The organism is Pseudomonas sp. ERMR1:02, assembly GCF_002277815.1.
Classification (GTDB): domain Bacteria; phylum Pseudomonadota; class Gammaproteobacteria; order Pseudomonadales; family Pseudomonadaceae; genus Aquipseudomonas.
Window position 1 is genome coordinate 1 of record NZ_NKJI01000007.1, and the last position, 230686, is coordinate 230686.

General features: G+C 58.0%; 196 protein-coding genes, 4 tRNA genes and 19 pseudogenes. 147 read left to right on the forward strand and 72 right to left on the reverse strand.

Annotated elements, in window-relative coordinates:
• Both CES87_RS14660 and CES87_RS14665 read left to right on the forward strand, forming a co-directional pair.
• Positions 1 to 471, forward strand: a 471-nt coding sequence (locus tag CES87_RS14660; RefSeq protein WP_128606669.1) for a DUF3418 domain-containing protein, incomplete at its 5' end; no start/stop codon positions are given.
• Positions 472 to 775: 304 nt separating this feature from the next.
• Positions 776 to 1897 (forward strand): beta-ketoacyl-ACP synthase III, encoded by a 1122-nt coding sequence (locus tag CES87_RS14665; protein ID WP_128606670.1) that lies wholly within the window; start codon positions 776 to 778, stop codon positions 1895 to 1897.
• 261 nt (positions 1898 to 2158) lie between these two features.
• Here the strand turns inward: CES87_RS14665 and CES87_RS14670 are convergent, their stop codons facing one another.
• Positions 2159 to 3211 carry a HAMP domain-containing sensor histidine kinase gene (locus CES87_RS14670; RefSeq protein ID WP_128606671.1) on the reverse strand — a complete coding sequence of 351 codons (1053 nt, stop codon included), beginning with the start codon at positions 3209 to 3211 and terminating at the stop codon, positions 2159 to 2161.
• On the reverse strand, positions 3211 to 3969 hold the full coding sequence (locus CES87_RS14675; protein WP_128606672.1) for a response regulator: 759 nt from the start codon (positions 3967 to 3969) through the stop codon (positions 3211 to 3213). Before CES87_RS14675 ends, CES87_RS14670 begins: the two co-directional genes overlap by 1 nt.
• Before the next feature lie 296 nt (positions 3970 to 4265).
• On the opposite strand from CES87_RS14675, the gene pyrF reads away from it, so the two are divergent.
• On the forward strand, positions 4266 to 4964 hold the full coding sequence (pyrF, locus tag CES87_RS14680; RefSeq protein ID WP_178081425.1) for an orotidine-5'-phosphate decarboxylase: 699 nt from the start codon (positions 4266 to 4268) through the stop codon (positions 4962 to 4964).
• A gap of 107 nt (positions 4965 to 5071) precedes the next feature.
• Here pyrF and CES87_RS14685 read toward each other — a convergent pair whose 3' ends face one another.
• Entirely contained in the window at positions 5072 to 6076 is a 1005-nt protein-coding gene (locus CES87_RS14685; RefSeq protein ID WP_128606674.1) for an NADP-dependent oxidoreductase, read from the reverse strand.
• Between the two features lie 237 nt (positions 6077 to 6313).
• Between CES87_RS14685 and CES87_RS14690 the strand changes: the two genes are divergently transcribed.
• The 4 genes and pseudogenes from CES87_RS14690 to CES87_RS34310 all read left to right on the forward strand — a co-directional run bounded on the left by CES87_RS14690 (position 6314) and on the right by CES87_RS34310 (position 10830).
• Positions 6314 to 7075, forward strand: a complete 762-nt coding sequence (locus CES87_RS14690; protein WP_128606675.1) for an SDR family oxidoreductase — start codon at positions 6314 to 6316, stop codon at positions 7073 to 7075.
• Between the two features lie 297 nt (positions 7076 to 7372).
• Positions 7373 to 8758, forward strand: coding sequence for a PLP-dependent aminotransferase family protein (locus CES87_RS14700; RefSeq protein WP_128606676.1), 1386 nt, complete (start codon positions 7373 to 7375; stop codon positions 8756 to 8758).
• 986 nt (positions 8759 to 9744) lie between these two features.
• A pseudogene (locus CES87_RS34305) lies at positions 9745 to 9969 on the forward strand (HAMP domain-containing protein); the annotation flags it as partial.
• Entirely contained in the window at positions 9967 to 10830 is an 864-nt protein-coding gene (locus CES87_RS34310) for a methyl-accepting chemotaxis protein (protein WP_371858215.1), read from the forward strand. The pseudogene CES87_RS34305 and the gene CES87_RS34310, both read left to right, overlap by 3 nt.
• A gap of 127 nt (positions 10831 to 10957) precedes the next feature.
• Here the strand turns inward: CES87_RS34310 and CES87_RS14710 are convergent, their stop codons facing one another.
• Entirely contained in the window at positions 10958 to 11716 is a 759-nt protein-coding gene (locus tag CES87_RS14710; protein WP_178081426.1) for a hypothetical protein, read from the reverse strand.
• Positions 11717 to 12103: 387 nt separating this feature from the next.
• Here CES87_RS14710 and CES87_RS14715 point away from each other — a divergent pair.
• From CES87_RS14715 to CES87_RS14730, 4 genes are all read left to right on the forward strand, one after another.
• Positions 12104 to 12179: transfer RNA gene (locus CES87_RS14715), tRNA-Glu, on the forward strand.
• A gap of 2 nt (positions 12180 to 12181) precedes the next feature.
• Positions 12182 to 12257 (forward strand) — tRNA-Gly (locus CES87_RS14720).
• A gap of 105 nt (positions 12258 to 12362) precedes the next feature.
• Positions 12363 to 12438 (forward strand) — tRNA-Glu (locus CES87_RS14725).
• A 3-nt stretch (positions 12439 to 12441) separates the two neighbouring features.
• Positions 12442 to 12517: transfer RNA gene (locus CES87_RS14730), tRNA-Gly, on the forward strand.
• A 113-nt stretch (positions 12518 to 12630) separates the two neighbouring features.
• Here the strand turns inward: CES87_RS14730 and CES87_RS14735 are convergent.
• A complete protein-coding gene (locus CES87_RS14735) occupies positions 12631 to 13272 on the reverse strand; it encodes a LysE family translocator (RefSeq protein ID WP_128606679.1) in 642 nt (213 codons plus the stop codon).
• Between the two features lie 180 nt (positions 13273 to 13452).
• On the opposite strand from CES87_RS14735, the gene CES87_RS14740 reads away from it, so the two are divergent.
• Positions 13453 to 14439, forward strand: a complete 987-nt coding sequence (locus CES87_RS14740; RefSeq protein WP_128606680.1) for a LysR family transcriptional regulator — start codon at positions 13453 to 13455, stop codon at positions 14437 to 14439.
• A gap of 83 nt (positions 14440 to 14522) precedes the next feature.
• On the opposite strand, the gene CES87_RS14745 is transcribed toward CES87_RS14740, so the two are convergent.
• Together CES87_RS14745 and CES87_RS14750 are read right to left on the reverse strand one after the other, a co-directional pair.
• A complete protein-coding gene (locus CES87_RS14745; protein WP_128606681.1) occupies positions 14523 to 14930 on the reverse strand; it encodes a PA2817 family protein in 408 nt (135 codons plus the stop codon).
• Positions 14931 to 15013: 83 nt separating this feature from the next.
• Positions 15014 to 17461, reverse strand: coding sequence for an acyl-CoA dehydrogenase (locus CES87_RS14750; protein WP_128606682.1), 2448 nt, complete (start codon positions 17459 to 17461; stop codon positions 15014 to 15016).
• Positions 17462 to 17713: 252 nt separating this feature from the next.
• On the opposite strand from CES87_RS14750, the gene CES87_RS14755 reads away from it, so the two are divergent.
• From CES87_RS14755 to CES87_RS14770, 4 genes are all read left to right on the forward strand, one after another.
• Positions 17714 to 18373, forward strand: a complete 660-nt coding sequence (locus CES87_RS14755; protein ID WP_128606871.1) for a transglutaminase family protein — start codon at positions 17714 to 17716, stop codon at positions 18371 to 18373.
• Between the two features lie 43 nt (positions 18374 to 18416).
• On the forward strand, positions 18417 to 19040 hold the full coding sequence (locus tag CES87_RS14760; protein ID WP_128606683.1) for a glutathione S-transferase family protein: 624 nt from the start codon (positions 18417 to 18419) through the stop codon (positions 19038 to 19040).
• 133 nt (positions 19041 to 19173) lie between these two features.
• Positions 19174 to 20106 (forward strand): ABC transporter ATP-binding protein, encoded by a 933-nt coding sequence (locus CES87_RS14765; protein ID WP_128606684.1) that lies wholly within the window; start codon positions 19174 to 19176, stop codon positions 20104 to 20106.
• Positions 20103 to 20882 carry an ABC transporter permease gene (locus CES87_RS14770; protein WP_128606685.1) on the forward strand — a complete coding sequence of 260 codons (780 nt, stop codon included), beginning with the start codon at positions 20103 to 20105 and terminating at the stop codon, positions 20880 to 20882. The genes CES87_RS14765 and CES87_RS14770 overlap by 4 nt, the downstream gene beginning before the upstream one ends.
• Before the next feature lie 173 nt (positions 20883 to 21055).
• Here the strand turns inward: CES87_RS14770 and CES87_RS14775 are convergent, their stop codons facing one another.
• Positions 21056 to 21571: a DUF2062 domain-containing protein gene (locus tag CES87_RS14775; RefSeq protein ID WP_128606686.1), complete on the reverse strand. Its 516-nt coding sequence runs from the start codon at positions 21569 to 21571 to the stop codon at positions 21056 to 21058.
• A 186-nt stretch (positions 21572 to 21757) separates the two neighbouring features.
• Between CES87_RS14775 and CES87_RS14780 the strand changes: the two are divergent.
• The 12 genes and pseudogenes from CES87_RS14780 to CES87_RS14835 form a co-directional block, all read left to right on the forward strand.
• Positions 21758 to 23964 (forward strand): annotated as a pseudogene (locus CES87_RS14780) (DNA internalization-related competence protein ComEC/Rec2); the annotation flags it as partial.
• Positions 23965 to 24075: 111 nt separating this feature from the next.
• Positions 24076 to 24711 (forward strand): MotA/TolQ/ExbB proton channel family protein, encoded by a 636-nt coding sequence (locus CES87_RS14785; protein ID WP_178081427.1) that lies wholly within the window; start codon positions 24076 to 24078, stop codon positions 24709 to 24711.
• A pseudogene (locus tag CES87_RS14790) lies at positions 24708 to 25135 on the forward strand (ExbD/TolR family protein). Before CES87_RS14785 ends, CES87_RS14790 begins: the two are co-directional and overlap by 4 nt.
• Positions 25135 to 26145, forward strand: coding sequence for a tetraacyldisaccharide 4'-kinase (lpxK, locus tag CES87_RS14795; RefSeq protein ID WP_128606687.1), 1011 nt, complete (start codon positions 25135 to 25137; stop codon positions 26143 to 26145). Before CES87_RS14790 ends, lpxK begins: the two are co-directional and overlap by 1 nt.
• Positions 26146 to 26169: 24 nt before the next feature.
• Positions 26170 to 26355 (forward strand): Trm112 family protein, encoded by a 186-nt coding sequence (locus tag CES87_RS14800; protein WP_007945752.1) that lies wholly within the window; start codon positions 26170 to 26172, stop codon positions 26353 to 26355.
• Entirely contained in the window at positions 26352 to 27116 is a 765-nt protein-coding gene (gene kdsB / locus CES87_RS14805; RefSeq protein WP_128606688.1) for a 3-deoxy-manno-octulosonate cytidylyltransferase, read from the forward strand. The genes CES87_RS14800 and kdsB overlap by 4 nt, the downstream gene beginning before the upstream one ends.
• Positions 27116 to 27580, forward strand: a complete 465-nt coding sequence (locus CES87_RS14810) for a low molecular weight protein-tyrosine-phosphatase (protein ID WP_128606689.1) — start codon at positions 27116 to 27118, stop codon at positions 27578 to 27580. The genes kdsB and CES87_RS14810 overlap by 1 nt, the downstream gene beginning before the upstream one ends.
• Entirely contained in the window at positions 27577 to 28596 is a 1020-nt protein-coding gene (murB, locus tag CES87_RS14815) for a UDP-N-acetylmuramate dehydrogenase (RefSeq protein WP_128606690.1), read from the forward strand. The genes CES87_RS14810 and murB overlap by 4 nt, the downstream gene beginning before the upstream one ends.
• A gap of 244 nt (positions 28597 to 28840) precedes the next feature.
• Entirely contained in the window at positions 28841 to 29311 is a 471-nt protein-coding gene (locus CES87_RS14820; protein ID WP_128606691.1) for a (2Fe-2S)-binding protein, read from the forward strand.
• Positions 29308 to 31629 carry a xanthine dehydrogenase family protein molybdopterin-binding subunit gene (locus CES87_RS14825; RefSeq protein WP_128606692.1) on the forward strand — a complete coding sequence of 774 codons (2322 nt, stop codon included), beginning with the start codon at positions 29308 to 29310 and terminating at the stop codon, positions 31627 to 31629. The genes CES87_RS14820 and CES87_RS14825 overlap by 4 nt, the downstream gene beginning before the upstream one ends.
• A complete protein-coding gene (locus CES87_RS14830; RefSeq protein WP_128606693.1) occupies positions 31629 to 32612 on the forward strand; it encodes an XdhC family protein in 984 nt (327 codons plus the stop codon). The genes CES87_RS14825 and CES87_RS14830 overlap by 1 nt, the downstream gene beginning before the upstream one ends.
• Positions 32609 to 33057, forward strand: a pseudogene (locus CES87_RS14835) (NTP transferase domain-containing protein); the annotation flags it as partial. The gene CES87_RS14830 and the pseudogene CES87_RS14835, both read left to right, overlap by 4 nt.
• Before the next feature lie 323 nt (positions 33058 to 33380).
• Here the strand turns inward: CES87_RS14835 and rne are convergent.
• Positions 33381 to 36587: a ribonuclease E gene (gene rne, locus CES87_RS14840; RefSeq protein ID WP_128606694.1), complete on the reverse strand. Its 3207-nt coding sequence runs from the start codon at positions 36585 to 36587 to the stop codon at positions 33381 to 33383.
• Positions 36588 to 37289: 702 nt separating this feature from the next.
• Between rne and rluC the strand changes: the two genes are divergently transcribed.
• Genes rluC through CES87_RS14855 form a run of 3 tightly spaced genes read left to right on the forward strand, consistent with a single transcriptional unit; the run spans position 37290 to position 39915 of the window.
• Positions 37290 to 38252, forward strand: coding sequence for a 23S rRNA pseudouridine(955/2504/2580) synthase RluC (gene rluC / locus CES87_RS14845; RefSeq protein WP_128606695.1), 963 nt, complete (start codon positions 37290 to 37292; stop codon positions 38250 to 38252).
• A complete protein-coding gene (locus tag CES87_RS14850) occupies positions 38239 to 38901 on the forward strand; it encodes an HAD-IA family hydrolase (RefSeq protein ID WP_128606696.1) in 663 nt (220 codons plus the stop codon). The genes rluC and CES87_RS14850 overlap by 14 nt, the downstream gene beginning before the upstream one ends.
• Positions 38902 to 38925: 24 nt before the next feature.
• Complete coding sequence (locus CES87_RS14855) at positions 38926 to 39915, forward strand: S49 family peptidase (protein ID WP_128606697.1); 990 nt, start codon at positions 38926 to 38928, stop codon at positions 39913 to 39915.
• A 95-nt stretch (positions 39916 to 40010) separates the two neighbouring features.
• Here the strand turns inward: CES87_RS14855 and CES87_RS14860 are convergent, their stop codons facing one another.
• Complete coding sequence (locus CES87_RS14860; RefSeq protein WP_128606698.1) at positions 40011 to 40589, reverse strand: nucleoside triphosphate pyrophosphatase; 579 nt, start codon at positions 40587 to 40589, stop codon at positions 40011 to 40013.
• A gap of 106 nt (positions 40590 to 40695) precedes the next feature.
• Between CES87_RS14860 and CES87_RS14865 the strand changes: the two genes are divergently transcribed.
• The 26 genes and pseudogenes from CES87_RS14865 (at position 40696) to CES87_RS14990 (ending at position 65338) form a co-directional block, all read left to right on the forward strand.
• A complete protein-coding gene (locus CES87_RS14865) occupies positions 40696 to 41223 on the forward strand; it encodes a YceD family protein (protein WP_008050439.1) in 528 nt (175 codons plus the stop codon).
• A gap of 13 nt (positions 41224 to 41236) precedes the next feature.
• Entirely contained in the window at positions 41237 to 41419 is a 183-nt protein-coding gene (gene rpmF / locus CES87_RS14870; RefSeq protein WP_003179396.1) for a 50S ribosomal protein L32, read from the forward strand.
• Between the two features lie 4 nt (positions 41420 to 41423).
• Positions 41424 to 42433 (forward strand): annotated as a pseudogene (gene plsX / locus CES87_RS14875) (phosphate acyltransferase PlsX).
• 126 nt (positions 42434 to 42559) lie between these two features.
• Positions 42560 to 43498, forward strand: coding sequence for an ACP S-malonyltransferase (fabD, locus tag CES87_RS14880; protein ID WP_128606700.1), 939 nt, complete (start codon positions 42560 to 42562; stop codon positions 43496 to 43498).
• A 16-nt stretch (positions 43499 to 43514) separates the two neighbouring features.
• The gene (gene fabG, locus CES87_RS14885; RefSeq protein ID WP_128606701.1) at positions 43515 to 44258 is read left to right on the forward strand and encodes a 3-oxoacyl-ACP reductase FabG; all 744 of its coding nucleotides are present in this window, start codon (positions 43515 to 43517) and stop codon (positions 44256 to 44258) included.
• A gap of 192 nt (positions 44259 to 44450) precedes the next feature.
• The gene (acpP, locus tag CES87_RS14890; protein ID WP_003175607.1) at positions 44451 to 44687 is read left to right on the forward strand and encodes an acyl carrier protein; all 237 of its coding nucleotides are present in this window, start codon (positions 44451 to 44453) and stop codon (positions 44685 to 44687) included.
• A 107-nt stretch (positions 44688 to 44794) separates the two neighbouring features.
• Positions 44795 to 46039, forward strand: coding sequence for a beta-ketoacyl-ACP synthase II (fabF, locus tag CES87_RS14895; RefSeq protein ID WP_128606702.1), 1245 nt, complete (start codon positions 44795 to 44797; stop codon positions 46037 to 46039).
• Positions 46039 to 46854, forward strand: a complete 816-nt coding sequence (gene pabC, locus CES87_RS14900; RefSeq protein WP_128606703.1) for an aminodeoxychorismate lyase — start codon at positions 46039 to 46041, stop codon at positions 46852 to 46854. Before fabF (CES87_RS14895) ends, pabC begins: the two co-directional genes overlap by 1 nt.
• A 3-nt stretch (positions 46855 to 46857) precedes the next feature.
• A pseudogene (gene mltG, locus CES87_RS14905) lies at positions 46858 to 48143 on the forward strand (endolytic transglycosylase MltG).
• Positions 48144 to 48162: 19 nt separating this feature from the next.
• Positions 48163 to 48795, forward strand: coding sequence for a dTMP kinase (tmk, locus tag CES87_RS14910; RefSeq protein WP_128606704.1), 633 nt, complete (start codon positions 48163 to 48165; stop codon positions 48793 to 48795).
• Entirely contained in the window at positions 48788 to 49774 is a 987-nt protein-coding gene (locus tag CES87_RS14915; RefSeq protein WP_128606705.1) for a DNA polymerase III subunit delta', read from the forward strand. Before tmk ends, CES87_RS14915 begins: the two co-directional genes overlap by 8 nt.
• Before the next feature lie 55 nt (positions 49775 to 49829).
• Entirely contained in the window at positions 49830 to 50615 is a 786-nt protein-coding gene (locus CES87_RS14920) for a TatD family hydrolase (RefSeq protein WP_128606706.1), read from the forward strand.
• Between the two features lie 341 nt (positions 50616 to 50956).
• Positions 50957 to 51595, forward strand: coding sequence for a TetR/AcrR family transcriptional regulator (locus CES87_RS14925; RefSeq protein WP_034149949.1), 639 nt, complete (start codon positions 50957 to 50959; stop codon positions 51593 to 51595).
• 138 nt (positions 51596 to 51733) lie between these two features.
• Complete coding sequence (locus CES87_RS14930; protein WP_128606707.1) at positions 51734 to 52702, forward strand: GTP 3',8-cyclase MoaA; 969 nt, start codon at positions 51734 to 51736, stop codon at positions 52700 to 52702.
• A 194-nt stretch (positions 52703 to 52896) separates the two neighbouring features.
• Positions 52897 to 53505: a DUF4823 domain-containing protein gene (locus tag CES87_RS14935; RefSeq protein WP_128606708.1), complete on the forward strand. Its 609-nt coding sequence runs from the start codon at positions 52897 to 52899 to the stop codon at positions 53503 to 53505.
• A gap of 15 nt (positions 53506 to 53520) precedes the next feature.
• Positions 53521 to 54080 (forward strand): annotated as a pseudogene (locus CES87_RS14940) (DUF1285 domain-containing protein).
• Positions 54081 to 54285: 205 nt separating this feature from the next.
• Complete coding sequence (locus CES87_RS14945) at positions 54286 to 55002, forward strand: FadR/GntR family transcriptional regulator (protein ID WP_128606709.1); 717 nt, start codon at positions 54286 to 54288, stop codon at positions 55000 to 55002.
• A gap of 123 nt (positions 55003 to 55125) precedes the next feature.
• Complete coding sequence (locus tag CES87_RS14950; RefSeq protein WP_128606710.1) at positions 55126 to 56001, forward strand: SMP-30/gluconolactonase/LRE family protein; 876 nt, start codon at positions 55126 to 55128, stop codon at positions 55999 to 56001.
• Between the two features lie 286 nt (positions 56002 to 56287).
• The gene (locus CES87_RS14955; RefSeq protein ID WP_128606711.1) at positions 56288 to 57106 is read left to right on the forward strand and encodes an SDR family oxidoreductase; all 819 of its coding nucleotides are present in this window, start codon (positions 56288 to 56290) and stop codon (positions 57104 to 57106) included.
• Positions 57107 to 57248: 142 nt separating this feature from the next.
• Positions 57249 to 58253 (forward strand): substrate-binding domain-containing protein, encoded by a 1005-nt coding sequence (locus CES87_RS14960; protein WP_128606712.1) that lies wholly within the window; start codon positions 57249 to 57251, stop codon positions 58251 to 58253.
• Positions 58254 to 58317: 64 nt separating this feature from the next.
• Positions 58318 to 59865, forward strand: a complete 1548-nt coding sequence (gene araG, locus CES87_RS14965) for an L-arabinose ABC transporter ATP-binding protein AraG (RefSeq protein WP_128606713.1) — start codon at positions 58318 to 58320, stop codon at positions 59863 to 59865.
• A 12-nt stretch (positions 59866 to 59877) separates the two neighbouring features.
• Entirely contained in the window at positions 59878 to 60846 is a 969-nt protein-coding gene (gene araH, locus CES87_RS14970; RefSeq protein WP_128606873.1) for an L-arabinose ABC transporter permease AraH, read from the forward strand.
• A 190-nt stretch (positions 60847 to 61036) separates the two neighbouring features.
• Entirely contained in the window at positions 61037 to 61750 is a 714-nt protein-coding gene (locus tag CES87_RS14975) for a GntR family transcriptional regulator (protein WP_128606714.1), read from the forward strand.
• A pseudogene (locus tag CES87_RS14980) lies at positions 61747 to 62744 on the forward strand (ADP-ribosylglycohydrolase family protein). Before CES87_RS14975 ends, CES87_RS14980 begins: the two are co-directional and overlap by 4 nt.
• Positions 62745 to 62949: 205 nt before the next feature.
• Entirely contained in the window at positions 62950 to 64416 is a 1467-nt protein-coding gene (locus tag CES87_RS14985) for a cytosine permease (RefSeq protein ID WP_128606715.1), read from the forward strand.
• Positions 64409 to 65338 (forward strand): PfkB family carbohydrate kinase, encoded by a 930-nt coding sequence (locus tag CES87_RS14990; RefSeq protein WP_128606716.1) that lies wholly within the window; start codon positions 64409 to 64411, stop codon positions 65336 to 65338. The genes CES87_RS14985 and CES87_RS14990 overlap by 8 nt, the downstream gene beginning before the upstream one ends.
• Positions 65339 to 65459: 121 nt before the next feature.
• Here the strand turns inward: CES87_RS14990 and CES87_RS33125 are convergent, their stop codons facing one another.
• Both CES87_RS33125 and CES87_RS15000 read right to left on the reverse strand, forming a co-directional pair.
• Positions 65460 to 65606 (reverse strand): hypothetical protein, encoded by a 147-nt coding sequence (locus CES87_RS33125; protein WP_256590924.1) that lies wholly within the window; start codon positions 65604 to 65606, stop codon positions 65460 to 65462.
• A 71-nt stretch (positions 65607 to 65677) separates the two neighbouring features.
• Entirely contained in the window at positions 65678 to 66997 is a 1320-nt protein-coding gene (locus CES87_RS15000) for an MFS transporter (RefSeq protein WP_256590925.1), read from the reverse strand.
• A 284-nt stretch (positions 66998 to 67281) separates the two neighbouring features.
• On the opposite strand from CES87_RS15000, the gene CES87_RS15005 reads away from it, so the two are divergent.
• The 5 genes from CES87_RS15005 (at position 67282) to CES87_RS15030 (ending at position 71898) form a co-directional block, all read left to right on the forward strand.
• Positions 67282 to 67764: a GNAT family N-acetyltransferase gene (locus CES87_RS15005; protein ID WP_128606717.1), complete on the forward strand. Its 483-nt coding sequence runs from the start codon at positions 67282 to 67284 to the stop codon at positions 67762 to 67764.
• Positions 67765 to 67974: 210 nt separating this feature from the next.
• Complete coding sequence (locus tag CES87_RS15010) at positions 67975 to 68967, forward strand: 2-dehydro-3-deoxygalactonokinase (RefSeq protein ID WP_128606718.1); 993 nt, start codon at positions 67975 to 67977, stop codon at positions 68965 to 68967.
• Positions 68968 to 68986: 19 nt separating this feature from the next.
• Positions 68987 to 69607: a 2-dehydro-3-deoxy-6-phosphogalactonate aldolase gene (locus tag CES87_RS15015; RefSeq protein ID WP_128606719.1), complete on the forward strand. Its 621-nt coding sequence runs from the start codon at positions 68987 to 68989 to the stop codon at positions 69605 to 69607.
• 62 nt (positions 69608 to 69669) lie between these two features.
• A complete protein-coding gene (gene dgoD, locus CES87_RS15020) occupies positions 69670 to 70818 on the forward strand; it encodes a galactonate dehydratase (RefSeq protein WP_007903915.1) in 1149 nt (382 codons plus the stop codon).
• 276 nt (positions 70819 to 71094) lie between these two features.
• On the forward strand, positions 71095 to 71898 hold the full coding sequence (locus CES87_RS15030; RefSeq protein WP_128606721.1) for an IclR family transcriptional regulator: 804 nt from the start codon (positions 71095 to 71097) through the stop codon (positions 71896 to 71898).
• A 24-nt stretch (positions 71899 to 71922) separates the two neighbouring features.
• Here the strand turns inward: CES87_RS15030 and CES87_RS15035 are convergent, their stop codons facing one another.
• Both CES87_RS15035 and CES87_RS15040 read right to left on the reverse strand, forming a co-directional pair.
• Positions 71923 to 72198, reverse strand: coding sequence for a hypothetical protein (locus CES87_RS15035; RefSeq protein WP_128606874.1), 276 nt, complete (start codon positions 72196 to 72198; stop codon positions 71923 to 71925).
• Between the two features lie 188 nt (positions 72199 to 72386).
• Positions 72387 to 73121: a thioredoxin family protein gene (locus CES87_RS15040; protein WP_128606722.1), complete on the reverse strand. Its 735-nt coding sequence runs from the start codon at positions 73119 to 73121 to the stop codon at positions 72387 to 72389.
• Positions 73122 to 73299: 178 nt separating this feature from the next.
• Here CES87_RS15040 and CES87_RS15045 point away from each other — a divergent pair, with 178 nt between their 5' ends.
• Positions 73300 to 73689 carry a transcriptional regulator gene (locus tag CES87_RS15045; protein WP_128606723.1) on the forward strand — a complete coding sequence of 130 codons (390 nt, stop codon included), beginning with the start codon at positions 73300 to 73302 and terminating at the stop codon, positions 73687 to 73689.
• Between the two features lie 129 nt (positions 73690 to 73818).
• On the opposite strand, the gene CES87_RS15050 is transcribed toward CES87_RS15045, so the two are convergent.
• Together CES87_RS15050 and CES87_RS15055 are read right to left on the reverse strand one after the other, a co-directional pair.
• Complete coding sequence (locus CES87_RS15050; RefSeq protein WP_128606724.1) at positions 73819 to 74688, reverse strand: DUF6279 family lipoprotein; 870 nt, start codon at positions 74686 to 74688, stop codon at positions 73819 to 73821.
• Between the two features lie 230 nt (positions 74689 to 74918).
• On the reverse strand, positions 74919 to 75107 hold the full coding sequence (locus tag CES87_RS15055) for a hypothetical protein (protein WP_172668627.1): 189 nt from the start codon (positions 75105 to 75107) through the stop codon (positions 74919 to 74921).
• A 348-nt stretch (positions 75108 to 75455) separates the two neighbouring features.
• Between CES87_RS15055 and CES87_RS15060 the strand changes: the two genes are divergently transcribed.
• The 4 genes from CES87_RS15060 (at position 75456) to CES87_RS33130 (ending at position 78646) form a co-directional block, all read left to right on the forward strand.
• Positions 75456 to 76292: a S1 RNA-binding domain-containing protein gene (locus CES87_RS15060; RefSeq protein WP_128606725.1), complete on the forward strand. Its 837-nt coding sequence runs from the start codon at positions 75456 to 75458 to the stop codon at positions 76290 to 76292.
• 162 nt (positions 76293 to 76454) lie between these two features.
• A complete protein-coding gene (locus CES87_RS15065; protein WP_128606726.1) occupies positions 76455 to 77387 on the forward strand; it encodes a DMT family transporter in 933 nt (310 codons plus the stop codon).
• Between the two features lie 94 nt (positions 77388 to 77481).
• Complete coding sequence (locus CES87_RS15070) at positions 77482 to 78375, forward strand: LysR family transcriptional regulator (RefSeq protein WP_128606727.1); 894 nt, start codon at positions 77482 to 77484, stop codon at positions 78373 to 78375.
• 139 nt (positions 78376 to 78514) lie between these two features.
• Complete coding sequence (locus tag CES87_RS33130; RefSeq protein ID WP_256580670.1) at positions 78515 to 78646, forward strand: PA1414 family protein; 132 nt, start codon at positions 78515 to 78517, stop codon at positions 78644 to 78646.
• A gap of 201 nt (positions 78647 to 78847) precedes the next feature.
• Here CES87_RS33130 and CES87_RS15075 read toward each other — a convergent pair whose 3' ends face one another.
• The 4 genes from CES87_RS15075 to speB all read right to left on the reverse strand — a co-directional run bounded on the left by CES87_RS15075 (position 78848) and on the right by speB (position 82508).
• Positions 78848 to 79099, reverse strand: coding sequence for an acyl carrier protein (locus CES87_RS15075; RefSeq protein WP_128606728.1), 252 nt, complete (start codon positions 79097 to 79099; stop codon positions 78848 to 78850).
• 67 nt (positions 79100 to 79166) lie between these two features.
• On the reverse strand, positions 79167 to 79892 hold the full coding sequence (locus tag CES87_RS15080) for an MBL fold metallo-hydrolase (protein WP_128606729.1): 726 nt from the start codon (positions 79890 to 79892) through the stop codon (positions 79167 to 79169).
• 85 nt (positions 79893 to 79977) lie between these two features.
• A complete protein-coding gene (locus CES87_RS15085; protein WP_128606730.1) occupies positions 79978 to 81357 on the reverse strand; it encodes a sodium:solute symporter in 1380 nt (459 codons plus the stop codon).
• A gap of 200 nt (positions 81358 to 81557) precedes the next feature.
• Positions 81558 to 82508, reverse strand: coding sequence for an agmatinase (gene speB / locus CES87_RS15090; RefSeq protein WP_110752643.1), 951 nt, complete (start codon positions 82506 to 82508; stop codon positions 81558 to 81560).
• 358 nt (positions 82509 to 82866) lie between these two features.
• Here speB and CES87_RS15095 point away from each other — a divergent pair, with 358 nt between their 5' ends.
• Both CES87_RS15095 and CES87_RS15100 read left to right on the forward strand, forming a co-directional pair.
• Positions 82867 to 83760 carry a LysR family transcriptional regulator gene (locus CES87_RS15095; RefSeq protein ID WP_007984914.1) on the forward strand — a complete coding sequence of 298 codons (894 nt, stop codon included), beginning with the start codon at positions 82867 to 82869 and terminating at the stop codon, positions 83758 to 83760.
• Between the two features lie 5 nt (positions 83761 to 83765).
• A complete protein-coding gene (locus CES87_RS15100) occupies positions 83766 to 84362 on the forward strand; it encodes a tRNA-uridine aminocarboxypropyltransferase (protein WP_128606731.1) in 597 nt (198 codons plus the stop codon).
• A 140-nt stretch (positions 84363 to 84502) separates the two neighbouring features.
• Here the strand turns inward: CES87_RS15100 and CES87_RS15105 are convergent, their stop codons facing one another.
• The 3 genes from CES87_RS15105 to CES87_RS15115 are packed head-to-tail and all read right to left on the reverse strand — an operon-like array spanning position 84503 to position 89416.
• Complete coding sequence (locus tag CES87_RS15105) at positions 84503 to 85870, reverse strand: HlyD family type I secretion periplasmic adaptor subunit (protein ID WP_128606732.1); 1368 nt, start codon at positions 85868 to 85870, stop codon at positions 84503 to 84505.
• 9 nt (positions 85871 to 85879) lie between these two features.
• The gene (locus CES87_RS15110) at positions 85880 to 88039 is read right to left on the reverse strand and encodes a type I secretion system permease/ATPase (RefSeq protein ID WP_128606733.1); all 2160 of its coding nucleotides are present in this window, start codon (positions 88037 to 88039) and stop codon (positions 85880 to 85882) included.
• A gap of 18 nt (positions 88040 to 88057) precedes the next feature.
• Complete coding sequence (locus tag CES87_RS15115; RefSeq protein WP_128606734.1) at positions 88058 to 89416, reverse strand: TolC family outer membrane protein; 1359 nt, start codon at positions 89414 to 89416, stop codon at positions 88058 to 88060.
• Between the two features lie 599 nt (positions 89417 to 90015).
• On the opposite strand from CES87_RS15115, the gene CES87_RS15120 reads away from it, so the two are divergent.
• Positions 90016 to 97911 carry a retention module-containing protein gene (locus CES87_RS15120; RefSeq protein ID WP_128606735.1) on the forward strand — a complete coding sequence of 2632 codons (7896 nt, stop codon included), beginning with the start codon at positions 90016 to 90018 and terminating at the stop codon, positions 97909 to 97911.
• 117 nt (positions 97912 to 98028) lie between these two features.
• On the opposite strand, the gene CES87_RS15125 is transcribed toward CES87_RS15120, so the two are convergent.
• On the reverse strand, positions 98029 to 98922 hold the full coding sequence (locus tag CES87_RS15125; RefSeq protein WP_128606736.1) for a hypothetical protein: 894 nt from the start codon (positions 98920 to 98922) through the stop codon (positions 98029 to 98031).
• Between the two features lie 348 nt (positions 98923 to 99270).
• Here CES87_RS15125 and CES87_RS15130 point away from each other — a divergent pair, with 348 nt between their 5' ends.
• Positions 99271 to 99918: an HD domain-containing protein gene (locus CES87_RS15130; RefSeq protein ID WP_128606737.1), complete on the forward strand. Its 648-nt coding sequence runs from the start codon at positions 99271 to 99273 to the stop codon at positions 99916 to 99918.
• 183 nt (positions 99919 to 100101) lie between these two features.
• Here CES87_RS15130 and lapD read toward each other — a convergent pair whose 3' ends face one another.
• The 4 genes from lapD to CES87_RS15150 form a co-directional block, all read right to left on the reverse strand.
• Positions 100102 to 102042, reverse strand: a complete 1941-nt coding sequence (gene lapD, locus CES87_RS15135; protein WP_128606738.1) for a cyclic di-GMP receptor LapD — start codon at positions 102040 to 102042, stop codon at positions 100102 to 100104.
• A gap of 21 nt (positions 102043 to 102063) precedes the next feature.
• Positions 102064 to 102771: a cysteine protease LapG gene (gene lapG / locus CES87_RS15140; RefSeq protein WP_128606739.1), complete on the reverse strand. Its 708-nt coding sequence runs from the start codon at positions 102769 to 102771 to the stop codon at positions 102064 to 102066.
• A 204-nt stretch (positions 102772 to 102975) separates the two neighbouring features.
• The gene (locus CES87_RS15145) at positions 102976 to 103362 is read right to left on the reverse strand and encodes a YbaN family protein (RefSeq protein WP_128606740.1); all 387 of its coding nucleotides are present in this window, start codon (positions 103360 to 103362) and stop codon (positions 102976 to 102978) included.
• Between the two features lie 10 nt (positions 103363 to 103372).
• Positions 103373 to 103960, reverse strand: a complete 588-nt coding sequence (locus CES87_RS15150) for a YecA family protein (protein WP_034146211.1) — start codon at positions 103958 to 103960, stop codon at positions 103373 to 103375.
• A 273-nt stretch (positions 103961 to 104233) separates the two neighbouring features.
• Between CES87_RS15150 and recQ the strand changes: the two genes are divergently transcribed.
• From recQ to CES87_RS15170, 4 genes are all read left to right on the forward strand, one after another.
• Entirely contained in the window at positions 104234 to 106360 is a 2127-nt protein-coding gene (gene recQ, locus CES87_RS15155) for a DNA helicase RecQ (protein WP_128606741.1), read from the forward strand.
• Positions 106361 to 106479: 119 nt separating this feature from the next.
• Positions 106480 to 106914, forward strand: coding sequence for a MarR family transcriptional regulator (locus CES87_RS15160; protein ID WP_128606742.1), 435 nt, complete (start codon positions 106480 to 106482; stop codon positions 106912 to 106914).
• 127 nt (positions 106915 to 107041) lie between these two features.
• Entirely contained in the window at positions 107042 to 108598 is a 1557-nt protein-coding gene (locus tag CES87_RS15165; protein WP_128606743.1) for a FimV/HubP family polar landmark protein, read from the forward strand.
• A gap of 172 nt (positions 108599 to 108770) precedes the next feature.
• Positions 108771 to 109058, forward strand: a complete 288-nt coding sequence (locus CES87_RS15170; protein WP_128606744.1) for a SelT/SelW/SelH family protein — start codon at positions 108771 to 108773, stop codon at positions 109056 to 109058.
• Here the strand turns inward: CES87_RS15170 and CES87_RS15175 are convergent.
• Complete coding sequence (locus CES87_RS15175) at positions 109052 to 109945, reverse strand: DMT family transporter (RefSeq protein ID WP_128606745.1); 894 nt, start codon at positions 109943 to 109945, stop codon at positions 109052 to 109054. The two genes, CES87_RS15170 and CES87_RS15175, sit on opposite strands and share 7 nt — an antisense overlap.
• Before the next feature lie 76 nt (positions 109946 to 110021).
• The gene (locus tag CES87_RS15180) at positions 110022 to 110780 is read right to left on the reverse strand and encodes an AraC family transcriptional regulator (protein WP_128606746.1); all 759 of its coding nucleotides are present in this window, start codon (positions 110778 to 110780) and stop codon (positions 110022 to 110024) included.
• A gap of 146 nt (positions 110781 to 110926) precedes the next feature.
• On the opposite strand from CES87_RS15180, the gene CES87_RS15185 reads away from it, so the two are divergent.
• Positions 110927 to 111742 (forward strand): UDP-2,3-diacylglucosamine diphosphatase, encoded by an 816-nt coding sequence (locus CES87_RS15185; protein ID WP_128606747.1) that lies wholly within the window; start codon positions 110927 to 110929, stop codon positions 111740 to 111742.
• Between the two features lie 164 nt (positions 111743 to 111906).
• On the opposite strand, the gene CES87_RS15190 is transcribed toward CES87_RS15185, so the two are convergent.
• The gene (locus tag CES87_RS15190; protein ID WP_128606748.1) at positions 111907 to 112497 is read right to left on the reverse strand and encodes an HD domain-containing protein; all 591 of its coding nucleotides are present in this window, start codon (positions 112495 to 112497) and stop codon (positions 111907 to 111909) included.
• 17 nt (positions 112498 to 112514) lie between these two features.
• Positions 112515 to 112826, reverse strand: a complete 312-nt coding sequence (locus CES87_RS15195; protein WP_128606749.1) for a DUF962 domain-containing protein — start codon at positions 112824 to 112826, stop codon at positions 112515 to 112517.
• Between the two features lie 160 nt (positions 112827 to 112986).
• Between CES87_RS15195 and CES87_RS15200 the strand changes: the two genes are divergently transcribed.
• Positions 112987 to 114048 carry an AraC family transcriptional regulator gene (locus CES87_RS15200; protein WP_128606750.1) on the forward strand — a complete coding sequence of 354 codons (1062 nt, stop codon included), beginning with the start codon at positions 112987 to 112989 and terminating at the stop codon, positions 114046 to 114048.
• On the opposite strand, the gene CES87_RS15205 is transcribed toward CES87_RS15200, so the two are convergent.
• Positions 114005 to 115459: a TrkH family potassium uptake protein gene (locus CES87_RS15205; RefSeq protein ID WP_128606751.1), complete on the reverse strand. Its 1455-nt coding sequence runs from the start codon at positions 115457 to 115459 to the stop codon at positions 114005 to 114007. The genes CES87_RS15200 and CES87_RS15205 overlap by 44 nt on opposite strands.
• A 121-nt stretch (positions 115460 to 115580) precedes the next feature.
• On the opposite strand from CES87_RS15205, the gene CES87_RS15210 reads away from it, so the two are divergent.
• On the forward strand, positions 115581 to 116144 hold the full coding sequence (locus CES87_RS15210) for an NAD(P)H nitroreductase (protein ID WP_128606752.1): 564 nt from the start codon (positions 115581 to 115583) through the stop codon (positions 116142 to 116144).
• A gap of 111 nt (positions 116145 to 116255) precedes the next feature.
• Here CES87_RS15210 and CES87_RS15215 read toward each other — a convergent pair whose 3' ends face one another.
• The 6 genes from CES87_RS15215 to CES87_RS15240 all read right to left on the reverse strand — a co-directional run bounded on the left by CES87_RS15215 (position 116256) and on the right by CES87_RS15240 (position 120584).
• Positions 116256 to 117599 carry a HAMP domain-containing sensor histidine kinase gene (locus CES87_RS15215; protein WP_128606753.1) on the reverse strand — a complete coding sequence of 448 codons (1344 nt, stop codon included), beginning with the start codon at positions 117597 to 117599 and terminating at the stop codon, positions 116256 to 116258.
• 180 nt (positions 117600 to 117779) lie between these two features.
• Positions 117780 to 118229: a Spy/CpxP family protein refolding chaperone gene (locus CES87_RS15220; protein ID WP_128606754.1), complete on the reverse strand. Its 450-nt coding sequence runs from the start codon at positions 118227 to 118229 to the stop codon at positions 117780 to 117782.
• Positions 118230 to 118467: 238 nt separating this feature from the next.
• On the reverse strand, positions 118468 to 119145 hold the full coding sequence (locus CES87_RS15225; protein ID WP_128606755.1) for a response regulator transcription factor: 678 nt from the start codon (positions 119143 to 119145) through the stop codon (positions 118468 to 118470).
• Between the two features lie 7 nt (positions 119146 to 119152).
• Entirely contained in the window at positions 119153 to 119566 is a 414-nt protein-coding gene (locus CES87_RS15230) for a translation initiation factor 2 (protein WP_128606756.1), read from the reverse strand.
• 120 nt (positions 119567 to 119686) lie between these two features.
• On the reverse strand, positions 119687 to 119986 hold the full coding sequence (locus tag CES87_RS15235; protein WP_008156126.1) for a YciI family protein: 300 nt from the start codon (positions 119984 to 119986) through the stop codon (positions 119687 to 119689).
• Between the two features lies 1 nt (position 119987).
• Positions 119988 to 120584 (reverse strand): septation protein A, encoded by a 597-nt coding sequence (locus CES87_RS15240; protein WP_128606757.1) that lies wholly within the window; start codon positions 120582 to 120584, stop codon positions 119988 to 119990.
• A gap of 87 nt (positions 120585 to 120671) precedes the next feature.
• Between CES87_RS15240 and CES87_RS15245 the strand changes: the two genes are divergently transcribed.
• The 7 genes from CES87_RS15245 to CES87_RS15275 all read left to right on the forward strand — a co-directional run bounded on the left by CES87_RS15245 (position 120672) and on the right by CES87_RS15275 (position 129747).
• Complete coding sequence (locus CES87_RS15245; protein WP_128606758.1) at positions 120672 to 121535, forward strand: PHP domain-containing protein; 864 nt, start codon at positions 120672 to 120674, stop codon at positions 121533 to 121535.
• 13 nt (positions 121536 to 121548) lie between these two features.
• Complete coding sequence (locus CES87_RS15250; RefSeq protein WP_128606759.1) at positions 121549 to 122178, forward strand: L-threonylcarbamoyladenylate synthase; 630 nt, start codon at positions 121549 to 121551, stop codon at positions 122176 to 122178.
• A gap of 120 nt (positions 122179 to 122298) precedes the next feature.
• Positions 122299 to 122997, forward strand: coding sequence for a ScpA family protein (locus CES87_RS15255; RefSeq protein WP_178081429.1), 699 nt, complete (start codon positions 122299 to 122301; stop codon positions 122995 to 122997).
• Between the two features lie 11 nt (positions 122998 to 123008).
• The gene (gene scpB / locus CES87_RS15260; RefSeq protein WP_128606761.1) at positions 123009 to 123998 is read left to right on the forward strand and encodes an SMC-Scp complex subunit ScpB; all 990 of its coding nucleotides are present in this window, start codon (positions 123009 to 123011) and stop codon (positions 123996 to 123998) included.
• Positions 123999 to 124327: 329 nt separating this feature from the next.
• Positions 124328 to 125560, forward strand: coding sequence for a 23S rRNA pseudouridine(2605) synthase RluB (rluB, locus tag CES87_RS15265; RefSeq protein ID WP_128606762.1), 1233 nt, complete (start codon positions 124328 to 124330; stop codon positions 125558 to 125560).
• Positions 125561 to 126057: 497 nt separating this feature from the next.
• Positions 126058 to 127479: a group II intron reverse transcriptase/maturase gene (ltrA, locus tag CES87_RS15270; RefSeq protein WP_128605690.1), complete on the forward strand. Its 1422-nt coding sequence runs from the start codon at positions 126058 to 126060 to the stop codon at positions 127477 to 127479.
• Positions 127480 to 128328: 849 nt separating this feature from the next.
• Positions 128329 to 129747: an amino acid permease gene (locus CES87_RS15275; RefSeq protein ID WP_128606763.1), complete on the forward strand. Its 1419-nt coding sequence runs from the start codon at positions 128329 to 128331 to the stop codon at positions 129745 to 129747.
• A 249-nt stretch (positions 129748 to 129996) separates the two neighbouring features.
• Here the strand turns inward: CES87_RS15275 and CES87_RS15280 are convergent, their stop codons facing one another.
• Positions 129997 to 131661: an electron transfer flavoprotein-ubiquinone oxidoreductase gene (locus CES87_RS15280; RefSeq protein ID WP_128606764.1), complete on the reverse strand. Its 1665-nt coding sequence runs from the start codon at positions 131659 to 131661 to the stop codon at positions 129997 to 129999.
• A 546-nt stretch (positions 131662 to 132207) separates the two neighbouring features.
• On the opposite strand from CES87_RS15280, the gene CES87_RS15285 reads away from it, so the two are divergent.
• The 10 genes and pseudogenes from CES87_RS15285 (at position 132208) to CES87_RS15335 (ending at position 141943) form a co-directional block, all read left to right on the forward strand.
• Entirely contained in the window at positions 132208 to 132957 is a 750-nt protein-coding gene (locus CES87_RS15285; protein WP_128606765.1) for an electron transfer flavoprotein subunit beta/FixA family protein, read from the forward strand.
• Positions 132958 to 132959: 2 nt separating this feature from the next.
• On the forward strand, positions 132960 to 133889 hold the full coding sequence (locus CES87_RS15290) for an electron transfer flavoprotein subunit alpha/FixB family protein (RefSeq protein WP_128606766.1): 930 nt from the start codon (positions 132960 to 132962) through the stop codon (positions 133887 to 133889).
• A 161-nt stretch (positions 133890 to 134050) separates the two neighbouring features.
• Positions 134051 to 134884, forward strand: a complete 834-nt coding sequence (locus tag CES87_RS15295; RefSeq protein WP_128606767.1) for an ABC transporter substrate-binding protein — start codon at positions 134051 to 134053, stop codon at positions 134882 to 134884.
• Positions 134884 to 135239, forward strand: a pseudogene (locus tag CES87_RS15300) (DUF4398 domain-containing protein). Before CES87_RS15295 ends, CES87_RS15300 begins: the two are co-directional and overlap by 1 nt.
• Positions 135236 to 136048, forward strand: a complete 813-nt coding sequence (locus tag CES87_RS15305) for an OmpA family protein (protein ID WP_128606768.1) — start codon at positions 135236 to 135238, stop codon at positions 136046 to 136048. Before CES87_RS15300 ends, CES87_RS15305 begins: the two are co-directional and overlap by 4 nt.
• A gap of 337 nt (positions 136049 to 136385) precedes the next feature.
• A complete protein-coding gene (locus CES87_RS15310) occupies positions 136386 to 137825 on the forward strand; it encodes a PLP-dependent aminotransferase family protein (RefSeq protein ID WP_128606769.1) in 1440 nt (479 codons plus the stop codon).
• 99 nt (positions 137826 to 137924) lie between these two features.
• The gene (locus CES87_RS15315; RefSeq protein WP_128606770.1) at positions 137925 to 138392 is read left to right on the forward strand and encodes a translation initiation factor 2; all 468 of its coding nucleotides are present in this window, start codon (positions 137925 to 137927) and stop codon (positions 138390 to 138392) included.
• Between the two features lie 163 nt (positions 138393 to 138555).
• Positions 138556 to 138810 carry a YkgJ family cysteine cluster protein gene (locus tag CES87_RS15320; RefSeq protein ID WP_128606771.1) on the forward strand — a complete coding sequence of 85 codons (255 nt, stop codon included), beginning with the start codon at positions 138556 to 138558 and terminating at the stop codon, positions 138808 to 138810.
• Positions 138811 to 138850: 40 nt separating this feature from the next.
• Complete coding sequence (locus CES87_RS15325; protein ID WP_128606772.1) at positions 138851 to 139456, forward strand: START domain-containing protein; 606 nt, start codon at positions 138851 to 138853, stop codon at positions 139454 to 139456.
• A 387-nt stretch (positions 139457 to 139843) separates the two neighbouring features.
• Positions 139844 to 141943, forward strand: coding sequence for an LTA synthase family protein (locus CES87_RS15335; protein WP_128606774.1), 2100 nt, complete (start codon positions 139844 to 139846; stop codon positions 141941 to 141943).
• A 60-nt stretch (positions 141944 to 142003) separates the two neighbouring features.
• Here the strand turns inward: CES87_RS15335 and CES87_RS15340 are convergent, their stop codons facing one another.
• Positions 142004 to 142162 carry a DUF3309 family protein gene (locus CES87_RS15340; RefSeq protein ID WP_170948722.1) on the reverse strand — a complete coding sequence of 53 codons (159 nt, stop codon included), beginning with the start codon at positions 142160 to 142162 and terminating at the stop codon, positions 142004 to 142006.
• 280 nt (positions 142163 to 142442) lie between these two features.
• Here CES87_RS15340 and CES87_RS15345 point away from each other — a divergent pair, with 280 nt between their 5' ends.
• The 3 genes from CES87_RS15345 (at position 142443) to csrA (ending at position 144000) form a co-directional block, all read left to right on the forward strand.
• A complete protein-coding gene (locus CES87_RS15345; protein ID WP_128606775.1) occupies positions 142443 to 143258 on the forward strand; it encodes an SDR family oxidoreductase in 816 nt (271 codons plus the stop codon).
• 64 nt (positions 143259 to 143322) lie between these two features.
• Positions 143323 to 143655, forward strand: coding sequence for a YnfA family protein (locus tag CES87_RS15350; RefSeq protein ID WP_128606776.1), 333 nt, complete (start codon positions 143323 to 143325; stop codon positions 143653 to 143655).
• 153 nt (positions 143656 to 143808) lie between these two features.
• Complete coding sequence (gene csrA / locus CES87_RS15355; protein ID WP_128606777.1) at positions 143809 to 144000, forward strand: carbon storage regulator CsrA; 192 nt, start codon at positions 143809 to 143811, stop codon at positions 143998 to 144000.
• Here the strand turns inward: csrA and CES87_RS15360 are convergent.
• From CES87_RS15360 to mnmC, 3 genes and pseudogenes are all read right to left on the reverse strand, one after another.
• Positions 143989 to 144216: a YheU family protein gene (locus CES87_RS15360; protein WP_128606778.1), complete on the reverse strand. Its 228-nt coding sequence runs from the start codon at positions 144214 to 144216 to the stop codon at positions 143989 to 143991. The two genes, csrA and CES87_RS15360, sit on opposite strands and share 12 nt — an antisense overlap.
• 267 nt (positions 144217 to 144483) lie before the next feature.
• Positions 144484 to 144630: pseudogene (locus CES87_RS34315) on the reverse strand (hypothetical protein); the annotation flags it as partial.
• 6 nt (positions 144631 to 144636) lie between these two features.
• Complete coding sequence (gene mnmC / locus CES87_RS15370; protein WP_128606780.1) at positions 144637 to 146619, reverse strand: bifunctional tRNA (5-methylaminomethyl-2-thiouridine)(34)-methyltransferase MnmD/FAD-dependent 5-carboxymethylaminomethyl-2-thiouridine(34) oxidoreductase MnmC; 1983 nt, start codon at positions 146617 to 146619, stop codon at positions 144637 to 144639.
• A gap of 210 nt (positions 146620 to 146829) precedes the next feature.
• On the opposite strand from mnmC, the gene pap reads away from it, so the two are divergent.
• The 3 genes from pap (at position 146830) to CES87_RS15385 (ending at position 150817) form a co-directional block, all read left to right on the forward strand.
• Positions 146830 to 148344, forward strand: coding sequence for a polyphosphate:AMP phosphotransferase (gene pap, locus CES87_RS15375; protein ID WP_128606781.1), 1515 nt, complete (start codon positions 146830 to 146832; stop codon positions 148342 to 148344).
• Positions 148345 to 148446: 102 nt separating this feature from the next.
• Positions 148447 to 149631 (forward strand): thiolase family protein, encoded by a 1185-nt coding sequence (locus tag CES87_RS15380; protein WP_128606782.1) that lies wholly within the window; start codon positions 148447 to 148449, stop codon positions 149629 to 149631.
• A gap of 226 nt (positions 149632 to 149857) precedes the next feature.
• Entirely contained in the window at positions 149858 to 150817 is a 960-nt protein-coding gene (locus CES87_RS15385; RefSeq protein ID WP_128606783.1) for a DMT family transporter, read from the forward strand.
• Between the two features lie 113 nt (positions 150818 to 150930).
• Here CES87_RS15385 and CES87_RS15390 read toward each other — a convergent pair whose 3' ends face one another.
• Positions 150931 to 152325, reverse strand: coding sequence for a class II fumarate hydratase (locus CES87_RS15390; RefSeq protein WP_128606784.1), 1395 nt, complete (start codon positions 152323 to 152325; stop codon positions 150931 to 150933).
• A 189-nt stretch (positions 152326 to 152514) separates the two neighbouring features.
• Between CES87_RS15390 and CES87_RS15395 the strand changes: the two genes are divergently transcribed.
• The 5 genes from CES87_RS15395 (at position 152515) to CES87_RS15415 (ending at position 156952) form a co-directional block, all read left to right on the forward strand.
• Positions 152515 to 153039, forward strand: coding sequence for a DUF2059 domain-containing protein (locus tag CES87_RS15395; protein WP_128606785.1), 525 nt, complete (start codon positions 152515 to 152517; stop codon positions 153037 to 153039).
• 12 nt (positions 153040 to 153051) lie between these two features.
• Complete coding sequence (locus tag CES87_RS15400) at positions 153052 to 153351, forward strand: BolA family transcriptional regulator (RefSeq protein WP_008005913.1); 300 nt, start codon at positions 153052 to 153054, stop codon at positions 153349 to 153351.
• Positions 153352 to 153557: 206 nt separating this feature from the next.
• Positions 153558 to 154499 carry a rhodanese-related sulfurtransferase gene (locus CES87_RS15405; RefSeq protein WP_128606786.1) on the forward strand — a complete coding sequence of 314 codons (942 nt, stop codon included), beginning with the start codon at positions 153558 to 153560 and terminating at the stop codon, positions 154497 to 154499.
• A gap of 4 nt (positions 154500 to 154503) precedes the next feature.
• Complete coding sequence (locus CES87_RS15410; RefSeq protein WP_128606787.1) at positions 154504 to 155142, forward strand: DsbA family protein; 639 nt, start codon at positions 154504 to 154506, stop codon at positions 155140 to 155142.
• Positions 155135 to 156952 carry an ABC transporter ATP-binding protein gene (locus tag CES87_RS15415; RefSeq protein ID WP_128606788.1) on the forward strand — a complete coding sequence of 606 codons (1818 nt, stop codon included), beginning with the start codon at positions 155135 to 155137 and terminating at the stop codon, positions 156950 to 156952. The genes CES87_RS15410 and CES87_RS15415 overlap by 8 nt, the downstream gene beginning before the upstream one ends.
• Position 156953: 1 nt before the next feature.
• Here the strand turns inward: CES87_RS15415 and CES87_RS33135 are convergent, their stop codons facing one another.
• The 4 genes from CES87_RS33135 to CES87_RS33150 are packed head-to-tail and all read right to left on the reverse strand — an operon-like array spanning position 156954 to position 161114.
• Positions 156954 to 158036: a deaminase domain-containing protein gene (locus CES87_RS33135; RefSeq protein ID WP_256590927.1), complete on the reverse strand. Its 1083-nt coding sequence runs from the start codon at positions 158034 to 158036 to the stop codon at positions 156954 to 156956.
• Positions 158033 to 159961 (reverse strand): hypothetical protein, encoded by a 1929-nt coding sequence (locus CES87_RS33140; protein WP_256590928.1) that lies wholly within the window; start codon positions 159959 to 159961, stop codon positions 158033 to 158035. The genes CES87_RS33135 and CES87_RS33140 overlap by 4 nt, the downstream gene beginning before the upstream one ends.
• On the reverse strand, positions 159958 to 160872 hold the full coding sequence (locus tag CES87_RS33145) for a hypothetical protein (protein WP_256590929.1): 915 nt from the start codon (positions 160870 to 160872) through the stop codon (positions 159958 to 159960). Before CES87_RS33145 ends, CES87_RS33140 begins: the two co-directional genes overlap by 4 nt.
• Positions 160869 to 161114, reverse strand: a complete 246-nt coding sequence (locus CES87_RS33150; protein WP_256590930.1) for a hypothetical protein — start codon at positions 161112 to 161114, stop codon at positions 160869 to 160871. Before CES87_RS33150 ends, CES87_RS33145 begins: the two co-directional genes overlap by 4 nt.
• 213 nt (positions 161115 to 161327) lie before the next feature.
• On the opposite strand from CES87_RS33150, the pseudogene CES87_RS15425 reads away from it, so the two are divergent.
• Together CES87_RS15425 and CES87_RS15430 are read left to right on the forward strand one after the other, a co-directional pair.
• Positions 161328 to 163784 (forward strand): annotated as a pseudogene (locus tag CES87_RS15425) (EAL domain-containing protein).
• A gap of 78 nt (positions 163785 to 163862) precedes the next feature.
• Complete coding sequence (locus CES87_RS15430; RefSeq protein WP_371858214.1) at positions 163863 to 164624, forward strand: TenA family transcriptional regulator; 762 nt, start codon at positions 163863 to 163865, stop codon at positions 164622 to 164624.
• Positions 164625 to 164791: 167 nt separating this feature from the next.
• Here the strand turns inward: CES87_RS15430 and CES87_RS15435 are convergent, their stop codons facing one another.
• The 5 genes from CES87_RS15435 to CES87_RS15455 all read right to left on the reverse strand — a co-directional run bounded on the left by CES87_RS15435 (position 164792) and on the right by CES87_RS15455 (position 169728).
• A complete protein-coding gene (locus CES87_RS15435; protein WP_128606790.1) occupies positions 164792 to 165718 on the reverse strand; it encodes a GGDEF domain-containing protein in 927 nt (308 codons plus the stop codon).
• Between the two features lie 361 nt (positions 165719 to 166079).
• Positions 166080 to 166820 carry a YciK family oxidoreductase gene (locus tag CES87_RS15440; protein WP_128606791.1) on the reverse strand — a complete coding sequence of 247 codons (741 nt, stop codon included), beginning with the start codon at positions 166818 to 166820 and terminating at the stop codon, positions 166080 to 166082.
• A 109-nt stretch (positions 166821 to 166929) separates the two neighbouring features.
• Positions 166930 to 167601 carry an N-acetylmuramic acid 6-phosphate phosphatase MupP gene (gene mupP, locus CES87_RS15445; RefSeq protein ID WP_128606792.1) on the reverse strand — a complete coding sequence of 224 codons (672 nt, stop codon included), beginning with the start codon at positions 167599 to 167601 and terminating at the stop codon, positions 166930 to 166932.
• 4 nt (positions 167602 to 167605) lie between these two features.
• Positions 167606 to 168304 (reverse strand): bifunctional 2-polyprenyl-6-hydroxyphenol methylase/3-demethylubiquinol 3-O-methyltransferase UbiG, encoded by a 699-nt coding sequence (gene ubiG, locus CES87_RS15450; protein ID WP_128606793.1) that lies wholly within the window; start codon positions 168302 to 168304, stop codon positions 167606 to 167608.
• Positions 168305 to 168396: 92 nt separating this feature from the next.
• A complete protein-coding gene (locus tag CES87_RS15455; protein WP_128606794.1) occupies positions 168397 to 169728 on the reverse strand; it encodes a TRZ/ATZ family hydrolase in 1332 nt (443 codons plus the stop codon).
• A gap of 108 nt (positions 169729 to 169836) precedes the next feature.
• On the opposite strand from CES87_RS15455, the gene mtnA reads away from it, so the two are divergent.
• The 16 genes and pseudogenes from mtnA (at position 169837) to CES87_RS15535 (ending at position 187801) form a co-directional block, all read left to right on the forward strand.
• The gene (gene mtnA / locus CES87_RS15460) at positions 169837 to 170913 is read left to right on the forward strand and encodes an S-methyl-5-thioribose-1-phosphate isomerase (RefSeq protein ID WP_128606795.1); all 1077 of its coding nucleotides are present in this window, start codon (positions 169837 to 169839) and stop codon (positions 170911 to 170913) included.
• Positions 170914 to 171336: 423 nt separating this feature from the next.
• Positions 171337 to 174006: a DNA gyrase subunit A gene (gyrA, locus tag CES87_RS15465; RefSeq protein WP_128606796.1), complete on the forward strand. Its 2670-nt coding sequence runs from the start codon at positions 171337 to 171339 to the stop codon at positions 174004 to 174006.
• A gap of 213 nt (positions 174007 to 174219) precedes the next feature.
• Positions 174220 to 175305 (forward strand): 3-phosphoserine/phosphohydroxythreonine transaminase, encoded by a 1086-nt coding sequence (serC, locus tag CES87_RS15470; RefSeq protein ID WP_128606797.1) that lies wholly within the window; start codon positions 174220 to 174222, stop codon positions 175303 to 175305.
• Positions 175305 to 176399, forward strand: a complete 1095-nt coding sequence (gene pheA / locus CES87_RS15475) for a prephenate dehydratase (protein ID WP_027620100.1) — start codon at positions 175305 to 175307, stop codon at positions 176397 to 176399. Before serC ends, pheA begins: the two co-directional genes overlap by 1 nt.
• A gap of 12 nt (positions 176400 to 176411) precedes the next feature.
• Positions 176412 to 177524, forward strand: a complete 1113-nt coding sequence (hisC, locus tag CES87_RS15480; protein ID WP_128606798.1) for a histidinol-phosphate transaminase — start codon at positions 176412 to 176414, stop codon at positions 177522 to 177524.
• Between the two features lie 28 nt (positions 177525 to 177552).
• Complete coding sequence (locus CES87_RS15485) at positions 177553 to 179760, forward strand: bifunctional prephenate dehydrogenase/3-phosphoshikimate 1-carboxyvinyltransferase (RefSeq protein WP_256590938.1); 2208 nt, start codon at positions 177553 to 177555, stop codon at positions 179758 to 179760.
• Entirely contained in the window at positions 179757 to 180446 is a 690-nt protein-coding gene (cmk, locus tag CES87_RS15490; protein WP_128606800.1) for a (d)CMP kinase, read from the forward strand. Before CES87_RS15485 ends, cmk begins: the two co-directional genes overlap by 4 nt.
• A gap of 119 nt (positions 180447 to 180565) precedes the next feature.
• Positions 180566 to 182260, forward strand: coding sequence for a 30S ribosomal protein S1 (gene rpsA, locus CES87_RS15495; RefSeq protein ID WP_047527094.1), 1695 nt, complete (start codon positions 180566 to 180568; stop codon positions 182258 to 182260).
• A 207-nt stretch (positions 182261 to 182467) separates the two neighbouring features.
• Positions 182468 to 182746 (forward strand): hypothetical protein, encoded by a 279-nt coding sequence (locus CES87_RS15500; protein ID WP_128606801.1) that lies wholly within the window; start codon positions 182468 to 182470, stop codon positions 182744 to 182746.
• Between the two features lie 151 nt (positions 182747 to 182897).
• Positions 182898 to 183190, forward strand: a pseudogene (ihfB, locus tag CES87_RS15505) (integration host factor subunit beta).
• Positions 183191 to 183215: 25 nt separating this feature from the next.
• Complete coding sequence (locus CES87_RS15510) at positions 183216 to 183446, forward strand: lipopolysaccharide assembly protein LapA domain-containing protein (RefSeq protein WP_128606802.1); 231 nt, start codon at positions 183216 to 183218, stop codon at positions 183444 to 183446.
• A 376-nt stretch (positions 183447 to 183822) separates the two neighbouring features.
• The gene (locus tag CES87_RS15515) at positions 183823 to 184941 is read left to right on the forward strand and encodes a hypothetical protein (RefSeq protein ID WP_128606803.1); all 1119 of its coding nucleotides are present in this window, start codon (positions 183823 to 183825) and stop codon (positions 184939 to 184941) included.
• Positions 184942 to 184943: 2 nt separating this feature from the next.
• Positions 184944 to 185426 (forward strand): hypothetical protein, encoded by a 483-nt coding sequence (locus tag CES87_RS15520; RefSeq protein ID WP_128606804.1) that lies wholly within the window; start codon positions 184944 to 184946, stop codon positions 185424 to 185426.
• Positions 185427 to 185700: 274 nt separating this feature from the next.
• Positions 185701 to 185817 carry a transposase gene (gene tnpB, locus CES87_RS33155; RefSeq protein WP_256590939.1) on the forward strand — a complete coding sequence of 39 codons (117 nt, stop codon included), beginning with the start codon at positions 185701 to 185703 and terminating at the stop codon, positions 185815 to 185817.
• Between the two features lie 94 nt (positions 185818 to 185911).
• Positions 185912 to 186271, forward strand: a complete 360-nt coding sequence (gene tnpB, locus CES87_RS15530) for an IS66 family insertion sequence element accessory protein TnpB (RefSeq protein WP_256590931.1) — start codon at positions 185912 to 185914, stop codon at positions 186269 to 186271.
• 18 nt (positions 186272 to 186289) lie between these two features.
• The gene (locus CES87_RS15535; RefSeq protein ID WP_128606805.1) at positions 186290 to 187801 is read left to right on the forward strand and encodes an IS66 family transposase; all 1512 of its coding nucleotides are present in this window, start codon (positions 186290 to 186292) and stop codon (positions 187799 to 187801) included.
• Positions 187802 to 189160: 1359 nt separating this feature from the next.
• Here CES87_RS15535 and CES87_RS15545 read toward each other — a convergent pair.
• On the reverse strand, positions 189161 to 189397 hold the full coding sequence (locus tag CES87_RS15545) for a hypothetical protein (RefSeq protein WP_128606806.1): 237 nt from the start codon (positions 189395 to 189397) through the stop codon (positions 189161 to 189163).
• A gap of 529 nt (positions 189398 to 189926) precedes the next feature.
• On the opposite strand from CES87_RS15545, the gene CES87_RS15550 reads away from it, so the two are divergent.
• Positions 189927 to 190301, forward strand: a complete 375-nt coding sequence (locus CES87_RS15550; protein WP_128606807.1) for a hypothetical protein — start codon at positions 189927 to 189929, stop codon at positions 190299 to 190301.
• Positions 190302 to 190551: 250 nt separating this feature from the next.
• Positions 190552 to 190983 (forward strand): hypothetical protein, encoded by a 432-nt coding sequence (locus CES87_RS15555; protein ID WP_128606808.1) that lies wholly within the window; start codon positions 190552 to 190554, stop codon positions 190981 to 190983.
• A gap of 24 nt (positions 190984 to 191007) precedes the next feature.
• Here the strand turns inward: CES87_RS15555 and CES87_RS33160 are convergent.
• Positions 191008 to 191363 (reverse strand): annotated as a pseudogene (locus tag CES87_RS33160) (lysis protein); the annotation flags it as partial.
• Positions 191364 to 191577: 214 nt separating this feature from the next.
• Between CES87_RS33160 and tnpB (CES87_RS34320) the strand changes: the two are divergent.
• The 5 genes and pseudogenes from tnpB (CES87_RS34320) to CES87_RS34325 all read left to right on the forward strand — a co-directional run.
• Positions 191578 to 191851, forward strand: a pseudogene (tnpB, locus tag CES87_RS34320) (IS66 family insertion sequence element accessory protein TnpB).
• 308 nt (positions 191852 to 192159) lie between these two features.
• A complete protein-coding gene (gene tnpB / locus CES87_RS15570; protein WP_256590931.1) occupies positions 192160 to 192519 on the forward strand; it encodes an IS66 family insertion sequence element accessory protein TnpB in 360 nt (119 codons plus the stop codon).
• Positions 192520 to 192600: 81 nt separating this feature from the next.
• Positions 192601 to 193824 (forward strand): annotated as a pseudogene (locus CES87_RS15575) (IS66 family transposase); the annotation flags it as partial.
• Between the two features lie 81 nt (positions 193825 to 193905).
• Positions 193906 to 194046: a transposase domain-containing protein gene (locus CES87_RS33165; RefSeq protein WP_256590940.1), complete on the forward strand. Its 141-nt coding sequence runs from the start codon at positions 193906 to 193908 to the stop codon at positions 194044 to 194046.
• Positions 194047 to 194095: 49 nt separating this feature from the next.
• A pseudogene (locus CES87_RS34325) lies at positions 194096 to 194248 on the forward strand (transposase); the annotation flags it as partial.
• A gap of 163 nt (positions 194249 to 194411) precedes the next feature.
• Here CES87_RS34325 and CES87_RS15585 read toward each other — a convergent pair.
• The 10 genes and pseudogenes from CES87_RS15585 to wecB all read right to left on the reverse strand — a co-directional run bounded on the left by CES87_RS15585 (position 194412) and on the right by wecB (position 206997).
• Positions 194412 to 195420, reverse strand: a pseudogene (locus CES87_RS15585) (glycosyltransferase family 4 protein).
• Positions 195417 to 196374, reverse strand: a pseudogene (locus CES87_RS15590) (UDP-glucose 4-epimerase family protein). Before CES87_RS15590 ends, CES87_RS15585 begins: the two co-directional pseudogenes overlap by 4 nt.
• A gap of 2 nt (positions 196375 to 196376) precedes the next feature.
• Positions 196377 to 197555: a glycosyltransferase family 4 protein gene (locus tag CES87_RS15595; RefSeq protein WP_128606809.1), complete on the reverse strand. Its 1179-nt coding sequence runs from the start codon at positions 197553 to 197555 to the stop codon at positions 196377 to 196379.
• A 7-nt stretch (positions 197556 to 197562) separates the two neighbouring features.
• Positions 197563 to 199212, reverse strand: a complete 1650-nt coding sequence (locus tag CES87_RS15600; protein ID WP_128606810.1) for a heparinase II/III family protein — start codon at positions 199210 to 199212, stop codon at positions 197563 to 197565.
• Between the two features lie 51 nt (positions 199213 to 199263).
• Positions 199264 to 201102 (reverse strand): asparagine synthase (glutamine-hydrolyzing), encoded by a 1839-nt coding sequence (gene asnB / locus CES87_RS15605; protein ID WP_128606811.1) that lies wholly within the window; start codon positions 201100 to 201102, stop codon positions 199264 to 199266.
• Positions 201102 to 202730: an O-antigen ligase gene (locus CES87_RS15610; protein WP_128606812.1), complete on the reverse strand. Its 1629-nt coding sequence runs from the start codon at positions 202728 to 202730 to the stop codon at positions 201102 to 201104. The genes asnB and CES87_RS15610 overlap by 1 nt, the downstream gene beginning before the upstream one ends.
• Before the next feature lie 21 nt (positions 202731 to 202751).
• Entirely contained in the window at positions 202752 to 203213 is a 462-nt protein-coding gene (locus CES87_RS15615) for a serine O-acetyltransferase (protein WP_128606813.1), read from the reverse strand.
• A gap of 262 nt (positions 203214 to 203475) precedes the next feature.
• Entirely contained in the window at positions 203476 to 204459 is a 984-nt protein-coding gene (locus CES87_RS15620; RefSeq protein WP_256590934.1) for a hypothetical protein, read from the reverse strand.
• Between the two features lie 135 nt (positions 204460 to 204594).
• On the reverse strand, positions 204595 to 205860 hold the full coding sequence (gene wecC, locus CES87_RS15625) for a UDP-N-acetyl-D-mannosamine dehydrogenase (protein ID WP_128606814.1): 1266 nt from the start codon (positions 205858 to 205860) through the stop codon (positions 204595 to 204597).
• Between the two features lie 9 nt (positions 205861 to 205869).
• Complete coding sequence (gene wecB / locus CES87_RS15630; protein WP_128606815.1) at positions 205870 to 206997, reverse strand: non-hydrolyzing UDP-N-acetylglucosamine 2-epimerase; 1128 nt, start codon at positions 206995 to 206997, stop codon at positions 205870 to 205872.
• 778 nt (positions 206998 to 207775) lie between these two features.
• Here wecB and CES87_RS15635 point away from each other — a divergent pair.
• The 5 genes from CES87_RS15635 to fabF (CES87_RS15655) all read left to right on the forward strand — a co-directional run bounded on the left by CES87_RS15635 (position 207776) and on the right by fabF (CES87_RS15655) (position 212894).
• The gene (locus tag CES87_RS15635) at positions 207776 to 207973 is read left to right on the forward strand and encodes a hypothetical protein (protein WP_128606816.1); all 198 of its coding nucleotides are present in this window, start codon (positions 207776 to 207778) and stop codon (positions 207971 to 207973) included.
• Between the two features lie 170 nt (positions 207974 to 208143).
• On the forward strand, positions 208144 to 210138 hold the full coding sequence (locus tag CES87_RS15640) for a nucleoside-diphosphate sugar epimerase/dehydratase (RefSeq protein WP_128606876.1): 1995 nt from the start codon (positions 208144 to 208146) through the stop codon (positions 210136 to 210138).
• A 112-nt stretch (positions 210139 to 210250) separates the two neighbouring features.
• A complete protein-coding gene (locus CES87_RS15645; protein WP_128606817.1) occupies positions 210251 to 210586 on the forward strand; it encodes a helix-hairpin-helix domain-containing protein in 336 nt (111 codons plus the stop codon).
• A 208-nt stretch (positions 210587 to 210794) separates the two neighbouring features.
• Complete coding sequence (locus tag CES87_RS15650; protein WP_128606818.1) at positions 210795 to 211589, forward strand: SDR family oxidoreductase; 795 nt, start codon at positions 210795 to 210797, stop codon at positions 211587 to 211589.
• A 30-nt stretch (positions 211590 to 211619) separates the two neighbouring features.
• Positions 211620 to 212894 carry a beta-ketoacyl-ACP synthase II gene (gene fabF / locus CES87_RS15655; RefSeq protein ID WP_128606819.1) on the forward strand — a complete coding sequence of 425 codons (1275 nt, stop codon included), beginning with the start codon at positions 211620 to 211622 and terminating at the stop codon, positions 212892 to 212894.
• On the opposite strand, the gene CES87_RS15660 is transcribed toward fabF (CES87_RS15655), so the two are convergent.
• On the reverse strand, positions 212891 to 213448 hold the full coding sequence (locus tag CES87_RS15660) for a TetR/AcrR family transcriptional regulator (protein ID WP_128606820.1): 558 nt from the start codon (positions 213446 to 213448) through the stop codon (positions 212891 to 212893). The genes fabF (CES87_RS15655) and CES87_RS15660 overlap by 4 nt on opposite strands.
• Before the next feature lie 175 nt (positions 213449 to 213623).
• Between CES87_RS15660 and CES87_RS15665 the strand changes: the two genes are divergently transcribed.
• Positions 213624 to 214277 (forward strand): GntR family transcriptional regulator, encoded by a 654-nt coding sequence (locus tag CES87_RS15665; RefSeq protein ID WP_128606821.1) that lies wholly within the window; start codon positions 213624 to 213626, stop codon positions 214275 to 214277.
• A 15-nt stretch (positions 214278 to 214292) separates the two neighbouring features.
• The gene (locus CES87_RS15670; RefSeq protein ID WP_128606822.1) at positions 214293 to 215144 is read left to right on the forward strand and encodes a DUF1989 domain-containing protein; all 852 of its coding nucleotides are present in this window, start codon (positions 214293 to 214295) and stop codon (positions 215142 to 215144) included.
• 137 nt (positions 215145 to 215281) lie between these two features.
• On the opposite strand, the gene CES87_RS15675 is transcribed toward CES87_RS15670, so the two are convergent.
• The 3 genes from CES87_RS15675 to rfbD form a co-directional block, all read right to left on the reverse strand.
• Entirely contained in the window at positions 215282 to 215449 is a 168-nt protein-coding gene (locus tag CES87_RS15675) for a DUF2897 family protein (RefSeq protein ID WP_080758146.1), read from the reverse strand.
• Between the two features lie 234 nt (positions 215450 to 215683).
• Positions 215684 to 217048: an ethanolamine permease gene (eat, locus tag CES87_RS15680; protein ID WP_128606823.1), complete on the reverse strand. Its 1365-nt coding sequence runs from the start codon at positions 217046 to 217048 to the stop codon at positions 215684 to 215686.
• A 192-nt stretch (positions 217049 to 217240) separates the two neighbouring features.
• Complete coding sequence (rfbD, locus tag CES87_RS15685; protein ID WP_128606824.1) at positions 217241 to 218110, reverse strand: dTDP-4-dehydrorhamnose reductase; 870 nt, start codon at positions 218108 to 218110, stop codon at positions 217241 to 217243.
• A gap of 423 nt (positions 218111 to 218533) precedes the next feature.
• Here rfbD and kdpF point away from each other — a divergent pair, with 423 nt between their 5' ends.
• From kdpF to CES87_RS15715, 6 genes and pseudogenes are all read left to right on the forward strand, one after another.
• Entirely contained in the window at positions 218534 to 218623 is a 90-nt protein-coding gene (gene kdpF, locus CES87_RS15690; RefSeq protein WP_007899818.1) for a K(+)-transporting ATPase subunit F, read from the forward strand.
• Between the two features lie 8 nt (positions 218624 to 218631).
• Positions 218632 to 220326 (forward strand): potassium-transporting ATPase subunit KdpA, encoded by a 1695-nt coding sequence (gene kdpA, locus CES87_RS15695; RefSeq protein WP_128606825.1) that lies wholly within the window; start codon positions 218632 to 218634, stop codon positions 220324 to 220326.
• A 10-nt stretch (positions 220327 to 220336) separates the two neighbouring features.
• A complete protein-coding gene (gene kdpB, locus CES87_RS15700; protein WP_128606826.1) occupies positions 220337 to 222394 on the forward strand; it encodes a potassium-transporting ATPase subunit KdpB in 2058 nt (685 codons plus the stop codon).
• 172 nt (positions 222395 to 222566) lie between these two features.
• Positions 222567 to 223112: a potassium-transporting ATPase subunit KdpC gene (gene kdpC, locus CES87_RS15705; RefSeq protein WP_128606827.1), complete on the forward strand. Its 546-nt coding sequence runs from the start codon at positions 222567 to 222569 to the stop codon at positions 223110 to 223112.
• 131 nt (positions 223113 to 223243) lie between these two features.
• Positions 223244 to 225888, forward strand: a pseudogene (locus CES87_RS15710) (DUF4118 domain-containing protein).
• A gap of 68 nt (positions 225889 to 225956) precedes the next feature.
• Positions 225957 to 226655 carry a response regulator gene (locus CES87_RS15715; RefSeq protein WP_128606828.1) on the forward strand — a complete coding sequence of 233 codons (699 nt, stop codon included), beginning with the start codon at positions 225957 to 225959 and terminating at the stop codon, positions 226653 to 226655.
• A 123-nt stretch (positions 226656 to 226778) separates the two neighbouring features.
• Here CES87_RS15715 and CES87_RS15720 read toward each other — a convergent pair whose 3' ends face one another.
• Positions 226779 to 227819, reverse strand: a complete 1041-nt coding sequence (locus CES87_RS15720) for a patatin-like phospholipase family protein (protein ID WP_128606829.1) — start codon at positions 227817 to 227819, stop codon at positions 226779 to 226781.
• 220 nt (positions 227820 to 228039) lie between these two features.
• Between CES87_RS15720 and CES87_RS15725 the strand changes: the two genes are divergently transcribed.
• The 3 genes from CES87_RS15725 to CES87_RS15735 all read left to right on the forward strand — a co-directional run bounded on the left by CES87_RS15725 (position 228040) and on the right by CES87_RS15735 (position 230246).
• A complete protein-coding gene (locus CES87_RS15725; protein ID WP_128606830.1) occupies positions 228040 to 228318 on the forward strand; it encodes a hypothetical protein in 279 nt (92 codons plus the stop codon).
• 128 nt (positions 228319 to 228446) lie between these two features.
• Positions 228447 to 229205 carry a CHAD domain-containing protein gene (locus CES87_RS15730; protein WP_128606831.1) on the forward strand — a complete coding sequence of 253 codons (759 nt, stop codon included), beginning with the start codon at positions 228447 to 228449 and terminating at the stop codon, positions 229203 to 229205.
• Positions 229206 to 229448: 243 nt separating this feature from the next.
• The gene (locus CES87_RS15735) at positions 229449 to 230246 is read left to right on the forward strand and encodes an acyl-CoA thioesterase II (RefSeq protein WP_128606832.1); all 798 of its coding nucleotides are present in this window, start codon (positions 229449 to 229451) and stop codon (positions 230244 to 230246) included.
• Between the two features lie 15 nt (positions 230247 to 230261).
• Here the strand turns inward: CES87_RS15735 and CES87_RS15740 are convergent, their stop codons facing one another.
• Entirely contained in the window at positions 230262 to 230627 is a 366-nt protein-coding gene (locus tag CES87_RS15740; RefSeq protein WP_128606833.1) for an Mpo1-like protein, read from the reverse strand.
• Positions 230628 to 230686 lie beyond the last annotated feature (59 nt).

The following is a 230686-nucleotide window of genomic DNA, read 5'->3' on the forward strand; positions in this document are numbered from 1 at the left end:
TGGACCGAACACGCCGAACGCGTGGCGAAGCTGACCCTGGAAATCCTCAAACTCTGGCACGGCCTGCAAAAGCGCTTCAAGGGCAAGATCGACCTGGCGCAAGCCGTCGCCCTGAACGACATCAAGCAGCAGCTAAGCCATCTGGTATATCCGGGCTTTGTCCGCGAAACGCCGATGCAATGGCTCAAGGAGTTGCCGCGCTACCTCAAGGCTGTCGAACAGCGCTTCGAAAAGCTCGGCGCGCAGGTGCAGAAGGACCGGGTCTGGAGCGGCGAGTTGTCCGGCCTATGGACCCAATACCAGACCCGCGCCAGCAAGCACGCCCAGGAAGGCAAGCGCGATCCGCAACTGGAGCTGTATCGCTGGTGGCTGGAGGAGTACCGGGTTTCATTGTTCGCCCAGCAACTGGGAACCAAGGTGCCCATCTCCGACAAGCGTCTGAGCAAGCAGTGGACCCAAGTCGAGCCATAACAAGTACCCCTTAGGAGCTGGCTTGCCAGCGAAGGCGCCTTCGAGCCTTGCATCGCTCACGCAGACGCCTTCGCCGGCAAGCCGGGCTCCTACAGGAATCGCACAATGGCGCTTCATATCGCAAAAGGCGCCAAAACCCACGGTTTATGGCAAACTTCGCGCCTATAAACGCCGGCCCTGCGTTGTTGCGGGCAGGTCGGAAATAAGCGATGCCAGGTTTGCGTCCCCAGGATGGGAATAGACCCTTTATGTATTGGTACGTCGGTGCCAATGCTTTCTGCCTGAACAGATTAGAGACACGACCATGCATAACGTCGTCATCAGCGGCACCGGCCTTTTCACTCCGGCCAACAGCATCTCCAACGAAGAGCTGGTGCAGTCTTTCAATACTTATGTGGCGCAATTCAACGCCGACAACGCCGACGCCATTGCGCGCGGTGAAATTGAAGCGTTGACCGAGTCCAGTGCAGCGTTCATCGAAAAAGCCTCCGGCATCAAGAGCCGCTTTGTCATGGACAAGGACGGCATCCTCGACCCGCAACGCATGGCGCCACGCCTGCCGGAGCGCTCCAACGACGAGTGGTCGGTCCTCTGCCAGATGGCCATTGGCGCTGCTGAGCAAGCGCTGCAGCGTGCGGGCAAAACTGCAGCAGACATCGACGGCGTGATCGTCGCGTGCTCCAACCTGCAACGCGCCTACCCGGCCATTGCCATCGAAGTTCAGGAAGCGTTGGGCATCCAGGGTTTCGGTTTTGACATGAACGTGGCGTGCTCTTCGGCGACCTTCGGCATCCAGACCGCCGCCAACAGCATCCAGTTGGGCCAGGCCCGGGCAATCCTGATGGTCAATCCGGAAGTCTGCACTGGTCACCTGAACTTCCGCGACCGTGACAGCCACTTCATCTTCGGTGACGCCGCTACTGCGGTGATCATCGAGCGCGCCGACCTGGCTACTTCCAAGCATCAGTTCGACATCGTCAGCACCAAACTGCTGACCAAGTTCTCCAACAACATCCGCAACAACTTTGGCTTCCTTAACCGCGCGGCGGAAGATGGCATCGGTGCCAAGGACAAACTGTTCGTCCAGGAAGGCCGCAAGGTGTTCAAGGAAGTCTGCCCGATGGTTGCCGAGCTGATCAGTGCGCATCTGGAAGAGAACAAGCTTAACGTCAGCGACGTGAAGCGCTTCTGGCTGCACCAGGCCAACCTCAGCATGAACCACCTGATCGTCAGGAAACTGCTGGGCCGCGACGCCACCGAGCAGGAAGCGCCAGTGATCCTCGACACCTACGCCAACACCAGCTCCGCCGGCTCCGTGATTTCCTTCCACAAGAACCAGGATGACCTGCCAGCCGGTTCGCTGGCGGTACTCAGCTCGTTCGGTGCCGGTTACTCGATCGGCAGCGTTATTCTGCGCAAACGCTGAATCTGCGGTTCACCCATGACCCATGTGGGAGCGGGCTTGCTCGCGAAGTCGTCGGCACATTAGAAGAGATGTTGACTGACAGTCCACCATCGCGAGCAAGCTTTGCTCCTACGGAATTGAGGTGTTCGCGAATTGGCTGAGCGCCACCAACCTTGTAGGAGCAAGGCTTGCCCGCGATGGCGTCGGCACATTCAGTAAAGATTTTGTCTGATACACCGCTTTCGCGAGCAAGCCCGCTCCCACATTGGGGCGGTGTGTGATTCAGGTTCGCGGCAGGCGAATGACTGCGGTAAGCCCACCGCCTGGCGTTTCTTCCAGGCTCAATTGCCCGCCCATCCGTTCCGCTGCCTCACGGGCGATGGTCATGCCCAAGCCGACACCACCGGAATTGCGATTGCGCGAACCCTCCAGGCGAAAGAACGGTTCAAACACTGCTTCGCGCTGCTCCGCCGCGATGCCCGGCCCGTGGTCGATGACCCGGATCAACAGTTCTTCCCGATGATCCTCCAGAGTGATCAGCGCCTGCCCGGCATAGCGCAGGGCGTTGTCCAGCAGGTTATTGACGCAGGAACGCAACGCCATCGGCTGTACTTGCAGCGGTGCACAGTGGCCGCTGGCCTGAACATCGGCGCCCTGGTCCTGGGCGTTTTCGCTCAGGGACTCCACCAGTGCCTGCACATCCATCCACTGCGGCGCCTCGCTGGCGCGCTGTTCGTGCAAGTAAGTAAGGGTGGCGTCGAGCATGCTGATCATGTCGTCCAGATCCTGGCGCATCTGGCCCTGTAGCCTGTCATCGTCAATCTGCTCCAGCCGCAACTTGAGCCGCGACAGCGGCGTACGCAGGTCATGGGACACCGCGCCGAGCATTCGCGAGCGCTGTTTCACTTGTTCGATGATGCGTCGCTGCATTTTGTTGAAGGTGTGCGCCGCTTGCCGCGCTTCCCGTGGGCCGGATTCGTCCAGTGGCGGGCTGTCGAGGTTCTCGCTCAGGCGCTCGGCGGCATCGCTCAGGCGCTGGATGGGCCGGCTCAGTAGTTTGGCGCCGTACCAGGCGGCAATGATCAGCGAGACGAATTGAAAGGTCAGTGGCACCAGCGGCCCACCAAACCACGGCCGGGGTGGCCGGTTTTCGAAGCGTGGATCCGGTGCCGGGCGTTGGCCGTCGAAGGTTTTGGATACTTCCGGTGGTGGAGGCGGAGGTGGAGGCGGGCCGTAGTGGTGAAACCAGGCAAATGCCAGCAGATGCGCCAGGATGATCGCGATCAGCAGCACGCCAAACAGGCGGCCGAACAGCGTATCGAAGCGCCCGCGCATCAGCCGATGTCTCGAGCGTCGAACAGGTAACCCTCACCACGCACGGTTTTGATCAGCTGCGGAGCTTTCGGGTCATCACCGAGTTTCTGCCGCAGGCGTGACACCAGCAGATCGATGCTGCGATCAAAGGCTTCGATCGATCGGCCGCGAGCAGCGTCCAGCAACTGTTCGCGACTCAGGACCCGCCGTGGACGTTCGATGAACACCCACAGCAGGCGGAATTCGGCGTTGGACAGTGGAACCACCAGACCATCGGCGGCGATCAACTGGCGCAACACGCTGTTCAGCCGCCAGTTGTCGAAACGGATGTTCGCCCGTTGTTCGGTGCGATCATCGCGCACCCGGCGCAGGATGGTCTGGATGCGCGCCACCAGCTCCCGGGGTTCGAACGGCTTGGCCATGTAATCGTCGGCGCCCAGTTCCAGGCCGATGATCCGGTCGGTAGGTTCGCAGCGGGCGGTTAGCATGAGGATCGGGATATCGGACTCGGCGCGCAGCCAGCGGCACAGCGACAGACCGTCTTCGCCGGGCAGCATCAGGTCGAGCACCACCACGTCGAAATGCTCCGCTTGCATTGCCAGGCGCATCGCGGCGCCATCGGTGACGCCGCTGGCGTGGATGTTGAACCGGGCCAGGTAGTCGATCATCAATTCGCGGATCGGAACGTCATCGTCGACGATCAGGGCGCGAATGCTCCAGCGTTTGTCGTCGCCGGGCGCTTTTTGATCGTCGTTCACAGGTGCGTGGGTGTTGAGCATGCGTGCGTTCATCTGCCAGGTTGGCTGCCAACCACAAAGATAGGCCGCGAGGTTGTGGTTCCAGCATAGGCGTCCGGCCCGGAGGCGGGAAGTGCTGTTGTAAGGACGTGTTGCGGCTGGCGAGGGTAGCGGGCAAGGGTGTTGGAGGCATGTCGGGTATGTACCGAACTCGACACAATTACCGCAAAGGCTAGTCTTGCCAGAGCGTCCCCGACGATTTACCGATCATCGGGTCCCGCAGCGGCGCTGGTTCCGCTACAATGCGCGCCGATTTCGACTTGCCTGAGAGCCCGCTCATGTCCGCCTGCCAGACTCCTATCATCGTCGCCCTGGATTTCCCCACCCGTGACGCCGCACTGAAGCTGGCCGATCAGTTGGACCCGAAACTGTGCCGGGTCAAAGTCGGTAAAGAACTGTTCACCAGCTGCGCATCGGAAATCGTCGGGACCCTGCGTGACAAGGGTTTCGAAGTGTTCCTGGACCTCAAGTTCCACGACATTCCCAATACCACCGCCATGGCCGTCAAGGCTGCAGCGGAAATGGGTGTGTGGATGGTCAACGTGCATTGCTCCGGTGGCCTGCGCATGATGGCTGCGTGCCGTGAAGTGCTGGACAAACGCAGCGGACCGCAGCCGCTGCTGATCGGCGTGACCGTGCTGACCAGCATGGAGCGTGAGGATCTGGCAGGTATCGGTCTGGATATCGAACCGCAGGAACAGGTACTGCGCCTGGCTGCTCTGGCGGAAAAAGCCGGAATGGACGGCCTGGTATGCTCGGCCCTGGAAGCCCAGGCCCTGAAATCGGCGCACCCGTCGCTGCAACTGGTGACCCCGGGGATTCGTCCGGCGGGCAGCGCCCAGGACGACCAGCGCCGCATTCTGACCCCGCGCCAGGCGCTCGACGCCGGTTCCGATTATCTGGTGATCGGCCGTCCGATCAGCCAGGCGGCGGATCCGGCGCAGGCGTTGGCGGCAGTTGTGGCCGAACTCGCCTAAACGAAAACCTGTAGGAGCCGGCTTGCTGGCGAAGGCGGCGCATCAATCAACATCGATGGCGCCTGATACACCGCTTTCGCCAGCAAGCCGGCTCCTACAGGTCTGGGTTAGACCTTCAACACCAACTTGCCGAAATTCTCGCCGCTGAACAACTTCATCAGCGTCTCCGGGAACGTCTCCAGTCCTTCCACAATGTCTTCCTTGCTCTTGAGCTGTCCCTTGGCCATCCAGCCGGCCATTTCCTGCCCGGCAGTGGCGAACTGCGTGGCGTAATCCATGACCACAAAACCTTCCATGCGCGCGCGGTTGACCAGCAGCGACAAATAATTGGCCGGGCCTTTGACCGCTTCCTTGTTGTTGTACTGACTGATGGCGCCGCAGATGACTACTCGTGCCTTCATGTTCAGGCGGCTCAGCACTGCATCGAGAATGTCGCCGCCGACGTTATCGAAATACACATCGACGCCTTTCGGGCATTCGCGCTTGAGACCGGCGATGACGTCTTCGTTCTTGTAATCAATGACGCCGTCAAAACCCAGCTCATCGATCAGGAACTTGCATTTGTCCGCGCCGCCAGCGATGCCGACCACCCGGCATCCTTTGATTTTGGCGATCTGCCCGGCAATGCTGCCCACTGCACCGGCAGCCCCCGACAACACCACGGTCTCACCGGCCTTGGGTGCGCCGACGTCGAGCAGGGCGAAGTAAGCGGTCATTCCGGTCATGCCTAGCGCGGACAAGTACCGCGGCAGCGGTGCCAGTTTCGGATCTACCTTGTAGAAGCCTCGCGGCTCACCCAGGAAATAATCCTGTACACCCAGTGCCCCGTTGACGTAGTCCCCGACCGTGAATCCGGGGTTGTTCGAAGCCACGACTTTTCCTACACCCAAGGCCCGCATCACTTCACCAAGACCAACCGGGGGAATGTAGGACTTGCCCTCGTTCATCCAGCCACGCATGGCCGGGTCCAGGGACAGATATTCGTTTTTGACCAGGATCTGACCCGCAGCCGGCTCGCCGACCGGTACTTCTTGATAGGTGAATGTCTCGCGGGTAGCCGCGCCGACTGGACGTTTGGCGAGCAGGAACTGGCGATTGGTCTGGGTAGTCATGACAGGCACTCAAGATGAATGAAGCCTTGTGGATAGACCTTCGTAGGCGATGCCGCAAGTTTGGCTGATGCGGCGAATGCAGGTTGATCCAGTGCAGTGATAGTTGGTACGACAGTTCCATCACTGCGACTCATGGGCGTCCAACCGGCCTTCTAATAGTGCTGCCGCGTCGCGGGAAGCTGTGGCTAGACTGGGAAAAACGCGGTTCCCCGCAAACTTCTCTTCGAGGACATAACAATGAGCATGACGTTTTCTGGCCAGGTCGCGGTAGTGACGGGCGCCGCCAATGGTATTGGTCGCGCGACTGCCCAGGCGTTCGCCGCCGAAGGCTTGAAGGTGGTAGTGGCTGACATGGACACGGCAGGCGGAGAGGGGACGGTAGCGCTGATTCGTACGGCCGGCGGCGAAGCGACCTTCGTGCGCTGTAACGTCACCGTGGAAAACGATGTAAAAAATCTGATGGACGAGGTGGTCAAAACTTACGGCCGCCTCGACTATGCCTTCAACAATGCCGGCATCGAGATCGAGAAGGGCAAACTGGCCGAAGGCACCGTCGACGAGTTCGATGCGATCATGGGCGTCAACGTCAAAGGTGTCTGGTTGTGCATGAAATACCAGTTGCCGTTGCTGTTGGCCCAGGGGGGCGGCGCAATCGTCAACACCGCTTCGGTGGCCGGTCTCGGCGCAGCGCCGAAGATGAGCATCTACGCCGCCTCCAAGCACGCGGTGATCGGCCTGACCAAGTCGGCGGCCATCGAATACGCCAAGAAAAAAATCCGCGTCAATGCGGTATGCCCGGCAGTGATCGACACCGATATGTTCCGTCGCGCCTATGAAGCCGACCCGAAGAAAGGCGAGTTCGCCAATGCCATGCACCCGGTGGGCCGCATCGGCAAGGTCGAGGAAATCGCCAGCGCGGTGCTGTACTTGTGCAGTGACGGCGCAGCTTTCACTACCGGGCATTCTTTGGCAGTGGATGGTGGTGTCACTGCGTTCTGAAACAACACTCTGATATGTAGAAAAAACCGAACCTGTGGGAGCGGGCTTGCTCGCGAAGAGGGAGTGTCAGTCAACATCAATGTTGCCTGATACACCGCATTCGCGAGCAAGCCCGCTCCCACAGGTTTTTCGTTGCCCCTGAGGTTTTCCTTTCGGTTTTTTCATGGTCCATGAAGTCGCCAGGCAGTATGTTTCAAATGGTTAAAACCGGAGATTCTAGCGGCGTTGTCGCACATCCCGGCAAGCGCTCCTGTGATTAACTGTTTCCCGCAAAACCAAACAGGAGTTTGCTTGCTCATGGAGTTGAGAATCGATCGACAGGCCTTGGTGCCGGTCGTACAGCAAATCGTCGATGCGCTGGCCTGCGGGATCCGTCGCAATGAGGTGGCGCCTGGTGCGCGTCTGCCTTCGGTGCGGAAAATTGCAAGAGTCAATTTACTCAATCAGTCCTGTGTCGTCGAAGCCTGTGAGCGCCTGGTCGCACAAGGGATGCTGGAGTCGCGCCATGGCGCCGGTTACATCGTGGCTGCCCCGGCTCCGGGCGCTATGGGACATCAGGACGCTGTGTGGTTTGAAGACGCTGAAATCGGTCAGGGCCCTTCCTTATGTGAATTGCAGTTGGGTTTTGGCAGCCTTCCCGAAAGCTGGCGCGAATCGGACGATCTGGCTTACGCGATTCGAGAGATCAGTCGTACCGACATGGCCGGCTTGTTTAACTACAGTTCGCCATTGGGCCTGCCCGCCTTGCGCCAGCAGATTCTGAAGTGCCTGAAACAGCTGGACATCAACGTCGATGGCAGTCGAATCATGACAACTGCGGGGGCGAGTCAGGGCCTGGACCTGATCGTGCGGACGTTGCTCAGGGTGGGAGACTGCGTGGTGGTGGAAAGCCCTGGCTATCCCGTGTTGTTCGATCTGCTCAGGCTTCACGGCGTCAGTATGCTTGAAGTCCCGCGAACCCCGAGCGGGCCGGACATCGCAGCGCTGGAAGCGTTGTTGCTGAGATACCAGCCTCGCGCACTGTTCATCAATAGTTTTCATCACAATCCGACCGGCTCCAGCCTGGCGCCCGAAGTGGCGCAGCGGGTGCTGCAACTGACGAAAGAACAAGGCGTGCTGGTCATTGAAGACGATGTCTATGCGGACCTGCACAGCGGTCCCGGCAAGCGCCTCGCTGCACTGGATGACAGGGTGATCTACGTTGGCAGCTACTCCAAAACCCTCAGCAGTTCATTACGAGTCGGCTTTGTGGTGGCCTGTACCGAGGTGATTGCGCGATTGGCCGAGGTCAAGATGATCAGCAGCATGGGCGCATCAAGATTTTGCGAGTCGGTGTTGGCTCGCCTGTTGGCCAATGGCGCCTATCGCAAATTGGTGCAACGTCAGAGACAGCGCTTGAATAGCGACCGGCAAACGGCATTGCAGCTGCTGGAAGACGCCGATTGGGAGGTTTTCGGCAAGCCGGCGGGAGGTTTGTTTATCTGGGCACGATCGCGGATGCCGGACTACGCTCAGGTGCGAACGCAGGCCCGGCGTTTCGGGGTTTTGCTTTCCCCTACGACAACCTTCAGTGCAGCCGGCGTGGCTAATGACTGGCAGCGCATCAATGTGGCCTGTGCTTGTGATCCGCGAGCGCGGGCATTTTTTCAGGCTACCGCTGCGGATCGACCTCAAGCGTTCTGAAAACGACGTTGGCGTAGCTTTTTGCCATTATTCCGACGCCAGAGACTTGTGTTGCCACAGGCCCGTTGCGAATCTGCGTCTACAGATTATGGCGGGGATTAAGTGCAATGATTTCGGCCGTGCAAGGACGTTTTGCCAACCTCGGTATGGCAAAAAAAATGGGTGTCGGGTTTGTGCTGGTGCTTTTATTGACCGCCCTGGTAGCGGCCATCGGTGTCTGGTCCCTACAAACCATTAGCCATCGCTTTGACGGGCTCAAGCAGATGTCATCGCTCAACAGCGGTTTGCTGAAGGTGCGTTTGCTGGAGCAGGAATATGCCCTGCATGGCAATCCGAAAACAGCCGATGCCCTGCACGAAGGCGTTGATGGCTTGGTGGCCCTGGCGAATCAGCTCAAGGCTGCTTCTGCGGCCAATGTGCCGGTGATGACTGATGTCGCGCAGTCCCTCGGCGCTTATCGAAAGGCTTTCGATGAGTTTGTCTCGCTCAGCCAGGCCAAGGATCTGGCGCTGGAAATGGCCAGTTGGTCGGTGTCCAGCGTGGCCAACAACCTCGACGTGCTGCAAGCCGGGCTCGCCGATGACGGTGCCTACACCCTGAAGGACTCCGAAGGCAAGGACGGTGCGCAGTTTATCGAGCAGGCCAATCAGGTCAGCCAGGTTTCCCGGTTGATGCTGCAAGCCATGAACGAAGCGCGCGTGCGTCTCGACCAGAGCCGCAAGGGCGACGACAGTGCGGGTCAAGGCAAGATCGAACAGGCCAGTCAGGCACTGACCCAGGCCGAACAGCTGAAAAACACGGTAAAGGATGAGGGTTACCAGACTGTCCTCAATGAGGTGATCGGTCATATCGCCAGTTTCAGCGACAAACTTGCCGAGTACACCGGTCTGCTGGAGCAGGAGAAAACCGTCTATCAGCAACTGCATCAACGCGCCGCCCAGGTGATGGAGCGGGTGGACCAGGCCTATGTCGCCGAAGATCAGTCGATGCAGACAGAGCTGAAAAAGAACTCGTTGCTGATCATCGGCTCTTCCGCACTGGCATTGCTGGTTGGATTAATTGCAGCCTGGGTAATTACCCGGTTGATCGTGGGGCCGTTGCGCAGTGTGATTCGGGTGGCGCAGCAAATTGCCTCGGGGGATCTGAGCGGGACGGTCGAAGTGACCCGCCGGGACGAGATCGGCCAATTGATGCAGGCCATGCAGCAAATGGGCGCGGGACTGAGTCATATCGTCAGCGGTTTGCAGGCAGGCATCGAGCAACTGGCCACTTCAGCGCAATCGCTGTCTGCGGTGACTGAACAGACCAATCTTGAAGTCAGCAGCCAGAAGGAAGAAACCGAGCAGGTCGCCACGGCGATGAACCAGATGACCGCTACCGTGCACGATGTCGCGCGTAACGCCGAGGAGGCCGCCGTGGCGGCGCAAACGGCGGATGGCAAGGTTGAAAGTGGTCAACAAGTGGTGCGCCAGAGTATGGAGCGGATCGAGCAACTGGCTGATTCGGCTACTTCAGCCAGTTCGAGCATCGAGAGCCTGAGCGCGGAAATCCAGAACATCGGCACGGTGCTCAGTGTGATCAAGAGTGTTGCCGAACAGACCAACCTGCTGGCGCTCAACGCGGCCATCGAGGCAGCACGCGCCGGCGAGCAGGGCAGGGGTTTTGCGGTGGTGGCCGATGAAGTGCGCGCACTGGCCAAGCGGACCCAGCAATCGACCGAGGAAATCGAGCGATTGGTCAGCGCCTTGCGCTCGGCGGCGCAGACGTCGGTGCAGCAGATTCAGAGCAGTGGCGAACTGGTGAAGCTGGCGGTCAGTGATGCACTGCAGACCGAGAGTGCGCTGGGGAGTATTGCGGCGGCGGTGTCGTTGATTCAGCAGATGAACCAGCAGATCGCTGCTGCTGCCGAGGAGCAAAGCTCGGTGGCCGAGGAGATCAATCGCAGCGTCACGAGTATTCGTGCCAGTGCGGATCAGTCTTCGCTGGCGATGCAGGGGAATGCGGCGTCGAGTATCGAGCTGGCGCAGTTGGGTGTTGAGTTGAAAGGGATGGTGGGGCATTTCAGGCTTTGATAGCTACATCGCTGGACCCCGTAGGAGCGAGCTTGCTCGCGAAAAAACGTCAGACAACATGATCGTTCAGAAAGTGCGCGTTATCGTCCACGTCCATCGCGAGCAAGCTCGCTCCTACATTGATTGATCAGTCGTAAATCACTTTCTTCTTCCAGTCCGCGTCCGCCTCGACGTCCTTGAGGCCTTCAGTCAACTGGTTCACTTCGCCTTCTACCGGGGCAATGCGATCCATGACTTGCGCATTGGCGCGGGCCAGGAGTTTTTCCAGATACTCCAGCTGTTCGGCGTAGATCTGCGGTTCCTGCTGTTTGCGCAGGTATTGCACGCCGCGCTCGAACGCCAGGCGCGCCTGGCCGGGCTGGTTCTGTTGCAGGGAATGCTGGCCCAGGTTGTTGAAGAACTCGATGTGTAGCAGCACCAGAATGTGGCGCACTTCGCGGATCCAACGCTTGGCTTCGTTGGGAGGCAGGAAGCCGTCTTGTGCGGCGCGGGTGATTTGGCCATGCAGGGCTTCAAGCAGGAAGCGTACGTCCTTGGCCTTGGCTTCGGTCTGGATCGGTGCCCGCGGGTTGTTGACCGGGATCGATTCGCCCTGGGCAACCAGGATTTCAAGCTCGCCGATCCGCGCCTTGAGGTTGGCGCTGGTTTTTTCCAGATTCAGCAGGCGTTGGCAGACATTCAATTCCAGGCGGGCCAGCAGTAGCTTGAGCGCCGGTCTCATCAACTGCCCAGGGAAAGTTTCGGTGATCTCACCGCAACGACGCAGGCGATCGTTGAGTTCAACCTTGGTACGGGCCCTTTCCAGCTTATTGTTCTCCACCACATGGTTGATGTAGCCAATGGCGATCAATAGTGCGATCCCGGCTACGACGAGCAGAGTGATCATTAGTGGTGTCACCGGTAAGACCTCTTCTATAGGGTTCGCGTGCGAGTGTATTGGCTCGGCATATATGCGCCTGGCGCCGCTCGACGAGGTGGATCAATGTGGCTCAACCTGTATCGGCCGCAGACATGCTTATTAAATGCTGGCACTCATGGAGCAAATTGCCATCACTCATGCCGTGGACTATAACGCCTTGGCGAGTGTCAGAATATAGGCGCCAAACACCGGACGGCGGAAAATCCGGATTGGTGCCGCAAAGCAGGGCCAAGTCATTGATTTAAAAATATTTATAACAGGGGGTTGACGACTTCTCAAACCATCCATAGAATGCGCGCCACTTGCAGCGTAAAGCACACAGCGAAACGAAGCAGGGAGTGAATGTTGTAGTGTGTCCCCTTCGTCTAGTGGCCTAGGACACCGCCCTTTCACGGCGGTAACAGGGGTTCGAGTCCCCTAGGGGACGCCAATGCGGGAATAGCTCAGTTGGTAGAGCACGACCTTGCCAAGGTCGGGGTCGCGAGTTCGAGTCTCGTTTCCCGCTCCATTTTTAAACAGCGTTGCTTTCGGGCAGGGCTGAGTGAAACCAGAACCGGTATCTTCGGATGCGGATTTGGGCACTGAAATACACACCATGTGTTTCAGTTAGCGTGTCCCCTTCGTCTAGTGGCCTAGGACACCGCCCTTTCACGGCGGTAACAGGGGTTCGAGTCCCCTAGGGGACGCCATTTGCGGGAATAGCTCAGTTGGTAGAGCACGACCTTGCCAAGGTCGGGGTCGCGAGTTCGAGTCTCGTTTCCCGCTCCATATTTAACAAAAACGCCGCTCATTGAGCGGCGTTTTTGTTTGCGTGTGATTTGTACCCGAAGTAGAAAAATGGCCCGCCAGTCTGACTGAGCGGGCCTTTTTGCATGGTCGTTTTATATCGACAGAATCAACCGCCCCGCAAACAGGATAAGAATCACACCCATGGTGCGTTCGAACCAGTGCCCCATGCGCAAGAACAGCAATCGCACCCTGTCGCTTGAAAAGAAAAGGGCAACGATCACAAACCACAGAGCATTCACACAGCACATCCACACTCCGTACAACGCCTGAATTTCCAGCGGTGTGGTGGCACTGATGAGGGTGGTGAAAATCGCCAGGAAGAACAGGGTGGCCTTGGGGTTGGTGGCGTTGGTGAGAAAGCCGGTAGTGAACGCCTTCAGAAGTGTTTGCTCAGTGGCAGGTTCGTCGGTAGCGCTATCGCCCTCTAATACTGATTTTGGTTGGCTTCGCAACAAGCTCACCCCCAAATAAAGAATGTAGGCGCCGCCCACGACCTTGGCCACCGTCAACAGCCAAGGCGTTGTGTGCATCAACGCACCGATGCCAAGCAGGGTATACAGCACATGCACGGAAATGCCGGCACCGATGCCCAGTGCCGTGCAGATGCCCACCCACCGGCCAAACCGCACACTCTGGCGGATCGTTACGGCGAAGTCCGGCCCGGGGGCGACCACGGCCAGGAAATGGATGGTCGCCAGCGCCAGAAACTCGCCCAGGTAATTCGAAAACTGCATCTCAACTCCATAAGGTAAGGGTGACGCGGCCCATCGGCGTAGGGCGATGCCGGTAATGGCATTGCCCAAAGTCTCATTCCACGTGTCATGTTGCTTACTCGTATGAATGTTTCCGTTTTGTATTATATGAAGCGTGGAATTACGTGATAATCCGGTCAAACTTCAAAGGACTGTTGCGTCGTGAGCATAAATCTTCCTCTGCCGCTGCTGGGCGAAATGGCAATATTCGTCAAGGTTGTCGAGACCGGCAGCTTCTCTGAAGCAGCTCGCCAATTGGGCTCCTCACCCTCGGCGGTCAGTCGTAGCATTTCGCGACTGGAGAAGGCTCTCGCCATGCGCCTTCTTCAACGAACAACGCGCAAATTGCGCTTGAGCGACGGTGGCGAGGAAGTGTTCAAGTGGTGTCAGGACATGGTCAGTGCTGCCCGGTCGGTGATGGAAATCAGCGGTCAGTTCACCCATGAGGCTGAAGGATTGGTGCGTGTGAGTGTGCCCAAGGCCGTGGGGCGGTTCGTGATTCACCCGCACATGCCGGAGTTCCTGCGCCGCTATCCCAAAGTGGATGTGGAGTTGTTGCTCGAGGATCGTCAGGTGGATCTGATCGACGACCATGTCGACCTGGCGATTCGTATTACCGATCGGCCTCCGGTCGGGCTGGTAGGGCGGCAATTGCTGACCATTGACCATATGCTCTGTGCCACACCGCAATACCTGGCCGAACACGGCACGCCAACCCACCCCCATGATCTGCTGAACCATAGTTGTATTTATCTGGGGGAAACCCCGAGCGATGCGCGCTGGAAATTCAAGAAAGGCACCAAGGCCGTGACGGTGGGCGTGCGCGGACGCTATGCCGCCAATCACACCGGTGTTCGTTTGGGCGCGGTGTTACAGCACATCGGCATTGGCAGCCTGCCGTATTTCACTGCGCGGCATGCGCTGGAGCAGGGGCTGATTGTGCAGGTGCTGCCGGACTGGACCTTCCTGGCGTCCTACCACGGTGGTGCCTGGCTGCTTCATTCGCCGACCCGCTACCTGCCGCCGAAGTTGCGGGTGTTCATCGATTATCTGGTGGAGTGTCTGGATAAGGAGCCGACGCTTAGTAAGCCGGGTAGGTCGAGTGAGTTGGTGGAGTATGAGTTTCTAGAGAGGGATGGGTTGTTTTGACCGGCCCCTTCGCGGGCAAGCCCTGACCATAAAAAAGGCCCGCATGGATAACCATGCGGGCCTTTTGTATTTCTGATCGCGAATCAGTGCTTACTGTCCTGGTTCGACAACGCCAGCAACTGTTTTTCCTGATTCCAGTCGAACGGTTCATCATTCTGTTCGGCTTCGAAGCGACGTTCTTCCAGCGCCTGGTACAGGTCGATTTCATCATCGGGCATGTAATGCAGGCAGTCACCAGCGAAGTACCACAGCAAGTCGCGCGATACCAGGTGAGCGATTTGCGGATAGCGGGTGATCACCTGGCACAGAATGTCCTGGCCCAGATACTGGCTTTCGATCGGGTCGACCGGCAGCAGTGCAAGCAGTTCGTCAAAGCGCTCCAGGAACAAGGCATGGCTTTCGTCGGGAACCTGCTCGGCCTCACCCACGGCGACCAGGATGCTACGCAAGTGGTCGAGCAAAACGAGATGATCGGCAACGATGTTGGACACGAGATAAGTCCTCAAGAGCAAAACGGGCGCGAGAGTATAAAGCTCCCGCGCCCTTTTTTACATGCTGCACGTCGTTGGCTGGATTAGCGGACCTGACCATCGGTCAGGGCTATCTCCTCTTTGTCGAAGTCATCGACATCGATCACTCTGCGTCGCGCCGCTTCGGCCTCACGCAGAGTTTGTGCCTCCACTGGTTGCAATACGCCAGCCTCCAATGCTGCATCGATGACATGTTCGCCGGCGACTGGTTTGAGCTGGCCGCTCTTGAGCGCCACATGAAGCTTCTTCTGCAACGGTTGTGCTGCGCTCAACAGGTCGCAGGCGTGTTGCAGAGCGCCGACCGGATCTTCGTTCGATTGCGGGCGGTAGCAACCCAAAAGCAACTCTTCGAGCGCCGGATCGCCCTTGGCGCGGCCGATCACCGCCGCCACCGTGGCACCGAGCCTGTCCGACGGCCCTTTGTGACGGCGGCCGAACGGGAACACGATCATCCGCAGCAGACATGCCAGCACCTTGTTCGGGAAGTTGTTGAGCAATTCATCCATGGCCCGTTCGGCTTGGCTAAGGCTTTCCTCCATGGCCCATGTAAACAGCGGTTGCATGTAGTCCGGCGCGTCGAGGTCGTTGTAACGCTTAAGCGCGGCGCTGGCCAGGTACATGTTGCTCAGTACATCGCCCAATCGAGCTGACAGGCGTTCGCGACGTTTCAGTTCACCGCCCAACAACATCATGCTGAGGTCGGCGAGCAGAGCGAACGCCGCTGCCTGGCGGTTGAGGGCGCGCAAGTAACCCTGACTGAGCTTGTCGCCCGGCACGTGTTCCAGATGACCGAAACCCAGGTTCAGCACCAGCGTGCTGGCCGCGTTGCCCACGGCAAAACCAATGTGCTTGAGCAGCAGGCCATCGAACTCGGTCAGTGCCTGATCCTTGTCCTCGCGGGTGGCCAGAGCCATTTCCTTGAGCACGAAGGGATGGCAGCGAATCGCACCCTGACCGAAGATCATCAGGTTGCGCGAAAGAATGTTTGCGCCTTCCACGGTGATGCAGATCGGCGCGCCATGCCACATGCGTCCGAGATAATTGTTCGGCCCCATGATGATCGCCTTGCCGCCGTGCACATCCATTGCATGGCTGATGCACTCGCGGCCGCGCTCGGTGAGGTGGTATTTGAGAATCGCCGACAGCACCGACGGTTTCTCGCCCAGATCCACCGCGTTGGCGGTGAGCATCCGCGCGGCATCCATCATCCAGGCATTGCCGCCGATGCGGGCCATGGCTTCCTGAATGCCTTCGAAAGCCGCAATCGGTACATTGAACTGCTCGCGGATCTGCGCGTATTGACCTGTCACCAGACTGGTGAACTTGGCCATGCCGGTGCCGACCGCTGGCAGGGAGATCGAGCGCCCGACCGACAGGCAATTCATCAGCATCATCCAGCCCTTGCCGAGCATTTCCTGTCCGCCGATCAAGAACTCCAGCGGTACGAACACGTCCTTGCCGGAGTTCGGGCCGTTCATGAATGCCGCGCCCAAAGGCATGTGACGGCGTCCGATTTCCACGCCGGCGGTGTCGGTTGGAATCAGTGCCAGGCTGATGCCCAGGTCTTCTTTCTCACCCAGCAGGTGGTCCGGGTCGTAGGCCTTGAACGCCAGGCCGAGCAGGGTGGCTATCGGGCCAAGAGTGATGTAGCGCTTTTCCCAGTTCAGGCGCAGGCCTAGGGTTTCCTTGCCTTCCCATTCGCCCTTGCAGATCACCCCGGTGTCGGGCATGCCGCCAGCGTCGGAGCCGGCCAGCGGTCCGGTCAGGGCGAAGCACGGAATATCGTCGCCGCGCGCCAGGCGTGGCAGGTAATGGTTGCGTTGTTCGTCGGTGCCGTAATGCAGCAACAGTTCGGCCGGACCGAGGGAGTTGGGGACCATCACGGTGGACGCGAGGTCACCGCTGTGGCTCGCCAGTTTCATCGCCACTTGCGAGTGGGCGTAGGCCGAAAAGCCCTTGCCACCAAATTCCTTGGGAATGATCAGAGCGAAGAAACCGTTGTCCTTGATGTACATCCAGGCCTCGGCCGGCAGATCCATGGTCTGCCCGAGCTGCCAGTCGCTGACCATGGTGCAGAGCACTTCTGTCGGACCGTCGATGAAGGCCCGCTCCTCTTCGCTCAGTTGCGCCTTTGGGTAGGACAGCAGTTTGTTCCAGTCCGGACGTCCGCTGAACAGTTCGCCGTCCCACCATACGGTGCCGGCTTCGATGGCGTCGCGTTCGGTTTGCGACATGGGCGGCAGGGTTTTCTGGAACCAGTTGAACATCGGCGCGCTGAAGAATTTGCGGCGCAGATCAGGCAATAGCAGGGGGGCAGCCACCGCTGCGATCAGCACCCAGAAAATCAGCAGCAGCCAGCCCGGTGCGCGGCTGAAGGCGCCCATTGCCAGCAGGTAGACAGCCACGATGCCCAGGGCAGGCAGTGGCGCGATGCGACGATGGGCTAAATAAGCTATCCCGACAACCAGAACCAGTATCCACAACAGCAGCATATTTAATCCTCCGTGAAACCAGGGCGAACCAACCCACAGAGCTTAGACGGCATCCGCGAAACAGGGTGGTCAGAGCGAGGTGATAGAAATCGTGTGAAACCATGGATGATTTTGTAGGCCCGATGGATGAGAGGCCGTGAAAAATCAGCGGGCGACAAAGCGTCCATGTTTGGCCGAAACGTCGTTATCTCTGTGCTAAACCTCTCGCTAGACTCGGGGCTTGCCCAGGAGATTGCCCTCATGCACGAGTATCTGCACGATTACCTAAGCCCCGGCCGCTTCATCGATAGTGACCACCCCCTAGTGGTGGAGTTCGCCGAAAAACATCGTGGCAGCAGTCGTGATCCGATCGAGCAGGCGATCAATCTTTATTACGCCGTGCGCGAGGCGGTGCGCTACAACCCCTACACCTTCAGCCTCGATCCGCAGACCCTGCGTGGCAGTTATGCGCTGGCAACCGGGGAGAGTTATTGCGTGCCCAAAGCCACACTGTTGGCAGGCGCAGCACGGCATTGCGCGATCCCCGCGCGGATCGGTCTGGCGGACGTGCGCAATCATTTGTCGACGCCGCGTCTGCTCGAACTGCTCAAGAGCGACGTGTTCGCCATGCACGGTTATACCGAGCTGTATCTGAACGGGCGCTGGGTCAAGGCCACACCTGCGTTCAATCAGGGCTTGTGCGAACTGTTCAATGTCGCGCCGCTGGAATTCGACGGTATCAACGACAGCGTTTTTCATCCCTTCAATCGTGACGGCGAGAAATTGATGGAGTACCTGATCGATCACGGCCAGTTCACCGACGTGCCCGAAGCGTTCTTCTTCGAACATCTGCGCAAGTGCTATCCACACTTGTTCAGCGAGCAACTGCAACCGCTGTTGGGGGACATGCAGAGCGATTTGAGTCGCGCCTGATCCGGCGTATGCTGCCTGCGCATTCATCAATCGAGAGGTGGTCATGCTGAAGATCTGGGGTCGGAAAAATTCATCGAATGTCAGAAAGCCGTTGTGGGCCGCCGAGGAACTCGGTCTGGCTTATGAAGCCATCGATGCGGGCGGCGCTTTTGGTGTCGTCGATACGCCCGAGTACCGCGCCATGAACCCCAATGGCCGCGTTCCGGTGATCGAAGACGACGGGTTCGTGTTGTGGGAATCCAACGCCATCGTCCGTTACCTGTTGGCCAGACATGCTGCGGACACTGCGTGGTATCCGTCGGATCTGCACGGGCGGGCCACCGCTGACAAGTGGATGGACTGGACCACCTCCAGTTTTGCAGGTCCCTTCCGCACGGTGTTCTGGGGCGTGCTGCGCACTCCCGCAGAACAACAGGACTGGCCCGCTATCAAGGCTGCGATCAAGGAGTGCGAAGCGCTGCTGGCAATGGCCGATCAGGCGCTGGCGGCCAAGCCGTATCTGTCGGGAGACGATATCGGTATGGGCGACATTCCGCTGGGCAGTTTCATTTATGCCTGGTTCGAAATGCCGATCGAACGTGCGCCACTGCCTCATCTGGAGGCCTGGTACGCACGGTTGAAGGCGCGTCCGGCGTATCGCAAAGCGGTGATGACCGCGTTGACTTAATACTCACTATCGACACACTTGACTGTACTTGTGTGGCGGCGACAAGCACCATTGTGCCAATGCGCTGTGGTTGTGTTGCTCGCCGTCCGCCCATATTTATCCCTTTCTTTCCTTCTTGGTGCGTAAATCCGATATGAGTTCCGCTCTGTCCATCCGGCAGCTAACCAAAACCTACGGCAACGGTTTCCAGGCCTTGAGTGGTATAGATCTGGACGTTGCCGAAGGTGACTTTTTCGCCTTGCTCGGCCCGAACGGCGCCGGCAAATCCACAACCATCGGCATCCTCTCGACCCTGGTGAACAAGACCAGCGGCACGGTGAATATCTTCGGTCATGACTTGGACAAGAACCCGGCGGCGCTCAAGCGTTCCATCGGTGTAGTGCCCCAGGAATTCAATTTCAACCAGTTTGAAAAGACCTTCGACATCGTCGTGACCCAGGCCGGTTACTACGGCATTCCGGCGAAAGTCGCCAAGGAACGCGCCGAGCAGTACCTGACCCAGCTCGGCCTGTGGGACAAACGCGATGTGCCGTCGCGTTCGCTGTCCGGCGGCATGAAGCGCCGACTGATGATCGCCCGGGCACTGGTTCACGAACCGCGCCTGTTGATCCTCGACGAACCGACCGCCGGGGTGGACATCGAACTTCGTCGCTCGATGTGGACCTTCCTCACCGAGCTGAACAAAAAAGGCATCACCATCATCCTCACCACGCATTACCTGGAAGAGGCCGAGCAGTTGTGCCGCAACATCGGCATCATCGATCACGGCACCATCGTCGAAAACACCAGCATGAAGCAGCTACTCGGCCAATTGCATGTCGAGACCTTCCTGCTCGATTTGAAGAACAACCCGATTGCGCCACCGCAACTGATCGGCTATCCATCGCGGTTGCTCGATGGTCACACCCTGGAAGTCCAGGTGGACAAAAGCATGGGCATCACCGCGCTGTTCACCCAACTGGCCCAGCAAAACATTGAAGTGCTGAGCCTGCGCAACAAAACCAATCGCCTTGAGGAGTTGTTCGTGTCCCTGGTGGAGAAAAATCTGTCGAAGGTGGCGGTATGAGTTCCGAGCTGCAGCCCAACCTCGTTGCCCTTAACACCATCGTTTACCGTGAGGTCCGGCGTTTTACCCGGATCTGGCCGCAGACCCTGCTACCGCCAGCCATCACCATGGTTCTGTATTTCGTGATCTTCGGTAACCTGATCGGTCGGCAGATCGGCGCTATGGGTGGCTTCACTTATATGGAGTACATCGTGCCGGGGCTGATCATGATGTCGGTGATCACCAACTCCTATGGCAACGTGGTATCGAGTTTCTTCGGCAGCAAGTTCCAGCGTTCCATCGAAGAGTTGATGGTGTCGCCGGTCTCGCCGCATACGATTCTGATCGGCTACACCCTCGGCGGTGTACTGCGTGGATTGATGGTCGGGATCATCGTCACACTGCTGTCACTGTTTTTCACCGATTTGCAGGTGCATCACCTCGGCGTGACCATTCTGGTGGTAGTGCTGACGGCGACGATCTTCTCTCTGCTGGGGTTCATCAACGCGGTGTTTGCGCGCAACTTCGATGACATTTCGATCATTCCGACGTTCGTGTTGACGCCTTTGACTTACCTGGGCGGGGTGTTTTACTCGATCTCGCTGCTGCCGCCGTTCTGGCAGACCGTCTCCCTGGCCAACCCGGTGCTGCACATGGTCAATGCGTTTCGTTACGGGATCCTTGGTGTTTCGGATATCAGGATCAGTATTGCGATTACGTTCATGCTGGTGGCGACTTTGATTCTGTATGTAGGTTGTGCGCGGTTGCTGGTGAGTGGGCGGGGGATGCGCACGTAACGGTGGTCGCCGCTTTCCACTGTAGGAGCGAGCCTGCTCGCGATGGACGTCAACGATAACGCGTGTTCCCTGAATGCCCGTGTTTTCTGAACGTTTTTCGCGAGCAGGCTCGCTCCTACAGATGTGAATCCGCCATAAAAAACGGCCTCCCGATCGGAGGCCGTTTTGCATTCTCACATTCGACTCTGCTTGCGCCGCTTCCACTGCCGCGCAACCCACCAGCGCCAATACATCATCACCAGACAATACGCCAATGCCCCCAGCACCAACCCGGTGACCACCGAACCTAGCAAGAACGGCTGCCACAAGGTCGAGAGCTCACCGCTGATCCATTCCCAAGTCAATTCGTCCGGCAGATGCCGGGCGGGAACGTCCATCAGCCAGGCGCCGGTCTGATAGGTGCAAAAGAACACGGCCGGCATGGTGATCGGGTTGGTCAGCCACACCAGACTGACGGCAATCGGCATATTGCCGCGCACGACGATGGCGAGGATGGCGGCGACCAGCATCTGCAATGGAATCGGCAGGAACGCCGCGAACAGACCCACCGCCATGGCCCGGGCGACGGAATGGCGGTTGAGGTGCCAGAGGTTCGGGTCATGCAGCAGAGTACCGAGAAAGCGTAAGGATTTGTGTTCCCTGATGCTGGTCGGATCTGGCATGTAACGTTTGAATAAGCGCCGGGGCATAAGGCTTCTCGGTCGGTTAAGGCGGCAAGTATGTCTGGATTCTATGAACCGCCCATTCAGACTTTGTGACAATTGATAACGGTGGTCGTGCGGTCAACCGGCTATGCCTAGGAACGGGACTCTCAAGTAAGGGCCTCAAGTAAGGGCCTCAAGTACGGGCATCAAGGACGGGCGTATGCGCACAGGATGGTGGCGTTGGCGCTGGGTTTGCTGGCCCTGCGTTTTTTACCGGCCTTGCCGCCGGTCGGATTATGGCTGCTGTTGCCGATGGTCGGTTTGATGTTGCTGCCGTTCAGGACGTATCCGGTAGCGTTTTTTCTATTCGGTTTGAGTTGGGCCTGCGCGCAGGCGCAGTGGGCGCTGAATGATCGGTTGGCACCTGGTCTTGATGGCGAAACACGCTGGGTCGAAGGGCGGGTAGTGGGATTGCCCCAGCACAGCGAAGCCGTCGTGCGTTTCGAATTGGCGGACGCTTGGTCACGGCACGGCAACGTGCCGCAACTTATGCGCCTGGCCTGGTACAACGGACCACCGGTTAGCAGCGGCGAACGCTGGCGACTGGCGGTCAAGTTGAAGCGTCCCGCCGGGTTGCTCAATCCCCATGCCTTCGATTACGACGCCTGGCTGCTGGCGAAGCGCATCGGCGCGACCGGGACCGTCAAGGATGGCGAACGGCTTGCCAAGGCGCGATGGGCCTGGCGTGACGGCATTCGTCAGAAGTTACAGGCAGTGGATGCTCAGGGTCGAACGGGTGTGCTGGTGGCGTTGGTGCTGGGAGATGGTGGCGGACTCAGTCGTGAAGACTGGCAAGTGTTGCAGGACACCGGCACTGTGCATCTGTTGGTGATTTCCGGACAACACATCGGGATGCTGGCGGGGCTGGTGTATTTACTGATCGCCGGGCTTGCCCGTTATGGCCTGTGGCCAAGCCGTCTGCCGTGGCTACCCTGGGCCTGCGGTCTGGCATTCGCGGCTGCCCTCGGTTACGGGCTGTTGGCCGGTTTCGAGGTGCCGGTGCGTCGTGCCTGTTTGATGATCGGTCTGGTGCTGTTATGGCGCCTTCGATTTCGCCATCTTGGCGCCTGGTGGCCGCTGTTACTGGCGCTTAATGGCGTGTTGTTGCTGGACCCGCTGGCCAGTCTGCAGCCGGGATTCTGGTTGTCCTTCGGGGCCGTGGCGGTGCTGATCTTCACCTTCAGCGGTCGCCTGGGTCCGTGGCGATGGTGGCAAACCTGGACTCGCGCCCAATGGCTGATCGCAATTGGTCTGGGGCCGATATTGCTGGTGCTGGGCTTACCGATCAGTCTCACCGGGCCGCTGGTCAATCTGTTGGCGGTGCCGTGGATCAGCATGCTGGTGCTGCCACCCGCGTTGCTCGGGACTCTGCTGTTGCCCGTGCCTTATGCGGGGAGGGCCTGTTGTGGCTGGCCGGCGGACTGATCGACGGGCTATTCAGGGTCCTGGCGTTGATGGCCGGGCAGGTTCCCGCGTGGATACCCGTGGCGGTTCCCTGGTGGGTATGGGGCATGGGGGCACTCGGTGCGTTCCTGCTCTTGCTGCCGCAAGGTATACCGCTACGGCCGTTGGGTTGGCCTTTGCTGCTGGTGCTGGTCTTTGCGCCCCGACCCACCGTGCCTGAAGGTGTGGCTGAAATCTGGCAGCTGGATGTCGGTCAGGGCCTGGCCATCCTCGTGCGCACCCGCAATCACGCGGTGCTGTATGACGCCGGTCCGCGTTTCGGTGATAGCGACCTCGGTGAGCGCGTGGTGTTGCCAACGTTGCGGAAAATGGGCGTGGGCGCTCTCGACTTGATGCTGATCAGCCACGCTCACGCCGATCATGCCGGCGGCGCGCTGGCGGTTACCAAGGGACTGCCGGTGACGCGCGTGATCAGTGGTGAACCAGGGGAGTTGCCGACGGAGCTGCAAGCCGGGGACTGCGAGAGCGGTCGGAAATGGACCTGGGACGGTGTGAACTTTGAGCTCTGGCAATGGGCGCATGCCCGTGAAAGCAATCCCAAATCCTGTGTGCTGCAGATCGAAGCCAATGGCGAGCGACTGCTGCTGACCGGTGACATCGACACTGCGGCCGAACGAGTACTGCTCGACAGTCCGTTGGCGGTTGCGACCGACTGGTTGCAGGCGCCGCACCATGGCAGTCGCAGTTCGTCTTCGATAGCGCTGCTCAACGGCCTGCAGCCCAAAGCGGTACTGATTTCCCGTGGCCAGGGCAATTCGTTTGGTCATCCTCATCCGACGGTCCTGGCTCGCTATCGAAAACTCGACATGGCGATCTACGACAGCGCTGAGCAGGGTGCCATTCATCTGCAACTGGGGCGTTTCGAATCGCCACGGACGATGCGTCAGGAGCGGCGTTTCTGGCGCGATCCGCCCCGTCGGACAAATAACCGCCAGCTATTACAGCCCGACCGGATGCGACATCACGGTCTTCGGTGCGCCCACCCCCTATGTTAGAGTGGCGCACTTTTTCGAGGGACTGTCACTGTGTGGGAATTGGTCAAATCCGGCGGCTGGATGATGCTGCCGATCATCCTGAGTTCCATCGCGGCAATGGCGATCGTTGCCGAGCGCCTCTGGACCCTGCGATCCAGCCGCGTAACCCCGGAGCATTTGCTCGGGCAAGTGTGGGTGTGGATCAAGGACAAACAACTCAATAAAGAGAAACTCAAGGAGCTGCGCGCCAATTCGCCGTTGGGCGAGATCCTGGCTGCAGGCCTGGCTAACTCCAGACATGGTCGCGAGATCATGAAAGAGTGCATCGAGGAGGCCGCTGCACGGGTCATCCACGAACTTGAGCGCTACATCAATGCCCTCGGCACCATCGCCGCCATGGCTCCACTGCTGGGCCTGTTGGGTACGGTGCTGGGCATGATCGATATCTTCAGTTCGTTCATGGGCACGGGCATGACGACCAACGCCGCGGTGCTGGCCGGCGGTATTTCCAAAGCCTTGATTACCACGGCTTCTGGCCTGATCGTTGGTATCCCGTCGGTGTTCTTCCACCGGTTTCTGCAACGGCGCATTGATGAGCTCGTCGTGGGTATGGAGCAGGAAGCCATCAAGCTGGTTGAAGTGGTGCAGGGCGACCGTGACGTTGATCTGGCTGAGGGCAAAGCGTGAAGTTCCGCCGCAAGCAACGGGAGAACGTGGACATCAACCTCGTGTCGCTGATCGACGTGGTGTTTGTCCTGCTGCTGTTTTCGTGGTCACCACCACCTTCACCCGTGAAACCCAGTTGCGCGTCGATCTGCCGGAAGCGGTCAGCGGATCCCCCGCCGAAGATCAGAGCAAGCAGCTGGATATCACCATCAGCGCCGACGGGGTGTTCTCGGTGAACAACCAGATCCTGCCGAAAAGCGACCTGGCCAGCCTTATGGATGCCCTGCAGAAAGAATCCAACGGCGATACCAATCGGCCATTGTCCATCAGCGCCGACGGCAAATCCCAGCATCAGTCCGTGATCACCGCCATGGACGCTGCCGGCAAGCTGGGCTTCAGCCACTTGCGCATGACCACAGTCGAGGCGGCGCCGCCCGCGTCCTGATGGCCATGTCCGATCGCCTGCTCGCCGCGTGGTACCGAGGTCATCCGGCCCTGAAGCTGTTGCAGCCACTGGAGTGGTTGTACCGGCGCGTGGTCAACAGTAAGCGCAAGCGTTTTCTGGCCGGCGAGGGGCAGATTTATCAACCCCCCGTGCCACTGATCGTCGTCGGCAACATCACCGTCGGCGGCACCGGCAAGACGCCGCTGATTCTGTGGATGATCCAGCATTGTCAACGCAGCGGCTTGCGGGTCGGCGTGGTCAGCCGCGGTTATGGCGCCAAGCCGCCGCAATTGCCGTGGCGGGTCGAGGTCGATCAAAGCGCTGACATTGCTGGCGACGAACCCCTGTTGATCGTTCAGCGTACAGGCGTGCCATTGATGATCGACCCGGACCGCAGCCGCGCCGTCAAAGCCTTGCTGGCAAGCGAGCCGCTGGACCTGATCCTGTCTGATGACGGCATGCAACATTACCGGTTGGCTCGCGATCTGGAATTGGTGCTGATCGACGCCGCCCGTGGTCTGGGCAATCAGCGTTGCTTGCCGGCCGGGCCATTGCGCGAGCCGGTCGAGCGTCTGCAAAGCGTCGACGCGGTGCTCTACAACGGCGCCGTGGCTGACCGCGAGGGTGGCTTTGCCTTCCAGTTGCAACCGACCACACTAATCAACTTGCGCAGCGGCGAACAGCGTCCCCTCGACCACTTTCCCGCTGGCCAGGCGCTGCACGCCGTGGCCGGGATCGGCAATCCGCAACGTTTCTTCAGCACCCTTGAAACGCTACACTGGAAGCCAGTCCCGCATGCATTCGCCGACCACGCCGAATACAGCGTGCAGGCCTTGAGTTTCGCACCGTCATTGCCGTTGGTGATGACCGAAAAGGACGCAGTGAAGTGCCGTGCCTTTGCCGCCGCCGATTGGTGGTACCTGGCGGTTGATGCTGTGCCGTCGCCGGCTTTCGTGGCCTGGTTCGATACGCAGTTGATGCGCCTGTTGCCGGCTCGTCTATTGCCTTAAATCCATTTTATCCAGGGAATGTTCATGGACACCAAATTGCTCGACATCCTCGCTTGCCCGGTCTGCAAAGGCCCGCTCAAGCTCAGCGCCGACAAAACCGAGCTGATCAGCAAGGGCGCAGGTCTCGCGTACCCGATTCGCGACGGTATCCCGGTGATGCTCGAAACCGAAGCCCGTACCCTGACCACCGATGAGCGACTGGATAAATGACCACAGCCTTTACCGTTGTTATTCCATCGCGTTACGCCTCCACCCGTTTGCCGGGCAAGCCACTGCTGCTGATCGCCGGCAAGCCGATGATCCAGCACGTCTGGGAACAGGCGAGCAAAAGCAGCGCCCAGCGTGTAGTGGTTGCGACTGACGATAAGCGCATCCGCGAGGCCTGCATCGAGTTTGGCGCCGAAGTGGTGATGACCCGCGAGGATCACAACTCCGGCACCGATCGCCTGGCGGAAGTCGCGGCGAAACTGGGCCTGGCGCCAGACGCCATCGTGGTTAACGTTCAGGGTGACGAACCGTTGATCCCGCCGAGCGTGATCGATCAGGTCGCCGCCAACCTGGCGGCCCACACGGAAGCGCGCATGGCCACTTTGGCCGAGCCGATCGAAGACGCGCAATCCCTGTTCAATCCCAACGTGGTCAAGGTCGTCAGCGACCTCAATGGCCTGGCACTGACTTTCAGTCGCGCCACATCGCCATGGGCGCGGGATGACTTTGCCAAGAGTCGCGACCAGTTGCCGGAAGGCGTGCCGTACCGTCGTCACATCGGCATCTATGCCTACCGCGCCGGTTTCCTGCATGACTTCGTCAGCTGGGGCCCTTGCTGGCTGGAAAACACCGAATGCCTGGAACAGTTGCGGGCGCTCTGGCACGGCGTACGGATTCATGTTGCCGACGCGCTGATCGCGCCTCCAGCCGGTGTCGATACTGTTGAAGACCTTGAGCGCGTTCGTCGCCTGCTGGAGGCCTGATGCGGGTTCTGTTTGTCTGCCTGGGCAACATCTGCCGTTCTCCTACCGCTGAAGGCGTGTTGCGGCACAAGCTGCGGGAAGCGGGGCTGGCCGATCAAGTCGAAGTCGCCTCCGCCGGCACCGGTGACTGGCACGTCGGCAAGGCGCCGGACAAACGCAGTCAGGCCGCAGCAAAGCTGCGCGGCTATGACCTGTCCCCACAACGCGCCCAGCAAGTGAGTCGCGCCGATTTCGCCACTTACGACCTGATTCTGGCGATGGACAACAGTAACCTGCGCAATCTCAAGGCTTTGCAACCGGCCCGGGGCAAAGCCGAGCTGGACCTGTTCCTGCGCCGTTATCAATCGGAACTCGATGAAGTGCCGGACCCTTATTACGACGGTGACCAGGGTTTCGAACAGGTGCTGGATCTGATCGAGCGTGCCAGCGATCTGCTGGTAATCGAACTGAAGGGACGGTTATGAGTTTGCAGGTGCGATCACAGGTTTCGCTCAAACCGTACAACAGTTTTGGCGTGGATGTTCAGGCCCGCCTGTTTGCCGAGGCCCATAGCGACGCAGATGTACGAGAAGCCCTGGTCTACGCACAGGAGCATGACGTGCCGTTGCTGGTGATTGGCGGTGGCAGCAACTTGCTGCTGACGGCCGATATTTCGTCGCTCGTACTGCGCATGGCCACTCGCGGGATTCGCGTAGTAAGCGACGACGGCAGCAAAGTGGTGATTGAGGCCGAGGCGGGCGAGCCGTGGCACCCATTCGTGCAACACACTCTGGTGCAGGGACTGTCAGGCCTGGAAAACCTCAGCCTGATTCCCGGGACGGTTGGCGCGGCACCGATGCAGAACATCGGCGCCTATGGGGTGGAGATCAAGGACGTGTTTGCCGGCCTGACCGCCCTTGATCGCCAAAGTGGCGAACTGCGCGATTTCACCCTGGAAGAATGTAATTTTGCTTACCGTGACAGCCTGTTCAAACAGGAGTCGGGGCGTTGGTTGATCCTTCGCGTGCGTTTCACTCTCGACCGCACCGCGCATCTGCATCTGGAATATGGCCCGGTGCGTCAGCGCCTGTCCGAGCAAGGCATCGAGCATCCGACGGCCAGCGATGTCAGTCAGGCCATTTGTAGTATTCGCAACGAAAAGCTCCCGGACCCGGCGGTGCTCGGTAATGCCGGCAGCTTCTTCAAGAACCCCTTGGTGTCGGCGGCGCTGGTCGCACAGCTCAAGGGTGAATACCCGGATCTGGTGGCCTACGCGCAACCCGATGGACAAATGAAACTGGCCGCCGGCTGGCTGATCGAGCGGGCAGGCTGGAAGGGTTTCCGCGAAGCCGATGCGGGCGTGCATAAATTGCAGGCACTGGTGCTAGTCAACTACGGCAGCGCGACTGGTCTGCAATTGCTCGACCTCGCGCAGCGCATCCAGAAAGACATTTCAGAACGTTTCCATGTCGACCTGGAAATGGAGCCGAACCGGTATTGAAGCTAAGCTTTCAAGGCTCAATCCAAAGCCCTGCACTGATAAAAAGTGCAGGGCTTTTTTGTTAATGCTGCGTTAACTTAGCGAGCTAACGATGCAGTGCATTTTCTCCATCAAAGGCCCGGTGCAGACGTCCCTGTCAGCATAAGAGAGCGCCATTAGCCTGAGTCGATCTGCGTGATGCCAACCGCTGATGTTCCGGCGGCAGATTGCTCGACCCCATAACCCATACTATGCGGGCGTGCCCATGATTACCCTGAAGCTCAATGGTCAAGACCATCAACTCGACGTTACCGAGGACATGCCGCTGCTCTGGGCAATCCGTGACGTGGCCGGTTACAACGGCACCAAATTCGGCTGCGGTATGGGCCTGTGCGGTGCCTGCACCATTCATATCGAAGGCGCTCCGGCGCGTAGTTGCATCACGCCGATCGGCTCGGTTCTCGGGCAGAACGTCACGACCATCGACAACCTGCACGCCGATCCGGTCGGCAAAGTCGTGCAGCAAGCCTGGCTCGATACGGCCGTAGCTCAATGCGGTTTCTGCCAGGGCGGGCAAATCATGTCCGCAACCGCACTGCTCAAGACCAATCCGAACCCGAGCGACGAACAGATCGAAGAGGCGATGGTCGGCAACATCTGCCGTTGTGGCACCTACAACCGCATCAAGACCGCCATCCGCGAGGCATCCACTCACCTGAAGGAGGCCAAGGCATGAGCCAGATACCGAATGATTTCGCCCTGAGCAACCTCAGCCGCCGTGGTTTCCTCAAGGGCGTCGGCGCTGCGGGTGCGTTGGTGGTCGCCGCGAGTTGGGGCTGGCAAGATGCGTTTGCCGAAGAGAAAGAGAAGAAATTCGGCGCCGAAGGTATGCCCCACGGCTGGGTCGATGATCCTAAGGTTTACGTCAGCATCGCTACCGATGGCACAGTAACTGTGGTTTGCAACCGCTCGGAAATGGGCCAGGGCGTACGCACCAGCCTGACCATGGTTGTGGCCGACGAACTGGAGGCTGATTGGGCGCGGGTCAAAGTGAAACAGGCGCCGGGCGATGAGGTACGTTTCGGCAACCAGGACACCGACGGTTCACGCAGCATGCGCCATTGGTACGAGCCGATGCGTCGTTGCGGTGCCGCTGCGCGGACCATGCTGGAACAGGCCGCTGCCGACCAGTGGAAAGTGCCTGTCGGTGAATGCCATGCGCAACTGCATAAAGTCATCCACACACCTTCCGGTCGTGAACTGGACTACGGTGCACTGGCCGCCGCTGCTGGCGCACTGGCCGTACCGGAACGTGACAGCTTGCGACTCAAACAAACATCGGAATTCCGCTACATCGGCAAGGAAGGCACCAAGGCCATCGACGGTGACGACATCGTCAACGGTCGTGCCGTGTATGGCGCCGATGTGCATTTCGACGGCATGCTGTTCGCCACGATTGCCCGGCCAGCGGTGTATGGCGGCACGGTCAAAAGTTTCGATGCTTCGGCGGCGATGAAAGTCCCGGGCGTGGTCAAGGTCGTGCAGATCGAGAGCCGTCCGCTGCCATCGGAGTTTCAACCGCTAGGCGGCGTAGCCGTGGTGGCGAACAATACCTGGGCTGCGATCAAGGGCCGTGAGGCACTGAAAATCGAATGGGATGACGGTGCCAACGCCAGTTACGACTCGATCGCTTATCGCAAGGAACTGGAAGCCGCTTCCCTGAAACCCGGCAAAGTGGTGCGCAATACCGGTGACATCGACGAAGCCATGAGCAGCGCCGACAGCACGCTGGAAGCGTCCTACTACTTGCCGCATTTGTCGCAGTCGCCGATGGAACCGATGGTCGCCATCGCCCGTTACAAGGATGGCGTGTGCGAAGCCTGGGGCCCGAGTCAGGCGCCGCAAGTCACCCGCACGCGGATTGGCGAACGCCTGGGGCTGCCATTCGACAACGTCACCTTTAATGTCACCTTGCTCGGCGGTGGTTTCGGTCGTAAGTCCAAGCCTGACTTCATCATCGAGGCGGCCATCCTGGCCAAGGAATTCCCCGGCATTGCGGTGCGGGTGCAATGGACCCGTGAAGACGACATCCATTGCTCCTACTTCCACACTGTCTCAGCCGAGTACCTGAAGGCCAGCCTGAGCAAGGATGGCCTGCCGTCCGGCTGGTTGCACCGTACGGTGGCACCGAGCATCACCGCCTTGTTTGCTTCGGGCATGAACCATGAGGCGGCGTTCGAGTTGGGCATGGGTTTCACCAACATGGCCTACGCAATCCCCAATGTGCGCCTGGAGAACCCTGAGGCAACGGTGCACACCCGGGTCGGCTGGTATCGTTCGGTGTCGAACATCCCTCACGGCTTCGCGATTCAAAGCTTTGTCGACGAGTTAGCGCACAAGGCCAAGGAAGACCCGCTCAAGTACCAGATCAAGTTGCTCGGCCCAGACCGGCAGGTCGATCCGCGTACCTTGAGTGAAGTATGGAACTACGGCGAATCGCCCGAGCGGTATCCGATCGACACCGCGCGTTTGCGCACGGTGCTGGAAACCGCCGCCAAAGCATCCGGTTGGGGACGCGAGTTGCCGAAGGGCCGAGGCCTGGGCCTGGCAGTGCATTACAGCTTTGTGACCTACGTGGCGGCGGTGATCGAGGTCGAAGTCAAAGATGATGGCACGTTGATCGTGCACAAGGCTGACATCGCTGTGGATTGCGGGCCGCAGATTAACCCCGAACGAATTCGTGCTCAGTTCGAGGGCGCCTGCGTCATGGGTCTGGGCAACGCGGTGCTGGGCGAAATCAGTTTCAAGGACGGCAAGGTCCAGCAGGACAACTTCCACATGTACGAAGTAGCGCGCATGTCCCTGGCGCCGAAGGAAGTCGCCGTGCATCTGGTCACTCCACCGGGCAACGTTCCGTTGGGAGGTGTCGGCGAGCCAGGCGTGCCGCCGATTGCTCCGGCACTGTGCAACGCGATTTTCGCCGCCACCGGCAAACGCATCCGTGTCTTGCCGGTTCGTTACCAGCTGCAAGGCTGGAATAAGGCCGAAGCCTGATGGACAGCGCCGATCTGAATGTCCTGCGTAGCGTGCTGGAATGGCGCCGCGCCGGTCAGCGGGTGGTGTTGTACAGCGTGGTCCAGACCTGGGGTACCGCGCCCCGGGCACCTGGCGCCATGCTCGCGCTACGCGAAGATGGCGTGGTGATTGGCTCGGTGTCCGGTGGTTGTGTCGAGGATGACCTGATTGCGCGGTTGCATGACGGTCGGATTCCGGCTGACGGACCGCCGGTGCAACTGATTACCTACGGCGTGACCCGCGAGGAAGCGGCCCGCTTCGGTTTGCCGTGCGGTGGCACCTTGCGTTTGACCGAGGAGCGTGTCGGCGACCCGGCATGGGTCGCCGAATTGCTGGCGCGCTGCGAGGATCACCAAATCGTGGCGCGTTCGCTTGATATTGCGACGGGTGAAGTGGTTTTACAGTCGGCCGACAAGACGGATTTGCTGACTTTCGATGGCAAGACGCTACGGGCCATTTATGGCCCGCGTTGGCGCTTGTTGCTGATCGGGGCGGGGCAACTGTCCCGTTATGTCGCCGAAATGGCCCGTCTGCTGGATTTCGAAGTACTGATCTGCGATCCGCGAAGCGAGTTCGTCTACGGTTGGGAGGAGCAGCACGGCCGATTTGTCTCGGGCATGCCCGACGAGGCGGTGCTGAACATCAAGACTGACGAGCGCACGGCCATTGTCGCTCTGACTCATGACCCGCGACTGGATGACATGGCTCTGCTCACGGCGCTTGATTCCAGGGCTTTCTATGTCGGTGCGCTAGGCTCTCGGATCAACAGCCAGAAAAGGCGGGACGATTTGGCTCAACTAGGCTTGTCACAACAGGCCATCGATCGGCTGCACGGCCCGATCGGCCTGCACATCGGCAGCCACAGCCCGGCGGAAATCGCCTTGTCGCTGATGGCCGAGATTGTGGCGATCAAGAATGGTGTTGAGCTGAAACAGAAAAAGCAGTTGCGGGAGAGCGTATGAGTGAGCCTGTCGGTGTCATCGTTCTGGCGGCGGGGCAGGGCAGTCGGTTTCGACAGGTCGCGGGCGATGAAAAGGACAAGTTGCTGGCGGACTGTACAGGGCGTGATGGCGCCATCCGTTCGGTGATTGAGCACGTGCTGGTGAGTTTGCCGGCCGCACTGGGCAAGCGTGTACTGGTGACTACCGCGGATCGCCCGCAAGTCATCCGTATGGCCAAGGCCTATGGCTGCGAGATCGCGTTGGTCGAGTCGACCGGAATGGGTGACAGCATTGCGGCCGGGGTGGCGGCGTGTGCGCAGCTCAATGGCTGGTTGATGGTGTTGGGGATATGCCGTTCATCCTGTCATCAAGCATTGAACAAATCGTGGCGCAAGTCACCGATGGGTGCATCAGTGTGCCGGTGCAGGGTGGCGAATATGGGCATCCGGTGGGGTTTGGGCGCAGTTTTGGTCCGGGGTTGTTGGCGTTATCGGGTGATCGTGGGGCCAAGCCGCTGTTTGCGCAGGGGCGGGTGATTGAAGTCTCGGTGGATGATCCCGGTGTGTTGTGGGATGTAGATGTGCCGCAGGCCTTAGTGTTTGTCTGATACACCGCCTTCGCGGGCAAGCCTCGCTCCTACAGGTTTTTTTGTTCACATAATCAGCGAGCAAGACAAATCCTGTAGGAGCGAGGCTTGCCCGCGAAGAACGATAACGCGCTCTCCCCGCTTCACATAAAAAAAGCCCCACCAGGGTTCACCAGGCGGGGCTTTTTAATTGGCTGATGGAATCAGACGAGAGGTTTAGGCTCGTGTTCTTTTTCCTGGGCCTGTTCGTGTTGCTCTGCCGCTTCCTGAACGGAGCGCGGTGCTTCGTGGATCACGGACTGAGCTGGCTCTGCAGCAACTTCGACAGCCGGGGCAGGTGCTGCCTCGACTGCATCAGCAACAACCACTTCAGCCGGAGCAGCAGCGGCAGCCAGTTCGGCTTCCTTCTGCAGACGCTCTTCTTCACGCTTGCGACGACGCACTTCACGTGGGTCGTTCGGCGCGCGGCCACTTGGCGTCAGCGCGCTGACAGTGGCGGCTTCGACCACTGGAGCAGGCTTTTCGGCAACAACCGGCACTTCAACCACAGGAGCAGGCTCGGCAGCGGCAACCACTGGCTCGGAGACCATCGCTTCAGCCACTTCGGCTTCGGCGGCTGGCGCCGGTACAGCTTCGGCAGCGGCTGGCTCGGCAACCCAGTTGAACGCAGTTTGCTCTTCGCGAACTTCACGAACGGCTTCAGTCACGGTTTCGACCACTGGTTCTGCGGCAACCACTGGTTCAGCGACGGCGGCTGGCTCAGCGGCAGCTTCAACCACAGGCTGTGCCTCAGGCGCTGGTGCCAGTTCGATTTCCGGCGATGCGGTGGCTTCGACCGGCGTTGTCGCTTCAACGACTGGCGCTTCGACTGGAGCAGTTTCCAGAGTGGCGGCAGTGGCACGTTCTGCTTGCTCGTTGGCTTGTGCTTCGGCCGGAGCACTGATCACGGAGCTGGCAACCGCAGCGGTCACAGCCAGGCCAGCGGCCAGATCGGCAGCGCTTGGCGCTTCGCTGGTTTCGTTGCCTTCGCCGGACTCGGACTCATCTGAACCTTCGATCACGTTGCCATTGGCATCACGTTGACGCTCACGACGGTTGCTGCGACGACGCTGGCCGCGGGAGCGGCGGCGTGGGCGATCGCCTTCGGCGCCGTCCTGGCCTTCTTCAAGCAGTTGCTCTTCGTTGGTTGGCAGCTCTTCTTCGGCAACGGCAGTAACGGCAGTAACGGCAGCAGCGGCTTGCTCGGCGCGCGGTTGACGTTCTTCACGTGGTGGGCGTGGAGCACGCTCTTCGCGTGGCTGGCGGGCTGGACGTTCTTCAGCGGTAGTGTCGGCTGCCGGAGTGGCATCCAGAGGCTCGCGCAGTTCACGTACGCGCTCTTCACGCTCGCCGCGTGGCTTGCGATCTTCACGCGGGGCGCGCGGTGCACGTTCTTCACGCGGAGCACGAGGTGCGCGTTCTTCGCGAGCTACCGCTGGAGTTTCTTCACGGGCTTCGCGTGGCTGACGCTCTTCGCGTGGCTCACGTGGTGCGCGCTCTTCACGCGGTGCACGTTCTTCGCGAGGCTTGCGATCTTCATCGCGGCGACCGTTACGGCTGCGGCTCTGCTGGCGACCGTTGCGACGCTCTTCGTTGCGAGCCGGACGCTCGGCAGCCGGTTTTTCGACCACGACCGGAGCAGCAGGCTCTTCCTTGGTGGCGAACAGGCTGACCAGCGTTTTTACCAGGCCTTTGAACAGGCTTGGCTCTGGTGCGGCGACGACCGGTGCGACCACCGGAGCAGCGACTTCACTCGGAACCGGAGCATTGGCGCGGGCCGGAGCAGTCTTGACCGCAGCTTCCTGACGAACCAGGGTGCGGGTCGCGGCGGCTGGCTGGACTTCTTCCACTTCGGCAGCGGCAGCGGCGAGTTCGTAGCTGGACTGGTTGGTGGCAGCTTCCGGACTGTCATCGCGCAGACGCTGAACTTCGAAGTGCGGCGTTTCGAGGTGATCGTTCGGCAGAATGACGATGCGGGCACGTGTGCGCAGTTCGATCTTGGTGATCGAATTGCGTTTTTCGTTAAGCAGGAACGCGGCCACCGGGATCGGCACCTGAGCACGTACTTCTGCAGTGCGGTCTTTCAGGGCTTCTTCTTCGATCAGGCGCAGGATTGCCAGCGACAGCGATTCAACATCACGGATGATGCCGGTGCCGCTGCAGCGTGGGCAAACGATACCGCTGCTTTCACCCAGGGATGGGCGCAGGCGCTGACGGGACATTTCCAGCAGGCCGAAGCGCGAGATGCGGCCGACTTGCACGCGAGCGCGGTCGGCTTCCAGGCATTCGCGGACTTTCTCTTCCACGGCGCGCTGGTTCTTGGCAGGGGTCATGTCGATGAAGTCGATGACGATCAGGCCGCCGATGTCGCGCAGGCGCAACTGACGGGCGATTTCTTCGGCGGCTTCAAGGTTGGTCTGCAGAGCGGTTTCTTCGATGTCGCTGCCTTTGGTAGCGCGCGCCGAGTTGATGTCGATGGACACCAGGGCTTCAGTCGGGTCGATAACGATGGAACCGCCGGAAGGCAGTTCGACGACGCGCTGGAACGCGGTCTCGATCTGACTTTCGATCTGGAAACGGTTGAACAGCGGAACGGTGTCTTCGTACAGCTTGATCTTGCTGGCGTACTGCGGCATGACCTGGCGGATGAAGGTTAGGGCTTCGTCCTGGGCTTCGACGCTGTCGATCAGCACTTCGCCGATGTCCTGGCGCAGGTAATCGCGGATGGCGCGGATGATCACGTTGCTTTCCTGGTAGATCAGGAATGGCGCGGAACGATCCAGCGAGGCTTCTTTGATGGCGGTCCAGAGTTGCAGCAGGTAATCGAGGTCCCACTGCATTTCTTCGCTGCTGCGGCCCAGGCCGGCAGTGCGCACGATCAGACCCATGTCGGCCGGGGCAACCAGACCGTTCAGGGCTTCACGCAGTTCATTGCGCTCTTCGCCTTCGATGCGACGGGAGATACCGCCTGCACGCGGGTTGTTCGGCATCAGTACCAGGTAACGACCGGCCAGGCTGATGAAGGTGGTCAGGGCTGCGCCCTTGTTGCCACGCTCTTCTTTTTCGACCTGAACGATGACTTCCTGGCCTTCGCTCAGGACGTCCTTGATGTTGACGCGGCCTTCGGGGGCTTTCTTGAAGTATTCGCGGGAGATTTCTTTGAGGGGCAGGAAGCCGTGGCGCTCAGAGCCGAAATCGACAAAGGCAGCTTCAAGGCTTGGTTCGATGCGAGTAATCCGGCCTTTATAGATGTTGGCTTTCTTTTGCTCGCGTGCACCGGATTCGATGTCCAGGTCGTAGAGGCGCTGGCCATCTACCAGTGCAACACGCAACTCTTCGGGTTGAGTTGCGTTAATCAGCATTCTTTTCATGTAGTACCGTCGGTTTCCGGGCTGCCGGAAACGGCGTTCGGCACACACGACTTCTCATGGTCGGTGTCAGGTGCGTCGGGAGTGGTTGGCCATTCCCGTGTCCAGCGATGTCCGGCCAATGTGGGCCTGCATCGCGACGTACGCGTCCTGCTTGCTGTGGCTACTTAAGCACTCAGTCAGGAGGAGGAATCAACCGGCGGCTGTGGACGAGATGAAGCGTCTTGATAAAGCCTAGTGCTACACAGTCCAGCGGTTGTGCATCTCCACCCTACACGTATCCCTGATAATTCGGGTGCTGCCGCGCGCAGAATCCGCAGCGGGTTGGCATTTACCGTGAGCTCCGAAAGGGGAGGTCACGCATCATGGCTAATTTAGGCGTTGTTTCCGAAGCGTTCGCTCGGGGTCATTCGCAGCTGACTGCACTTTGTGAACTGGCCGTGAATATTGGCTCGCGTAGCGAGTGAAAAACTCTGCTTTGCGGCGTGATTCAGGCCTCATGTCACCTGCGCTCGTTACACCTGAAAACTCCACCGTTACGTAGCGAAAGCCCCGTAGGACGGCCTCGCGTCCTGGTGAATTGCGTTGGTCAGGGCCGGTTTTTGACCGTTGGTCCGCTGTCCAGGCCGCTTTTGGCGACGTTCGCGACTATAGCAGTAATGATTAAGTGCTTCAATTCCATAAAAAATTGATATCATCCGCGCCATGACGACTACTGCCCCCTCGACTCCAGGCGTACAACTGCTTGAGGTCTCGCCGGAATATGCCGGCCAACGTATTGATAACTTCCTTCTCGCTCGGCTCAAAGGCGTGCCCAAGACCTTGATTTACCGCATTTTGCGTAAAGGCGAAGTGCGGGTGAACAAAGGTCGGATCAAGCCCGAATACAAGCTGCAGGCGGGCGATATCGTGCGCGTGCCGCCGGTTCGCGTCCCTGAGCGTGACGAACCGGTGCCTCTGGCCCAAGGCCTGCTGCAGCGGCTCGAAGCCTCGATTGTCTTCGAAGACAAGGCGCTTATCGTGATCAACAAGCCTTGCGGAATTGCCGTACACGGCGGCAGTGGCTTGAATTACGGGGTGATCGAAGCTTTTCGCCAGTTGCGTCCGGATTGCAAGGAGCTTGAGCTGGTTCACCGTCTCGACCGAGACACCTCCGGCCTGCTGATGATTGCCAAAAAACGCAGCATGCTGCGTCACTTGCACACAGCACTGCGCGGCGATGGCATCGATAAGCGCTACATGGCGCTGGTTCGCGGTAATTGGGCATCTTCGATCAAGCAAGTCCGTGCGCCACTGGGCAAGAGCAATCTGCGCTCCGGTGAGCGTATGGTCGAGGTCGACGAGGAGGAGGGCAAGGAATCTGTGACCGTGTTCAAGGTCCTGCGTCGCTTCGGTGACTTTGCCACCATGATCGAGGCCAAGCCGATCACCGGACGAACTCACCAGATTCGCGTCCATACCCTGCACGCCGGTCACTGCATCGCTGGCGATACCAAGTACGGCGATGACGATTTCAGCAAAGAAATTCGTGATATGGGTGGCAAGCGCCTGTTTCTGCACGCCTACATGCTGACGGTGCCGCTGCCCGATGGCGGCGAACTGAAGCTTCAGGCGCCAGTCGATGAAATGTGGGCCAAGACAGTGGAGCGCCTGAGTGCACCCATCTGATTACAAGCTGCTGATTTTCGATTGGGATGGCACGTTGGCCGATTCCATTGGTCGGATCGTCGAAGCGATGCACGTGGCATCCGAGCGATCCTGTTTTCAGTTGCGCGATGACTTCGCGGTCAAAGGCATCATCGGTCTTGGGCTGCCGGAGGCAATCCGCACGTTGTATCCCGAAATTACCGATGTCGAATTGGTGGCGTTTCGTCAGCACTATGCGGATCACTACATCGCTTCGGAAGCTGTGCCTTCACCGTTGTTCGAGGGTGTAGTCGAGTCGCTCGAGGCGTTTCGTGCCGAGGGTTATCATCTGGCTGTCGCAACCGGCAAGGCGCGTCGCGGGCTGGATCGGGTATTGAAGTCTCACGGCTGGGAAAATTACTTCGACATCACTCGTGCGGCGGATGAAACCGCCAGCAAGCCGCATCCGTTGATGCTTGAGCAAATCCTTGCCCATTGCGAGGTTCTCCCGGAGCAGGCGTTGATGGTCGGCGACTCATCTTTCGATTTGCAGATGGCGCGCAATGCCGGGATGGGCTCGGTGGCTGTCAGCTATGGAGCTCAATCGATCGATGCACTGAAATTGTTCGAGCCGCGTCTGGCCATTGATCGCTTTTCAGAATTGCACGCCTGGCTGAGTCAGCGGGCTTAATACGTTTTTGCTGGGGTAGATGGCATGACCGACGAATGGAAAGCGCCCACAAAGTTGAGCGCAGAGAGCGGTGACGAAAAAAGCTGGAAGCTGCTGGAAAAGACTTTGCTGGCGGGTGTTCAGGAGCAGCGCCGGTCCCGTCGCTGGGGGATTTTCTTCAAGCTGCTGACCTTTGTGTACCTGTTTGTTGCGCTGGCCCTGTTCACGCCGCTGATGGACATGGAAAAAGCCGCCACGCGCAGTGCCAACTACACGGCGCTGATCGACGTGACCGGGATGATTGCTGATAAAGAGCCTGCCAGTGCTGACAATATCGTGGGCAGCCTGCGTGCCGCCTTCGAGGATGACAAGGTCAAGGGCGTCATCCTGCGCATCAACAGCCCAGGTGGCAGTCCGGTGCAGTCGGGTTACGTCTATGACGAGATCCGCCGTCTGCGCGGTTTGCATCCGGATACCAAGCTGTACGCGGTGATTTCCGATCTCGGTGCTTCAGGTGCCTACTACATCGCCAGTGCTGCGGATCAGATCTACGCCGACAAGGCGAGCCTGGTGGGCTCCATTGGCGTGACAGCGGCCGGTTACGGCTTCGTGGGTACCATGGAGAAGCTCGGTGTCGAGCGCCGCACTTACACGTCCGGCGAGCACAAATCGTTCCTTGATCCCTTCCAGCCGCAGAAGCCGGAAGAAACTGCCTTCTGGCAAGGTGTGCTCGATACTACGCACAATCAGTTCATCAATAGCGTCAAGCAAGGCCGTGGCGATCGCCTGAAGGATAAGGAGCATCCGGAGCTGTTTTCGGGGCTGGTCTGGTCTGGCGAGCAGGCGCTGCCGCTGGGGTTGATTGATGGTCTGGGCAATGCCAGTTCGGTTGCGCGTGATGTGATCGGCGAAAAAGAGCTGGTGGATTTCACCATTCAGGAATCGCCTTTCGATCGTTTCTCGAAAAAACTCGGCGCCAGCGTTGCCGAGCATTTGGCGATGTGGATGGGGTTTAACGGTCCATCACTGCGCTAACGATCCGGTTATATAAAAAGATCGCAGCCTTCGGCAGCTCCTACGGTGGATATGAATTCCGGTAGGAGCTACCGAAAGCTGCGATCTTTTGCTTTTCAGGGGATTTGCACGCCTTCGACCAGCAGCATGTCCACGAGCCGGATCAAAGGCAGGCCGACGAGGCTGGTGCTGTCAGGGCCCTCGGTGCTCTGAAACAGGGTCACGCCCAAGCCTTCGGCCTTGAAGCTGCCAGCGCAATCGTAGGGCTGTTCTGCGTGCAGATAGCGTTCGATGCGTGCAGTGTCGAGCGTGCGCATGTGTACAGTGAAAGGCACGCAGTCGACCTGGCAGTGGCCGGTCTGGCTATTGAGCAGGGCCAGGCCGGTCAAGAAGGTCACGCTGGCGCCGCTTGCGCTCAGCAGTTGTTCGTGAGCCTTTTCGAAGGTGTGCGGCTTGCCGATGATTCTGTCGCCGAGCACGGCGACCTGGTCGGAGCCGATGATCAGGTGTGCGCCATGGCTGCCGGCCAGCGCCCGTGCTTTTTCTTCGGCGAGGCGTTTGACCAGATCAACGGCAGACTCGCCCGGGCGATGGCTTTCGTCGATGTCTGGTGAGCTGCAGATGAACGGCAACTGCAGGCGGGCCAGCAATTCCCGGCGATAGACCGAGCTTGAAGCGAGTAATAAAGGCAGCATGCGCATCTCCAAAAGGCAGGTGCGGATTCTAGCGGAGGCTTGCAAGTGACGGACAGGGCTGAATTTCCTTTGACATGGGCGGGTGCATCCCTATAATGCTGCGCCTATGTTGAATGACCCGATTCCACCTCACGTTGACCCGCGCAAATTGGCTGACCGTGGCACCACCCTTCAAGGTGAAATGCTGCTGGCCGATTTGGAGAGACTCTGCGACCCGCTTTCCGACAATGTCGGTACGGTGCAGGCTAAATTCGTTTTTGAACGAGATGAACGTAAATCTGTGGTTATCCACAGCTTTATCGACACCGAAGTCAAAATGGTTTGCCAGCGTTGTCTTGAGCTGGTCACCCTGCCGATCCATAGCGAATGTAGTTATGCTGTGGTGAAGGAGGGTGCGAATACCCAGTCGTTGCCGAAAGGTTATGACGTGCTGGAACTGGGCGAAGATCCTTTGGATCTGCAGTCACTGATCGAGGAGGAGCTTTTGCTCGCCTTGCCCATTGTGCCTGCTCATCATCCGGAAGAATGCCAGCAGCCGGCGGGTCTCGATGAGCCCGAACCGAGCGAGGACGAGGTAACGCGGTCCAACCCGTTCAGTGTATTGGCGCAGTTAAAGCGTGACCCAAACGTTTAGGAGTTAATCAATTATGGCTGTTCAGCAGAACAAAAAATCCCGCTCTGCCCGTGACATGCGCCGTTCGCACGACGCTCTCGAGGCTAGCACCCTGTCTGTAGAAAAAACCACCGGTGAAGTTCACCTGCGTCACCACGTATCGCCAGAAGGCGTATACCGTGGCCGTAAAGTGATCGACAAGGGCGCTGACGAGTAATCACTTGTCCGCTCAAGTCATCGCGATTGACGCAATGGGCGGGACTTCGGTCCCCGCAGCATTGTTCAGGCCAGCATTGCTTGTCTGTCTGCTACGCCCTCGTTGTACCTGACCCTCGTCGGTCAACCCTCCCTCCTTGAAGAATTGATCGCTGGCCAGTCGGCTGTGGATCGCGCGCGCCTGTCGATTGCTCCGGCATCCGAAGTCATCACCATGGACGAGAAACCTGCCCAGGCTTTGCGCGGCAAACCTGATTCGTCGATGCGCGTGGCACTTGAGTTATTGCGCGACGGCAAGGTCCAGGCTTGTGTCAGCGCCGGCAACACCGGGGCACTGATGGCGTTGTCGCGATTTGTGCTCAAGACTTTGCCGGGCATTGATCGGCCGGCCATGGTCGCGGCGATTCCGACGCAGAAAGGCTATTGCCAGTTGCTTGATCTGGGTGCAAATGTCGATTGCAGCGCCGAGCATCTGTTGCAGTTTGCGGTAATGGGGTCGGTAGCCGCGGAAACCCTGGGTATTGTGCGTCCGCGTGTGGCTTTGCTGAACATTGGCACCGAGGACATCAAGGGCAACCAGCAAGTCAAACTGGCTGCAACTTTGCTGCAACGTGCCCGTGGTATCAACTACATCGGTTTTGTCGAAGGTGACGGTTTGTACCGTGGCGAGGCGGATGTGGTGGTGTGTGACGGCTTTGTCGGCAACATCCTGCTCAAGTCCAGTGAGGGGCTGGCGACCATGATTGCCGGGCGCATCGAGGCGTTGTTCAAGAAAAGCCTACCGTCACGCATGGTCGGCGCATTGGCCCTGCCGCTGATGAAGCGCCTGCAAGCCGACCTGGCACCTGCGCGCCACAACGGTGCCAGCTTCCTCGGTTTGCAGGGCATTGTGGTGAAGAGTCATGGTTCTGCAGGGGTGCAGGGGTTTCAAAGTGCAATTTCCCGTGCCTTGATCGAGATTCAAGAAAACCTGCCGGAGCGCATTCACGGTCGTCTGGAGGATTTGTTGCTTTAGGCGTTTTCGTCGGACAATGCTTAAATGTGACCGCTCAGTTCAATTAGCCATCCAAATTTCAGTTTCTTGCGTCCCTCCAAGCGGGACGTCAATTCTCCGCCGACAAGATCATTAGGGGCTTGTTACATGTCTGCTTCCCTCGCATTCGTCTTTCCGGGACAGGGTTCGCAGTCCCTCGGCATGCTGGCCGAGTTGGGCGCGCAACATCCGGTAGTCCTCGAAACATTCAAAGAAGCTTCCGATGCTCTGGGTTACGACCTGTGGGCACTGACCCAGCAAGGGCCGGAAGAGCAACTCAATCAAACCGATAAAACTCAACCGGCCATTCTGACCGCCTCTATCGCCTTGTGGCGTCTGTGGCTGGCTGAAGGCGGCGCACGTCCGGCCTACGTGGCCGGTCACAGTCTTGGCGAATACAGCGCTCTGGTCGCAGCCGGCAGCCTGAGTCTGGCCGACGCGGTGAAGCTCGTTGAGCGCCGTGGCCAGCTGATGCAAGAAGCTGTTCCGGCCGGGCAAGGCGGCATGGCTGCCATTCTTGGTCTGGAAGATGCCGACGTGCTGGCGGCCTGTGCCGAAGCGGCGCAAGGCGAAGTGGTCAGTGCCGTCAACTTCAACTCCCCGGGCCAGGTGGTTATCGCCGGTGCGAAGGCCGCGGTCGAACGCGCCATTGAAGGTTGCAAGGCTCGTGGTGCCAAGCGCGCCATGCCGTTGCCGGTCAGCGTGCCGTCCCATTGCGAGCTGATGCGTCCGGCGGCCGAACGTTTCGCCGAGTCGATCGCTGCGATCGACTGGCAAGCGCCGCAGATTCCCGTGGTGCAGAACGTCAGTGCCGATGTGCCGGCCGATCTGGAAACCCTCAAGCGTGATCTTCTTGAGCAGCTTTACAAGCCTGTGCGCTGGGTCGAGTCGGTCCAGGCGCTGGCAGCCAAGGGTGCGACCAATCTGGTTGAGTGCGGCCCTGGTAAAGTGCTGGCCGGTCTGAACAAACGTTGCGCCGACGGCGTATCGACTTCCAACCTCAATACCCCAGATGCTTTCGCTGCCGCCCGTGCAGCGCTGGCCTGAATCAGGAGAAGCTTGCATGAGTCTGCAAGGTAAAGTTGCACTGGTCACCGGTGCGAGCCGCGGTATCGGCCAGGCTATCGCCCTGGAATTGGGTCGTCAGGGTGCCATCGTTGTTGGCACTGCGACCACCGCTTCCGGTGCCGAGCGTATTGCCGCCACCCTGAAGGAAAACGGCATTCAGGGCACTGGCCTGGAGCTCGACGTCACCAGCGACGAGTCCGTGGCGGCTGTCCTGGCGAGCATCCAGGAGCAGTTCGGTGCGCCGGCGATTCTGGTCAACAATGCTGGCATCACCCGCGATAACCTGATGATGCGCATGAAAGACGACGAGTGGCATGACGTTGTCGATACCAACCTAAACAGTCTGTTCCGCCTGTCCAAGGGCGTTTTGCGCGGTATGACCAAAGCCCGTTGGGGACGAATTATCAGTATTGGCTCGGTTGTGGGTGCCATGGGCAACGCAGGCCAAGTAAACTACGCTGCCGCCAAGGCCGGTCTGGAAGGTTTCAGCCGTGCACTGGCGCGCGAAGTCGGTTCGCGTTCGATTACGGTAAACTCGGTGGCCCCAGGGTTCATCGACACCGATATGACCCGCGAACTGCCCGAGGCACAGCGTGAAGCCTTGCAAACGCAGATTCCGCTGGGTCGTCTGGGGCAAGCTCAAGAGATCGCATCTGTGGTCGCTTTTCTTGCATCCGACGGTGCGGCTTACGTTACTGGGGCTACAATCCCGGTGAACGGCGGGATGTACATGAGTTAAATGTGACGGGTTGCTTCAAAAAAATGTCATACGAGCTGTCTAAAATCCGTTATAAAGCTGCAATCTATTTATAGGCTGAGGGGTCACCGGGTTTGAGGAGTGAAGCTTTCAGTTGAAAAGCTGAAAAGCCTTTCTATACACTTACCCACTGGCCAGCCGCCTGAATTTGTCCATTAGGAGTGAAAACAAGGTATGAGCACCATCGAAGAGCGCGTCAAGAAAATCGTTGCCGAGCAACTGGGCGTTAAAGAAGAAGAAGTGGTCAACACTGCTTCCTTCGTTGAAGACCTGGGTGCTGACTCCCTTGACACCGTTGAGCTGGTGATGGCTCTGGAAGAGGAATTCGAGACCGAAATCCCTGACGAAGAAGCCGAGAAGATCACTACTGTACAAGCTGCAATCGACTACGTTACTAGCCACCAGGCGTAATAGTTTGTAATCGTTGCTTGCTGTCATGGAAAAACCGCACTGCCATCTGGCGTGCGGTTTTTTCTTTAGGCCTGATGCAAAGTCGTCATTTGAAAAAGGAGAGTGCTGTGTCGCGTAGACGCGTCGTAGTCACCGGTATGGGTATGTTGTCGCCACTGGGCACTGATGTGCCAAGCAGTTGGCAGGGCATTCTGGCTGGCCGCAGTGGCATTGGTCTGATCGAACACACCGACCTTTCTGCCTATTCCACCCGTTTTGGCGGCTCGGTAAAGGGCTTCAATGTCGAGGAATATCTGTCCGTCAAGGAAGCCCGCAAGCTCGACCTGTTCATTCAGTACGGTCTGGCCGCAGGGTTTCAAGCAGTACGCAACTCCGGTCTGGAAGTTACTGACGCCAACCGCGAACGCATCGGCGTCGCCATGGGCTCGGGTATTGGCGGTCTGACCAATATCGAAGAAACCAGCCGTACGCTGCATGAGACCGGTCCACGACGAATTTCTCCGTTCTTCGTGCCAGGCTCGATCATCAATATGATTTCCGGTTTCCTGTCCATCCACCTGGGGGCACAGGGGCCTAACTATGCCATCGCTACTGCCTGTACCACGGGCACGCACTGCATTGGCATGGCTGCGCGCAACATCATGTACGACGAAGCCGACGTGATGATTGCGGGCGGCGCCGAGATGGCGGCCTGCGGTCTGGGCATGGGCGGCTTCGGTGCCTCCCGAGCACTGTCCACACGCAACGACGAGCCTACCCGCGCCAGCCGTCCATGGGACAAGGGTCGTGACGGTTTTGTGCTGTCCGATGGCGCCGGTGCGTTGGTTCTGGAAGAGCTGGAACACGCCAAGGCCCGCGGCGCCACCATCTATGCCGAGTTGATCGGCTTCGGCACCAGTGGCGACGCTTACCACATGACCTCGCCGCCGGCCGATGGCGCGGGCGCTGCACGTTGCATCACCAATGCCTTGCGCGACGCCAGGATCAATGGCGATCAAGTGCAATACGTCAACGCCCATGGTACGTCGACCCCTGCTGGCGACCTCGCTGAGGCCAGTGCGATCAAATCGGTGTTCGGCGATCACGCCTACAAGCTGGCCGTCAGTTCGACCAAGTCCATGACCGGTCACTTGTTGGGTGCGGCAGGTGCGGTCGAGGCGATCTTCAGCGTCCTGGCGATCAACAGTCAGGTAGCGCCACCGACCATCAACCTCGATGAGCCGGACGAAGGTTGTGATCTCGATTTCGTACCGCACACCGCGCGCAACATGGACATCGATGTGGTCCTGTCCAACTCCTTCGGATTTGGCGGCACCAACGGCTCGCTGGTGTTCCGCCGGTTCGCAGGCTGATGGAAAGCTGGGTCGACGGTCAGCCGGCTGACGCACTGTCGCTGAAGGATCGCGGCCTGGCGTACGGTGATGGTCTGTTCGAGACGATCGCCGTGCGTGATGGCTTTCCAGTGCTGCTGGATCGTCATGTGGTGCGTTTGATCAGGGGCTGCCAGCGATTGGCAATCAACCTGGATCATGGGGCTGTGGTAAAGGAATTGCTGACCTATGCCGAGCAACTGAACGAAGGTGTACTCAAGCTGATCGTTACCCGCGGCGACAGCCTGCGCGGTTACGCTTTCGATCCTTCGGCCCCGGCCCGCCGTATCCTGTCGGGTAATCCTCCAGCGGTTTACCCGCACGCCCATGCAGTGCAGGGTATTCGCCTGTTCCCATGCAGCACAGAACTTTCCATTCAACCCCTTCTCGCCGGGCTCAAGCACTTGAACCGGCTTGAGCAGGTGATGGCGCGCGCCGAATGGCAGGACACCGAACATGCCGAAGGCTTGATGCTCGATCAGGCCGGTCGCGTGATCGAGGGCGTGTTCAGCAACCTTTTTCTGGTGCGTGACGGCGTGTTGATCACGGCGGATTTGAGCCGCTGCGGCGTAGAAGGTGTGATGCGTGCCGAGTTATTGTCTCAGGCCGAGTCTTTGGGCATCCCCACGCAAATCACCGATATCACGCTTGAACAGCTGCAGAGGGCCGACGAAGTCTTTGTCTGCAACAGCGTGTATGGCGTTTGGCCGGTGCATGCCTATGCCGCACTGAGCTGGCCGGTTGGGCCGCTCACCCGTAAACTCCAAACCATTGCCCGCGCGCTACTGGATGCTTGATACGTGAGACGTAAATTCTTGCTGCTGCTGGAAACCGGACTGGTTCTGGCAGGGCTGACGTTGGGCGCTTCTGCCTGGAAAATTCATTCGGCGCTGGTGCAGCCGCTGAATATTACCCAGGAAGAACTGCTGGAGGTGCCCAAAGGCACCACGCCGAACCGCACCTTCCTGCGACTCGAAGCCGATGGCGTCATCAAGGACGCTTTCTGGCTGCGCGTGTATTGGCGCTTCAATTTGCCAAAACAACCGCTGCACAGCGGCGAATACCGCATGCTTCCCGGCATGACCGTCGAAGGTCTGATCGACCTGTGGAAGCGCGGGGAAATGGTTCAGTACAGCGTGACCCTGGTCGAAGGCTGGAACTTCCATCAGGTCCGTGCGGCCCTGGCCAAGGAGGAAAAACTCGAGCACACCCTGGAGGGTCTGAGCGACAGCCAGGTCATGGACAAGCTCGGTCATACCGGGGTTTCCCTGAAGGGCGATTCTTCCCTGATACTTACCGCTTCGTGCGGGGCATGACAGATACCGAGCTGTTGAAAACATCCTACGACCGCCTCGACGAGGTTCTGGCCAAGGAGTGGAGCCAGCGCGCGGCTGATGTGCCGTACACCGGGCCCTATCAAGCCCTGATCATGGCCTCGCTGGTGGAGAAGGAAACCGGCGTGCCACAAGAGCGCGGGCAGATTGCCGGGGTGTTTATACGGCGCATGGCGATCGGCATGTTGTTGCAGACAGACCCGACGGTGATTTATGGCCTGGGTGATCGATACAGCGGCAAATTGACTCGCGCCCATCTCAAGGAACCGACGCCCTACAACACCTATGTGATTGCCGGGCTGCCCCCGACTCCGATTGCGATGGTTGGCCGCGAAGCGATCCATGCGGCACTCAATCCGGTGGCGGGTAACAGCCTTTACTTTGTGGCGCGCGGTGATGGCAGTCACGTGTTCTCCGATGATCTGGACGCCCACAACAACGCTGTGCGAGAGTTCCAGCTCAAGCGACGCGCCGATTACCGTTCCAGCCCGGCACCTGTCACTGCACCCGAGACATCGCAAGCTCCGGCCGCGGACTCTCAAGCTCCGCAATCCGAAGCTGCGCAATCTGAAGCCTCGCAATCTCGAGCTCCCGAATCTCAGGCTGAACAGGATCAGGCACCGATCCCGGCCGCTTCGCCTGATACCGCGCCTGAAGTTCTGCCGCCGGTGCAGCCGCAGGAATCCGCGCCTGATCCTGCTCCTGCATCCGCCCCCGAGCCGGAAGCAAACACACCGCAAAGCCCGCAATGACTCTGACTAAGGACTGCCTGTGACTGGCTTGTTTATTACTCTGGAAGGCCCGGAAGGCGCCGGCAAGAGCACCAATCGCGAATATCTGGCCGAGCGCCTGCGCGCCGCAGGTATCGAGGTGGTACTGACCCGCGAACCGGGTGGCACGCCATTGGCCGAGCGCATTCGCGAGGTGCTGTTGACTCCGGTCGACGAAGTGATGAATCCGGACGCTGAGTTGCTGTTGGTGTTCGCCGCGCGCGCCCAGCACCTGGCCGAGGTGATTCGCCCGGCATTGGCTCGTGGTGCCGTAGTGCTGTGTGATCGATTTACCGATTCGACGTATGCATACCAGGGTGGTGGCCGCGGCTTGTCACTGAAGCGTATCGCTACACTGGAAACCTTTGTTCAGGGCGATCTTCACCCCGATCTGACACTGATCTTCGATCTGCCGGTGGAGGTAGGTCTGGCCCGCGCGAGTGCCCGTGGACGCCTGGATCGTTTCGAGCTCGAAGGCCGGACCTTTTTCGATGCCGTGCGCAGTGCCTTCCTCAAGCGCGCCGCAGCGGCGCCAGCCCGTTACGTTCTGATCGACGCCGCGCAACCTTTGGCACAGGTTCAACAATCCCTGGATGCCTTGCTGCCGCGTCTGCTGGAGTTGGCCCGTGGCTGAAGCCTATCCCTGGCAGGACAGTCTCTGGCAGCAGTTGGCCGGTCGTGCGCAACACGCACACGCCTATCTGTTGCATGGCCCGGCCGGGATCGGTAAGCGAGCGCTGGCCGAGCGGTTGATGGCCAGTCTGCTGTGCCAGAGACCGACTGCTCAGGACGCCTGTGGCGAATGCAAGTCCTGCCTGCTGCTCAAGGCTGGCAGTCACCCCGACAACTACATTCTGGAGCCGGAAGAGGCTGACAAGGCGATCAAGGTCGACCAAGTGCGGGATCTGGTCAGCTTTGTGGTCCAGACTGCGCAGATGGGCGGGCGCAAAGTGGTGCTGATCGAGCCGGTCGAGTCGATGAACATCAACGCGGCCAACGCCTTGCTCAAAAGCCTGGAAGAACCATCCGGCGACACGGTATTGCTGTTGGTCAGCCATCAGTCCAGTCGTCTGTTGCCGACCATCAAGAGTCGCTGCGTGCAGCAGGCGTGCCCGTTGCCGAGCGAGGCCATGAGCCTGGCCTGGCTGGCGAGAACCTTGCCCGATTGCTCGGAAGAAGAGCGTGTCCAATTGCTGACCCTGGCGGCGGGTTCGCCATTGGCCGCCGTCAACCTGAATACCCAGGGCGTGCGCGAACAACGCGCGCAGGTGGTCGATGGCGTGAAGAAACTGCTCAAGCAGCAACAATCGCCCACTCAACTGGCTGAAAGCTGGAATGCGATTCCATTGTTACTGTTGTTCGACTGGTTCTGCGACTGGTCGAGCCTGATCCTTCGCTATCAGCTGACCCAGGATGAAGAAGGGTTGGGACTGGCGGACATGCGCAAGGTCATCCAATACCTGGCGCAGAAAACCGGCCAGGACAAAGTCCTCAATATTCAGGACTGGATCCTCGCCCAGCGGCAGAAAGTGTTGAGCAAGGCCAACCTCAATCGGGTGTTGTTGCTGGAGGCGCTGCTGGTGCAATGGGGGTCGTTACCTACCCAGAGGTGAGGGTCTGGGCCTAAACTCACCGTCCCACTCATACAATGTAAGTTGCAGTCCTTTTATGCTCGTAGATTCCCATTGTCATCTTGATCGCCTCGACCTTACCGCCCACGACGGCTCCCTGGATGCGGCCCTGGATGCGGCCCGTCAACGCGGGGTAGGGCACTTTCTGTGTATCGGTGTCAGTGTCGACAACGCCGCCGATGTCAAAGCCCTGGCTGAGCGATATGATGATGTCGATTGTTCGGTCGGCGTGCATCCTCTGGATGTACAGCCGGGTGCTGCGCCTGCGCTGGAATGGCTGCTACAGGAGCTCAATCATCCGCGTGTGGTGGCTATCGGCGAAACCGGTCTGGACTACCACTACGAGCCGGAAGCGGCAGAGTTGCAGCAGGAATCTTTCAGATTGCATCTGCAGGCCGCGCAGCAGACTGGCAAACCGGTGATTATCCATACCCGTGGTGCCCGCGCCGATACCTTGAACCTGTTGCGTGAAGCGGCGCTGCCCCAGGCAGGCGTGCTGCATTGCTTCACAGAGGACTGGGACATGGCGAAAGCCGCATTGGACATGGGTTACTACATTTCGCTGTCCGGGATTGTCACGTTCCGCAATGCCGACGCGTTGCGTGATGTTGCTAGCAAGGTACCGGCCGACCGGCTGCTGGTGGAAACCGATTCCCCGTACCTGGCACCGATCCCGTATCGCGGGAAACCGAACCTGCCGCAGTATGTGCGGGAAGTGGCAGAGTTTCTGGCAATGTTGCGTGGTGAGCCCTATGAGCGATTTGCCGAGCAGACCACTGCAAATTTCAAGCGGTTGTTTCCACTGGCGCATGTAAAAGGCTAAATCGCAGGCAAAAAAAACCCGGGTTCTGGGGGTGAATCCGGGTTAAGACCATTAGGAGTAAAACAATGGTACGCGGTCCGTTGGTACCAATATCGGCGTGACACTTGGGGGAGATGCCCCGCCGACAGTTCAAGTATTGATCAGTATTTCAGCGAGTCCAGTTTGTCGGTCGAGGTTTTTAAACAAATTTGGAATACGTGCGCTTCAGAAGAGTTCTCATCCACCGGCGACCCTGCAGGAAATACTCACGAAACATAGATATGGTCGGATGATCCGTGCATTTTTGCGTAATTTAGGCATAATACGCGGCTTCGAATTTTGACCCCTACAGACCTTTTCTTATGCATAAAGAACCTCGTAAGGTCCGTGAGTTTCGTCGCCGCGAGCAAGAAATTCTCGATACCGCGCTCAAGCTGTTCCTCGAACAAGGTGAAGACAGTGTCACCGTCGAGATGATTGCTGATGCCGTCGGTATCGGCAAAGGCACAATCTACAAGCACTTCAAATCCAAGGCCGAGATCTACCTGCGCCTGATGCTCGACTACGAGCGCGATTTGAATGAGCTGTTGCACTCCGCCGACGTCGACAAGGACAAGGAAGCCCTGTCCCGCGCCTATTTCGAATTCCGCATGCGCGATCCACAACGTTATCGCTTGTTCGATCGTCTGGAAGAAAAGGTGGTCAAGGGCAACCAGGTGCCGGAGATGATCGAAGAGCTGCACAAGATCCGCGCCTCGAACTTCGAACGCCTGACCCTGCTGATCAAGGGTCGGATCAGCGAAGGCAAGCTTGAAGACGTGCCGCCATACTTCCACTACTGCGCGTCATGGGCTCTGGTGCACGGCGCCGTGGCGCTGTATCACTCGCCATTCTGGAGCAATGTGCTGGAAGATCAGGAAGGCTTCTTCCAGTTCTTGATGGATATCGGCGTACGCATGGGCAACAAGCGCAAGCGCGATACCGACACCCCGAGCAGCTGAGCCATTCAGCAGCCTGATTGCGCCATGATTTCGCTGCATGGCGCAGTACCGCAGGAATATACTCAGGCAGGGGACTTGCTAAAACTTGATTTGTGAGTCAATTTTCAGCAGTCCGAATATTCTTCCGCCGGAGTGATCATGATCGTTGACCGTCAAGGCAGGCGATTTCGCAATTTGCGAGTCAGCCTGACCTCAGCCTGCAACTACGCCTGTACCTACTGCGTGCCCAACGGCAAGCGACTGGTGGCTGCGCAGGATGAGCTGTCGGCCGAAGCCATGGCACGCGGTGTGGCCTATCTGATCGAAGCAGCGGGCATCGAGCGCTTGCGTATCACTGGTGGCGAACCGCTGGTCAGTCCTAAACTCGAAACCTTCATGACTGCGGTCGGGCAGATGGGCCTGGAGGACATCAGCCTGACCACCAACGGTCAATTGCTGGCGAAAAAGCTGCCGCTGCTGGTGGATGCCCGCATTCGGCGCATCAACGTTTCCCTCGATACTCTGGACGCGAGTGCATTCCGCGGCATTGCCCGTGGCGGCGATCTGGCGACTGTGCTGGACGGCATGGAACAGGCCCGAGCGGCTGGCATGAAGATCAAGGTCAACATGGTGCCGCTGCGCGGTCAGAACCTCGATCAGGTGATGCCGCTGTTGGATTACTGCCTGGAACGCGGCTATGAGCTGCGCTTTATCGAGTTGATGCGCATGGGCCACCTGGCCAGTGACTCCAACGCTTTCCTGCAACAGTTCGTCAGCCTGCAACAGTTGCTGAGCCTGATCGGCGAGCGCTATGAGTATCTACAGGCCAGTGCTCCGGTGGATGCGACGGCGGTGCGCTATGAGATACCGGGGCAGGGGTATTTTGGCGTGATCGCCAACGAAAGCGTGCCGTTCTGCCGTACCTGTTCACGGTTGCGTCTTTCTTCCACCGGATGGCTGCATGGCTGTCTGTCGTCGAGTAACCGCCACTATGTCGGCGATTTGCTGGACAAGCCGCGTCATCAGGCCTTACCTGCCCTGCAGAGACTTTTGGTGAAAGCCTTGGGTGACAAGCAGGAAGTGGCGTTCTCCGGTGGCGCCACAGTCATGAAGATTATCGGCGGCTGACCCGGCGTCTTCGCGGGTAAGCCACGCTCCTACAGGATTATGTTCGGGCACAATTTGGTGATCGACACAATTTCTGTAGGAGCGCGGCTTGCCCGCGAAGGCGCCTGCTCAGACGACAACGTTCTGGAGCTGGCGCAAAAGCTGCATCCCACGGCCATTCGCCGGTTTTCCGACACCGGCCTCTGGAGGATAGGATGCGTAGCCTGGTTTTGCTGCTGGCCGTTTTGGCGCTCGGCGGCTGCATGAATGTCAGCGATATGGCCGAAGGGACTCGCTACCATATGAGCGACGCGGGCCTGCTGGATCACAGCGACAGCCGCCGCGTGAACAACTTGCGCATTCAACCGGACTCGTTCGTCTACATTGCCCAGGGTGCCTTTGTGCCGCCTGGCAGTGCCGTCTACCCGCGCCCCAACGTGATCGCCGAAGTCGCCTTTGACGGGTTTGTCGAATACTTCCCGATGGTCCGCCGTGCGCGCACGCCGGAAGGCCTTGACCAGGCCATGAGCGAAGCCCGTGCTGTTGGCGCCCATTACTTGCTCTATACCCGTTTTGCCAAGTCCGATGACCGCATTGGCAACTCGGATGAATGGCTGGATCAGGAGGCTGTGGATCGCCTCGGCATCGACACCGGCGTGATTCAGATCATGTTGATCGAGACCAGCACCCAGTATTTGATTGATACTGCACGTATCAAGAGTCGTGGCGGTTTACTGACGTTCCACGACGAAAAACCAGAAGACCTGATGGGCCCGCCGCTGGAGCAATATGCTCGCAGTCTGCTGGGGCTCAGCGACCAGTAATCCAAGGAGATCGCCATGAGTGGCCCGCAAAAAGCCAACGACCTGTTGGGACAAATTCCCAAAACCAAAGGCTTGCCACCGGTCCACTTGTGGAACCCTGACTTCTGCGGCGACATCGACATGCGCATCGCCCGCGACGGCACCTGGTATTACCTGGGTACGCCAATCGGACGCAAGCCGATGGTCAAGCTGTTCTCCACCATCATTCGCCGTGACGGCGATGACTATTTCCTCATTACCCCCGTCGAGAAAGTCGGCATCAAAGTCGATGACGCTCCTTTCGTGGCGATCGCGCTCGAGGTGGAAGGCGAGGGAGAAGGACAAGTTCTGCGCTTCACCACCAACGTCGATGAGACCGCCGAGGCTGGCGCCGAGCACCCGATTCGCGTGGTGATCGATTCCGCCACCCAAGAGCCGGCGCCCTACGTGCATGTGCGCACCAACCTCGAGGCGCTGATCCATCGCAACGTGTTTTATCAGCTGGTGGAGCTGGCGGTGAGTCGGGAGATCGACGGGCAGCGTTGGTTGGGGTGTGGAGCGGTGGTGAGTTCTTCCGCATCGGTCTTGAACCGTAATCGATAGAAATGTGGGAGCGGGCTTGCTCGCGAAAGCGGTGTATCTGACGCATATATGTCGAATGTGCAGAGGCCTTCGCGAGCAAGTCGAATCGTCGCACCGCCGCTCCCACATTGGTCCTCAGCCATCCTTGAAAATAAAATTGACACCCAATCGTATGATGATTAGCGTGGGCCTCCATAGCGAATAGCTTTTGAGGTACCCATGTCCAGCAGTTATCACGCGTCGACGGTCGATTGGTTGGGCTGCTGGATCGCGACCGGTCAGGTGAGGCCGGGCGAGACCCTCAAGGTTGAAGCCGATCTCGGCGAACAGCTAGGCGTCAGCCGCACGGTCATTCGCGAAGCCATCAAAACCCTGGTCGCCAAGGGCATGCTGGAAGTTGGGCCGAAGGTCGGTACTCGGGTGTTGCCGGTGCGGCGCTGGAATCTCTTCGATCCACAAGTCGTGGGTTGGCTGTCACGCAGCGGTTTGCCGGAAAACTTCGTCGATGACTTACTCGACCTGCGCCGCACCATCGAACCGATGGCGGTGCGCTGGGCGTGCGAGCGTGCGACTGCCCCGCAGGTGGACGCGATTCTGTTGGCCTATAACGCCCTGGAGCGGGCGGTGGACAGCGGCGTCGAGTACAACCGTGCCGACCAGCTCTTCCATGAGTGCATTCTCGCTGCCAGCCACAATCAATTCATCGAACAAATGGTCCCGGCCCTTGGCGCGTTGCTGGCGGTGTGTTTCGAAGTGTCCGCCGCCGACCCGGACGAACTGCGCCGCACCTTGCCGATTCACAAGGACATGGCCGATGCCATCGCCGCCCGGGATGCCGCGCGGGGTATATGGGCCTGCATGACCCTGATCGATAACGCCGACCTGGCCATCAAGCGCTATTACCCGCAGGTCATGGCCGACAAAAAAACTGGCTGACAACCACGATCCTTGTAGGAGCTAGCTTGCTAGCGATGGAGTGTCAGTCGACATCAATGCAGCTGGCCCACCATCGCTAGCAAGCTAGCTCCTACACATAAAAGCAATAAGAAAGGAGGTTTCATGGAGTGGACCGCAGTCACCGAACACCGTGCACAACTCGGCGAAGGCCCGTTCTGGGATGCCCCGACCCAGGCGCTGTATTGGGTGGATATCGCCGGCAAGCAAGCACTGCGGCTGATCGGCGCCAACGTGCAGATATGGCAGATGCCTGAACACGTGTCGGCTTTCATCCCCTGCGCAAGCGGCGATGCGCTGGTGACGTTGAGCAGTGGCGTGTATCGGCTCTATCTGGATTCACCGGGGCTTGAGCCGCGCCTGATCCTGTTTTGCGTCGCCGATCCGCAACCGGGCAACCGCGCCAATGAAGCCCGCTGCGATGCCCGCGGTCGGCTTTGGCTCGGCACCATGCAGAACAACATCGGTGAGCAGGGCGAAGATTTGCCCATCGAGCGGCGCTCCGGCGGGCTGTTCCGTATTGATCATGATGCACGAGTGACGCCACTGCTGCGTGGCCTGGGCATTCCCAATACGCTGCTGTGGAGCAATGACGCCACCACCGTGTATTTCGGCGACAGCCTTGATGGCACGCTCTATCGGCATTTCATTCGCACCGACGGCAACCTCGAATCGGCGCAAACCTGGTTTGGCGCCCATGGACGCGGTGGTCCGGACGGCTCCGCGATGGATGCTGAGGGTTTTATCTGGAATGCCCGATGGGACGGCAGTTGCCTGCTCAAGCTGACCCCGGACGGCAAGGTCGATCGAGTGATAGAGCTGCCCATCAGCCGTCCGACCAGTTGTGTCTTTGGCGATGCCGACCTGAAAACACTGTACATCACCAGCGCCGCAAGTCCGCGCGGGCATCCGCTGGATGGGGCAGTGCTGGCAATTCGCGTTGATGTACCCGGAAAGCTCTGTAGTCGATTTGCCGGATAAATCCCTAAATATGGGATGTTAAATTATATATTGAGATTTTTAGATCCCCGGGTTTATAGTCGGCACCACCGTTCCACGCTCAGTACACGCACTCACACTTAAAAAAACAAAACAGGTGAAGTGATGCAGCGATATTCCCCCGCACTTTCTTGTGGAGTCAGCGTTTCAGAGCGTCCCTGTGCTGAAACGTTTTCGCGCCTACCTGCTTTTTCTTCCCCAAATCTTTCTGACCGGACATCGACAGGTATCCGGTTTTCGTCGTGCTTTCGAACAGGAGTCCTGGTCCATGGCTAAACCTCTTTCCTTGCCTGCGGTGCCCGAACCGCCCCAGGGCGAGCGCCTGAAAAACAAAGTCGTGCTGCTGACCGGCGCCGCCCAAGGCATTGGCGAGGCGATTGTGGCGACCTTCGCCTCACAGCAAGCCAAGCTGATCATCAGCGATATCCAGGCCGAGAAAGTCGAAAAAGTCGCGGCGCATTGGCGCGACAAAGGCGCCGATGTCGTCGCGATCAAGGCCGACGTATCGCGTCAGCAGGATCTGCACGCCATGGCCAAACTGGCGGTCGAGCTTCACGGGCGAATCGACGTGCTGGTCAATTGCGCGGGGGTCAACGTGTTCCGCGATCCTCTGGAAATGACCGAGGACGACTGGCACCGTTGCTTCGCCATCGACCTCGACGGCGCCTGGTACGGTTGCAAGGCAGTTTTACCGCAGATGATCGAGCAGGGTATCGGCAGCATCATCAACATCGCCTCCACCCATTCCACCCACATCATTCCGGGCTGTTTCCCGTACCCGGTGGCCAAGCACGGTCTGCTCGGCCTGACCCGCGCCCTGGGCATCGAATACGCGCCCAAGGGCATTCGCGTCAACGCCATCGCGCCGGGCTATATCGAAACCCAACTGAACGTCGACTACTGGAACGGTTTTGCCGATCCCCATGCCGAGCGTCAGCGCGCATTCGACCTGCATCCGCCGCGCCGTATCGGCCAGCCGATTGAAGTGGCGATGACCGCGGTGTTCCTGGCGAGTGATGAAGCGCCGTTCATCAACGCATCGTGCATCACCATCGATGGCGGGCGTTCGGTGATGTACCACGACTGAATGACCGGGATTTGAGGCGCCCAATTACGCCTGAAATCCAATCATCATACGATATGACTATTGGCATTACGGTTTCACCGCCCATTGGTTTACCAAGAACGCTTTCAAAGAATGCTCAAAAAAAATAACAAGGAGTTAGCTTATGAATCGTCGTCATGCAATCCGTTCCCTGTGCTGTGCCGCTTTGGCGGTCAGTGCGGTCAGCCTGAGCAGCACGCTGCTGGCGGCTGAGGAAGTGAAAATCGGTTTTCTGGTCAAACAGGCTGAAGAGCCCTGGTTCCAGACCGAATGGGCCTTCGCTGAAAAGGCCGGGAAGGAGAAGGGCTTTACCCTGATCAAGATCGCTGTGCCTGATGGGGAGAAAACCCTGTCGGCGATCGACAGCCTGGCGGCCAACGGTGCCAAGGGTTTCGTGATCTGCCCGCCGGACGTGTCGCTTGGTCCTGCGATCATGGCCAAGGCCAAGCTCAACGGTTTGAAAGTGATTGCCGTCGATGACCGCTTCGTCGATGCCAGCGGCAAGTTCATGGAAGACGTTCCGTACCTGGGCATGGCCGCGTTCGAAGTCGGCCAGAAGCAGGGCTCCGCCATGGCCAGCGAAGCGAAAAAACGCGGCTGGGAATGGAAAGACACCTTTGCTGTGATCAACACCTACAACGAACTCGACACCGGCAAGAAACGCACTGACGGTTCGGTCAAGGCGCTGCAAGACGCCGGCATGCCGAAGGACCACATCCTGTTCTCGGCCCTGAAAACCCTCGACGTGCCGGGCAGCATGGACGCCACCAACTCGGCGCTGGTGAAACTGCCGGGCACGGCGAAGAACCTGATCATCGGTGGCATGAACGACAACACCGTGCTGGGCGGCGTGCGCGCCACCGAGAGCGCCGGTTTCGCTGCGGCGAACGTGATCGGCATCGGCATCAACGGCACCGACGCCATTGGCGAGCTGAAGAAAGCCGACAGCGGTTTCCATGGCTCGATGCTGCCTAGTCCGCACATCGAGGGCTACAACACGGCCAGCATGATGTACGAGTGGGTCACCACCGGCAAAGAGCCGGCGAAATACACCGCCATGGACGACGTGACACTGATTACCCGTGACAACTTCAAGCAGGAACTGGAAAAAATCGGCCTGTGGAACTGAAGGCCGGTTGATTTCATCGGCGGCTTCGGCAACGGGGCTGCCTGATCTGTGTGATGAGGTGGTTATGGCGCAAACACAAGTACAACAACAGTCTTTTAGTGGCAGTGGCAGCTTGCGCTTCAACGGGATCGGCAAGACCTTTCCCGGCGTAAAAGCGCTGGACAACATTAACTTCGTCGCCCATCCGGGGCAGGTTCATGCCTTGATGGGCGAGAACGGCGCCGGCAAGTCGACCTTGCTGAAGATCCTCGGCGGCGCCTACACACCGAGCAGCGGCGACCTGCAGATCGGCGAACAGAAGCAGGTCTTCAAGTCCACCGCCGACAGCATCGGCAGCGGCGTTGCAGTGATCCATCAAGAGCTGCACCTAGTGCCGGAAATGACCGTGGCGGAAAACCTGTTCCTCGGCCATTTGCCAGCCAGTTTCGGCCTGATCAATCGTCGCACCTTGCGTCGGCAAGCTTTGGCCTGCCTCAAGGGCCTGGCTGACGAAATCGATCCGCAGCAGAAGGTCGGGCGATTGTCCCTGGGGCAGCGGCAACTGGTGGAAATTGCCAAGGCCTTGTCCCGTGGCGCCCATGTGATTGCCTTCGACGAACCCACCAGCAGCCTATCGGCGCGGGAGATCGATCGCTTGATGGCGATCATCGGTCGTCTGCGCGACGAGGGCAAAGTAGTGCTGTACGTCTCCCATCGCATGGAAGAAGTGTTCCGCATCTGCAACGCGGTGACGGTGTTCAAGGACGGTCGTTACGTGCGCACCTTCGAGGACATGAGCGAGTTGACCCACGATCAACTGGTCACGTGCATGGTCGGCCGCGACATCCAGGACATCTACGATTACCGGCCTCGCCAGCGCGGTGCGGTGGCGTTGAAGGTCGACGGCCTGCTCGGCCCTGGCTTGCGCGAACCGGTGAGCTTCGAGGCGCACAAAGGTGAGATTCTCGGGTTGTTCGGCCTGGTCGGCGCCGGGCGCACGGAGCTGTTTCGCCTGCTCAGCGGGCTTGCGCGCAACACCGCCGGACGCCTGGAACTACGCGGCCATGAACTGAAACTGCGCTCACCCCGCGATGCCATCGACGCCGGCATTCTGCTGTGCCCGGAAGATCGCAAGAAGGAGGGCATTATCCCGCTGGCCAGCGTCGCCGAGAACATCAACATCAGCGCCCGTGGTGCCCATTCCTCGTTCGGTTGCCTGATCCGTGGCCTGTGGGAGAAGGACAACGCCGACAAGCAGATCAAGGCGCTGAAGGTGAAAACGCCCCACGCCGGGCAACAAATCAAGTTCCTGTCCGGCGGCAATCAGCAGAAGGCCATTCTCGGTCGCTGGCTATCGATGCCGATGAAAGTCCTGCTGCTCGACGAGCCTACTCGCGGCATCGACATCGGCGCCAAGGCCGAGATCTACCAGATCATCCACAACCTGGCCGCCAGCGGCATCGCAGTGATCGTGGTGTCCAGCGATCTGATGGAAGTGATGGGCATCTCCGACCGCATCCTGGTGCTGTGCGAAGGCGCGATGCGCGGCGAACTGAGCCGCGAACAGGCCAATGAATCCAACCTGCTGCAACTGGCTTTGCCGCGCCAACGCGCTGACGGCGTGGCGAACTGAGAGGTGACTATGATGACAACCCAAAACGAAACCCTGCCGACTGCGCGCAAACCCCTGGACCTGCGACGCTTCCTGGATGACTGGGTGATGCTGCTGGCAGCCGTCGGCATCTTCGTGCTCTGCACGTTGCTGATCGACAACTTCCTATCGCCGCTGAACATGCGCGGCCTGGGGCTGGCGATTTCCACCACCGGGATTGCCGCGTGCACCATGTTGTATTGCCTGGCGTCCGGGCATTTCGACTTGTCGGTAGGCTCGGTGATTGCCTGCGCCGGGGTGGTTGCGGCGGTGGTGATGCGCGACACCAACAGCGTGTTCCTCGGCGTCTGCGCGGCACTGGTAATGGGACTGATCGTCGGCCTGATCAACGGCATCGTGATCGCCAAGCTGCGGGTCAATGCGTTGATCACCACATTGGCGACCATGCAGATCGTGCGCGGTCTGGCTTACATCTTCGCCAACGGCAAAGCGGTGGGCGTGTCCCAGGAGTCGTTTTTCGTGTTCGGCAATGGCCAATTGTTCGGCGTGCCGGTGCCGATCCTGATCACCATCGTCTGCTTCCTGTTCTTCGGCTGGCTGCTCAATTACACCACGTACGGGCGTAACACCATGGCCATCGGTGGTAACCAGGAAGCGGCGCTGCTGGCGGGGGTCAACGTTGACCGGACCAAGATCATCATCTTCGCTGTACACGGGGTAATTGGTGCGCTGGCCGGGGTGATCCTGGCGTCACGCATGACATCCGGTCAGCCCATGATCGGCCAGGGTTTCGAGCTGACGGTGATTTCGGCCTGCGTGTTGGGCGGTGTTTCACTCAGTGGCGGGATCGGCATGATTCGGCACGTGATTGCCGGGGTGTTGATTCTGGCGATCATCGAGAATGCGATGAACCTGAAGAACATCGATACCTTCTACCAGTACGTGATTCGTGGGTCGATTTTGTTGCTGGCTGTGGTCATCGATCGCCTCAAGCAACGCTGAAATTTCTACCATCCTTACAGACGCCTTCGCGGGCAAGCCTCGCTCCTACAGGTGATATGACCTCTGTAGGAGCGAGGCTTGCCCGCGAAGGCGGTATACCTGACTCACCTCGTTAACTGATCGTTCCCTTGCGTCTTCTCCCTCAAAATTCCCTTGCCCGCCCCAACTCGTTTCGGTTATCAATTTGTACATGATTAGACAGGTACGATTCGACAAGAAACAACAGGTGGTCGACGAACTCATCCGGCGTATTGAAAGTGGTCTCATGGAAGACGGCTTTCATCTGCCGGGCGAGCATCAATTGGCTCAAGAATTCAAAGTCAGCCGAGGTACTTTGCGTGAAGCCCTGGCCGAATTGAAACGGCGCAACTACATCGCGACGCAAAGCGGAGTCGGTTCCATTGTCACCTTCGACGGTGTGGCACTCGACCAACGCAACGGTTGGGCCCAGGCCCTGGCCGACAGCGGCGCGCTGGTCAATACCGAAGTGCTACGTCTGGAGGCGGTGACTCGTCCTGACCTGTTGCCGCGCTTCGGCACCGACCAATTCATCACCCTCGACCGTCGCCGCCGTTCCAATGACGGTACGCTGGTCTCCCTCGAACGATCATTGATGCCCGCCACCGGAGGTCTGGAAGGCCTGCCGCGGGTCGGTTTGATCGATAACTCCCTGACAATCACCCTGGCCGCCTATGGCTATATCGGTGAACGCGGCGATCAATGGATCGGCGCCGAACCGCTGAATGCCGAAGACGCCAACCTGCTGGGGCGTCCAGTGGGCACGGTATTCCTCAAGGCCTTGCGCACCACCTACGACCGGCAAAACCGCTTCATGGAGCAAGTGGAAAGCTTGCTCGATCCGGTGCATTTCCGTATGCACCTGCAATTTGGAACGGTGAAATGACTGCGCTCAATCGTGCCCTGGGCGCGTTCTACGGCCTGGCCCTGGGCGATGCGCTGGGCATGCCGACCCAATCCCTGAGCCGCGATGAAATCAAGGCGCGCTTCGGTGAAATCATCGACCTGCAAGACGCAGGCCCCGATCAGCCGATTGCCGCCAACATGCCCAAGGGTTCGATCACTGACGACACCGAACAGGCGATCCTGGTCGGTCAGTTGTTACTCGACGGCAAGGGTCGGATCGAACCTGCACTGCTCGCCCAACGCTTGATCGATTGGGAAGTTGAGATGCAGGCCAAGGGCTCGCAGGATCTGCTCGGCCCTTCAACCAAACGCGCCATCGAGATGATCCTCGCCGGTCATTCGGCGCAAGAGGCGGGGCGCTACGGCACTACCAATGGCGCGGCGATGCGCATCACACCGGTCGGGATTGCCGCGGATGTGGCCAATCCCGAGCACTTCATCGACGCCGTGGTGCAGGCCTGTCAGGTCACCCACAACACCACGTTGGGCATTTCCAGCGCGGCGGCGGTGGCGGCGGTGGTTTCGGCCGGGATCAACGGCATGGACCTGGGCGAGGCATTGAACCTCGGTCAGTACATCGCTCAGCAAGCGCAAAGCCATGGCCACTGGGTTGCCGGTGGGCGCATCGCATCACGAATAAGCTGGGCAAGGACCATCAGTGTTGACAGCGACAAGGCATTGCTCGCCGATTTGCTGTACGACGTGATCGGTACCTCGGTGGCTTCGCAAGAGTCAGTGGTGGTGTCGTTTGCCCTGGCCCAGCAAGTGGCCATCGGCGAAATGAATGCCTTCGATGCGCTCTGCATGGCGGCGAGTCTGGGTGGCGACACCGATACCATCGCGGCGATTCTGGGTGCGATGCTTGGGGCTTGTCTGGGCTTGAGTGTTGGCCGGTGGCGTTGATCGAGAAGGTCAAAACCGTCAATCATCTGGAGCTTGAGCCGCTGGTGCAGGGGCTGTTGGCTTTGCGTTGACTGTGCCGACGCCTTCGCGGGCAAGCCTCGCTCCTACAAGGGCAACACCGTACCCGTAGGAGCGAGGCTTGCCCGCGAAGGGCGCACTGCCGATTTTAAATTGATAACCCGCAATGGAACGCACCAACGCGGCCAGGAAGGCCGGGATGTTGAGTCGATTTCCCTAATTGCCCACAACCACAAAAATGGCAACAGGAGCATTTTCATGAGTTCATCGAACGCCGGGCAGAACGCCGGGCAATTGGAAACCCGCGGCATCGAACCGGTGCCGGAGGCCGAGTGCAATGGTCATCCGTTGCAGCTGTTCTGGGTCTGGTTCGCTGCCAACATCTCCATTCTCGGCCTGCCGCTGGGCGCGACCCTCGTGGCCTTTCGCGGATTGGCGATCTGGCAGGCGATCATCGTCGCGATCGTCGGTGCCGCCGGTTCTTTCGCGGTGGTCGGGATCATCTCTATCGCCGGTCGCCGTGGTCGTGCGCCGAGCCTGACCCTGTCACGCGCCATCTTCGGTGTGCGCGGTAATATCGGCCCGACGCTGGTGTCGCTGGTGTCGCGCCTGGGCTGGGAAACCGTCAACACCACCACCGCCGCGTTCGTGCTGCTGTCGCTGTGCTCGATCCTGTTCGGCTCGCCGGTGGAAGCGAAAAGCGCACCACTGTTGACGCTGCTGTTCATCGCGATTTTCGTGCTGTTGACCTTGTCGGTGTCCGGCCTTGGGCACGCCACATTGCTGGTAATCCAGAAGTGGGCGACGTACGTGTTCGGCGCGCTGAACATTCTGGTCGGCGGCTTCCTCTGCGCCACCATCGACTGGAGCGCGGTGTTCAACGCCACGCCTGCACCGATGAGCGCGATGCTCATCGGCATCGGTACCATGGCGGCCGGCACCGGCATCGGTTGGGCCAACGCCGGGGCGGACATGTCGCGCTATCAGCACCGCAGCGTCAAGGCTGTGCGCCTGGTAGCGTCAGCGGCATTCGGCGCGGGGATTCCGCTGGTACTGCTGATCACCCTCGGCGGCCTGCTGTCGGTGGGCAACAACGACCTGGCACAGGCTACTGACCCGATCATCGCCATCCGCGACATGCTGCCGACGTGGATGGCCGTGCCGTACCTGATTACCGCGTTCGGTGGCCTGCTGCTGTCGAACAACCTGTCGGTGTACTCCGCCGGCCTGACCACCTTGACCCTGGGCCTGAAGGTCAAGCGCGTCTACGCCGTGGTGGTCGACATCGTCGCGATTTTCGCCGGTTCCATTTACTTCATGCTGATCGCCGACAGCTTTTACGGCCCGTTCATTACCTTCATTTCCCTGCTGGCGGTGCCGATCACTGCGTGGGTCGCGATCTTCGTAGTCGACCTGATTCACCGTCACTACTACAGCCCCAAGGACCTGCTGGACGTCAGCCCGAGCAGCACCTACTGGTATCACGGCGGCGTCGAATGGCGCGCGTTCGGTGCCTGGGCGCTGGCGATCGTGCTTGGTTTCAGCTTCACCACCATCGGTACCACAGCGCAAAACGTCTGGTTCAAGGGCTTCCTGTCCGACTCCTGGTTGGGACATAACGGCCTCGGCTGGATCGTCACCTTTGTGGTCGCCGGTGGCCTTTACTTTGTACTCGGCGGGGCGAAGGATCGTCGTGCCGCGCTGGTCGAGAATGCTCATGCCTAGATTGCTGTACACCGGTCAGGTCATCATCGATCTGGTCATGGCCGTGGATCAATTGCCGCAAGCGGGTGGCGATGCGCTGGCGCAATCGGCCAGTTTCGAAGCCGGTGGCGGCTTCAACGTGATGGCCGCCGCGCAGCGTAACGGCTTGCCGGTGGTCTACCTCGGTCGCCACGGTACCGGGCGTTTCGGCGACCTGGCCCGTGAGGCGATGAACGCCGAAGGCATCCGCATCGGCATAGCCCACCGCGCCGAACGCGATACCGGCTTGTGCGTGGCGATCACGGACGCCTCGGCCGAGCGCAGTTTCGTTTCCTACATCGGTGCCGAAGGCGAATTGACTGCCGAAGATCTGGCCAGTGTGCCGGCCGAGGCGGGTGATTATGTCTGCGTCAGCGGCTACAGCCTGCTGCATGTCGGCAAGGCGCAGGCGCTGGTGGACTGGGTGTTGGCGTTGCCGGACGGAATCAACGTGGTGTTCGACCCGGGACCATTGGTGGATTCGCCGGATGCGCCGTTGATGAAGGCCTTGTTGCCGCGCATTGATCTATGGAGCAGCAACAGCGTCGAGGCGCTGTGGTTTACCGGGGCATCGGATATTGGTGAAGCGTTGGAACGCCTGGCCGAACATCTACCTGCGAGGGTGTTGGTGGTTGTGCGTGACGGGCCGCAAGGTTGCTGGATCAGTCAGGGCGCGGAGCGTCGGCATGTGCCGGGGTTCAAGGTCGAAGCGGTGGACAGCAATGGCGCCGGCGATGCCCATGCCGGGGTGTTTGTTGCGGGATTGGCGCAGGGGTTGTCGGCGTTTGACGCGGCGCGTCGGGCCAATGCAGCGGCGGCTTTGGCGGTAACACGCTGGGGGCCGGCGACTTCGCCTGGGGCTGCTGAAGTGGATGAGTTGATCAGCAAGTCCTGCAGCGCCTGATCAACCGCCATCGCGGGCAAGCCACGCTCCCACAGGGATCACCTAAACCCTGTGGGAGCGGGCTTGCCCGCGATGAGGCCTTCAAATTCGACAATAGATTCAGGCTTAATCCACCTGGCAATTAAACATCCAGCTTGCGCGCCGCCTCAACCCCCGCAGCACTGTGCTTGATCGGCAAATTCAGCGAGTGTTCTCCATCTTCATTGCACAGCACATGACCGTGCTGGATCAGCCCGCGTTCCTGCAACGTGGCGAGGGTGCTGGCCACGACTTTCTCTCCCCGGTAATTGTCCAGGACCTCCTTGCCCAGCCCATTCGGGTGGGCGTGCAACAGGCGGGTCAGGACTTCTTTTTCCAGGTTTTATCGACGTTCATGGGTACCTCTTCATTACGATGGGTAGTGCTGCGTTGGTCCACCCCGCGTCGATTTGGTGCCTGATGAACGACGAACGGTTCAGACCCGTTGCAACGTCCTGCAGTGGCAACCCGGCGCCAGATAAGGCGACCCACGGTGATCAGCCAGTTGATCGAAGCGACCGCCAACACCGTGCGCAACAGTGTCGACATCCCGAGCTCGACAATGATTTTTCCGGCGAGCAGCGGAAAGCCAAACACGCCGATGAAGTACGACAGGCTGAACAGCAACAAGGATTGTGCGGTGGTGCCGACCGGCGCTTCATTGGCGGCCAGGGCGTTGATAACCGAATAAGTCAGCCCATAACCAATCCCAAGCATCACCGCCGCTAGCAGGTAGCTGAAGCCGTCGTCGACTACGAAGCCGAACATCAGGATCGAGCCCATCATCAATCCCGACAGCAGGCACGACGCGCGCAAGGGATCGCGCTTGACGACAATGCTGGCGATCAGCATGCGACTGCTGATCGCGGCACTCATGAAACCGAGGAAGAACAGTGAATAGTCGAGCGAGCGAGCTGCGGCATAGCTGGTCTGGAAACTCGACAGGCCACCGAAAACACAACCACCGAGGCCGACCATGATGATCGGCAGTACCGCTCTGGACGACAGCACCTGCGCCGCCGCACGCCAGGAAATTCGCGACACGGCAGCCGATTGCACCGACGCGGTTTTCAGGTGCCGATCCAGCCGCCAGAACAGCAACACCCCGATCAGGCTGGCCGTTGCTGCGACATAAAACGCCGTCGTCACCGGATAGCCCAGCGCGTTCGCGGCGCGACCCAGCAATGGACCGCTGCCGATCCCGGTCATCATGCTGCCCGACAGCAAGGCAAAGTACTTGGCGCGCTGCGTCGGGGTGACCAGGCTCGCAACGATAATCGGCCCGAGGGTGTAGAACACGCCCCAGCCCAGACCCAGCAGCAACCCGAAAAACATCAATAGATTGCCGAAGCCCGGCGTCACCGCGAAGCCCAGGCTGGCGGCCACCAGCAGGATGCCGAACAGCGCCACCGAACGGGCCGCGCCGAGCAGGTCGGACAGGTGACCGGAGACAATGACCGCGACAAAAGTACTGAGCATCGCAGCTGAGATCACACTGCCGGCATCATGCTCATTGCCCCCGCGCGAGCCGATCAGCAGCGACAGCAGAAAGGTCGATCCGTAGGACAGCGAGAGCAGGTAACTGGCCAGGCAAAACAGACCGAACAACTTGCCGGAGACTGGAGGTGTTGCGGTAGACATGACGCGGTTCCTTGACCTGATAAATGCGCAGGTCATCTATCTATCACGCAATGCGTCTATGTTAGGTCCGCGGTTCACGATTTCAGGGTTAGCGCGGGCCGGAGTAAGAACCCCTGTAGGAGCGAGCCTGCTCGCGAAAAACGCAAGGACACCGCGTTTATTCAGACCGCAAACGTAATCGTTGACGTCCATCGCGAGCAGGCTCGCTCCTACAAGGAGATCCACTCGCCACAGGTGCCGCGCCGACTTAGTATGGCGTTTTCAACTCCTGACAAGGCACGTCCATGACGATCGAAATCCGCCCGGCGACCCCCAGTGATGCCCCGCAAATTCTCGCGTTCATCACTGAACTGGCCGACTACGAACGTGCTCGCCATGAAGTCATCGCCAGCGTTACCGACATTGAGCGCAGCCTGTTCAGCGAAGGCGCCACCGCCCACGGCCTGGTCTGCCTGCGCGATGGCGTGGCAATTGGCTTCGCGGTGTTCTTCTTCAGTTATTCCACATGGCTTGGCAGCAACTGCCTGTACCTCGAAGATCTATACATCACGCCCGAACAGCGCGGCGGCGGTGCGGGTAAAACCTTGCTGCGGCATCTGGCAAAAATCGCCTGCGCCAATGACTGCGGGCGCTTCGAATGGAGCGTGCTGGAGTGGAACACACCGGCCATCGACTTCTACAAATCCCTGGGTGCGCAACCGCAGGAAGAGTGGGTTCGTTATCGGATGGATGGGAAGGTATTGCGCGAGTTCGCCGAAGGTAACTGATCGCTTCTGAAAAGATCGCAGCCTTCGGCAGCTCCTACAGCGTTCGCGTGTAAACCCGATCCTGTAGGAGCTGCCGAAGGCTGCGATCTTTTTTTGTTCAAATGCAAAAAAATCCCAACATGTGGGAGTGATATTTATATATTGAGATTTTTCCCCGTCAAGGTTTATAGTCCGCCTCACTCACTGCCAAAAAACAGAACAGGTGAAGCGATGCTGGCGCAATTGATCGCGCTCGATTGGGGGACAACCTCATTACGTGCTTACAAACTTGCCGCGGGTGGCCAGGTGCTCGAACAGCGATCGCTGTCGTCGGGGATCATGCAGTTGCCCAAGGCGCCGCGAATCATCGCCGGACAGGAATGCGTCGACGGATTTGAACTGGCCTTCGATGAAGCCTGCGGTGACTGGCTCGACACCCAGCCCGACTTGCCAGTGATTGCCTGCGGCATGGTCGGCAGCGCCCAGGGCTGGCGCGAAGCGGCCTACCGCGACACACCGGCGAACGTCGCCGATCTCGGAACTTCCCTACAAAAGATCCGCAGTCTTCGTGGTGTCGATGTGCACATCGTGCCGGGGGTGATTCAACGTTCGCATCTGCCCAATGTGATGCGTGGCGAAGAAACCCAGGTCCTCGGTGTCATGCAAAATCTGTCGAGCGAGGCGGGCGCTGATGTATTGATCGGCCTGCCGGGCAGCCATTCGAAATGGGTCGAAGTGACTGACGGCTGCATCGTGCATTTCGATACCTTCATGACCGGCGAAGTCTTCGCCGTACTCAGCGAACACAGCATTCTGGGGCGTACCCAGCAGCGCGCAGGCTCGTTCGATGGCCAAGCCTTTGATCGTGGCGTGCAGGTCGCGTTGTCCGCGGACGGTGAAATCGGCGTGCTGTCGACCCTGTTCAGTGCCCGCAGCCTGGGGCTGACCGGTGAACTGAGCGCAACGGCTCAGGTGGATTATCTGTCTGGTCTGTTGATTGGCCATGAACTGTCGGCCCTGGCCAACGTTCAGCGACGTCGACGCAACAGCGTGCACCTGCCTTCGATCATTCTGATCGGCAATTCCCAACTGTGCAGCCGTTACAGCCGGGCGCTCGACGCCTGCGGTTTTGCCCGGGTAACCCTGGCCGAGCAGGCCACCGAACGCGGGTTATGGCAACTGGCGGTCGCCGCCGGACTGATTGCCGCAACCTCATCCCGTTAAACCTGACTGGAGTCCTGACATGCTCAAACAAGCACTGGCGCAAAACGGTCTGATCGCGATTCTGCGCGGCCTGCGTCCGCAAGAAGCAGCCGCTATCGGAGACGTCCTGTACGCGGCCGGATTTCGCGTCATCGAAGTGCCGCTCAATTCCCCTGAGCCGTACGAAAGTATCCGCATCCTGCGCAGTACCTTGCCCGCCGATTGCCTGATCGGCGCGGGCACCGTGCTGACGCCGGAGCAGGTCGAGCAAGTGAAGGCGGCGGGTGGTCAGGTGATCGTCATGCCCCACAGCGATGCCAAGGTATTGCGCGCGGCGAAAGCGGCCGGTCTGTACCTGTCACCCGGTGTCGCCACGCTGACCGAAGCCTTCGCCGCACTGGCCGAAGGCGCGGACGTACTGAAGATGTTCCCGGCCGAGCAGATGGGCCCGGCGGTCGTCAAAGCCTGGTTGGCGGTGCTGCCGGCGGGAACGATTCTGGCGCCGGTCGGCGGCATCACGCCGGACAACATGCAGGTGTTTATCGACGCTGGCGTCAAAGGCTTTGGCCTCGGTTCCGGCCTGTTCAAACCGGGCATGACACCTGAGCAAGTGGCGGCCAATGCCAAGGCCTATGTCGCTGCCTGGAAAGCCCTTCGCTAAGACTTCTTGGCGTTGCGAGTGCTGCATCTATCAAGAGCTGCATTGATAAAAAGAGAGCACAGATGAAAATCACCAAACTGACCACTTTCATCGTTCCACCGCGTTGGTGCTTCCTCAAGGTCGAGACCGATGAAGGAGTCACCGGCTGGGGCGAGCCCGTGGTCGAAGGCCGCGCTCACACCGTTGCCGCCGCCGTTGAAGAATTGTCCGACTACCTGATCGGCAAAGACCCACGCAACATCGAAGACATCTGGACCGTGCTGTACCGCGGCGGCTTCTATCGCGGCGGCGCAATTCATATGAGCGCCCTGGCCGGTATCGACCAGGCGTTGTGGGACATCAAGGGCAAGGCGTTGGGTGTGTCGGTCAGTGACCTGCTGGGCGGCCAGGTGCGGGACAAGATTCGCGTGTATTCGTGGATCGGCGGCGACCGTCCGGCAGATACCGCACGGGCGGCGAAAGAAGCGGTCAGCCGTGGTTTCACCGCGGTGAAAATGAACGGCACCGAGGAATTGCAGTTCCTCGATTCTTTCGAAAAAGTCGACCTGGCCCTGGCCAACGTCGCGGCCGTGCGTGATGCGGTGGGCCCCAACGTCGGCATTGGCGTGGACTTCCATGGCCGGGTGCACAAGCCAATGGCCAAGGTACTGATGAAGGAACTCGACCCGTACAAACTGATGTTCATCGAAGAGCCGGTGCTCAGCGAAAACTATGAAGCGCTGAAGGAACTGGCGCCGCTGACCAGCACGCCGATCGCCCTCGGTGAGCGCCTGTTCTCGCGCTGGGATTTCAAGCGTGTGCTCAGCGAAGGCTACGTCGACATCATCCAGCCCGACGCGTCCCACGCCGGCGGCATCACCGAAACCCGCAAGATTGCCAACATGGCCGAAGCCTACGACGTGGCGCTGGCGCTGCATTGCCCCTTGGGCCCGATTGCATTGGCGGCGTGCCTGCAACTGGACGCGGTCTGCTACAACGCGTTCATCCAGGAGCAGAGCCTGGGTATCCATTACAACGAAAGCAACGACCTGCTCGATTACGTGAAAGACCCGCGGGTGTTCGACTACGACAAAGGCTTCGTGAAAATCCCGAATGGCCCGGGCCTGGGTATCGAGATCAACGAGGAGTACGTGATCGAACGTGCGGCCGTCGGCCACCGCTGGCGCAACCCGATCTGGCGCCATGCCGATGGCAGTTTTGCAGAGTGGTGAGTTCTATCTGATATCGCAGTTCCAATGTGGGAGCGGGCTGCTCGCGAAAGCGGTCGTTCATTCAACATTAATGTCGCCTGACACAACGCATTCGCGAGCAAGCCCGCTCCCACACTCGATCTCCATTGGCAGGGAGATCACATCTCGGTTCTGGCATTGATGGGGGCGCTTTCCTACATATTGCTGGTGGATAAGGTCGAGCGTATCAAGTTGTAGTCGCAGCAGTAGGGCGACCATAATGCCGCCCGTTCACTCGCTCAACGGTAAAGGCTGGATATGCAGGAAGACGCCCCGAAAATCGCCAAGGACACCGCGCCGACCGGCACCCAGACCCTGCTTCGCGGTCTGGGTGTGGTTCAGGCCGTGGCCAGCGGCGCCCGCGACCTCAAGGAAATTGCCCGACTGATCGGCACCACGCGCAGCACTACTCATCGTCTGGCCAGTTGCCTGGTGGATGAGCGTTACCTGCGGGTGGTGCCACAAGTCGGCTATCTGCTGGGGCCGAAGCTGATCGAGCTGGGGTTTCAGGCGCGGGAAGAGTTGCCGTTGGTGACGCTGGCCGGGCCGTATCTGGATGAACTGTCGGCGTTGACCGGCGACACCGTTCACCTGGCGATCCGCGAAGGCGATGAGGTGCTGTACCTGCACAAGAATCCGGGGCGCAATGGTCCGGAAATGCGGTCGCGGGTCGGCCATCGCATGCCGTTGGCGCGCACCGGGATCGGCAAGGCGCTGATGCTTGATGACACGCAGCAAGAATGGCAGCGACTGTACGAAATCAGCCTGCCCGAAGGTGGGAAAAATCAGTTCTGGCCACAGCACCCGGAGCAGTCCTGGGAGCAGTTTCAGCAGCGCATGCTCGAGTATGTGACTGGCGGCTACGCCTTTGATCTGGAAGATAACGAACCATCGATTCGCTGCGTAGCGGCGCCGATTCGAGATGCCAGCAAACGCATCGTCGCCGGCATCAGCATCGCCAGTACCGTGCCGTACATGCCGCTGGAAAAAATGGCCGAGCTGATTCCCCTGATCAAAGGGGTCACGGTCCGGCTGTCGGCGGAGCTTGGTTTGAAAGTATAGGGCGCGAAGGTTTGATCAGGTCGATCAACTTTCGGTTTTCTTCTCTGCCGAATCCAGCTCTTTCATACGCTGATCAATCAACTGGCACTTGTCCGGCAGATCCTTCGCGGCGGTACTCAGGTCCATCTTCTGCAACTCGTCGTTGATTTCCTTGGCCTTGGTCGGGTTCTGCTCGGTGAGCCGGGTGACTTCCTTGGCTAACTGTTCGCGCTTGGCGGTAGCTTCCTCCGGCGTGCAGGCCCAGACGGGCAGGGCACAGGCGAGGGTGGCGGCGAGGGTGAGCTTCAGCAGGGTTTTCATCATTCAGGCCTCAGATCCGGTTACGGCGGGTTAACCGGTTGAGGGCTCAAGGGCTGTAAAAGTTCAGACAGCCACCTGCCTCCTGTAGGAGCGGGCTTGCTCGCGAAAGCGTAGTGTCAGCCGGCATCAATGTTGAATGTCAAACCGCATTCGCGAGCAAGCCCGCTCCCACAGGGATTAAATGGTGTTTATCCCTCGTGGCAGCAGCTGGATTTCATCGCTTGCTCATACTTGTCGTGATGCCTCACCCATTCCATGATTTGCTCTTCATTGCGACCCTTGGGCGTCAGGTCGAGGTAGTTGTAGGCGCCAACCAGCAGGTCCAGGCCCCGCGCATAAGTGGAGTAGGTGTGGAAAATTTCGCCTGCCTCGTTGCGATAAAACACGCTGAGACCTGGGAGTTCTTCTTCGCTGCCGTCGGTTTTTTCGTAGTTGTAGGTAGCCTTTCCGGAGGCCACGTCCTCAGCTCGCGCGCAGATACCAAAGTCGTAGTTGAAATCGCTGCCGGCGGATGACACCCAATCGAATGTCCAACCCATGCGCCGTTTGAATGCCTGGAATTCGGCGAACGGTGCGTGGGAAACGGCTACCACTGCTACATCGTGATGGGCCAAATGCTGGTTGGCGCCGTCGATGTGATCGCAGAGGAAAGAGCAACCGGGGCAGCCTTCATCCCAGCCTTCGGCAAACATGAAGTGGTAAATGACCAACTGGCTGCGGCCGCCGAACAGGTCGGCGAATTTCAGTTCGCCTTGAGGGCCCTGCAAGCGGTAGTCCTTGTCTATTTTCACCCAAGGCAGGGCGCGGCGTTCGGCGCTGAGTCTGTCCCGTTCCTTGGTAAAGGCTTTTTCGTGGGCCAGGTGTTGTTTACGAGCGGCGAGCCATTCTTCCCGGGACACGACGGGATGATTCTGAATGTTCATGGTGATTTCTCCTGCGTGGGGCTGGGAGGTGACTTACACAGCCTAGTCGTTTGGCCCCTGCGTAATTCGACATACCGCCGGTCGGTAGCGGCAAAAACCTGATCTGAACGGCTATCGACCGAGCCGGTCACAACCTATGAAGGCCCTCTCAGTCACGGGCACCGGAGGTTGAATCAGGATGACGACTTATAACTGGGATTTGATTGAACGCTTGTTGCACGAAGTGCAGAACGGTGAAGCCAGCTTCACGCCACGGCCCTATGCCGAGCAGTACGCGGCGGAAAAAGCGACGCAGGGCGAGGAGACGGAAAACCTCGACCATCTGAAAGCGGTGGCGGGTGAGTATGAAAAGTTACTGTTGCAACGAGGCTACATCGAGCCCCGCCCGGAGGATCAGGGCGGCACTGGCTCCAACTATATTTTGACCCTGCGTGGTTCCAGGTTGTTGAGCCTGATCGACAGCAGCATTCCCGGCAATGATCATCCGCGTCAGGTGCTCGATGAGCAGGACGATGCACTGGATGACGTGACGTTTGATGGGGTGGCTTCGCAGGCACAGATTGCCTGAACAGGTGAGTTTGTCACTGTAGGAGCTGTCGAGTGAAACGAGGCTGCGATCTTTTGATTTTGAAAAGCAAGGTCAATAGATCGCAGCCTCGTTTCACTCGACAGCTCCTACAGGTGAAGTGTGTTTCGTTTACCCCTGCTTTGCAGCCTTCAAACATTTCAAATCACTGAAATCCTTCCTCACGCCTTCGATTTTCGTCTGCAACCGCTCCCGCTGCACCGGCGTGCTCTCAGTCATTAAATCCACAAATAACGAGCGCGCCTGGGCTTCGGTTTTGGCGAAGGCCTGACGGTAGGCCGGTGTCCACAAGGTCTCGCGCTTGACCAGAAGCGTCTCGATTCGTTGTGGGAATTCTGGGCTATGGCGTTGCGAAACGGCCGCACTGAACTGCTTTTGCCAGTGGACACGGTTGGCAATCCACTGCGTATTCTGGTCACCCAGGGCGTCGGACCACGCCACGACGCGCTGTTGTTGATGGGGGTTGAGGGGCCCGAGCCAGTCATTCAAGCGTTTCTCCATGCGCTCGCCGCGCTCCTTGACCTGCTGATCAAGGGACGGTTTGAGGTATTGCTCTTGGCGCTTACGCTGGTCTTTGGCAAAGGCCTCGTTCATTTCCGCGACCTGTTTGTCATCCAGTCCTTGCAGCAACTCGATGGCTGACGGGGTGATCTCCCGGGCGGTCTCGGCGATGGCTTGCTCGGCTTCTTCAGTGCGGGCTTGCAGTGCGGCATCAGTGACCTGGTTGGTCGCAACCATGGTCTGCAAGCGGTCCAGCCAGTCGAGGTAACCCGGCATTTGCGTGGTGCAGTGCCAACTAAGGTGTTCTTTGAGACGGTCGTTGAGCCAGCCTTTTTGCTCGCCGTTCATATCCAGGTAGTCGCTGAGGGTCCAGGGGATGATGACATCGAGGTTACGGTAGGCCAGACCCATGCGGTTGCACGCGCCAAGGGCGAGGGTGACAGTGAGGACGAAGGCGATGTGTTTCAACCAGCGCGACATGGGCGAATCCTTGCAATAGCCTGGCTTCGGGGTTTGATTCTCATGTGAGCGCAGGATGAGCCCGGCAGTTCAGCCGATCAATAGAGGGCGTGCGAGAAGGCGGCCGCGATCTTGTGGCTGTGCAGGTTTTTTATGATCGAAGGGGCTTTGGCGGCGGGGTAGAGCAGGAGGGTTCCAGTCCAAGCGCTTCGAAGCTCAAAGCGCTTGTGGACCAGGTGACGCAGAAGGTCTTACTTTTTACCCAGGGTGATCTGCTTGGACGGGCCGAACGTCTGGCCGCTGACGCCTTTGGCAATTTGCTGGATTTCACCGCCGGATTTGAGGAACGCAGCGATCTGGCTGTTGATCGATTCGCTGGTTTCGACGGCTGGAGCTGGCTTTGCTTTGCTGTTGGATGCTTTTACGCGCATGGCGGCCATTAACCTGTAGAAAATTAACTTGGCCAGGCATCGTACAGGAATTACCTGCAATTTGCTTGGCAAATATCCCTTGGATAATCCGTAGCGGAGGCGAAATGAACAGCGGGCAATTATTTGAAAATTACCCTTAAGTCGCTGTTTTAAATAAAGAGGTGACTGGTGAAATAGCATTTGTGCGTCGCTGGCAGCGACGAAACTCGTCGGATCGGTCAGACGAGCGGCCGGTCATGCACGCAAAACCCTGGAAAATTAAGACCTTCAGGGGATTTTCTTTCGCCATCGGGCCGGCTGCCGAACGCGGCCCGCAAAAACGGGTAGAATGCCGCCCACGCAATGAGGGTATTGGACATGGCTTTAGTCGGGCGTTACAACAGTTTGCAAGTGGTTAAACACACTAACTTCGGTTTATATCTGGACGGCGGCGCGGATGGCGAGATTCTTTTGCCTAATCGTTATATTCCAAAAGATATTCCCAGCGAAGATGAAGACTGGCTAAACGTTTTTGTTTATCTGGACAGCGATGACAAACTTATCGCAACTAATGAAAAGCCGAAAGTTCAGGTCGGTGAATTCGCCAGTTTGAAAGTTGTAGAAGTCAACAGCATCGGTGTGTTCCTGGATTGGGGCCTGCCGAAGGACCTTTTGCTGCCGTTTTCGGAAGAAAAGCGCCAGATGACGGCCGGCGAATATGTCGTGGTGCATGTGTATCTCGACAAGCACACCCGCCGCATCACCGCGACGGCACGTCTGGACCGTTATCTGGACAAGACCCCGGCCAGCTACACACCGGGCCAGGAGGTTGACCTGCTGGTTGCCGAAGCCACCGATATGGGCTTCAAGGCGATCATCAATAACAAACACTGGGGCCTGATCCACAAGAACGAAATCTTCAAGTTCATGCGCGCTGGTAAAGAAGAAAAGGGCTTCATCAAGGAAGTTCGTGCCGACGGCAAGATCAGCCTTAGCCTGCAACCGGTCGGCCAGGAAGCGGCCACCAGTCTCAACTCAAAGATCCTCGCCAAGTTGCGCGAAAACAATGGCACCCTGCCAGTCAGCGACAAGAGCGATCCGACGCTGATCAGCAGCATGTTCGGTGTCAGCAAAGGCAACTTCAAGAAGGCTATCGGTGCGTTGTACAAAGACGGCCAGATTGTCATTCATGCCGATCGCATTGAACTGAGTTGATCTGCGCCGGGATGGGCAATTCCTGGCCATCTGGTTAATAATCGACAGCACAATTTTTCGCCCCGACATCGTTTGTTCAACAATCGTTTGTTCAACAAGCAGGTCGGGGCTTTGCTTTTACTGTCGAGTCACTGCCATGTTTTTTGTTGTCGAGGTTTACCGGTGAGCGCCACCCGGCGCAGCGCCGATGGATTTGCCCTGCAAGTGATGCTGGGGTTGTGCCTGATCTGGGGCGTTCAGCAGGTGATGATCAAGTGGGCGGCGCCCGACATTGCGCCGGTCATGCAGGCGGCCGGGCGTTCGGGCATGTCTGCGCTGCTGGTGGGGTTGTTGATCTGCTGGAAGGGCGGTTGGGATCAAGTTGGCAGTACCTGGCGCGGGGGCCTGTTGGCCGGCGCCCTGTTCGGTCTGGAGTTCTTCTTCATCTCCGAAGGCCTGCAATTGACCACTGCCGCGCATATGTCGGTGTTCCTCTACACCGCACCGATTTTTACCGCGTTGGGTGTGCACTGGTTGTTGCCAAGTGAGCGGTTGAGGCCTGTGCAATGGCTGGGGATTTTCCTCGCTTTCATCGGAATTGCCTTCGCGTTTGCCGGTGGCGTGTCCTGGGACAACCTCGATCACCGCATGTTGATGGGGGATGCGCTGGGCGTACTGGCCGGGGCGGCTTGGGGCGCGACCACAGTCGTGGTGCGGGCTTCGCGGTTGTCGGAGGCGCCGGTGACCCTGACACTGTTTTACCAGCTGATTGTCGGTTTCATCGGCCTATTGTTGATCGCGTTGCTCAGCGGCCAGATTACCCACGTCAGCCTGACCAGCGTGGCGGTGGCCAGCGTGCTGTTTCAAGGCGTGGTGGTGTCGTTCTTCAGCTACTTGACCTGGTTCTGGCTGTTGCGCCGTTACCTGGCAGCGAACCTGGCGGTATTTTCGTTCATGACGCCGATGTTCGGCGTCACGTTCGGCGTGGTGTTGCTGGGCGAAAAACTGAGCCTGAACTTTGTCGTCGGCGCGGTGCTGGTCCTGCTGGGCATCACATTTGTCAGTGCTGAGCAGTGGGTGCGCCGCCGTTTGCGCAGAGCGCTTGGGCAGTCCTGAGCGGACTGAGGTTCAATGACCGTCAGGCCAGGATCGATTGACATTCTTTAAAAAAGAACAATAGTGGGTAACTTGTTCTTTTTTGGAGAATTCTGTGGAATTCAGCCAATTGCGCATCTTCCAGGCTGTGGCGCAGGAAGAGTCCATCACCCGTGCTGCCGAACGCCTGCACCGGGTCCCGTCCAACCTGTCGACCCGGCTCAAGCAGCTTGAAGAACAGTTGGGCGTCGAACTGTTCATTCGCGAGCGTCAGCGTTTGCAGTTGTCGCCCGCGGGAAAAGTCCTGCTGGACTACACCGCCAAGTTGTTCGCCCTGCACGATGAGGCTCATGCTGCGGTACAGGGTGGGCAACCGGCCGGCGACTTCGTGCTCGGCACCATGTACAGCACCGCTGCCATTCACCTCCCTGCGCTATTGGCGCGCTATCACCGGTGTTACCCGGCGGTGAACCTGCAAGTGCAGTCCGGGCCCAGCGGTGAGTTGCTCGAAGGTTTGCTCACCGGCAGGCTCGATGCCGCGCTGGTGGACGGTCCACCGGAATTGGCTGTACTCGATGGCGTGTTGTTATGCGAGGAGCGGCTGGTGCTGATCAGCGAGGCCGAACATCCGCCTGTGTTAAACGCGCGGGATGTGGAAGGGCGTTCCGTATTCACGTTTCGCCAAGGGTGTTCCTACCGGATGCGCCTGGAATCCTGGTTCTCCCACGATCACGCGGCTATGGGCCGGGCGATTGAGATCGAGTCCTATCCGGGGATGCTCGCCTGTGTGATCGCAGGATCCGGCGTGGCGCTGATGTCGGAGTCGATGCTTGCCAGCCTGCCGGGCCGTGAAAGTGTGGCAGTCCACCCGCTGCCTGAACCGTTTGCCAGCGCGACCACGTGGTTGATGTGGCGCAAGGGCATGGTCGGGGCCAACCTGAACGCGTGGATCGAGGAGCAACAGGCGCTCTTTCCGTCGGCGCAAAGCCAGGCCCGTGCGATTGCATGATTTAATGGCGCCGGATTGTGATCGATTCAGTAACAGATCATTGCCACTTTGGGCGAGCATTGCTCAGGACTTCGGACTATTATCAGTTCGAAGCGGCTACAGAATTCCGGTCGCTCGGCACTACCCTGAAGGGGGCATCATGAAAGAGAAAATCCAAAACTGGCTGCATGATCTGGGTGTCGCGCTCGGTTTGATCGAACCGCCTCTGCAACCTGTGCCGATTCGCACCGACGACGAACAACGCCGACGTCAGCAGCAGCGTCGCCGGTAAGCACGAAGCGGCCGAAGTTGTTGTAGCAGCTGCCGAGCCTGCGAGGCTGCGTTCGGCGGCGAAGCCGTCGTAAAGTCAGACGACGCGTTGTATTAGGACAGGCCTGCAAGTAGGGTTTACGACTGCTTCGCAGCCGAACGCAGCCTCGCGGTGCTCGGCAGCAGCTACAGGAAACCTACGCATTCGAGAGCGTGGGCGAGCTCAATGCCTCCCAATCTCCATCAAAAACCGACTCAAGTCATTGGCCGTCCTGGCTGTCTTGAGCATCTGGTCTTCCTCGGCGGTAAACGCCGTCAAACCGAGTTCGTCTTCCAGATGGAAGATCAGATCTTCGACGTCCGCTTTATCCAATCCCAACTGCACCAGACTGGCGTTGTCGTCGAAGTCATCCTGACTTTCCAGCAGGCGGCTGATGAAACGATGCACGGCGGCACGGATGGCGGCTCTTTTCATGATGGTTCTTCGGGGGCGTTATTGTTTTTGTCTCTGTTTATTTTCCTGAAGATGAGTACAGCAGGCTTCAGCCGTGTGAGCGTTGCCACTCGTCAATTATGTTGCGCAGATGCTCCCCGGAAAAACTACCGAAATGCCCACCATGCACCGTGCGGATCGGCAGCGCGCGCAAGCGCTGCAGGCTGCGGGCGTAGTCGTCGGGGTTGGAGTGGTAGGCGTCTTCGATCAGCGGCCCGTCGTAAATGATGTCGCCGCTGAACAGGGTCTCGGTCGCCGCTTCATACAGACTGATACCGCCCGGCGAGTGCCCCGGCGTGTGCAGCACTTGCAGCACCCGGTCACCCAGGTCCAGCACATCACCTTCTTCGATCATGCCCGTCGCCGGTGCAGCTTTGACCCGATATTCGGCATAGCACAACGGGCAATCGGGGTGCGCTTCGAACATATCGTCGCCGACAAACGCCCGACTCAAATCGTTTTCGCCGTCCGGTGCGGCGAGGATCTGCGCTTCAGCCGGGTGAACCAGGCGTTCAGAAAACTCGTGATGCCCGGCAATGTGGTCGAAATGGCAATGACTGGCTACCGCTACCAAAGGCCGCTCGGTGATCCACGGCAACTGCTCGCGCAGGCTGACCAGCCCGGAACCGCTGTCCAGCAGCAGATCCTTGTCGCGACCCTGAATGTGCCAAAGATTGCAGCGGTAGAAGGGACGAATGTACGGCTCGTGAATCAGGCGAATTCCGTCGCTGAGTTGCTTGACCTCGAACCACTGATCGCGAGAAACAATTTTCATCAAAAGTTTTCTCCAGACGAAAAAAAACGGGTGTGGCAACCGACGCCACACCCGTCGAAGAAAGCATCAAGTCGTTATGTTCAGCTTAGGCGGCGCTGGCCACCATTGCCGGGCGACGGGACATCAGGCTGACCACCACGAAGCTCACCAGACCAGCAACCAGGCTGTAGTAGATCGGGGTGTTGGCATCCAGACCGTCCTTGACCATGAACAGCAGGGCAGTGGCAAAACCCAGGCCCATGCTGGCGATGGCGCCGGCGGTGGTGGCGCGTTTCCAGAAGATCGCACCGATCAGCGGGATCAGCATGCCGCCAACCAACAGGTTGTAGGCCAGGGTCAGGGCGCTGATCACGTCATTCACGACCAGTGCGATACCAAGCACCACGAAACCGGTCAACATAGTAACCACGCGATTCAGACGTAGGCTCGACTGTTTACCGCCACGCAGTTTCGGCAGCAGGTCTTCGGTCAGGGTGGTGGCAGCGGCGAGCAGGCCGGCGCTGGCGGTGGACATCATGGCGGCCAGTGCGGCAGCGATGACCAGGCCACGGATACCGTCCGGCAGGGACAGTTTCACGATCGCGGCGAAAGCGTTGTTGACGTTGTCCAGGTCCGGGATCAGCACGTGAGCAGCCATGCCGATCAGGGCGCAGGCCAGACCGTAGATGATGCAGTAGATACCGGCAGCGGTACCGGCGTATTGCGCGACTTTGGCGGTCTTGACGGTGAACACCCGTTGCCAGATGTCCTGACCGATCAGGATGCCGAAGAAGTAGATCACGAAGTAGGTGATGATGGTGTCCCAACCGATGGTGGTGAAGCTGAAGCTCGCCGCCGGCAGTTTGGCCACCAGCTGATCCCAGCCGCCGACGCGGTACATGCAGATTGGCAACAGGATGAACATCAGGCCCACGGTCTTGATCACGAACTGGACGATGTCAGTCAGGGTCAGCGACCACATGCCACCGATCGCCGAGTAGATCACAACCACGCCACCGCCGAGCAGTACCGAAATCCAGAATGGCAGGCCGAACAGCACTTGCAGGACGGTGCCGATCGCCAGGATCGACACTACGCCGATCATCAATGCGTAGGCCAGCATGATTACCGCGCTCGCGGAGCGGGCCATCGGGTTGTAGCGTTTTTCCAGCACCTGGGTAACGGTGTAGATCTTCAGTTTCAACAGCGGTTTGGCGAGGAACAGGTTCAGCGCGACGATCCCGCAACCCAGTGCGGCGCAAAGCCAGAAACCGGAGATGCCATGCACGTAGCCCAGGCGCACGGTGCCCACGGTGGACGCGCCGCCGAGGACGGTGGCAGCCATGGTGCCCATGTACAGGGTCGGGCCTAGGTTACGACCGGCGACCAAAAAGTCTTCGTTGGTCTTGGCCTTGCGCATGCCGTAGTAGCCGAGTATCAGCATCGCGGCGGCGTAGATGAGTACGACGAATAAATCCAAAGCCATTATGGCGTGTCTCCGATTGTAATTTTATAGTGAGGCTGAAATCAATTGCTGGGGAAACATCAATCCCTGTGGGAGCGTGGCTAGCCCGCGAAGAGTGCACCGCGGTCTGTCATGCAGTACGCGTCATCGTTCTTCGCGGGCAAGCCGCGCTCCCACAGGTAATGTGTTGGCCACCGGTAATGCGTTAAATCAGGTGATCCTTAGCGGTGAACCACACCAGGCAGTACGCAGAGCATTTCGTACAGCAGGTTGGCGGCCAGCAGCGAGGTGTTGCCGGTGGTGTCATAAGCGGGCGAGACTTCTACCAGATCGCAACCGATCAGGTCGAGACCTTGGCAGCCGCGAACGATTTCGATCGCCTGAATGGTCGTCAGACCACCGATTTCCGGGGTGCCGGTGCCAGGCGCCCAGGCTGGGTCGATGCCGTCGATGTCGAAGCTCAGGTACACCGGACCGCCGCCGACTTTCTCGCGAACTTCGGCCATCAAAGGCGCCAGTGATTTGTGCCAGCACTCTTCGGCCTGAACCACGCGGAAGCCCTGGTTGCGGCTCCAGTTGAAGTCGTCAGCGGTGTAGCCCTGGGCGCGCAGACCGATTTGCACAACACGGTCCGGGTCAATCAGGCCTTCTTCGACGGCGCGACGGAAAGTGGTGCCGTGGGCGATTTTCTCGCCGAACATGTGATCGTTCACATCGGCGTGGGCGTCGATATGCACCAGACCGACCTTGCCGTGTTTTTTATGGATGGCACGCAGGATCGGCAAAGTGATGGTGTGGTCGCCGCCCAGGGTCAGGGGGATCACATCGTGTTCGAGGATATTGTCGTAGGACTCTTCGATGATCCGTACGGCATCCAGCAGGTTGAAGGTGTTGATCGCCACGTCGCCGATATCGGCAACCGACAGCGAGTCGAACGGAGCAGCGCCGGTCGCCATGTTGTATGGGCGGATCATCACCGATTCAGCGCGGATTTCGCGAGGTCCGAAACGGGTGCCGGGGCGCAGCGAAGTACCGATGTCCAGGGGCACGCCGACGAAGGCAGCGTCCAGACCGGCAGCGGTAGGTACATGGGGGAGTCGCATCATGGTGGCGATGCCGCCGAAGCGCGGCATTTCGTTGCCGCCCAGTGGTTGGTGAAGAATCTTGTCCACGGGTAGGGCCTCATCGTCGTTGTTTTATTTATGTCGGTTGCGCAGGTCAAAGAGACACAGGCACCGCTGTGGGCTGATTCTGCGAAATGTAGTGGCCGGGAAGAATCGCTACGCGCAAATACTTAGTTCAGATTTTTCTAAACTAATACGGATGGTGACGATAGACTTCACATCATGAGGTGTGTGTCGTCTGGGCGGGCCTCTTCGCGGGCAAGCCTCGCTCCTACAGGAATGGTGTGCGCCGCGAAAACGGCAAATGACCTGTAGGAGCGAGGCTTGCCCGCGATCGGTTGCGCAGCAACCGCAATTCAGGCAACTCAGATTCAGTTTGAAATTCGACTGGTGTTTGGAGCCCCTCATGGCCAACGCTTTACCCGACCTGAAACTATTGCGCATTTTCGTCAGCGTGGTGCGTCATCAGGGATTCGCCAACGCCCAGCAAGAACTGAATCTCTCGACGTCGGCGATCAGCACCTACATGAGTCAGCTCGAGTCAGCGCTGGGCCTGGTGCTGTGCCATCGCGGCCGTGGCGGTTTCAGCCTGACCAGCAAGGGCGAGTTGTTCCATCAGGAAACCCTGCGTCTGCTGGGCGAGCTGGAAGGTTTCGAACAATACGCCGCCGCGCTCAAGGGCGAATTGCGCGGCACACTGAACCTGGGGGTGATCGACTCCACGGTCAGCGACAAGGCCTTGCCGTTCGCCGAAGCCATCGGCGCCTACAGCCAGGAACACCCGGCCGTGCATTTGCATCTGTCGGTCATGAGCCCTTATGAACTGCAACTGGGCGTGCAGGACAACCGTCTCGACCTGGCCATCGGCGCGTTTTCCACGCGCATGAGCGGTCTGGTGTACATGCCGCTGTACCGCGAACAGCATTGGTTGTATTGCAGTACGCGGCATCCGCTGTTCAACGAGCGGCGCATTCCCGAGCAGGTCATCACTCAGCAGCGCATGGTCGGTCGCGGCTACTGGAGCCAGGCCGAACTGGCCCGCCACGGCTTCAAGCACAGCGCCGCGACGGTGGAGAGTATGGAGGCGCAGCTGATTCTAGTGCTGTCCGGTGCCTACATTGGTTACTTGCCGGAGCACTACGCCCAGGCTTGGGCCGACAAGGGCGATTTGCGTGTGCTGCTGCCGGCGACCTTCGGTTATCAGGCGCCGTTTTCGATGATCGTACGTCGCGGTCGCAGTCGTGAACCGTTGATCCAGACTTTCCGTGATTTGCTTAAAGCACAGCTCAATCAGGCTTGAAGAATATGTCCAGAATCCAGTGTCCGCGCTGCCTTCGTCCACAAACTCATTGCTTGTGCCCGCTGATCCCGAGCCTCGACAGCCGCACCCGCGTGTTGCTGTTGCAGCACCCGAGCGAAGTAAACCACGCGTTGAATACTGCACGGCTGGCGGCGTTGGGCTTGAACAACGCCGAACTGATCGTCGGCGAAATCTTTGAAAATTTACCGACGCTGTTGAACCAGCCCGGTTATCAGGCGCGGTTGTTGTTTCCCGCAGACGATGCGCAACCGATGCAGGCTTACACCGCATCGGATGATGCGTTACTGCTGGTGGTACCGGACGGCACCTGGCGCAAGGCGCGCAAGATGCTGCACCTGAACCCGCTGCTGGCGGCATTGCCCAGGGTGTCCCTGGCCGAGGGCGGCGTGTCCCGTTATCGGCTGCGCAAGGCACCGGGGCCGGGGGCGTTGTCGACGGTGGAGGCGATTGTGCAGGCGTTGCAGATACTGGAAGCGCCGGCTTCATTCGAGCCCTTGTTGAAGCCGTTCGAAGCGTTGATCGAGGGGCAGATTGCGGCGATGGGGGAGGAGACCTTCCAGCGTAATCATGGGTCGAAATAGTGGTTATCTGTGCTGGCCTCTTCGCGGGCAAGCCTCGCTCCTACAGGTTGTGTGTGTGCCGCGAAAACGGCGCATGACCTGTAGGAGCGAGGCTTGCCCGCGAAGACGGCAGAACAATCACAAGAAATACTGACTTGAAGCTAGCGCTCGCGCATCGCCTCAGTCCGCGCCTTGAGCACCGGTTTAAGCAGGTAATCCAGCACCGTTTTCTCCCCGGTAATAATGTCCACCGTCGCCACCATCCCCGGAATAATCAACAGCGGTTTCACATCCCCGCCCAAATGGTTTTTATCGGTGCGCACCTGAATCAGGTAAAAGCTGTTGCCCTTGTCATCGGTGATGGTGTCGGCACCAATCAGTTCAAGCTTGGCGCTCAGGCCACCATAAATCGTGTAATCGTAGGCGCTGAACTTGACCATGGCTTTCTGCCCCGGGTGCAGGAATGCCACGTCCTGTGGTCGCACCTTCGCCTCGATCAGCAGGTTGTCTTCCAGGGGCACGATTTCCACCATATCGCTGCCCGGCTGGACCACGCCGCCAATGGTGTTGACCTTCAGCACCTTAATGATGCCCTTGACCGGCGAGATCACCGTGGTGCGGGTCACGCGGTCGTCGATGGCGATGCTCGATGCGGTGATTTTCGACAGGTCGGTGCGTTTCTCATTCAACTCTTTGGCCGCGTCCGAACGGAAACTTTGTTCCGACTCGTCGATCTTGCTCCTGATCTCGGCAATCGCCGATTCCGCACGGGGGATCGCCAGGGTGGTGGCGTTCAGCGAGCCGCGGATTTCCACGGCGCTGCGCTTGAGACGCAGGATCTCCACCGGCGATACGGCGCCGGTCTTGACCAGCGGCTCCGACATCCCCATCTCCTGGTTGACCAAGGACAGGCTTGAACTGTACTGCCCCGCTTTCGAACGAAATTCCGCCAGTTCCTGGGTTTTTTGCCGCAGTTGTTCTGTCAGTGTGCGTTGTTCGCTAGCCAGTCGACGTTGTCGTTGTTCGTACAGGGAGCGTTCGTCTTCGGCCACTTGCGGCGCCTTGGCGATCACTTCTACCGACAGTTTGAATGGCCGGCCTTCGGCTTCCGCCGACAGCCTCTCGACCTGCGCGATTAGTGCGTAACGATCGGCCTCGCTTTCACCCTTGTTCGACAGGTAGCGCGTGTCATCCAGGCGCAGCAAGGTGTCGCCCTTGTTCACCATTTGCCCTTCTCGCACGAAAATCTCGGTGACGATGCCCCCCTCAAGGTTCTGGATCACTTGCACCTTGCTCGAGGGAATCGCCTTGCCTTCGCCCATGGTCACTTCCTGCAACACGGCGAACTTGGCCCAGACCAGCGCGCTGATCAACAGCGCCGCCGCGAGCCATACCGTGACCCGTGACCAGCGCGGCGAATCCTGCAGCGCAGCGCCGGCGGTTTCCGGCATGAATTCAACTTCGGCGCTTTTTGAGAAACTGTTGAAGTAGCCGCTGGTTTTCGACGTTACGGGCTGATCAGCAGACATGGGCGACTCCTAAACCGCAGCAGAGCCGACACGGCCCTTGCGCAGTGCATCGATGACCGCTTCTTTCGGTCCGTCAGCGACGATCCGCCCGTTGTCCAGCACCACCAATCTATCCACCAGACTGAGCATCGAGGTGCGGTGGGTGACCAGCAGCACGGTTTTGCCCTTGACCCAGCCGTGGAGTTTTTGCCGCAGAACGTCTTCGCTGCTGTTGTCCATGGCGCTGGTAGGTTCGTCCAGCAGCATGATCGGCGGGTCGAGCAACAACGCCCGGGCCAACAGCACGGCCTGGCGTTGACCGCCGGACAGCAATTGCCCGCGCTCGCCGACGGGCCGGTCGAAGCCTTGCGGGTGTTGCCGGGCCAGTTCAGTGACGCCGGTCAGTTCCGCCACTTCAAGCATGCGTGCGTCGCTGATGTAGCGCGCGCCGAGGGTCAGGTTGTCGCGCAGGCTACCGGCCAGCAGCGGCAGGTCGTGGGCGACGTAACCGATCTGATGACGCAGGTCGGCGACGTCCAGTTGTCGCAGGTCAAGGCCATCGAGCAGCAACTGGCCTTCCTCAGGTTCGTAGAACCCCATCACCAGTCGCGCCAAAGTACTTTTACCTGAGCCACTGCGGCCGATGATGCCTATCCGTTCGCCGGGTTTTACATTGAAGCTGACATTGGCCAGCGCCGGGGCGTTCTGGCCGTTGTAGTGGAACGTCACGCCGACCACATCCAGCGCACCTTGTAGTTGTGTGCGCTCCAGCGGCCGTTGGCTGGCGTCCCGCTCCTGGGGCAGCGACATCAGCGCGTCGGTGCTTTTCATGGTCAATTGCGCTTGTTGGTAGCGGGTGATCAACCCGGCGATCTGCCCCAAAGGCGCCAGCACCCGACTGCCGAGCATGTAAGTCGCTACCAGTGCGCCGACGCTCAGGTTGCCGGCGATGATGCTGTAGACCCCGGCGACGATGGTCGCCATGCCGGAAAACTGCTGGATGAACAACGTGCCGTTGGTGGCCAGCGCCGCCAGATTGCGCGCGTGGCTGTCGAGGCGGGTGAGGGCGCCGTGGGTGCTTTCCCATTTGTGCTGACGCTCGCTTTCGGCGCTGCAGGCCTTGAGGGTTTCCAGGCCACCGAGAGTTTCGATCAGCAGGGCCTGGCGTTCGGCGCCGAGGCTGAGACTCTTCTGCACGGTGTCGCGCAGGCGGGACTGAATCACCATGGCGAAAATGATCGTGATCGGAAACGCCAGGATAGGAATCACCACCAGCCAGCCGCCGAGCAGGCCGATCACCAGCAGCATCAGCAGGGCAAAGGGCAGATCGATCAGACTGGTCAGCGTCACTGCGGTGAGAAATTCTCGCAGGCCCTGGAAATCATGAATGCTCTGGGCAAAACCGCCGATGGTCGCCGGCCGCGCTTTCATCGCCATGCCGGTAATGCGCTCGAACAGCGTTGCCGACAGGATCACATCGGTTTTCTTCCCTGCGGTGTCCAGCAAATGCGCGCGCACCACGCGCAGTACCAGCTCAAAACCGGTGCCGATCAGCAAGCCGATGGACAGCACCCACAGCGTCGATGTGGCCTGGTTCGGCACCACGCGGTCGTAGGTTTGCATGACGAACAGCGGCACCATCAGGCCCAGCAGGTTAATCAGGAAACTCGCCAGGATTGCGTCGCTGTACAGCCATTTCGACAGCTTCAGGGTGTCGCGAAACCACGCCTGCACCCGCGGCACCAGGGGCGAGCGCAGGTCCTCGAGTTCATGCCGAGGCCGGGCAAACAAGGCCTGGCCGGAATAATGCTCTGCAAGTTCTTGAGGGCTGATCCATTGCTCACCGCCGTCGGCTTCGCTGGGCAGGATCAGCACCTGGCCATCTTCGCCGATGCGTCGCAGGACCGCCGTGCGGCCGTTGTTGAGCAGCAGCAACACCGGCAGGTTGAGCGGTGAGATGTCTTTGAGCTCGCGGCGCAGCAGGCGTGCCTGCAAACCGGCCCTGGCCGCTGCGCGCGGCAGCAGGTCCAGGCTCAGGCGTTGGTGTGCCATTGGCAGCCCGGCACTGAGGCTGGCGCGACTGACCGTCGCGCCGTGGAGTTTGCAGAGGATCAACAGACCGTCCAGAAGCGGGTCATCGAAGCTCAGGCGCGGATCGACACCGATGTTGCCGGGTTCCATGCTGGTCACATTGAACGCTCCCGTGCACTACTTCAATTCAGGCAAACGAGCGTCACTTTTGACTTCGGCCTGGGCGATCGCATCGGCGGGCAGTACCACCCGCTGTTTGCTCAACAACTGGCCCATGTTCGCCAGCACACGGTACATCGAATACTCCTCGGTGTAGCGAACTTCTGTGTAGCGACGGTTGGCGTTGTAGAGTTCGTTTTCACTGTCCAGCAGGTCGAGCAGGGTACGTTGGCCGAGGCCGAACTGATCCTGATAGGCCATGCGCACGCGTTTACTGGTATCGGCGTATTCACGGGCAGTCGGGGTCTGTTTCTTCGCATTGACCATGGCGTTCCAGGCCAGGTGAATATTCTCGTTGAGCTGGCGCAGGGCGTTGTTACGGATGTCCATCGCCTGGTTGATCTTGTGTGCATCGGACTGCAGGCGCGCCTTGTCACTGCCGCCGCGGAACAGGTTGTAGTTCATTACCACGCCGACCCGCCATTCGTTGTCATGACCCTTGTCGCCAGCGATGTTGTTGTTTGCGCCCACCGCAGCTTCGGCGTCGAAGCGAGGGAAGAATGGCGACTTGGCGACCTCGTACTGGCTTTCGGCCGATTGCACGTCGGCCTGGGCGGACTTCAGGTACGGGTTGTTGTCCACCATGCTCTGCTGGGCGTCCGGCAGGGAGGCAGGCAATTCGCCGCGAATCGAGGGCGGTGCTTCGAGTTCATCGGGCAGGCGCCCGACAACTGCGGAGAAGTTCGCCTCGGCGTCGGCCAGGTCCACTTCGGCGGTGTCGAGGTTGTTTTCCGCCAGTGCCCGACGAGCGGTCGACTGGTCGGCGTCGGCGTTGCTGCCTACACCGCGCTGGGTGCGCAGGCCGATCTGGTCGTTGACCCGCATGTGCGCTTGCAGGTTGTTCTTGGCCAGCGTCACCAGTTCACGGCGCTTGAGCACTTCGAGATAGACCTCGATGGTGCGCAGGGCCAGGTCCTGGGCGGTGCCCTGAGCGTAATAGGCCCGGGAGTTGACCACGCCTTTGGTGCGCTCGACTTCATTGGCTGTATTGAACCCGTCGAAAAGCATCTGTCGCAGGCGCAGTTCCGATTGGGTGTAGTTGAGGATTGAAGTGTGATGATCACCGAACGCCCGGGTGTTGGTGTTATCGCTGTACCCACGCCCGTAGGCGGCATTCAGGTCAACCGATGGATAAAAGCCCCCCTTGGCGACTTTCACGTCTTCATCAGCCGACAGACGGCTGTCCACCCGCGACGCCAACTCTGGGTGGGTCGCGATGGTGCTCTGGATGGCTTCGGTCAATGACATGGCTTGAGCCTGAGAAGTGCAGGTCATGGCCAATAGAACCGCGCTGCAAAGGGGGGTTAAAAGGCGCATGGTGAATCTCCCTGAGTCCTGATGGTGCTTTATTATTCGTCGCCAATTATTTGACGACTTTTATAGGTAAACCGTTTCACTCTCTTAACAACAGAGCTAAGAACATTTTGGGGCGAACCTAAGAAGTATTTCTCATAAGGTTTATGCCAAAAAAAACTTATGCGCTCTGACAAATCCGGCACATTGTTCAATGGCGAAGCCCTTGATTTATGAGCTTTAGGGCGCTCATCAGGGCTAAGGAAGAGTTCCAACTCACTTATCGACATAGGGCGGAGAAGTGCTGGAGGGGAGGGACGCGGAGCGGAATGGGGGTGACATTTTTTTGTCACTGCAGTGTTTCAGAGCCGTTACGCATCGTTCAGGGCAAGTTGTCTCGAAAGTGGAGCCCGATGACATTGATTTCAAAGGGTTTTACCCCGGATGTAGACGACACCCGTGAGCAACACGCTGGGCGAGATCGTCGCCGGGGCATCGGCTTACTCAGGTAACCCCGCTGACCGGTAGACGATCCGCCGGGCGACCCGTTAGAGCCATCCATAAGCATTGTTTCTCCGCAACAAAAAAGGCGCCGACAGCGGTTGGCAGCGGAGGAAATGCACATGGCTACGCTCATCGGTATCGTCAGTAAGGTCATCGGTCAGGTGTTCGCGGTGGCGGGCGACGGCACACGTCGTGTGCTGATCGAGGGGGACCGATTGTTCGCCGGTGATCAACTCAATACCGGGGCCGAGGGCGCCGTGGCGGTGCATCTGCAAAATGGCCAGGAACTGACCCTCGGACGGGGCAGCAGCCTGCAAATGAACACTCAATTGCTGGCCCATGAATCGCCCCACGTGAACACAGGCGATGCGGTGACGCCGAGCCAGGCGCAACTGAGCGATGTCGAGCAACTGCAAAAAGCCATTGCTGCCGGTGACGACCCGACGCAGACCGCTGAAGCCACGGCGGCCGGCCCGGGTTCGACCGGGCCTGGCGGTGGCGCACTGGGTGGGGGCCACAGTTTTGTATTGCTTGAAGAAGTGGGCGGGCACGTCGATCCGATCATTGGTTTCCCCACTGCCGGTTTCAATGGCATTCCCGAGCTTCCCGAAGAACGGCACGATGCAGCGGTCAACACCGGCGATGACACCCCGGCACCGGTGATCACGCCTGTCGTGAACAATGTCGTGAACAATCCGGTCACCCTTAACGGGCTTTCGGTGGCTGGTGGCGAACTGACGGTCAACGAAGCCAACCTCGCCGACGGTTCGGCGAGCAATCCCGGTGCACTGACCCAGAGCAGCACGTTCACCGTCACGGCACCCGACGGGTTGAACAGCCTGAACATCGGCGGGATCAATGTCATCAGCGGTGGTGTCGCCGTGGGTTTCCCGCAATCGATTATCACTGTGCTGGGCAGCACCCTGACCATCACCGGTTACAACCCGGCCACGGGTGTTGTGAGTTACAGCTATACCCTCAACGGCAACGAGCCCCATACCTCTGGCGACGGCACCTCCCTCAGCGAGCACTTCACCGTGGTGGCTGGCGACAGCAATGGCGACACCGCCACCGGTTCTCTGGACGTCAACATCACCGATGATGTGCCTAAAGCGTATGACGACAGCAATGGCACGGCATCGGAAACTCAACTGACCCTGAACGGCAACGTGCTGACCAACGACGTGCAAGGTGCCGATCGTGTGCCGGTCGGTGAAAACGCCGGCCCGATCACTTCTGGCACTTTTGTCGGCACGTATGGCACGTTGGTGTTGAATGCCAACGGCACTTACTCCTACACCCTGAACACCAGTGATGCAGATTTCAAAGCCCTGCATGGCGGCGGCAATGGCACCGAGACCTTCACTTACACGCTCACCGATGCCGACGGCGACAAAAGCACCGCCAATCTGGTTTTGCAGATTCACAACAACGACGATGGCGTGACCCTCAACGGCCTGAACGCCAAAGGCGGCGAGCTGACTGTCTACGAGAAAAACCTCAGCGACGGCAGCAGCCCCGATGCACCAGCGCTGACCCAAAGCGGCACCTTCACCATCACCGCGCTCGACGGCGTACAGACGCTGTCCATTGGCGGTATCAACGTGGTGGTCGGCGGTGTCAGCGCAGGCTTCCCTCAGTCGATCGTCACGCCGTTGGGCAGCACCCTGACCATCACCGGGTTCAACGCCGCCACGGGCGTCGTCAGTTACAGCTACACACTGACCGACAACGAGGCGCACCCGACCGCCAATGGCGCCAACAGTCTTTCCGAGCAGTTCGCCGTCACCGTGGTCGATGACAACGGCACCACCGCTAACGGCAGCCTGGGCGTCAACATCATCGACGACCTGCCAAAAGGCGTGGACGACAGCAACGCTTCGACCGCCTCAGAAACGCTGCTGACCCTGGATGGCAACGTCCTGACCAACGACGTGCAAGGTGCAGACCGCGTGCCGACCGGCCCTGGCGCCGGTCCGATTACCCCCGGCACTTTCGTCGGCACATATGGCACGCTGGTGTTGAACGCCAACGGCACTTACACCTACACCCTGAATACCGGCGATGCAGACTTCAAAGCGTTGCACGGCGGTGGAAATGGCACCGAAACGTTCACCTACACCATCACCGATGCCGACGGCGACAAAAGCACTGCCAACCTGGTGCTGAACATTCACAACAACGACGATGGCGTGACCCTCAACGGCCTGAACGTCGAAGGCGGCGAGCTGACCGTCTACGAGAAAAACCTCAGCGACGGCAGCAGCCCCGATGCACCAGCGCTGACCCAAAGCGGCACCTTCACCATCACCGCCCTCGACGGCGTACAGACGCTGTCCATCGGCGGTATCAACGTGGTGGTCGGCGGTGTCAGCGCAGGCTTCCCTCAGTCGATCGTCACGCCGTTAGGCAGCACCCTGACCATCACCGGGTTCAACGCCGCCACGGGCGTCGTCAGTTACAGCTACACACTGACCGACAACGAGGCGCACCCGACCGCCAACGGCGCCAACAATCTTTCCGAGCAGTTCGCCGTCACCGTGGTCGATGACAACGGCACCACCGCCAACGGCAGCCTGGGCGTCAACATCATCGACGACCTGCCAAAAGGCGTGGACGACAGCAACGCTTCGACCGCCTCAGAAACGCTGCTGACCCTGGATGGCAACGTCCTGACCAACGACGTGCAAGGTGCCGATCGTGTGCCGACCGGCCCTGGCGCCGGTCCGATTACCCCCGGCACTTTCGTCGGCACATATGGCACGCTGGTGTTGAACGCCAACGGCACTTACACCTACACCCTGAATACCGGCGACGCAGACTTCAAAGCGTTGCACGGCGGTGGAAATGGCACCGAAACGTTCACCTACACCATCACCGATGCCGACGGCGACAAAAGCACTGCCAACCTGGTGCTGAACATTCACAACAACGACGATGGCGTGACCCTCAACGGCCTGAACGTCGGAGGCGGCGAGCTGACCGTCTACGAGAAAAACCTCAGCGACGGCAGCAGCCCCGATGCACCAGCGCTGACCCAAAGCGGCACCTTCACCGTCGCTGCGCTGGATGGCCTGCAAACCCTGACCGTAGGCGGCATCACCGTGGTCAGCGGTGGTGTGGCAGCGGGTTTCCCACACACCATCACGACCCCTTTGGGCAGCACCCTGACCATCACCGGCTACAACCCGGCGACGGGCGTGGTCAGCTACAGCTACACCTTGGTGGAAAACGAAGCCCACCCGAACGCCAACGGTGCCAACAGCATCACCGAGAACTTCAACGTCGTTGCCACCGACACCGATGGCAGTACCGCCACCGGGCAGATCAACGTCAATATCGTCGACGATTTGCCGATTGCCAAAGCGGATCACCCTTCGGTCCAGGAGGGCGGCACCGTCAGTGGCAATGTGCTGGACAACGACATTGGCGGTGCCGACGGTCTGGCCGCCAGCGGCGCTGTGGTCGGCGTGCGCGCCGGCTCGGACACCTCGACTTCGGCCATCGGCGGCCTGAACAGCCATATCAACGGCACCTACGGCTACCTGACCCTCGATGCCAGTGGTAACGCGGTCTATCACAGCAACCCGAACTCGGTCGGTGCACCTGGGGCTACCGATACATTTACCTACACCGTGCGCGATGCCGATGGCGATGAAAGCACCACCACCATCACCATCGATGTGTACAACAGCTGCCTGAAAGCGGTCAGCGACAGCGACGTGACCGTGTATGAAAAAGCCCTCGACCTGAACAAGGATGGCCAGGACCTGGCCGCCGGCACCGTCACCGGCAGCCAGCCGGGCAGCACCGGCGAAACCGCCAGCGGCACCCTGGTCGGCTCGGTGACCGGCGCAGTCGGGGCGATCACCTACACCCTGGTCGGCAGCGCCACCGGGGCTTATGGGCAAATTCACCTCAATCCGAACGGCACCTACACCTACACCCTGACGTCACCGCCGAGCACGACGCCGCACGCCAATGACGGCGCCAACGTCACGCATGAAAGCTTTACCTATCAAGCGACTGATTCCCAGGGCAACACCGTCACCAGCACCATCGTGGTGAACATCGTCGATGACGTGCCGATCGCCAAAGCGGATCACCCTTCGGTCCAGGAGGGCGGCACCGTCAGCGGCAACGTACTGGACAACGACATTGGCGGTGCCGACGGTCTGGCCGCCAGCGGCGCTGTGGTCGGCGTGCGCGCCGGCTCGGACACCTCGACTTCGGCCATCGGCGGCCTGAACAGCCATATCAACGGCACCTACGGCTACCTGACCCTCGATGCCAGTGGTAACGCGGTCTATCACAGCAACCCGAACTCGGTCGGTGCACCTGGGGCTACCGATACATTTACCTACACCGTGCGCGATGCCGATGGCGATGAAAGCACCACCACCATCACCATCGACGTGTACAACAGCTGCCTGAAAGCGGTCAGCGACAGCGACGTGACCGTGTACGAAAAAGCCCTCGACCTGAACAAGGATGGCCAGGACCTGGCCGCCGGCACCGTCACCGGCAGCCAGCCGGGCAGCACCGGCGAAACCGCCAGCGGTACCCTGGTCGGCTCGGTGACCGGCGCAGTCGGAGCGATCACCTACACCCTGGTCGGCAGCGCTACCGGGACCTATGGGCAAATCCATCTCAACCCGAACGGCACCTACACCTACACCCTGACGTCACCGCCGAGCACGACGCCGCACGCCAATGACGGCGCCAACGTCACGCATGAAAGCTTTACCTATCAAGCGACTGATTCCCAGGGCAACACCGTCACCAGCACCATCGTGGTGAACATCGTCGATGACGTACCGATTGCCAAAGCGGATCACCCTTCGGTCCAGGAGGGCGGCACCGTCAGCGGCAACGTACTGGACAACGACATTGGCGGTGCCGACGGTCTGGGGGCGGTCATCGGTGTGCGCGCTGGCAGCAATACATCGACTTCGGCGGTGGGCGGGCTCAACACGCACATCAACGGTGACTATGGCTACCTGACCCTCGATGCCAGTGGCAACGCGGTCTACCACAGCAACCCGAACTCAGTCGGTGCAGCTGGGGCGACCGATACGTTCACCTATACCGTACGCGATGCCGATGGCGATCAAAGCACCACCACCATCACCATCGATGTGTGCAACACCACAATCAAAGCGGTCACCGACACTGACGTGACGGTCTACGAAAAAGCGCTGGACCTGAGCAAGGACGGCCAGGACCTGGCAGCCGGCACCGTCACCGGCAGTGAACCGGGCAATACCGGGGAAACCGCCAGCGGCACGCTGGTCGGCTCGGTGACCGGTGCTTCGGGTGCGATCAGCTACACCCTGGTCGGCAGTGCCACCGGGACTTACGGGCAGATCCTGCTCAACCCCAACGGCACCTATACCTACACCCTGACCTCGGCGCCGAAAACCTCGCCGGGCGCCAACGATGGCCCGAACACCCTGAGCGAAACATTCACCTACAAAGCCACCGATGCGCTGGGCAACAGCACCACCAGCACCATCGTGGTCAACATTGTCGATGACGTGCCCAAGGCCGTGGCTTCAGAGCGGTCGGTGTCAGCGGTTGAGATCGATTCTAACCTGCTGCTGATAATCGACGTGTCCGGCAGTATGGCCGACGCCTCAGGCGTACCGGGCCTCTCACGACTGGAGCTGGCCAAGCAGGCGATCAGCGCCTTGCTCGATAAATACGACGACCTTGGCGACGTCAAAGTGCAGATCGTGACGTTCAGTAGCAACGCCGCCGACAAGACTTCGGTCTGGGTGGACGTAGCGACGGCCAAGTCGATCATCTCCGGCCTGTCGGCCGGCGGTGGTACCAACTACGACGCGGCGGTGAGCGTGGCGCAAGACGCGTTCAATACCAACGGCAAGCTGACAGGTGCACAGAACGTCGGCTACTTCTTCTCGGACGGCAAGCCCAACGAAGGTTCTATTGGTGGAGGGGACGAGGCGCACTGGAAAGAGTTCCTCACCGAGAATCAAATCAAGAGCTACGCGATTGGCCTGGGTAAAGGCGTCGACAATGCCGCCCTTGATCCACTGGCTTATGACGGCACTGGCACAGGCTCCAATACCAACGCGGTGATCGTCACGGATCTTGGCCAACTCAATTCGGTATTGTCGGGCACCGTAATCGGAGCGCCTATCACCGGTTCGCTGCTGGGCGAGGGCGGTACGTTCGGGGCCGACGGCGGCTTCATCAAAACCATCACCGTCGATGGCACCACTTACACCTACGATCCGAAGGGCAACAGCAACCAGGGGGCGCTGAGCTTCAGCGGTGGCCTCAACCACGGCACCTTCAACACGACCCACAACACCTTGAGCATCGCCACCGACAATAAAGGCACGCTGTTGGTGAATCTCGATACCGGCGAATACAGCTACGTGTCGCAGAAAACCACATCGGTAGTGCTCACCGAACACATCGGCTTCACCGTCAGCGATAACGACGGCGACCTCGCCAGCTCGAGCCTGGTGGTCAAAGTCATTCCGAACGCGCCACCGGTGGCGGTCGATGACCACATCATCACCAACGTGCTCTCGGGCAGCGTAACGGTACCGGGCGAATTGCTGCTGGCCAATGACGCTGACGCCGATGGCGATCCGCTCAAGGCATCACCGACCACCTTCAACACAGGATGGGTCGCCAAAGCGGCGGACTTCACCGGCACTGGTGCGATCGATTTCTCCGGTAGCGGCGTCAAGCCGAGCAACCAGAACCTCGCCGATGTGCGTGGATCGTTCGCGGCCAATACCGCAACGATGACGGCATTGCTGGTGATCAGTGGTTATCTGGGCCACGTCACAGCGGCCAACACTAACGACGAGGACCGTATCACCGTCAACCTCAAGCAGGGTGAAACCCTTAACCTGGACCACAACCTCGCTGCCGGCCATATCACCATGGAGTATTCCATCAACGGCGGCGCCTGGACTGCCCTGGCAGATGGTCAGACCATCACCGCGGCGTCGGACGGGGTTTATCAGATCCACGTCACCAACATCACCAACACCAGTGGCAGCGGCACTAGCGTAAACAATTCCGAAAGCTACCAACTGACAATGAAGCTCGACTATTCCGGTGCGCATGACAGTACCCCGGATTACCACGGCACCTACACCGCCAGCGACAACCATGGCGGCAGCGACAGCGCCAACGTGACCATCAGCTACCAGGAAGGCCACACCCTCACCGGTACCGCCGGCAACGATACGTTGGTGGCGGGCAGCGGCGACAACATCCTCAATGCCGGCGACGGCAACGACATACTCATCGCAGGCACCGGCAACAACGAGTTGCACGGTGGTGCCGGCAATGACTTGCTGTTCAGTGGTATTGGCAATGACTTGCTTGATGGCGGCACCGGCAACGATACCGCCAGCTACGCCCATGCTACCGCTGGCGTCACGGTCAATCTGGGGTTGAGCGGGCCGCAGAACACCTTCGGCGCCGGCACCGACACCCTGACCGCCATCGAGAACCTCGTCGGTTCGAACTTCAATGACACCCTGACCGGTGACAACCACAACAACATCATCAGCGGCGGCCTGGGCAACGACATTCTTAACGGCGGGGGCGGTGACGACATCCTGATCGGCGGCCTGGGCAACAACACCCTGACCGGTGGCAGCGGCGCCGACACCTTCCAATGGCTCAAGGGCAACAGCGGCCATGACGTGGTCACTGACTTCACGCCCGGCACCGACAAACTCGACCTGTCGCAACTGCTGCAAGGGGAGAACAGCACCGCGGCCTCGCTGGATGACTACCTGCACTTCACCGTCAGCGGCAGCGGCGCGTCACTGGTGACCAGCATCGACGTCAGCGCCACGGCCGGTGCGGCGCCGAACCAGACCATCGACTTGGCCGGCGTCAACCTGGCCAGTCATTACGGTGTCACACCAGGGGCGGGCGGAGTGGTTTCCGGTGCGGACTCGGCAACCATCATCAACGGCATGCTCAACGATCATTCGTTGAAGGTGGATACGGTGTAATTCCAACGACAAAGCCCCCCTTCTCTATGAGAATGGGGGGCTTTTACTAGGCTCTTTTGAATTACACCATCAAGAGCTTAAAAGATGAAAAATGGTCCTGCAAAGTGTGCGCCTATATCAATCGTCTAAAACAGGTATCGCATCCATAAGTCGTACTCTAAAGTTATCGATGGCGTAGCGCGAGAAAGAAGTGCCCGCAGACAAGGATGCGACTATAAATTCTATTTTGTCGTATGGGGAGCTAATCTTGACGGTGTGTTTTTTCCACTCATGGTGATCTACGAAAGCGTAGTTCGTATATTTGTTCAGAGCACCAAATCTCAACATCGGGGTGTCCTTTGGTTCGATTTTTTTTGCATCAAAAGAGAGTTCGTATGTTAGACCTGGAATAGCAGGGAATGTCTTTTTGAGAACCGTGCCTTCAGAAACTTGAAGAGCTGATAAGTGATATCCCCCTGTTTCCGTGGGTTGTAAATTAAGACCTGTTCCCGCGCTCCAACCGCCAAGGGTTTGGTCGTCAAAGGTTGTCAGTTCATCCAGTGATTCAAGTTTAACTTCTTTAACCCAAAAATTGTCAAGTCTGTAGTCATTACCCCATCCGGAACGTATGTTATTTGAAAGACTTACCGTTGTGGTCGGCGAAGTTGCAATGGCAGTAAATCCAAAAGATTGCCATGCATCGATCGTCAGACTCTGAAAGGGGTCGCAGTGCTTATTGCCGATGGTTGCAACCAAATCAGTGGTGTAGCCGCCATTTGATTTTGTCGGTCTAACGGAGTAACTGAACGCGTATGCTCGGCCTGGTACTGTAGGGAACGTTTTTTTGAGGATAATTCCATGGGCGTCTTTCGCCGTTTCAGGTGTGACAATCGATAAGACTTTGCCTCTCAAAGGATCATCCACAAACCTTAGATAGGACCCGCCAGGACCCAGCGCGGGCCCCATTTCCCATTGATTAAGAGTTCCATTGTTGAAATCTGTTAATTCGTCCAACATCGTTTCAGCCTTCATAATTAGTGCTCCTTTCTAGCCTGAATGCCACTCCTATGAGCAGCGTATCTGACTCTAGAACTACGAAAGATGACTAGCTACTGTCACAAATGACAGTTTTTATGAATTTCTGATGACCGGCAGAGCATAAGTCATACAGCAAGAGTTCACTGAAACACGACATCACCCCCAGATTACGACGATACCCAAACTCGCTCCTACAGGGCTCATGTTGCGCAAACGAAGGCGCAGCAAAGTGCACAGCATGCATTTCCATTCCTTGAAAATTGCACTTCATACGCGTTGGGAAGCCGCGTAGCGTATTTGGAGACCAATGACTCCTGCAGCATGCCGAGAGACAGAAAAACCATGGCATTCAACACTATCTTCGACGTCAAAATTCCCGACAGCCAGCTAGCGCGCGAGATGACGCAACTCATCCGCGACACCGAAAGCGAGTTGCTGTTTTCCCACTCGACCCGTGTCTACTTTTGGGCAGCCCTGATCGGTAAGCAAAAGGGACTTACGTATGACCCGGAACTGCTTTACGCCGCGTCAATGTTCCATGACATCGGTCTGACATCGAAGTACCAGAAGAGCCAACTTCGCTTCGAAGTGGACAGCGCGAATGCCGCGCGTGATTTTCTGCGCAGTCATGGTATCGCCGAAAGAGATATTGAAAAGGTCTGGAACGCTATCGCTCTGCACACGACGCCGGGCATTCCCGAACACATGCATCCGGAGATTGCCCTGGTGCAGGCCGGAGCGGGAATGGACGTGGCTGGACGTGGCTTCGAGCAGTTTACAGACCAGCAACGCGAATCGGTGATTGCCGCTTATCCCCGCGAAACCGATTTCGCCCATAAGATGATCGACGAGTTTTATCACGGGATGAAGCATCGGCCGGCCAGTACCTTCGGTACCTTCAACGATGATTTCCTCGCGTTCAAGGACCCGGGCTTCAAGCGAACGGATCTGTGCAGCATCATCCTGTGCTCGCATTGGGAGCACCACTGAAGATCCCTGTAGGAGTGAGCCTGCTCGCGATGGCGGTGGTTCAGCCAACTTTACTGTTGAATGTGAAACCGCGTTCGCGAGCAAGCTCTGCTCCTACAGGTATTCATTGATGTTGTGAGCACCATCAATCTGTAGGAGCAAAGCTTGCTCGCGAAGAACGATAACGCGGTCTACCTGATGAACTCACATCGGCTCCGGCGACCCGATCAATCTTCCCATCACTCCGAATACACCCAACTCCTTGATCGCCTCCAGCTCTCCCTGGGTTTCGACCATTTCTGCAATCAACGGCAAATCAATGCTGTTGGTCGCCCTGAAGATCGCCTGGATAAACAGCCGTTTATCCCGCTGCTCGTCGATATGGCGGATATAGGCCCCATCGATTTTCAGATACGCCAGGCCCAGTTGGGTGAGGTTGCCGATCTGGCTGAAGCTGCCGCCAAAATGCTGCAGGCCGATGCGGTAGCCGGTGTCGAGCAAACTATGGCTCAGTCGCTGCAGTTCGTCGGGAGGCGGCAGTTGGCGTTCATCGATTTCCAGGATTAGCAACGGTGCCAGTTCCGGCAGCGATTCGAGCATGTCGAGGATCAGTTGCAGCTGCGCCGGATCGCGCAAGGTATTGCCGGAAAGACTCAGCGCCAGCGGCCAGCGATTGACGGCAAGATATTCGAGGGTCGCTTCGAGCATGGCCAGGTCGAAGCGTGCCGACCAACCCAGGCGCTCGATCCACGGCAGGAAATGCCCTGCGGCAATCGCCTGGCCCTGCGGGTCGAGCAGGCGTGCGAGGACTTTGTGATGCAGCACCTCACTGGTGTCGGCGCACTGCACCACCGGCTGAAAATACAGCTGCAAGTTGCCTTGGGTCAGGGCGTCGTCGATCCAGGTGCGCCAGTCAAGTTTGGACTGGTTCGGTGCGGACTCGCCGTGGCTCAACTGCACCCAGGGTCGCTCGGGGTTTTGTCGGGCTTGGGTCAGCGCCTGATCAAGTCGCGTAAGCACGTCGCTAGTGGATTCGCCGGGGTGGTAGGCGACGATGCCTAAATGTGCGACCGGCACGCAGTCACTGGCACCTGTCAGGCGCAGGTTTTCCAGGGTGGTGCTGATTTCGGCGGCCAGGCGTTCGGCGTCCTCGGTATCAAGCCCCGGCGCCAGCAGGCTGAATTCGCCCCCGCGGTTGCGCGCCGCCAGCCAGGTACGTCGCTGAGGCAGTTGAGTCAGACGCTTGAGCAGTTCGCCGACCCCGCTGATCAATGCATCGGTGCGTTGGCCGCCCAGGCGTTGGTTAAGGCCGGCGAGATCATTGATCCGCAACATCAGTAAATGCCCGTCGCAATGTTGCTCGGCGACCAGTAAATGGTCTGCCAGCTGTTCATCCAGCAGGCGCCGGTTGGCCAGTCCGGTCAAGCTGTCCTGATAGGACTCGTTGCGCAGCTTTTCACTGCGTGCCGCCTCTTCAGTGAACAACGTCTTGAGCTTCTCGACCATCTGGTTCATTGCCAGCACTACGCGTTTCAATTCAGGTGTACGTGGCGGTTTCGGCAGGCTGAGGAACTCGCGTTTACTAATGGCTTCGGCCTGTCTGACCAAGGTGTCGAGGGGACGAAGTTGCCGGCGCAACAGCCAGCCACCGAACACGGCACTGAGCATTCCGCACAGTAGCAACCAGATCAGGCTGCCGAGGGTACTGTCCCAGAGTTTGGCGAGGGCAAATTGCGGATTGCTCAGCACTTCGACCCGTGCCGCCTGCTCCCAGCCGCGCATGATTAACGCGTCACCGCCCTGATGACGCAGGTTGACCAGACTGATAAACCAGCCAGGTACGTCTTCGATCCGTGCTGAAGCGTTGCGCTCCACCAGCACCTGCTCGTCCTGTACGTCGATGATGCGAATGCTACTGAAGTAGCCGCTGTCAAAAATCGAACTGACCATCAATTCCATCATGGCCGGGTCATCGATCTGCGCGGTCAGCGACAAGCCCAGTGCGGTGGCCGCATCCTGGGCGTGAGAGCGCAACTGGCCGAGCATCTGTTCGCGAGAGCTTTCGAGGCTGACAAAAAAGCTGCCGCTGAATGCCACCAACAGGAACAGGCAGATGGCGAAAAACAATTGGTTGCGCAGTTTCATGAAACGCTCCTTGTTGCGGCCTCAGCCATCGCCCACGACGAAGCCTTCGACCTGCATCTTTTGCAGTACCTCTTGCCAGCGCGACAGTTTTTTCGAGTCGCTGCTGCGTTTTCCGCCATTGGCCCCCGGCAGGTAAAGGCCCTCGGCGTTGAAGGCGTACACCGGCAGAAGGTCTTTGCGTTGCGAGGCGGGGCGGATGTCACCGATAAGGTTATCCAGCACCAGCGGGTCGGCTGTGGGGCTGCTATAGAAAGTCAGGACCATGTGCGCCTGGTTTTGGGTCAGCGCCTTGACGTAGGTAATACGCAGTTTTTCGCTGGGAATCCCGAGGTGGCGCAGACTGAAATATTTCGCCAGGGCGTAGTCCTCGCAGTCGGCCGCACCCTTAATCAAGGATTCGACGGGCGTGGCCCAGTAGTCGGTCTGATGCCAGATGCGCGTGTCGTCCTGAAAACTCAGTTGCTGATTGAAGAAGCGATTGACCGCCTCCAGCTGCTCGCGCTCGGGTGCATTGCGTTCGCCTTGCAGCATCTGACTCCAGGCCTCGATTCGCCCCCGCGCCGGGCCGAGAGAGCCATAGCGTTTTTCGGCGATTTGCAGGATCTGCATCAAATCCCGGTCGGCCCGGACGCTGCCCAGAACAGTCAGCAGCAAACTGACCAGCAACAGCCATCCGCCGAACCGAAGTCGGGGCGTTGGCCATCCTGGACTACGCGGACTGCGGGGCATGTCGGGCTGCTCGGATGCAGATTTGTGAAGTCTAGGTGGTGTTTTGGCCGGGGGAGGGCTGATGGTCGACGAATAGGGCTCGTTTTTTGGGATGTACCCAGATCAACTGTAGGAGCGATGCTTGCTCGCGATGGACGTCAACGATAAGGGGTGCTGTCTGAATGATCGCGTTGTCCGGACGTTCTTCGCGAGCAAGCATCGCTCCTACAGGGTCTTCTGCCGAAGAATATAAACCGTCACCAACACCGCACTGGTCAGCATGAACCCGCGTGCCCATGGCATTGGCACCAGATAGCAGGAAAACAGAATGCTCGCCCACATCAGACCAATGGCGTAGACCTTGCCCTTGAGGGGAATACCGTTTCCATCCAGATAGTCGCGAACCCAGGGACCGAGCCGTGGATGCTCCACCAGCCATTGATAGAAACGCGGTGAACTACGGGCGAAACAGGCGGCCGCCAGCAGCAGGAAGGGAGTGGTGGGCAACACCGGCAGGAAAATCCCGATCACCCCCAGCGCTACGCTCAGCCAGCCGATGGCCAGCAGCACGTAGCGCAACATCAGGTGGCGATTGCCTATGGGGTTGTCCATAGGCAGAACCTTAGTGGTGACGAGGCTTGAGGATCGCCGGTTTTTCGTCTGGTGCGTTGCACAGCAGGTACAGCGCAGTCAGGGCTTCGGGGATCTGCACGATCATGTCGTCCATCAGGTTGGCATCCGCGGCAATGTCGGAGAACTCCGGTTGCTCGTCGAACAGACCCGAACCGACCATGATCGGCAGCAGCATTTCGCTGACTTCGTCTTCGGCGGTTTCGAACCAGGCTTCTTCGCGCAGGAACACACCCTCCATGAAGCCGATGCACCAGCCGCGCAGGTCGGAATCGTCCGGGTCTTCGCCCAGGTCCAGGTCGCAAGGCAACTCGAACTCTTCATCGGAGGCCAGTTGGCGGGCGATGTGGGCCTTGAGGGCCAGCAGCGTGGATTCGATCGCTTCACGCTCGGTGTCGTCGGCGTAATGCGGCTCTTCTGCGAACAGCGCATCGATCCACTCACGATCGGGAACGACTTCGGAACAGATCGATAGCGCGGTGAGGTAGCCGTGGGCGGCCACGTAGTCCAGCGCCTCGTCATGCAGTTCATCGGCGTCGAGGAAGACTTGCAGGCGGGTTAGTTGCTCAGCGAAGGACATTAAAGGGCTACCTTGGGGAATATTCGATGCGGGAATTCTAGGCCTTCTTGAGCGCTTGGGCCAGCCGCAAGGCATTTTTGCACATCAGTGTGTCTTATCAGCGGCGCCCTTTGCCGGACAGGGCTCGGGTATACTCGCGCGTTTTGTGATGCCCTGCCGGCGTCGTGGCTGAAATGTGAAGCGTCATGCAATGCGCACTTACGATTTATCGGTGCAGCGTTGCGGGTTCTGAACCAGCCTTGCAGGGATGTTTCGGTGATTTTTGGAGTTTCTATGCTCGAACAGGCTCAACGCGTCCTCAAGGACATCTTCGGCTACGACAGTTTCCGTGGCCGTCAGGGTGCAATCATTGAGCGCGTGGCCAGCGGTGGCGATGCTCTGGTTCTGATGCCTACCGGTGGCGGCAAATCCCTGTGCTTCCAAGTGCCCGCGCTGTTGCGCGAAGGCCTGGCGGTGGTGGTGTCGCCGCTGATCGCGTTGATGGACGATCAGGTCGCTACCCTCGAAGAGCTGGGCGTGGCCGCCGCAGCATTGAACTCCACCCTGAGCGCCGAGCAGCAACGCGATCTGGCGGCCCGCATCCGGCGCGGTGAGGTGAAAATGCTTTACCTCGCGCCGGAACGCCTGGTCCAGCCGCGCATGATGTCCTTCCTGCAAGGGCTGAACATCGCTCTTTTTGCCATCGACGAAGCGCACTGCGTGTCGCAGTGGGGTCACGACTTCCGCCCGGAATACCTGCAACTTGGCCAGTTGGCGGAAATGTTCCCCGACGTGCCGCGCATTGCCCTGACCGCTACCGCCGACAAGCGTACCCGGGAAGAAATCGTGACCCGTCTGCATCTGCAGAACGCCGAGCGCTTCCTGTCGAGCTTCGACCGGCCGAACATTTTTTATCGCATCGTACCCAAGGAGCAGCCGCGCAAGCAGTTGCTGGCGTTCCTGGCCGAGCGACGCAGCGATGCCGGTATCGTCTATTGCCTGTCGCGCAAAAAGGTCGAGGAAGTCGCTGCATTTCTCTGCGAACAAGGTTTCCCCGCGCTGCCGTACCACGCCGGCCTGCCCAACGATTTGCGTGCCTTTAACCAGAAGCGCTTCCTCAACGAGGAAGGCCTGATCATGGTGGCCACGGTGGCGTTCGGCATGGGCATCGACAAGCCTAACGTGCGTTTTGTCGCGCACCTCGATTTGCCGAAGTCTCTCGAAGCCTACTACCAGGAAACCGGGCGCGGCGGCCGTGACGGGTTGCCAGCGGATGCCTGGATGGCCTACGGCCTGCAAGACGTGGTGATGCTCAAGCAAATGCTACAGAACTCCGAAGGCGACGAGCGCCACAAGCGTCTGGAGCAGCACAAGCTCGACGCCATGCTCTCGCTGTGCGAAGAGACCCGCTGCCGCCGTCAAACGCTGCTGGCCTATTTCGATGAAGACATGCCGCAGCCCTGTGGACATTGCGACAATTGTGTCGATGGCGTGCAGACCTGGGATGCAACCGAGCCTGCGCGTCAGGCGTTGTCAGCGATCTTCCGCACCGGCCAGCGCTACGGTGTGGGTCATCTGGTGGATGTGTTGCTGGGCAAGGACAACGAAAAAGTGCGTAGCTTCGGTCATCAGCATTTGTCGGTATACGGTGTTGGCAAGGCGCTTGGCGAAAGCGAATGGCGCTCGCTGTTTCGCCAATTGGTGGCACGTGGTCTGGCCGATGTTGATGTTGAGGGCTATGGCGGTCTGCGCCTGAGCGACAGTTGCCGACCGCTGCTCAAGGGTGAAGTGACCCTGGAACTGCGCCGCGATCTCAAGGCGCAAACCACGGTTAAAACCAGCAAAAGCCCGGCCAGCCAACTGGTCCGTGGCGAAGAGCGCGAGCAGTGGGAAGCCTTGCGCGCCCTGCGTCGCAAGCTTGCCGAAGAGCATGGGGTGCCGCCGTACGTCATCTTCCCCGACTCGACCTTGCTCGAAATGCTGCGCAGCCAACCGACCTCGCTGGCGGAAATGGCCAGGGTCAGTGGTGTCGGCGCGCGCAAGCTGGAACGTTACGGCGAGGCATTCCTCGAAGTTCTCGGCGGTCAGGTCGAAGCACCGAAGGTAGTGGCCGACGTGCGCCACGAACTGATCACCCTGGCGCGGGCCGGCATGACGCCGCTGCAGATCGCCAGTCAGTTGCAATGCTCGGAAAAGAACGTCTACACCATGCTCGCCGAGGCCATTGGCAAGCAGCAGTTATCGCTGGAGCAGGCGCTGGATTTGCCAGAAGACTTGATGGGCGAAGTCCAGGATGCGTTTCTCGACGGTGAGGGCGAATTACCGCCAGTGTCGGAGATTTCCGCCCTGTTTGCAGGACGAGTGCCGGAGGGGGTTTTGTACTGTGTTCGGGCCGCCTTGCAGTCCGAATTTGAGATTTAAGTGAACTGAGTCACTGATGTAACGATTCAGTACAGAACAAGCCTTGCCTCCAGTCGAGGCTCATGCTTAGCTGACTAATAATTAGTTTTTCTCTGTTTCAGTCTAATCATGAGTGTTTTATGCCGTTAACCGAACAACACCGCTTTGGCATGCAACTGGCCCAGATGTCGCGCGGCTGGCGTGCTGAACTGGACCGCCGCCTGGCTGGCCTCGGCCTGTCCCAGGCACGTTGGCTGGTGCTGCTGCACCTGGCGCGTTTCAACGAAGCCCCGACCCAACGTGAGCTGGCGCAAAGCGTCGGCGTCGAAGGGCCGACCCTGGCCCGACTGCTCGACAGCCTGGAAAGCCAGGGCCTGGTGCAACGCCAATCGGTTCTGGAAGATCGTCGTGCGAAGAAAATTGTCCTCTGCGCCCCGGCGCGCCCTCTGATCGAACAAATTGAAACCATTGCCAACCAACTGCGCCACGAATTGTTCGAAGGCGTCGATGAGGCGGATTTGAAGATCTGCATGCGGGTTCACGGGCACATTCTGACCAACCTGGAAAAATCTTGAGGCATTACCCCACGCCCCTTTTTTGAGATGCCGCGTTGAGCAGACTATAAGAACTACTTGGCAATATCGTGTTCGTACCGGATGTGCGAACACGTGCAAGTTGGTTCTGGTTACCTAAGGGATGCTCATGCTTGAAAGTCGGCTAATCGTTGTACGGTGTTGCGCCAGGTGGTTGCTGGCCGGTGCTGCTGTCACTTGGTCGGCGTGGGCACCGGCGCTGGGTCTGGGTGAAATCACCCTGCATTCGGCGCTGAACCAGCCGCTGCGTGCCGACATTGCCTTGGTGGATGTCGCTGGTCTGGAGGAAGGTGAACTCTCGGTCAGCCTGGCGACGGCGGACGAGTTCAGCCGAGCGGGTGTCGAGCGGGCATTCTTCCTCAACGACCTGAAATTCACACCTGTCCTGCGGGGCAACCGCAGCCTGATTCAGGTGGCATCCAACAAACCTGTCAATGAACCGTTCCTCAATTTCCTTGTGCAACTCAATCAGCCCAATGGCCGCTTGCTGCGCGAGTACACGGTGTTGATCGATCCTCCGGGAGCGCCGGGCATTGTGCCTGCCAGTGATGAACCGCTGGCCAGTCGTCCCTCTTCTGCCTTTGCGAGTGTCCAGCCCGTGGTCACGCCCGCGTCTGCGCCCAAGGAACCACAGGCAAAACCTGCCGCCGCACTCGCGCCGGATCCTCTTGCCGAGCAACTGGCTGCCAGCGTCCTGCAGAACCAGCAGTTGCAGGCAACCATTGATGAGCTCAATGCGAAGCTTCAGGGACAGGACGAGCAGATCGCCGGTGATAAAACGCAAGTGGCCGAACTGCAAACCCGAATGGCCGAGCTCAAGCAGGCACCGGCAGAACCGGTTGCGCCCGTTGCCGTGGCTTCGGCGCCAGTGGTGGTCGAGGAGCACGGGACGAACTGGCTGATGATTGGCGGATTGTTGTTGCTGATGGCGTTAGTGTTACTGGCTGTATTGGTTCGTCGTCAACGGCAGCAGGAACAGGCAACGCTCATACCGGCAGATGGTCAGCCACCCCGGCATGAACCGCTTCTCAGTAACATGGCAGAACCGGTTGCGCACGTTTGCGCAGTGCAACCGACACTCGCACACCATGAAGTGACGCCTGCGAACGATGTGCTGGAAGCGGTCGCGATCTGCCTCACGTACGGTCGGTATACCGAAGCAAATAGTCTGTTGCGAGAGGCGATGGGCGAGAACCATCCGAAACTGGGCCCTGTCGCAGGGGGTTCTGTCGCGACATCAATGGTTTCGTCCATGGCTACGTCGCCAGAGCCGTTACCCGCAGATGAATTCCAGTTGAACCTTGACGACTTGTCGATGGATACGAGTTGGGACTTGGGTCCGATGGAAGATCCACTAGTCAGCGACCGGACATTGAGCGAACCGGTTCTGCCGGAGACTGAGATTGAGTGGGAAATCGAACCTGCCTCTCAGGCACAGGACGACAGCTTTCTCGACGAGTTCAGCGAGTCAGGCCCGTCCCTTGAGCTTGAACCATTGAGCCTGGAAACGCCTGAACCGAGTAACGCTGGAAAACTTGAACAAGCCCAGACCTGCATCGATGACGGCGACCTGGACAGCGCCATCGAACTGCTCAACCAATTGCTCAAGGACGCCGATGAGCCATTCAAGCAAACAGCCCGCAGTCTATTGGGCGCAATTCGGTAACTGTAGGAGCAAGCTTGCTCGCGATGAACGATGACACGGTCTGACAGACACTGCGCGGCGCCTGAATCGCGAGCAAGCTTGCTGCTACAGATCAAATGCGGTTAGTGCGCCCGGACAAGTGATAAGCGCGTTTATCATTGTGGCGCCCTCTACTTCAGGAATATCACCGACCATGACCATCCAAAAACCCGAAATCGTCATCACCTATTGCACCCAGTGCCAGTGGCTGTTGCGTGCGGCCTGGCTGGCCCAGGAACTGCTCAGTACATTTGGCGACGACCTCGGCAAAGTGTCCCTGGTGCCCGGCACAGGTGGGGTCTTTCACATTTTCTGCGACGATGTGCAAATCTGGGAACGCAAGGCCGACGGCGGCTTCCCTGAGGCCAAGGTGCTCAAGCAGCGGGTCCGCGACCGGATTGATCCGGACCGCGATCTGGGACACAACGATCGCACTCAGTGAGACGCCGCCTCTGCGGCAACGGCTTTCTTGCTTGAACTGCCGGAAAGCCTGCTGGACACCACGATCGCGACGATGATCAACGCACCGCCGAGCAGCATGCGCACGGTCGGGTTTTCATCGAACAACAACCAAGCCATCGTGATGCCATAAACCGGCTCCAGAGCGAAGACGACTGCGGCAGTCCGCGCCTTGATCACCGCCAGGCTGGCGACGAACAGGCTATGGGCCACGCCGGTGCAGAACACCCCGAGCAGCGCGATCCACAGCCAGTCGATGGCGCGCACTTCGCTCAATTGCGGTGCCGCCACCGGCAGCAGGCACATTGCAACGACCACGTTTTGACACAAAGCCGCCTGCACCGCCGGGATGCGTGCGGAACTGGCACGGTTGGTCAGCGACAGCAGGGAGAACAACAAGCCGGAAGCCACTGCCCAGAGCAGGCCGGTGGTGGCGCCGCTGGCCAGATCGAACTCCGGTGTAACGAGCACCAGCCCGACACTGACCAGCACCACCAACAGGATTTCATTGGCACGAATCCGTTCGCGGAAAATCAGCCCTTCAAGGATCACGGTAAAGGCCGGGAAGCTGGCAAAGCCCAGAGTCGCGATGGCCACGCCGGCGACCTTCACCGCAATAAAAAAACTCACCCAGTGTCCGGCCAGCAACAAACCGCTGAGCAACAGTCGGCGCCAATCCACAGCTTCGAGTTTTTGCCAGCGGGTATTGCTGGCGAATCGGGCAAAGAATGCCAGCGCCAACACCGCGAACGCCGCCCGGCCGAAGACGATGATTGCCGGTGAGCTGGCTGCGAGTTTGCCGAACACACCGGTCAGGCCGAACATCAGTGCGCCGATATGCAGAGCGCCAAGGGCGGTACGGGGAGTCATGGCAATCCTTGGTAATCGTAATGTACCCGACCATTTAACCGCGCCCACTGCCGCGATGTCTGTCGCCAGACTCGCGTTATTTGTCGCCAGACTCGCGCCGCAACGCACCAGGCGATGTGCCGAACTCGCGCAACACCGCGGCGGCAAACGCACTCTGGGAGCTGTAACCGACGCGACAGGCAATCTCGCCAATGGGCAGTGCCGTATCGCGCAGCAACCCCACGGCCTTGTGCAGGCGTCGGCTGCGGATGTAATCCATCGGCGTCTGTCCGCATTCGGCCACGAACCGGGCATGCAGGCGAGCGCTGGAGAGACCGGCGACGCGGGCCAGATCGGCCACTTGCAGCGGGTAGGCAGCGTATTGGTCGATGTGCGCATTCAGCGCGGCATAGGGCAGGCGCCGACCGCCGACACTGTCGGGCGTGGCGTTGTTGAGGCTGGCCAGCAATAGCACCGCGCCTTGTTGCGCAATCACCGGATCATCGACCTGGCTGTTGGCCAGCCAATTGACCAATTGGCTTTGCCCGGCATCCAGCGACAACCGGCCGGCATTGTCGAGCAAGCGGCGACTGGCCTCGGCATGATCGCCCAGGGACTGGCAAACCCATTGATCGCTGGGTACATCCAGCACCAGGCAACGGCTGCCATTGGAACTGCCGCACGCATGATGAAAGCCTGAAGGAACCACCACGAAACTCTGCTGAACCACCTGACTGCCACGTCCGTCTACCTCGAAATCCAGCGCACCCGACAGCCCGAACACCAGTTGCGCGTGCTCATGGCTATGGACGATCAGGTCCTTGGTGTACTGGCGCAGTGTGAGGATCGGTCTCATCGCGGGTCTCATGGCAGGTTTGATGAGTCAGGTCGCAGTCTACACCGACATGACTTGCACGCGCTGTCACAGGACTGACTTGCTGCTGTCATGCGCCATTAACCCGACCGGCGCAAGCTTGCCAAAACTTGTCCTGAGGGTTGCCCATGACCAGCGCCGAGCTCGCCAAACCCAGCCGTAAACAGCGTGTACGGACCTTGTGGATATCCGATGTGCATCTGGGCACGCGCGATTGCCAGGCCGAGCATCTGTCGCAGTTTCTCAAGGGTTTTCACGCGGACAAAATCTACCTGGTCGGTGACATCATCGACGGCTGGAAACTGCGCGGTGGCATGTACTGGCCGCAGGCGCACACCAACGTGATCCGGCGACTGCTGACCATGAGCAAGCGCGGCACCGAGGTGATCTACGTCACCGGCAACCACGACGAATTCCTGCGCCGATATTCGAAGTTGATTCTGGGCAACATTCAGTTGGTGGACGAAGCGGTGCACGTGACCGCTGATGGTCGGCATCTGCTGGTGATCCACGGCGATCAGTTCGACGTGATTACCCGCTACCACCGCTGGCTGGCATTTCTCGGCGATTCCGCCTATGAATTTACCCTGACCCTCAACCGCTGGCTCAACCATTGGCGTGCCCGTTATGGCTACGGTTACTGGTCGCTGTCGGCGTATCTCAAGCACAAGGTGAAAACCGCGGTCAGCTTCATCAGCGACTTCGAAGAAGCCATCGCCCATGAATGCGTCAAACGCGAGCTGCATGGCGTAGTGTGCGGGCACATTCACCATGCCGAAATTCGCAAGGTCGGCGAGGTGGATTACCTCAATTGCGGCGATTGGGTGGAGTCGTGCACGGCACTGATCGAGCATTGGGATGGCACGATCGAGCTGTATCGGTTGGCGGATGCGCAGGCGCGGGAGGCGCAGTTGAAAACGTCGAAAATCGCAGAGTTGGCTTGAAATTACGGTGTCTGGAAAGGCCTCTTCGCGAGCAAGCCCGCTCCCACAGGGTTATCTGGCGTTCATAAATTCTGCGTACACCACCCCCCACTGTAGGAGCGAGGCTTGCCCGCGAAGACGGCAGCACATTCGACATAGCAGTGACAGTCAGGCCGATTTTATGGTCAGGCTGGCGCATGTTCTTCCATCGCCGCCTTGTAAATCGAATTCTTCGGCTGTGCAAACAACCGCTCCATCATCGGTTCGAAAAAACTCAGCGACAGCGTGTCATACGCCGGATCGAACGCCGCCGCATCGTACCTGGCGCAGAACTCGATGGTCGCCTGATATTGCGGATGGCCGTTGAATTGCTCGCGCAGATGCCGGTCCATGCCCAGATGATGGAAGAAGTAGTAGCCCTGAAAAATTCCGTGCTTTTCCACCATCCACAAATTCTCGGCGCTGACGAACGGCCTGAGGATTGCCGCCGCAATGTCCGGATGGTTATAGGAACCCAGGGTGTCGCCGATGTCGTGGAGCAGGGCGCAGACCACGTACTCTTCATCGCGGCCATCACGCCAGGCGCGGGTGGCGGTCTGCAGGGAATGGGTCAAGCGATCTACAGGGAAGCCACCAAAGTCACCCTCAAGAAGCTTCAGGTGCGCCACGATCCGTGTCGGCAATTGTCGGGCGTAGGCACTGAAGTCCGCGGCGATGATCGCCCAGTCTTCCTGCGTGCCATCCTTCATGTGGGTGAAACGGGCATTGGCATTCATCGGCAATCCTCTGTGATCTAGAACGGCACGCGCCCCAGAATCATGTCCCGATACATGACGAAATCGCCAAGCAGGCTGTAGAAGGGATGCTGGAAGGTCGCAGGACGATTCTTTTCAAAGAAGAAATGCCCGACCCACGCGAAGCTGTAACCCGCCAGCGGCAGGGCCCACAACAGCATCCAGGCACCTGCGCCTATGGTCAGCGCCAGAATGAAAATGACCAGCGTGGTGCCCATGAAATGCAGTCGTCGGCAGGTACTGTTGCTGTGTTCGCCGAGGTAATACGGGTAAAACTCAGCGAAACTATTGAAACGCTTGATGTTTTCCACGACTGCGATCTCTGTGGTTATTGTTCTGACTGCAAGTTGTTCTGCGGGTAGCTTATTTAAGTCTAGAGTGATCAATGGCGTCAGCCAGTGACAATCGGCGCCACTTTAGTATCCTTCGGAAATTGGCCGTGGTTAGCGGCTCATCATGTAAGAACCCGACATGAGCGAACGAACGACTTCTGCAAGCTGGGCGATGGGGATTGTCAAAGCACTGGAAATGGACGGCCTGGATTGCCGGGTTCTGTTCAAACAGCTGGGGCTCGACTACGCGGCACTGGATGATCCGGATGCACGCTTCCCGCAAGATTCCATGACACGACTTTGGCAGCGTGCGGTTGAGCTGTCCGGCAACCCGGCGATTGGCCTGAACATGGGCAAGGTGGTGCGACCTGCGCAGTTCCATGTGACGGGCTACGCCTTGATGTCCAGCCAGACCCTGGCCGAAGGTTTCAAGCGCCTGGTGCGTTACCAGCGGATCATTGCCGAAAGTGCCGACCTGAGTTTTCGACTGCTGGATGAGGGCTACGCGCTGATCCTGACGGTGCATGGCGACCATTTGCCGCCGACCCGTCAAAGCGCCGAAGCTTCGCTGGCCTGCGCCCTGGCGCTGTGCGGCTGGTTGACCGGACGCACGCTGCACCCACGCAAGGTGCTGGTGCAGGGCGACCTGCCGGCCAATCTCGAGCCCTATAAACAAGCCTTCCATGCGCCGCTGGTGTTCAACGCGCCTTACGATGCACTGATTTTCGAGCGCGCGGACATGGAAGCACCGCTGCCGACCGCCAACGAGGCCATGGCGCTGCTGCATGACCGGTTTGCCGGTGAGTACCTGGCGCGGTTTTCCGAGAGCCGCGTGACCCACAAGGCACGGCAGGTGCTATGCCGCTTGTTACCCCAGGGCGAACCCAAACGCGATGCCGTGGCGCAGACGCTGCACTTGTCGCAACGCACCTTGCAGCGACGCTTGCAGGAAGAGGGCACGAGTTTTCAGACATTGCTCGACGACACCCGGCGTGAACTGGCCGAGCAGTATCTGGCGCAACCGGCCATGACCTTGCTGGAAATTGCTTACCTGTTAGGGTTTGCCGATCCGAGCAATTTCTTCCGCGCCTTCCGACGCTGGTTTGACGCTACACCCGGCGAGTACCGGGCGCGGCTGATGCAAGTGCCAGTACCGGTCAGTGACGCCAGAACGCCGGAATGCACAGCACAAATACCGTAATGATCTCCAGCCGGCCCAAGAGCATGCCGAACGAAAGAATCCACTTGGCGGCGTCCGGCAGGGAAGCGAAGTTGCCGGCCGGGCCGATAGTCTCACCCAGGCCCGGGCCCACGCCGGACACGGTGCTGGCCGCGCCGGTGAGGGCGGTCATCCAGTCCACGCCCAGCAGCGACAGCAGCAGCGCGATCACGCAGATGGTGATGGCGAAGAAGAACGAAAAGGTCAGGATCGAACGCACGATCTCTTCATCGAGGCGGTGGCCGTTGTACTTCTGCTTGATCACCGCACGTGGGTGAATCAGTTGGTTAAGGTTGGCCTTGAGCAGGATGTAGGCGACCTGAAAGCGGAAAATCTTGATTCCGCCAGCCGTCGAACCTGAACAGCCGCCAACGAAACCCAGATAGAAGAACAACATCAGCGAGAAATTTCCCCACAAGCTGTAGTCCCCCAGCGCGAAACCGGTGGTCGTAACCACCGAGGTCACGTTCAGCGCCACATGTCGCAGTGCGTCCAGCCAATGCAGTTGGGTGGTCCACCAGTACCATGTGCCGAGCACCAGCCAGGTCACCAGCAACATCCCCAGCAAACCTTGCACTTGCTGATCCTTGATCAGCGCCTTGCGATTGCCGCGCAACGTCGCCACGTACAGGGTGAACGGCAGGCTGCCGAGAATCATGATGACGATCGCCACCCAATGCACCGCCGGTTGCGTCCACTTGGCCAGGGACTGGTCCGAGGTGGAAAAACCGCCGGTGGAAATCGCCGACATCGCATGGTTGATTGCATCGAACGGACTCATCCCCGCCCACCAGAACGCCAGGCTGCCGAGAATGCTGATGCCGACGTAGGCCGCCACGATCAACCGCGCCACCATGTGCGAACGGGGCATGACTTTTTCGGAGCGGTCCGACGATTCAGTCTGAAACAGCCGCATACCACCGATGCGCAGCAACGGCAGGATCGCTACCGCCATGCCGATGAAGCCGATGCCGCCGATCCAGTGGAGCAACGAGCGCCACATCAGGATGCCGGGGGACATGGTGTCCAGGCCAGTGAGCACGGTCGAGCCGGTGGCGGTAATGCCGGACATGCTTTCGAAGAACGAGTCGGTGTAGCTGATGTGCTGGGTCAACAGAAACGGCAGCGCGGCGAAGATGCACACCACAAGCCAACTGCTGACGGTCAGCAGGTACATGTCCCGTGGTCGCAGATGTACATGCTCGGGGCGCCCGGGAATGACCAGGGCCAGGCCGCCGACAAATGTGATCATGCTGGCCCAGAGGAACGACGGCAGATCGCCGGTGCGATCGAAGATCACCAGCGTGGCCATGGGTACGACCATGGAGATGGCCAGGGTTATCAGGAAGATGCCGATGATGAAACCAATGAGACGCAAGGTCGGCAACGCCATGAAATCCGCTCGGCTGAAATAAGGAAGGGCGCCATTCTACCTTCGAGGCAGGGCATGTAAACGGGCACTGCCGCGGTAGTTACAGCTAGAATAGCCGCACAATTTTTTCAGGAGGTGGCCGATGCAGGCTCTCGACGTTTTGCTTAACCGTGTTTCCGTCCCGCGCCTGATCGAACCGGCACCTACTCAAGAGCAGCGAGAAGTGCTGTTCGCTGCGGCCATGCGCGCGCCGGATCACGGTCACTTGCAGCCTTGGCGTTTCCTGACCGTCGAAGGCGCGGCGCGCGAGCAAATGGGCGAGTTGCTGGCTGAGGCGGCGAAGTTGCAGGACAGCGAAGTTACCGAAGCAGCCATCGACAAGGCACGCAACGGTCCGCTGCGCGCGCCGTTGGTAGTCGTGGTGGTTGCCCGCTTGCAGGATCATGTCAAATATCCGAAATCCGAGCAGTTGCTGGCGGCTGGCTGCGCGGCGCACGGCATTTTGCTGGCGGCCTATGCGCAAGGCATTGGCGCCGTGTGGCGTACCGGTGACCTGGCCTATTCGACGCATGTGGCCAAGGGGTTGGGGTTGGCGGAAGGGGAAGAGGTGATCGCGTTTCTTTACCTGGGCACACCACAGAAAGAACCGCGTGTGGCAGAGAAGGTTGATCTGGCGGAGTTTGTCAGCGCCTGGTCTGCCGCCTAATGATCGTTCCCACGCTCTGCGTGGGAATGCAGCCCGGGACGCTCTGCGTCCCATTGGAACGCGGAGCGTCCCTTGAGGCGTTCCCACGCAGAGCGTGGGAACGATCATCTATCACGGTTGAACAACGGCTCCTGGTAACAACGGCAATTCCAGGCTGGCAATAAATCCGCCCTCCGGGTGATTGGCCAGTACCAGACTGCCGCCATGCCGCTCCGCCGCCCGGCGGGCAATGGCCAACCCCAGCCCATGCCCGGCGGCTGTTTGTCCGGGAGCTCGGTAGAATGGCTCCCCGAGCTGAGTCAAATGTTCAGCGTCGACCCCCGGACCATGATCGCGTACGGTCACCACAATCCGCTCGCCCTGACGCAACGCCAGCATTTCAATCGGTTGCCCGCCCACCGGGTTGAAGCGCTGGGCATTGCGAAGCAGGTTGTCTACGGCGCGCTCGATCATGGTCGGCCAGCCTCTGAGATTCAGTTGCGACTCGGCCTCAAGTCGAACGCTCTGCTCTGGCGAACCCAGCTGGGCATCTCGTTGCAGGGTCGTGAGCAACGCGTTCAGGTCCACCTCTTCGGCGCTGGCGTTGTCGGCATCGACTCGCGCCAACACCAGGATTTCACTGATCAGCGCTTCGAGCCGATCGCATTCACGGGTCAAGCGCGGCCAGAGCTTTTGCCGTTCCTCTGGCGTGGCCCGTTCGGCCAAGGCCAGTGCAATGCGCAGGCGGGCGAGGGGCGAGCGCAGTTCGTGGGACACGTCCCGCAGCAATTGCCGCTGGCTGCCGATCAGGCTTTGCAGGCGCGCGCCCATGCGGTTGAAATCGTTGGCCAGCACCCCGAACTCGTCACGGCGATTGGCCAGTTTGACCAGGCTGTTCTGCTGGTAAGTGGTTTGCCCCAGATCATGCACCGCACCGCGCAAGCGGCTGAGCGGGCGGGTGATGGAAAGAGTCACCAGCAGGCTGAACAGAGTCAGCACCACGAGCGCGATACCCAGTGCACTCAATGGCCAGAGCAGGCTTTCGCGGTGCCAGGCGTCGAGTTCCGGGTGGGGAATACGGTAGATCAGCAGATAGGTGTCGCCGGTTTTTTCGCTGGTGTATTCAGCGGTCAGACGACGCCATGGCAGGCGGCGGTCATCGTTGTTCTGCCGCGCCTCAAAGGCCGCCGCGCGTCGCGGGAAGGTGCCGCGTACCACCGGGTCTCCGCTCTCGTTGAGCACTTGGACGTCGATGTGATACTGGCGTTTGCGCTGTTCCAGAATGTCCTGCGCTGCTTCTTCGCCCTGGGATTCGTAGGTTTGCGTCCATTGTTCGGCCAAGGTATTGAGGCCCGGATGTCGACTGAGAATCCAGGCATCCTGATTGAGCATGTGTCCCAACAAAATGGACAGCCCTGCAACCAGAGCGATAGCCAGCCAGAAGCTAGCCAGAATACGCCAGAACAATGAGCGCACAGAAAATCCTCAAACAAAGAAAGCTCAATCCCTGTAGGAGCGAGCTCGCTCGCGAAGGTCGTGAACGATTACGCGTAATACCATGTGCGCTGCGGCGCCTGAGGGTTTTTCGCGAGCAAGCTCGCTCCTACAATAGTGTCAGCCCCAACGGTGGTTAGCCGCTGGGTCCGGGTTGGATCATTATTGCGCTTTTTGCGGCTGTTGCGCTTTCCACGCCTTGAACTCGGCCCATTCGGCGCGGCGCTCAGCCTGTTTCTTCTGGATCTCGTCGAATTTCTTCTGTTGATCCGGTTTCAACACGGCGCGCACATCGGCTTCGGCTTTCTTGTGGTTGGCAGCCATTTCATCCTTCATGGCTTTCTGGTCGGCTGGCGAGAGTTTCTCCAGGTATTTGTCAACCATTTGCTTACGCTCGTGCATCTGCTCGCCCATGATCTTGCGGATCTGTTCGCGCTGTTCGTGGCTCAGGTCCAGTTGGCTGTACGGACCTTTACCGTGCATGCCGTGCATCTGACCGCCGTGGCGCGCACCGTCCATCGGACCACCCATAGGGCCTGCGCCTTCAGGCATGGCCATGGCCACGGTCGGCAGGGCGGCGGCGAACATCAGAGCGATAAGAGTCTTGCGCATGGTGAATCTCCTTGTCTCATTCCCGGTACGTTCCGGATGAGTACAGATTACGGAGATCAAGGTCAGCGGCGGTCAGCGGAGCGTAAAGCTTGGGTAAAGATGATTTTCCGCCGACCTGACAATCCCCTGACTAATACAGAACCTTTAGGAGCCGGCTTGCTGGCGAAACAGACGACGCGGTATATCAGTCACACCGCTTTCGCTGGCAAGCCAGCTCCAATTACAGGGATGTGTGGGTTCAGAGGCTGTAGTAGTAGCCACGACTGCGCAGGGCCACGATGCGCGGGCGGCCATCGGGATGCGGGCCGATTTTCTTGCGCAGGTTACTCACGTGCATGTCGAGGCTGCGGTCATACAGGGTCAACTTGCGGCCGAGGGCGATTTGCGCCAGTTCCTGTTTGTCCAGCGGCTCACCGGGTTGCTTGAGCAGGGCTTCGAGTAGACGGCTTTCGGAAACAGTGAGGGAAAACTCCTGTTCATTGATGCTGACCACGCCGCGCACCGGGCTGAAACACAGGTCGCCCAGCTCCATCTGGCTGGACACCGCTGCCGGGTGGCTGCGGCGCAACACGGCGCGCAGGCGGGCTGTCAGTTCCCGTGGATCACAGGGTTTGGCCAGGTAATCGTCGGCACCCAGTTCCAGTCCGAGAATGCGGTCCAGCGGTTCGCCCCGGGCCGAAAGCATCAGCACCGGCAAATCCGGATGATCGCTGCGCAACTGTTTGAGCAGTTCCAGACCGCTGCCATCCGGCAGCATCACATCCAGCACCACGGCCGCCGGGGAGGTTTCGGCCAACGCCCGACGGGCGCTCTGGCCATCGTGACAGGCACGCACCTGAAAGCCTTCCTGGCTCAGCCAACTGCTCAGGAGCTCACACAGCTCCTGGTCATCATCAATTAGTAACAGCTCGCTCATGACTCACTCAATTTAGCCATTGTCGACGTTTTCGACTTGCACCACTGGCGAAGATACCGCAGAGCAGGGCAAATAGCGCAACTGCGGCACCAATCACGAACCACTGTTGCTGATCGGTCAGCAACCGTGGAATCGAACTGCCGGCCTGGGCTTCCCTTAGTTGCAGCTTCAGACGCTGGTTCTCTTGGCGCAACCGGGCCAACTGGGCGCTTTCGCGTTCGCCATCGGCATTCTGCAATTGTTTGCTCAGCTCTTCTCGTTGCCGCTCGCTTTCTTTCAAGCGTTGCTGCAACTCGTTTATCTGGCTGCCGGCGCTCAAGGACAGCGGCGTGGAGCTTGCGCCCTCGGCGTGTTCTTCACCGTGGGCGGGGGCCACGATCGACAACGTGACCAACATCAGACACAACGGACCTTTGCGCATCGCGACTCCTGATTCCAATACGAGTATTGGGAAGTTGTCGGCCGGCAAACGAGAATAATGAGCGATTGAGAGCGCGATGAACCGACAAGGTTCATCGCGGGGGGGATTGAAAAAAGAAGGTTACGGCAGGACTTGCTTGAACGGCTTGACCGAAACGTTGGCGTAGACGCCAGCGGCGATGTAAGGATCTGCATCGGCCCAGGCCTGGGCGGCGCTCAGGGAGTCGAATTCGGCGACGATCAGGCTGCCGGTGAAACCCGCCGCCCCTGGATCATTGCTGTCGACCGCCGGGTGCGGCCCGGCCAGTACGATGCGACCTTCGCCTTTAAGCACTTGCAGGCGCTCAAGGTGTGCAGGCCGTGCGGCCAGGCGGGCTTCCAGGGAGTTGGCAACGTCTGTGGCAATGATTGCGTAAAGCATGTCAGTCCTCGGTTTTAGGCGATGTGGTATCGGCGTCATGCAGGTGGCGGGACAGGTAGATGCCTTGGCCGACCAGGAACAGCAACGTCATGCCCAGGCTGCCGAAGACCTTGAAGTCGACCCAGTAGCTCTGGAAGGTGAATGCAACGAACAGGTTGGCGGCGCCGCAAAACAGAAAGAAGACGATCCAGGCGATGTTCAGACGCGTCCAGACCGGATCTGGCAGGGTCAGCGCGTGGCCCATGATGCGTTTGATCAGCAGGCGGTCACCGATGAAGTGGCTGCCGATGAAACCCAGGGCAAACAGCCAGTTGACCACCGGGGCTTTCCATTTCAGGAAGGTCTCGCTGTGGAAGGCCAGAGTCAGGCTGCCGAAGACCAGGCAGGCGATGAGCGTCAGCCACTGGCTCTTCTCCAGCTTGCGCTGTTTGATGAACAGCGTGCCGTAGACCACCAGCGAACTGATGATCAGCATCGCGGTAGCGCTGTAAATACCGCCTACAGTTACCTCGTGGCCGGCAATGTCGACGACCCGTGGATCGATTTTGAAGACGATGAAAAACAGCAGGAGCGGGATGAAATCGATGAATTGTTTCACAGTGGCAGCCAGAAGCAGGATGTGGCGGCATAATAACAAACATATGGGCGCGCGATAGCGCCAGCTGATTTGAGGTTACAAAGCCCCGTGAATGTTGATTTGCACTGCCATAGCACGGCCTCCGATGGCGCCCTGGCGCCTGCGGTACTGGTTGCGCGTGCGTTCGAGAAAGGCGTGCGAGTCCTGGCCTTGACCGATCACGACACCCTGGAGGGCCTCGATGAGGCACGAAACGCTGCGAATGCGCTGGGGATGCAACTGGTCAACGGCGTCGAATTGTCCTGTACCTGGGGCGGCGCGACCATTCATGTGCTGGGCTATGGTTTCGACGTCGATGCCACACCGTTGGTCGAGGCGATTGCCAAATTGCACGATGGTCGTTGGCTAAGGTCCGAAGAAATAAGTCGCAAACTGGCGTTGAAGGGCATGCCTGGCGCACTGGAAGGCGCGCGGGAAGTCCAGCAGGAACTGGGCGACAGTGGCAACGCGCCGGCCCGCCCGCACTTCGCCGACTGGATGGTGCGCGAAGGTTTCGTCAAGGATCGCGCCGAAGCGTTCCGCAAATGGTTGGGTGCAGGCAAGCTGGGTGACGTCAAGCAACACTGGCCGACGCTGGAAGAAACCGTCGAAACCCTGCGTGCGGCCAAGGCCTGGGTCAGTCTGGCACACCCTTGGCACTATGATTTCACTCGCAGCAAACGTCGCCGCCTGATTGCCGACTATATTCAAGCGGGGGGCCACGCGATCGAGGTGGTCAATGGTCATCAGCCTGCCGAGCAGGTAGGCAGCCTGGCCATTCTGGCCCGCGAGTTCGGTCTGCTGGTCAGCGCCGGCAGTGATTTTCATGGCCCTGGAGGCTGGTCCGAGATCGGTGAATACCGCCCGCTCCCGGACGATCTGCCACCACTGTGGTGTCGATTCAAACATGACCCAATTATTGCCGTCGTCTGAACAGGTAGAGAATGTGAGTCAATTTTTCCAGATTCATCCGGAAAACCCGCAAGTGCGCCTGATCAAACAGGCTGTCGAGATCATCCGCAACGGCGGGGTGGTGATTTATCCCACAGACTCTTCCTACGCAATCGGTTGCCAGATCGGCGACAAGGTTGCCGTGGAGCGCGTTCGGCGCCTGCGCCAGCTCGATGAAAAGCACAACTTCGCGCTAATCTGCAGCGATCTGTCGCAATTGGGCCTGTTTGCCAAGATCGACACAGGCACCTTCCGCATTCTCAAGGCGCACTTGCCGGGGCCATACACCTTCATTCTCAACGCCACCCGCGAAGTCCCGCGGCTGCTGTTGCACCCGAAAAAGCGCACCATCGGTTTGCGGGTGCCGAGCCATCCAATCGCCTTGGCCCTGCTCGCAGAGTTGGGCGAGCCGCTGATGAGCGTGACCCTGATCATGCCAGGCGATGAAGATCCGCTCACCGATCCCTATGAGATGCGCCAGTTGCTCGAACATCAGGTCGATCTGATCATCGATGGCGGTTTCGGCGGGATCAAGGCGTCTACTGTGATCAGCCTCGCCGACGGCGAGCCGGAAGTGATCCGCGTCGGTTGCGGCGACCCTGCGCCGTTCATGGCCGAGGCCTAGATGTCCGCAGTAGAACCCGTCGACAGTCAGGCCGGAGCCCAGCAGGAGCTGCCCTTCGCCATGGTCTATGGCCAGGCGGTCATGGAAATGCCGGTGGATCTATACATCCCGCCGGATGCGCTGGAAGTCTTTCTCGAAGCCTTTGAAGGACCGCTCGACCTGCTGCTGTACCTGATCCGCAAGCAGAACATCAACATTCTCGACATCCCGGTGGCGGAAATCACTCGTCAGTACATGGGTTATGTCGAGTTGATGCAGTCGGTGCGCCTGGAGCTGGCCGCCGAGTACCTGGTGATGGCCGCGATGCTGGCCGAGATCAAGTCGCGGATGCTGCTGCCCCGTGCCGAAACCATCGAAGAAGAGGAAGACGACCCGCGCGCAGAACTGATCCGCCGCCTGCAGGAATACGAGCGCTTCAAGGCTGCCGCTGAAGGTATCGATGGCTTGAGCCGCGTCGGTCGTGACGTGGTGGTGCCAAAGCTCGATGCTCCCGAAGCCCGGGCGCGCAAGCTGTTGCCGGACGTGCGTTTGTCAGAGTTGTTGCTGTCTATGGCCGAAGTGTTGCGCCGTGGCGACATGTTCGAAAGCCACCAGGTTAGCCGCGAGGCGCTGTCCACCCGCGAACGGATGAGCGATGTGCTCGACCGGCTCAAGGGCGGCGGTTTCGTGCCGTTCGTCGAGCTGTTCACCGCTGAAGAAGGGCGGTTGGGCGTGGTAGTGACCTTTATGGCAATCCTCGAGCTGGTCAAGGAATCCTTGGTCGAGCTGGTGCAGAATGAGCCGTTCGCAGCGATCCACGTGCGAGCCCGAGCCGAATAACGAGTTGAATCATGAACCTGAGTGAACCCCGCGAGCTGGCGCCACTGCTCGAAGCCTTCCTGTTGGCCTCGGGAAAACCGCAATCGATGGAGCGCCTGTTCGAGCTCTTCGAAGAAGCCGAGCGGCCGGAGCCTGCGGTTTTCAAGAAAGCCCTGACGATTTTGGCCAAGTCCTGCGATGGCCGTGCGTTCGAGCTGAAGGAAGTCGCTTCCGGTTATCGCCTGCAAATTCGCGAAAAGTTTTCGCCGTGGGTCGGTCGTTTGTGGGAAGAGCGTCCGCAACGTTATTCCCGGGCGATGCTGGAAACCATTGCCCTGATCGCCTATCGCCAACCGATCACCCGTGGCGAGATCGAAGACGTGCGAGGCGTGGCGGTCAACAGCCAGATCGTCAAGACGCTGATGGAGCGTGAGTGGATTCGCATCGTTGGTTACCGCGAGGTGCCGGGTAAGCCGGCGATGTTCGCCACCACCAAGGCGTTTCTCGATCATTTCAACCTGAAAAACCTCGACGATTTGCCTACGCTGGCAGAACTGCGAGAGCTGGAGCCTGACCCGGTGCTTGATTTCGACGACGCGCCGGTGCCTGCCGCGTTGCAGGAATTGGCGGATGCCAGCGCCGAACCCGAAGAGCCCAAGGAAGAACCCAGTTTCCATACATTGTTGCTGGAACTGGACAGCATGGAGGAGGGGCTCAAGACTGATTTCGATGATTTGTTGCGTGATGGTGGGGTGTCCGAGGCTGATCCTGAACTCGCCAGCATTCAGCCGGAAGCCGAAGTCGACCCGTTTGAACCGGAACCAGAGCCTGAAGACGAGCACGAACCAGAAATCGAACCTGAGCAGGAAGACGACATTCTCGGCGTTGCCGAAGCTCGCGAAAAATTGCTGGCCGCCGTCGCTGCCCTTGAACAGGCGAAACCTGAGCTGAGCGATGAAGAAGCCGAGGCACTGGCCCTGGCCGAAGCCATCGAAGCCGAACGCCGCGAGGCTGAGGATTGACACAAACCCTGTAGGAGCCGAGCTTGGTCCGGGCGGCGATCCGACGATAGCGGTCCGTCAGTCAATGTGATGTTGAATTTGCCCCCGTCATCGTCGGATCGCCGCCCGGACCAAGCTCAGCTCCTACAGGTGTTAAGTCAATTTGCGCGCCACCGGTCGGCGGAAAAATCAATAACCTTGCGTCTATCAGCTAGTCTCTGATGCGCGAACGCCGTCATGAGCGTATGATTCGCGACCCTTCGACGATCCCCCGTCAAAGTTACAGTTTTCAATGCGTCAGGCCCCTCAATTCAGAGCGTCCTGAACAGACCACACCGGGAGGTGCCCAGATGAGTATCAACGACCAGCAAGACCACCAGCCAATCGGCCCAGCAGGCGAAAAACTGCAAAAAGTCCTCGCCCGTATCGGCGTCGGCTCGCGCCGTGACGTGGAAGCCTGGATCAGCCACGGCCGCATCAAGGTCAATGGCAAAGACGCCACCCTCGGTCAGCGCGTCGATATGCATGACGCCATCACCATCGATGGCAAGGTGATCAAGCGCGAAGAAGCCGCCGAGTCGGTACGCCGCGTGATCATGTACAACAAACCCGATGGTGAAATCTGCACCCGTGTCGACCCGGAAGGTCGTCCGACCGTGTTCGACAAGATGCCGCGTCCGAAAGAAGGTCGCTGGATCAACATCGGTCGTCTGGACATCAACACCACCGGTCTGCTGATGTTCACTACCGACGGTGAGCTGGCGAACCGCCTGATGCACCCTTCCTACGAAATGGATCGTGAATACGCGGTACGTGTGCGTGGTGAAGTGGACGACGAGATGATCGAGCGCCTGAAAGCGGGCGTAGTGCTCGAAGACGGCCCGGCCAAGTTCACTGACATCAAGCAGGCACCCGGTGGCGAAGGTTTCAACCACTGGTACCACTGCGTGGTGATGGAAGGCCGTAACCGTGAGGTTCGTCGTCTGTGGGAATCCCAGGGCCTGGTGGTCAGCCGTCTGAAGCGCGTGCGTTTCGGTCCGGTGTTCCTCAACTCCGACCTGCCGATGGGCCGCTGGCGCGAAATGAGCCAGTACGAAGTCGACATTTTGAGCGCTGAAGTGGGCCTGACCCCGGTGGCCATGCCGCAGATGACCGCCAAGAGCAAAGACAAGCTTGAGCGTATGCAGCGTAAATCGTCGCGGCCAATGGCCAAGACCGAGCGTGTGCGAACCCTGCGTCCAGCCACTGGTGAGCCAGCTACCAGCCCGCGAGCAAACCGTGAGCCGCAGATCGAAGGCGAGCGTGCGGGTCGTAAGCCTGCTGCACGCCAGGACGGTGAGCGCGGCCCACGCACTCCGCGTCCGGCCAACGGTCGCACCGAGCGTGGCGAAGGTCGTGGTGCCCCAGCCGGTCGCGGTACGCCGGTGGCGGACCGTCCGGCCGACACCAAGCGCCCGGCCAAGCCTGCGCCGAAGCGTCCGGGGATCAAACTGGTCGACGGTGACAAGCCGTCGGGCAAGCGTCGCGGTGCACCGGCTGGTTCCGGGCAGCGTCCTGGATTTGGTCGTCGCAAGCCGGAGTGAAGCAGCGGTAAGCTTCAACCGGCAAGCTACAAGTGAAACGCCAGCCTTCGGGTTGGCGTTTTTTTTTTGGGTGCGCCAGGCATGGCGCGTTGCGCGCAAGCGCAACCAGCTTGGCTGTGGTGGCCTCGCTGGTGACTTGGAGGTGAAAGTCCTCTACACACCCGGCAAGGGGAAGTGTTAGCCAGAGGCAAGGGTGTCGCGGGTGACCGCGAATCTGAAGGAAGCCCGAGGCAAAATGCTGGCCTGACGAACAGGAAGCGGATAGAGGCGGCGCAGCGGGGTAAGGCGGCCCAAACCGTCAAAGCCCAATACTTGCACGGAACGCTGCGACGTAGATCCGACAGGCATAAGCAGGAAGGTCGCGCGAATTACCCTGGGAGATCTGCACGTTTGCCACTGTGCTACCGCGCGTCGAGAGGCGACGGGATGAGCGTGCAGAAGTCAGCCGAAGCCGTAGTAAGTGACGAATAACCCCGTCGCCAAGGGCCGAACAGGTTATGCCGCCAGTAGGCGTCAAAGTCTCGTTGAATACCGAAATGCAGAAATTTCTCCCAGAGAAGACTGTTACCCCGAGTCCCGGACAGTATCCGAGGATAACGGCTGGCAGCGCAAAGGTATCGGCGGCGTCTGTGACGTGGACGAACGCGGAGTCGGACATGCTTATGGAACGGGTGCTTGCACCGGCTAATCTTAGGCGTGCGTATAAACGCGTGGTCAGCAACAAGGGCGCGCCGGGTGCCGATGGCATGACGGTCGACGACTTGGCGAACTACGTGAAACAGTATTGGCCGATCCTCAAGGCACGGTTGCTGGCCGGCGAGTATCACCCGCAAGGTGTGCGCGCCGTCGACATCCCCAAACCTAAAGGTGGAACACGGCAACTGGGTATTCCCAATGTCGTGGATCGCCTGATCCAGCAGGCACTGCTGCAACAGCTCACGCCGATTTTCGATCCTCTGTTCTCGGATTACAGCTACGGTTTTCGTCCGGGCAGAAGCGCTCATCAAGCCATTGAAACTGCTCGCGGTCATGTGGCGGCAGGGCATCGCTGGTGCGTGGAACTGGATCTTGAGAAGTTCTTTGATCGGGTTAATCACGACATCCTGATGGCTTACGTGGCGCGTCAAATCGAAGATAAGCGCGTGCTCAAGTTGATCCGTCGTTACTTCGAAGCGGGAACGATGTCAGGCGGTATTGCCAGCCGACGGCAGGAGGGGACGCCGCAAGGCGGCCCGCTCTCGCCGTTGCTGTCGAACATCCTGCTCAACGAACTCGACCGCGAGCTGGAACGACGGGGCTATCGATTCGTACGCTATGCCGACGATGCGAACATCTATGTGTGCAGTCGTCGTGCTGGTGAACGAGTGATGAGAAGTGTTGAGCGCTTCCTGAATCAGCGCCTGAAACTGACGCTGAACCGGGAAAAGAGCCGTGTGGCGCGGCCCTGGGTCTGTGATTACTTGGGCTATGGGATGAGCTGGCATCAACAGCCGAGGCTGAGAGTGGCGACGACGAGTCTGGGTCGCTTGCGCGGCCGACTCAGAGATCTGCTGCGCAGAGCACGAGGCCACAAGATGGCGAATATCATCGAGCGGATAAACCCCGTGCTACGCGGATGGGCTGGCTACTTCAAGCTGAGCCAGAGCAAGCGGCCACTTGAGGAACTGGACGGCTGGGTGCGGCACAAGCTTCGTTGTGTCGTCTGGCGTCAATGGAAGCGGCCCTTTACAAGGGCGCGCAACTTGATACGTCTGGGACTCAATGAAGCGCGGGCGTGGAAATCGGCAGTCAATGGCCGAGGCCCATGGTGGAACTCGGGAGCGCCCCATATGAATCAGGCGCTACCGAAGAAGCTGTGGGATCGACTCGGGTTAGTCTCGGTACTGGATACGATAAACCGGCTTAGCCGCATAGCTTGAACCGCCGTATACGGAACCGTATGTACGGTGGTGTGAGAGGACGGCGGCTGTGAGGCCGCCTCCTACTCGATCCTGGCTTAAGTGATGTGTTGTTTGTCAGTCCGTCATCGCGGGCAAGCCTCGCTCCTACAGGTTTGGCGCGTTCCCTGTAGGAGCGAGGCTTGCACGCGAAGGCGTCTGCGGTAACGCCACCGTCTCTGAATGGAAAGCTGGCGTTACGCCTTGTAAAGAAATCCTGACGAATTTCGCCGATTGGTCCCCTGGAATCATCATCTCGCAAAAGATGTAAGAAAAATCTTCCGCCCTACAATTTTTCCTGACGCATCCCAGCGCTCTAGCCCGCTTGTTTCCAGACCCCATGCAAGGTGTCATGCGCTCCATGCCTGTCGTGCAGGTGCATAACAAAAAGGAGGCGCAATGAACGCCGCAATCCATTTCCAGCTCTCAGCGTGGGCCGGTTTTTCCGCCGTCCCCGTCAATGGCCCGCAAAGGCCCGACTCCCTTTTTGCAGCCGCCAGAGTCTCTCGGGGCGGACACAGGCAATCCCGGCAACCGACACACCGATTCAGTGGTGTCTGGCAGCAGGGGGTTGGCGGTGTACAATGCGCCGCGTTTTACCTGTGACCTCCTGCGCATCTGCGCAAACCTCAAGGCTATCCGCCTTGTTCACTCCGCCGCGTCACGAGCGTGTCGGGTTCGATTTCGTCACAGATAAAAACAAACAGGTGACGCATGACCGTTGTAAATACGCTGAACTCCTGGTGCCTGCGCTGGGGTTTGATCGGTGCCGCTTAACGTCGTATCCAAGCAGCAACCAAACATCATCAAACCTTGCGTGAGACCCTTTTCATGAGTGGACAAAACTCGCATTCAGGCGAGCTGAAACGCGGCCTGAAAAATCGCCACATTCAATTGATCGCCCTCGGTGGCGCGATTGGCACCGGTTTGTTCCTCGGCTCGGCCGGGGTACTGAAATCCGCCGGCCCGTCGATGATCCTCGGCTACGCCATCTGCGGCTTTATTGCCTTCATGATCATGCGCCAACTGGGCGAAATGATCGTCGAAGAGCCAGTGGCCGGCTCCTTCAGCCACTTTGCCCACAAATACTGGGGCGGCTTTGCCGGCTTCCTGTCGGGCTGGAACTGTTGGATTCTGTACATTCTGGTGGGCATGTCCGAGTTGACGGCAGTCGGTAAATACATCCACTACTGGGCACCGGACATCCCGGCCTGGGCCTCGGCCGCTGCATTCTTCGTGCTGATCAACGCGATCAACCTGGCCAACGTCAAAGTCTTTGGCGAAGCCGAGTTCTGGTTCGCGATCATCAAGGTCGTGGCGATTGTCGGCATGATTGCTCTGGGCAGCTACCTGCTGGTCAGCGGTCATGGTGGCCCGCAAGCGTCGGTCAGCAACCTGTGGTCCCACGGCGGTTTCTTCCCTAATGGCGTCAGCGGTCTGGTGATGGCCATGGCGATCATCATGTTCTCCTTCGGCGGCCTGGAAATGCTCGGTTTCACTGCCGCTGAAGCCGACAAGCCGAAAACCGTGATCCCGAAAGCGATCAACCAGGTGATCTACCGGATCCTGATTTTCTACATCGGTGCACTGGTCATTCTGCTGTCGCTGACGCCGTGGGACAGCTTGCTGGCCACTCTGAACGCGTCCGGTGATTCTTACAGCGGCAGCCCGTTCGTGCAGGTGTTCTCGATGCTTGGCAGCAACACTGCTGCGCACATCCTCAACTTTGTGGTCCTGACCGCGGCGTTGTCGGTTTACAACAGTGGCACCTACTGCAACAGCCGCATGCTGCTGGGTATGGCAGAGCAGGGCGATGCACCGAAAGCTCTGGCGAAGATCGACAAGCGCGGTGTGCCGGTGCGTTCGATCCTCGCTTCGGCTGCCGTGACGCTGATCGCGGTATTGCTGAACTACCTGATCCCGCAAAACGCGCTGGAACTGTTGATGTCGCTGGTCGTGGCCACGCTGGTGATCAACTGGGCGATGATCAGCTACTCGCACTTCAAGTTCCGCCAGCACATGAACAAAACCGGACAGACGTCGCTGTTCAAGGCCCTGTGGTACCCGTACGGGAACTACATCTGCCTGGCGTTCGTGGTGTTTATTCTCGGCGTGATGCTGTTGATCCCGGGGATCCAGATATCGGTGTACGCGATTCCGGTTTGGATCGTGTTCATGTGGGTTTGCTACGGCATCAAGAACAAGCGTCGTGATTCCGCTGCTGCTGTAGTTAGTACTGCCACGCGATAGGAAATAGATCGGCTGGCAATGTAAACGAAATGCCCGTATCGCAAGGTGCGAGCATTTCTGCATATCGCTGGTCCTGTAGGAGCCGGCTTGCTGGCGATAACGGTCTGTCAGATGTAATGAATGTGACTGATACGCCGCCATCGCCAGCAAGCCGGCTCCTACAGGTTCACGTCATGGCGCATTATTTTTCAGACTTCAGAAACGCAAATGCCCCGACAAGTCGGGGCATTTGTTGTTCAGACGTTCGGCTTACATGTTCGGGTAAGTCGGGCCGCCAGCACCTTCCGGTGTCACCCAGGTGATGTTCTGTGCAGGGTCCTTGATGTCGCAGGTCTTGCAGTGAACACAGTTCTGGGCGTTGATCTGGAAGCGCTTCTCGCCGTCTTCCTTGGTTACCACTTCATACACGCCGGCCGGGCAGTAGCGCTGGGCCGGTTCGTCGTACAGTGGCAGGTTCTTGCTGATCGGGATGCTTGGATCGGTCAGCTTCAGGTGGCACGGCTGCTCTTCTTCGTGGTTGGTACCCGAGATGAACACCGAGCTCAATTTGTCGAAGCTGATTTTGCCATCCGGTTTCGGGTAGTCGATTTTCTTGCAGTCGGCCGCCAGTTTCAGGCAAGCGTAATCCGGCTTGGTGTCGTGCAGGGTGAACGGCAGTTTGCCGCCGAAGATGTTCTGGTCCAGCCAGTTGAAACCGCCGCCGACGATGGCGCCGTACTTGTGGATCGCCGGGCCGAAGTTGCGGCTGGCGAACAGTTCTTCGTACAGCCAGCTGTTCTTGAAGCTGTCGACGTAAGCGGTGAGTTCGTCGCCGCCTTCGGACTCGGCGAACAGGCGATCGGCCACGGCGTCAGCGGCGAGCATGCCGGATTTCATCGCAGTGTGGCTGCCTTTGATCTTGGCGAAGTTCAGGGTGCCAAGGTCGCAACCGATCAGCGCGCCGCCCTTGAAGACCATTTTCGGCAGCGAGTTCAGGCCGCCCTTGGAGATGGCGCGGGCACCGTAGCTGATGCGCTTGCCGCCTTCCAGGTACTGTTTGAGTACCGGGTGATGCTTGAGGCGCTGGAACTCGTCGAACGGCGACAGGAAAGTGTTGCTGTAAGACAGGTCGACGATGAGACCGACCACCACCTGATTGTTTTCGAGGTGGTAGAGGAACGAGCCACCGGTATTCTCGGTGCCCATGATGTCCATCGGCCAACCGGCGGTGTGGACCACCAGGCCTGGTTGATGCTTGGCCGGATCGACTTCCCAGATTTCCTTCAGTCCGATGCCGTAGTGCTGGACGTCGGAATCGTTGTCGAGGTTGAAACGCTTGATCAGTTGCTTGCCGATGTGGCCGCGGCAACCTTCGGCGAACAGCGTGTACTTGCCACGCAGCTCCATTCCCGGGGTGTACAGGCCTTCTTTCGGATGGCCTTCGCGGTCAACGCCCAGATCGCCGGTGATGATTCCGCGAACCACGCCGTTTTCGTCGAACAGTGCTTCCTGAGCGGCGAAGCCCGGGTAGATTTCCACGCCCAGATTCTCGGCCTGCTGAGCCAGCCATCGGCACAGATTGCCCAGGGAGATAATGTAGTTGCCTTCGTTGTGCATGGTCTTGGGCACAAAGAAGTCTGGAATTTTTTGCGCGCTTTCAGCGTTCTTGAGAACGAAAATGTCATCGCGCGTGACCGGCGTGTTCAGCGGCGCGCCGAGTTCTTTCCAGTCCGGGAACAATTCGTTCAGGGCCCGTGGCTCGAACACGGCACCGGACAGGATGTGAGCACCGACTTCAGAGCCTTTTTCAACCACGCAGACGCTGATTTCCTTACCGGCTTCGGCGGCCTTCTGCTTCAATCGGCAGGCGGCGGACAGGCCAGCGGGGCCGGCACCGACGATGACCACGTCGAATTCCATGTATTCGCGTTCCACAGGCTATCTCCTACTCAAGGCTCAACAGTTTTTTCTAATTTTTAAGGTTTGGTGTCGCATCCATGAATCCCGGCGCAACGTCGGGAGAGGACAATCGATCAGCCACCTTTCTCTTTGGGTGGCGCATTATATCTACACCACTCTCAGGGTCCAATACAAACGTTTGTTTGAATTGGCTCCAGGCCAGAGAAATCAAAGTCACGAGGGTTATGAACGGCTATTTTTCCGTATTGACCGGAATAGGTGTTCCGGTCAAGATACGGGCGGTTTTGCGCTCGCCGTAGGCTAGCTGGTGGTTTCAAGAGCACCTCTAAAGACAGGCGATGGCAGTACAAGGTGATGCGCCGTTCAGGTTAGCTGCGCAGTTTACACGCCGCGATATCGAATGACTTGTTAGTCACCACTGACGAACGGTCAAGAGCATCGTGAGCGATCGTCACTTGACACGTATGCCGGCGTTTTTAGAGGTGCCCTTGCGCCCGATGAGCATCAACCGCCAGGTTCGCCTAGGCGACTTTCTTTTCACCGGAGAGTAACGAGGAATCCATGAAGGTTCTTGTAGCTGTCAAACGTGTTGTGGATTACAACGTCAAGGTTCGCGTCAAGGCGGACAATTCCGGCGTCGACCTCGCCAACGTCAAGATGTCGATGAACCCATTCTGCGAAATCGCAGTGGAAGAAGCCGTACGCCTGAAAGAGAAAGGCGTTGCGACTGAAATCGTCGTCGTCTCCGTGGGCCCGACTACCGCTCAAGAGCAACTGCGCACTGCGCTGGCTCTGGGTGCCGACCGAGCCATCCTCGTCGAATCCGCCGAAGATCTGACTTCCCTGGCCGTTGCCAAGCTGTTGAAAGCTGTTGTCGACAAGGAACAGCCTCAGCTGGTGATCCTTGGCAAACAAGCCATCGACAGCGACAACAACCAGACTGGCCAGATGCTCGCTGCATTGAGCGGCTACGGTCAGGGTACGTTCGCCTCCAAAGTCGAAATCAGCGGCGACAGCGTTGCCGTGACTCGCGAAGTCGACGGCGGCGCACAGACAGTTTCCCTGAAACTGCCGGCCATCGTCACCACCGACCTGCGTTTGAACGAGCCGCGCTACGCGTCCCTGCCAAACATCATGAAAGCCAAGAAGAAGCCTCTCGAAGTGCTGACTCCGGACGCTTTGGGCGTTTCCACCGCCTCCACCAACAAGACCGTGAAAGTCGAAGCGCCTGCTGCACGCAGCGCGGGTATCAAGGTCAAGTCGGTGGCTGAACTGGTCGAGAAACTGAAAAACGAAGCGAAGGTAATCTGATCATGACTATCTTGGTAATCGCCGAACACGACAACAAGGTAGTGGCTCCGGCCACCCTGAACACCATTGCTGCCGCCGCCAAAATCGGTGGTGACATCCACGTTCTGGTTGCAGGCCAGGGCGTTGGCGCCGTGGCTGAAGCCGCTGCGAAAATCGCTGGCGTGGCTAAAGTGCTGGTGGCCGACAACGCCGCTTACGCTCACCAACTGCCGGAAAACGTTGCGCCACTGGTAGCTGAGCTTGGCAAGGGCTACAGCCACATCCTGGCTGCCGCTACTTCCAACGGCAAAAACATCCTGCCGCGCGTTGCCGCTGCGCTGGACGTTGACCAGATCTCCGAGATCATCTCGGTAGAAAGTGCCGACACCTTCAAGCGTCCGATCTACGCCGGTAACGCCATCGCTACCGTTCAGTCGAACGCTGCGGTCAAAGTGATCACCGTGCGTGCCACCGGTTTCGACCCGGTTGCAGCTGAAGGTGGTTCCGCTTCCGTTGAAGCCGTTGCTGCTGCTCACGACGCCGGGATCTCCAGCTTCGTCGGCGAAGAACTGGCCAAGTCCGATCGTCCGGAACTGACCGCTGCCAAGATCGTCGTTTCGGGCGGTCGCGGCATGCAGAACGGTGACAACTTCAAACACCTGTACGCCCTGGCCGACAAGCTGGGCGCTGCTGTCGGCGCTTCCCGCGCCGCGGTCGACGCAGGTTTCGTACCCAACGACATGCAGGTCGGTCAGACCGGCAAGATCGTTGCTCCACAGTTGTACATCGCCGTCGGTATCTCCGGCGCGATCCAGCACCTGGCCGGCATGAAAGACTCCAAGGTGATCGTTGCGATCAACAAGGACGAAGAAGCGCCGATCTTCCAGGTGGCCGATTACGGCCTGGTGGCGGACCTGTTCGAAGCCATCCCTGAGTTCGAGAAGCTGGTCTAATCCAGCTGCTTAACTTATAAAGAGCCCGACCATTTGGTCGGGCTTTTTTTTGTCTTTCTGTAGGAGCCGGCTTGCTGGCGATGGCGATCTCGAGGACGCCATCGCCAGCAAGCCGGCTCCTACAGGGGGGATCTAACCGGGTTTGAGTGGAGTGTATTGCCATGGATCTGCGCCGCGTGTGTGGCTGGTCAATGCTGGTGGGGTTGGCGTTGCTGCCGGGATTTTCCAATGCTGCGGGCAAGTGCGAACGCCTGATTGTCACCGGTAGCCCAGATGCGCCACCGTACCTGTGGCAAGACCCGCAGAACCCCAAACATCTGATCGGCGCCAGTGCCGACTTGCTACAGCAAGTGGCAGGGGAGTTGGGCATCAAGGTCGAACTGCTTTACGCCGGCAAACGCTTTCAGGCCCTGGACGAAGTACGCAGTGGCCGCATGGACATGCTGGCCGATGCATCGTTGACGGTCAGTGAGTTTGATTTCCTGGACTACATTCATCCGCCGTTGCTGGAGAACGATTACCTGGTCTGGACCCGCAAGGATTCGCCACTGGTCTACAACGACGTGCAGGACCTGCACGGTCATTCCGGCGCCGTGTCGGAAAAGTCTCGGTTGACCTCGGCATTCGGCACTTTCGCCGAGCAGCACTTGACCCTGACCCGTACGTCCAATCTGACCCAGGCCTTTCAGAAATTGCTTTTGGGTGAGGTGGAATATGTCCTGGCCGGCCGTTACTCGGGCATGGCGATGGCGCAGACGCTGGGCATGGCCAATGACCTGATCGTGCGCGGGCAACCAGTCGACAAGCCGGGACTGTATCTGGCGGTTTCCCATAACTCGGCCTGCAACGATCCGTGGTTGCGCGGACAGTTGGCCAAAAAGATGACAGAATTGCCCGCGTCCGGACTGACGGAGGCTGTGCTGCAACGCAATATCGAGCGTTGGGATACGCAGCAGAAACATCCTGTCAGTACCCAAAACAGTAGGGATTTTTAGTGAGTATTCGACCTCTTTTCGCTGCCCTGGCCATTCTGGCTCTGGCGGGTTGTGCAGCCGATCCGGCGCCGAATGAACAAATGCGCCTGACCGCACAGGCTCTCGAACAAGCCAAGGCCGTTGGCGCCACTGCCGATGAAGTGCCGGAAATGAAACTGGCCGAAGAAAATACAATCGCGCCAAGGGCAGCATGGCCGATCAATCCTTCAAGAACGCGCGCATGCGATCCGAGCAGGCCGAACTGGACGCGCGTCTGGCTGAGGCCCGGGTCCTGACACTCAAGAGTGAGGAGCAGTTGAGCGTGCTCAATACCCGCATCGCCCGCCTGCGCAAGCAATTGGGAGATGCCCAATGAGACTCGGGTCCAAGGTTATCGGCGGTTTGATCCTGGCAGGTTGCGCGAGCCTTTACGGCTGTGCCGGTCAGCATAGTGAAGTGGCGTTGCAGCAGGCCGGTGCCGACTTCCAGAAGGTCAAGGAAGACTCCAACGTGTTGCGAATCGCGCCCAAGGACGTGATTCGCGCCGGTGAGTCCCTGGCCCGCGCCGATCGTTTGTCCAGCTACTGGGGCAGCGGTTCGGATGTAGCGCATTACGCCTACCTGAGCCAGCGCTACAGCGAAATCGCTCGGGAGCACACCAATCAGGTGCTAAACGAAGAGCGCACCGCGAAGCTCGAACTGGAACGCCAGCGCCTGCAACTGGCCTTGCGCGAATCCAAGCTGCTCAGCGTGCAGCAGCAGGGCAAATGGCTCGAAGAGCAGATTGTGGCGCTGGCCACCACGCAGACCGACCGCGGTCTGGTGATGACCTTGGGCGATGTTCTGTTCGACACCGGTGAAGCGGAGCTGAAAAACTCGGCCAACCGCGTGGTATTGAAGATCGTGCAGTTCCTGCAGCTCAACCCCAAGCGTGTAGTGCGTATCGAAGGCTATGCCGACAGTACCGGCGGCAAGCAGGAAAACCTCAAGCTGTCCCGTGACCGTGCGCAATCGGTAGCGGACGTGCTGATGGACCTGGGCATCGACGACAAGCGCATTCAGGTCGAAGGGTACGGCGACGAGTACCCGGTGGACGCCAACGCTTCCGAGCGGGGGCGCGCGCAGAATCGTCGGGTGGAAATTGTGTTCTCCGACGAAAAAGGCCAGCTAGGCGCCGCTCGTTAAACTCTGCATCAGGGTGACTCTGAAGATCCTGCATTAGCTGCGTAGGAGCGAGGCTTGCCCGCGAATGCGTTCTGGCAGTCGACATTTCTGTTGAAAGTGATGGACTCTTCGCGGGCAAGCCTCGCTCCTACGCAGCTCCTGCAACCCGGCCTGCCAGTCAGCGCCGGGTTTTTTTGCGCCTCCCAAATGCCCCGCAATTTTCAGTAAAAGCAGTACAGATTTTGCTGACACTGCACTGTATGGTCGACTATTGTGGTAACTGTCCCAGTACACTTCTAAACTGTTCCGGTATCGTTTCCGACAAGAATAAAATGCCTGTGAAATCGAGTGCTGCGTCATGACCAACCTCTTGCTCTACCAACGTATTGCTCAGCAACTGGCCGAAGACATCCGCCGTGGTGTCTATCAACCGGGGGAGCGCGTGCCTTCGGTGCGCAAGATGAGTTCGCAGCTCAATGTCAGCCATGCCACGGTGTTACAGGCCTATGCCAACCTCGAAGATCAGGGGTTGATCCGTGCCCGGCCGCAGTCGGGTTACTACGTGCACCAGACGCCGGCCCTTACTGCGCCGACGCCGGACATCGCCCGGGTCGAGCGCCCGGGCCTGGTCACCCGAAGCAGCATCATTCAACAGGTACTGGTCGAATCTCGCCGCGAAGGTGTGTTCCCTTTGGGCGCAGCGGTGCCGAGTGTTGACTATCTGCCGGTACGGGCCCTGCATCAGCAATTGGCCAAAGTCACCCGTTTCCACAGCCCCCGTGCGTTCAGCTACATGTTCAGCCCCGGTTTCGAGCCGCTGCGCCGACAAGTGGCAATCCGCATGCGCGATGCCGGCGTGGTGGTCGATCCTTCGGAAGTGGTGATCACCCACGGTTGTGTCGATGCCCTGCAGATGTCCTTGCGGGTGCTGACCCGGCCGGGCGATCTGATCGCTGCCGAGTCGCCGACCTATTACGGTTTGCTGCAACTGGCCGATCTGTTGGGACTCAAGGTCATCGAGATCCCTAGCGATCCTGCCACCGGCATGAGTCTCGAAGCCCTGCAGCTTGCGGCCAATCAATGGTCGATCAAGGCACTGGTGCTGACCACGCGTCTGAGCAATCCATTGGGCGGCACCATGCCCGAAGAGCGGCAGAAACAACTGCTGCGCCTGGCGTCGGACTTCGACATCCAGATTGTCGAGGACGATATCTACGGCGAGCTGATGTTCGAGCAGGGGCGCACCAAAGCGCTCAAGGCCTATGATCGACTGGACCGGGTGATCTATTGCTCCAGTTTCTCCAAAACCCTGTCGCCAGGTGTGCGTATCGGCTGGATGATTGCTGGCAAGTTCCAGCAGGAAATCCAGCGTTTGCAGACTTTCAGTACTCATTCCGCTTGTAGCGTCACACAAATGGGCATTGCCGCTTATCTGGAGAATGGCGGTTACGACCGACATTTGCGTTACATCCGTCAGGAATACCGAAAGAACCTCAGCGCCTTCCAGTTGGCGGTACAGCAGTATTTCCCTGAAGGCACGCAAATGACGCGCCCAACCGGCGGCTTCATTTTGTGGGTGAGTTTGCCAGGAAGGGTCAATACCCAGGAATTGCACGTGCGAGCGTTGCAACAGGGCATCAGTATTGCGCCGGGGCTGATTTTCAGTAACACCGAGCAGTTCAATCATTGCATCCGGCTGAACTGCGGGATCCCCTGGAACCGAGAAGCCGAACGCGCATTGATGACCTTGGGCATGCTCGCCACCCAGCTTTGCCAGGAAATGGCCATCAGCCTGTGACGGGGCGGGCAGGTTATTTCTGCCCGTGCTTGTCATGTCGCCTGCAACGAGCGAGCATATCGCCCCTCTGTCGTTTGCGCGATTTGCGCCGTTGGGTCCATGAAACCGATTTTTCCTGCCGCCTGGTTGTTGATCTGCCTGTTAGTCAGCGCTCAGCCGGTATCCGTTTTGGCTGCTTCCGTTCAGGACAAGCCGGCCGCAAGCACTCCTTCGAAAAACCTGACTCCCGCAAAAAAAACGGCACCGGTTAAAAAGAAAGCCGCTGCGGAAAAAAAACGCCCACCGATGGCCTCCAAGTCGAAACCGGCCAGTGAGGTGGTGAAAACCCAACTCCCTTCACCCAATCTGGATCTGAGCCTGCCCAAGGACATGGTCGAGGAGCTCAAGCCGATCGGTACCGTGCCATTGCCTAGGCACGAAACAGTCTTGCCGCAAATGTTCGGTGACAAAAGCAGCCAGTTCCAGCTCAACGGACGCCTGATCAGCAATGAAATGAAGTTGCAACTGCGCAACGAAGAGCGCCGTGAAGTCGAAGGTGCAGCACTGGAATTCGAATTCAAGCGCTAATTCCTTCCCATCCGTGACCCGCTTGTCAGACGCTTTGTCGCAGACTGGTCGGTCACGCCCCTTTCCGGGAAAAACCCGGGTCAGGTAATTTAAAACAACTGTTTTAGCGGTTACTCTGTGCCTCGTCCTTTAACACATCGCCCGTCGCGAGGAGCTCGTCGTCATGAAATGCCGTGAAGGCTGTGGCGCCTGTTGCATTGCCCCGTCCATCAGTTCACCGATTCCCGGTATGCCCAACGGCAAAGCTGCCGGGGAACGTTGCCTGCAATTGTCTGCCGAGAACCTGTGCAACATTTTTGGCAAACCGGAGCGGCCGGCGGTGTGTTCGGCGTTCGAGGCGGATGTCGAGGTGTGCGGCAGCACCAGTGAAGAGGCCATCAGGTTAATTGGCTGGTGGGAGCAAATGACCGCCGCGTGATGTGTCAACGAACGGAACTTCAACAATAAGGAATAAGACTATGGGTTCGCTGCATCGTATGGCTGTGCTGTGTGGGTTGTCGGCTGTATTGGCCACTTCGGTCGCTCAGGCCGAAGACTGGAAAGTCGCCAAAAATGAAGACGGCATCAAAGTATCCCTGAGTGAAGTGGCCGGTTCCGATTACAAGGCCTATCAGGGCGTCACTTTGATGAAAACCACTATTGCCAAACTACGTGCGTTGCAGGAAGACGTGCCTGGCGCCTGCTCCTGGATTCACGAATGCAAGACCCAGAAGTTGCTCAAGCACGAAGGCGATCAGAGTTGGACTTACACTCAATTCAATACCCCATGGCCGGTCACCCCGCGTGATTCGGTGCTGCATGTCACTACCATCGAAGGCGCCGACGGCAGCCTGACCCGCAAGCTCGAAGGCGTGCCCAAGTACCTGCCGGAAGAAAAAGGCTTTGTGCGGGTCGCCAAGGTCGATGGCTTCTGGAAGTTCGTTCCCAAGGGTGATCAGGTTGAAGTGACCTATCAGGTACACACCGAGCCGGGTGGCAGCGTACCGTCGATGGTTGCCAACAAGTTCGTGGTCGATGCACCGTTCGATACCTTGAAAAACCTCAAGGCTCGGGCTGAAAAATAATCCCCTTCGCCCTCTCAAGGGCATGGTTGAAGGGGCATGGTTGATCGTTCCCACGCTCTGCGTGGGAATGCATCCCGTGACGCTCCGCGTCACATTGCGCAGGACTCAAGCCTTGCGTCGCCAGTGGAACGCGGAGCGTCCCTTGCGGCATTCCCAACCAAGTTGCAGCCTTTATTGTGTTTCCAGATATACGTTGCACATAATTTCACAAAGCCTCCAAGACAATTCGCGCGCGCCGGCATGACCGGGCAGTAATCAATGGCAATGCCGCGGTTGATCGTGCACCATTTGCGCACCGCGCAAACCCCGGGGCCAAGTAATGGCCGATAGAGGGCAGGGCGCAGCTGTTTTTTTGAAACTTCAACTTCCAATGGGTCCTAAAACGACATGGCAATCCCGGACGCCCTGAATCAGCAGCGAGCCTCGAGTCGCCTGCTGCAACCGACCGTCAAATCGCATCTGGCCTACACGCTGCTGTGCGCTCTGGTCATGATGGTGATGTTTTCCGCGCTGCGCCTCGCACTGCTGGTCTACAACCGCGAAATGATCCTCAATACACCGGCCTCGACCTTTGTCGAGGCGTTCGCCAACGGCCTGCGTTTCGACCTGCGTCTGGTGGTGTACCTCAGTGTTCCATTGCTGCTGGCGCTGTTCAGTGCCCGTGTCATGGCGGCGCGCGGATTTTTCCGCCTGTGGCTGACGGTGGCCTCCAGCATCGCGCTGTTCCTGGGCTTGATGGAGATGGACTTCTACCGTGAATTCCACCAGCGCCTGAACGGCCTGGTCTTCCAGTATGTGAAGGAAGACCCGAAAACCGTGATGAGCATGCTCTGGTACGGTTTTCCGGTGGTTCGCTACCTGCTGGCCTGGGCCGTAGGCACCTGGATCCTCAGCCTGGCGTTCAAGGGCGCTGACCGTGCCACCCGTCCCCGTGGTCCCTTCAGCGGCGGTAGCATCAGCACACGCCAGGTTGCTCCTTGGTACGTGCGTGCCGCGGTATTCGTGGTTTGCCTGATGATCTGCGTGGTCGCGGCCCGTGGCACCCTGCGTCAGGGCCCGCCAATGCGTTGGGGTGACGCCTATACCACCGAGTCCAACTTCGCCAACCAACTGGGCCTCAACGGCACGCTGTCCCTGGCGGCGGCGGCCAAGAGCCGGATGTCCGAAGATCGCGACAACATCTGGAAAGCCACGTTGCCGCAAGCGATGGCGCAGCAGACCGTACGCGACATGTTGGTGATGCCGGACGACAAACTGGTGGATGCCGAGACCGCAGCGGTGCGTCGCGATTACACGCCACCGGCCGACAAGACCCTGCCAATCAAGAACGTTGTCGTGATCCTGATGGAGAGCATGGCCGGTCACTCGGTGGGCGCACTGGGCGCGCCGGGTAACATCACCCCTTACATGGACAAATTGGCGAAGGAAGGCCTGCTGTTCGACCGCTTCTTCTCCAATGGAACCCATACGCACCAGGGCATGTTCGCCACCATGGCGTGCTTCCCGAACCTGCCGGGTTTCGAATACCTGATGCAGACACCGGAAGGCAGTCACAAACTGTCCGGCCTGCCGCAGTTGCTCAGCGCCCGTAAGTACGACGACGTGTACGTCTACAACGGCGACTTCGCTTGGGACAATCAGTCGGGCTTCTTCAGCAACCAGGGCATGACCAACTTCATCGGGCGTAACGACTTCGTCAATCCGGTGTTCTCCGACCCGACCTGGGGTGTGTCCGACCAGGACATGTTCACCCGTGGACTAGAAGAGCTGAAAGCCCGCGACGGCAAGGACAAGAAACCGTTCTATGCCTTGCTGCAAACGCTGTCCAACCACACGCCTTACGCCTTGCCGACGCCATTGCCGGTCGAGCGCGTGACCGATCGTGGCAGCCTGAACGAACATTTGACCGCCATGCGTTACGCGGACTGGTCGCTGGGTCAGTTCTTCGAACAGGCCCGCAAGGAGCCGTACTTCAAGGAAACCCTGTTTGTCATCGTCGGCGACCACGGTTTCGGCAACGAGCGTCAGATCACCGAAATGGACCTGGGGCGTTTCAACGTGCCGATGCTGATGATCGCACCGGGCATCCAGGAAAAATTCGGCAAGCTTGACCACACTGTCGGCACTCAAATCGACATCGTGCCGACCATCATGGGCCGTATCGGCGGGGAAGTGCGCCATCAGTGCTGGGGTCGCGACCTGCTCAATCTGCCTGAGGGCGATACCGGTTTTGGCGTGATCAAGCCATCGGGGAGCGAGCAGACTACTGCCATCGTGACCGCTGACGAGATTCTGGTGCTGCCGAAGGACAAGGACATGGTGCCGAAGATGTACCGGTATGAACTGGGCGCCAATCCGCACGCCGAAGTGATACCGGATGCACCTCGCACCGCCGAGATGAAAACGAAGCTGGAAGCGTTCCTGCAAACGGCGACCAAGAGCCTGCTCGATAACACCGCCGGTGTCGTCGACGGCAAGCCGGACTAAGTAGCAACGTAATAAAAAGAGGCCCTTCAAAAGGGCCTCTTTTTTTTGCCGGTCAGATCTTCATATCTTGCCGAGTAACAACAGGATCAGTATCACCACCAACACCACACCGATGATACCGGACGGGCCATACCCCCAACTTCTGGAGTGCGGGAAGACCGGCAGACCACCGATCAGTAACAGGATCAGAATGATGAGTAGAATTGTGCCCATGTCTATTTCCTTGCTGTAAGAATTCAGGAATGACCTAGTCGTTAATGGTCAGCGGGAATGTAATTAATTCAAGCTGCTTAAAAAATCCGACTGTCGCGCAACGAAGAAAATTCCAAGTTTTTTTAATGTTTTTCGAACAGAGGATTATTTCGTTTCTACAGGCACTAGTTGGTGGCGACGCTTCGAGGGTTTGCTCGGGCCATTCAGCAATCTGATGGAGCGTGGGTCGGGCAGTATCCTTCGCTACACTCGACGCATCTTCCCCGGAACAACAAGGCTGTTTGCTATGCAAAATCGCATGATGATCACTGGTGCGGGCTCTGGCCTGGGTCGCGAAATCGCGCTGCGCTGGGCGCGTGAAGGCTGGCAAATGGCTTTGTCCGACGTCAGCGAACCCGGCCTGCAGGAAACCCTGAGACTGGTGCGCGAAGCCGGTGGCGACGGTTTTATCCAGCGTTGCGACGTACGCGATTACAGCCAATTGACCGCTTTTGCCCAAGCCTGTGAATTGAAGCTTGGCGGCATCGATGTGATCGTCAACAACGCGGGCGTGGCTTCGGGTGGGTTCTTCAGTGAGCTGTCCCTGGAAGACTGGGACTGGCAGATTGCAATCAACCTGATGGGCGTCGTCAAAGGCTGCAAGGCCTTCCTGCCTCTGTTGGAAAAGAGCAAAGGCAAGATCATCAACATCGCGTCAATGGCTGCATTGATGCAAGGCCCGGCCATGAGCAACTACAACGTGGCCAAGGCTGGCGTCGTGGCGTTGTCCGAAAGCCTGCTGATCGAACTGGCGCAGCAGGAAGTCGGCGTGCATGTGGTTTGTCCGTCGTTCTTCCAGACCAATCTGCTGGATTCATTCCGTGGCCCGACGCCGGCCATGAAGGCCCAGGTCGGCAAGTTGCTGGAAAGCTCGCCGATCAGCGCTGCCGACATCGCCGACTACATCTATCAGCAGGTCGCCGCCGGCGAGTTCATGATCCTTCCTCACGAACAGGGCCGGATGGCCTGGGCGCTCAAGCAGAAGAACCCGCAGTTGCTGTACAACGAAATGACCATCATGGCTGACAAGATGCGCGCCAAGGCCAAACAAACCGCAGGCTGAACTTGCCCGCAAGCGACAGCGTCGTTAGGGTGGCCGCCATCGGCCATCCTCGCGAGACCTTCGCATGCTCAATTATTTGTGGTTTTTCCTTGCTGCGCTGTTTGAAATCGCCGGTTGCTTCGCCTTCTGGATGTGGCTGCGCCAGGGTAAAAGCTTTTGGTGGGTGGTTCCGGCGCTGTTCAGCCTGACTTTGTTCGCGCTGCTACTGACCCGCATCGAAGCCACCTACGCCGGTCGTGCCTATGCCGCTTACGGCGGTATCTACATCATTGCGTCGATCGGTTGGCTGGCGGTGGTCGAGCGGATTCGTCCGCTGGGCTCGGACTGGATTGGCGTGGCGCTGTGCGTGATCGGGGCGAGCGTCATCCTGTTCGGTCCGCGTTTTTCCGCATCCTGAAGGATAATTCCTTCACTCAAACAACTTGTCAGACGTTTCCGTCAGGGGAGTTGTTCGTCGGCTGTCGGTTCTTTCTGGATTACCGCCGTTGCCTTGAAGAGCTGCCGTGCGCCGGGCATCTTCAAAGTCCGGTAACCCTGAAGGACAAAGGCCATGCTAGTACTCAGTCGCGTTGTGGGCGAATTGATTTCCATCGGTGACACCATTTCCATACGCGTCGTTGGTGTCAACGGAAACACTGTACGTTTCGGTGTAGAGGCGCCGCGCAGCGTCAATGTGCACCGCTCCGAGATCTACGAGCGGATCCAGCGCAAAGTGCCCAAAAAGGAAAAATCAGTCGAATAGATGTTTGGGTACATCGTGCTTGAGCATCAACTGGCATTGCTCGCTTTCCGGATCGAAGACGATCAATGCCTGTCCCTTGACCAACGCCTGACGCACCCGCAATACACGGGTTTGCAGCGGCGTGTCATCGCCGTTGTCGGTGCCGTCACGGGTGACGAAATCTTCGATCAGGCGGGTCAGGGTGTCGACTTCAAGTTGGTCGTGGGGAATCAGCATAGGCACCTCGGGTAAACAATTGCGCGATGCTACGGCGAATGATCGATAGCCGCTAGCCTGGGGCTGATGTTGTGCCAGGTCAGACGTCTTCGCGGGCAAGCCTCGCTCCTACAGAGTTCTGCAAACCCCACGATATCTGTCGGAGCGAGGCTCGCCCGCGAAGGCGTCAGCCCCGGCACTACATCATTTGGAGCCCACCGGCTGACAATGGGTCGGGTGCCCAGGCACCACAGGCAACGTACAGCGCAATGCCGCGTTCGCCGGGCTGTTCAATGCCGCCAGTTGCCATAGTTTGGAACCGCGCAACGGGATCAACTGGCCTTGCGGATCGGTCAACAGGCGGTCGAGCATGGCCGGGTTAAACAGGCCGCGATCCTGGCTCGGATCGAGCAGCAGTTCGCGCACCCAGGACTGAGCGACTCAAGCCTTGCCTCGGATCAATCGACGCAAGGCAAAGCGATTCGGATGACACGCCTCGGCCACGGCTCTGGGCAGCGGCAAGGGTTCGTCATCGAGCCAGGCCGCCAACAGTTCGCCTGATAACGGCGCGGTAATCAATCCTCTGGAGCCGTGGCCGCTGTTGACGTACAAACCGTCCAGCCATGGGCAAGGGATGTCCGGAACCTGCCGGGCATCCTTGCTCAGGGCACTGTAGGCGTCGGCGAACATGTGAGCGTCCGCCAGCGGGCCGACAATCGGCAGGTAATCCGGGCTGGTGCAGCGAAACGCCGCGCGGCCTTCGAGTGTCTCAGGTTGCAACGCATCTGCCCGCAGCCGGGTGACCAGGTCCACTGAAATCTCTTCGAGCATCTGCAAATTGCCAGCGTGCTCCGCCGCTGTCGGCGTCAGATCGTCGTTGTTGAAGTCGAAACTGGCACCCAGGGTGTGTTCACCCAATCGTGCTGGCGCGACATAACCTTCGGCGCACACCACGGTGTTCAGCATCTGGCTTTCAGCTGTTTGCGGCAGGCGGGTAATTTGCCCGCGAATGCGTTTGAGTGGCAGGTCGCTGCTGTATGGGAAACGCTTGATCTCGGCCGCGCCGGCCAATACCACGACCGGCGCATCGGCCAGAAATTGTTGGCCATCCCAGGCTTGCCAATGTCCTTGGGATCGACGCAACTCCAGTACATTGTGATGGGTCAGAATCCGGATATTGGGGTGTGACGCTTGCCATTGGCACAATGCAGGCGGATGCACCCATCCGCCTTCGGGGTAAAACAGGCCGCCCCATTGCAGACCGATACCGGCCCGCGTCTGGGCCTGCTCTCTATCGAGTGTGTGCAGCAGGTCTTCGGGAAATGCCTGCGCCAGTTGCGCCTGACGCTCGGCTTCCTTGGCGTTGAAGGCCAGTTGCAGGACGCCGCAGTCGGCCCAGTCGACCCCCCGATGCAATTGCTCAAGCCGGCGTCGGGTGTATCCGAAACCGCTGACGATCAATTGCGATAATGCCGTGCCATGGGCCGACAGTTTGAGATACAGCACACCCTGAGGATTGCCCGAGGCTTCCTGCGCCAGCGCATCGTGACGCTCCAGCAGACTGACTTGCCAACCCCGTGCCGCGAGGCTCGCGGCCGTCGCGCAACCGGCCAGGCCGGCACCGATCACCAGTGCCCGACGTTCACCGGTCAGTGGCGCCGGACGTGCAAACCACGGTTTGGCCCCTGCGGGCGCCGGGATTTCTTCAGGCCAGCCGAGGAACGAGCCCCGCAGGATTTCCCATTTGTGGCCGATACCCGGCGTGCGTTTCATCTTGAAGCCCGCTGCGTTCAGCAAACGGCGCACCCAACCGGTGCTGGTGAACGTGCTGATGGTCGATCCCGGCGCCGCAAGCCGGGCGAGTTCGGCAAACAGCTCGGCGGTCCACATGTCCGGGTTTTTCGCCGGGGCGAATCCGTCGAGGAACCAGGCGTCGATTTGCGCGTCCAGTTGCGGCAACTGTTCCAGCGCATCGCCGATCAGCAGTGTGAGGGTGACGCGTCCGCTGTCCAGTACCAGGCGCTGAAATCCCTGATGAATCGCCACGTACTGGGCCAGCAGTTGATCGGCAAAGACCTTCAGTTCCGGCCACAGCGCCAGGGCGCGTTGCAGGTCGGCAAGGCTCAACGGATATTTTTCGACGCTGACAAAATGCAAACGCACACCGGCGACCGCGTGCTGCTCGAACAACTGCCAGGTACACAGGAAATTCAACCCGGTGCCGAAACCGGTCTCACCAATGACCAACCGCCCGCCCGCCGGCAATGCGGCAAAGCGTTCACGCAATGCGTTCTGTTCAAGGAAGACGTAGCGGGTTTCGTCCAGCCCGGACAGGTCGGAAAAATACACATCATCGAACACCCGCGAACGCGGGAGCCCTTGGTCGTCCCAGTCAAGCTGGGCGTGGGGCATTACAGGTTTCATGGCAGGCTCGGCAACGGCAAGGCGGCCATTCTAGCCGATCGCGGGCGATGCGCTTGACCTGGACACTGTAGGAGCGAGCTTGCTCGCGATGGTCGTTAACGATAACGCGTGCTTGCTGAATGAACGCGCTGCTCTTGAATCCATCGCGAGCAAGCTCGCTCCCACAGGGTCAATCCGCTAGTCTTGCTCACATCTGCAAGGGAGTCATCCATGTTTGAATCCGCCGAAATCGATCACGCCATCGACAAAGAAACCTACGACGCCGAAGTGCCGGCCCTGCGCGAAGCCTTGCTCGAAGCGCAGTTCGAACTTCAGCAGCAAAAACGCTTCCCGGTGATCATCCTGATCAACGGCATCGAAGGTGCCGGCAAGGGCGAGACGGTCAAGTTGCTCAATGAATGGATGGATCCGCGTTTGATCGAAGTCCGTACCTTCGATCAGCAGACCGATGAAGAACTGTCGCGGCCACCGGCGTGGCGATACTGGCGGATGCTGCCGGCCAAGGGCCGCATGGGGGTTTTTTTCGGCAACTGGTACAGCCAGATGCTGCAAGCCCGGGTTCATGGCTTGATCAAGGATCCCAGGCTCGATCAGAGCATCAATGCCGCCGAACGACTGGAGAAGATGTTGTGCGATGAGGGCGCGCTGATCTTCAAGTTCTGGTTCCATCTCTCCAAAAAACAAATGAAAGCTCGCCTCAAGGCGTTGGCGGATGACCCGCTGCACAGCTGGCGCATCAGCCCGCTGGACTGGCAGCAATCTGAAACCTACGGCAAGTTTGTGAAGTACGGCGAGCGCGTTCTGCGCCGTACCAGTCGCGACTATGCACCGTGGCATGTCATCGCCGGGATGGATGCGCATTATCGCAGCCTGGCGGTGGGCAAGATTCTGCTCGAGGGTCTGCAAAATGCTCTGAAGCGGCCGAAAATTCACCCGGAAAAAGTCAGCGCCGCGCCAGTCTTTCCAAGCGTCGATCAAGTGAATCTGCTCGATAGCCTCGATCTGACCTTGTGTCTGGCCAAGAATGATTATGAAGAGCAGTTGATCACCGAACAGGCGCGGTTCTCCGGATTGATGCGTGACAAACGCATGCGCCGCCACGCACTGGTGGCGGTGTTCGAAGGCAACGATGCGGCGGGCAAGGGCGGGGCGATTCGCCGAGTGGCGGCGGCACTGGACCCGCGTCAGTACAACATCGTGCCGATTGCCGCACCGACCGAAGAGGAGCGGGCGCAGCCGTATCTCTGGCGTTTCTGGCGGCACCTTCCGGCGCGGGGCAAATTCACTGTGTTCGACCGTTCCTGGTATGGCAGGGTACTGGTTGAGCGCATCGAAGGTTTTTGCAGTCCGGCGGACTGGTTGCGTGCTTACAGTGAGATCAACGACTTCGAAGAACAGATCGCCGACGCCGGAGTCATCGTGGTCAAGTTCTGGCTGGCCATCGACAAACAAACGCAACTGGAGCGCTTCCAGGAGCGTGAGGAAATCCCCTTCAAGCGCTTCAAAATCACCGAGGATGACTGGCGTAATCGCGAAAAATGGGACGACTATCGCACCGCCGTCGGCGACATGGTCGACCGCACCAGCACTGAAATCTCGCCGTGGACCCTGGTGGAGGCCAATGACAAGCGTTGGGCGCGGGTCAAGGTCTTGCGCACAATCAACCGTGCGCTGGAGGAGGCGTTCGAAAAATCAGATAAACATGAGCGCAAGGGCAAGCAGTAGGGCGATGGTTACGCATACGCGGGATGAATGATTGTCGCGGTCGGTAATTGAGTGAGCTTATGCTCGGTCCACTCTCAACCGACAACAACAATGAGGTATCCCATGCGTGAAGTGGTGATCGTCGACAGCGTGCGGACCGGCCTGGCCAAATCCTTTCGCGGCAAATTCAACCAGACCCGTCCGGACGACATGGCCGCGCATTGCGTCAACGCATTGTTGGCGCGCACCGGCATCGACCCGGCCAGTGTCGAGGACTGCATTGTCGGCGCCGGCTCCAACGAAGGCGCCCAAGGCTTCAACATCGGTCGCAACGTTGCAGTGCTGTCGCGCCTGGGCATCGGCACCGCCGGCATGACCCTCAACCGCTTCTGTTCGTCGGGCTTGCAGGCGATCGCCATTGCCGCCAACCAGATCGCTTCTGGCTGCAGCGACATCATCGTTGCCGGTGGTGTCGAGTCGATCAGTCTGACCATGAAAAGCGTCAACACCGACAATCTGATCAACCCGCTGCTCAAGGAGCAGGTGCCGGGTATCTATTTTCCGATGGGGCAGACTGCCGAAGTCGTCGCTCGTCGCTATAACGTCAGCCGCGAAGAACAGGATATGTACGCCCTGCAAAGCCAGCAGCGCACCGCCCAGGCGCAAGCCTCCGGATTGTTCGACGATGAAATCGTGCCGATGGCGGTGAAGTTCCGCGTGGAAGACAAGACAACAGGCCAGGTGCAGATACTCGACGGCATCGTTGATCGCGATGACTGCAACCGCTCCGACACCTCTCTGGAAAGCCTGGCCGGGTTGAAGCCTGTCTTTGCTGAAGACGGATCTGTGACTGCGGGCAACTCATCGCAGCTGTCTGACGGTGCTTCCATGACTTTGGTGATGAGCCTGGAAAAAGCGCTGGAGTTGGGCCTCAAGCCGAAGGCGTTTTTTCGAGGTTTCACAGTGGCCGGTTGCGAGCCGGACGAGATGGGCATCGGCCCGGTTTTTTCCGTGCCGAAACTGCTCAAGGCCAAGGGCTTGCAGATTGCCGACATCGATCTGTGGGAACTCAACGAAGCATTCGCCTCACAGTGCCTGTACGCGCGTAATAGGCTGGAGATCGAGAACGACAAGTACAACGTCAATGGCGGCTCGATTTCGATTGGTCATCCATTCGGCATGACCGGTTCGCGTCAGGTCGGGCACATCGTTCGCGAGTTGCAGCGGCGCAATCTGCGCTACGGCATCGTCACCATGTGCGTGGGTGGCGGGATGGGGGCTACGGGGTTGTTTGAGGCGGTGCGTTAAGCCTGTGAGGCCGCCTTCGCGGGCAAGCCTCGCTCCTACAGGTTTAGCGTCGATCATAAAATTGGGACCGATGCTAAACCGCTTGCGGTGTCTGGTTATCTGATCAGCGGCGTCTCGCCAATCCGACCTGCACAGTTTCATTCGCGGCGAGGTGCAAACTGTCCCTGTGTACCACACGGCGGTGCGCCTAGAATGACGGTTCTTGACTCTTGGCTTTGGGGTTCGCATGCACATTTCATCCGGTCGCTGGGTTTACGGTCTGTTCCTGGCCTTGCTGACCGCGCTGCTGTGGGGAATCCTGCCGATCAAACTCAAACAAGTGTTGTTGGTGATGGACCCGGTCACGGTGACCTGGTTTCGTCTGATGGTTTCCGGTGGTTGTCTTTTCATTTATCTGGCAGCGACCAAACGTCTGCCGAGCCGCAAGGTACTCGGGCCGCGCGGGGGCTGGCTGGTGTTGATGGCTGTGCTCGGCCTGGTGGGCAACTACGTGTTGTATCTGATGGGCCTGAAACTGCTCAGCCCCGGCACCGCGCAACTGGTGGTGCAGATGGGACCGATCATGTTGTTGATCGCCAGTCTGTTTGTGTTCAAGGAGCGTTTCAGCCTGGGGCAGGGGATTGGCTTGCTGGTGCTGCTGATCGGTTTCGGCCTGTTTTTCAATCAGCGTCTGAGTGAATTGCTTACCTCGTTGACCGACTACACCGCCGGCGTGTTGCTGGTGCTGTTGGCTTCCACGGTCTGGACCTTTTATGCGCTGGGGCAGAAGCAGTTGCTGACGGTGTGGAATTCGTTTCAGGTGATGATGGTGATCTACCTGTTCTGCGGGCTGCTGCTGACGCCGTGGGTGCATCCGCTGGAAGCACTGCAACTGAACCCGTTGCAAGGCTGGCTGCTGCTGGCGTGCTGCATGAATACCCTGATTGCCTATGGCGCATTCGCCGAAGCCCTGGCCCATTGGGAAGCGTCGCGGGTCAGCGCGACACTGGCGATCACGCCGTTGGTGACGTTTGCCGCCGTCGCCATGGCCGCGTGGTGGTGGCCGGAATATGTGCATGCCGAGACGATCAATGGTCTGGGGTATGGCGGGGCGGTGTTGGTGGTGCTGGGGTCGGCGCTGGTGGCGTTGGGGCCGTCGTTGATAGCGGGGTTGAAGGCGCGAAAGGTGCGGATTGCAGCCAATTAAACCGCGTCATCGTTCTTCGCGGGCAAGCCTCGCTCCTACAGGGTTTGCGTCGTTCACGGAAAATGTGATCGACGCAAACCCTGTAGGAGCGAGGCTTGCCCGCGAAGACTGACTCAGCCCTTGGCCCCAGCCTCCAGCATATTCTCCGGCCTTACCCAAGCATCAAACTGTTCATCGGTCAGATATCCCAACTGCAACGCCGCCGCACGCAGCGTCAGCCCTTCGCTGTAAGCCTTCTTGGCAATCTCCGCCGATTTGTCATAGCCAATATGCGGGTTCAGCGCTGTCACAAGCATCAACCCTTGTTCCAGATGCTCAGCCATTTTCCTGGCGTCCGGCTCCAACCCGGCGATGCAATGCTGCTGGAAGTTGCTGCAGCCATCGCCCAGCAGACGGATCGATTGCAACAGGTTGTGGATGATCACCGGTTTGAACACGTTCAGTTGCAGGTGACCCTGGCTAGCCGCAAACCCGATGGTCACGTCGTTGCCCAGTACCTGACACGCCAGCATCGACAGTGCTTCGCACTGGGTCGGGTTGACTTTGCCCGGCATGATCGAGCTGCCGGGTTCGTTGGCCGGCAGCTTCACTTCGGCGAATCCGGCGCGCGGCCCGGAGCCCAGCAAGCGCAAGTCGTTGGCAATTTTCATCAGGGTGACGGCGAGGGTTTTCAGCGCGCCGGAGAGCGTGGTCAGCGGCTCATGCCCTGCCAGGGCGGCGAATTTGTTCGGTGCGGTGATGAACGGCAGTCCGGAAAGGGCGGCCAGTTCGGCTGCAATGGCTTCACCGAAACCGTGAGGCGAATTTAGCCCCGTGCCTACCGCCGTACCGCCCTGGGCCAATTCACACACTGCTGGCAGGGCGTTGCGGATCGCCCGTTCGGCGTAATCGAGCTGCGCTATGAACGCCGAGACTTCCTGGCCAAAGGTAATCGGCGTCGCGTCCATCATGTGCGTGCGCCCGGTCTTGACCAGTTTCATGTGGCGGGCCGCCAGTTCGGCCAGTCCGCCAGACAGTTCACTGATCGCCGGCAACAAGTGCTGCTGCACAGCCTGGGCCGCGGCGATGTGCATGGCAGTGGGGAAGCAGTCGTTGGAGCTCTGGGAGCGATTGACATGATCGTTGGGGTGCACCGGGGACTTGCCGCCGCGAGGGTTGCCAGCCAGTTCGTTGGCGCGTCCGGCGATCACTTCGTTGACGTTCATGTTGCTCTGAGTGCCGCTGCCGGTCTGCCACACCACCAACGGGAACTGGTCGTCGTGGTTGCCGTCGAGCACTTCGTCGGCAGCTTGTTCAATCAGTCGGGCAATGTCGGCGGGCAGATCGCCATTGCGGTCGTTGACCCGTGCCGCGGCTTTCTTGATCAGGGCCAGGCCGTGCAGCACTGCCAGCGGCATACGTTCGGTGCCAATGGCGAAGTTGACCAGCGAGCGTTGCGTCTGAGCGCCCCAATAGGCGTCATCCGGGACTTCAACCTGGCCAAGGCTGTCGGTTTCGATACGGCTCATCGGTCACACTCCTGTAGTTGATTGCGCAGTTTAGGCCATGATCGACGGACGGGGTTCCATCAGTCTCGATTCTGGCCATTGAACCCTCTAAATCAGGCACGACAAGGCTTGGGGTTGAGTGACACACTTTTTTAGGCGCAGAATGGACGTCCTTGGGGTTTTACCTCGCCTGCTAGAAAAGGAAACTCGATGACTCGTCTTCGTGCCATCTGTACCGCGGTTGCATTGGTTTGTGCCAGCGGCCAGGTTTTTGCCGATACCGCCAGCCACAACGCCAGTGCCGAGGCTTTCCTGACCCTGGCGCATGCTGACAAATTGGGCACTCCGGTATACATGCAAGTGCAGCAAATGTTTGCTCAGCGCTTCCAGCAAACCAAAGCCCCGGATTCGAAAAAAGCCGTATTGGAAACCTACCAGGCCAAGGCCAACGCCGCTCTGGACCAGGCCATTGGCTGGAACAAGCTGAAACCGGACATGGTCAAGCTCTACACCACCAACTTCAGCGAATCCGAGCTCAAGGACCTGGTTGCGTTCTACCAGTCTCCATTGGGCAAGAAAGTCCTGGAAAAAATGCCGCAGCTGACTCAGCAATCGGCCCAGATGACTCAGGCCAAGCTCGAAAGCGCAGTACCTGTGGTCAACAAATTGCTGGCTGACATGACTGCCGAGCTGACGCCGAAAGATGCGGCCGCTCCAGCCAAGAAAAAGCCTTAAGCGGAGTTCGGTATGACCATGCAACAACGTATCGAATCGACGCTGGGCCTGTTACAGCCCGAGCATCTGCAAGTGCTGGATGAAAGTCACATGCACAGCCGCGGGTTGCAGACTCACTTCAAGGCCGTGGTGGTCAGCCAGCAGTTCGAGGGGTTGAATCGCGTCAAGCGTCACCAGAAAGTCTACGGCACGCTCGGCGAGCTGATGGGCGAATTCCATGCGTTGGCGCTGCATACCTACACGCCGCAAGAATGGGCGCAGATCGATGCGGCTCCGGCTTCGCCGACCTGTGCCGGCGGTAGCAAGCACTGAGGTCACCACCTGTAGGAGCCGGCTTGCTGGCGAAAGCGGTGTATCAGCCGCCATCAATGTCGATTGATGCGCCGCCTTAGCCAGCAAGCCGGCTCCTACAGAGAAGCGTTTATTTTTGTTAGACTATGCAACGCGCCGCTTAAACGGCGCGTTTTTTTTCGCATCCGGTTCACCCTTTACGAGGGTAGCCACCTGGAGATTTACCCATGACACAACAGATTGTCGTGGCGGCACTGTATAAGTTCGTCACCCTGGAAGATTACGTCGCCCTGCGCGAGCCCCTGCTGCAAGCGATGGTCGACAACGGCATCAAAGGCACATTGCTGATCGCCGAAGAAGGCATCAACGGCACCGTGTCCGGCAGCCGCGAAGGCATCGACGGGCTGTTGGCCTGGCTCAAGAACGACCCGCGCATGGACGACATCGACCACAAAGAGTCGTACTGCGACGAGCAGCCGTTCTACCGCACCAAGGTCAAGCTCAAGAAAGAAATCGTCACCCTCGGCGTTGAAGGCGTGGACCCGAACAAAAAGGTCGGCACCTACGTTGAACCGCAGGACTGGAACGCGCTGATCAACGACCCTGAGGTATTGTTGATCGATACCCGCAACGACTATGAAGTGTCGATCGGCACCTTCGAAGGCGCGATCGATCCGAAAACCACCAGTTTTCGCGAATTTCCCGACTACATCAAAGCCAACTTCGACCCGGCCGTGCACAAGAAGGTCGCGATGTTCTGCACCGGCGGCATCCGTTGCGAAAAGGCGTCGAGCTACATGCTCAGCGAAGGCTTCGATGAGGTCTATCACCTCAAGGGCGGCATTCTGAAGTACCTCGAAGAGGTGCCTCAGGAAGAAACCAAGTGGCAGGGCGACTGCTTTGTGTTCGATAACCGCGTGACGGTTCGCCACGATCTGAGCGAAGGCGACTACGATCAATGTCATGCCTGCCGCACACCGGTCAGCGTTGAAGATCGCGTATCCGAGCATTACGTGGCAGGTATCAGTTGCCCGCATTGCTGGGACAGTCTGAGCGAGAAAACCCGCCGCAGCGCCATCGATCGGCAAAAGCAGATCGAGCTGGCCAAGGCTCGCAACATGCCTCACCCGATAGGCTACAACTACAAGCAAACATCTTCCGAGGCCTGAAACCATGTCTGCATGCCGACTGCTCTATGTGATGGACCCGATGTGTTCCTGGTGCTGGGGCTTTGCTCCGGTAGCTAACGCATTGGTCGAGCAGGCGGCGGCGGCAGGTGTGGACGTGCATCTGGTGGTGGGCGGTTTGCGCACCGGCAGTGGTGCGGCGCTGGAGCCTACGACCCGGCGCTACATCCTTAAACACTGGCAGGCGGTCACTGAGGCCACCGGCCAGCCGTTCAAGCTCGAGGGTGCCTTGCCCGAAGGATTTGTCTACGACACCGAACCTGCCTGCCGAGCTTTGGTGACGGCGCGCGGTCTGGCGCCGGATTGCGCGTGGAAGCTGCTCGGGCTGATTCAGCATGCGTTTTACGCGCAAGGGCGCGACGTTACCCACGCCAGCGTTCTGGTGGAACTGGCAGAACAGGCTGGCCTGCCACGCATCGAATTCGCCGCCGCATTCGACCGTGCCGATACGCACGCCGCAACCGCTGCCGATTTCACCTGGGTCCAGGATCTTGGCATCGCCGGGTTCCCTACCTTGCTGGCTGAGCGAAATGGTCAATTGGCGCTTTTGACCAACGGCTATCAGCCGCTCAGCGTGCTGTCTGCGCTGCTCGGCCGCTGGCTGGAGCGCGCTGCCTGTGCATGACCTGCCCGACGATGTGCCACCTGCAATACGTGTCGACCGTTTAAGCTGGGCGGAAATCCGTCGCCTGGCCCTTCATCACAAAAAATCCCTGTGGATCGCCAACGGCATAGCCGTGCTGGCGACCCTGTGCAGCGTACCGATCCCGTTGCTCCTGCCATTGCTGGTGGACGAAGTGCTGCTGGGGCATGGCGATGCGGCGCTGAAAGTCATGAACCTTGCGCTGCCCGAGGTCTGGCAGAAAGCCGCGGGCTACATTGGCCTGATGCTGCTGGTGACCCTGACACTGCGGTGTGCGGCACTGCTGTTTAACGTGGTACAAGCGCGGCTGTTCGCCGCGTTGGCCAAGGACATCGTGTACCGCATTCGCATCCGCCTGATCGAGCGACTCAAGCGCATCTCGCTGGGTGAATACGAAAGCCTGGGCAGTGGCACGGTAACCACGCACCTGGTCACCGATCTGGATACCCTGGACAAATTCGTCGGTGAGACCCTAAGTCGTTTCCTCGTGGCCATGCTGACGCTGGTCGGCACCGCAGGGATTCTGATGTGGATGCACTGGAAACTGGCGCTGCTGATTCTGTTGTTCAACCCGCTGGTGATCTACGCCACGGTGCAGTTGGGCAAACGGGTCAAGCACCTGAAGAAACTCGAGAACGACAGCACTTCGCGCTTCACCCAGGCATTGACCGAAACCCTGGACGCGATCCAGGAAGTTCGCGCCGGTAACCGTCAGGGTTTTTTCCTTGGCCGATTGGGGCTGCGCGCCAGGGAAGTTCGCGATTACGCGGTCAATTCGCAGTGGAAAACCGACGCCTCGAACCGTGCCAGCGGTTTGCTGTTCCAGTTCGGCATCGATATCTTTCGTGCCGCCGCCATGCTCACCGTACTGTTTTCCGACCTGTCCATCGGCCAGATGCTCGCGGTGTTCAGCTACCTGTGGTTCATGATTGGTCCGGTGGAACAACTGTTGAACCTGCAATATGCCTACTACGCCGCCGGCGGTGCGCTATCGCGGATCAACGAACTGCTGGCTCGGGCCGATGAGCCGGAATATCCCAACGGCGTCGACCCGTTCACTGGTCGTGAGACCGTGGGCATCGAGGTGCAGGGCTTGAGTTTCGGCTACGGCGACGAACTGGTGTTGAACCAGATGAACCTGTCCATCGCCCCCGGCGAAAAGGTCGCGATCGTCGGTGCCAGTGGCGGCGGTAAAAGCACACTGGTGCAGTTGCTGCTGGGGCTCTATACGCCACTGGCCGGGACCATCCGCTTCGGCGGTTCGACCCAGCAAGAAATCGGTCTTGAAACCGTGCGGGAAAACGTCGCCGTGGTCCTGCAACATCCGGCACTGTTCAACGACACCGTGCGCGCCAACCTGACCATGGGTCGTGAGCGCAGCGACGAGGCTTGCTGGCAGGCGCTGGAAATCGCGCAATTGCACGCCACGATCCGCGATCTGCCCAATGGTCTGGACAGCATCGTCGGGCGATCCGGCGTGCGTTTGTCTGGCGGTCAACGGCAACGTCTGGCGATTGCGCGGATGGTGCTGGCCGAACCGAAGGTGGTGATTCTCGACGAGGCCACTTCAGCACTGGATGCCGCCACCGAGTACAACCTGCACCAAGCACTGGCGCGGTTCCTGAGCAACCGCACCACGTTGATCATTGCGCACCGGTTGTCGGCCGTGAAGCAGGCCGACCGGGTGCTGGTGTTCGATGGCGGGCAAATTGCCGAAGATGGCGATCATCAGCAGTTGATTGCCGATGGTGGGTTGTATGCCAAGCTGTATGGGCATTTGCAGCAGCACTAGATCAGTGCCACATGACGTTCAGGGTATTTTCACCGCCGTCGAAACCGAACTCCTTGATAACAACCGAACAGGATTCACAGGGCGGCATGGTGGTGGCGACGTTAACCGATTCGATTGATCTGGGATCGGGGTATTTTTCGCGAATCACGCTGATCAACTTGCTTTCGCTGTCCAGTGACGTGGGCTTGCGAGTCAGTGTCGGGCTATAGCTTTCAATATCTTTTATTGTCGCCGGCACAGCGAGTAATTTGCCTTCATCAGACACAAGGAGTGATGTGCTGGGAAAAACTTCGTTCATATCAACATTGAAGTAGGTCGTTTCGCCTGACTTGACCTGATCTGCGCCAAGATTATGTCTGAACAAAGGCAGATGCCCGGTCGCCCCCTGCGCTCCCGAAACGCTTACATAGACCTCCCGCTTCCCGGTGGCGGTGGCAACTTCGGCGTAGGCGATGTTTCTCGCATTGAACGAGCGCTGCTGACGAGGGATTAGGTTGTGAAGCTTTTTCATTGTGCTGTCGATCCTCAATGCGCTGTCGGCATTGTTCAGCACGATGCTCGGCTCAAGGAACAATGTGTCGAAAATTTCCACTGTTCTTTGACGGAAGGCTTCTGACGCGACCTTGCTGCGCGACCAGCTTGCCGTACCTTTCGGCAGTTGGGTGACAATCATTCGTGTCGAGTGATCGAACAGCACCGCTTCGCCTGGACTTGTATCGACCTTGAGCAGCTTGAGCGTATCGGGCGGGTTCAAATGACCGCCAATCGGAATGGCAATTTCTTCCATTGTTTTCAACGCACGTTCCACCGCTTCTGTTCCGTGAATCCGTGCCACATTGTTGGCATTCAACGATCCGGTGTAGACAGTCAGCAATTCTGCTTTGAGATCTTCCGACAATGTGGATGCTTTCTTGAAACTCAGCGCGTTTCTTGTGCTTTGTCCTTGTGCCAGTTCGGCGACGTAAAAAGCTCCAGCATCCAACCGGGTGAACACATAGTGCTTCGAACCGTCCATGGCCGGGATGATGGTGGCACCGGCCTCGAAGGTATCAAATTGATTCTGGGTCCCATAGGGAATACTCACCTTGATCCTCCCGTAAATCCCTTTCTGAAACTCCATCGTGGCCGGGAGTCGGCTTTTTTCTTCAGGGTTTTAAGCAACATCGCCCGATCCGCAGTGGCCGGCGTATAGATACTGTCTCCGAACCACGGCGCCCAATCTTTGCTTTCGTCGTAACTGCCAATGGCCGGCGTCGGCGCCGGGTCACGGGTGACGTAACTCGTTCTGCATACTTCGGAACCCGGCGCGCGCCGTACCCGACAAGGCGATGATTTGAACATCGACTGATCGTCGATCAGGTCGGCGCGGCGCAGCTGATTGCCGTCCAGGCGATAGGGGATGTCATCAATCAACATCGTGGCTCGACCATCGACCTCAAGTATTTCACGGATATGGGCGTTTTCCGGCAGTTCTGCCAGAACATGGGATTCGCTCTGGGGCAGTGTCTTGAAGGTTGACCGGCCTGGCACGAGGTGGTCATTGCGCAGGCGCGGGCCGTAGGACAAAGAGGTGGTAGGGTCGACAAGATGGAATCGATTTAAATCAGACGGGTTTGTATGGCGAACGAGTACGTCATCGACGCCGTTGAGCGTTGCCAGTCGATCGTTGTTCGTCAATGGTTTCCAACTCCCGGGATCGATTGCTTGGGGCAGATTGTGGAGCAGTCGGTAGTTGTCGGCGTGTCCTGTCAGTCTTTTTATTCCGGCAAGACTCACTCGACCTGCTGTAAGCAGCCCTCTCCCGGCGCCGCTTCCCATTGTCTTGAGCAGCATCGGAACGCCGTCCAGCGGATTCAGGTTTTTCAGCGAAGCGGTCAGAAGTTTGCGGCTCAGCGTTGAAAAGGGAGGCAGACTCGCTTTGACGACCATGTGTGAGGCACCGCTTGCGGCCCTGATTAAGCGTACCGAGCCTGACATGAACTTCCCGATGGGGCAGAGGAATGAAGCCAGATCCAGCAAGATCCCGGCCGCGCCTAATAGTTTTTTATTGGTGTCGTCCGACAAAAGGTCTTCAATGCTGCCCCAGAAGGGCACAAACCCTTTGGCAATCTCTGTGAGCGTTTCCAGTCGTTTTTCAGTTCTGGCCCTGATGGTGTCGAAGACAGTCATGCCGCGGGATTGGATACGCAGCTGCTGTTCATCGACGTACAGAAAGTTCGATGCGATGTAGCGGGCCACTGCATTCAGTCGGGATGTCAGCGCTGTTACTTCACTGCCGATAACGGCTGAGCCGGGTGATACCGCTGCTGGCATGAACCCCACGGTATCGAGAAATCCTATGCAGTACGCCAATTTTGTGGGCACCGTGCCATGGACGTGGGCGGACCAGTCCAGTAGGAGCGAAGTGCTGATATTGTGCTCGGGAGAGTAAGTTTGTCCGGGGATAGAGGCGTGCAATGGGAACTCGGTGCGAACGCCGTTGATTGTAGAAAACCTCAAGCCGGTTCGTAGTCGAATGACGCCGGCGCTCGGGATGAGTTCGTAATAGGTGATTTCATCGTTGTGGGTCAGCTTTAGAAGGAAACCTTTCCTTGCCCGGATGTCTTCAGACTGTCCGTCTTTTCTGACTGTCTGCCGCAATCTCAGTAGCTGGACCTCACCTTGTTCCAGCGCCCGGCGTTCAGCCAGTGGCAGTGAGGCCAGCAGACTGACGATCAGGGTCTGATAGGCCGTCCTGATGGTTGAGAGGTAGTTCTTGAAGTTGGTTTCAAACTGCGCGTTGACATCCGGCAACGTCCTGCCAGACGGAATGGGGATCCCCCCGGAAAAAACCTGTCTGTAAATTCCTGCGGGATCCTTGCGTTCTGAATAGCATGTTCGCTGTTCGTCGATCCTGAACGTTTGGCTGGTTCGCGTTTTGCCATCGGACGCGGTGACAATCCATCTTTGTCCGTCATCGAATTGACCATCTGCATAGAGGTCGAGAAACGCGTAGCCTGGTAGCTTCAATGTCGGCGTGTCTCTGGGCCCGCTGCCAGGTGGATCATTAGGGAAAAACCTGTACCCGTCAGATTCGAGTGCGAATTTGCCAAACTGATCATCTTTAATCTGTTGGCCATCTTCAGTCTTTCTGGGGGTCGTAAATCCAGTGACAGCACTGCCTTGCTCAGGCTTTCGCTTTGGCTTTCCAGGGCCGTCATCGCCTGCTTGATATCCTGTTCGTCGTAGTCGGATGCCGTTCGCGATTGAACGATGCCCATGCAGACTGCCCATTCCAGAGCAGGGCTCAACCTCAGTCGCGCAATTTTCTCAAGCTCTTCGGGTGAAGCACTAACGCTGTGCTCCAGAGGCAGGTTGACGAGCTGTTGAAAGGACAACGGCTGCAATCGACCCAGGCCAAGTTCATCGGCCAGCAGCACGCCATGCATGAAGTTCACCCACACCACCGAGCTCTTGTAACGAAGGTCAGAAGGGATATCGCCCACGGCGAAGTCCTTTGAAAGTCGGGTCTGGAACACGTGCGCCAGCAATATCGCCTCATTGGTATTGGCGACCCGCCGGGTGCGCAGCAAGTGCTGTTCGAAATCGCTGCGCAGGGTCTGGTAGCTTTTGCCCCAGTGTGCCGGGTCTTGCCAGCGGAAGCCGGCGAGTTCTAGCGAATCGTCAACCGACGACTCGTGAACGTAGAGGCATATGGCTTTGCAAATCAGTTGATTGCGTACGGACGTCGGCGTCTGTTCGCCGGCGTGTGCACCGTACCACTTGAGCTTCTGGAGCAGCCGGTCTGCCAGATCCTGTGCTTCGGCCGAGTTCAGTATCCGTAGGAGGAATACCGAGGGCGTTGCACGCAGTTCTTCTGCGGACGCGGGATGCAGAACATCGCCGCCCAGATGACGGATCAAGGAGGACTTGCCGGTCATGCAGATTTTACGGTGTCGACGATTTGAACATTGATGAGTTTTGCCTTGTACATGTCGATGGTCATGGATTGCGCGAGGGCGGGTATCGCGCGTAGCAAGGCGTTGAACCGTCTTCGATCCTCGGCGGTGGGTTGGGGGATCAAAGCGTCGATATCCGGGCCGTCATCAAGTCCAAGAGCTTGTCTGGCGCGAAGTTCTTCGGCAGCCGATGTTTCGGGTTCAGCTAATAGTATTGATGTCATGTCGCACTCCTTATGAAAGAATCCCGCAAAACATGGGGATACCTGGAGTGCCCAGTAAATCGATCTCGAAACCTGATGTGGCTGTAGATATGTATGCCGGCATTTGGACTGAACTGAGACTGATCGGCGCTTGCCGGAATCGGGAACGCCCCTAGTCTAGCGGTAGCGATTACGTCCGGAAGACGATCAAGCAGTGCTAATGCAAGGGAACACATGAATCAAACGCGGACTCTCGGAACGCCACGGTTGTTGGGCATCGTCTGGCCATTTATTGCCGTCGTGCTGTTTCAGGCCTTGCTGGGTGGTGTCAGTCTTTATGTTCTTTCGGCGGTTCGTGGCTACGTTGCCGGTGAAAGCCTGTGGTCCAAGGGCCAGAAAGACGCTATCTATTACCTCAATCTCTACGCCGACAGCGGTGACGAAGAGATTTTTCATAAATTCCAGAACGCCATTGCCGTGCCCCAGGGCGGTCACGAGTTGCGTGTGGCGCTGGATCTTCAGCCACCGAATATCGAAGCGGCGCGTGCGGCGATCCTCAAGGGCGGTAACCATCCGGATGATGTCTCCAGCCTGATCTGGCTGTACCTCAATTTCCGGCACTTCAGCTACCTCGAAAAAGCCATCGACCTCTGGACCGTGGGCGACTCGTATCTGGTCAAGCTCGATGACGTTGCGCGGGACATGCACCAGCACATCGCCGCCCGCCCAACTTCCGACGTGGACATCCAGCGCTGGAAGGAGCAGATATTCGCGATCAACGATGAGGTGACGCCAGCGGCTAAGGCTTTCAGCGATGCCCTGGGTGAGGGGTCGCGGGTCATTCTTCGTTTGCTGCTGGTGATCAACCTCGCCACCGCCCTGGGTTTGATTGCATTGGCCCTGATGCGCACCCATAAACTGCTCAAGCAGCGGCACGCATTTGCCGATGCCCTGCAGTTGGAGAAAGATCGGGCGCAGATCACCCTGCAATCGATCGGTGACGCGGTGATCACCACCGATGTGGCGGGAGCCATCGCCTACATGAACCCGGCCGCCGAGGCGTTGACCCACTGGAAAGCGGAGCAGGCGACCGGTTTGCCGCTGGCGGCGCTGTTCAATCTGTTGGACGAGAATGCGCAGACCGATGGTTTTACCCTGATCGAACGCATTTTGAGCGGTCAGCTCAGCGGCGGCAGCGAGCATTCCAAACTGATTCAGCGCCTGGACGGCAGCACGGTGTCGGTCACCCTGGTAGGCGCGCCGATCCGCAACGCCGGCAAAGTCAGCGGCACGGTGCTGGTATTGCACGACATGACCAGGAGCGGCAATACATCGCCAATCTGTCCTGGCAGGCGACCCACGACGCTCTGACCGGCCTGGCCAACCGTCGTGAGTTCGAATATCGACTGGAACAGGCACTACACAATTTGACCCGGCAATCGGGGCGTCATGCCCTGATGTTCCTCGATCTGGATCAGTTCAAACTGGTAAACGATACCTGTGGCCATGCAGCGGGTGACGAGTTGCTGCGGCACATCTGCGCGCTTCTACAATCGGGTCTGCGCGAAGGCGACACCCTGGCCCGGCTCGGTGGCGATGAGTTCGGCATCCTGTTGGAGAACTGTGGGCCGGACGCGGCGGAGAAAGTTGCCGAGGGGTTGCGTCAGACCGTGCAGAACTTGCACTTCGTCTGGAAGGGCCGGCCATTCGTGACCACCGTGAGTATCGGTCTGGTCCATGTCGCGCACAATCCAACCACCCTCGAAGCCTCGTTGCGCGCTGCTGATATGGCCTGCTACATGGCCAAGGAAAAGGGGCGTAACCGGGTTCAGGTCTACCACCCCGACGATTCGGAACTGTCCTTGCGCTTCGGCGAAATGGCCTGGGTGCAGCGCTTGCACATGGCGCTGGAAGAGGACCGCTTCTGCCTGTACTCCCAGGAAATTGCGCCGCTTGGCAATGTTGATCTGGACGGCGGACATATCGAAATCCTGTTGCGCCTGCATGATGAAGCGGGGCGCATGATTTACCCGACAGTTTCATTCCGGCTGCCGAACGTTACGGTTTGATGACGTCCCTTGATCGTTGGGTCGTGGAGAACGTTTTCAAGATCATTGCCCAATGCATGGCCGAAAAGCGCAAAGGGCCATTGGCGATGTGTGCGATAAATCTGTCAGGCACTACTATCGGGATGAGGCGTTTCTGGACTTCCTGCGTGAACAATTCGTAAATTATGCGATACCGCCTGAAATGATTTGTTTTGAAATCACTGAAACCAGCGCAATTTCCAATCTTGGCAGTGCAATCAGATTTATCAATGAACTCAAAGGCTTAGGTTGTCATTTTTCGCTGGACGACTTTTGCGCCGGTATGTCTTCATTCGCTTATTTGAAACATTTGCCTGTAGACTTCTTGAAGATCGACGGGAGTTTCGTAAAGGATATGCTGGACGACCCGATTAACCGCGCGATGGTCGAGGTGATCAATCACATCGGCCATGTCATGGGTAAACGTACGATTGCGGAGTTTGTGGAGACGCCCCAGATCGAGCAGGCATTGCTGGAGATCGGGGTGGATTACGCTCAAGGGTATGTCATAGAACGCCCGCATCTGTTTACCTGCGACAGTTTGCAAAGTCGTCCTGCCAGGCCTCAGCCTTTGTTGTTCAAGGCACCTGGCGCGTTCCGTTGAAGTCTCTTGCCGGTCAAAACAATCACAATCAAAAGGAGCTCGACAGTGATCGACACATTCAACCGAACCGGACCCCTCATGGAAGCTGCAAGTTATCCTGCCTGGGCCCAACGCCTGATCCAGGATTGCAGCGAGAGCAAGCGCCGGGTTGTCGAACACGAACTGTATCAGCGCATGCGTGACAACAAGCTCAGTGCAAAGACCATGCGTCAGTACCTCATTGGTGGCTGGCCGGTGGTCGAACAGTTCGCGTTATACATGGCACAAAACCTGACCAAGACCCGTTTTGCCCGCCATCCGGGCGAAGACATGGCGCGTCGCTGGCTGATGCGCAACATTCGCGTCGAATTGAACCATGCCGATTACTGGGTGCACTGGAGCCGGGCTCACGGTGTCAGCCTGGAGGATCTGCAGGCGCAACAGGTGGCTCCGGAACTTCATGCCTTGAGTCACTGGTGCTGGCACACAAGTTCCGCGGATTCGCTGATCGTGGCCATTGCCGCGACCAACTACGCCATTGAAGGTGCAACCGGAGAGTGGTCGGCGGTGGTCTGTTCCAATGGTGTGTACGCGGCATCGTTCCCCGAGGAAGATCGCAAGCGTGCGATGAAGTGGCTGAAGATGCATGCGCAGTACGACGATGCCCATCCATGGGAGGCATTGGAAATCATCTGCACGCTGGCGGGCATGAACCCGAGCAAAGCCTTGCAAGTGGAATTGCGTCAGGCTGTGTGCAAGAGCTACGACTACATGTATCTGTTCCTGGAGCGCTGCATGCAACTTGAGCACGCGGAAAGAACACCAGTAGCTCGTGAGCGACTGGCACTGGCCGAGAGCTGATCTGAGTAACACGCAATAAAAAACTGTGGGAGCGGCGGTGCGACGATTCGACTTGCTCGCGAAGGCGTGGTGTCAGGCAACTTCAATGTCGACTGACGCTCCGCTTTCGCGAGCAAGTCGAATCGTCGCACCGCCGCTCCCACATTTGGTTTGCAGTGTCGCTGAATTCAGCCCGCCATCGTCAACCGGTTACGCCCCTCGCGCTTGGCGATATACAGCGCGTTGTCGGCCCGACGCAACAGGCTATCGGCTGACTCACCTGGCAACAGGGTTGAGCAGCCAAGGCTGATGGTCAGTTCAATCGTGCGGCCATCGGCGATGTATTCCTCCGCCTGCACTGCAAATCGTAGCCGCTCACCCACTATCGCCGCTGCTTCCCGGGTGGTATTTGAGAGCAAGACAAGGAACTCTTCGCCACCGTAGCGAAACACCATATCCACATTACGCAACTGACTCTTGATCGATGCAGCGACCGCTTTGAGCACATCATCGCCGACACTGTGCCCATGGGTGTCGTTGATCAATTTGAAGTGGTCGATGTCCAGCATTAATAAAGACAGGGGTTGCTGGTGGCGCCGCGAAACTTCGATTTCTCGCTGCAGCGTCTGGTCCATGGCGATGCGATTGCCAGTGTCCGTCAGCGGATCACGCAACGCGCTTTGGGTCGCGGCGCGATAGAGCAGGGTGTTGCGCATCGGGTAGAGCAGCGCGGCCAGCAGCGATTCGAGACTACCTTGCTCCTGCTCGCTGAAACGCTGGTTGCGGCGAAACACCAGTTCACCCAAATGTTCGCCTTCATGGCTAAGGCTGTAACTGAGCGAGTGGTGGCCGCGTTGGCCGAATTCCAGGCGCAGGTCACTGCTCTTGTGCTCATAGCTCAAGGCATCAAGCGGTACGATGCGCTGAATCTCGCGGAAGAACAGTCCGAGTATCCGTTGTGGCTCAAGACTGGTTTGCAGCTGCATGTTCAGCTGCTGGCGCAGTTGCGCAAGACTGACTGGTCTTTCCAGAGTGGGTTGCTGCTGACCAAAGCCCAGGCGTTGCAATTTGGCGCTGTCGAAGTCAATTGCGTTGGTCTGGGAAGGTGATTTCATATGGCGTGCGCCCTTGAGCAGTAAGGCTGTCTTACAAGCTGGGTGAGAGCGGCTGTGAGCTGCGCGTCATACTGATCCGTCAGTCCCGTAGGACATTTCGTACAAGTTTAATCCGCTTTGTACAGGATTAGGAGCCTGTCGACGCTGATCCGACTCGATCGCTTTCAAAAAGTGTGTTTGGGAAACTACTCAGCGAAAGTCGTGCCAATAGAGCTTAAATCTAAAAAATCGTTATAAATCAGATAATTGATTTACGCCAAGAGGGGCGAGTCGAATTCTGCGACAGTCGATTGACTAAAAACACGACGTTCCTTGAGTGCCGCGTCGGGAAGACGACGCGGCACAAAACCGACGTACGGCACTACTGGGCGTTGAAAGCCTGGCCGTTGATCCCGGTGCTATCCGGACCCATCAGGTACAGATAGACCGGCATGATCTCCTCGGGCGTCGGGTTATGCAGCGGGTTTTCTCCCGGGTATGCCTGCGCACGCATGCTGGTGCGCGTGGCGCCGGGGTTGATGCTATTGGAGCGTACCGGTGCCACGGTATCGACTTCGTCAGCCAGTGTCTGCATCAGGCCTTCGGTGGCAAATTTGGAGACGCCGTAAGCGCCCCAGTACGCACGCCCCTTGCGTCCGACGCTGCTGGAGGTGAACACCACCGAGGCGTCCTGCGACAGCTTGAGCAGCGGTAGCAGGGTGCTGGTGAGCATGAACATGGCGTTGACGTTGACTTGCATCACGCGCATGAAGTTTTCACCTGAGAGCTGCTCGATCGGTGTGCGCGGACCTATGATCGAGGCGTTGTGCAGCAAGCCATCGAGGTGGCCGAATTCACTCTCGATCATCGCCGCCAGCTCATCGTATTGATGGGGGAGGGCAGTTTCCAGATTGAACGGGATTACGGCCGGTTGCGGATGGCCGGCGGCTTCGATTTCGTCATAGACCTGGGTCAGGTTGCCTTCGGTCTTGCCCAAAAGCAGCACGGTCGCGCCATGGGCGGCGTAGGTTTTTGCTGCGGCGCAACCGATGCCACGACCGGCGCCAGTGACGAGAATGACCCGATCCTTGAGCAAATCGGGGCGGGCGGAATAATCAAACATAAAAACCTCAAAGTCAGAAACAGACTTTGTAGGAGCCAGGCTTGCCGGCGAAGGCGATTTCAAGGACGCCTTCGCGGGCAAGCCTCGCTCCTACAGAACGCGGATTGGTTCAGCAGCTGCAGAGCGCGCTATCAAGCACCTTGCGCAACTCCAGCGGATGATCAACCACCACATCCGCACCCCAATGCCGCGGATTATCATCCGGGTGGATGTAGCCGAAGGTCACGGCTGCGGTCCGGGTGCCAGCATCGCGACCCGATTCGATATCGCGCAGGTCATCGCCGACGAACAACACGCTGGCGGGGTCCAGGTCGAGCATCTTGCAGGCCAGGATCAACGGCTCCGGGTCCGGTTTGCTGTTCTTCACATGATCCGGGCAGATCAACAATGCGGAGCGCTCGGCCAGGCCAAGTTGCTGCATGATCGGCTCGGCGAAGCGCAGCGGCTTGTTAGTGACCACACCCCAGATAAGGTTGGCCTTCTCGATGTCGGCCAGCAGTTCGCCCATGCCGTCGAACAGCTTGCTGTGGACTGCACAACCCACGAGATAGCGTTCCAGAAACTCCAGGCGCAGCTCCTCGAACCCCGGTGATTCCGGATCCATGGAGAAGGTCACCGCAACCATTGCCCTGGCTCCGCCGGAGATTTCATCGCGAATGTGCTTGTCGTTGATCGGCGGCAAGCCGCGGTCGGCACGCATCGCCTGGCAGATCGCGATGAAGTCCGGCGCGGTGTCGAGCAGAGTGCCGTCCATGTCGAAAAGAACTGCTCTGATTCGCATCGGCTTACTCCTCGCGCAGGGTCTGGATCATGTAGTTGACGTCCACGTCGGCCGCCAATTTGTAGTGCTTGGTCAGCGGGTTGTAGGTCAGGCCGATGATGTCCTTGACGGTCAGGCCGGCCAAGCGGCTCCAGGCGCCGAGCTCGGAAGGGCGGATGAATTTCTTGAAGTCATGGGTGCCGCGAGGCAACAGCTTCATGATGTATTCGGCCCCGACGATGGCGAACAGGTAAGCCTTCGGGTTGCGGTTGATGGTGGAGAAGAACACCTGGCCGCCGGGCTTGACCATGCGGAAACAGGCACGGATCACCGAGGAAGGGTCTGGTACGTGTTCGAGCATTTCCAGGCAGGTGATCACGTCGAACTGCTCCGGCATTTCTTCGGCCAGGGCTTCGGCGGTGATCTGCCGGTATTCGACGTTCACACCGGATTCCAGCTGATGCAGCTGGGCGACTGCCAGCGGCGCTTCGCCCATGTCGATGCCCGTCACGGTGGCGCCGCGCTGGGCCATGGCTTCGCTGAGGATGCCGCCGCCGCAACCGACGTCGAGAACTTTTTTGCCGGCAAGGTTGACGCGCTCGTCAATCCAGTTGACCCGCAGCGGGTTGATATCGTGCAGCGGTTTGAACTCGCTATCACGGTCCCACCAGCGATGGGCCAGGGCTTCGAATTTGGCGATTTCGGCGTAGTCGACGTTGCTCATGGTTTAAGTCCTCTAAAACTTGAAAAATCCTGTCGCCCCGGCGGTGAATCCGGGGAGTCTTACTATTCGGTACGGCGCCATACGATACGGCACTAGTCGGTGCGGCCGCTGATGCGCTGGCCCCAGGCCTTGGCGGTGGTGACCAGTTGTTCCTCATCCAAGCGTGTCAGGCGACGGTCGTCGAGCAGTTGTTTGCCGGCGACCCAAAGGTGTTTCACGCAGTCCCGCCCTGTGGCGTATATAAGCTGCGAAACCGGGTCATAGACCGGTTGCTGGGCCAGGCCGGAGAGGTCGAATGCCACGATATCGGCTGCTTTTCCGACTTCCAGCGAGCCGACTTCGGCTTCGATTCCCAGAGCCCGGGCGCCATTGAGGGTGGCCATGCGCAAGGCGCGATGGGCATCCAGGGCGGTGGCCGAGCCCGCGACAGCCTTGGCCAGTAATGCTGCAGTTCGGGTTTCGCCGAGCAGGTCCAGGTCATTGTTGCTGGCCGCGCCATCGGTGCCCACGGCGACATTGACTCCGGCCTGCCACAAACGCTCCACCGGGCAGAAACCGCTGGCCAGCTTCAGGTTCGACTCCGGGCAATGAATGACAGTGGTATTGCTTTCTACCAATAGGGCCAGGTCGTCATCGCTGATCTGGGTCATATGTACGGCCTGGAAGCGTGGCCCCAGCATGCCCAGGCGAGCGAGGCGGGCCAGTGGTCGTTCGCCGCGCTGTTCGACCGATTGCTGCACCTCATAGGCGGTTTCATGCACGTGCATGTGGATCGAAGCGTCCAGCTCTTCGGCGATCACCCGGATTTTTTCCAGGTTTTCATCGCCCACAGTGTAGGGTGCATGGGGGCCGAAAGTGATTTTGATGCGTTCGTGATGCTTGAGATCGCCAAACAACTCGACGCCTTGACGAATGGCTTCATCCGCCGTGCTGGCGCCGGGGATCGGGAAATCGAGGATCGGAATCGCGATCTGCGCACGAATACCGCTGTTGTGCACGCGCTCGCTGGCAACCTTCGGGAAGAAATACATGTCAGAGAAACAGGTGATGCCACCTTTGAGCTGCTCGGCGATGGCAAGGTCGGTTCCATCGCGGACAAATGCCTCGTCGACCCATTTGGCCTCGGCAGGCCAGATATGGTTTTCCAGCCAGGTCATCAACTGCAGATCATCGGCCAGACCACGAAACAGAGTCATTGCCGCATGCCCGTGGGCATTGATCAGGCCGGGGCTGAGCAACATGTCCGGCAGTTCGCGGGTTTCGGTTGCATTAAGCTTCAGTGCGGCGGAACGTGGGCCGATGAAGACGATGCGCCCGTCACGGATGCCCAGGCCATGATCCTTGAGGACAACGCCAGCAGGTTCGACAGGTACCAACCAGGTCGGCAGCAATAACAGGTCGAGCGCAGCGGCAGTGTTCGGCATCGAGGGTCGGTTCCAGTGCTTTTGTAAAGGATGGCGAAGTATACCCGAGCGTCTTCGCGGGGGGATCGCTATAATCGGCGGCTTTTGTTCATGAGTGCGGGGTGTGGGATGCGCGATCGACTGTTGGCTGCGGAGAAGGTAAAGGCCATCGATTGGCGTGATGGCGCCCTGTATCTGCTGGATCAGCGTATTTTGCCGTTCGAGGAAACCTGGATCGCCTACACCAGCGCAGCTGGCGTGGCCGAGGCCATTCGCTCGATGGTGGTGCGCGGCGCGCCGGCGATTGGCATAAGTGCCGCCTATGGCATCGTGTTGGCAGCCCGGACCCGGATTGCTGAAGGGGGCGACTGGTACGCAGCGCTGGAAGAGGATTTCCTGCTGCTTGCCGATTCCCGTCCCACCGCCGTCAATCTGTTCTGGGCCCTGGGACGCATGCACGATCGACTTGATCGCCTGAAAGACAATGCTGATCCGCTGGCCGTGCTGGAAGCCGAGGCCATCGCCATTCATGAAAGTGATCGCGAAGCTAACCTGACCATGGCGCAGCTGGGCGTTGATCTGATCCGCAAGCACCAGGGCAATGCCCAGGCGATCCTGACCCATTGCAACACGGGTGCGTTGGCCACAGGTGGCTTCGGTACGGCGCTGGGGGTGATACGCGGGGCGTTCATCGAAGGCATGGTCGAGCGCGTCTATGCCGACGAAACCCGACCTTGGCTGCAGGGTTCACGGCTTACAGCCTGGGAACTAGCCAACGAAGGCATTCCGGTAACTCTCAATGCCGACTCAGCTGCCGCCCACATCATGAAAACCAAGGGCATTACCTGGGTGATCGTGGGTGCGGACCGGATCACGGCCAATGGCGACGTGGCGAACAAGATCGGTACCTATCAACTGGCGGTCAACGCCATGCACCATGGAGTGCGTTTCATGGTGGTGGCACCGAGTTCGACCATCGACATGAACCTGGCCAGTGGCGACGACATTCCGATCGAGGAGCGAGATGGCCGGGAGTTGCTGGAGGTCGGCGGCAAGCGGGTCGGGGCTGAAGTCGATGCGTTCAACCCGGTGTTCGATGTAACGCCGGCGGATTTGATCGATGCAATCGTCACCGAAAAAGGCATCGTCGAGCGCCCGGATACCGCGAAGATGGCGCAGTTGATGTGTCGTAAGCGTCTGCATTGATAGGATCTGGCGCCTAATAAATCGCCTTCGCGGGCAAGCCTCGCTCCTACAGGTTCGCGTAATCCGTAGGAGCGAGGCTTGCCCGCGAAGAACGATAACGCGGTCTTCTTGTGTAATTTCACACAATTCCCTTGCAAATATGGACTTGTGACTGCTCTAAGCCTCTCCAGTCCCCTTCAAGCCTGTCACCGGTCAACTAACTATGCTCCATGCGCATCTGGGGGATAGGTGCGTGGCGGCTCTTGTGATAACATCCGGCGGTTTCCAGCGTTGCCCGACAGGGCGATCTTTACTACGCAGATCCAAGGCATAACTCGTTGATTTGTCGTAAGTCGGTGCATGGCACTCAGCCTGCAGCGGCGAGCTTCGTTCGTCCCATATGGATGTGACGGAGTTTCACCAGAAAAAGGAATCGAGCTTCTCATGGGCGAACTGGCCAAAGAAATCCTCCCGGTCAATATCGAAGACGAGCTGAAGCAGTCCTACCTCGACTACGCGATGAGCGTAATTGTCGGTCGGGCACTGCCGGATGCGCGCGATGGCTTGAAGCCCGTGCATCGGCGTGTGCTGTTCGCGATGAGCGAGCTGGGTAACGACTTCAACAAGCCGTACAAGAAATCTGCCCGTGTTGTCGGTGACGTGATCGGTAAGTATCACCCGCACGGTGATACCGCGGTGTACGACACCATCGTTCGGATGGCGCAGCCGTTCTCGCTGCGTTACCTGCTGGTAGACGGTCAGGGCAACTTCGGTTCGGTGGACGGCGACAACGCTGCGGCCATGCGATACACCGAAGTGCGCATGACCAAGCTGGCGCACGAGTTGCTGGCTGACTTGCACAAGGAAACCGTGGACTGGGTGCCGAACTACGACGGCACCGAAATGATCCCGGCGGTCATGCCGACCCGTATTCCCAACCTGTTGGTCAACGGCTCCAGCGGTATCGCCGTGGGCATGGCGACCAACATTCCGCCGCACAACCTCGGTGAAGTCATCGACGGTTGCCTGGCGCTCATCGACAACCCCGAGTTGACAGTCGACGAGCTGATGCAATACATCCCCGGTCCGGACTTCCCGACTGCCGCGATCATTAACGGTCGCGCCGGTATCATCGAAGCCTACCGCACCGGTCGTGGCCGCATTTACATGCGCGCCCGCTCGACCATCGAAGACATCGACAAGGTGGGTGGCCGACAGCAGATCGTCATCACCGAACTCCCTTACCAGCTGAACAAGGCGCGTCTGATCGAGAAGATCGCCGAGCTGGTGAAAGAGAAGAAGCTCGAAGGCATCACCGAGCTGCGCGACGAGTCCGACAAGGACGGTATGCGCGTCGTGATCGAATTGCGTCGTGGCGAAGTGCCTGAGGTAATCCTCAACAACCTTTACGCCCAGACCCAGCTGCAAGCGGTGTTCGGTATCAACATCGTTGCGTTGATCGACGGTCGCCCGCGGATTCTGAACCTCAAGGACCTGCTGGAAGCCTTCGTTCGTCACCGTCGCGAAGTCGTGACCCGCCGTACCGTGTTCGAACTGCGCAAGGCGCGCGAACGTGGGCACATTCTGGAAGGTCAAGCGGTTGCCCTGTCGAATATCGACCCGGTCATTGCCTTGATCAAAGCCTCGCCAACCCCGTCGGAAGCCAAGGAAGCGCTGATCAGCACTCCTTGGGAATCCTCTGCCGTGGTTGCGATGGTCGAGCGTGCCGGTGCCGATTCGTGCCGTCCGGAAAACCTCGATCCGCAATACGGTCTGCGTGACGGCAAGTACTTCCTGTCGCCAGAACAGGCGCAAGCCATTCTGGAACTGCGCCTGCACCGCCTGACCGGCCTGGAACACGAAAAACTGCTGGCCGAGTATCAAGAGATCCTCAACCAGATCGGCGAGCTGATCCGCATCCTCAACAGCGCCACGCGCCTGATGGAAGTGATCCGTGAAGAGCTGGAAGTGATCCGTGCCGAATACGGCGATGTGCGTCGCACCGAAATTCTCGATGCCCGTCTCGACCTGACCCTGGGCGACATGATCCCGGAAGAAGAGCGCGTCGTGACCATTTCCCACGGTGGCTATGCCAAGACCCAGCCGCTGGCTGCGTACCAGGCCCAGCGTCGTGGCGGTAAAGGCAAGTCGGCGACCGGCGTCAAGGATGAGGACTACATCGCTCACCTGCTGGTTGCCAACAGCCACACCACGCTGCTGCTGTTCTCCAGCAAGGGCAAGGTGTACTGGCTGAAAACCTACGAAATCCCTGAAGCATCCCGCGCTGCCCGTGGTCGTCCTTTGGTTAACCTGCTGCCGCTGGACAGTGATGAGTACATCACCACCATGCTGCCGGTCGAGGAATACACCGAAGGTCACTTCATCTTCATGGCTACCGCTAAAGGCACCGTGAAGAAGACCCCGCTGGAATCCTTCAGCCGTCAACGCAGCGTCGGCCTGATCGCGCTGGAGCTGGACGAAGGCGACGTATTGATCTCGGCTGCCATCACCGATGGCGAGCGTGAAGTCATGCTGTTCTCCGATGGCGGCAAAGTCACCCGCTTCAAGGAATCCGACGTTCGCGCCATGGGCCGTACCGCCCGCGGTGTTCGCGGCATGCGTCTGCCGGAAGGCCAGAAGCTGATCTCCATGCTGATCCCGGAAGAAGGCAGCGAGATCCTCACCGCTTCCGCGCGTGGCTACGGCAAGCGCACGGCGATCACCGAGTTTCCTGAGTACAAGCGTGGCGGTCAGGGCGTTATCGCCATGGTCAGCAACGAACGTAACGGTCGTCTGGTCGGTGCTGTGCAGGTACTCGACGGTGAGGAAATCATGTTGATTTCCGACCAGGGCACGTTGGTACGTACCCGTGTCGACGAAGTCTCCAGTCTGGGTCGTAACACCCAAGGCGTGACCCTGATCAAACTGGCCAAGGATGAAACCCTGGTCGGCCTTGAGCGGGTCCAGGAGCCGTCGGAAGTCGAGGGTGAAGAGCTCGAAGGCGAAGGTTTTGAAGGTGAAGAGGGCGAAGGTTTTGTCGGTGAGGTCGTGATCGACGACGTTGCCGAAGACCAGCAACTCGACGCCGCCGCTGACGAAGAACCACAAGAGTAAGTGGACATGAGGGGGCGGATGAAAATTCGCCCCCTTGTTGTTTGTCCTGTTGGAATATTGATGACCCTGTAGGAGCGAGCTTGCTCGCGATGGACGTTAACGATGGCGCGGGTTTCCTGATTAAGCGCGGTGCTTTCAAGTCTCTCGCGAGCAAGCTCGCTCCTACAGTGGCCGATTAAATGCAGATACCACCAAATCAGAGCGAGATTGGATGTGAGCAAGAGAGCCTATAACTTCTGCGCCGGTCCTGCGGCGCTTCCCGAAGCTGTCCTGCAGCGCGCCCAGGGTGAACTCCTTGATTGGCACGGCAAGGGCCTGTCGGTCATGGAAATGAGTCATCGCAGCGATGAGTTCGTGTCCATTGCCACCAAGGCCGAGCAGGATCTGCGTGATCTGCTGAATATCCCCTCGAACTACAAAGTGCTGTTTCTGCAAGGCGGCGCCAGCCAGCAATTTGCTCAGATTCCTCTGAACCTGTTGCCGGAAAATGGCACTGCCGACTATATCGACACCGGTATCTGGTCGCAGAAAGCCATCGAAGAAGCTTCGCGCTACGGCCACGTCAATGTTGCCGCAACCGCCAAGCCTTACGACTATTTCGCCATCCCCGGTCAGAACGAATGGAAGCTGTCCAAAGATGCGGCCTACGTTCACTACGCGCCGAACGAAACCATTGGCGGCCTGGAATTCCAGTGGGTTCCGGAAACCGGTGATGTGCCGCTGGTGGCCGACATGTCCTCGGATATTCTCTCGCGTCCGATGGATGTCTCGCGCTTCGGCATGATCTACGCCGGCGCCCAGAAAAACATCGGCCCGAGCGGCATCGTGGTGAACATCGTTCGTGAAGACCTGCTGGGTCACGCCCGTTCCCTGTGCCCGACTATGCTCAACTATAAGATCGCGGCCGATAACGGCTCGATGTACAACACCCCGCCAACCCTGGCCTGGTACTTGTCCGGTCTGGTGTTCGAGTGGATGAAAGAGCAGGGCGGCGTCGAGGCCATCGGCAAGCTCAACGATGTGAAGCAGCGCACGCTGTATGATTTCATCGATGCCAGCGGCCTCTACAGCAACCCGATCAACAAGTCGGATCGCTCGTGGATGAACGTGCCGTTTCGTCTGGCGGACGACCGTCTGGACAAGCCATTCCTGGCTGGTGCCGACGAGCGTAGCTTGCTGAATCTCAAGGGTCACCGTTCCGTGGGCGGCATGCGCGCTTCCATCTATAACGCCGTCGACATCAACGCGGTTAACGCGCTGGTGGCGTACATGGCAGAGTTCGAGAAGGAACACGGCTAATGTCTGAGCAAGAACTCAAGGCACTGCGCGTTCGCATTGATGCTCTGGACACCAAAGTCCTGGAGTTAATCAGTGAACGTGCGCGCTGCGCCCAGGAAGTTGCGCGAGTAAAGATGGCCTCGCTCGCCGAAGGCGAAGTGCCTGTGTTCTATCGTCCTGAGCGCGAAGCTCAGGTGCTCAAGCGTGTCATGGAGCGCAATCAGGGGCCGCTGGGCAACGAAGAGATGGCGCGGTTGTTCCGCGAAATCATGTCGTCGTGTCTGGCTCTGGAGCAGCCACTGAAAGTGGCTTATCTCGGCCCTGAAGGCACCTTTACTCAAGCCGCCGCAATGAAACACTTCGGCCATGCGGTGATCAGCAAGCCAATGGCGGCGATCGACGAAGTGTTCCGCGAAGTGGCGGCCGGTGCGGTGAATTTTGGCGTGGTCCCGGTGGAAAACTCCACCGAAGGCGCGGTCAACCACACCCTCGACAGCTTCCTCGAACACGACATGGTGATATGCGGCGAAGTTGAGCTGCGCATTCACCATCACCTGTTGGTTGGTGAGAATACCAAGACCGACAGCATCAGTCGTATCTACTCCCACGCCCAGTCCCTGGCCCAGTGCCGCAAGTGGCTGGACGCCCATTACCCGAATGTCGAGCGCGTGGCGGTGTCCAGCAACGCCGAAGCGGCCAAGCGAGTCAAGGGTGAGTGGAACTCGGCGGCGATTGCTGGCGACATGGCGGCCGGCCTGTACGGTCTGACCCGACTGGCCGAGAAAATCGAGGATCGTCCGGACAACTCCACGCGTTTCCTCATGATCGGCAACCAGGAAGTGCCGCCGACCGGCGACGACAAGACTTCGATCATCGTCTCCATGAGCAACAAGCCAGGTGCACTTCACGAGTTGCTGGTGCCGTTCCACGACAACGGCATCGACCTGACGCGAATCGAGACCCGTCCGTCGCGCAGCGGTAAATGGACCTACGTGTTCTTCATCGACTTTGTCGGCCACCACCGCGATCCGCTGGTAAAAGGTGTGCTGGAAAAGATCAGTCAGGAAGCAGTAGCACTCAAAGTGCTGGGTTCCTACCCGAAAGCAGTTCTCTAAGGGCGGTAGCAAATGAGTGGCAATTTCCTCGCTCTGGCACAGCCGGGCGTGCAACAACTTTCGCCTTACGTTCCGGGCAAACCCGTGGATGAACTGGCTCGCGAGCTGAACATCGATCCGGCCAGCATCGTTAAACTGGCGAGCAACGAAAACCCGCTGGGCGCCAGTCCCAAGGCGCTGGCGGCTATCCGTGAAGAGCTGGCCCAACTGACCCGCTATCCGGACGGCAATGGATTTGCGCTCAAGACCCTGCTGGCCGAACAGTGCCGCGTCGAGCTGAATCAGGTGACATTGGGCAACGGCTCCAATGACATACTTGAGCTTGTAGCGCGTGCCTATCTGGCCCCAGGCCTGAATGCGGTGTTCAGCGAGCATGCGTTTGCGGTCTATCCGATTGTGACTCAGGCCGTTGGCGCTCAGGCAAAAGTAATCCCGGCCAAAGACTGGGGTCATGATTTGCCGGCCATGCTGGCCGCGATCGATGCCGATACCCGTGTGGTGTTCATTGCCAACCCGAACAACCCGACCGGCACCTGGTTTGATGCCGAGGCGCTGGACGAGTTTTTGCAGGATGTTCCCGAGCATGTGCTGGTTGTGCTGGACGAGGCCTACATCGAATACGCCGAAGGCAGCGACCTGCCGGACGGTCTGGACTTCCTGGCGGCCTATCCGAACCTGCTGGTTTCCCGCACGTTCTCCAAGGCTTATGGCCTGGCGGCGTTGCGGGTCGGTTACGGCTTGTCCACTGCCGTGGTCGCCGACGTACTGAACCGCGTCCGTCAGCCGTTCAACGTCAACAGCCTGGCTTTGGCCGCGGCTTGCGCAGCGTTGCAAGACGCCGATTACCTGGCCGAAAGCCGGCGCGTGAACGAAGCCGGCATGCAGCAACTGGAAGCAGGTTTCCGTGAGTTGGGTTTGAGCTGGATTCCGTCCAAAGGCAACTTCATCTGCGTTGATGTCGCCCGCGTTGCTGCTCCTGTGTTTCAGGGTTTGTTGCGCGAAGGCGTAATCGTACGCCCGGTGGCCAACTATGGCTTGCCGAATCACCTGCGCATCACCATCGGTCTGCCGGCTGAAAACAGCCGCTTCCTCGAGGCGCTGACCAAGGTTCTGGCTCGTGGTTGATGTCACTGCGCTGCAATCTGCTGAACCTATGATCGGGCGCCTGGTGGTGGTGGGTCTGGGGTTGATCGGCGGCTCGTTTGCCAAGGGTTTGCGTGAAAGTGGCCTGTGCCGCGAAGTGGTCGGGGTCGATCTCGACCCGCAGTCGCGCAAACTGGCGGTTGAATTGGGTGTGGTGGATCGCTGCGAAGATGACCTGGCGGTTGCTTGTCAGGGTGCCGATGTTATCCAGTTGGCCGTGCCAATCCTCGCCATGGAAAAACTGCTCGCTCGACTGGCGGGCATGGATCTGGGTGAGGCGATTCTGACCGATGTAGGCAGTGCCAAAGGCAATGTCGTGCGTGCCGCTACCGAGGCGTTCGGCGGCATGCCGTCGCGTTTCGTGCCGGGGCATCCGATTGCCGGTTCCGAGCAGAGCGGGGTGGAAGCCTCCAATGCCGAGTTGTTCCGTCGTCATAAAGTGATTCTGACGCCGCTGGATCAGACCGATCCGGAAGCTTTGGCAATGGTCGATCGCCTGTGGCGCGAATTGGGTGCCGATGTCGAGCACATGCAGGTCGAGCGTCACGATGAAGTATTGGCGGCAACCAGTCATTTGCCGCACTTGCTGGCATTCGGTTTGGTCGACTCGTTGGCCAAGCGCAATGAAAATCTTGAGATCTTCCGTTACGCTGCGGGCGGCTTCCGCGATTTCACGAGAATCGCCGGGAGCGACCCGGTCATGTGGCATGACATCTTCCTCGCTAACCGCGAAGCTGTCCTGCGCACACTCGATACATTTCGCAGCGACCTCGACGCCTTGCGCGACGCGGTCGATGCAGGGGATGGGCACCAATTGTTGGGCGTTTTCACTCGCGCCCGGGTTGCCCGCGAGCATTTCAGTAAAATCCTGGCCCGCAGGGCCTATGTGGACGCTATGAATTCCAACGATCTGATTTTCCTGGCTCAACCTGGTGGCCGCCTGTCCGGCCGGATTCGCGTACCGGGTGACAAATCGATTTCCCACCGTTCGATCATGCTCGGCTCCCTGGCCGAGGGCGTCACTGAAGTGGAAGGTTTCCTCGAGGGCGAAGACGCCCTGGCGACGCTTCAGGCTTTCCGTGACATGGGTGTCGTGATCGAAGGTCCGAACCACGGTCGCGTGACTATTCACGGCGTTGGCCTGCATGGCCTTAAGCCTGCGCCGGGGCCGATCTATCTGGGCAACTCGGGTACTTCGATGCGTCTGCTGTCCGGCCTGTTGGCTGCGCAGAGCTTCGACAGCACTCTGACCGGCGACGCTTCGCTGTCCAAGCGCCCGATGAATCGCGTCGCCAACCCGCTGCGTGAAATGGGGGCGGTGATCGAGACGGCTGCTGAAGGCCGTCCGCCGATGACCATTCGCGGTGGTAACAAGCTCAAAGGTCTGACCTACACAATGCCGATGGCCAGTGCCCAGGTTAAATCCTGCCTGCTGCTGGCGGGTCTGTACGCCGATGGCAAGACCACGGTGACTGAGCCTGCGCCGACCCGCGATCATACCGAGCGCATGCTGCGTGGCTTCGGTTATCCGGTCACCGTCAACGGTGCAACCGCATCGGTCGAGTCCGGCAGCAAGCTGACCGCAACCCACATTGAAGTGCCGGGCGATATCTCGTCGTCGGCGTTCTTCCTGGTGGCCGCGTCGATCGCCGAGGGTTCCGAGCTGGTGCTTGAACACGTCGGCATCAACCCGACCCGTACCGGGGTGATCGACATCCTGCGTCTGATGGGTGCTGATATCACTCTGGAAAACCAGCGTGAAGTCGGCGGCGAACCGGTGGCTGATCTGCGCGTGCGTGCAGCTAAACTCAAAGGTATCGAGATTCCCGAAGAGCTGGTTCCGTTGGCTATCGACGAGTTTCCGGTGCTGTTCGTGGCTGCCGCCTGCGCTGAAGGGCGCACCGTGCTGCGTGGCGCTGAAGAGCTGCGCGTCAAGGAATCGGACCGTATCCAGGTCATGGCAGATGGCCTGCTGGCGCTAGGCGTCAAATGCGAACCGACTCCGGACGGCATCATTATCGATGGCGGCCTGATCGGCGGCGGCGAGGTGCACGGTCACGGCGATCACCGGATTGCCATGGCGTTCAGCGTTGCCTCGCTGCGTGCCACTGCGCCGATTCGAATTCATGATTGCGCCAACGTCGCGACGTCGTTCCCCAACTTCCTCGCGCTGTGCGCGCAGGTTGGTATCCGCGTTGCTCAAGAGGCTCAGTCGTGATCAGCATTGCACCGGTCATCACCATTGATGGGCCAAGCGGCTCCGGAAAAGGCACTGTTGCCGGGATACTGGCCAAGCGTCTGGGCTGGAACCTGCTGGACTCCGGTGCGCTTTACCGGTTGCTGGCATTCGCCGCGCATAACCACGGCGTCGACCTGACCAATGAAGAGCTACTGAAGAAACTTGCCGCTCATCTGGATGTGCAGTTCATTGCGGCGACCGACGGTCAGCTGCAACGCATCATCCTGGAAGGTGACGAAGTCAGCGACGTGATCCGTACGGAAGGCGTCGGCTCAGGTGCCTCCCAGGTGGCTGCATTGCCCGCAGTACGCGAGGCGCTGCTGCAGCGCCAGCGCGCATTTCAGGAAGCGCCGGGCCTGGTCGCCGATGGCCGCGACATGGGTACGGTGGTTTTTCCGGATGCGCCGCTAAAGATTTTCCTCACGGCCAGTGCCGAGGAGCGTGCTCGCCGTCGATACTTGCAGTTGAAGGGCAAAGTCGATGGTGTTAGTCTGTCGAGTCTGCTAGATGAGATACGTGAGCGCGATGAGCGCGACACCCAGCGAGCGGTAGCCCCGCTCAAGCCGGCGGTTGACGCTATACAGCTGGATTCCACGGAATTATCCATCGATCAGGTGCTGGAACGCATCATGAGCGAGATCGCACTCCGCGATATCGCCGGATGACCAAGAAGCGACGCAGGGGACCAGTCATAGTCCTGCGCTGTTTCTTTAAATGAACGTAACCCACGTCGTCTGGGATGTGGAGATGGGCGTATTCTTCGCCCTTATACTCAGGAATTAAAATGAGCGAAAGCTTTGCGGAACTCTTTGAAGAAAGCCTAAAAACCCTGAACCTTCAGGCAGGCTCCATCATCACCGGTGTTATCGTTGATATCGATTACCAAGCTCGCTGGGTAACCGTTCACGCTGGCCTGAAGTCTGAAGCACTCATCCCGCTTGAGCAGTTCTACAACGACGCTGGCGAACTGAACATCAACGTCGGTGACGAAGTTCACGTAGCGCTGGATTCGGTTGAAGACGGCTTTGGTGAAACCAAGCTGTCCCGTGAAAAAGCCAAGCGCGCCGAGTGCTGGATTGTTCTGGAAGCTGCCTTCGCAGCCGAGGAAGTGGTCAAGGGCGTTATCAACGGTAAGGTTAAAGGCGGCTTCACTGTCGACGTTAACGGCATCCGTGCGTTCCTGCCAGGTTCCCTGGTTGACGTCCGTCCTGTGCGCGACACCACGCACCTGGAAGGCAAAGAGCTGGAATTCAAGGTCATCAAGCTTGACCAGAAACGCAACAACGTTGTCGTTTCCCGTCGCAGCGTCCTGGAAGCCGAGAACTCCGCCGAGCGCGAAGCTCTGCTGGAATCCCTGCAGGAAGGCCAACAAGTCAAAGGTATCGTCAAGAACCTCACCGATTACGGCGCATTCGTCGATCTGGGTGGCGTCGATGGCCTGCTGCACATTACCGACATGGCTTGGAAGCGTATCAAGCATCCTTCCGAAATCGTCAACGTTGGCGACGAGATCGATGTCAAGGTTCTGAAGTACGATCGCGAGCGCAATCGTGTTTCCCTGGGCCTCAAGCAACTGGGCGAAGATCCATGGGTTGCTATCAAAGCCCGTTACCCAGAAAGCACTCGCGTTACCGCTCGTGTAACCAACCTGACCGACTACGGCTGCTTCGCTGAGCTGGAAGAAGGCGTTGAAGGTCTGGTACACGTTTCCGAAATGGACTGGACCAACAAGAACATCCACCCTTCGAAAGTCGTACAAGTCGGCGACGAAGTGGAAGTTATGGTTCTGGACATCGACGAAGAGCGTCGTCGTATCTCCCTCGGCATCAAGCAGTGCAAATCTAACCCATGGGAAGATTTCTCTGGCCAGTTCAACAAGGGCGATAAAATCTCCGGCACCATCAAGTCGATCACCGATTTCGGTATCTTCATTGGTCTGGACGGCGGCATCGACGGTCTGGTTCACCTGTCCGACATCTCCTGGAACGAAGTGGGCGAAGAAGCCGTACGCCGCTTCAAGAAGGGCGACGAGCTGGACACCGTTATCCTGTCGGTTGACCCAGAGCGCGAGCGCATCTCCCTGGGTATCAAGCAACTGGAAAGCGATCCGTTCTCCGAGTACGTTCAAGAGAACGATAAAGGCGCCATCGTTAAAGGCATCGTGAAGGAAGTTGACGCTAAAGGCGCCATCATCACTCTGGCCGACGATATCGAAGCGACTTTGAAAGCCTCCGAAATCAGCCGTGACCGCGTTGAAGACGCTCGTAACGTTCTGAAAGAAGGCGAAGAAGTAGAAGCCAAGATCATCAGCGTTGACCGCAAGAGCCGTGTAATCCAGCTCTCGATCAAGTCGAAAGACGTTGAAGACGAGAAAGAAGCTATCCAGAGCCTGCGCGACAAGCCAGTAGCTACGGATGCTCCAGTAGCCACCACTCTGGGTGACCTGCTGCGTGCTGCACAAGCGGAAAAACAGAACTAAGTTCTGATTTTCTGTAAAAAAAGGGCGACTTCGGTCGCCCTTTTTTGTGTCTGAAATTCGGTGAAGGTTACGACACTCTCAGCATCTGGAAACCAATCATCATGTATGGGGTCTATTTTTTTAATCGGATCAATCGCTTATTTACGGCTAGTCTGTAGCCTGAGGTGAACGACAGTCGGGCGCAGGGCGCCTGGCATAAGGAAGTGAATGAACAAACTCATCGTCGTCATGGCATTGCTGGTATTGGCGGCCTGTACCACTAATGCCAGGACGTATGCAGTGCGCGGGGTCAGCGGTATCGAGATCGACTGCTCAGGATTGGGGTCGGGATGGGAGAAGTGTCGCAAACGAGCAGACAAGGAGTGCAAGGCGTCAGGTTATAAAGTGGTGGCAAGGTCTGATGATGCCAAGGAAGAGGATGAATTTCCCTTTGGCTTAAATCCGGCAGGCTACCTGACTCGTACGATGCTGGTTATTTGCAGGTGAGCATGGGGCAGGGGTATTCGTTTCGATGCTGTGAAAACGAGCATTGCGCAACGGGCAAGGGTATGTCAAAACTCGGACTGTTCAAACTCGTCCCGGCATGCTAAAACCTTTGAAGCGATTTTCCTAGCTGCTTGAAAAAGAAGGGAAAAATATGACGAAGTCGGAGTTGATCGAACGAATTGTCACCCATCAAGGGCTGCTCTCATCAAAGGATGTGGAGCTAGCCATCAAGACCATGCTTGAACAAATGTCCCAATGTCTGGCCACGGGTGATCGTATCGAAATCCGTGGTTTGGCAGCTTCTCTCTGCATTACCGTGCGCCGCGGGTAGGGCGTAATCCGAAAACTGGTCAGTCGGTTAGTCTCGATGGAAAGTTCGTTCCGCATTTCAAGCCGGGGAAAGAGCTTAGGGATCGGGTGAATGAGGATGAGGACGAGATTTGATACTTATCTATCTTAGGAGTAACTCATGAGTCGTTTGAAGCGCGGGCTTCTTGTGCTCGTTGTTTTCCTGTCCGCACTGATCGTTTTTGCCTTTGTGCTTGAGAATCAGCAGTCTGTTTCCTTGTTATTCCTAGGCTTAACCGGTCCACAGTTACCCGTGTCTATTGTTGTTGTGGCAGCGCTCCTGACAGGGATGATTATTGGGCCAGTTATCCGTTGGCTGTTCGGCAATGTCGCACGAATGCGGCGTAAATGACTGGTCTGATCAGGTTGTGATGAATGTCCCCACCCTTGCTCCAGCACTACCCGATAATAAGCTGATGGAATTATAGTAGATCAATCGGTATCCTACCCTCGAAAGGGAGATACTGAAAATAGCAAGGCTGTGTACCCAGTACCCTTTGTCGTGTCAAAAGTCCGTATCAATCGTTTGAAGTGCAAAGCTCGTTAGTACCTTTACTGGGAAATTACCTCCCGTCAGGGAGTGTAAATTACGCTGCCTTTTGTATAAGAGGGTATTTAGATTGTCTGCGATATTGTCTTGTTGCGATGGATCAGAGGACCTGTCCGGGTCGCCGGGGGGGGGCGGTAAAACATATATAACATTTACTTTTTTATCGAATAAGAAAAATATGACCATAAATAATGAAGCAGCTGGGCTACACGTTTTTTTTTCAATTAAAGGCGTTTTGATTTGTGCTTTTGTGGTTCTTGCATATCTTTCATATTCCATACCAATGGTTTATAGCTATTTTGATTCGGTAAATTTTATTTATGTTAATGCATGGGATGAGGAAACTTATTTAAGTTATCAGGGCGCTTTGGCAGCGATGAAAGTTCCTGGATACTGGTTTTCATCAGTGATTGTGTATGTTTTTCACAATGCTGGCTTCAGTGGTGGGGATATAAATTTAATATTTGATTGTATTTTGACACCGGTCATGTTTTTTGCGCTGGTTTTGTCGTTTAAATGTTCAGGGTTTAAAGTTGATAATGCTGTATTTTTCTCAGTAGTACTATTGTTTTCTCCAATATTATTTAATTTTGGCAACCCATTGGTTCAGAGTTTCTTCCTGAGGGAGTATGGGGTTTTCGGTTTTGGATTCGAGCCATATCAGTCCATCTTGCGGACACCTGAGCCACAGTTGTCTTGTCTTTTGATCTCTGTTGCTGTTGCCTATTATACAAAAACAAAAAAGTTAATAGGTCTTTTTGTGGTTTTACCCTTCCTATATTTCTATGTGGCTATTGTTTATGTTTTTTTCTTGATCGCCGTATTAACGTTTGTGCGGATTGGATTTTTTCGAGGGAGCACTAATGCTCTTAGGGTCTTTTTCGCCTGTTTTTTTTCTTATTTTATTGTGTCGATTGGCTTTGCTGCGTTGGACGCTGTCTTTTTTTCTCGAGACGTTTTTATTGTCGCTTCCAGTAGCCTCTATATTAAAACTCATGTTCCTATAATTCCGGTGGCAGGTGTGTTCGCTTTCGTGCTGTTAGCGATGCAGTTAATTTTAACCAGGGTAATGGAAGCTACGCATAATAATTATAATGGGTTTCAATTGTTTTTGGTATGTTCTATTTTTCTGGTTTCCAATATTCATGTTTTGTCCGGAGTTATGCTTTCATATAAAAATTATATGGATTATGCGGTTGGTTTTATAGGTGGTGCGAGCCTAATTATTTTTATTCAATTTTTGATTGCGAATAAAGTGTATGGGGTGGGCCTTGTTGGTGGGTTTTTGCAGTTGTAATTTTGCTTTTTACTTTTAGTGCATATGGTTTTAGTTTTAAAAACTTTGAGTATTATTTTTTTCGAGGGCTGCAGTTCAAAACAGTAGAAGAGTATAACTACACTTCTCAAAATCTAATGACAATCATTATTCCAGATAGCGATTTGTCGGCGAAAATCCCTTATTCGGTGGCGAAGGCGGTTATCCCTATGTTTTCGTATCAATATAATTTTCCATTCTTGGCTAAAGGCTGCAGCTCAGTTCTTGGAAGGATGCAGGAAGCATTTGAGTTCCTGAAGAAGGAAGAGCCTGAACTCTATCTCTTGAAGAAAGATTACTTTATGCATTCTATTGAAGTATTCTCAGGGAGGAATATAGTGCCTATGGATCTAACCAGTCAGGCTGTGGAGTCAGGATTTTGTACGCGGCCGGCGATGAAAGGTTCATTTCAGGTTCTGAAACAGGACTTTAGAGACAATGGTTGGCAGAGAATCAAGATATTTTAATAGGCGGTGACGGAGTCAGACTGAAGTTTTACTGATCCGAGAAGAAATGAGTGAATAGGTAAGGGAAGTGAATGGATCCTGCAACGATAACGCAATAACTAAAAGTAGCGGTCAAAGTCACCATCTGATACCCGATGCTGTGCTCCCGATTCCTTTCCGGAGCCACTACCTCTGCTGCGTCCCGACGCAAAAGTAGAAAAAGTCTATCTCTACCCCCAAACCCCTCAATTTTCGAAAATCCATTAATGGTCTCGCTTCTCTGTTCGAACTGGACATCAAGGTCGCGGTGTTTGACCCCGTGCTTTTCGTGTTCCTCAACAAGCTTCGAAACCGAGTGAAAATTTTGTATTGGAAGCGCAACGGCTTTTGCCTCTGGCTAAAGCAGCTGTAGTGTGGGCGCTGTAAGCGCTCCATAAACCCCACATTCAAAGCGCTTAGCTGATGCCGGATGCTGTGCTCCCGATTCCCTCAGGAGCCCGTTCGCCATGATGCGACCCGACGCAAAAGTCGAAAAAGTGTATTTGTACCCCAAGCCCGTCGACTTTCGAAAATCCATCGATGGCCTGGCGGCGCTGGTTGAGTTGGATATAAAGGTGGCGGTCTTCGACCCCGTGCTTTTCGTCTTCCTCAACAAACCTCGCAACCGCGTGAAAATCCTGTATTGGGAACGCAACGGCTTCTGTCTTTGGCTGAAACGCTTGGAGTCCAAGCGATTCAAAACATCGCCCGATGTCACCGACGAGGCGATCGTCCTGACTGTCCAGGAACTCAACTGGATGCTCGACGGTTTCGACCTTTGGCGAAACCGTCCTCATCAAGTTTTGACGCCGCGATTCGTAGCCTGATTCGGTATAATCCAGGGCATGAATTCCATGCCCGAAGACCTTCCGGATGATCCTGAATTGCTCAAGCAGATGCTTGCAAAGATGCAATCCAGAGTGGGTGTGCTCGAAGAGCAAGTTGCGCTGCTAAGGCAACGGCTGTTCGCTAGAAAATCTGAGCAAACGGTCGATCCAGCGACTCCGCAAATGGCGCTGTTTAACGAAGCGGAGCACGAAGGAAAGCCTGCGGGCGAGACTTCAGAAGAAGAGACCGTTGCTACGGCCAAGCGTCGCGGTAAGCGCAAGCCGTTACCTGCCGATCTTCCTCGTATTGAAGTCATCCATGAGCTTCCCGAACACGAGCTGACTTGCATCTGCGGTTGCCGCAAACACGCCATTGGCGAGGAAGTCAGCGAGCAGCTTGAAATCGTGCCGATGCAGATTCGTGTGATCAAACACGTTCGTAAAGTCTATGGCTGCCGCGATTGCGAAGCACCACCGGTCACCGCAGACAAGCCGGCTCAAGTGATTGAAAAAAGCATGGCCAGCCCAAGTGTCTTGGCGATGCTGCTGACCACCAAGTATGTCGATGGACTGCCGCTTCACCGTTTTGAAAAAGTACTGGGTCGTCACGGCATCGATATTCCACGCCAGACCTTGGCACGCTGGGTTATCCAGTGCGCTGAGCACTTCCAGCCGCTGCTGAATTTAATGCGCGATAGTCTGTTGGCCAGCCGTGTCATCCACTGCGATGAAACACGCGTGCAGGTGTTGAAAGAGCCTGATCGAGAGCCGAGCAGCCAGTCCTGGATGTGGGTGCAAACGGGCGGCCCGCCAGATAAACCGGTGATCCTTTTTGACTTCTCCACCAGCCGGGCGCAGGAGGTGCCAACGCGCCTACTTGAAGGTTATTGCGGTTATTTGATGACTGATGACTATGCGGGCTACAACGCGTTGGGCTCCCAACCTGGCGTAGAGCGGTTGGGCTGCTGGGCGCACGCGCGGCGCAAGTTCGTCGACGCGCAAAAAGTGCAACCCAAGGGCAAGTCAGGACGCGCCGATATCGCATTAAAACTGATCAGTAAGCTTTACGGTATCGAGATTGCGCTCAAGCAGTGCAGCGATGAGGGGCGGAAAAAGGGTCGTCAGGAGTTGAGCGTCAGCGTGCTGAGCGAACTGAAAAAATGGATGGTAAAAACCTTGCCATATGTGACGACACAAAACGCATTGGGCAAAGCGGTCGGCTACCTTGCCAGCAACTGGAACAAACTTGAACGCTACGTCGAAGAAGGCTACTTGCCGATCGACAACAACGCCGCCGAACGAGCCATCAGGCCCTTCGTTATCCGAAGAAAAAACTGGTTGTTCAGCGACACGCCCAAAGGCGCAACGGCCAGTGCTCAACTTTACAGTTTGGTCGAGACAGCCAAAGCCAACGGCCAGGAGCCCTACGCGTGGCTGCGCCACGTATTAGAGCGGCTGCCCCTGGCGACCTCGATTGAAGATTATGAAGCGCTGTTGCCCTGGAGCTGTACACCCCAATCTCATAGTTAAACGCTCCGCTCGCCTTTGACTAGGTGGGGTTTGTGGAGCGCTTACTGGGCGCTTCAAAGCATCGCCGGATTATTCGGATGAAGACCAGGGGGAGCTGGCGAAACAGATGATCGCCGGGCTTGAGCAGTTGGCTCAGCAGGCTGAAGAGGACGCTCCATGACACATCAACCGAAAGGCGGCATGTGCGGCACCTGCGTCCAAGCCACCACAATTGCAACTACCTACCTTTCAGAATCATGTCGGCGCTCACCCGGGATGCTCAGATCACTATCGTCCGCTGCACTGACTTCCAGCGCCGTAAGCAGCTGTAAAGAAAACAACTCAACAGCCTGCCGGTGAATGGCGGGTGAAGGATTACCCATGCCCAAAATTAAGCACACGTCGGACCCTTGGAGAATCGTTGAAGACTTCATGGGTACGACCGAAATCGAATCTGATAACGAGTGCGACGATGCCTACCCCAAGCAGGTCTCTGTTCTCGCAAGAGAGATCGGCGGGCGCGTCATGGCGCCGTGTTCGACGACTACAGCGAGGTCGAAGCGAACGTAAAGCTGATCGCCGCCACTCCGGATTTGCTTGCGGCGCTTCAAGTGGCGCCGAGAACTGCACACTTGCCAAGAGCGTGCGGAACAGAGGGTGTTACCCCAAGGAGAGCCGGCCGAAGCGTTTGAATGGTTCAAGGTAGACTAGCATTCAGTAACGTACGTTACCACTGCCTGACTTGATCAAATCAATAGAAGAGGATTCCGCAGGCAATGATTAGTTCTAATCCGGCGCCAGAGATTTGAGTCGCTCTTCCAACGCTTTTCCGAAAATGATATGGAGCTTTTCCGCATCACTCGACCCTCCCGATTCTGAAAGGAACCGATAAGCCTTGTCGCCACGCACTACATTTTCCAAGACAATCCCTCTTTCTTATGCTTATGAGCAAAATCATGGATCAACCTGACCACTTGGCCACGTAGTGGCTTTAGCGGGTGACCTCGCGCACGTGCTCTTGGCGCCCGGCCAACGCGACGCATCAAAATGACCCACAGAAGGGTAAGGGTGCCCAAATGACTCATGGCGTCACGTTCGTGATGCTACGGAGGTGTTCTATTGCCTAAAAACCAACCTGCGTAACCTTGTTTACGTTAATATAACATCCCGGATCACGCATCCACAGCGAACGCGATCAATCACTACCTAGCGCCAGGGATGTCACTCAGACCATGCCATTTACTCTCCAGCTCTTTCTAGATGGGCAAAAAAATCAGCAAGAACGAGTACGTAAGATGTAACGGAGATAAATCTGAAAAATGGACAAGCCTATCTCGTTATTTACTATTTTAACAACTGGCCGTTATGATATGAGTCATACTAAAAACTACCTAACAATCGCCGTTGCTGCATTTGTTGCCATTTGCTTAATTCAAGAAAACTCCATTTTTTGTATTTCGGAATAATAGGCGCTTCTCTGCTTATCATTACGGCAGTATTTTCTCCATGGCTTGGATTGCTGGCGTTGTTTCCTATTACCTTCGCCCTACCTCCAGCACCAACTACAATCGGCGCAACAGAGATTTTGTTTTCAGTTCTTTTTGCGACAATTTTCATTAGCACTTTCGCTCATGCACTTCGCTCGAAGGATAACCACTTTAAATAAAAACATATGGTCTTGTATTGCTTGCGGGACTTTTTGTGCTCGCTGTAAACCTAGCTGCCTCCATAAAAAATGGAGTTCCTATTCCGGATTGGGTTAGAGGCGTAACTCCCTTTTTATTCCTGTTTCAGTTCCTGCCTATAGCTGTATTGGTCGGTGACAACGAAAACAAGATCCGCTGGTTGGGAGTTTCCATTGCCGCCTAGTTTTCATGTTTGCGGCATATATTATTTTCTTTTATTTCTGCAACGACGTTTGGCAACCGTATTGGATTGTTTCAATAGATGGCCAGCCAATTAAGGTTTCAGAGTCTGAAGCCTTTGGAAACGCTAATGCCATTGGCCCTATGCGTGATCGAATAACCATGCAAGTAGCGCAAGCGACCGATGCATTGTTGCCTGTTGGTCTTGTAGTCGGAGTAATCCTGTCTACATTGTCTCGGGGTAAAAGCGTAACCACCATTGGTTTACTGATGGCGCTAACATGTATGGGGGCGGTGCTGATTACATTCACCAGGAGCATGCTCCTGAGTTCGCTTCTAATTATATGTATGTTTTCCGTCTTTGTTTTTTATACCGCAAAGAGCTACGACTGAAGTTCCTATTGATTATTATATTGCTGAGCAGTACTGGCCTGGCATTCATATTCGCCACTGGCATGCAGGATATATGGGTAGGTCGAATGAGCAATTTGGCCGAAGTCAGAGAATCAGAAGAAAATTCATTTTCAAAAATCGATCCGAGCGTCGCCATGTCAGCCGTGTCGACCGCAGCAACAGAAACCAACGATTTCATAGCACCTTCAATTCTAGATGAATCGAGTGCAACAAAGGCAAATGGGACTATCACCCACGCTTAACGCCAGTTGAATCGACTGCTACAAAGGCACATGGGGCTGTCACCCCACACTTGCCGTCAGTTAAATCGACTGCAACAAAGGCAAACGAGATTACCAAAGTACCTACAACGCAAAATGAAGCTACTAAGGTAGTGGCATCCGAAAATATCAGCGTTTCCTCAGAACTTGCAGAAGCACCTACCGTAAAACATAGTAAAGATTTCAATGTCAGCTCGCGATTTCACGAGTACCGTATCGCATGGGAAATGTTTTGACCAACCCCGTCCTTGGCAATGGCTTGGGCGTAAAGCATGAAATGCAGTGGGAGGCTTCCGACGGAGTTTTTCTCACTAAATACGTGGGCTATGTACATAACTGGCTTTTTTATATATTGATGGTCGGTGGCATTAGCGGGTTGATAATTTACTCGCTTGTTCTGTTCGGGCCTGTAGTTTTCCGCCTGTCTTCGATAAGTTCTGAATCGACTTACTGGACACTTATTCGAGCAGTTTTAATGACCATGATTGTGTACGCAGCTTTTTTTGCGGTATTCCGACTTATTACATTCAATCTTTTGATTGCGGCAACCTGGGGAGTTGTCTATGCGAAAATTATAGCCGACCGTCAAAATAATCAACGGGACAGTGAGAGCACGGTTAACCCGCTGAAGGAGCTGAATGGACAGCCAGACCTTTCGTACTGAAGATGGAAGACTTGATAAGTACTTTTACTGACGCGTTAGGAACTCTTTGGCGTAGGCCTGACAAGCCGCTAAGGCGACTAATCCTTCATCGCCGGCGTAGGTAATGGCGATGATTCATTGAGCATGCGCTGTGTCGAGGCGGGCGCGCGTTACTCCATGAACCACCCCGACGGCTTCGGCAGCGGTAGGCATGAACAGCCGCCGGCTGAATCCGTGGCGTCGAGTAGGACTACAGCCAAAGATCTGAAGTGGCAAGACGATCGCGCAGGCGAGCCTGGTTGGTTTGAGCATCACTAAATTCCTTGGGTCTGGTCGCTGGCCGAAAACCGCTGCTGAAGGGCCAGCCGCTTGTGTTGTTCGGCCTGCTGCTGCACAGCGGCCGGATTGCTTATGTCGGGTAAGCGCTCCATAAACCCTACCTATTAAAAAATTGGCGGCACGCTTGGCGTGTGCGAGCCACCAAAACTCGGGGCATGAAATCAAATCATGGTGGGTGAAGCTCATTCGTAAGGAATCCGAGAACCCCACTTTCAAAATCCCCAGTTGATCCCCGATGCTGTGCTCCCGATCTCTTTCTGGAGCCTGCACGTCATAATGCGACCCGATGCAAAAGTGGAAAAAGTGTATCTGTACCCCAAGCAGGTGGATTTTCGAAAATCCATTGACGGTCTCGCAGCTTTCGTCGAGCTGGATGTCAAAGTCGCTGTGTTCGACCCGGTGCTATTCGTCTTTTCTGAATCGCCACCGTAATCGAGTGAAAATCCTCTACTGGGAGCGCAACGGCTTCTGCCTTTGGCTCACTCGGCTGAATGGAGTCCGAGCGTTTTATAAAAGTCGCCTGACGCCCACGACGAGGCCGTCATGCTGAGCGTCCAGGAGTTGAACTGGCTGCTCGACGGTTTTGATCTGTGGGGCAACCGTCCGCGTCAGGTTTTGACGCCGCGATTTGTCGTCTGATTGGGAATAATCCGGGCCACGATTGCCTTGCCCGACAACCTCCTTGATGATCCGTTTCTGCCCAAGTAAATGCTTGTGCAGATGCTCGGTGAGCGTTAGGTGGACAAGGGCCATTGTTGACCTGAAAGAACAGATGTAAGCGCTCCATAAACCCCACATTCAAAGCGCTTAGCTGATGCCGGATGCTGTGCTCCCGATTCCCTCAGGAGCCCGTTCGCCATGATGCGACCCGACGCAAAAGTCGAAAAAGTGTATTTGTACCCCAAGCCCGTCGACTTTCGAAAATCCATCGATGGCCTGGCGGCGCTGGTTGAGTTGGATATAAAGGTGGCGGTCTTCGACCCCGTGCTTTTCGTCTTCCTCAACAAACCTCGCAACCGCGTGAAAATCCTGTATTGGGAACGCAACGGCTTCTGTCTTTGGCTGAAACGCTTGGAGTCCAAGCGATTCAAAACATCGCCCGATGTCACCGACGAGGCGATCGTCCTGACTGTCCAGGAACTCAACTGGATGCTCGACGGTTTCGACCTTTGGCGAAACCGTCCTCATCAAGTTTTGACGCCGCGATTCGTAGCCTGATTCGGTATAATCCAGGGCATGAATTCCATGCCCGAAGACCTTCCGGATGATCCTGAATTGCTCAAGCAGATGCTTGCAAAGATGCAATCCAGAGTGGGTGTGCTCGAAGAGCAAGTTGCGCTGCTAAGGCAACGGCTGTTCGCTAGAAAATCTGAGCAAACGGTCGATCCAGCGACTCCGCAAATGGCGCTGTTTAACGAAGCGGAGCACGAAGGAAAGCCTGCGGGCGAGACTTCAGAAGAAGAGACCGTTGCTACGGCCAAGCGTCGCGGTAAGCGCAAGCCGTTACCTGCCGATCTTCCTCGTATTGAAGTCATCCATGAGCTTCCCGAACACGAGCTGACTTGCATCTGCGGTTGCCGCAAACACGCCATTGGCGAGGAAGTCAGCGAGCAGCTTGAAATCGTGCCGATGCAGATTCGTGTGATCAAACACGTTCGTAAAGTCTATGGCTGCCGCGATTGCGAAGCACCACCGGTCACCGCAGACAAGCCGGCTCAAGTGATTGAAAAAAGCATGGCCAGCCCAAGTGTCTTGGCGATGCTGCTGACCACCAAGTATGTCGATGGACTGCCGCTTCACCGTTTTGAAAAAGTACTGGGTCGTCACGGCATCGATATTCCACGCCAGACCTTGGCACGCTGGGTTATCCAGTGCGCTGAGCACTTCCAGCCGCTGCTGAATTTAATGCGCGATAGTCTGTTGGCCAGCCGTGTCATCCACTGCGATGAAACACGCGTGCAGGTGTTGAAAGAGCCTGATCGAGAGCCGAGCAGCCAGTCCTGGATGTGGGTGCAAACGGGCGGCCCGCCAGATAAACCGGTGATCCTTTTTGACTTCTCCACCAGCCGGGCGCAGGAGGTGCCAACGCGCCTACTTGAAGGTTATTGCGGTTATTTGATGACTGATGACTATGCGGGCTACAACGCGTTGGGCTCCCAACCTGGCGTAGAGCGGTTGGGCTGCTGGGCGCACGCGCGGCGCAAGTTCGTCGACGCGCAAAAGTGCAACCCAAGGGCAAGTCAGGACGCGCCGATATCGCATTAAAACTGATCAGTAAGCTTTACGGTATCGAGATTGCGCTCAAGCAGTGCAGCGATGAGGGGCGGAAAAGGGTCGTCAGGAGTTGAGCGTCAGCGTGCTGAGCGAACTGAAAAATGGATGGTAAAAACCTTGCCATATGTGACGACACAAAACGCATTGGGCAAAGCGGTCGGCTACCTTGCCAGCAACTGGAACAAACTTGAACGCTACGTCGAAGAAGGCTACTTGCCGATCGACAACAACGCCGCCGAACGAGCCATCAGGCCCTTCGTTATCCGAAGAAAAAACTGGTTGTTCAGCGACACGCCCAAAGGCGCAACGGCCAGTGCTCAACTTTACAGTTTGGTCGAGACAGCCAAAGCCAACGGCCAGGAGCCCTACGCGTGGCTGCGCCACGTATTAGAGCGGCTGCCCCTGGCGACCTCGATTGAAGATTATGAAGCGCTGTTGCCCTGGAGCTGTACACCCCAATCTCATAGTTAAACGCTCCGCTCGCCTTTGACTAGGTGGGGTTTGTGGAGCGCTTACAATGCGTCCAGTCATCCTGTTTGATTACACTACCAGCCGAGCGCAGGAGGTACCGTTGCGCCTGCTTGGTGATTATCGGGGTTATCTGATGAGCGACGATTACGCGGGTGGTAACGCCTTGGGCGCGTCGAGCGCGACCTCAAGGAGGCCAGTGATGAACAGCGCTGATGCGTGGTTGCGCCACACACTCGAGCGCCTGCCACAAGCCTCGAGCGTAGAAGACCTCGAGGCCTTGTTTCCGGGGAACTGCGCACCGAAGATTCCAAGATAGCCATAGATCCCCACCTTTAAAATGTGGGGTTTATGGAGCTCTTACAATATTACTCTCTCGCTCCGGCATTGAACCGGATGGCTAGAACTACCAGTGGTAGATAAGCTAACAGAAGTCCAAGTACCCCATCAAGCCGACCAATTCCGACCAATAACGCTATAGGTAATAACCAGAAGAGATTGATAGCAGCAACTGTTAACGTCACAGGTAAGTGTTTGCCGAACTGACGCGATGCGAATTGATAAGCATGACTGCGATGAGCTTCGTATACCTTGTCCCCCCTCAACAGGCGGTGGAGCAAGGTCCAAGTAGCGTCAACAATGAACACTCCCAGTAAAATCAACCAGCTCCACAGAAGTTGCGGTGCAACCCATGCTGCCTGCAAGGAAAGTACGCCCAGTGTTATTCCCAGGAAACCACTACCAGCATCCCCCATGAAGATCCGCGCCGTTGGGAAGTTCCAATAGAGGAAGCCTGCCACCGCGAAAGCTAGTAACAGTGGTAAAAGTGCCAACAACTCATTGCCAGTCAGCCAGTACAACAGTGATCCACCCAGGCACACACAAATTGCTTCTACACTAGCAATGCCGTCAATACCATCCATAAAGTTATACAGATTCAATAACCAGACTAGATAAACAGCTGCTAGTGCATGGCCAACCCAGCCCAGTTCAAGTGTGAATCCGAAAATATAATCGGCGGAAAACCGCCTATCCAGAAGAGTGCCCAAATGGCTGCAATAAAGTGGCCTAGTAGGCGCCAACGGGCGACGATATGACCGTGATCATCGAGAAAACCCAATACAGCAATACCCACACCCGCACCAAATAGTGCCCAACTTAAGGGCCAAGCGACAAAACCCATGCTGGCGGTGATCATCAATGCAAGCAGAAAGCTGACAACAATAGCAACTCCACCTCCCTAGGCGTCGGTACGACGTGCGAGCTTCGTGCGTTAGGTATGTCTATCAAGCTCCGAGCCAATGCGTACTGACGCAATGCTCCAGTGAGAATAAGTGCAACAACGGCTACGGCCGGCAATAACCACCACATTTTCATTTAGTGTGCTTTTCCAAAAAATGTTTAGCCGTTTTGCGCAACGCCTCATCGACGCTGACCGGCGGTGTCCAGTCCAAGAGTTCACGGGTTTTGCTGATGTCAACTTGCAGTGAGCCGCACAGCCGCTTTGCAAGCGCCTGCTTACCTAGCATCGATGCGCAGGTTTCAAGGAACCAGCTGGGTACGAACAGCAAACGCGCAGGTTTGCCTAAGGCGATTCCCATCTTCCGCAACAGCATGGTAGTCGAAAGATCTTCGCCATCGCTAACGAGAAAAGTCTGGTTTGCAGCAGCGGGATGATCAATGCAAGTAAAATTAAGTCTACAAGATTGTCCAGCGCAACAAGACTGCGTTTGTTATGAATTGCACCAAACGGCAGCGGTACTCCTTTGTAGAGCCAGCGCATCATACTCAGGAAGTTAGCTTGTACACCTGGCCCATAAACCAGTACGGGGCGGATGATGACTACCTCCATACCGGTTTCCGCGGACAGCGCGCGCAACTCCTGTTCGGCCTCCAGCTTTGAGATCCCATAGGGATCAAGAGGCATCGGTTGACTTTCGGCACTGTAAGAGTTGCCTGAAGTTGTGCCCTCACCGTTGACTTTTACTGAACTGATGAAAAGGAATCTTTTGATGCCCGCGTCAGCCGATTGCCGGGCGAGATTCAGAGTGCCTTCAACGTTGGTTTTGCGATATTCCGCAAGGGATCGGACGAATCATCACTCATGACATGCACGCGGGCAGCCGAGTGGATGACGGTGTCATGCCCCCTTAGCAAGGGTTGCCAGTTTTGATTGTTCGACAGATCTTCTATCAAAGCTTGTGTCGCACGAGAATCCAGATCTTTCGTGACTTTGCGAACTGCGGCAGTGACCTCATGGCCATGCTGGAGCAGCAGGGGGGTCAGGCCGCGGCCCACAAAGCCAGTTGCGCCTGTAAGTAAAATACGCATGATCATGAAATCTCCGACACAGAAATTACATCAGCCGCCATGTCGCGCATGATGTTCACCCTGGCGAAACGATCAACGAAGGCCGTACGTACGGAGGTTGAAATCTCCAGTTTTTCGAACGATTCTGCCGCCGCGTCTACATCGCAAGGTGGAAATACCAATGCATTTTCAATATGCTCAGAGACAAAGTCCGCCGCGTACCCGGCTATGCCAGCCCAGATTGGTTTTCCCATCGCTGCATATTCGAATAGTTTTGAAGGCAATACTTTACGGAATGCATCGTAATCATTCAGGTGCAGAAATAATATATCCGCCGACTGATAGACGTTGATGAGTTCGTCACGTTTAATCGGGCTCAACAGTTCGACATTATTACAATTGGATGCACGAATGGCTTCCTTTAGCGCTTCAAGTCTGCCGCCGTCACCGATTACTTTGAATCGCAACTTTCCTTCAAAACGCTTCGCCAGTTGGGGAATTATATTGTGAAGACCCTGTCCTTCCCCAATGTTTCCTGCATACGCCACATCCAAAGTCCGATTTAGGTCATTTCCAGTTTGAGCGGTGGGTAGGCTGAGAAATTCGTCATCGATTCCATTTGTAAACAATGAGTACGACTGGTCTGGGTATCTGGATTTGAAGTATGGAAGAAATCCCGCAGAAACCAGGTTGACTTTTTTGGCCGATTTTACTGTGAAGCGCTCAAGCAAAGAGAGGACCGGTTTGATAACCCGGATCATCTTTCCGGGTAAAACGTCCTTGATGGTGTCAACAAAAATGTCGCGAATGTCCAAATAGAGAGCCGTTTTTTTGCTGCGAGCGATTACGGCACCCAGTGTCGCTGTCATCAGGCGTGATGAAGTTGCATAAACAAGATCGTAGTGCTTGCTTTTAGTGATGCTACGCACGTACTTTGCGTAAACCAAGAACGCCTTTGCCTGATCAACCATCCCGCTTTTGTGAGCTGGAAGGGCAATACGGCGTATTGTCAGACCTGGGTGCTCTTCCAGCTCGGGCGCTTCGCTGCTGAACGAACTGTAGCGATTCGGCAGGGTAGTAATCAGTTCAATATGAGCATTGGCTGGCAGTTTTTCGAGCAATGCCTTTACTAGAGCCGTGGTGCGGAATGACCCTGCGGACAAATCCGGTTGATAGTAGAAGCTCAATATTAATAGTTTCAAATAAACCTCACCACGTTACGCTGGTCATAAGTGTGTCTGACGATAGCTCGGCGACGATGCATTGGTTCGGAACTGATTTACCGAACTCCGGATGCCAGGTTGTATCCGCAATCGTGATGCGTGCAGCGCCCAATATGGAGACAGAGACAACATCTCCTGAAGCAAGGGTGATCATTAGATTCCTATCGTTCTTAGTCACTGTGGCGTCAGGGTGAATATGAAATCTTGCAATGGATTTTTCAAAAGTACCTGTGACGATATCGCTTATCTGCAAAGTGTTCATTGATGCGGTCCACTCACGTGTGTGCAGATTCCTTCCCTTCAAACGTTTGTATCCGTCATGCGAACAACGTATGCGAACAGAACCTCCGGAGCTTTCGAAAGTATTCAAACTGACATGGGCGCGACGGGCTACTCTGAAGCCGGCCCATACCTCCGACGAATTTTCTCCATCGATTTCAACAGTGTTATGTGCCGCGGTACTACGTTGACGATGCCGCTCACTGTCTTCGCCATACTGCGATGTCCCCGAATTCACGAATACCCGCTGGCAGAAAATGCTCAATTCGAAGCTCAGTGTATCTGCATGGGTGTGCCCAGGCTGATAATCGGGAGCGATTTGCGCAAAATTTAAAAGTGCTTTACTTCCCTTTCCAAAGTCGATCTCCGCATAACCACTTTCAGAATGGCATTTTGCGGAAACCGAAGAGGCTCCAATTATTTCTGCTGGGGGCTGACAGCCCAGCAAGCCTGCGTAACTTTCAATATCCCGCAGTGTCGGTGCAATGCCGAAGGCGGAGTCATTAAAGAATGGAATTCCGCCATCCGGATGCTGCATGCTGCGTAGCCAAATAATCCCACGCTCAACAACCTTCTGCCATTCGATCACACGACTTTTCAATGTGCTGATAGGAGTGTTGAGTGCCAGATTCATCAAATCGCACATGTCCCATAAAAGGGACGCGTGATACATGGGAGATAGCTCGTAGTGCGCGCCGTCGGCGAGGAATTGCTCCTTGATCTCACCATCCAATATCTTTAATCCGGTTTTCAGCCAGCTCTCGGCCTGATCGCCCAGCATGAAGCTACCCGCGAACACAAGCGCCTTGCCGTTCACAAACAAGTGATTTGCGAGGATGTGGTATTCAATTTGTTGGGAAAGCGCATGCGATTGCATTGCCAGACTTTCAAGCCAGCGCGGATCCAGCTGGGGTTGCAATTGAAACCATTTTATCAGATTCACGATCCTGAGTGACAGCGTATAAGGTTCCCAGCCGCAGCCGTTAAAAGGCGGATTGGCGTGAATCCAGCTGTTGACCAGATCGGTTTCTAATAAGGCTGGAGGATTCTCCTGGCGGGAGCCTAGGTGATCCAGATAATGCAAGTTGTATAGCCAGATTTTTGGCAGCGTATTGTTACTCCAGTCAATGGGCGCCTTGCTGCCCATAAAATCAAACTGGCCATCCCCCGTTATCCGCGATGAACTCCAGCGGGGGGGATTGGCTAAATCAAAGGACGTGTTTTTGCTGATGCCCGTTGCTGTAAACGGTTTTATCTTGGCGAAACGATAGTAGATTCGATAGAGAACCTGTTCCGGCCGTAGCATCTTGGCAGTGTGGTAGAGCTTAGAAAGCCGAGCTGTCCGTGCGTTGCGCATAAGAGTCACTAATTCAAATGGATAAATCGTTGCAAAGTATTTTCGAACAGCTTAAGCGAAATTGAATTTAAGCCAACGCTCAAAATACAGGAGTTGCCACAGCTTATAGGTGTTATTTGTAGCGCCGGAAAAATGACTTTTTACCAGTCTTTCCACTTCTTCGCGATTCAGGAACTGATAGATCCGCTGGAATTCAGATGTCAGGCGTTCCGCGCCTAGGCGCAAAATAATCCCATCCAAAGGCGGGTTAAACCCTGTTTTCGGACGGTTGACCAGCGCGGATGGAAGCAGACTTTTCAAGAGGGCTTTGAGCGGGGCCTTGGGGGCACCGCCCTTTAGCAGGTCGGCACTGGTGGTGGCACATCCGTTGGCAACAACGCGCTCATCCAGCAATGGCACTCTCAGTTCAATGCTTGCAAGCATACTTGCCTTGTCGGAAACTCCGAGGTTGTGACTCAAAAATCCGGTCAGGTCAAAATGCTGTGCGCACTTTACTTTATCATTCACATCGCCATCGTATTGAACCAATATACTGTCCAATCGCTGCTTGTAAGTATGCTCCAGTTCCGGGTAATTGGAGAAGAATTTGCTGAGCTCCTGCTTTGAAAAATACCCGAGCATCCGGGAATACGCCAAAGGCCAATAACTTTCCTGGGCGTAGGAAACGAGGCGCTCAAACTTTTTATCCAGTTTTTTCGGAAAAAGATTGAGTTTCAGCAGCGACTTAAGCAACGGGTATATTGAGCGAATCAGTCTATGATTTTTGAGTACCTTGTATCGTGGATATCCTGCGAACGCCTCGTCACCGCCCATTCCACTGAGCATTACAGTGTATCCACTCTTCCTGGCTTCTGCGGACAGCTGATAGGTGGCCCAGAAAGTATAATCGGACACAAGCTCTTCGGTATTTTTAGCTACGAAGTCAATCGATTCAAGCAGGTTGTCATTTGAGTCGAGAATCTCGGTGACTTTAAGTTCTTTGCCTAAATATTTCGCGATGTCGGCAGAAAATTTCATGTCGATCGCGGAGTCTTCTGTTTCTTCGTATTTTGCAAAAAACAGATCTGCATCACCTGTATAGTTTGCAAGGATGCTAGAATCCGCTCCACCACTGAAGAATACCCCAACCGGTACATCTGCTTCCAATTGTCGGGTGACTGCAGACTTTACAGTTTCAGCAACGGAACGTTGAGTCTTGAAGTTGATAATGCTCTGATAGCGTATGGTGTTACACGCCCCAGTTAACGTATCAAACTCGATATAGGTTCCTGGTTGTACTTTTTTAATTGCTTTGTAGCCGGTGTTTGGTTCGTAGAGGAAGCCGTTATTGAAGAACTCGAATACGTCATTGTGATCGATTTCACTGACGACCTCAGAGTAGCTTTTAAGGCCGCGTATTTCTGAGCACGCGTACAGGCCGTTGGCATTTGAGTAGTAGTACACAGGCTTTATGCCCACTACATCTCTGGCAAGAAAAAACTTCTTGGTGTTTTCGTCGAGAATGACCAATGAGAACATTCCTTGCAAAAGCTTGAAGGATTGTTCCTTATATTCGACATAAAGCTTCAATATGACTTCGGTGTCTGAAGTTCCATTGAAGGAGTACCCTTTTTTAATCAGGTCGTCGCGCAACTCGTGATGATTAAAGACTTCACCATTAAAAATGATGCTGACACCATTTCCAGCATGCATGGGCTGGCTGCCCGCGGCCGTGAGATCCAGAATACTTAGTCGGTTATGACCGAGTCCTACCTGGTAATCCGCCACAGTGGTGAAGTACGTTCCAGAGGCATCCGGCCCCCGATGTTTTGTGACGGCAAGACTCACTTCCAGTTGGCGGTTGGCGTCGGAAATGGAATGTTTTACACAAAAAAAAGTTAAACCGCACATTACGCCTGTAGCTCCGTGTGTTTCTGATCGGCAGTGTTTTGCATAGAAAACGGTTCGTTGTCAGAAGGAGTGTCCAAAAGTGCACTCTTCCTATCATTATTTTGAATTTTGGGTGCTCGCGAAAGCGCTTGAGTGAGGATGATTCCCCATGCGGTGGCAAGTAGCAGGTTGAACGTGATAAGGCGGAAAACGGCAAAAAACAAACCATATATCGCCATGGTCAACACCACGGATCGAATGATTGTCCAGTGGACTGACTCGATTCTGAGCGAGGTCACTCTAAAGAGAATCGGACCCAGCAATACCAGAGCATAAGTAATGATTCCAAGCAGACCGCCCACCATCAATGTATAAAGAGGCCAGTTGTGTATGTATGCAACCCACTGGGTAAATGATTCTCCATTGGATGTTTCCCAGCGCATTTCATGTTTGACGCCCAGTCCATTACCTAGCACCGGGTGCGATTTAAACATGTCCCATGCAATGCCGTATTCTACAACACGCGAAGAGACGTTGAAGTCGGCATTTTCTTTTGTTGGAACTATTGGCTGCAGCATTTCATCGCCTGTAGCGATTTTTGTTTCGACGTTCGGCCCCCGGTTGACGATCGCTTCTACTCCTGACTCGATCAGAAGACTCATTCTGCCGAGCCAGATCTGTTGCATGTCCGTAGAGAAAATGAAAAGCAGCCCGCATATTCCCAAGGCAGCGCCGCTAATCGATAATCTTTTTCGCAGTTTGGCGTGAAAAATGAATATAACACTGGAAAACAGCATGATGACCATTAGCGCGCTCAATAGCATGCTTCGGGTGAAAGTAATCAAAACAGCGGTCATGCAAAGAAGTGACATCAGCGCGCCGACAGAAGCAATTTGCTTTTGGCGAGACAAGATGCAAGTGACAAAACCGGCTGCCATTCCCACGGGTAGAAGACTGTCCGTCGCTTGTGCCACGGCCATGGTTATACGGTCTCGCATAGGGCCAATTGCGTTGGCATTATGCAAGGCGGCTTCTTTCGTGAGTTTGATGGCTTGTGCGTTTGTCGGGTCGATCCAATAAGGCCTCCAGATGCCCTGGTAAAAGTAGTAAAAAACGATGTACCCGGCGGTCAGGAAAATAAGCGTTGCAACGGAGCCGCCAACCCAACGAATCCGGCTTTCATCATTCCCGATCAATATGCAGACAGGGAATAGCGCGTATATGAACAAGAAGGGAGTTACACCCCTCAACCAGTCAGATAGGGGGACATGATTAAGTATGGCAATCGCCAGGTTGATGCCCAATATCATGAAGCCAACCAACAGGGGGGCGGCAAATATTTTTAGAGCGTCTTTTGTTTTGTACGTGCGCAGCAGCTTTATTATGCTCATCGCAAAGATGGCGGATAGAAGTGCCGCAAAAGACAACTCCTGCAGGCCTAATGAAGCCGGGGCTGGACGCATGGCGAATGCCATTGGAAAAAGCGCCAGCAAGCCATGCCAGGGTGATGCCAGTGCCATAAGAACAAGAAGAAGAGCGCCGATGGCGCCGATATAAAAAGCGACACCAGGATCTTGTGAAAGAAGAATGGCAATGCCAGTTCCTGCGGCAATCGCGCAACTATTCTTATTAAAATATGATTCGTTCATCACTATTCTCCTGCCATCTTGTCAAGGGCGTATTGCTTTGAAGTCAATAGGCGTCTGGCCAACAATTCGAGCAGGTATGCCAACAACGACAGAGTTGTCTGGTACGTCTTTCAGTACGACTGCGGACGCGCCGATCTGGCAGTTATTACCGATTTTAATATCGCCAATGATTCTTGCACCTGCGCTGATATAACAGTTGTCACCAATAACAGGGCATTTGTTTATTTCACTGGATGCAAAACCTTCGGCGGCTCCGATCGTAATACCCTGGCCAAGTACGCAACCACTTCCGATTTTGGAGTTTGCGTGAAGCACAACGCCTATGGCGCCATAGGCAAAAATAGAGCCCTTTCCTATGCTCGCGGAAACCGGAATATAGGAGTTGAAAATCAAAAAAATGAAATTTCGAATAAGCATCGGAACAATCGGAATCTTTCGTTGATAAAACCAGTTTCCAATTCGATAAAGCATGACTGCGTTCATGTTCAAAACCTCAATTTACGGAAATCTGCCGGGCGAAGCCGGAGTGTCCAAACTGCGATAATCAATAGGGAGGACATGTAGAGAATGCCCCAGATCAAACTGATGTTTGCTATGATTATTGAAATGGGTGCCAACATGGACACCCAAAAGACCACAGGAAGCCGAATTCCAGGTCGACACAGCAGATGCAATGTCAGAAGGTACGCGGAGAAGCCCAGTGCATAGAATACTTTGGCAGCCTCGAGTGCCTGCACGAAGAAAATCATGCAAACGACTGCGATCCCCCCAGAAATACATTTGTTGCAATGACTCTGCGGTGAAGTCCTGAAGCGATCAGGTATCTTTCAGTCACGACCGCCCAGTAGAGAACCGGCAAGCAAGGAAGCAGGGCCAGATACCCTGAATATTTTGGAAAGAGCCACGAGACGAAGTATCCGAATAATCCGACCAGTGCAAAGTAGAATAAAGCGATCGACATGATGATTCGATACTGTTCCTGGCGCTGCCCTCCGGATATGAACGAAACAAATACAGCTCTGACGTTAATGGGGAAGAGGCTGGTCGCTGATTGAATGATCGATACAATCACGCGGAATAGTCCCAGTTCGCGGACGGGCAGGATTTTCGAAAGTATGTAGGGCAGTATGTTAGTGAACATATTATAGAACAGCGTTATTGAAACCATGCGTGGCAGAAGGGTGATGACCTGCCAAAGTGTTGATCCCAATTGTTTGCCGAGTGGTAATTTGGCTCCGTTAGTAAAAAGTGCAACCAGCGCAAAGAGGCACGGAATCAGGTTCGTCAGGCAAAGAATATCCACGATGCTGAGCGGCCATATGTTTTTATGACTGATAAACAGGGCGGCAAAAAAAACGCTCAGGAATAAAACCAGGTATCCAATGATCCAGCGGTAAAGACGCAGTCCAAAAAGTGACAGCAAACACGCTGAACTAAGCAGCATCACGCTGAGTAGCAAGGGACTGCCCAGATCCGTTAGCAGACTTAATCCGCTAAAGAGTAGGAAGATCAGACCTGCCATGAACAATGAAGTGACAAGGATATATTCGGCTTCAACGCTTGCAAGAAGTTGTTCGTTGATTATGTCCAGCAGTTTCTGAAATAAAAAAACTAGCACGTTGGTTTTAATGAACTCGCCGTAGGCGTCAAGTCCATATAGGCCTGGAATAACAAAATTTACAACCAGGCCACTAATCAGTGTCAGTGCCTGAATCAGCAGATTGACCATGTCACAACATTCCTCAATCTCATCATGACTAATTCGAGCACATGATCATCTGAATATTAATCGAATTAATTTATTGTGCGAGACCAGATGACACATTGAATCAACTGGCCGCGCGTTCAGCATTTCGAAAGGAGGTCAGTTCCAGATACCGCGTGTATCGACCCGCTCGGCGTGCTCTAGGCGACTACTGGAGATGGATTTGAATTCCTTGTGGTCGACAAGTAGGACAGCGACATCTGCGCGGTTCAAAGCATCCTCGGTATTGCAGAGAATGACCTTACCTTCCATGTTGGCAGGCAGCTTGTCGATGTTGGGTTCGACCGCCAGAACTGTTCCTGGATGAGCATCGGCAATTTTCAAGGTGATTGCCTTGGACGGGCTCTCGCGCAGATCGTCGATATCCGGTTTGAACGCCAATCCGAAACAGGCAACTGTAACGCTCTTGGCGGTTTTGTCCGGGTTTTCTTGAAGGTGCTTGCCAATGGCCTGTTGGACTTGGTCGATCACCCATTGTGGCTTGCTGTCATTGACTTCACGAGCGGTGCGGATCAGGCGCGCTTGCTCCGGAGTTTTGCTGACAATGAACCACGGATCCACCGCGATGCAGTGGCCGCCAACGCCAGGGCCGGGTTGTAGAATTTTCACGCGTGGGTGGTGATTCGCCAGGCGGATCAATTCCCACACGCTGATACCCAGCTTGTCGCAAATAATCGAGAGTTCATTCGCAAAAGCAATGTTTACGTCGCGAAAGCTGTTTTCGGTCAGTTTGCACATCTCGGCGGTGCGGGCATCAGTGATGATGCATTCGCCTTCTACGAATGTCTTATACAATTGTACGGCGGCAGCCGAGCATTTCGGCGTCATACCGCCAATGATACGGTCGTTTTCAATCAACTCACGCAGTACATGACCGGGCAGGACGCGCTCGGGGCAGTGAGCGATACGAATGTCAGAGTCTTCGCCGTGCGTTTGCGGGAAGCTCAAGTCGGGACGGGCTTCGGCCAGCCAGGCAGACATCTGTTCGGTTGCACCCACTGGAGAAGTGGACTCTAGAATGACCAGGTCACCCTTTTTCAAGACTGGAGCAATGGATTTGCTTGCGGACTCGATATAAGAAAGATCGGGTTCATGGTCGCCTTTGAAGGGCGTAGGTACAGCGATCAGGAACGCATCAGCCGGCTCGGCGATAGTGGTTGCTCGCAGGTAACCCTCAGTCACTGCGGCGTGGACGACCATATCCAGATCCGGTTCGACGATATGGATTTCACCGCGATTGATCGTCTCGACAGCGCGGGGATTCACATCCACGCCAATCACCTTTTTTTTGCGTGCGGCGAAAACGGCTGCGGTTGGCAGTCCGATGTAGCCGAGACCGACCACAGAAACAATTTGAAAGCTCATACGTGGGCCTTATTCGATTTTGGAAAGAATTTCGAGAATGCGAGCACAAGCCTTCCCATCACCGTAGGGATTGTGAGCGTAACTCATCTGCTTGTAGGCATCAGAGTCAGTCAGCAGGCGGCTCAGGTTGCTTGTAATTGCGTCAACTGAAGTACCGACCAGTTTTACGGTGCCGGCCTCGACAGCTTCCGGGCGTTCCGTTGTATCACGCATCACCAGGACGGGCTTGCCGAGCGACGGGGCTTCCTCTTGAATACCGCCCGAATCGCTGAGGATAAGGTAGGAACGATTCATCAAATAGACGAACGGCAAATAATCCAGCGGCTCGATCAGGTGAATGTTTTCGATGTCCGCCAAAAGCCGGTTCACAGGTTCCCGCACATTCGGGTTCAGATGCACAGGATAGACAATCTCGACGTCCGGGAAGGTTTTCGCGGTATTGGCCAGTGCTTTGCAAATGTTCTCGAAGCCATCGCCAAAGCTTTCACGGCGGTGGCCGGTGACCAGGATGACTCGCTTGCCTTCACCGATAATCAAAAATTGCTCGTGGAATGCTTGCTGCAAAGCCGGGGTGCCGCTGACTCTTGCGACAACGTCCAGCAAGGCGTCAATGACAGTGTTGCCTGTCACATGAATTGAAGCTTCGTTCACACCTTCGTTGAGCAGGTTCTGCCTGGAGGTCTCGGTAGGGGCGAAATGCACGGCAGCCAATGCCCCTGTCAATTTACGGTTAGCCTCTTCCGGCCAGGGCGAATACAGATTGCCGGTTCGCAATCCTGCCTCGACATGGGCAACCGGGATCTGCTGATAGTAGGCCGCCAGTGTCGTTGCAAACGTGGTTGCCGTATCGCCGTGCACCAGGACGATATCCGGTTTGTATTCGGCAAAGACTTCTTTCATTCCTTGCAGGATTGCCGTGGTGACGTCGGTCAGATCCTGACCCTGCTTCATGATATTCAGATCGAAGTCAGGAATGATCTGGAACAGTTCCAGTACTTGATCGAGCATCTGGCGATGCTGACCGGTCACGCACACTTTGGCTTCGAAGCGTTCGTCGGCAGCAAGGCTCAGCGCTAGGGGAGCCATTTTGATTGCTTCAGGGCGCGTGCCGAACACACATAACGTTTTCAAAGTCATCACAACACCGCTATTGGAAATTAATGAATTTTTTGCGTACACATGCCGTACCACTTGTCCGTAGAGGGGGATTTGCTAACTCACTGAGCCACCCTTCCTTGGTTCAGCCCGATGACCGGCATTTCAACCGGCGTGTTAAAGCCAGCGGGTTTTACATAAGTATTCATTGGGTTTCTTGATGTTCTGTACATGTTGTGCTCAACGCATAAGTGGTTTTTTTGGTTGTTATTAATCCGGTTTCCGGAATTTCCCACTTTTCGAGGTATCTCATCTCGAGCTACGGGCCGCTTTCGCACCCCATGTTCATTTTTTTTCGTTGGTAAAATCATGCGTTGAATCGCGTGGTCGATCGATCATCGGGACACTTGTCCAAGCGGAGCCTCGAGCGCTGGCGCAGCTTGCCATTTGATGCTGGATTCATGCGCGGTTGCTCGCAGCGAGCCTGTAATTCCTTTAGCGTAATCGACGTTGTCGAGAGACATCTTTGTCATCTAGGGCAAACGCTCAATTTGTGAAGTCGCGCATCTCTTCGGGAATAGAAGGTGTCAGCGCGTCTGGTGTCGAACGTGAAACATGTGAATGCGTCGCGGATTATAGCCTTCTTTGCGCGGCGCTTTCCAAGGTTGTGGCATTGCGAGGTGCTTTCCCGCGCTTCCGTTGTTGATTGGCGCCTGATCGACTGGAAGCCTGCTGTTTTTTTTTACGCTATGTCATTGATCCGCTGCCTGAAATAGCAAATGTCTAGCTCAGGTTGAACGGGTTCCTGCCAAAGTGATCGATGAGCGGTAACCGTTTTTACGCCTTGGCCGTCATCGGCGTGCTTTACATGCTGCCGGACAAACCCGAAGCAGGTGACGATTCCCGCTTCGGGGGAGTCAATGTCATGCGATATCCTGAAGGACGGACGATTTTCATTTTTTTCTTGTGTCCTGCGGCATTCGGCACCAAGTGTTTTTATCCAGGCAGAGGGTTTTAAAGGGATTTTTGCCACAACCTAGGTATCATGGGGCCGACACCAGTGCCCATACAGGGGGCGAGGGACAGAAGATTCGGGACCGGAGCATTGTGTATCTGACCGTTTCATTTTTACTCTAAAGGTAATAGTTTTTCTCGGTTCAGGAGCTTGAAGGGGTGTTCGATAGGTTTATGGAAAAAATAAGAGCTGTTTTGTTGAGCCTTCCTCGCCGACGCAAGCGGGTCTTGCAGGTAACTGCCGATATTTTTCTGGTCTGGCTATCTCTGTGGATGGCTTTTGTCGTACGTCTAGGGATAGACGAATTGGACAGTCCCATTCAGCAGCATCTTTGGCTGTTTTTCAGTGCCCCTGCCGTGGCTATTCCTCTTTTTATTCGATTTGGCATGTACCGCGCTGTCATGCGCTATGTCGGTAATGATGCACTGATCGCAATCGTCAAGGCGGTTACTCTTTCATCGCTTATTCTGGGCATAGTGGTTTATTGGTATAGCAATCATCAAACGATCGTGCCGAGATCAATCATTTTCAATTACTGGTGGCTCAGCCTTGTAATGATCGGCGGATTGCGAGTCGCCATGCGACAGTATTTTTCAGGCGATTGGTTTGTCGCGGCTCAGCACGTTCCATTTGCCAATATTGACGATGGGTTGCCACGGGTCGCTGTTTATGGTGCCGGCGCAGCAGGTAACCAATTGGTTGCCGCCTTGCGGATGGGGCGGGCCATGCGTCCGGTAGCGTTCATCGACGACGATGGCAGCATTGCCAGCCGCGTCATCGCAGGCTTGCAGGTATTCAAGCCTAAACATATTCAGCAAATGATCGATACCACCGGTGCTCAAGAAATTCTGTTGGCGATCCCTTCCGCAAATCGAGGCCGTCGCCGTGAAATTCTCAGTTTCCTCGAGCGGTTCCCCCTGCATGTTCGCAGTGTTCCGGGATTTATGGATCTGGCGAGCGGGCGGGTCAAGGTCGATGACATTCAAGAGGTAGATATCGCGGATCTGCTGGGACGGGATGCCGTGCCGGCCCAAGGGGATTTACTCGAACATTGCATAACTCGTCAAGCCGTCATGGTAACGGGGGCGGGTGGGTCAATCGGCTCTGAATTGTGCCGTCAAATACTCGAGTTGCAACCTACTACACTCCTGTTGTTCGAACACAGTGAATTCAATCTCTACAGTATTCTCTCCGAGTTGGAGCAGAGAATTTCTCGTGAATCGCTTTCCGTAAAGTTGTTGCCGATTCTCGGTTCTGTTCGAAATGAGAGCAAGTTGCTGGACGTGATGAAGACTTGGCATGTCGACACGGTCTACCATGCCGCGGCCTATAAACATGTCCCGATGGTTGAACACAACATCGCTGAAGGCGTGTTGAACAATGTCATCGGTACTCTGAATACTGCACAGGCTGCCCTGCAGGCAGGAGTAGATAACTTCGTTCTCATCTCTACAGACAAGGCCGTACGTCCAACCAATGTGATGGGGAGTACCAAGCGTCTTGCGGAGCTGACGCTCCAGGCACTTAGCCGTGAGAAAGCCCCGGTGTTGTTTGGTGACCAGGCGTGCGTGTCTCAAGTCAACAAAACCCGCTTTACGATGGTGAGGTTTGGGAACGTTCTGGGCTCCTCCGGCTCGGTGATTCCTCTTTTTCACAGACAGATAAAGTCAGGTGGTCCGCTGACCGTTACTCATCCGAAAATCACCCGTTACTTCATGACTATTCCGGAGGCGGCCCAATTGGTCATTCAGGCGGGCTCGATGGGGCAGGGTGGCGATGTATTTGTGCTCGACATGGGCGAGCCGGTGAAAATCGTGGAGTTGGCGGAAAAAATGATTCATCTGTCGGGGCTGAGCGTACGCTCGGAAAGAAACCCACATGGTGATATCGATATCGAGTTTTCCGGCCTTCGTCCCGGGGAAAAGCTTTACGAAGAGTTGTTGATTGGCGATAACGTGGCGGCCACCTCGCATCCTATGATCATGACCGCCAACGAAGACTACCTGGACTGGGATGTGCTCAAGGAAAAACTGGCACAGTTGCTGGTCGCGATCGAGCACGATGACTACTCGAGAGTTCGCCAACTTCTGCGCGAAACCGTCAGCGGCTACACCCCCGACGGCGATATAGTCGACTGGATCTACCAGCAACGTCGCCTCGAACCTTGATTGTTTCACATCCGGCAACAGACACATTTTTGACAGGCTCCAGACATCGCCTAAGTTTGGGAGGCAGCTTCGGAAAAGCTGCTTCCTTAATCGATGTCATGGAGCTTCATTTATGCGTACTGGCTATTTCTACTCCCTGGTTTTTGCCCTGCTCACCTGCGCTTCAACGACCGTAATTGCTGCGCCCGTTGCAAAACCTGAGGCTGGCAATGCACCTCAGATGCAAGAGGTTTCCCCGAAAGCACAGAGCGGTAAAGTCGATCTCAACGTGGTAGATGCACCAACCTTGCAGCGCGAATTGTCCGGCATAGGCGAGGCCAAGGCTAACGCGATTGTTGCGTATCGCGACATTAATGGTCCATTCGCATCGGTGGACGAGTTACTGGAAGTGAAGGGTATCGGCAAGGCGATTCTGGATCGCAATCGCGATAGGCTGGAAGTGAACTAAGCTCATTATTCAACGCCAAGGGGCCGGTCATTGACCGGCCTTTTTGCATTCAGGCGAACGCTAGCATGTGATGCCCTGCGTCAGTGTCGTGAAAATTACGACTATCATATACAGATTAAATTATGCCTATAATAAAGCGGCTTTCCCGTCGAAGCGCCTTGAGACCAGGCGCTTGCCTTTCCCTCTAGCATCTCACAGGAGCACAGTCATGAATTCTGTCCAGTCCAAAGGCACAGCCCTCGTCACCGGCGCTTCCTCCGGTATCGGTGCGGTTTACGCGCAGCGCCTCGCGTCCCGTGGTTTTGATCTGTTGCTGGTTGCTCGCGATCAGCAGCGGCTCGACGAGGCTGCCAGCAAGTTGCGCTCTGACTATGGCGTTCAAGTCGAAGTGCTCAAGGCGGATCTGACGCAAAAGGATGATGTGCTCAAGCTCGAACAACGGCTGCGCAGCGATTCGAGCATTAGCCTATTGTTGAATAACGCTGGTGTGGCCGCGGATGGTTTGCTGGCCAATGCCGATACCGATCAGCTGGAACGGATGATTCAGTTGAACGTCACGACGGTTACACGTTTGGCATCGGCGGCAGCGGCCAGTTTTGCCAAGGCGGGCCGCGGGACGATCATCAACATTGCATCAGTGGTGGCGTTGTTTCCCGAGCGCTTCAACGCAACCTACAGCGCCAGTAAGGCTTACGTGCTGAGCCTGACCCAATCGCTGAATGCCGAACTCGATGGCACCGGGGTCAAGGTCCAGGCAGTGTTGCCAGGGGTAACACGTACGGAAATCTGGGAACGCTCTGGTATCGATGCTTCGCAGATTCCTGCGGAGATGGTCATGGAGGCGGGTGAAATGGTTGACGCGGCGCTGTCGGGTCTGGATCAGGGCGAGTTGGTCACCATTCCTTCGCTGCCGGATGCCGCCGACTGGAATTCCTTCGTCGCGGCACGCCATGTGATGGCGCCGAATCTTTCTAAAAGCACAGCCGCAGCGCGTTATAAATGAAGCGCGAGAAATCGGCCTGAGGTAATGCAAATGAGTGATCGTCGAGTGGTAGTAACAGGCATGGGCCTGGTGTCTCCGTTGGGTAGCGGAGTCGAAGCGGTCTGGAAGCGTCTGCTGGCCGGGCGTTCCGGATTGCGCAATTTGCCGGACGAAGTGGTTGCTGATCTGCCAGCCAAGGTTGGCGGCGCAGTGCCGACGCTGGCAGACGATCCGGAGGCGGGTTTCGACCCGGACCGGGCAACGCCACCCAAAGAACAGAAGAAGATGGACCGCTTCATTATGTTTGCCATGGAAGCGGCGCGTCAGGCTATTGAGCAGGCTGGCTGGCAAGCGCAGACCGCCGATGCCCAGGAGCGCACGGCCACCATCATTGGTTCCGGCGTAGGTGGTTTCGGTGCGATTGCCGATGCGGTGCGCACCACGGATAGCCGAGGTCCACGGCGTTTGTCGCCGTTCACTATCCCGTCGTTTCTGGTCAATCTGGCGGCGGGGCATGTGTCGATCCAGCACGGTTTCAAAGGCCCGCTGGGTGCGCCGGTGACGGCGTGTGCGGCCGGGGTTCAGGCAATTGGCGACGCTGCGCGGCTGATTCGGTCCGGCGAAGCGGACATCGCTGTGTGTGGCGGTGCGGAGGCGGCGATTGATCGGGTGAGCCTTGCCGGGTTCGCTGCCGCTCGCGCCTTGTCCAGCGGCTACAACGACACCCCCGAGCGCGCGTCACGCCCCTTCGACAGTGGCCGTGATGGCTTTGTCATGGGCGAAGGCGCGGGCCTGTTGGTGATCGAATCTCTGGAGCATGCCCTGGCCCGTGGCGCTCAGCCGCTGGCGGAACTGGTCGGCTATGGCACCAGCGCCGATGCTTATCACCTGACCGCTGGCCCTGAGGATGGCAGCGGTGCGCGTCGCGCGATGTCGCTGGCCTTGGCTCAGGCGGGTGTTTCACCAGGGCAGGTTCAGCATCTGAATGCACACGCAACCTCGACGCCGGTTGGCGATCTGGGAGAATTGGCGGCGATCAAGGCGTTGTTTGGTGCGGATAACAAGATCGCGGTGACATCTACCAAATCGGCCACCGGGCATTTGCTCGGTGCGGCAGGCGGGCTCGAAGCGATCTTCACTTTGCTAGCGATCCGTGATCAGGTCGTACCGGCGACGCTCAATTTCGATAACCCGGACCCCGCCGCCGAAGGCGTGGACATCGTCCACGGTCAGGCCAGACCGATGGCCATCGAGTACGCATTGTCCAATGGTTTCGGGTTTGGCGGGGTCAATGCCAGCGTGTTGTTCAAGCGCTGGCAGGGTTAGTCCTGTGAGTGGTTGAGGTGTTCGCGCGTGACGTCGAGTATTCGCTGGGCGAACTCGACGTCGGCGACGCTGCGCGATAACAGTAGTGCGCCGACTAGTGTCGACATGATGACGATGCTGCGGTCCACGGTGTTTTCACCAGCAAGAGTGCCTTGTATCTGTTGAAGCCGTGCGTTGAGCACCACGTCGGAAGTCGGGCTCGGCTGACCGCGCATACCGAGTTCCGATGACATGGTCAGCAGCGGGCAACCTTCGTGGGGCGAAGTTTTGTGCCATTCAGACAAATAGGTATCGATGAAAGTCTCCAGTGGGCGGTCCTGGGCGAACAGTTCGGCGCAAACACTGGCGACCTGATCGCCAGCGGCCTGCAACGCTTTTTCCACTAACTCGTCCTTTGACTTGAAGTGCGAATAAAAGCCACCGTGAGTCAAGCCCAGCGATTTCATAAGCGGTTGCAAGCCGGTCGCGCCAATTCCGTCACGGCGAAAGCGCACTGAAGCTTCCTTGATGATGCGTTGGTGAGTCTGGGCTTTATGGTCCTGCGAGTAACGCATCTGATATCTCCACATCAATGCGCCATATTAACCAATGAAAATTGGATGGTGACTGTACTTCTACTTCTAAAAAGCACGCAGATGCGTCGAACTTGATTGAAACGCACCAGAGTAGTGGCACGAATAGTGATTATTCATTAGCTGACGATTGTTGAACAATCCTGAGGCAATGAGTATGAGCAGCGGACTGTCACTGGCCGATCACATTACATTGGAATTACGTGCCGACATCATTGGCGGTCGTTTGTTGCCCGGCATGGCACTGGTGGAAAACGATCTGGTATGTGCCTACAACGCTTCGCGCAATACTATTCGTGAAGCCTTGCACCGGCTGGGGCAGGAAGGACTGACTCGCTATGTGCGCAATAAAGGCGTGATGGTGCGCCGCTTGGGTTTTGATGATGTGCGGGACCTGTTCAAGGTCCGGCGCACGCTGGAACTGCAGGCTATCAGCACGAGTCGCGCACTACGCGACTATCAATCCGACCGGATGCTCGAAGCTCTCGAGGGCACCGAGCTGGCTCGGGAGCGCGAAGACTGGCGCGCTGTCGGCACCCACAGCCTGGCATTTCATCAACACATTGTCGGGTTGCTGCACAGTCCGTTGTTCGATGAGTTCTTCACCAACGTCGTTGCGCAATTGCGCCTGGTGTTCTGTACCGCTCCCGACGAGTCGAAATTTCAGGCGCCCTGGCTGGTTCGTGACCGACAGATCCATGAGCTGCTGGTGGAGGGTGACAAACACGCCGCCGAAGATGCCATGAGCCGTTATCTCGACGACTCCGAACACCTGCTATTGCAAATGCTTGCCCCTTCTTCTCATCACTGATCGAGGATTCGTGCCATGTACAAAGACTATCCGGCGGCCTACCAAGTCAGCAAAGGCTCGGCCTTGCAGGTGGACAAGGCCTTTTACGAACGGGTGCGCGACGCCAAGGACGGGCGCACGCTGATCGAATCGTTCGAAGTGCCGATTCGCACCGGACGCGCCTGGAAGGTCCCGGCCGGGCATGTGTTCAGGGTTACGACTCCTGTCGGCCCGCAAGTGGGTGACTTCAACGTGTGGAACGCCCACGATCCGCGCGAACGCCTGTGGGCCTCGCGCACCCGGCAATTGCAGGGCGCTCATGTCAGCACTCACGATCGGCTCTGGTCGAACCTGCCGTTTTTACGCCCGTTGGTGACCATCACCGATGACAGCCTGGCCGGTTATGGCATTGATGAACATGGCGGTCGCTTGCACGATTTGCTCGGCACCCGTTGCGATCCCTATGTGAACAAAATGCTCACCGGCGAAGATTTTCATCATCACTGCCACTCCAATCTGACCCGCGCGGTACTGCCCCACGGCCTGACTGAATTCGATGTGCACGACGTGCTGAACATTTTCCAGTGCACGGGCCTGAACCATGACGACATGTACTTCATGAAAGCCTGTCCGGCGCAGAAGGGGGACTACCTGGAGTTCTTTGCCGAGATCGATCTGCTGTGTGCACTGTCGACTTGCCCGGGCGGTGATCTGTCGATGGCCATGTGGGGGCCGGATGCACAGGACCCGCTGAGCGTGTGTCGTCCGCTGGGGGTAGAAATTTATCGGCTGGAGGATTCATTGCTGCAGGGCTGGAGCCAGCCGGAGCGTGCGGCGTACAAGGGGCTGCATGGCTTGCACATCGCCAAAGCTGATTGGGAAAAGTAATCGGCAAACACCGGACTTGTAGGAGCGAGCGGGCGGCGATCCGACTTGCCCGCGAAGGCGTCCTCGAGAACGCCTTCGCGGGCAAGTCGGATCGCCGCCCGCTCGCCCCTACAGAAGCAGAGGCGGTTCGGTGTTTTTCAGCGGTCCTGCGCATCCTTTGCATCCGCTTCCGCGTTGCGCTCAGCCACGCGTCTGCGCTGTTCTTCGGTCAGATCGACCTTGGTGGCGGTGTCACGCAACATCATCAAACCACCGACGATCGAGCCGATAGCAACGATCAGAATCAACCAGGCATACCAGGGCATAGAGTTCTCCTTGAAGGCAGGCCGTTTGGCGGGTTTCGCCAACCGATCGTGCATACCACTTTGAGCGTTTTATTTTCGCAGTGGTTCCATTGTATGCCTGTTATGTCAGGTTCAGCGTACAACCCTGTAGGAGCGAGCGTGCTCGCGATGGTCGTCAACGATAATGCTGGTTGGCAGGTATCCCGCGACGGTCTCAGGTTTTTCGCGAGCAGGCTCGCTCCTACATTGATTGTTTTACAGCCCGGTCAACATCACATCCGCCGGTGCATCTGCTCGCAGTTGTGCGGTGAGGACGAAGTACACAAAACCCGCCGCCATGAAACCGAGGAAGATCAGCCCGATCAACGTGTTGAACCAGGCCATAGCCACCAGACACACCACCGCCAGCACCAGTGCAATGAAAGGCACCAGCGGGTAGCAGGGCGCGCGGAAGGTGCGCTCCAGGTTCGGTTCGGTCTTACGCAGTTTGAACAGGCTGAGCATGCTCATGATGTACATCACGATCGCGCCGAACACCGCCATGGTGATCATCGCTGCCGTCAACGTCATACCGCCGAGATTGATCAGGCCATCGCTGTAGATCGCCGCAATGCCGATCACGCCGCCGGCGAGGATCGCCCGATGCGGCGTTTGAAAGCGTGACAACCTGGCCAGGGATGTCGGCAAGTACCCGGCGCGGGCGAGGGCGAAGAACTGCCGCGAATAGCCGAGAATGATCCCGTGGAAGCTGGCGACCAGCCCGAACAGGCCAATCCACACCAACATGTGCAACCAACCTGAGCTTTCGCCGACTACGGTTTTCATCGCCTGCGGCAGCGGGTCATTGATGTTCGACAGGGTGCGCCAGTCGCCGACGCCACCTGCAAGGAACATCACGCCCATCGCCAGCAATACCAGGGTCAGGATGCCGCTGATGTAGGCCTTGGGAATCGTGCGTTTCGGGTCCTTGGCCTCTTCGGCGGCCATGGCCGCACCTTCGATGGCGAGGAAGAACCAGATTGCGAACGGAATCGCCGCGAACATCCCGGCAATCGCCGGTTCGCCGAACACATCGGAACCGGCCCAGCCATTGAGGGCGAAGTTGCTGAAGCTGAAGGCCGGGGCGACCACGCCCATGAACACCAGCAGCTCAGCCACCGCCAGGACGCAGACCACCAGCTCGAAAGTCGCCGCCAACTTCACCCCGAGGATGTTCAGTCCCATGAATACGATATAGGCGCCGACCGCGGCATGTTTAGGGTCGAGTGCAGGGAACTGCACGTTGAGGTAAGCGCCAATCGCCAGCGCAATGGCTGGCGGCGCGAAGACGAATTCGATCAGCGTCGCCAGCCCGGCGATCAATCCGCCTTTCTCGCCAAAGGCGCGACGACTGTAGGCAAAGGGGCCACCGGCATGGGGAATCGCGGTGGTCAGCTCGGTGAAACTGAAGATGAAACAGGTGTACATGGTGGCGACCATGAACGAGGTCACCAAAAAACCCAGTGTCCCGGCCACGCCCCAGCCATAACTCCAGCCGAAATACTCCCCGGAAATCACCAGCCCAACCGCAATGCCCCATAGGTGCAGCGTGCCCAGTGTGGGCTTGAGTTGTGTGTTCATGTATTTGCTCCCTGAACGGTTTGGACAGCTCGGGGGAGGGCGGTGCAGTGGGCGTGCCATTTTGTCATGGTGCGTCGTAAAGTGATGAAAGCTGTCGTATCGGGGATGATCGGTGCGCGATAGCTTCATATTTGTGCGCCAGTTGCGGGCGAAGCTGCCTTTTTTGCCGTCTTCGAGGGCAAGTTTTTTTCTTCAGGCTTGCCCGGCAAGACACTCGCGCAGCGCGGTTTGCCAGTCAGGTTGCCCGACGCCCCATTCCCGTTTCAGGCGGCTGCAATCCAGGCATGAGTTGAGTGGTCGGGCGGCCGGGGTCGGATACTCGCTTGAAGGAATGGGTAGCAACTTTGCGCAAGGCTTGCCCTGTTGTCGCAGTGCTTCGCAAATCGCCTGGGCGAAGCCAAACCAGGAGGTTTCACCCTTGGCGGTCAAATGATACGTACCCCAGGTAGCGGGCCCACCCGCCTGCCAGCGTTCGATCAGGGCCAGGGTGCTATTGGCGATGGTGCCTGCCCAGGTAGGCGCCCCAATCTGGTCGGTGACAATACGTAGCTCGGGTTTCTCTTGCAGCAGGCGTTGCATCGTCAGCAGAAAATTGCGGCCATGGGTCGAATAAACCCAGCTAGTGCGCAGAATAAGATATTTGCCTTGCACAGCCGTAATGGCCCGCTCACCCGCCAGCTTGCTCTTGCCATAGACGCCGAGCGGGTTTGGTGTGTCTTCTTCGGTGTAAGGTCCGACCTTCCTGCCGTCGAATACATAATCGGTGGAGTAGTGAATCAGCGGAATGCCGAGTGCGAAGGCTTCTTCGGCAAATATGCCGGGAGCCAGCGCGTTGATGGCAAAGGCTGTTTGTGGCTCGCGTTCAGCCAGGTCGACCGCAGTATGGGCCGCGGCATTGATGATCAGGTCGGGACGAAGGTTTCGTACCTGTTGGCGAATCTGCTCGGGCTGCGTCAGATCAAGCTGATCGCGTCCCGGCACGATCAACTCGCCGACCCCTTCCAGTCGACTCTGTAACTCGCGTGAAACCTGACCCCGCTGGCCGCTGATGAGAATTCTCATGGAATCAAGTCAGCCTCACCGATGTGTGTCCGCCGATTTTGTAGGTCTCGCCGTGTTCCTGCGCTACGAATCAGGGCAGAGCCAATGAACCCGGCACCGCCGGTGATGAGGATACGCATGATGGCCAGTCTTTTTCAGTCAATCGTTAACGCGAATGGACATAGCTTGTCGGCATGAATGGGGTGGTGCAATGGATTATTGATCTGCTTTTAGTTTTGTGGGTAACACCCTGAGGGATTTGAAGGCATTGGTGCCCATTCTGCCGCCTTCGCGGGCAAGTCCAGCCACCGCTGTAACAAAGCCATAAACCCATTCTTTACGCTTTCTTTATGCCCCGCCACACCCCTCGATCTCGCTCCTTTACACCCTCCCTCCCGACAATACCTCCACACACGGCAATACGCCGTAACACGGAGAACTTCCATGAGCGTTCTGGACGGGGTGTCACTGCTTTTGGCAGTGGGGCTGTTCATTTATCTGTTGGTTGCGCTGTTGCGCGCGGACCGGAACTAGGAGCGGCTATGCACAGTTATGACTATTGGCTGATCCTCGCGTTTTTCGCGGTGGTATTGGTCCCGGCGCCGTTTCTCGGGCGCTTCTACTACAAGGTAATGGAAGGCCAGCGCACGTGGCTGACGCCGATCCTCGGCCCGGTCGAGCGTGGCTGTTACCGGTTGGCCGGGGTTGATCCGCAGGCCGAACAGAGCTGGCAGAAGTACACCCTGGCCTTGCTCGCGTTCAACCTCGCGGGTTTCCTGCTGCTGTTCGCGATTCTGCTGTTCCAGGACCATCTGCCGCTGAACCCGCAAAACCTGCCTGGCCAGGAGTGGACACTGGCGTTCAACACCGCCATCAGTTTCATGACCAACACCAACTGGCAGGCCTACAGCGGCGAAGCGTCCCTGAGCTACCTGAGCCAGATGGTCGGCCTCACCGTGCAGAACTTCGTCAGCGCCGCCACCGGCCTCGCCGTACTGGTTGCTCTTTGCCGCGGTATCGGTCGCAAATCCACCCAGTCCCTGGGTAACTTCTGGGTCGACATGACCCGCGCTACCCTCTACGGCCTGCTGCCGGTGTGCCTGTTGCTGGCGCTGTACCTGGTGTGGCAAGGCGTGCCGCAAACCTTCGCGCACTACGTGAATGCGGTGACGATGCAGGGCGTCGATCAGGTGATCCCGCTCGGGCCTGCCGCCAGCCAGATTGCGATCAAGCAACTGGGCACCAACGGTGGTGGCTTCTTCGGCGTCAACTCGGCGCATCCGTTCGAGAACCCGACGGCCTGGGCCAACCTGTTCGAACTGGCGTCGATCATTCTGATTCCCGTCGCGCTGGTATTCACCTTCGGTCACTACGTGAAGGACCTGCGTCAGAGCCGGGCGATCGTCGCCTGCATGTTTGCGCTGTTCCTGATCGGCGGCGCCACCTCGTTGTGGGCCGAGTATCAACCGAATCCCACCTTGAACAACGTTGCCGTCGAACAGACCGCGCCGCTGGAAGGCAAGGAAGCACGTTTTGGCACCACCGCCACGGTACTGTGGTCGGTCACCACCACGGCCGCATCGAACGGTTCAGTCAACGCCATGCACGACAGCCTCAACCCGCTGACCGGCATGGTCGCGCTGGTCAACATGATGGTCGGCGAGGTGATCTTCGGCGGTGTCGGTGCCGGCCTCTACGGCATGTTGCTCAACGTGTTGATCGCGGTGTTCCTTGCCGGCCTGATGATTGGCCGTACCCCGGAATACCTCGGTAAAAAACTGCAAGCCAAGGAAGTGCAATTGCTGGTGGTGACATTACTGGTGATGCCGGTGGGTACCCTGGTGCTCGGCGCAATCGCAGCCAGCCTGCCAGGCCCGATGGCTGCTGTGAGCAACCCCGGCCCCCACGGTTTCAGCCAGTTGCTCTACGCCTACACCTCGGCCAGTGCCAACAACGGTTCCGCGTTCGGTGGTTTCAGCGCCAACACGCCGTTCCACAATCTGATGCTGAGCCTGAGCATGTTGATCGGTCGTTTCGGTTACATCCTCCCGGTTCTGGCTTTGGCTGGCAGCCTGGCGATGAAGAAAACCGCACCGATCGGCCAGAACAGCTTCCCGACCCATGGCCCGCTGTTCGTGACGCTGCTGACCGTGACCATTTTGCTGGTGGGTGGTTTGACCTTCTTGCCGACGCTGGCGTTGGGTCCGATTGCTGAACATCTGAGCATGGGCTTCTAAGGAGCTAATGATGAATATGCCCGTAACTAAAGCGCCCGTCGTCAAGGCGCCGGAACAACCCAAAACCGCGATCTCGGCCCTCTGGCGACCGGCGTTGCTGCAAGCCTTCGTCAAGCTCGACCCACGGCAATTACAGCGTGCGCCGGTGATGCTGGTGGTCGAACTGACGGCGATACTGACCACCGTACTGTGCTTCATTCCCGACACTGCAGTGCCGACATTCGTTGCCGCGCAAATCGCGGTCTGGCTATGGTTCACCGTGCTGTTCGCCAACTTCGCCGAGGCCCTGGCCGAAGGTCGCGGCAAGGCCCGCGCCGACAGTCTCAAGGCCGGGAGCGAAGGCTTGAGCGCCCGCCGCAAAACCAGCAACGGCACCTTTCAAGTGGTGCCGGCCACCAGCCTGCGCAAGGGCGATGTGGTCCGCGTCGAAGCGGGGGAGATGATCCCCGGTGACGGCGAAGTGATCGAAGGCATCGCCGCGGTCAACGAAGCGGCGATCACCGGTGAATCGGCGCCGGTGATCCGTGAATCCGGCGGCGACCGCTCGGCCGTCACCGGCAACACCCGGTTGGTATCCGACTGGCTGCTGGTGAAGATCACCGCCAACCCCGGTGAATCGACACTGGACCGTATGATCGCCCTGGTCGAAGGCGCCAAACGCCAGAAGACCCCGAACGAAGTGGCGCTCGACATCCTGCTGATTGGCCTGACGCTGATCTTCCTGCTGGTGGTGGTCACGCTGCAACCGTTCGCGCATTTTGCCAATGGCAGCCTGCCGCTGGTGTTCCTGGTGGCGTTATTGGTCACTCTGATTCCGACCACCATCGGCGGCCTGTTGTCCGCCATCGGTATCGCCGGGATGGACCGCCTGGTACGCCTGAACGTGATCGCCAAATCCGGTCGCGCCGTGGAAGCGGCGGGGGACGTGCACGTTCTGCTGCTGGACAAGACCGGCACCATCACCTTCGGTAACCGTCGTTGCACCGCTGTTGTTCCTGCACCGGGCGTGACTGCCAGGGAACTGGCCGAGGGCGCTTTGTTTGCCTCGCTGGCCGATGACACGGCGGAAGGTAAATCCATTGTCGAGTATCTGCGTGGTACCCAACCGCAGCCTGAGCCGGCCGCTGAGTTGCTGACTGCTGTGCCATTCAGCGCCGAAACCCGGTTGTCGGGTGTCGACTATCAGGGTCGCGTGTATCGCAAGGGCGCAGTGGATTCGCTGCTGGCTTTCGTCGGCCTCAAACGCGCCGATCTGGCCGCGTCGCTATCCCGGGAGATCGACAAGATTGCCCAGAGTGGCGGTACGCCGTTGCTGGTGTGCGCCGACGGTAAATTGCTTGGCGCGATCCACCTCAAGGACGTGGTCAAACCCGGCATCCGCGAACGTTTCGCCGAACTGCGCAAACTGGGGATCCGCACGGTCATGGTGACCGGCGACAACCCGCTGACCGCTGCGGCGATTGCGGCCGAAGCGGGTGTGGATGACGTACTGGCCGAAGCCACACCGGAGAAAAAACTGGCGCGCATTCGTCACGAGCAGAACGACGGTCGCCTGGTCGCCATGTGCGGAGACGGCGCCAATGACGCCCCGGCCCTGGCCCAGGCTGACGTCGGCATGGCGATGAACGACGGCACCCAGGCCGCGCGCGAGGCAGCCAACATGGTCGATCTCGACAGCGACCCGACCAAGCTGCTGGACGTGGTGCAGATCGGCAAGGAATTGCTGGTGACCCGCGGCGCGTTGACCACGTTCTCCATCGCCAACGACGTGGCCAAGTACTTCGCGATCCTGCCGGCCCTGTTTGCCGCGATCTACCCGCAACTTGGTGTGCTGAACATCATGCATCTGAGCAGCCCGCAGAGTGCGATTCTCTCGGCGATCGTGTTCAACGCCTTGATCATCGTCGTACTGATTCCATTGGCATTGCGCGGTGTGCGGGTGCAGGCGGCGAGCGCGGCGGCATTGCTGCGACGCAATCTGCTGATCTATGGACTGGGCGGGATTCTGGTGCCGTTCGTGGGCATCAAGCTTATCGACATGCTGTTGACGGCGTTGCATCTGGTTTGATTGTGGCGAGCGCTACGCGCTCGATCGCCAGCAAGCCGGCTCCTACAGGTTTCGAGGTGTTCGCAAATCCCGCGAACGACACCGCCCCGTAGGAGCAAGCTTGCTCGCGATGAATACGCCACGGTCCCGTTGGATGAACGTTGATCTGTTACCCGAATTCGAGGATTTTGAAATGTCCACAATGATACGTCCGGCCCTGAGCTTGCTGGTCCTGATGACCCTGATCACCGGCGTCGCCTATCCCTTGGTGGTCACGGGTGTGGCCCAGGTTGCATTCCCGGATCAGGCCAATGGCAGCCTGGTCCGCGATGCCGACGGCAAGGTCCGCGGCTCGTCGCTGATTGCCCAGGATTTCGTCGGTGACGCCTGGTTCCACCCACGGCCATCGGCCGGTGCATTTGCCACCGTGTCGAGCGGCGCCAGCAACCTGTCGCCAAGCAACCCGGCCCTGGCCACTCGCGTGATCGACGACGCCAACAAACTGCTGGTGCCAGGGCAAGGGCCGGTGCCGCTGGCAATGATCACTACCTCCGGCAGCGGCCTCGATCCACACTTGCCACCGGCCGCAATTGCCTATCAACTGGCGCGTGTCGCCGCGGCGCGCAACCTGCCGGTGGCGACTCTGCAAAACCTGCTGGACGCGCACATCGAGCAGCCGCTCGTGGGGCCGCCGGTGGTGAATGTGTTGGCGCTGAACATGGCGCTTGAAAAGTTGTAAAACAGTGGCGCGGCCATTCGCGAGCAAGCCCGCTCCCACATTTGGAATGCATTCTCCTGTGGGAGCGGGCTTGCTCGCGAAGGCGACAGAACAGTCACTACATGAAGACCTGAATAAAGAGATCCCCAAACATGAGCGACTCCGGCCGCGCCGACGCGCTGTTAGCAGACCTGCCCCGCGATGGCCGTGGCCGGCTCAAAATTTTCCTTGGCGCGGCGCCCGGAGTCGGCAAGACCTACGCCATGCTGCAAGCCGCCCACACCCAGTTACGCCAAGGCGTGAAGCTCATCGCGGGAGTCGTCGAAACTCACGGCCGCGCAGAAACCGAATCGCTGCTCGGCGGCTTGCCGCAGCAACCACTGCTGCGCTCGGAATACCGTGGCGTGATGCTCGAAGAAATGGACCTCGACGGCTTGCTGGCCGCCAAACCGAAACTGGTGCTGGTGGACGAACTGGCCCACACCAATGCGCCTGGCAGCCGCCACACCAAACGCTGGCAAGACATTCAGGAACTGCTCGCCGCCGGCATCGACGTGTTCACCACCGTCAACGTCCAGCATCTGGAAAGTCTCAACGACCAGGTGCGCGGCATCACTGGCGTACAGGTCCGCGAAACACTGCCGGACTGGGTGCTGCAGGAAGCCTACGAACTGCTGCTGATCGACTTGCCACCGCGCGAGTTGCTCGAGCGTTTGCGCGAAGGCAAGGTCTACGTGCCGGAGCAGGCGCGGGCAGCGATCGACGCGTTCTTCACCCAGACCAACCTCACCGCGCTGCGGGAGTTGGCGATGCAAACCGCGGCGGCCCAGGTCGATAACGATCTGGCCCAGGGTTATCGTCAGCTCGGTCAGGCTGCCCCAGCAGTGCGCGGTCGCTTGTTGGTCGGTGTCGATGGCGATGCCCAGGCCGAACGGCTGGTGCGCCACGCCAGCCGCGTCGCCCAGCGTCGGCACTTGCCGTGGAGCCTGGTGCATGTGGACAACGGCAGCGTGCGTGATGAGCAATCGCGCCTGCGCTTGCAAAGTGCCCAGCAATTGGCCGAACGCCTTGGCGGCGAAGTGGTGTTACTGCGGGCCGGCGAAGTGGCGAAAACCCTGATCCAGCACGCCGCCGAACGCCGTGCCACTTTGATTCTGGTCGGCCAGTCCCGGCCGCGTTTGCGCCGACGCCTGTTCGGCGGCGGTATGGCGGCGCGATTGCTACGCACTGCCAGCGGGCTGGAAATCAACGTCATCGACAGTGAGCATGAACAGCATCAGCCGCGTCAGCACTCGATGCAGTCGCTGGTGTGGTTCGACTATGCCTCGCCGTGGTCGCGACGGTTCTGGCCAGTGCCCTGGCCTGGGCAGTGGCGAGTGTCTTGCCGCTGCCGAATATCTCACTGGTGTTCCTCGCTGCCGTGTTGCTGGTGGCGGTGCGCAGCAGCCTCGGCCCGGCGCTGGCCTGTGCCGCGCTGTCGTTCCTGACTTACGACTTTTTGTTCATTCCACCGAATTTTTCCTTCCGCATCCAGCGCGAAGAAGACGTGCTGACCTTGCTGTTTTTCCTGCTGATGGCGGCCCTTACCGGTAACCTCGCGGCGCGGCAACGGCGGCAATTGCAGGCTTTGCGCGACACCCAGGAAGAGACCAGCGAACTGCTCGACCTGTCGCGCAAACTCACCGCCGCCACCGACCGTCAGGCCGTGGTCAGTGCGGCGGCCCAGCACCTCACTGGCTGGAGCGACCTGCAACTGTGCCTGCTCAATCGCGACGCTCAGAGCGGCTGGAAAGTCGAAACCGGTGGCCCGCTGGAGTTTACCGAAGCCGAGCGCGCCGCCGCCGATTGGGCCTGGCAACACGATCAACCGGCGGGCGCGGGCACCGGCACCTTGCCGTTCGGGCGTTGGTGGTGGTGGCCGTTGTCGGTAGAGGACGGTCCACTGGCGTTGCTCGGGGTGTGTGCAAAAGAAGGCCAGACCTTGAGCGGCCAGCGTCGGCGTTTATTGACGGCATTGAGTCAACCACTGGCTCAGGCGTTGGCCCGTGCGCAACTGGCCGATGACCTGGAGGCGGCGCGGCTGCATGGCGAAACCGAGCAACTGCGCAGCGCCTTGCTGGCTTCGGTCTCCCACGATTTGCGCACGCCGCTGACCTGCATGCGCGGCAGCATCGACAGTCTGTTGTCTCTCGGCGAAGCGATCCCGCTGGAGGATCGCCGCGAGCTGCTCGAAGGCACCCGCGATGAAGCTGAACGCCTCGACCGCTACATTCAGAACCTGCTGGACATGACCCGCCTCGGCCACGGCGCCCTGAAACTGGCGCGGGACTGGGTATCGCCGGCGGATATCGTCGGCAGTGCGCTCAATCGCCTGCGCGCGGTGCTGGCGCCATTGCAGGTCAGTACTGAAGTGCCGGCGCAACTGCCGCTGCTATTTGTCCACGCCGCGCTGATCGAGCAAGCGCTGATCAATGTGCTGGAAAACGCCGCGCGTTTCTCGCCGTCCCACGGACGTTTGCAATTGAGTGCCGGCGCTGATGACACTGAGCTGTTTTTCTCGGTGAGCGACGAAGGGCCGGGAATTCCGGAAGCGGACCGGGCGAAGATTTTCGACATGTTCTACACCGCCGCCCGCGGCGATCGTGGCGGGCAGGGCACGGGGCTTGGGCTGGCGATCTGTCAGGGCATGGTCGGTGCCCATGGCGGGCGGATCAGCGTCGCAGACGGTATCGAAGGGCGCGGCACTTGCATCACCTTGCACCTGCCCTTGCAAGCTCAGCCGGCCTTTGAAAATTAAGAGCCGAAGGTGAAGCCTGATTCTGCTTACGCTACTCTTTTGCCACTTGACCTTTTTGATGTGAATTCATGAGCCAGACCGCGACTATTTTGGTCATCGACGACGAACCGCAGATCCGCAAATTCCTGCGCATCAGCCTCGTTTCCCAGGGTTACAAAGTGCTGGAGGCAGGGACCGGCAACGAAGGGCTGGCCCAGGCCGCGCTGAACAAGCCGGACCTGTTGGTGCTCGACCTCGGTTTGCCAGACATGGATGGGCAACAGGTGCTGCGTGAGTTTCGCGAGTGGTCAACCGTGCCGGTACTGGTGCTCTCGGTGCGTGCCGGCGAAGGGCAGAAGGTTGAAGCGCTGGACGGTGGCGCCAATGACTACGTGACCAAACCTTTCGGTATTCAGGAGTTCCTGGCGCGGATACGCGCGTTGTTGCGCCAGGCACCGGTGGGCGAAGTACAGCCAGCGGCGCTTACCTTCGGCCCGTTGACGGTAGACCTGGCGTATCGTCGGGTTTTGCTCGACGGCAGTGAAGTCGCGTTGACCCGCAAGGAATACGCGGTGCTGGCGCAACTGGCACGGCATCCGGGACGGGTCATCACCCAGCAGCAATTGCTCAAGGACATTTGGGGGCCGACCCACACCGAAGACAGCCATTACCTGCGGATCGTGGTTGGGCATTTGCGGCAGAAACTGGCGGATGATCCGACCCAACCGAGGTTTATCGTGACCGAGGCAGGAGTGGGGTATCGATTGTTGAGTGAGGGTGGGATTTGAGATTTGTGTTGTCCGAGCGGACGCCTTCGCGGGCAAGCCTCGCTCCTACGGGTCTGGGTTCATCACAATCCCTGTAGGAGCGAGGCTTGCCCGCGAAGAGGCCCTCACATTCAACGGATAACCTCAGGCATCCCGCTCATTCTCATAGCGATCCAGCGTATCGCGCGCAATCTCCCGCCCTAGGGCGATCAATTCCGGCGCCTTGTAGAACTCGAAAAACCGGCATACCCGCTTCGGCACGTTGATCAGGACGTCCGGTGGATACCCGGCAATCTTGTACTGCGCCAACGAGGTCTGCATCACCTCGAAACTCTGGTTAATCAGATCCAGCAAGGACGCCGGCCCGACGTTGTCGATGATGAACGAACCGGTGGCGGACTTCGGCGCGCCGTCGCGTTCGGGTGCAGCTGCCGGTTGTTGGGCGTCGGGTTTGGCGGATTCGACCCAGGGATTGATCTCGGCCGCCTCCGCCAATAGCGCTTCCTTTTCCAAACGGATTAATTTCTCCGCTTGCGTACGCCGGAAAGGCATTTTTGAACCGAGCGAGCTGATCAGGCTGTCGAAACGGGACTTGAATGCGGCAGGACGCTCGATCACCGGCATTTGATAGTGACGCTGGTTGGTGGAATTGAGGTTGACCGCGATGATCAGATCGCAATGGCTCGACACCACAGGCACGATCGGCAAAGGGTTGAGAATGCCGCCGTCCACCAGCATGCGATTGCCTTGCATCACCGGGGTAAACAGGCTGGGAATCGCCGCCGAGGCGCGCATGGCCTGGTGCAGGCAACCTTCCTGGAACCAGATCTCTTGCTGGTTGGTCAGGTCGGTGGCCACGGCTGTGTAGGGAATGCGCAGGTCTTCAATATTGATCTCGCCGACGATCTTGCGGATCTGTCCGAATACCTTTTCCCCGCGAATCGCGCCGAGGCGAAAACTGACATCCACCAGTCGCAGCACGTCGAGGTAATCCAGGCTTTCGATCCAGTCGCGATACTCATCGAGTTTGCCGGCGGCGTAGATCCCGCCGACCACAGCCCCCATGGAGCAACCGGCGATGCAGGCGATGTCATAGCCACGCCGTTCGATCTCCTGGATAACGCCGATATGGGCATAACCCCGGGCTCCACCCGAGCCCAATACCAGTGCGACACGCTTTTTCATGAATCGCCCTCGTTCGAATGGTTCAACAATGCACCCATCGAGGGGCACGCTTCAATCGTTAAGGTCGTTCGGTGGGGTGAGCGCGTCGTTTTTTCGACAGCTCATGGCGGCACTTGATTATTCTCGCCAGCCCTATAGTTTGCGCAGGCGATGGACGGCACTTTTCCCGCGTCAGACCGTCCTACATGCATGACTGTTTCCTATCTTTGAGGTGTAATGAATGAAAGCCTGGATCTGTGTGCCCTTGATTGCCCTGGCACTCGCTGGTTGTGCCGGCAAATCCGCATATCGCGACAGTTGCGGTAGCGGGCTCGACGCAGCATGGCATGAACTGGACCTGGCCAAGGCCGAGGGTTTTGCCGGGACCGTCAGCTATTCCAAGGCCCTGTCATTGTTAACCGCCGCCAAGACCCAGCAGCAGTTCGAAGGTTTTGAAGGCTGTACCCACAAAGCCGAGAAGGCGCGTTTCTATATTCGTGAGTCACGCGCGGGCCGTTAAAAACACTGCTAATCCTGTAGGAGCCGGCTTGCTGGCGATAGGGCCTCAAATATCACCGCGACCTTGAGGTCGCTATCGCTGGCAAGCCAGCTCCTACAGTGTTGGTGTTGTTTACGGAGTAAATCCTCATGATTGATCGGTTGGTGGCCCATGTCCTGGGCCTGGAAGTTCGTCTGCTGGCCTGTCAAGCCCGCTTGAGTGCCCGCACCGACCCTGAAGCCTTGCATGACCTGCGCATCACGGTGCGCCGGTTGCGTAGCCTGCTACGGCCATTGCGCGGCTTGCCCGGCGTCGAACAGCTGGAAGCGGCGGCATCCGGCGTCGGCGCGCTGACCACGCCATTGCGCGATCGCGAGGTGCTGGCGGCGTATTTGCTCCAGCACGATCAACTGCAAGCCGCGCAACGGCGCATGGCACAAATGGCCGAGGCTTATCCGGCAGTGGCGAAAAGCATGGAGCTTGCGCAGTTGCTGATGATCCTCGACGCCTTCCCACGGTTTTTGCGGGCGGCCCAGCGTCAAGAACTACTGAAGGGCTTGGGCAAGTGCATCGAAAAGCGCCTGGCCAAACAGTGGAAGAAACTCGACGAAGCCCTGCACGATCCCGCCCACGACCGTCATCGTCTGCGGCTTTTGATCAAGCGCGTGCGTTATGGCATCGAAGCCTATCCCGAACTGGACCGTTTGCCGAAAGCTGCGATGCCCAGACTGAAGTCGGCTCAGGGCGCACTGGGCGATTGGCACGATTGCTGGCAATGGCTGGTAAGGGCTGAGCAGGAAGCGGATTTGCAGCCCTGTGTCGCAGTCTGGAAAACCACCATGGCCGAGGCCGAACAGCGCGCCGACCGTGTCCTGGACAAACTCGACAAGGCCTGTTTCAAACCCTGAAACCACCGCAGACCTCCTGTAGGAGCCGGCTTGCTGGCGAAGGTGTGTCAGTCGAATTTGTGTCGATTGACACACCGCATTCGCTGCGATGCGGCGACCCGACAAGCCAGCTCCTACAGGGTTTTGTGTAGGGCGTGAGTCTTGCGCGGCTCATCTGTCAGTCAATTTGGCCGGAATACGCGCTGTACAGCCATCGCCGGCTGGTTAAGATCCCTTTATCTTTTTCTTGCACCTGAGGTTTTCATGCGCTTTTGCGATCTGCTCGATGCCGTCCGCCGCCAGCCGCTGGAGCTGTCTATCCCGGCCGGATGGGCGCAAGGGCGCGCCAGCTTCGGTGGCCTGGTGGCTGCCTTGCAGTACGAAGCCATGCGCGCGAAAGTGCCAGCGGATCGTCCGGTGCGCTCGCTGGCGATCACCTTCGTTGGCCCGGTCGAGCCCGAAGTGCCGGTCAGTTTTGAGGTGGATGTGTTGCGCGAAGGCAAGGCTGTCAGCCAGGTGCTGGGCCGGGCCATGCAGAAGGGCCAGGTGGTGACCTTGATCCAGGGCAGCTTCGGTGCCTCGCGGCCTTCGCAAGTGACGGTGACGGCTGAGCCGGCACCGCAGATGAAACATTGGGATGATTGTCAGGAGCTGCCTTTCATTGAAGGTGTTATCCCGGAGTTCATGCGGCACCTGGCGATGCGCTGGAGTGTGGGTGGCTTGCCATTCAGTGGCAGCACCTCGCGGCAGATGGGCGGCTGGGTGCGTTTGCGCGGCGATGTGAAGGAAGAGGCAGTCAGCGAGGCGCACATTCTGGCGCTGGTGGATGCCTGGCCACCGGCCGTGATGCCGTTTCTGAAGAAGCCGGCGATGGGCAGCACACTGACCTGGACCATCGAATTCGTGCAGCCATTGCTGGAACTGAGCACGCTGGACTGGTGTAAATACCTGGTCGAAACCGAACACGCCGCCGACGGTTATGGCCACGCGGCGGCGAAGCTGTGGGACGTGGAAGGCCGGTTAATTGCCATAAGCCGGCAAACGGTGACTGTCTTTGCCTGATCAACGGCCGCCTGATCAGTGACGGCGGTGGCGCTCACGCCAGGCGCGCCACCAGCCACCACTGAGGAAAAACCGCGGAAAGGTCAGGAACTGCTCGACCAGCAAGCGCGATACCGCATCTTTGCGATCGCTGAACGGCTCGGCAGCCTGCGCTTCCAGGCTGTGACCGTGACGCTGCAAACCCAGCGCTGCAATCACGCCAATGACGCCAATGGCGAAGTTCGCCAGACTCAGGCCGAACACCCCGGAAACAATCAACAGAAACGCCACGATAAACAGCGGCACGGCAATCAGGTGCAGCACCAGATTGGTCGGGTGCTGGTGATTGTTCGGGTAGGCACGCCATTGCCAGGCGGGAAGGTTGGGGTGACGTTTGCCCATGATGTTTTTCCTCAAGTCCATGTTGAACACATGATTGAAGAATAGGCCCGGTAAATACG

What these genes read in the sequence shown, in the direction of transcription:
- CES87_RS14800 (WP_007945752.1), top strand. Translation starts at nt 26,170, where the DNA reads ATGGACACCAAATTGCTCGACATCCTCGCTTGCCCGGTCTGCAAAGGC.
- CES87_RS15410 (WP_128606787.1), top strand. Translation starts at nt 154,504, where the DNA reads ATGTCTGCATGCCGACTGCTCTATGTGATGGACCCGATGTGTTCCTGG.
- CES87_RS15055 (WP_172668627.1), bottom strand. Translation starts at nt 75,107, where the DNA reads ATGGCCGCCATGCGCGTAAAAGCATCCAACAGCAAAGCAAAGCCAGCT.
- tnpB (WP_256590931.1), top strand. Translation starts at nt 192,160, where the DNA reads ATGATGCGACCCGACGCAAAAGTCGAAAAAGTGTATTTGTACCCCAAG.
- CES87_RS15735 (WP_128606832.1), top strand. Translation starts at nt 229,449, where the DNA reads ATGCGCTTTTGCGATCTGCTCGATGCCGTCCGCCGCCAGCCGCTGGAG.
- CES87_RS15015 (WP_128606719.1), top strand. Translation starts at nt 68,987, where the DNA reads ATGCTCAAACAAGCACTGGCGCAAAACGGTCTGATCGCGATTCTGCGC.
- recQ (WP_128606741.1), top strand. Translation starts at nt 104,234, where the DNA reads ATGCTCGAACAGGCTCAACGCGTCCTCAAGGACATCTTCGGCTACGAC.
- mupP (WP_128606792.1), bottom strand. Translation starts at nt 167,601, where the DNA reads ATGCGAATCAGAGCAGTTCTTTTCGACATGGACGGCACTCTGCTCGAC.
- CES87_RS15220 (WP_128606754.1), bottom strand. Translation starts at nt 118,229, where the DNA reads ATGCGCAAGACTCTTATCGCTCTGATGTTCGCCGCCGCCCTGCCGACC.
- rfbD (WP_128606824.1), bottom strand. Translation starts at nt 218,110, where the DNA reads ATGAGAATTCTCATCAGCGGCCAGCGGGGTCAGGTTTCACGCGAGTTA.
- CES87_RS15050 (WP_128606724.1), bottom strand. Translation starts at nt 74,688, where the DNA reads ATGTCGCGCTGGTTGAAACACATCGCCTTCGTCCTCACTGTCACCCTC.
- CES87_RS14955 (WP_128606711.1), top strand. Translation starts at nt 56,288, where the DNA reads ATGGCTAAACCTCTTTCCTTGCCTGCGGTGCCCGAACCGCCCCAGGGC.
- CES87_RS15125 (WP_128606736.1), bottom strand. Translation starts at nt 98,922, where the DNA reads ATGAAGGCTGAAACGATGTTGGACGAATTAACAGATTTCAACAATGGA.
- CES87_RS14685 (WP_128606674.1), bottom strand. Translation starts at nt 6,076, where the DNA reads ATGACTACCCAGACCAATCGCCAGTTCCTGCTCGCCAAACGTCCAGTC.
- CES87_RS14735 (WP_128606679.1), bottom strand. Translation starts at nt 13,272, where the DNA reads ATGCAGTTTTCGAATTACCTGGGCGAGTTTCTGGCGCTGGCGACCATC.
- CES87_RS15545 (WP_128606806.1), bottom strand. Translation starts at nt 189,397, where the DNA reads ATGAAAATTGTCGCAAAAAGAACTGAAAACAAAATCTCTGTTGCGCCG.
- CES87_RS15175 (WP_128606745.1), bottom strand. Translation starts at nt 109,945, where the DNA reads ATGACTCCCCGTACCGCCCTTGGCGCTCTGCATATCGGCGCACTGATG.
- CES87_RS15160 (WP_128606742.1), top strand. Translation starts at nt 106,480, where the DNA reads ATGCCGTTAACCGAACAACACCGCTTTGGCATGCAACTGGCCCAGATG.
- kdpF (WP_007899818.1), top strand. Translation starts at nt 218,534, where the DNA reads ATGAGCGTTCTGGACGGGGTGTCACTGCTTTTGGCAGTGGGGCTGTTC.
- acpP (WP_003175607.1), top strand. Translation starts at nt 44,451, where the DNA reads ATGAGCACCATCGAAGAGCGCGTCAAGAAAATCGTTGCCGAGCAACTG.
- CES87_RS14675 (WP_128606672.1), bottom strand. Translation starts at nt 3,969, where the DNA reads ATGCTCAACACCCACGCACCTGTGAACGACGATCAAAAAGCGCCCGGC.
- CES87_RS14690 (WP_128606675.1), top strand. Translation starts at nt 6,314, where the DNA reads ATGAGCATGACGTTTTCTGGCCAGGTCGCGGTAGTGACGGGCGCCGCC.
- CES87_RS15225 (WP_128606755.1), bottom strand. Translation starts at nt 119,145, where the DNA reads ATGAGCGAGCTGTTACTAATTGATGATGACCAGGAGCTGTGTGAGCTC.
- CES87_RS15180 (WP_128606746.1), bottom strand. Translation starts at nt 110,780, where the DNA reads ATGAGACCGATCCTCACACTGCGCCAGTACACCAAGGACCTGATCGTC.
- lpxK (WP_128606687.1), top strand. Translation starts at nt 25,135, where the DNA reads ATGGCCATGTCCGATCGCCTGCTCGCCGCGTGGTACCGAGGTCATCCG.
- tnpB (WP_256590931.1), top strand. Translation starts at nt 185,912, where the DNA reads ATGATGCGACCCGACGCAAAAGTCGAAAAAGTGTATTTGTACCCCAAG.
- CES87_RS15435 (WP_128606790.1), bottom strand. Translation starts at nt 165,718, where the DNA reads ATGAAATCACCTTCCCAGACCAACGCAATTGACTTCGACAGCGCCAAA.
- CES87_RS15305 (WP_128606768.1), top strand. Translation starts at nt 135,236, where the DNA reads ATGAGACTCGGGTCCAAGGTTATCGGCGGTTTGATCCTGGCAGGTTGC.
- CES87_RS14855 (WP_128606697.1), top strand. Translation starts at nt 38,926, where the DNA reads ATGACCGACGAATGGAAAGCGCCCACAAAGTTGAGCGCAGAGAGCGGT.
- CES87_RS15000 (WP_256590925.1), bottom strand. Translation starts at nt 66,997, where the DNA reads ATGTCTACCGCAACACCTCCAGTCTCCGGCAAGTTGTTCGGTCTGTTT.
- CES87_RS15045 (WP_128606723.1), top strand. Translation starts at nt 73,300, where the DNA reads ATGACGACTTATAACTGGGATTTGATTGAACGCTTGTTGCACGAAGTG.
- CES87_RS15200 (WP_128606750.1), top strand. Translation starts at nt 112,987, where the DNA reads ATGAGCGAACGAACGACTTCTGCAAGCTGGGCGATGGGGATTGTCAAA.
- CES87_RS14925 (WP_034149949.1), top strand. Translation starts at nt 50,957, where the DNA reads ATGCATAAAGAACCTCGTAAGGTCCGTGAGTTTCGTCGCCGCGAGCAA.
- CES87_RS15320 (WP_128606771.1), top strand. Translation starts at nt 138,556, where the DNA reads ATGAAATGCCGTGAAGGCTGTGGCGCCTGTTGCATTGCCCCGTCCATC.
- CES87_RS15150 (WP_034146211.1), bottom strand. Translation starts at nt 103,960, where the DNA reads ATGTCCTTCGCTGAGCAACTAACCCGCCTGCAAGTCTTCCTCGACGCC.
- CES87_RS15395 (WP_128606785.1), top strand. Translation starts at nt 152,515, where the DNA reads ATGACTCGTCTTCGTGCCATCTGTACCGCGGTTGCATTGGTTTGTGCC.
- CES87_RS15610 (WP_128606812.1), bottom strand. Translation starts at nt 202,730, where the DNA reads ATGAACGAATCATATTTTAATAAGAATAGTTGCGCGATTGCCGCAGGA.
- CES87_RS34310 (WP_371858215.1), top strand. Translation starts at nt 9,967, where the DNA reads ATGGGCGCGGGACTGAGTCATATCGTCAGCGGTTTGCAGGCAGGCATC.
- lapG (WP_128606739.1), bottom strand. Translation starts at nt 102,771, where the DNA reads ATGCCCCGCAGTCCGCGTAGTCCAGGATGGCCAACGCCCCGACTTCGG.
- CES87_RS15720 (WP_128606829.1), bottom strand. Translation starts at nt 227,819, where the DNA reads ATGAAAAAGCGTGTCGCACTGGTATTGGGCTCGGGTGGAGCCCGGGGT.
- CES87_RS15190 (WP_128606748.1), bottom strand. Translation starts at nt 112,497, where the DNA reads ATGAATGCCAATGCCCGTTTCACCCACATGAAGGATGGCACGCAGGAA.
- eat (WP_128606823.1), bottom strand. Translation starts at nt 217,048, where the DNA reads ATGAACACACAACTCAAGCCCACACTGGGCACGCTGCACCTATGGGGC.
- CES87_RS15510 (WP_128606802.1), top strand. Translation starts at nt 183,216, where the DNA reads ATGAGTCGTTTGAAGCGCGGGCTTCTTGTGCTCGTTGTTTTCCTGTCC.
- CES87_RS14975 (WP_128606714.1), top strand. Translation starts at nt 61,037, where the DNA reads ATGATTAGACAGGTACGATTCGACAAGAAACAACAGGTGGTCGACGAA.
- CES87_RS15030 (WP_128606721.1), top strand. Translation starts at nt 71,095, where the DNA reads ATGCAGGAAGACGCCCCGAAAATCGCCAAGGACACCGCGCCGACCGGC.
- CES87_RS15405 (WP_128606786.1), top strand. Translation starts at nt 153,558, where the DNA reads ATGACACAACAGATTGTCGTGGCGGCACTGTATAAGTTCGTCACCCTG.
- CES87_RS15295 (WP_128606767.1), top strand. Translation starts at nt 134,051, where the DNA reads ATGGATCTGCGCCGCGTGTGTGGCTGGTCAATGCTGGTGGGGTTGGCG.
- rluC (WP_128606695.1), top strand. Translation starts at nt 37,290, where the DNA reads ATGACGACTACTGCCCCCTCGACTCCAGGCGTACAACTGCTTGAGGTC.
- CES87_RS15315 (WP_128606770.1), top strand. Translation starts at nt 137,925, where the DNA reads ATGAAACCGATTTTTCCTGCCGCCTGGTTGTTGATCTGCCTGTTAGTC.
- CES87_RS15390 (WP_128606784.1), bottom strand. Translation starts at nt 152,325, where the DNA reads ATGAGCCGTATCGAAACCGACAGCCTTGGCCAGGTTGAAGTCCCGGAT.
- CES87_RS14670 (WP_128606671.1), bottom strand. Translation starts at nt 3,211, where the DNA reads ATGCGCGGGCGCTTCGATACGCTGTTCGGCCGCCTGTTTGGCGTGCTG.
- CES87_RS14860 (WP_128606698.1), bottom strand. Translation starts at nt 40,589, where the DNA reads ATGCTGCCTTTATTACTCGCTTCAAGCTCGGTCTATCGCCGGGAATTG.
- CES87_RS15335 (WP_128606774.1), top strand. Translation starts at nt 139,844, where the DNA reads ATGGCAATCCCGGACGCCCTGAATCAGCAGCGAGCCTCGAGTCGCCTG.
- CES87_RS14765 (WP_128606684.1), top strand. Translation starts at nt 19,174, where the DNA reads ATGAGTTCCGCTCTGTCCATCCGGCAGCTAACCAAAACCTACGGCAAC.
- CES87_RS14760 (WP_128606683.1), top strand. Translation starts at nt 18,417, where the DNA reads ATGCTGAAGATCTGGGGTCGGAAAAATTCATCGAATGTCAGAAAGCCG.
- CES87_RS14810 (WP_128606689.1), top strand. Translation starts at nt 27,116, where the DNA reads ATGCGGGTTCTGTTTGTCTGCCTGGGCAACATCTGCCGTTCTCCTACC.
- CES87_RS15620 (WP_256590934.1), bottom strand. Translation starts at nt 204,459, where the DNA reads ATGGTCAATCTGCTGATTCAGGCACTGACACTGATTAGTGGCCTGGTT.
- fabF (WP_128606819.1), top strand. Translation starts at nt 211,620, where the DNA reads ATGAGTGATCGTCGAGTGGTAGTAACAGGCATGGGCCTGGTGTCTCCG.
- CES87_RS15185 (WP_128606747.1), top strand. Translation starts at nt 110,927, where the DNA reads ATGACCAGCGCCGAGCTCGCCAAACCCAGCCGTAAACAGCGTGTACGG.
- CES87_RS15060 (WP_128606725.1), top strand. Translation starts at nt 75,456, where the DNA reads ATGGCTTTAGTCGGGCGTTACAACAGTTTGCAAGTGGTTAAACACACT.
- CES87_RS15665 (WP_128606821.1), top strand. Translation starts at nt 213,624, where the DNA reads ATGAGCAGCGGACTGTCACTGGCCGATCACATTACATTGGAATTACGT.
- CES87_RS15635 (WP_128606816.1), top strand. Translation starts at nt 207,776, where the DNA reads ATGAGCGGTAACCGTTTTTACGCCTTGGCCGTCATCGGCGTGCTTTAC.
- CES87_RS15035 (WP_128606874.1), bottom strand. Translation starts at nt 72,198, where the DNA reads ATGAAAACCCTGCTGAAGCTCACCCTCGCCGCCACCCTCGCCTGTGCC.
- ltrA (WP_128605690.1), top strand. Translation starts at nt 126,058, where the DNA reads ATGCCGCCAGTAGGCGTCAAAGTCTCGTTGAATACCGAAATGCAGAAA.
- CES87_RS15360 (WP_128606778.1), bottom strand. Translation starts at nt 144,216, where the DNA reads ATGCTGATTCCCCACGACCAACTTGAAGTCGACACCCTGACCCGCCTG.
- CES87_RS15455 (WP_128606794.1), bottom strand. Translation starts at nt 169,728, where the DNA reads ATGCCGAACACTGCCGCTGCGCTCGACCTGTTATTGCTGCCGACCTGG.
- CES87_RS15740 (WP_128606833.1), bottom strand. Translation starts at nt 230,627, where the DNA reads ATGGGCAAACGTCACCCCAACCTTCCCGCCTGGCAATGGCGTGCCTAC.
- CES87_RS15290 (WP_128606766.1), top strand. Translation starts at nt 132,960, where the DNA reads ATGACTATCTTGGTAATCGCCGAACACGACAACAAGGTAGTGGCTCCG.
- CES87_RS15670 (WP_128606822.1), top strand. Translation starts at nt 214,293, where the DNA reads ATGTACAAAGACTATCCGGCGGCCTACCAAGTCAGCAAAGGCTCGGCC.
- rne (WP_128606694.1), bottom strand. Translation starts at nt 36,587, where the DNA reads ATGAAAAGAATGCTGATTAACGCAACTCAACCCGAAGAGTTGCGTGTT.
- CES87_RS15640 (WP_128606876.1), top strand. Translation starts at nt 208,144, where the DNA reads ATGGAAAAAATAAGAGCTGTTTTGTTGAGCCTTCCTCGCCGACGCAAG.
- CES87_RS15440 (WP_128606791.1), bottom strand. Translation starts at nt 166,820, where the DNA reads ATGTTTGATTATTCCGCCCGCCCCGATTTGCTCAAGGATCGGGTCATT.
- pyrF (WP_178081425.1), top strand. Translation starts at nt 4,266, where the DNA reads ATGTCCGCCTGCCAGACTCCTATCATCGTCGCCCTGGATTTCCCCACC.
- wecB (WP_128606815.1), bottom strand. Translation starts at nt 206,997, where the DNA reads ATGACTTTGAAAACGTTATGTGTGTTCGGCACGCGCCCTGAAGCAATC.
- asnB (WP_128606811.1), bottom strand. Translation starts at nt 201,102, where the DNA reads ATGTGCGGTTTAACTTTTTTTTGTGTAAAACATTCCATTTCCGACGCC.
- CES87_RS14985 (WP_128606715.1), top strand. Translation starts at nt 62,950, where the DNA reads ATGAGTTCATCGAACGCCGGGCAGAACGCCGGGCAATTGGAAACCCGC.
- CES87_RS14945 (WP_128606709.1), top strand. Translation starts at nt 54,286, where the DNA reads ATGTCCAGCAGTTATCACGCGTCGACGGTCGATTGGTTGGGCTGCTGG.
- CES87_RS15310 (WP_128606769.1), top strand. Translation starts at nt 136,386, where the DNA reads ATGACCAACCTCTTGCTCTACCAACGTATTGCTCAGCAACTGGCCGAA.
- wecC (WP_128606814.1), bottom strand. Translation starts at nt 205,860, where the DNA reads ATGAGCTTTCAAATTGTTTCTGTGGTCGGTCTCGGCTACATCGGACTG.
- CES87_RS15080 (WP_128606729.1), bottom strand. Translation starts at nt 79,892, where the DNA reads ATGAAAATTGTTTCTCGCGATCAGTGGTTCGAGGTCAAGCAACTCAGC.
- CES87_RS15350 (WP_128606776.1), top strand. Translation starts at nt 143,323, where the DNA reads ATGCTCAATTATTTGTGGTTTTTCCTTGCTGCGCTGTTTGAAATCGCC.
- rluB (WP_128606762.1), top strand. Translation starts at nt 124,328, where the DNA reads ATGAGTATCAACGACCAGCAAGACCACCAGCCAATCGGCCCAGCAGGC.
- CES87_RS14930 (WP_128606707.1), top strand. Translation starts at nt 51,734, where the DNA reads ATGATCGTTGACCGTCAAGGCAGGCGATTTCGCAATTTGCGAGTCAGC.
- murB (WP_128606690.1), top strand. Translation starts at nt 27,577, where the DNA reads ATGAGTTTGCAGGTGCGATCACAGGTTTCGCTCAAACCGTACAACAGT.
- CES87_RS14990 (WP_128606716.1), top strand. Translation starts at nt 64,409, where the DNA reads ATGCCTAGATTGCTGTACACCGGTCAGGTCATCATCGATCTGGTCATG.
- fabG (WP_128606701.1), top strand. Translation starts at nt 43,515, where the DNA reads ATGAGTCTGCAAGGTAAAGTTGCACTGGTCACCGGTGCGAGCCGCGGT.
- CES87_RS15010 (WP_128606718.1), top strand. Translation starts at nt 67,975, where the DNA reads ATGCTGGCGCAATTGATCGCGCTCGATTGGGGGACAACCTCATTACGT.
- CES87_RS15100 (WP_128606731.1), top strand. Translation starts at nt 83,766, where the DNA reads ATGTCCAGAATCCAGTGTCCGCGCTGCCTTCGTCCACAAACTCATTGC.
- lapD (WP_128606738.1), bottom strand. Translation starts at nt 102,042, where the DNA reads ATGAAACTGCGCAACCAATTGTTTTTCGCCATCTGCCTGTTCCTGTTG.
- CES87_RS15005 (WP_128606717.1), top strand. Translation starts at nt 67,282, where the DNA reads ATGACGATCGAAATCCGCCCGGCGACCCCCAGTGATGCCCCGCAAATT.
- csrA (WP_128606777.1), top strand. Translation starts at nt 143,809, where the DNA reads ATGCTAGTACTCAGTCGCGTTGTGGGCGAATTGATTTCCATCGGTGAC.
- CES87_RS15675 (WP_080758146.1), bottom strand. Translation starts at nt 215,449, where the DNA reads ATGCCCTGGTATGCCTGGTTGATTCTGATCGTTGCTATCGGCTCGATC.
- mnmC (WP_128606780.1), bottom strand. Translation starts at nt 146,619, where the DNA reads ATGAAACCTGTAATGCCCCACGCCCAGCTTGACTGGGACGACCAAGGG.
- CES87_RS15085 (WP_128606730.1), bottom strand. Translation starts at nt 81,357, where the DNA reads ATGGCTTTGGATTTATTCGTCGTACTCATCTACGCCGCCGCGATGCTG.
- scpB (WP_128606761.1), top strand. Translation starts at nt 123,009, where the DNA reads ATGAACCTGAGTGAACCCCGCGAGCTGGCGCCACTGCTCGAAGCCTTC.
- CES87_RS15235 (WP_008156126.1), bottom strand. Translation starts at nt 119,986, where the DNA reads ATGCTTTACGCAATCATTGCCACAGACGTTGCCAACTCCCTGGAAGCC.
- CES87_RS15550 (WP_128606807.1), top strand. Translation starts at nt 189,927, where the DNA reads ATGTATGGGGGCGGTGCTGATTACATTCACCAGGAGCATGCTCCTGAG.
- araH (WP_128606873.1), top strand. Translation starts at nt 59,878, where the DNA reads ATGACAACCCAAAACGAAACCCTGCCGACTGCGCGCAAACCCCTGGAC.
- araG (WP_128606713.1), top strand. Translation starts at nt 58,318, where the DNA reads ATGGCGCAAACACAAGTACAACAACAGTCTTTTAGTGGCAGTGGCAGC.
- CES87_RS14665 (WP_128606670.1), top strand. Translation starts at nt 776, where the DNA reads ATGCATAACGTCGTCATCAGCGGCACCGGCCTTTTCACTCCGGCCAAC.
- CES87_RS14950 (WP_128606710.1), top strand. Translation starts at nt 55,126, where the DNA reads ATGGAGTGGACCGCAGTCACCGAACACCGTGCACAACTCGGCGAAGGC.
- kdsB (WP_128606688.1), top strand. Translation starts at nt 26,352, where the DNA reads ATGACCACAGCCTTTACCGTTGTTATTCCATCGCGTTACGCCTCCACC.
- CES87_RS14865 (WP_008050439.1), top strand. Translation starts at nt 40,696, where the DNA reads ATGTTGAATGACCCGATTCCACCTCACGTTGACCCGCGCAAATTGGCT.
- CES87_RS15535 (WP_128606805.1), top strand. Translation starts at nt 186,290, where the DNA reads ATGAATTCCATGCCCGAAGACCTTCCGGATGATCCTGAATTGCTCAAG.
- CES87_RS14770 (WP_128606685.1), top strand. Translation starts at nt 20,103, where the DNA reads ATGAGTTCCGAGCTGCAGCCCAACCTCGTTGCCCTTAACACCATCGTT.
- CES87_RS15105 (WP_128606732.1), bottom strand. Translation starts at nt 85,870, where the DNA reads ATGTCTGCTGATCAGCCCGTAACGTCGAAAACCAGCGGCTACTTCAAC.
- CES87_RS15210 (WP_128606752.1), top strand. Translation starts at nt 115,581, where the DNA reads ATGCAGGCTCTCGACGTTTTGCTTAACCGTGTTTCCGTCCCGCGCCTG.
- CES87_RS15170 (WP_128606744.1), top strand. Translation starts at nt 108,771, where the DNA reads ATGACCATCCAAAAACCCGAAATCGTCATCACCTATTGCACCCAGTGC.
- CES87_RS15345 (WP_128606775.1), top strand. Translation starts at nt 142,443, where the DNA reads ATGCAAAATCGCATGATGATCACTGGTGCGGGCTCTGGCCTGGGTCGC.
- CES87_RS15715 (WP_128606828.1), top strand. Translation starts at nt 225,957, where the DNA reads ATGAGCCAGACCGCGACTATTTTGGTCATCGACGACGAACCGCAGATC.
- CES87_RS15730 (WP_128606831.1), top strand. Translation starts at nt 228,447, where the DNA reads ATGATTGATCGGTTGGTGGCCCATGTCCTGGGCCTGGAAGTTCGTCTG.
- CES87_RS15430 (WP_371858214.1), top strand. Translation starts at nt 163,863, where the DNA reads ATGGAAGCTGCAAGTTATCCTGCCTGGGCCCAACGCCTGATCCAGGAT.
- CES87_RS14935 (WP_128606708.1), top strand. Translation starts at nt 52,897, where the DNA reads ATGCGTAGCCTGGTTTTGCTGCTGGCCGTTTTGGCGCTCGGCGGCTGC.
- pabC (WP_128606703.1), top strand. Translation starts at nt 46,039, where the DNA reads ATGGAAAGCTGGGTCGACGGTCAGCCGGCTGACGCACTGTCGCTGAAG.
- CES87_RS14750 (WP_128606682.1), bottom strand. Translation starts at nt 17,461, where the DNA reads ATGCTGCTGTTGTGGATACTGGTTCTGGTTGTCGGGATAGCTTATTTA.
- CES87_RS15725 (WP_128606830.1), top strand. Translation starts at nt 228,040, where the DNA reads ATGAAAGCCTGGATCTGTGTGCCCTTGATTGCCCTGGCACTCGCTGGT.
- CES87_RS33150 (WP_256590930.1), bottom strand. Translation starts at nt 161,114, where the DNA reads ATGACATCAATACTATTAGCTGAACCCGAAACATCGGCTGCCGAAGAA.
- CES87_RS15400 (WP_008005913.1), top strand. Translation starts at nt 153,052, where the DNA reads ATGACCATGCAACAACGTATCGAATCGACGCTGGGCCTGTTACAGCCC.
- CES87_RS15145 (WP_128606740.1), bottom strand. Translation starts at nt 103,362, where the DNA reads ATGGACAACCCCATAGGCAATCGCCACCTGATGTTGCGCTACGTGCTG.
- CES87_RS15120 (WP_128606735.1), top strand. Translation starts at nt 90,016, where the DNA reads ATGGCTACGCTCATCGGTATCGTCAGTAAGGTCATCGGTCAGGTGTTC.
- CES87_RS14820 (WP_128606691.1), top strand. Translation starts at nt 28,841, where the DNA reads ATGATTACCCTGAAGCTCAATGGTCAAGACCATCAACTCGACGTTACC.
- CES87_RS15645 (WP_128606817.1), top strand. Translation starts at nt 210,251, where the DNA reads ATGCGTACTGGCTATTTCTACTCCCTGGTTTTTGCCCTGCTCACCTGC.
- rpmF (WP_003179396.1), top strand. Translation starts at nt 41,237, where the DNA reads ATGGCTGTTCAGCAGAACAAAAAATCCCGCTCTGCCCGTGACATGCGC.
- CES87_RS15485 (WP_256590938.1), top strand. Translation starts at nt 177,553, where the DNA reads ATGATCGGGCGCCTGGTGGTGGTGGGTCTGGGGTTGATCGGCGGCTCG.
- CES87_RS33145 (WP_256590929.1), bottom strand. Translation starts at nt 160,872, where the DNA reads ATGACCGGCAAGTCCTCCTTGATCCGTCATCTGGGCGGCGATGTTCTG.
- mtnA (WP_128606795.1), top strand. Translation starts at nt 169,837, where the DNA reads ATGCGCGATCGACTGTTGGCTGCGGAGAAGGTAAAGGCCATCGATTGG.
- CES87_RS15075 (WP_128606728.1), bottom strand. Translation starts at nt 79,099, where the DNA reads ATGAAAAGAGCCGCCATCCGTGCCGCCGTGCATCGTTTCATCAGCCGC.
- CES87_RS33130 (WP_256580670.1), top strand. Translation starts at nt 78,515, where the DNA reads ATGAAAGAGAAAATCCAAAACTGGCTGCATGATCTGGGTGTCGCGCTC.
- CES87_RS14775 (WP_128606686.1), bottom strand. Translation starts at nt 21,571, where the DNA reads ATGCCCCGGCGCTTATTCAAACGTTACATGCCAGATCCGACCAGCATC.
- CES87_RS15165 (WP_128606743.1), top strand. Translation starts at nt 107,042, where the DNA reads ATGCTTGAAAGTCGGCTAATCGTTGTACGGTGTTGCGCCAGGTGGTTG.
- CES87_RS15660 (WP_128606820.1), bottom strand. Translation starts at nt 213,448, where the DNA reads ATGCGTTACTCGCAGGACCATAAAGCCCAGACTCACCAACGCATCATC.
- ubiG (WP_128606793.1), bottom strand. Translation starts at nt 168,304, where the DNA reads ATGAGCAACGTCGACTACGCCGAAATCGCCAAATTCGAAGCCCTGGCC.
- CES87_RS15095 (WP_007984914.1), top strand. Translation starts at nt 82,867, where the DNA reads ATGGCCAACGCTTTACCCGACCTGAAACTATTGCGCATTTTCGTCAGC.
- CES87_RS15285 (WP_128606765.1), top strand. Translation starts at nt 132,208, where the DNA reads ATGAAGGTTCTTGTAGCTGTCAAACGTGTTGTGGATTACAACGTCAAG.
- CES87_RS14920 (WP_128606706.1), top strand. Translation starts at nt 49,830, where the DNA reads ATGCTCGTAGATTCCCATTGTCATCTTGATCGCCTCGACCTTACCGCC.
- pheA (WP_027620100.1), top strand. Translation starts at nt 175,305, where the DNA reads ATGTCTGAGCAAGAACTCAAGGCACTGCGCGTTCGCATTGATGCTCTG.
- kdpB (WP_128606826.1), top strand. Translation starts at nt 220,337, where the DNA reads ATGAATATGCCCGTAACTAAAGCGCCCGTCGTCAAGGCGCCGGAACAA.
- CES87_RS15385 (WP_128606783.1), top strand. Translation starts at nt 149,858, where the DNA reads ATGCACATTTCATCCGGTCGCTGGGTTTACGGTCTGTTCCTGGCCTTG.
- dgoD (WP_007903915.1), top strand. Translation starts at nt 69,670, where the DNA reads ATGAAAATCACCAAACTGACCACTTTCATCGTTCCACCGCGTTGGTGC.
- hisC (WP_128606798.1), top strand. Translation starts at nt 176,412, where the DNA reads ATGAGTGGCAATTTCCTCGCTCTGGCACAGCCGGGCGTGCAACAACTT.
- pap (WP_128606781.1), top strand. Translation starts at nt 146,830, where the DNA reads ATGTTTGAATCCGCCGAAATCGATCACGCCATCGACAAAGAAACCTAC.
- CES87_RS15600 (WP_128606810.1), bottom strand. Translation starts at nt 199,212, where the DNA reads ATGCGCAACGCACGGACAGCTCGGCTTTCTAAGCTCTACCACACTGCC.
- CES87_RS15380 (WP_128606782.1), top strand. Translation starts at nt 148,447, where the DNA reads ATGCGTGAAGTGGTGATCGTCGACAGCGTGCGGACCGGCCTGGCCAAA.
- CES87_RS15230 (WP_128606756.1), bottom strand. Translation starts at nt 119,566, where the DNA reads ATGCGCAAAGGTCCGTTGTGTCTGATGTTGGTCACGTTGTCGATCGTG.
- CES87_RS15275 (WP_128606763.1), top strand. Translation starts at nt 128,329, where the DNA reads ATGAGTGGACAAAACTCGCATTCAGGCGAGCTGAAACGCGGCCTGAAA.
- CES87_RS15115 (WP_128606734.1), bottom strand. Translation starts at nt 89,416, where the DNA reads ATGCGCCTTTTAACCCCCCTTTGCAGCGCGGTTCTATTGGCCATGACC.
- CES87_RS15040 (WP_128606722.1), bottom strand. Translation starts at nt 73,121, where the DNA reads ATGAACATTCAGAATCATCCCGTCGTGTCCCGGGAAGAATGGCTCGCC.
- kdpC (WP_128606827.1), top strand. Translation starts at nt 222,567, where the DNA reads ATGTCCACAATGATACGTCCGGCCCTGAGCTTGCTGGTCCTGATGACC.
- kdpA (WP_128606825.1), top strand. Translation starts at nt 218,632, where the DNA reads ATGCACAGTTATGACTATTGGCTGATCCTCGCGTTTTTCGCGGTGGTA.
- CES87_RS14825 (WP_128606692.1), top strand. Translation starts at nt 29,308, where the DNA reads ATGAGCCAGATACCGAATGATTTCGCCCTGAGCAACCTCAGCCGCCGT.
- CES87_RS15650 (WP_128606818.1), top strand. Translation starts at nt 210,795, where the DNA reads ATGAATTCTGTCCAGTCCAAAGGCACAGCCCTCGTCACCGGCGCTTCC.
- CES87_RS15500 (WP_128606801.1), top strand. Translation starts at nt 182,468, where the DNA reads ATGAACAAACTCATCGTCGTCATGGCATTGCTGGTATTGGCGGCCTGT.
- CES87_RS15130 (WP_128606737.1), top strand. Translation starts at nt 99,271, where the DNA reads ATGGCATTCAACACTATCTTCGACGTCAAAATTCCCGACAGCCAGCTA.
- CES87_RS14710 (WP_178081426.1), bottom strand. Translation starts at nt 11,716, where the DNA reads ATGATCACTCTGCTCGTCGTAGCCGGGATCGCACTATTGATCGCCATT.
- gyrA (WP_128606796.1), top strand. Translation starts at nt 171,337, where the DNA reads ATGGGCGAACTGGCCAAAGAAATCCTCCCGGTCAATATCGAAGACGAG.
- CES87_RS15515 (WP_128606803.1), top strand. Translation starts at nt 183,823, where the DNA reads ATGACCATAAATAATGAAGCAGCTGGGCTACACGTTTTTTTTTCAATT.
- CES87_RS15205 (WP_128606751.1), bottom strand. Translation starts at nt 115,459, where the DNA reads ATGGCGTTGCCGACCTTGCGTCTCATTGGTTTCATCATCGGCATCTTC.
- CES87_RS14830 (WP_128606693.1), top strand. Translation starts at nt 31,629, where the DNA reads ATGGACAGCGCCGATCTGAATGTCCTGCGTAGCGTGCTGGAATGGCGC.
- CES87_RS14960 (WP_128606712.1), top strand. Translation starts at nt 57,249, where the DNA reads ATGAATCGTCGTCATGCAATCCGTTCCCTGTGCTGTGCCGCTTTGGCG.
- CES87_RS15325 (WP_128606772.1), top strand. Translation starts at nt 138,851, where the DNA reads ATGGGTTCGCTGCATCGTATGGCTGTGCTGTGTGGGTTGTCGGCTGTA.
- fabD (WP_128606700.1), top strand. Translation starts at nt 42,560, where the DNA reads ATGTCTGCTTCCCTCGCATTCGTCTTTCCGGGACAGGGTTCGCAGTCC.
- rpsA (WP_047527094.1), top strand. Translation starts at nt 180,566, where the DNA reads ATGAGCGAAAGCTTTGCGGAACTCTTTGAAGAAAGCCTAAAAACCCTG.
- CES87_RS15615 (WP_128606813.1), bottom strand. Translation starts at nt 203,213, where the DNA reads ATGAACGCAGTCATGCTTTATCGAATTGGAAACTGGTTTTATCAACGA.
- CES87_RS14700 (WP_128606676.1), top strand. Translation starts at nt 7,373, where the DNA reads ATGGAGTTGAGAATCGATCGACAGGCCTTGGTGCCGGTCGTACAGCAA.